This is a genomic window from Parahoeflea olei, from assembly GCF_001703635.1.
Taxonomy (GTDB): domain Bacteria; phylum Pseudomonadota; class Alphaproteobacteria; order Rhizobiales; family Rhizobiaceae; genus Hoeflea; species Hoeflea olei.
This window is the reverse complement of record NZ_LQZT01000012.1, coordinates 224,705-452,699: the sequence shown is the minus strand read 5'-3', so window position 1 is coordinate 452,699 and position 227,995 is coordinate 224,705. Positions and strand designations below refer to the sequence as shown.

Genomic DNA, 227,995 nt, shown 5'->3' with positions numbered 1-227,995 from the left:
TGCCACAGCCGGTCCTGGGCATGCGCGAAGCCAAGGCCTGCCGCGACATCCGCACGGGTCTTGGCCTTGATATGCGGCACGCCGTTGGCGTCACGGGTGATGGTGACGTCGCCATCGAGGCCCGCGATCCGCATCTCGCCATCGGCGGGCGCCTGCGAGCGCGACATCCACAGCATTCCTGCACCCGCGGCCATCACCGCGATCGGCACAAGCACGAGAATGAGCTTGATAAGCCCTTTGACGATACGCAACATTGGTTTAAGTCCCCTCCCGGAACCCGCCGCTCGGGCGGACGATCCGCTTTACGTAACGTGCAACAAGGTCATGCGTAAAGCGTCTAAGCGACAAAAGGACAGACGATATGGCAACTGTAGCATTCATTGGTCTGGGCGTTATGGGCTATCCCATGGCCGGTCATCTCAAGACCAAGGGCGGCCATGACGTGCGCGTCTACAACCGCACCGCGGCGAAGGCCGAAAAATGGGCGGACCAGTTCGGCGGCACCGCCTGCGCCACCCCGGCCGAGGCCGCGACCGGCGCCGATTTCGTCTTCACCTGCGTGGGCAATGACGACGACCTGCGCGCCGTCACGCTCGCCTCGGGCGGCGCCCTGCATGGGATGAAGAAGGGCGCGATCCTGATCGACAACACCACCGCCTCGGCGGAAGTGGCGCGTGAACTGGCCGGTGCCTGCGCCGACAAGGGCTGCGGCTTTCTCGATGCCCCCGTTTCGGGCGGCCAGGCGGGCGCCGAGAACGGCGTGCTCACGGTCATGGTCGGCGGCGACCAGGCGACCTTCGAGGCCGCCCGCCCGGTGATCGACGCCTATGCCCGCATGGTCGGGCTGATGGGCCCCGTCGGCAGCGGCCAGCTCACCAAGATGATCAACCAGATCTGCATCGCCGGTCTGGTCCAGGGTCTCGCCGAAGGCGTCCATTTCGGCAAGAAGGCCGGGCTCGACATCGAAAAGGTGATCGAGGTGATCTCCAAGGGGGCCGCCGGCTCCTGGCAGATGGAAAACCGCCACAAGACCATGATCGAGGGCAAATACGACCACGGCTTCGCCGTCGACTGGATGCGCAAGGATCTCGACATCGTGCTCACCGAAGCCCGCCGCAACGGCGCGACCCTGCCGGTGACCGCGCTGGTCGACCAGTTCTATGCCGATGTCCAGGCCATGGGCGGCCAGCGCTGGGACACCTCCGCCCTGCTCAAGCGGCTCGACAAGTAATGCCCGGCCCGGCCTCCGACACGGACGACATCGTCGCGCATCTCGAGACGCTGCGCTCGGAGGCCAATATCGCCGGCATGGCCCGCTACGGAATTGTCACCGAGCGGGCCCTCGGGATTTCCAATCCGGTGATGCAGAAACTCGCGCGCACGGTGGGACGGAACCATGCGCGCGCTTTCGCGCTGTGGGACACCGGCATCCGCGAGGCCCGGATGCTGGCGATCTATACCTTCGATCCGAAACGCCTCACGGAGGCTGAGGCCTGGAAGCTGGCCGCGGATTTCAACTCCTGGGAAATCGTCGATACGGCAGCCGACCTGTTCGTCGAAGCGCGGCTCGAGGCCGCGCTGGTGCCCGCCTTTGCCGCCGACGAGCGCGAATTCGTCCGCCGCACCGCCTTCGCCATGATCGCCGGCGCAGCCGTGCATCTCAAAAACGAACCGGATGCGAGCCTGATCGGCCTGCTGCCGCTGATCGAGCGTCACGCCACCGACCCGCGCAATTTCGTGCGCAAGGCGGTCAACTGGGCGCTGCGCAACATCGGCAAGCGCAATCCCGCCTGCCATGCCCCTGCGCTTGAACTCGCCCAGAAGCTCGCAGCCTCCGACGACAAGACCGCACGCTGGATCGGCAAGGATGCCGTGCGCGAACTCACCTCGGACAAGATCCTGGCGGCGATCGAACGCAAGCGGCCGCGCTGACCAAGCGCCGAAAACCGTTCCTTGTCAAACACTTGGGCGCGCCACCTGACTTAACCGCTGAGGGGCACTCCTCAGGATGAGCTGCCAGGCTCCTTGGCGAGCTGGATATAGTCGAGCGGCAACTGGGTGGTGTATTTGATCTGCTCCATCGCGAAGGAGGAAGAGACGTCGCGGATCTCGATCTTGGCGATCAGCCGCTTGTAGAAGGCGTCATAGGCGGCGATGTCCGGCACCACGACCCGGAGCAGATAATCGACGTCGCCGCTCATCCGGTAGAATTCGACGACTTCGGGAAATTCGGAAATCACCTCCGAGAAGCGCTTGAGCCATTCGTTGGAGTGCGAATTGGTGCGGATCGAGACGAACACCGTCACCTTGGCGTTGATCGCCGCGGGATCGAGCAGCGCCACACGGCGCTGGATGACGCCGTCCTCCTCGAGCTTCTGGATGCGCCGCCAGCAGGGCGTGGTCGACAGCCCCACCTTCTTGGCGATCTCGGCCACGGCGAGCGTGGAATCTTCTTGCAGCAGGCGAAGGATTTTGCGGTCGAGACGATCCATGAAAGGCTCCGGAAGTAGAATTTCCTCCCTGATACCGCCAATCGCACCGCCCGACAAAGAATAATCTTCTTACGCAGGGTCACGGAGCAGAATTTCGTGCCCGAGAACCTGCATTTCGCGCTAACCGCCGATCAGCGCATGCACCCGCGCCTTGAGTTCGGGCAGGAGGTCTCTCTCGAACCACGGGTTCTTGCGGATCCAGCCGGTGTTGCGCCAGGACGGATGCGGCATCGGCAGCACCGCCACGCCCTGTTCGGTCGCAGCCAAGATCGCGCGCCAGTCGCGCACGGTCTCGGTCATGGTCTTTTGCCGCAGCGGCCCCAGATGCCAGGCCTGCGCATAGTGTCCGATGGCCAGAACCAGCTTGAGCTGCGGCATGGCCGCCATCACCTCTGCCCGCCAGGCCGGCGCGCACTCGCGGCGCGGCGGCAGGTCGCTGCCCTTGGCATCGAGCCCCGGAAAGCAGAAGCCCATCGGCACGATCGCGAACCGCGCCGGATCGTAGAACCGCGCCTCATCGACGCCGAGCCAATCCCGCAGCCGGTCGCCGGAGGGATCGGTGAAGGGCTTGCCGCTCGCATGCACCCGGGTGCCCGGCGCCTGGCCCGCGATCAGGATCGGCGCCTCAGCAGATGCAAAGCAGACCGGCCGCGGCTCGTGCGGCAGCGCATACGCCGGCCCGCCGGCGGGGTGGTCGCGGCAGATCCGGCACCCGGAAATGGCGTGAAGCAGGCGCTCGAGCCCCGCATCGCCCGCCCGGCCGCCGGGGCCGCTCACGCCTGCGCGCTCGGCCGCGAGGAAACCGCACGATACCAGCGCATGACGTGGGTGAGATGCTCGGGCCGGGCGATGCGCGCCGGCTTCATGAAGTCGAACGCCACCAGGCCGGTAATGTCGGCGATCGTGTAGCGGTCGCCGGCGATGAACGCGCGCCCGGCCAGTTCCGTGTCGAGCCATTCCAGGAAGGCGAGCGCCTTGGGCCGGTTGGCCTCGCCCCAGTCCGGCAGCTGCGGCACCTCCCACTCCACCATCGCCGGGTGGGTGTGACGGAAGGCGGCGGCGACGCAGGCCAGGAAATGCAGCTCCATCCGCCGGTTCCACATTTCCACGATCGCCCTGTCCCGGGCATCCGTCCCCATCAGCGGCGGTTCGGGATGAAGCTCCTCGATATAGCGGCAGATCGCCACCGATTCTGAGAGCACGGTGCCGTCATCGAGCACCAGCACCGGCAGCCGCTGCAGCGGATTGAGCGCGGTGACCTCGGCCGAGCGGTGCCCCATCTGCCCCATATCGACCGGCACCTTTTCGATTTCGATGCCCTTCTCGGCCAGAAAAATACTGACCCGCCGCGGGTTCGGCGCCCGCCCTCCGTCGTAAAGCTTCATGCCCGGTCCTCTCCCTTGTTCAAGCCATGGTGGCTCGCCCGATCAGACAGCAAACCGCGACTTCAGGAAAGCCTCAAAGCCGTAAAACGCACCGCCGGCCGCCCGATGGTACGCCGTCATGGCCCCTTCCCCTTGACCGCCGGACGATTGCCGATTTAAGTACTGGTCGGACCAATTTTACCTGACACACGTAACACAGTGCGGTCCAAACCGGGAGGAACCCCATGCCAGGCAAGAAAATACTGATGCTGACAGGCGATTTTACCGAGGAATATGAGATTTTTGTGTTCGAACAAGCCATGGAGGCTGTTGGACATACGGTCCATGTGGTCTGTCCAGACAAGAAGGCGGGCGATATATTGCGCACCTCACTGCATGATTTCGAGGGCGACCAGACCTACACCGAAAAGCTCGGCCACAACGTCACCCTGAACAAGACCTTCTCGGAGGCGGAAAAGCAGCTCGACAGCTATGACGCGGTCTATTGCGCCGGCGGGCGCGGGCCGGAATATATCCGCACCGACAAGCGCGTGCAGGCGATCGTGCGCCATTTCCACGAGGCCAGGAAGCCGATCTTCACCATCTGCCATGGCGTGCAGATCCTGATCGCGGTCGACGGCGTGGTGCGCGGCAAGAAGGTGGCCGGGCTCGGCGCCTGCGAGCCGGAAGTGACGCTGGCCGGCGGAACCTTCATCGACCTGTCGCCCACCGACGCCTATGTCGACGGCACCATGGTCTCGGCCAAGGGCTGGACGGCACTCGCCGCCTTCATGCGCGAATGCCTGAAGGTGCTCGGCACCGAAATCCGTCACGCCTGACAAGGCGGACCATCGCCCCGCTCAGCCCACCTCCCGGCCGCCGGAGACCCATGACTTGAGCGCGAGCCAGAGCGCGCCGGCCTGTTCGATCGCGAGATCGACGAGCGACCAGCGCTCCGGCTCGGCCCTGCCGGCGCGCCACTCCGCGGGCTGCGCGAAGGTGCCCGCCCAGAGACCGCGCTTCTCGGCGCGGGCTTCGGCTTCGGCCACGCGGTAGTCGCCATAGGCGACGGCATGGCCGGAGCGCACCATCGCCTGATTGAGATCGACACCGCCCGCGCGGCACCGCACCAGCGTGCGCCCGTAGCGGTCGCGGCCTTCGCTGACGCAGGCCACATCGCCGCGCGCGAGATCGCGCAGATGCGCTGCCGCCTCCCGCCCGCAAGGATAGGCGGCGCCGCCTCTCTCGCACTGCTGGCTGATCTCCGGCGCATCGATCCCCTTGAGCCGGAACCGGCGCGCGCCCGAGACGAGGCTGTCGCCATCGACCACGCGCACCGGACCGGAAATCTCCTCGCCGGCGTAGCGCTCGAGCCATGCGGCTGCGAGCGTGAGGACGACGAACAGGGCCACGACCCAAACCGCATCGGCAAAACGGCGGCCCCGGCTGCGGCGCCGGCCTCGCCTGCGAAGTGGAGATCTCATGCGCGCTTGCATCCCTGCCCGGCAGCCACCGGAGCGTTCGCCCTGTCCCAACGATGAATCCGCGAAAGCGGCAAACATGCAAACAAGTTCTTAAACTTTTAACTTTAGTTTTTCCAACCGGAGCAAAGGGGCCGGGTTACCAGGTGACGCAGCATCAGACCATGACCGACAAGAACATTGTCGATCGCTCGCGCGTTCACAAGAACGCCGAGGTGGTCAAGGCCGTGCGCGCCACCCGCGAACGGCTGCAGCACGGCCGGGAGATGCCGCCCGAATTCGACCTTGAAATGAACCGCCTGCATGTCAACGCCCTGCTTCAGGGGGCCGCGGCACCGCCGATGCTGGTGATTCTGGCGGCCATCGGCGGGCTGTGGTTCGACCAGGCCGTGTGGCTGATCGCCTGGGCGCTGGCCACCCTGTTCGTCTATGCCGGCCTCGTGCTGATGGCCCGTCGCGCCGCGCGCGAAACCGGCAATGCCGAGGCGGTGGAACGCTGGCGGCGGCGGTTCCTCATCATCTATGGCTTGATCGGGCTGAGCTGGGCGCTGTTTGCCTTTCAGGACTGCACCACCTGCGGGGGCGACACCTTCAATTCCTACAAGTCGGCCGTGCTGCTGATCGCGCTGGCCGCGACCGCCATGACCACCTTCGCCTCCCGCCTTGCGCTTTATCTCGTCACCGTGCCGACCGTGTCCGCACTGGCGCTGCGCGTGGGGATCGACCACCATATCTCGGATTTCGCGGTGCTGGCCATGATCTTGGGCGCGGCGCTGTTCTTCCTCTTCATGTCGCAGCGGCTTTATTCGGCGAACCTGAAGATGCTCAGCTTCCAGACCGAAAAGGACGACCTGATCGCCGAGCTGGAAGTGGCCAATTCCGTGTCCGACGAGGCCCGCCGCCGCGCCGAGGAATCCAATCTCGCCAAATCCCGGTTCCTGGCTTCGATGAGCCATGAGCTCAGAACCCCGCTGAACGCGATTCTCGGCTTCTCCGAAGTCATGGCGGGGGAAGTGCTCGGCCCGATCGAGAACCCGAACTACAAGGAATATGTCGGCGATATCCACCGCTCCGGCCAGCATCTTCTCAACCTGATCAACGAGATTCTCGATCTGTCGCGGATCGAGGCAGGCCGCTACGAGCTCAACGAAGCCGCACTCTCCTTCGCCAGCATTGCCGAGGACTGCATCGGGCTGGTGCAGCTCAAGGCACGCAGCAAGAATATCCGCATCACCGAAGCCTTCGAGGAAAACCTGCCCCTGGTCTGGGCCGACGAGAAGGCAATCCGCCAGGTGATCCTCAATCTGCTGTCGAACGCCGTGAAATTCACCCCTTCGGGCGGCGAAATCCAGGTCAAGCTCGGCTGGACGGCCGGCGGCGGCCAGTATGTGTCGATCCGGGACAACGGACCGGGCATTCCCGAAGAGGAAATCCCGGTGGTGCTGTCGGCTTTCGGTCAGGGCTCGATCGCCATCAAGAGCGCCGAACAGGGCACCGGTCTGGGCCTGCCGATCGTGCAGGCGATCCTTGCCAAGCACGGCGGCGAATTCGTCTTCAAGTCGAAGCTGCGCGAAGGCACCGAAGGCATCGCCATCCTTCCGCGCGAGCGCGTGCTCGAAAGTATGGCCCCGATCGAAGGCCTGGCCGGCGCGCCGCACCGGAAGAAGCGCGCTTTCAGCTAGCGCCCGGCCCGGATCTCCCGGCAGGGCGCGCCCTGTGGACTGCAGTCTAATCCTTGGTCGTGACGCCCGCATCGGCAAACGTCGCCATGCCGGAATGGCAGAGCGCGGCCGCCTTGACGATGCCGGCCGCCAGCGCGGCACCGGTGCCTTCGCCGAGCCGCATGCCGAGCGCCAGCAGCGGCGTCTTGCCGAGCTTCTCGATGGCGGCCATGTGGCCCGGCTCCGCGGAGACATGGCCGATCAGGCAATGATCGAGCGCACGCGGGTTGGCGGCATACAGCACCGCCGCAGCGGCCGTGGCCACGTAACCGTCGATCAGCACCGGAATCCGCTCCATGCGCGCGGCGAGGATCGCGCCGGCCATTGCCGCCAGCTCGCGCCCGCCAAGCCGCCGGAGCAGTTCCAGCGGATCGCCCAGATGCGGCTTGTGCAGCTTGACCGCGGCCTCGACCGCGGCGATCTTGCGCTTCAGCACCTCGCCTTCCGAACCGGTCCCGGGGCCGACCCAGTCGGCCGCCGATCCGCCGTAAAGCCCGTGGAAGATCGCCGCGGCAATGGTGGTGTTGCCGATCCCCATCTCGCCGATGCACAGAAGGTCGGTGCCGCCGGCGACCGCCTCCATGCCGAACGCCATGGTCGCGGCGCATGTGCGCTCGTCCATCGCCGCTTCCACGGAAATGTCACCGGTCGGGATTTCCAGCGCCAGGTCGAAGATCTTGAGCCCCAGATCATGGGCGACGCAGATCTGGTTGATGGCCGCGCCGCCGGCGGCGAAGTTCGACACCATCTGTGCCGTCACCGACGGCGGATAGGGCGTCACGCCCTGCGCGGTCACGCCGTGGTTGCCCGCGAAGATCGCCACCAGCGGGCGCGTGACCTGCGGCGAACGACCGGTCCAGGCCGCGAGCCAGAAGGCAATTTCCTCGAGCCGGCCCAGCGCGCCGAGCGGCTTGGTCAGTTGCGCGTCACGTTCGCGCGCCGCGGCCAGCGCCGCGGTGTCGGGTCCCGGCATGTTGCGCAGGAGGTCCCGAAAATCATCGAAGGGCATACCGCTGGCACTCATTTTGGTCTCCTGGCATTGTGGCGCATGACGCGCGGGCTGGCCCGGTGTAATTGTCGAATCGTCCAAGGACAATCATTTTCGCATGCCATCACGTCGCAGCCTGAGGAGCCCAAATTGCCTTTTCGCGACCATATCGACGACATCGCCCGCGCCACGGGCTTCCTCAGCCGCCTGCCGGTGCCCGCGCATTACTTCGCCACCCATGACGGCACGCTCTCGCGCGCCTCGGGCATGTTCCCGGCCGCAGGCGTGGTCATCGCCCTGCTGCCGGTCCTGCTGTTGTGGATCCTGTCCCTGCTCGGGGCCAATGCCGCGCTCAGCGCCCTGCTGACGCTGGCGCTGTTCCTCGGCGTGACCGGCGCGCTGCACGAGGACGGCCTTGCCGATTCCGCCGATGCCTTCGGCGCCCGCGGCGGCCGCGACCACATGCTCGACATCATGAAGGACAGCCGCACCGGGACCTATGGGGTGCTCGCGCTGCTGGTGAGCTTCGCGCTGCGCGCCACGGCGCTCACCATCCTCATCTCGGTGGTCGGTGGCTGGAACGCAGGGCTTGCCTTTTTTGCCGTCGCCGCCCTGTCGCGTACGGCGATCACCTGGCACTGGAACGAACTGCCCCCCGCCCGCCGCGACGGCGTGGCAGCCTCCGTGGGGGCGCCCGCAGACGGCGCCACGGCCCGGGCGCTGCTCACCGGCGGGGTCGGGTTCATCGTTCTGGCCGGCCTGTCGATCGGGCTGCTGCCAGCCGCCCTGGCGCTCGCCGTTGCCGCGGTGGCCGTCAACCAGTGGACCGGTCTCGTCGGCCGCAAGCTTCACGGCAACACCGGCGACACGCTCGGCGCGAGCCAGCAGATCGCCGAGACCGCGGCGCTTGTCACACTTGCCCTTTTGATCTGAAGACCCGATATAGGGCCGAGCGCCGCACCGCAGCTGAGCCGAAGGACCCCATGAGCATTCCGTCCCCGTGCATTCTCGTCTGCTCGATCGACATGACCACCGGATACTGCTTCGGGTGCGGTCGCACGCGTGACGAAATCGCCGGATGGATCGGCTACACGCCCGAAACCCGCGAGCGGGTGATGGCCGAACTGCCTGCCCGGCTCGAAACGGTGGAACGCAAGCCGAGGCGGGAAACGCGCCGGGCCAGGATGGCCCGCGAGCGCCTGGACGCGCAGCCGGAATGATCTTCATCCTCGCGCTGATCGGCGTCGCGCTTGCCGTGCTGATCTTCAACCACGATTCGGGCATGAGCTTCGGCCTCGCCAATGACGAGTTCGCGAGCCTCGTCTATCTCGGCCTGTTTGCGGCGGTCATCGGCGCGGGCGTGGTCGGCGCGCACCGCAATATCGGCGAGATGGTCAAGAACCTGGTGATCTGGACCGTCATCATCCTGGGCTTCGTGACCGGATATCTCTACCAGGACCAGGCCCGGGACATGGTGCTGCGCGTGGCAGGCGGCCTCGCGCCGGGACGCCCGGTCATGGTCGCCGACGAGACCGGGACCGCGGTTGCGATCCACAAGTCCATGAACGGCCATTTCGAAGCCGCGGGCAAGGTCAACGGCCAGCCCGTCAACTTCCTGATCGACACCGGCGCCACCTCGATCGCGCTGTCGCATGACGACGCCATTCGCATCGGCTTCCGGGACGAGGACCTGAGCTACTCGCTGGTGATCAGCACCGCCAATGGCCAGGCCAACGCCGCCGCGGTGCGGCTCGACCGGGTCGAGATCGGCTCCATCGAAAGGACCGGCCTGCGCGCCATGGTGGCCGAACCCGGCCAGCTCGAGCAGAGCCTGCTCGGCATGAACTTCATCTCCTCGCTCTCGGCCTTCGAGATGCGCCGCAACGAGGTGATCCTGCGCGATTGACGCCGGTCGGCGGGTGCGCCGGGCTCCGAAAATGCCTGGCTGCTGCGCGTTCAGCGCAAGCTTCGGGACAGCTTCAGGCAAGTTTGCCGGCCTAGCATGACTCCGGAGCTTTCCAGGATCCGTTTTCAAAGCGCCTTGCCGGAACCGCCCAACGCCAGGGTTCATCATGATTTCTACGTATCAGACCTATACTTTTTACACCAAGGACATCAATCAGACCCTGAAGCGCGCGGCCAACGACCCGATCGTCAGCCGCGAGCAGCAGTATTATCGCGAGAATATCGGCTCGATCAAAACCGTCGACGACTTCCTCGCCGATGGCCGCATCTATGCCTACGCGATGAAAGCCTACGGGCTCGAGGACATGGCTTACGCCAAGGCCTTCATCCGCAAGGTGCTGGAAAGCGACCTCACCGACACCTCCAGCTTCGCCAACCGTCTGTCGGACACCAAGTACCGGCAGCTCGCCGCCGCCTTCGACTTCGGCGCGACCGTGACCAGCGAAATCGTCCAGACCACCAGCCAGATCGATCACCTGATCGAGGCCTACACCCAGACCATCGCCGACAACGACTCCATCCTGCGGCAGGAAACCGCCTATTTCAGCTCCGTGGCGCCGACCTTCACCAAGGTCGATGACCTGCTCACCAACACGCGTGCCCGCGACTACGTCTTCAACACTTTCGGCATCGATCCCGATACCTTCGACTACACCACGATCAAGAACGTGCTCACCAGCGACATCACCGATCCCGACAGCTACGTGAATTCGGTGCTCGCCCCGCAGGTCGCCAACTGGAACACGCAGATCGACGACCTGATCGACCAGAGAACGGATCCGAGCACCACTGCGGCCCAGAAGGAAAAGATCGACTATCTGATCACCCAGTATTCCAAGGCGGTGGCCAAGGCCCGCAACATGTACGACATGGCGGCGTCGTTCAACTTCAATGCCGACGGCACGCTCGATCCGGGCGTGGAGGCGATGACCGCCGGCCAGTTGAAGATGGTGACCGAATCCTACGTCCTGTCGCAACCGCGGCTGACCTCGACCGGGGCGCTGCTCAACAAGCAGTACTACGAGGAAACGATCTTCTCGATCACCAATATCGACGAGTTGTTCGAGGACGAGCGGCTGACCGACATGGTGAGGGTGGCCTTCGACATCCCCAAGAAGACGACGGTTTCGGAGATACGCTGGGCGATGATGCAGGATCCGTCCGATCCCGACGGCGAGATCCACACCAAGGCCGACGCCATGATCGCGCTCGCCAAGGCGTTCAATTTCGAAAGCGACGGCAGCATCACCCCCGGCAAGGACATCCAGGACGCCGACCAGCTTTTCACCACCACCGCCAATTATATCGATCGCTACAACGATGCCGATGACGCCGCCGACGAGGCCGCGATCAAGAAGTACAAGCTCTATATCGGCCTGACCAGCAATCTGAACGATTTCCTGTCGAGCGAACCCGCGGCCGTGACCATCCGCGAATTTGCGCTCAAGGCCTTCAACATCTCGCCCGACGAGATCTCCACCTTCAAGCTCAAGCAGGTCTTCACCAGCGACCCCTACGACCCCAACAGCTATGTCAGCAAGATGAAGGACAAGCGGTTCCTCGACCTCGCCAAGGCCTTCAACTTCGCCCCGGACGGAAGCATCGGCTCGCCGCGCTACGCCCAGACCGAGAGCGAGATCACCCGTGTCGGCACCGCCTACTACGCGGCGGCCACGCGACTGGACAAGAGCGATTCCAACAAGCAGGCCGCGGAGAAGGAAGTCTCCTACTACCGCACCCAGCTTCAGAACCTGGAAACGCTCGACGACCTGCTTGGCGACAAGCGGCTGATGAATGTGCTGCTGACCTCCGAAGGGCTCGACCCGAAGACACTCGACCAGCAGACCCTGCGCGCGATCCTGACTTCCGATCTCGACGACCCCAACAGCTTCGCCAACCAGCAGAACAACGTGGCCTATCGCAAGCTGGCGGGCTCGTTCAATTTCGATGCGGACGGCGTGATCCGGTCGACATCGGCCAAGTCGGTCCAGAACGAACGCGGCATGGTGGAGACGCAGCATCTCTATCTGACACAGACGATCGAGCAGAATGCGGGCGAGGAAAGCGTCGGCGCCCGGCTGGCGATGTATTTCGAACGCATGGCCCCGACCATCACCAGCACCTACGAACTTCTCGCTGATGACGCCCTGGCGCAGTTCGTGCGCACCGCCTTCTCGCTGCCCGACTCGATCGCCAGCGCCGATATCGACGCCCAGAAGGAGCTGTTCGAGCGCTATCTCGACATCAATGACCTGCTCGATCCGGAGAAGGTCGACACCCTGGTCCGCCGGTTCGTGGCGCTCTACGATGTCCAATCGGACGAGCAGAACCCGCTGATCACGCTCCTGAGCGGCAATGCCTCGGTCAGCTTCGACACGGTCTCGACCTTCATGCAATTGCGCAACGGCTAAGACCGGGCGGAGTTGATGCCCGCCCTGGGAGACCGGCTCAGCTGAGGCTGTAGAAGAACCGTGCGGCGACGAACAGCATGAACAGGCCGAAGCCGATCTCGAGCTGGCGCTTGTCGAGCGCATGGGCAAGCCGCACGCCGAGCGGCGCAACCAAGAGCGTGATCGGGATGATCAGCGCCACCGCCACCCAGTTGACATAGCCTGTCGAGAACGGCGGCAGACCCGGCTCTCCCCATCCCGCCCACAGATAGCCGAACAGGCCCGGGATCGAGATCAGCACGCCCACCCCCGCCGATGTCGCCACCGCCTGGTGCACGGGGCGGCCATAGAGCGTCATGAAGGTGTTGTTGAGAACGCCGCCGCCGATGCCCATCAGCGCCGACAGGAGCCCGATCACCGCGCCGACTCCGGCACGGACCGGGTTGGCCGGCAGGTCGGTACCCAGCCGCCAATGCGCCTTGTTGAACAGCATGCGCAGCCCGACCAGGATGGCGATCAGCGCGAAGATCGCCCGCAGCGCGCTGCTTGAGACCGAGGCCGCAATCAGCGAGGCGGCCATCACCCCGAGCGGCACCGGCAGGATCCAGCTCTTGAGCAGCGCCATGTCCACCGCGCCGCGCTTCTTGTGGGCCAGGAACGAACGCAGCGACGTGGGCACGATGATGGCGAGCGAGGTCCCCACCGACAGGTGCATGCGCACGGCGTCGTCGACCTCGAGAAGCCCGAATACCTGGTAGAACACCGGCACCAGGATCGCGCCGCCACCGATGCCGAACAGGCCGGCAAGCACACCCGCCACCACGCCCGCCCCCGCAAGCGCGGCGGCAAACCAGATCAACTCTCCCACAGGCGGCATAGGCTCATTCCCTCACAACACATCGTTTGCGTGAGCCGGCACTTGGCCCGCGCTGCACGCGTCTCAGGCCGCAAACGCCATCATAGCGGATCATTTTTCAAGCCTTGTTTTTCCGGATTGCCCCGCCGTCCCCTGCGGATCCTGCCCGGGCCGGCGGGCGCGGGAGAAGTGATCTGACCCGGATGCGGCGCCAGGCCGGGCCGGAGCGGCCGCTCCGGAGCCTGAAGGCCTGCCGCGCCGGCCTTCCCTTCCCCTCAATCGCAGTGGCGATAGCCGGTCTTGCGGGTCCTCAGGTCGAAATGGAAGTGATCCTTGTGATGCACGTCGCTGCCCGGACCCAGCACGGTGGTGAAATATTTGCAGCTGTCGGCGCGGATCGAGTTGAGCAGGCTCTTCTGGCGCAGCGCGAAAAAGCCGGGCTGCTTGACCAGGATGGCCTTGCCGTTGTCGAGCGTGATCTTGCCGACATCGATGGCGTTGCCCTTGGCATGCTCGGACATCGGCGCGCCGCGCTTGGAATTCATGGTGCGGCAGGAATAGGACGAGAGCTGGTTGATCGACTTGACGCCCGACAAGTAGCGGACGCGGGCGGCCGGTCCGAGCTCGTTCTTGACCCAGAGCGCGAAGGCTTCCGTGATCTGGCAATTGAGCTTGGCCGCCGGCTTGATCTCGATCCCGCCCGACAGCCGGGTCAGCTCGACCGGATAGGGAATGGAGCAGCTCGAACCGGTGCCGATCGCCGGAATGTCGCGAAACGTGACGCCGAGCCGTTTCAGCCGCTGGCGGCAGGCCATTTCTGCGGCCGGAAGGCCACCGGCCCATTGCGGCTTGCTCATCGGGTTTTCGATCCGCGGCATCGCCGAAGCCACCTGGATCGGCCGGTCCTCGAGATCGACGGTACGGGGATCGCGCGCCGGCGCGCCCGCGCCGGCGGCAAGGCTCGGCTGATCGGTGCCGATGCCGGTGACGACCGGTTGATCGACGTAACCCTCGGGCAGCGCGGAGGTCACCTGCATGCTGTCGACGCCGTCCCCCACCGGATAGGCGAGCACGTTCTGCAACGGCGCATCGGGACCGCTGGGGATCGGCGAGGACTGCGTCTGGGCAAACATCGCCGGCTGCACCGGCGCCGGCGCCATCATCATCGGCGCTGCCGGCTCGCTGCGGATCACGGGATTGGCGGGTTCGATCGCGAGCAGGTCGCCGGGCGGCGACATGTCGCCCGAGCAGCCCGCAGCCAGGGCGGCCGCCGCAAGCGTCAGGCTCAGGGGCAAGCCCCCGCGGCGACGGATTCGAGCTACACAAGACAACATGGATTGCTCCAATTCAACGCAAGACCAGACAGGATTATTTCACGGAACGGTAAAGGAAGCCTGAGGACGGCCGTTAAGGTGTGGGGCAATATTGCGACCTGCCGGCCACTCTTCCGCCTTGCTCGGGCCCGGCCGGCCGCGGATGGCTGCCTTGCGGATTTCTCGCGCCCCGTCTTCAAAATGTCGCCGCATGCCGCTACAGCTTCCACAACCACAGAAGGAGCATCCCATGCCAAATCCGACCGGTGAACTCACGCTCAGGACGCTTGCCATGCCGGGCGACGCCAATGCGGCGGGCGACATCTTTGGCGGCTGGGTGATGGCGCAGATGGACCTTGCCTGCGGCATTCGCGCCGCCGAACGCGCCGGCGGCCGCGTGGTCACCGCGGCCGTCAACGAAATGTCCTTCGCCATGCCGGTCAAGATCGGCGACACGCTGTGCGTCTACACCGACATCGTCAAGGTCGGCCGCACCTCGATGACGCTGCTGGTCGAAGTCTGGGCGCAGCGCTATCTCTCGCCGAAGATGGACAAGGTCACCAACGCCCTGTTCGTGATGGTGGCGCTCGATGCCGCGGGCAAGCCGACGCCCGTGCCGGTCGCGTAGACCTCAGCCGGCCCCGCCGTCGCGCTTCATTTCGTAGAGATAGAGCCGGGTGCCGCGCCGGTCGGGCAGTTCCCAGATCTCGTCGGCCTCCACCCCGGGCACGGGGAAGGAATTGGAGACGAGCAGGCTGGCGGGCTTCATCGCGCCCTTCGCCTTTTCGTACAGCGCCGGCATCGGCTCGGGCGAGAGAAAGGCATAGACCAGGTCCTCCTCGCCGATCTCGGCCTCCCAGATATCCTGCCGCTCGATCAGGCCGCGGCCCTGCAGCTTCGACAGCAGCAGGGAGATGAGCCAGACCATCGGCGCGGATTCCACACCGCGCGCCCGCCGCCCCTCGCCGTCGAGGCTTCGGACCACGCCCCCGAGCCCGGACCCGAGATCCGTGAACCGTCGCGCGCCGCGCTGCTGCATCAGCTTGGCGAGCGCTTCGGTCGTCTGCCGGTTGGTGAGGTAGAGTGGCACCCGCTCGCGCGCCGTGTTGGAAAAGACGAGCGCGAGCAGGACGAAGGCCACGCCAAAGGGCCAGGCCGGCAGCGTGCCGGCATTGAGCGCAAGGCCGAGCGCCACAGGAAACAGAAGCCCGATCCACGCCCACCAGACCGGCAGGCCAAGCAGTTTCGTCACCAGCGCCGCTGTGAGGCACTGCGCGGCAAGTGCCAGCCAGACCAGCATGTCCGGATCCAACCGGTCGACGAGCATCAGCCGGAGGCCCACGGCCAGTGCCAGGGCGGCAAACTGGGCGAGCACCGCACCAATGATCGGATAAGAGCGAAATGCGGTCATGCGCGTCCCGTTGCCTGTTGCCTTGCCTGTCCCCGCCGGCACCCCTCGCGCCGGCCCACGCCGCCAGAACTCAGGCGGCCGCGGTCAGGTCCGTCATGTCGATCTCGGCGAAGGCCGCCGCGATCACCTCCGGCCCCACCCCCGGACGCGCGGCATCCGTCGACAGGATCTGCCGGTACCGGCGCGCCCCCCGCACGCCCTGGAACAGCCCGACCATGTGCCGCGTGACATGGGCAAGCCGCCCGCCGCCCGCGATGTGGCGCTCCGCGTAATCCATCATCGTCGCGCACAGCCCGGCCCAGTCGGTCTCGCCGGCATCCTCGCCGAAGATCGTCCGGTCGACCTCCGCAAGCAGCGAGGCATTGTGATAAGCCGCGCGCCCGAGCATCACCCCATCGACATGAATCAAATGCTCAAGGGCTTGATTCAGATCCGCAATTCCACCGTTTATACCGATGAAAACATTGGGATAATCCTGCTTCAAGCGATACACGCGATCGTAATCGAGCGGCGGAATGTCCCGGTTTTCCTTGGGCGACAGGCCTTCGAGCCAGGCCTTGCGGGCATGCACCCAAACCGCATCGGCACCTGCCTCGATCACGCGTTCGGCCAGCGCCGACAGCGCCGTTTCAGTGTCCTGGTCGTCGACGCCGAGCCGGCACTTGACGGTGACCGGAACCGTCGAGACCGCCTTCATCGCCGCCACGCAATCGCCCACCAGCTCCGGCTCGCGCATCAGGCAGGCGCCGAAGGCACCCGACTGCACCCGGTCGGAGGGACAGCCAACATTCAGGTTGATCTCGTCATAGCCGAACCCGGCGCTGATCCTCACCGCCTCGGCAAGCTTGTCGGGCTCGGAGCCGCCCAGCTGCAGCGCCACCGGATGTTCAGCCGCATCGAAGCCCAGCAACCGCACAGGGTCGCCATGGATGATCCCGTCGGCCACCACCATCTCGGTGTAAAGCAGCGCCCGGCGCGTAAGCTGCCGATGAAAGAACCGGCAATGCCGGTCCGTCCAGTCGATCATCGGGGCAATGGCGAAGATCTTGTCTGTGCCGGAATAGGTGTTCGTCATGAGCTTCCAACGGGTGCCACGGCGCGACCGATGTGCAGGGTCGCGAATTTTCCGGCCCCTCTCTATCACGGGCCGGTCCGGCAATCCACATCGGGGCAGAGGCCCAAAGACACGCGCACCACCGCCCGGCCCGCACCCCGGGCGGGACATGCGCAGGGCGGGAGCCAGGCGCGGGCATCGGGTGCGCTGCGCCCCACTGCCCGTCCCTGTCAGTCCTTGGAACCGGTCGAGGCGAGTTCGGTGTGCAGGGCGATGCCCTCGGCGGAAAGCGCCTCTTCAAACTCCCCAAGCCGCCACAGCTCGTCGATATGGCGGACGCCCTGCGCTCCGGCCGTGTCCAGACGCAACGCCACTTCGGCCGCCATCATCGCGGTGATATCGGCCTCACGCCTTCCATCGAGCGCGATGCTGCATCGGGCCGGCCCCTCCCCTATCTGCCCGGAGGCTTCGACGAGAAGCGCCGCCCGATCGTCGCCGATCCGCAGCAGCCCCAACAGCCGGACCAGTGCCCGCCGAACGCCAGCGTTTCGGGAGAGCCGGGAGAGCAGGCCCAGCGTCCATGGCGTCACCAGCGGCGAGCCGAGCGCAAGCCGGGTTTCAACCGCGCGATAGCCACGCCGCATCAGCGTGTGCTGGTCGGAGAAGTCGAAGGGTACGGTCGGCAGCGGCCGCCCGCCCGGCTGGAAGCGCATCGGACTTATGTCGCCCGGATCGACGGAGGCGAAGCTGCGCAGACTCCAGTCGAGCGCGGCCGGACCGTGGGCATCGCCGAGCCCGAGAAGGATGCCGATCCGGACCGCATCAGCCTGCGAAATGGCCTCGACCGCCTGTCGCGCCAGAAGATTGGTCAGCCCCGGCGCAAGCCCGACCGAGAGAACCGCGAGGGTACCGTGCTCCCGCGCCAGACCGTCAAGCGCCTCGATCCGCCGAATGACGGCATCGGTCGCGGTGATGTCGACATAGGCCGCGCCGCGCGCGAGCGTGGCGCGGGCGAGCGCGTCCGTCGGCGTGTCCAGGCAGCAGATGACGATATCCGCCGCCGCCAAAGGATCGGGCCGGGCTTCGGGCGCGGTGACATCGAGCCTGGCCCACCCCACGCCCAGCCGACTCGCGGCGCGCTGTGCCTTATCGGCGTCCCGCCCGGCAATCGTGACCCGGACCGCGCCGGTATGCGCAAGGCGTCTCGCGATTTTCTGCCCGACATGGCCATATCCGCCGGCGATAACTATATGCTTCATTCCCGATTCCATTCCGTTGCCGTCCTGACAGGACATCCAAAATCCCATCCGAGCACACCGAAACGAGACTCACCAAATGGTAAGCACCGGGACCGACATCGCAGCGCTTGCTCCGGGCCCGGACGAATGTCCGGCGGAGGACTGGCTGGCCTTTCTCGGCCATCGCTGGAACGCGCTGGTTCTGTGGCGCCTGGCCGACGGCCCGAAGCGATTTTCGGATCTCGAAGCCCAATTGCCGCGCATCTCGCCCAAGGTTCTCACCGATCGTCTGGGCGAACTCGTGCGCCGCGGGCTGGTGCGGCGCGAGACGGCGAGGACTTTCCCCCAGGGCGTGACCTACAGTCTCACCGACAAGGGCCGGGGCCTGCGGGACATTGTCGGGCGGCTTTATGAGTGGGCTGCGGAGGCGGACTCCGCGGAGAGCTGACGCAGCTTGAAGACCGTACCAGCCGCTCCCGCACCGCGCCGTTTCGGACGGCAAGTGCCCCAAGGCATCCTGCGTCGTTCAAGACGGAATGCGGTTGTTCGCGGGGGCTCCCCGAGACCACATCCCATTGCCGGGTTGAGGTCCCGTCGCGCGGGCGTGCCCGTTGAGGCAGGGGAACGCTTTGGCCGTGCCGGCCTGTCACCAGGCCTGCAACGCGGCATCAGGGTGCATACTGAAGGCGTAACCTGATCGGGGCAGCCAACCGCTCCAGGGCGACAGTGTCGCCGGTCTGCAAAGGCTGGCCGCCCCGCTTGAGGCCGGTTCAGTTGGCGCGGTCGGGAATGATCCAGGTGTAGTCCGTCAGCAGCGCCCCGGTGAAGCAGCTGCTTTCCGGCGTCAGCGGCGTCAACAGCCCGTAGCATTCCGGTGTCTGGTATCCGGTCTTGCCGATGCCGCCGCGCACATGGCAGTTGCGGCAACTGGTGGCGATCGGATGGGTCACGCCCTCGATATAGGGATTGACCGACTTCGGCAGGTCCCCTTGCGCGACCGGCTCATAGGCATAGGCTTCGGTCATCAGATACTGGTCCCACGGCCCGACCGCCTGCGGCAGGCGGGGCCGGTTCTGCGCATAGGGTCCCTCGCCCGGGGTCAGCGACCACCAGACGCTTTGCAGGGTCCAGCTGTCGATCTCCTTGGTATTGACATGCGCGGCCACCGTGACGAGGTAGTCACCGACGCCGAACGGCTTGTCGGTGAGCCACAGGCTGGCCGCGTTGAGGATCGCCTTGTCGGCGTCGCTGAACATCTTCCAGTCCTGTTCGGTCACCTGATGGTGGTAGAACCGGTCGATCGGCACGACATCGGCACGGCGGTGCTGCGGCGGGATATCGATCCCTTCGGCGGTTTTCACGCCGTAGAGATAGCTGACATCGACCTGCTTGCCACCGGCCTTTGCCGCGGGGTCGATCGCCACCACCGAGTTCCACAACTCGTAGCCGGCATAGCCCGCATAGAAATCCGGGAAATTCTCGGTCCAGACCGGCAGCGGCGTCAGCCCGTCCTTGTGCACCGGCCAGTACATCAGCTTGGTCGAGACATATTCCCGCGGCAGCTCGATCATGCGCTTGCCGTCCGCAAGTGCCTTATCCAGCGTGCTCTTAAGATAGAGTTTGCGGTCGCGGATGTCGTCAAAGGCTGCCTGCGACAGGCTCTCGACGGCGATCATGATGTCGCCATTGTTGACGAAATAGTCGCCGTCATTGACCGAATAGCTGCCGTCCTTCGCCTTGGTCACGCCGCCGGGATAGGTCTTGATGACATAGTCGGGCACCGGATATTGCGGCTGCGGCGTGTTGACGGGCACGTCCGCGCCGAGATCGGGCTTTGCCGCCGCAAGTTCGGGGTGGGAGGCCGGCGCGGGCGTGCGCCGCGGCTGCGCACCGACCGGTCCGGGCGGCCCGCCCGAGACGGAAAAGGCCTGGTGCGTCGTCTGCCAGCTGAACCAGATCGGCCAGGAATTGCCGTCGCCGGGATCGAGCGGCTGCATCACGCCGGCCCACAGGTTCCAGGCGTGGTTGCGTACCACCGCGCGGTCGGGATCGTTGGCCGCCTTCGCCAGCGCCTCGTTCTCCTGAAGATATCCGTATTCGCTGGGAATCGGCGTGTAGCGCGGACGCTCGGCGTCCTGCCCCAGGGCGAGCGATGGCGCCATCACCAGCGCCGCACCCAGCCATGTCCATCCCGACAGACCAATCCTGCTCATGCCATTCCCCCCCTTTGGTGTGGTTGTGTGCGAAAGACTTACGGCCGGCACCGGATTGCAACGCGACGAACACACGGATCAGAAAATGACAGCCGATCCTGGCAATGCTAGACGCAATCGGCATTCAAATCAACCAAAAGCTGTAATTTGGCGCACACCTCTACCGCATCCACCCAATCCAGTTTGCTTCAGGCCCGGGCCACGGCGACAAACGCCTTGACATTGTTGCAATCGCAACTAATTTTCCAGCCCATCCGTTTCATGCCTGAGCGCGGACGAGGAGGAGAGTGACCATGACCAGCCCAGCCCTGCCGAAAGGCCTGATCCGCGCCGTCGACGCCACGGCCACCCTGCCCGGCTACATGCCCGGCTTCGGCAATGATTTCGAGACCGAGGCGCTTCCCGGCGCGCTGCCGCGCGGCATGAACTCGCCGCAGAAGTGCAATTACGGCCTGTATGGCGAGCAGCTGTCCGGCACCGCCTTCACCGCGCCCAGCCACCAGAACGAGCGCACCTGGTGCTACCGCATCCGCCCCTCGGTCAAGCATTCGGGCCGCTACCGGAAGATCGACCTGCCCTACTGGAAGACCGCGCCCCATGTCGATCCCGACGTGATCTCGCTCGGCCAGTACCGCTGGGATCCGGTGCCCCACACCGACCAGCCGCTGACCTGGCTCACCGGCATGCGCACCATGACGACGGCCGGCGACGTCAACACGCAAGTGGGAATGGCGAGCCATATCTATCTGGTCACGCAGTCGATGGAGGATGCCTATTTCTACTCCGCCGACAGCGAGCTCCTGGTGGTCCCGCAGGAGGGCAAGCTCCGCTTCTGCACCGAACTCGGCGTGATCGATCTTGAACCCAAGGAAATCGCCATCCTGCCGCGCGGGCTGGTCTACCGGGTCGAGCTCGTCGACGGCCCGGCGCGCGGCTTCGTCTGCGAAAACTACGGCCAGAAATTCGAGCTTCCGGGACGCGGGCCGATCGGCGCCAACTGCATGGCCAACCGCCGCGATTTCAAGGCGCCGGTGGCGGCCTATGAGGACCGCGAGGTGCCCTCCGAACTCACCATCAAGTGGTGCGGTCAATTTCACGTCACCGAAATCGGCCATTCGCCGCTCGACGTGGTCGCCTGGCACGGCAATTACGCGCCGGTCAAATACGACATGCGCAACTATTGCCCGATCGGCGCGATCCTGTTCGACCACCCCGATCCGTCGATCTTCACGGTGCTGACCGCACCCTCGGGCGTGCCGGGCACGGCCAATATCGATTTCGTGCTGTTCCGCGAACGCTGGATGACGATGGAAAACACCTTCCGTCCGCCCTGGTACCACAAGAACATCATGTCCGAACTGATGGGCAACATCTATGGCGAATACGATGCCAAGCCGAACGGCTTCGCGCCCGGCGGGATCAGCCTGCACAACATGATGCTGCCGCACGGCCCCGACAACGAGGCCTTCGAGAAGGCGACGCATGCGGATTTGAAGCCCAGCAAGCTCGACAACACCATGTCCTTCATGTTCGAGACCCGTTTCCCGCAGCACCTGACGGCCTTCGCGGCCAAGGAAGCGCCGCTGCAGGACGATTACATCGAGTGCTGGGACGATCTCGAAAAGCACTTCGACGGCACCATCGAAGGCAACTGGACTAAATAGCCGCACCCCGCTGGCCGGCAGTGACCATCGGCGCGCTGTCGGCTAAAAGCAACACACGCAGGGCTCCCGCCCCGCGCCAGGCGGCCGCACGCACCGGAAAGCCCCCTCGGCGCCCCCGCCGGGACCAAGACAGACAAGGAAACGACATGGCCAAGGCATTCGCGTCGCAAGGCGACATGGAAGACAAGAAGATCAGCTTCACCGAAATCGGCGAGGGTCTTTACGCCTTCACCGCCGAGGGCGACCCGAACACCGGGGTGATCATCGGCGACGACAGCGTGATGATCGTCGAGGCCCAGGCCACGCCGCGGCTCGCGCGCAAGGTGATCGAGTGCGTCCGCTCTGTCACCGACAAACCGATCAGCCACCTGGTGCTCACCCATTACCACGCCGTGCGCGTGCTCGGCGCCTCGGCCTATGGCGCGCGCGAGATCATCATGTCCGACACGGCAGCGGCCATGGTCGAGGAACGCGGCCAGGAAGACTGGGACTCGGAATTCGGCCGCTTCCCGCGCCTGTTCCAGGGCCATGAGGAAATCCCCGGGCTCACCCGCCCCACCACCACGTTTTCGGAGGTGATGACGGTCTATCTCGGCCGCCGCCGCGTCGACATCATGAAAATCGGCCGCGCCCACACCGCGGGCGATGCGGTGATCTGGGTGCCCGACCAGGAGGTGATGTTTACCGGCGACATCGTCGAATACAAATCCGCCTGCTACTGCGGCGACGGCCATTTTGCCGACTGGCCGGAAACGCTCGCCAATATCGCGGCCTTCGAGCCGAAGAGCATCGCGCCGGGCCGCGGTGATGCGCTGGTGGGCGAAGAGATGGTCGCCAAGGCACTCGCCTCCACCGCCGATTTCGTCGAGAGCACCTACCGGCCGGTGGCGAAGATCGTCGCCCGCGGCGGTTCGCTCAAGGAAGCCTGGGATGCGGTGCGCGCGGCCTGCGACCCGAAATTCTCCGACTACGCGATCTACGAGCATTGCCTGCCGTTCAATGTCGCGCGCGCCTATGACGAGGCCCGCGGCATCGACACGCCACGGATCTGGACTGCCGAGCGCGACAAGGACATGTGGGCGGCGCTGCAAGGCTGACCGGACAACCAGAATTCGGCGGCGAGGAGGAAACCGATGCTGCAAGATCGCTACACGCTGGCCTTCCGGGTCTATCCCTATGCACGCTCCGCCGACCAGGATGCGCCGGCGCCGGTGCGCCACCCGGTGGTGGTGGGCGGCGGCGGGCCGATCGGGCTTGCCATGGCGCTCGACCTCGGCCGCCAGGGCATTCCCGTGCTGGTGCTTGATGACCACGAGGGCATCGGCATGGGCAGCCGCGCGATCTGCTTTTCCAAACGCGCGCTCGAAATCGCCGATCGCTACGGCTGCGGCGAGGCGATGCTCGAGAAGGGCGTGGTCTGGAACGTCGGCAAGGTGTTCCATGACGACCGGCAGGTGTTCGAGTTCAACCTGCTGCCGGAAACCGGCCACAAATTCCCCGCCTTCATCAACCTGCAGCAGCCCTATTTCGAGCGCTTCCTGTTTGACCAGATCGAGGCCGAACGCGCCCGCGGCGCGCCGATCGAGATCCGCGGCAAGAACCGCATCGACGCGGTCGAGGATGCGGGCGACCATGTCAGGATCGCGATAACGACGCCCGACGGCCCCTATGCGCTCGAGGCCGACTGGCTGATCGCCTGCGACGGCGCCGGCTCGCCGATCCGGGCCATGCTCGGGCTCGATTTCGAGGGCCGCGTGTTCCAGGACAGCTTCCTGATCGCCGATATCCGCATGAAATCGACGGAGTTTCCGACCGAGCGCTGGTTCTGGTTCGAGCCCTGGTTCAAATCCGGCGCCTCGACGCTTCTGCACAAGCAGCCCGACGATGTCTGGCGCATCGACTTCCAGATCGGCTGGGACGTCGACCGCAAGGAGGAAATGAAGCCCGAGAACATCCGCCGCCGGCTCGACGCCATGCTCGGCCCGGAGGTCGAGTACGACATCGTCTGGTCGTCGATCTACACCTTCCAGTGCCGGCGCATGCGCAAGTTCACCCACAACCGCGTGATCTTTGCGGGCGACTCCGCCCACCAGGTCTCGCCCTTCGGCGCGCGCGGGGCGAATTCCGGCATGCAGGACGTCGACAATCTCGGCTGGAAGCTCGGCCTGGTGATGTCCGGGCAGGCACCGGCCAGCCTGATTGAGAGCTACAACGAGGAGCGCGTCCACGGCGCCGACGAGAACATCCTCAATTCCACCCGCGCGACCGATTTCATCACGCCGAAATCGAAGACCAGCCATATCTTCCGCAACGCCGTGCTGGATCTCGCCGAACACATGCCCTTTGCCCGCAGCCTGGTCAATTCCGGCCGGCTCTCGGTGCCCTGCACCTATGACGGGCTGTCGCTCAACGGACCCGATGCGCTAGCCGGCAGCCCGGCGCGCAGCCGCCCCGGCAGCGCCTGCGCCGACGCGCCGCTCGAGGGTGGCTACCTGCTCGACCGCCTGGGCGACGGTTTCGTGATCCTGACCCTGGACGCAGCCGCGCCCGAAAGCATCGAGGAAGACGGCGTCGTCGCCCGCCGCCTGGCCCTTGGCGCCGCCGACGATGCCTCCGGCGCGCTGCGCGAGCGCTATCTCGGCGATGCGGCGTCGGCTGTCTATCTGATCCGGCCCGACCAGCATGTGGCCGCGCGCTGGGAGAACTATGACGAGGCAGCCCTGCGTGCGGCGTTGCGCAAGGCCTGCGGAAAGGACTGACCCATGGCAAAGCTCGTGACCGCACTCAACATCGCCGCCCCCGATGAGTTCTACGAAAAGCTGATCCGCGCCCATGAGGGCCTCTCCGACGATGAAAGCGCCGCGCTCAACGCAAGGCTGATCTTGGTGCTCGCCAATCAGATCGGCGACGCCGAAATCCTGGCCGAGGCGCTCGAAGCCTGCCGCACGCCCGCCGCCTGAGAAGCCATCCCGCCTTTTCGGGCTCCCCCACCCCGTGACAGACTGCGGCACGGGCGGCGCCCCCGTTTTCCATGCCCGCTTCCGGCCCGCCGCATGCACGCCACGCGTCACGAGGCGCGTGCACGGAACCCCGGACCCCGCCGATGCGTTGATCTCCTGCAACACAGGAGACACCCATGCCCGTTCTGAAAAACAGTTCCATGATCGATCCGGTCGACGTGCAGGTCGGCGGTGACGCCGACCTCGACGGCATCGCCCAGACCACCACCGCCGACGACATCGAAGCCGTGCTGATGTCGCCCGCCCCGGTCGCCGAGCGGATCGAGACCTTGAACGCCATGCGCACCGAATTGCAGGCCCGCTCCCATGCCGACCGTGGCGGAGAGATGGATCCGCTGCTCGATGAGGTCGAGGCCGCGATCGCCCGCCTTTCCGGAGAGGCATAGCGCGCCCGTCGGCGCATCAGCCACTTCGCCACCACCCCAACCGGAACAGGAGAACCACCATGGCCCGCAGCAGACACGGCGCATCCGTCAAGAAGAGCGACACCTATGAGGCCCTGCGCGAAGACGGCGCCTCCAAGGAGAAGGCGGCGCGCATCGCCAACGCCCAGGCCAATGACAGCCAGCATCCGTCCGAGAAGGGCGGCCGGGCGGCGGCTTACGAAGACTGGACGAAGGACGCACTCTACAAGCGCGCCCAGGACCTCGACATCGAGGGACGCTCGGCGATGTCGAAGGGCGAACTGATCGAAGCGCTGCGCCACGGCTGAGACATTTTCGCGCAGCCGGCCTTTGCCGGCCAAAATCCGGAACCCAACCGGCTCACCCGCGTTGGGCGGGTAGATGTTCACCAGACCAAGGAGGTTTCCCATGCCCAAAATGGAAAACGCAAAAATTCTCATCATGGCCACCAACGGCTTCGAACAGTCGGAACTCGAATATCCGCTTGAGCAGTTGAAGAAGGCCGGCGCCACGGTGCATGTGGCAAGCCTCGACGGCAAGCCGATCAAGGGCTGGGACGACAAGGACTGGGGCGCCTCGATCGAGGCCGACCTGAAGATTTCCGAGGTCAAGGTCGACGACTACATCGCGCTCGTCCTGCCCGGCGGCCAGATCAACCCGGACCTGTTGCGCGTCGAAAAGGACGCGGTCATGCTGGTGCGCGACTTCGTGACCGGCGACAAGATCGTCGCCGCCATCTGCCACGCGCCCTGGCTGCTGATCGAGGCCGGCGTCATCAAGGGCCGCGAAGCGACCTCCTACCACTCGATCCGCACCGACATGGAAAATGCCGGCGCCAAGTGGATCGACAAGGAAATCGCCATCGACAACGGCATCATCACCAGCCGCTCGCCCAAGGATCTGGAGGCCTTCGTCGCCAAGATCATCGAGGAAGTGCGCGAGGGCGAGCACCATCGCCGCAAGGCCGACGCGGCCTGATCCACGGTCGTGCCTGACCCCAGGCGTGGGGGCGGCCACCGGCCTCCCCCGTCCAAGCCGTTCGCCGAGCGATGGCTCCCCATTCCCCTGATTATGGAGAGGACCCATGTCCCATCTTCCCGTTCCCCACAAAACCCTGATCGTCGTCGGCACCGGCGAAGGCGCCAACATCTACCGCAATGCCGGCAAGGGCGGCGACCTCAAGCTGCATCATGAATATGATCTCGAACCCGGCGATCTTGCAGACGAGGGGCCGGCAGGCAAAGAACCACCGGACACCTCCCCCAAGGAATCGATGGAGGCGACCTTCGCCAAGATCCTGGCCAATCATCTCTATGATCAGGCCCAGTCCCACAGCTTCGACGACCTCATCCTCGTGCTCGATCCCGACACGCTGGGCGAGACCCGTCCCAGCCTGCATTCCAGCGTGACCGACAAGATCATGCTGGAACTGCCGAAGACGCTGTCGAACAGCAAGATCGAGGACATCGAGCGCTCGATCCTGGCCGCGATGAAGTAGCGCTCCCGGCAGCCCCGCGAGACGCACCGAAGCCGTAGCCCTGATCCGGGCTGCGGCTTTTTCGTGTCCGGCATCGATATCCCGCTCAAGAAGGGAGCGGCCAAGCTTGGCCGGCATCGGCGCGGCGGTTGCCTCGCTGGACGCGGCATGGCACATGTCCTTCCCGAAAACGACCATCTGGGAGGAGAACCGCCATGGCCGTAAGCTTCACCACCGAACGCATGCTTCACTTCGGCGACTGCGACATTTCCGGCACGGCCTATTATCCGTCCTATCTCAACCTTTTGAACGGCGTGAACGAGGAGTTCTGGTCCTGGATCGGCTTTCCCTGGCACGAGATCATCTGGAAAGAGCGGTGGGGCACGCCGACCGTGCATCTGAGCTGCGATTTCTCGAAGCCGTCCTTCTTCGGCGACACACTCACCTTCGAGCTGACCGTGACCAAGGTCGGCCGCTCCTCGATGACGGTCGAGCACACGGTGCTGTGCGAGGGCGAGAAGCGCTGGACCAGCCGGCAGGTGCTCGCCGCAAGCCAGCTCGACGAGCACAGCTCGATCCCCTGGCCCGACGCGGTGCGCGCCAAGCTCGTCTCGTTCCTGCCGGAAGAGGAAGAAGCCTGATCCGGCGCCGCCTCAGTCCGACCTGATCTTCGGGGATTTTTCCGGCACCAGGCCGGAGCGGAATTTCTGCAGCACGAATTGCAGCAGAAGCCCCACGAGCAGCATCCGGATATAGGACGAGCGGGTGATCCACTCGGGCGGCAGCCGGCTGGTGATGATCTCGGTCGCCGACCAGATGAACCAGATCACCAGCGCGCCGACGATGGCGCCGCGGTTGTTGCCCGAGCCGCCGGCCATCAGCATCACCCAGACCAGGAACGTCACCAGCAGCGGTTCGGTCGCCGAGGGCGACAGGAACTTGAAGTAATGCGCCGACAGCGCGCCCGCGAGCCCCATCAGCGCGCAGCCGATCACGAAGGTCTGCAGCCGGAACCAGTCGACATCCTTGCCCGCCGCGCGCGCCGAATCCTCGTTGTCGCGGATCGCCCTCAGCGTCCGGCCCCAAGGGCTCACATAGAGCCGCTGGCAGAGGATGTAGACGAGAGCCACGCAGAGCCAGACGACGCCGAGATAGAGAAGATCGGCCGCCCGGCCCTGCACCAGGTTGCCGAACGGACGCGGCACGCCGGCAATGCCGAGACTGCCATTGGTGAGCCAGGATTCGTTGACGATCACCAGCCGCAGGATCTCGGCGATGCCGACCGAGGCCATCGCCAGATAGTCGCTCTTGAGCCGCACGCAGATCTTGGCCACGACGAAGCCGGTCACGCCGGCCACGATCATGGCAGCAAGCAGACCGAACGGGATCGGCAGCGCGAAGCCGCCCAGATGCTTGCTCGAGGCGGCCGTGGTCACGATCGCCGAGGCATAGGCGCCGACCGCGAAGAAGCCGGCGATGCCCGCATTGAACAGCCCGCCCATGCCCCACTGCACATTGAGCGCGAGGCACAGCACCGCATAGATGCCGCCGGCGATCAGCACGCTGACGAGATAGAAGAGAAGCCCGGTGATCTCCATTACAGAAGCCTCCCCTTGAACAGGCCCTGCGGGCGGAACAGAAGCAGCGCCACCATGATGAAGAAGGCTACCGCCGACTTGTAGGAGGGCGAGATGAAGGCGTCGTCCGAGAACCAGGTGAAGGTCACGGTCTCTTCGGCGATGCCGATGATCAGCCCGCCGGCAATTGCGCCCATCGGCTTGCCGATGCCGCCGAGCACGGCGGCGGCGAACATCGCCAAGAGCAGGTTCCAGCCGAGATTCGGGTGCATGCTCGTGTCCATGCCGGCGAACACGCCGGCGATGGCGGCAAGCGAGGCGCCGATCACCCAGGTCCAGCGCACCACCTTCTCGGTGTCGAGACCGGCGACGGCCGCCAGTTCCGGCTCGTCGGAGACAGCGCGCATCGCGCGGCCGAGCTTGGAGCGGGTCAGGAAGAAATGCAGCGCAATGGCGATCACCACTGTGAGCACGATCACCTGCGCATGCAATTCCGAAATCCGGAACGTGTCAAACAGCACCATAGGCATGCGCACGCCGGAGGTGAACACCTGGTTGCCCGAACTCCAGAACAGCTGCGCGAGCGAGCGGAAGATCAGCGCCACGCCGAAGGAGGCGATCACGGTGTAGATCGTCGGCAGCTTGCGCAAGGGCTTGTAGAAGAACTCGTCGACCGCCAGCGCCGCCACGATCGCAAGCGCGATGCCGAAGGGGAGCAGCAGCAGCGGATTGACCGGGATCAGCCAGACCGCGGTCAGCACGCCGTAGCCGCCAAGCGTCATCAGGTCGCCATGGGCAAAATGCGCAAACCGCAAAATACCGAAGATCATCGAGATCCCGACCGCGCCGAGCGCATAGACGCTGCCGATCGCAAGGCCTGGAACCAGATAGAGATTGATGAAGTCGATCATGCCGAGGCACCCCCGAGGAAGGAGCGCCGCACCGCATCGTCGTTGAGCAGCGCCTCTCCCGTTCCTGATACGAAATTCTTGCCGCTGACGAGCACATGGCCGTTGTCGGCGATCCTGAGCGCCTGCTTGGCGTTCTGCTCGACCATCAGGATGGTCACGCCACCCTTGCGGATGTTCAAGAGCAGATCGAAGATGATCTCGAGATAGGCGGGCGACAGGCCCGCCGTGGGCTCGTCGAGCAGCAGAAGCTTCGGCTCGCTCATCAGCGCCCGGCCCATCGCCACCATCTGCCGCTGCCCGCCCGAGAGTTCGCCCGCCGCCTGGCCGAGCTTGTCGCGGAGGTCGGGAAACAGCTCCAGCACCTTTTCGCGCACCGCGTCCTTGTCGCGCGGCGGCGCCGCATAGGTGCCGACATCGAGGTTTTCGTCCACCGTCAGCGTCGGGAACACGTTGCGGCTCTGCGGCACCATGGAAATGCCGAGCGGCACCAGTTCCGCGGTCTTCAGCGCGGAGATGTCGGACCCGGCAAACGAGACGCTTCCCTCCGAGCGCGCGGTGAGCGCGAAGATGGTCTTGAGCAGCGTCGACTTGCCGGCACCGTTGGGGCCGATGATGACGGCGATTTCGTGCTCGGCGACATCGAGATTGACACCTTCGATGATCGGGACGCCGCCATAGCCGGCGGTGAGCCCCTTGACCTGTAGCAATGCAGTCATGGCTGGGCCTCGTATTTGCCGCCGCCGAAATAGGCCTCGATCACGCGCGCATCCTGGCGCACCTCGTCGACCGTGCCTTCCATCAGCAATTGCCCCTGCGCCATCACGATCACCGCGTCGCAGAGCTTGGAGACATAATCGAGATCGTGCTCGATCAGGCAGAAGGTGAGCCCCTGCTCCTTGTTCAAATGCAGGATCTTGTCGGAAATCTTGGCGAGAAGCGTGCGGTTGATGCCTGCGCCGATCTCGTCGAGCAGGATGATCTTGGGCTTGCGCATCAGCGCCCGGCCAAGCTCCAGAAGTTTCTTCTGGCCGCCCGAGAGATTGCCGGCCTTCTCGTCCTTGACGTGGTCGATCTCCAGGAAGGTTACCATCTCGCGCGCAGCGCGGTAGGTCGCCTCCTCTTCGGCGGCAAACCGCCCGCGCCGGAAGATCACATTGAACACGTTCTCGCCGATCGGGGTGGCCGCGGCCGCCATGAAATTCTCGATCACGGTCAGGTGCGAGAACTCGTGCGGGATCTGGAAGGTCCGGGCAAGCCCGCGCGCGGCGCGCTCATGCGGCTGAAGCGGCGTGATGTCCCTGCCCTCGAGCAGGATGCGCCCGCTCGCGAGCCCGACATGGCCGGCAATGGCATTGAACATCGTGGTCTTGCCCGCGCCGTTGGGACCGATAAGCCCGGTGATGCGGCCCGCGGGAATGTCGAAGCTGACGTCATCGACGACATTGGGGCCGCCGTAACTCACCTTCACATGGTCGACTGAAATCATCTGTTCCCCTTGTCGCAGCCGGTGGTGGCCGCCGGCGATGCCTTTCCGGTCCAGTGGCTGGAGCCCGGCGGATCGCTCTTGTAACAGCCCCTCCCCGACGGTGCGGGAAGGGGCCAGATTGCCGTGCGCGGACGGGCTTACTGGACGATGGCGATCTGCTTGAACTTGTCGCCGTCGACCACGAACTTGCCGATATAGCCGGCCACGTCGCCGTGCTCATCGAAGTCATAGGCACCGCCGGCGCCGTCATAGTCGATGTCCTTGCCTTCCTTGATCAGCGCCTTGGCCTTTTCCCATTCGCCCGGGCCGACCTTTTCGCCCGGTGCGGAGGCGACGGCGCGCAGCGCTTCGGCCATTTTCGCACGGTCGGCGGAGCCCGCCTTTTCGACCGCCAGCAGCGTCAGGAAAGTCGCGTCATAGGTCTGGTCGACGAAGGGCTTGTCGGCGCCTTCGCCATATTCGGCGTTGTAGAGTTCGTGCAGCTTGGCCTGGTTCGGGTTGTCGGCGGGCGAGGTCGGGGCCGAGAAGAACGAGCTTGCCAGCGCTTCGGCGCCGATATCGGCGATTAGCGCCTCGTCACGCAGCCCGTCGGTGCCGACGAACTTGGTGAACAGGCCGCCCTCGATCGACTGCTTGACGATCTTCCCGCCCGAGTCGCCGGCATAGGCGATGACCACCAGCGCATCGCCGCCGGCCTTGGAAAGCGTTGCCAGTTCAGAGCGGTAGGAGTTCTTCTTCTCCTCGTGCTTGACCTCGGCCACCACTTCGCCGCCGAGCGCCTTGAAGGCCTCGACGAAGGTGCCACCGATGCCCACGCCATAGTCGTTGTTGACATAGGTGACGGCGACCTTCTTCAGGCCCTCGTCCATCACCATCTTGGCCAGCACCTTGCCCTGGAAGTTGTCCGAGGGGACGATGCGGTAGAGAAGGTCGTTGTCCTCAATATCGGTCATCGCCGGCGATGTGGCGGTCGGCGAAACCTGCACCACGCCCGCGGGGATCGCCGCGGCTTCGGCTGCGGAAATGGTCGTGCCCGACATCAGCGCGCCCATGATGATCGGCACGTTCTCGACATTGATCAGCTTGCCGGCGGCATCGACCGCGCCCTGCGACGAGCCGGTGGTGTCGCCGAACACCGGAACGGCCTGGCCGTCGAGAAGGCCGCCCTGCTCGTTGACCTGCTTGAAGGCGAGGTTGGCCGCGTTCTGAAGCGGCGGAATGAAGCTGGCGATCGGGCCGGTGATGTCCATCAGAAGACCGACCTTGGTGTCCTCGGCAAGGGCTGCGGCGCTCGAGGCGAGCAGGCCCGCAACGGCCAATGCAAATGTTGTCTTTTTCATTCAACTGCTCCCAGTTTTTGTTCGGCCCTTTAGTCCCTCGAGCGCCCGCGGGCTGCCATCAAAGCGCTCAGATCTCGTCGACGATCTCGGTTTCGAACGAACCGGGAAGCGTCACCTCCAGCAACTGGAGGTCATCGGTGGGTTCACTGTAGCGCGTCGCCATCCGCGGCGGAATGACAAACGCGTCCCCTTTTTCCAGACGGTAGGGCGCCTTGCCCTCGCCTTCGAGCACCATCGAGCCCGACATCACGAAATTGAACAGGATGTCGCAGTCGTGCCGGGACCAGACCGGGCTGGCAGGCCCCGAAGGGCGCGCGACCATCACCGAGGCCACGCCTTTGGTGTTTGCGTTGATGGTGGTGTCGCGCGCCTCGAAGCCCGGCACCCGGAACGGTTTGAACACGCCGTCCTTGCCGATGCTGTGGACGAAGCGCTGCCCGTCCCACTCCCGCTCCGGCCGCTCCTGCGGCGTCGGCAGCTCCATGTCGTGGTCGATCTCGGTGATGTGCTCGGCCGGCACGCCGATCTCGATCACCTCGATGCCGTCGGCGGCATGCAGCACCTTGTGCCGGATCTGCGGGGGCTGGATGAAACAGTCGCCCGCATGCAGCCGCCGGATGCCGCCCTGGTCCTCGTAGAGAACGTCGACCCAGCCATGGATGCAGAAGATCAGCTGGAAGCCGACCTTGTGGTAATGCACCATGTCGGGCACCGGCCCGTCGGGCACGCGGATATGCGAGGCGATCATCGCGCCGCCGAGCCGCGAAGGCACCAGGTCGCGATAGGCCATGCCGGCGCGGCCGATGATCCAGGGCGCCTGGTCGGCCAGCCGGCGCACCACGAAGGCATGCTCGGTCTCGGGCATCACCAGCGGCGGATTGAGCTCGTCGATCTCGATCCGGGTGCCGTTCGGCGCCACCAGTTCGCGCTGGCCTTCCGCAAAACCGTCCGGGTCCTCGGTCAGGATCCTGAGCGTGCCCGGCGCTTCCGGCGCACCCTTCTGGATGCGGATGCGCAAGCCGTGGCCCGACAGCACCGCCACCTCGGGATTGTCGGCGGGGTAGATCATGTCGAGGCGCATTTTCAGCGTCTTGGTGTAAAACGGCAGGTCGTCGCGCAATTCGCTGGTCGGCAGTCTGATTTCCGCACGCGTGTCCAAATCACTCTCCAATGCCGGCTCCGGCGAAGCCTGCTGCGAACATCGGGACCAGGCACCGTCCCGAAGATCAGCCGGTAAGCGAGACTATCCGACCCATTGTATCTTTCAAGTCTAAAACATGTTGCCCCTGGCAACCAACCCGGTGGTTACAGTTCGGTGCGCACGCGCCACAGTTCGGGAAACAGTTCCACATCCAGCATGCGCTTGAGATAGGAGGTACCGCCCGTGCCGCCGGTGCCGCGCTTGAGCCCGATCACGCGTTCGACGGTGGTCACGTGGTTGAAACGCCAGCGCCGGAAATAATCTTCGAGATCGACGAGTTTTTCGGCGACCTCGTAGAGCGCCCAATGCTGGTCCGGCGCCTCGTAGACGCGCTTCCAGCCGGCGATGACCCCCTCGTCGAGGACGTGGGTCGCGCGCACATCGCGCGCGATCACCGCATCCGGCATGGCGATGCCGCGCCGGCGGGCGAGCCGCAAAACCTCGTCATAGAGGCTCGGCCGGTCGAGCTCGGTTTCAAGCATCGCGAGGACATCGGGCACATGCGCGTGCGGGCGCATCATCGCGTGGTTGCGGTTGCCGAGCGCATATTCGATCAGCCGGTACTGGTAGGACTGGAACCCGGAGGATTGGCCGAGCTTGCGGCGAAAATGGGTGTAGTCCGCCGGGGTCATCGTGCGGAGCACGTCCCATGCGGAATTGAGCTGTTCGAAGATCCGCGACACCCGCGCCAGCGTCTTCATCGCCGGCTGCAGCTCGTCCCGGCTGATATGGGTGCGGGCAGCGGTGATCTCGTGGATGGCGAGCTTCATCCACAGCTCGGAGGTCTGGTGCTGGATGATGAACAGCATCTCGTCATGGGCGTCGGTGCGGGGCCGCTGCGCGCCGAGCACGTCGCCGAGGCTGAGATAATCGCCATAGGACATGCGTCCGTCGAAATTCATCGTGGCGCCCTCCTGCGAGGGATCGTAGTCCGTGCCCTGGCTCATCTCACGTCACCGCTTTCCTGGTCCTGAATTCGGGCCGGTCCCATTCGCCGGTGGCGACGATCTCACCGATGGCGGCCGCCGCCCTGCTCACCTCTTCGGCCGTGTTGTAGAGCGGGCAGAAGCCGAAGCGGATGATGTCGGGCGCACGGAAATCGCCGATGATGCCGCGGGCGATCAGCGCCTGCATCACCGCATAACCTTCGGGATGGCGGAACGAGACCTGGCTGCCACGGTGGGCCGGATCGCGCGGGCTGGCAAGCGTCACGTCCCTGCAGGCCGCTTCGACCTCGGCGATGAACTGTTCGCTGAGCTCGATCGAGCGCGCGCGCAGATCCGCCATGTCGACGCCCTCGAAGGCATCGAGGGCTGCGTCGAGCACCGCCATCTGGATCACCGGCGGCGTGCCGACCCGCATGCGGCTGATGCCGTCCCCCGGACGGTAGTCAAGATCGAAGGCAAAGGGTGCCGCATGGCCGAGCCAGCCCGACAGCGCCGGGCGCACCTGGTCGACCAGGTCCGGGCGCACGAAGATGAAGGCCGGCGCACCCGGGCCGCCGTTCAAATATTTGTAGGTGCAGCCGACCGCGAAATCGGCGTCGCAGCCGGTCAGGTCCACCGGCAGCGCACCGGCGGAATGGGCAAGATCCCAGATCGCGAGCGCGCCATGGGCATGGGCCTTTTCGGTCAGCGCCTTCATGTCGTGGAGCCGCCCGGTGCGGTAGTCGACCTGGGTCAGCATGATGGCGGCGACGCTCTCGTCGATGGCGTCGGCCACCGCTTCGGGGTCCACCACCTTGAGTTCGTGGCCCTTGCCGAGACTGTCGAGCAGGCCTTTGGCCATGTACAGGTCGGTCGGGAAATTGCCGCTGTCCGACAGCACGACGCGGCGCTCGGGCCTGAGTTCCAGCGCCGAGGCCAGTGCCTGGTAGACCTTGATCGAGAGCGTATCGCCCACCACGGTGGAGCCCTCCGGCGCGCCGATCAACTTTCCGATCCGGTCGCCGAGCTTGCGCGGCAGGTCCATCCAGCCGGCCTTGTTCCAGCCGGTGATCAGCAGCGGGCCCCATTCGTCGGCCACCGTCGCCCGCGCCCGTTCGGCTGCCGCCCTGGGCAGCGGGCCGAGCGAATTGCCGTCGAGATAGGTGATGCCGTCTGGCAGCACGAACAATGCGCGCCGCGTGGTGAACCCGCTCATGACCTAGCCATCCTTTCGTGATTTGCCGATTTCGGCGGTTGCCTCGATCTCGACCATCGCCGCATCCTCGATCAGGGCGGCAACGACGAGCACGGACATCGAGGGGTAATGCCGGCCCATCACCTTGCGATAGGCCGCGCCGACTTCCTTGAGATTGGCCAGATAGGCCTTCTTGTCGGTGATGAACCAGGTCAGCCGCACGATGTCGGCGACCTCGCCGCCGGCGGCTTCGACAATGGCCACGATATTGGCGAGCGTCTGCTCGAGCTGGCCCACGAAATCGGTATGCTCGAACACCTGATCCTTGTTCCAGCCGATCTGGCCGCCGGTGTAGAGCCTTTGGCCATCGACGAGAATGCCATTGGCATAGCCCTTGGGCTTTTCCCAATCCGGCGGATTGACTGCTTCGATCATGAGTCTGTGTCCTTGCAATAGTCAGTCTGAAGGGGGCGTCAGTCGCCGCGCGGCCGCTCAGGCCTGCGCGTCGCGACGAAGTCGGAACCGCTGGATCTTGCCTGTCTGGGTCTTGGGCAGCGCCTCGGTGAAGACGATCGAGCGGGGATATTTGTAAGGTGCGATCACCTGCTTGACGTGGTCCTGCAGCAGCTTGGTCATCAGCGCATCGCCGACGATGCCCGGCTTGAGCACCACATGCGCCTCGACCACCTGGCCGCGCGCCTCGTCCGCCACGCCGATCACCGCGCATTCGGCGACATGCTCATGGGCGAGCAGGGCTGCCTCCACCTCCGGCCCGGCAATGTTGTAGCCGGCCGAAATGATCATGTCGTCGCTGCGCGCGGCGAAATGGAAAAATCCGTCCTCGTCCTGGATGAAGGAATCGCCGGTCAGGTTCCAGCCGTTGCGAACATATTTGGCCTGCTGTTCGGGATCGGCGAGATAGCGGCAGCCGGTGGGCCCGCGCACCGCGAGCCGCCCGACCTGGCCACGCGGCAGCTCGTTCATCTCCTCATCGACGATTCTAGCCTCGTAGCCCGACACGGGAAGGCCGGTGCAGGCCGGCTGCGAGTTTCCGAACCGGTTGGAGATGAAGATGTGCAGCATCTCGGTGGCGCCGATGCCGTCGAGCATCGGCTTACCGGTCTTGGCCATCCACTGCTCGTAGACCGGCCCCGGCAGCGTCTCGCCGGCGGAGACCGCGGCGCGCAGGGAACTCAGATCCGCCCCCTCCTCCATCGCCGCCAGCATGGCGCGGTAGGCCGTGGGCGCGGTGAAGCAGACGGTCGCCTTGTAGCGCTGGATGATCTCGACCATGTTGGCGGGCGTCGCCTGCTCGAGCAGCGCCGCGGCCGCGCCGAAGCGCAACGGAAACACCGCAAGCCCGCCGAGCCCGAAGGTGAAGGCGAGCGGCGGCGAGCCGATGAACACGTCTTCGGGCGTGACGTTGAGGACTTCCTTCGCATAGCCGTCGGCGATGATCAGCATGTCGCGGTGGAAATGCATCGTCGCCTTGGGCATGCCGGTGGTGCCGGAGGTAAAACCCAGCAGCGCCACGTCGTCGCGCCCGGTCCTGACGGTCTCGAATTTCACCGATTTCGACAGCGCCAGCCGGTCGAGCTCCGCATCATGATTGGCGGTGCCGTCGAAGCCGATGACCGTGTCGAGGAAACGGCTGGTCTTGGCGCAGGTGACGATTTCGTCCATCAGCCGCGTGTCGCACAGCGCCATGGTGATCTCGGCCTTGTCGACGATCTTCGACAGTTCCGCGGCGCGCAGCATCGGCATGGTGTTGACCACCACCGCACCGGCCTTGGTGGCCGCGAGCCACACCGCCACCATCGCCGGATTGTTGGCCGAGCGCACCAGGATGCGGTTGCCCGGCTTCACGCCGTAATCCTCGACCAGCACATTGGCGATGCGGTTGGTCCAGTCGGTGAGTTCCTTGTAGGTGCGGATGCGGCCATTGCCGATCAGCGCCGTGCGGTCGCCGAAACCACGCGCCACCATCGCATCGGTCAGCTCATAGCCGCAATTGAGCCATTCCGGGTATTCGAACCCGTCGAGCTTCAGATCCGGCCACTGATCGGCCGCCGGCAGGTTGTCCCGCGTGAATGTATCGATATGTCCCGATGGTCCCAGCATGGCTCAGTCGTTCGCCTCCGGAGCCAGGAACTCGACGTCATGCTGGGCCGACAGCTCGACGATGCGCTCCACGTCGTCGAGATTGTCGAGTGCTTGAAACAGCTCTTGCAACTTGCCTGCGGGCGACACCCAGAACAGGGCCTTTACCGGCTTGTCGGACTTGTTGAAGTAGCCATGCGGAATGCCCGCGGGCATGCGCACGAGATCGCCAGCCCTGGCCTTGCTCCAGACGCCGTCGAGCTTGAGCTCCAGTTCGCCTTCCTGCACCAGGATGAACTCGTCCTGGTTGGGGTGGATGTGAACCGGCACGTGCTGGCCGGGCATAGAATTGGTCTCGAATGCAAAGGACGAGTCACACACCGCCTTGGGATAGTAGACCTGGCCAAGAATGTTCCAGACCACGCCCTCGTAGCCTGTGGTTCTTTCGGTGATGCCTTTTTCCAATGGCTTGCTCATTGCATTCCCCTTTTTATGGATTTTTTACATTGCAAGTGTCTGCCGCGCGATCACGACCTTTTGCACGTCCGATGCGCCCTCGTAGATCCTGAGCGCGCGGATTTCGCGATAGAGGCTCTCGACGATGTGGCCCTTGCGCACGCCGTCGCCGCCATGCAGCTGCACCGCCTTGTCGATCACGTCCTGGGCGTGATCTGTGGCATAGAGCTTGGCCATCGCCGCCTCGCGGCTGACCCGGGGGGCGCCCATGTCCTTGAGCCACGCGGCGCGGTAGACCAGCAGGGCCGAGGCATCGACATCGAGGGCCATGTCGGCAATGTGGCCCTGCACCATCTGCAGCGCGCTCATCGGCGCGCCGAACAGTTCGCGCTCGGCCACGCGCTTGATGCTCTCGTCGAGCGCCCGGCGGGCAAAGCCGAGCGCGGCGGCGGCCACCGTCGAACGGAACACGTCGAGCACCGACATGGCGATGCGAAACCCGTCGCCGGGCTTGCCGATCATCGAAGACGCGGGAATCCGGCAGCCCGAAAAAGTGAGCCGCGCCAGCGGATGCGGCGCCACCACGTCGATCCGCTCGGAGGCGTCGAAACCCGGCAGGCCGGCAGGCACGATGAAGGCCGAGAGCCCCTTGGCGCCCGGGGCCTCGCCGGTCCGGGCGAACAGCGTGTAGACATCGGCGATGCTGCCGTTGGAAATCCAGGTCTTCTCGCCGTCGAGCACATAGTGGTCGCCGTCGCGGCGCGCGGTCATGCCGATATTGGCGACGTCCGAGCCCGAGGCCGGTTCCGACAGCGCGAAGGCCGACAGCGCCTTGCCGCTTCGGGTGAGCGGCAGCCATTCGGCCTTCTGTTCCGGCGTTCCGAACAGCGAGATCGCGCCGGTGCCGAGCCCCTGCATGGCGAAGGCGAAATCGGCCAGCCCGTCGTGGCGCGCCAGCGTCTCGCGCAGGATGCACAGGCTGCGCACGTCGAGCCGGGACGACGGATCGGCCGGGTCGATCGCGGTCAGGCTCAACAGGTCGGCCTCGGCCAGCGCCTTGACCAGCACCTGGCAGGCCGCTTCGGGATTGGAGTGATCGATGTCGACCAGTTCGGCCGCCGCCCATGTGTCGACATGGTCGGCGAGCGCGCGGTGGGTGTCGTCGAAGAACGGCCAGTCGAGAAAGCTGCGGTCTGCCATCAGTTGCCCTCGAACACCGGTTTCTGTTTCGCCGCGAAGGCCTCGTAGGCGCGCCGGAAGTCCTGCGTCTGCATGCAGATCGCCTGCGCCTGGGCCTCGGCCTCGATCGCCTGCTCGATGCCCATGTTCCATTCCTGGGCCAGCATGGTCTTGGTGATCATGTTGGCGAAGGTCGGTCCTTCGGCGATGCGTCGCGCCAGCTTGCGCGCCTCGTCTTCGATTTCACCGGCCTCGACCACCCTCGAGAAGAAGCCCCAGCGCTCCCCTTCCTCGGCGCTCATCGACCGACCGGTGAACAGAAGCTCCGCCGCCCGGCCCTGGCCGATGATCCTCGGCAGGATCGCACAGGCGCCCATGTCGCAGCCGGCAAGCCCGACGCGGTTGAACAGGAACGCGGTCTTGGCTTCGGGCGTGGCGATGCGCAAGTCCGAGCACATGGCGATGATCGCGCCCGCCCCGACGCACACCCCGTCGACTGCCGCGATCACCGGCTTGCCGCAGCCAACGATGGCTTTCACCAGGTCGCCGGTCATGCGGGTGAATTCCAGAAGCCCCTTCATGTCCTTGTCGAGCAGCGGACCGATGATCTCGAACACGTCCCCGCCCGAGCAGAAATTGCCGCCGTTGGAGCCGAAGATCACCACCTTGACGTCGTCGCGATAGACCAGCCCGCGGAACCAGTCGCGCAGTTCCGCATAGCTTTCGAAGGTGAGAGGGTTCTTCCGTTCGGGCCGGTCGAGAGAGACTTCGGCCACACCGTCGGTGAGCGTCAGGCGGAATGTCTTGGGTGCGTCTGGCTGCATGGGGTCAGCTCTCCTTCTTGGTGCTCTTGACGGCGATGCGCTCGAGCTGGTCCAGCATGTCCTGGGTTTCGCTCAGGTCGACTTCGCCCAGCAGGCAATCGATCCAGTCCTCGTGGCGCTTGGCCATCGCCTGGAATTGTTCGCGACCCGCCTTGGTGAGCCGCACGGTGGTGGCGCGGCGGTCGTTGTCGACCGGGATCCGCACCAGCATGCCGTCGTCCACCAGACGGTCGACGATGCCGGTGACATTGCCGTTCGACACGCGCAGCACGCTCGACAATTCGCTCATCTTCAGCCCCGGCTCGGCCCGGTAGAGCGCCGCCATCACGTCAAAGCGCGGCAGCGTGGTGTCGAAGGTGACGCGCAGGTTCTCCCGCAATTCAGCCTCGACATGCTTGGTCGCCTTGAGCAGCTTGAGCCACAGTCTGAGCCGCGCCTTGGACGCGGCCGGATCCCTCACGCCACCCTCGGTCTCGGCGGACTGAACCGCTCCGGTGTCACTCATGTTTCCCCTCCCGACAACGAGATCGCCTGCCCCGTCACCGAAGCAGCCGCATCGCCGCACAGCCAGATCACGGTCTCGGCAATTTCCTCCGGCTGGATGAACCGGCCCTGCGGATTGACATTCAACAGTGAGGCTTCCGCCTCGGCCCGCGACCGGCCGGTCTTCTCGACGATGTTGTTGATCGACCGCTGCAGCATCGGCGTGTCGGTGAAACCCGGGCAGACGGCGTTGACGGTCACGCCGGTCCGCGCCAGTTCCTGCGCAAGGCCGCGCACCAGACCGACGACGCCATGCTTGGCCGCGCAATAGGCACTGACATAGCCGTAGCCCTTGAGCCCGGCGGTCGAAGCGATCGCGATCAGCCGGCCCGGCCGCTTCTGATTCATTCTCGAAAGCCCGGCCTGGAAGGTGTTGAAAACACCGGTCAAATTCACATCGAGCGTGGACTGGAACAGTTTCGCGTCGGTGCGCAGGAACGGCGCGCTCTGAGCCGAGCCGGCATTGGCGACGATGATCGTCGGCGCGCCGTTGCGCTCGGTCGCCCAGGCAATTGCGGCGGAAAGCGCCTCCGCATCGGTGACATCGGCGGGCACGGCGACAATCCGGTCATTGGCGCCAGCCAGCGCCTCGAGCGGGGCCGCGCGCCGACCGATTGCCGTCACCCGCGCGCCGCGTGCCGCGAGCGCCAGCGCGATCGCCTCCCCGGCGCCCGATCCGGCGCCGGTGACGATCGCGTGATGCCCCATCATTTCGCTCATGGTCACACCTTGCCGAGCATGGTTTCCGCCCGCTCCGCCAGGCGCCACATCTGGTCGCGTCCGGGCAGATAGGGATCAGGCCATTTCTCCTCATGATCGCCCAGGGCACTGGCCGCATGCAAGGTCCAATAGGGATTGGCCAGATGCGGGCGCGCCAGGCAGACGAGATCGGCGCGGCCCGCCATCAGGATCGAGTTGACGTGGTCGGGTTCGTAGATGTTACCGACCGCCATGGTCGCCATCTGCGCCTCGTTGCGGATCTGGTCGGCGAACGGCGTCTGGAACATGCGTCCGTAGATCGGCCGGGCCAACGTGGAGGTCTGGCCGGCGGAGACGTCGCAGATGTCGACGCCTGCGTCTTTGAGCATGCGTGCAATCTCGACGGCTTCCTGCGGCGTGACGCCCTCCTCACCCACCCAGTCATTGGCCGAGATACGCACCGACAGCGGCTTGCGCGCGGGCCAGGCCTCGCGCACCGCGCGGTAGACTTCGAGCGGAAAGCGCATGCGGTTTTCGAGACTGCCGCCATAGTCGTCCTGGCGCCGGTTGGTGAGCGGCGTGATGAAGGACGAGAGCAGATAGCCATGCGCCATGTGCAGCTCGATCATGTCGAAGCCGGCACGTTCGGCCATTTCGGTCGCCGCAACGAACTGGTCGCGCACCATGTCCATGTCGGCGCGGTCCATCGCCTTGGGCGCCTGGTTGTTCTTCGACCAGGCGACGTCGGAGGCTGACACCAGCGGCCAGTTGCCTTCCTTCAGCGGCGCGTCGCCTTCTTCCCAGCCGAGCTGGGTCGAGCCCTTGGCGCCGGCATGGCCGATCTGCATGCAGACCTTGGCCTGGCTCTCGGCGTGGATGAAATCGACGATCCGCTTCCAGGCGGCCTCGTGTTCGGGCTGGTACATGCCCGGGCAGCCCGGGGTGATCCGGCCCTCGGGGGACACGCAGGTCATCTCGGTATAGACCAGCCCTGCCCCGCCCTTGGCGCGCTCGCCGTAATGCACCAGGTGCCAATCGGTTGGGCAGCCGTCGACCGCCTTGTACTGCGCCATCGGTGAGACGACGATGCGGTTCTTCAGCGTCATGTCGCGCAGCTTGTAGGGCGCGAACATCGGCCGGCGGACCGGGGCGCCCTCGGGCACGCCGGCCTGGGTCTGGAACCAGCGTTCGGCGCCTTCGAGCCATTCGGGATCGCGCAGCCTGAGGTTTTCGTGGCTGATGCGCTGCGACCGGGTCAACAGCGAATAGTTGAACTGCACCGGATCGAGATCGAGATAGCGCTCGACCTCCTCGAACCATTCGAGGCTGTTGCGCGCCGCCGACTGGAGCCGCAACACCTCGACGCGGCGCTCTTCCTGATAGCGGGCGAAGGCGCGCTCCAGCGTCGGCTCCGAATGCAGGTAATCGGCGAGCGCAATGGCGCTGTCGAAGGCCAGCCGCGAGCCCGAGCCGATGGAGAAATGTCCGGTCGCCGCCGCGTCGCCCATCAGCACCACGTTCTCGTGGTACCACTTCTCGCAGATCACCCGCGGGAACTGCATCCAGACCGCCGAGCCCCTGAGATGCGCGGCGTTGGACATGAGATCATGGCCGCCCAAGTGCTTCTCGAAGATCTTGCGGCAGGTCTCGACGGTTTCCTCCTTCGACATCTGCTCGAAGCCCCAGCGGTCCCAGGTCTCCGGCAGGCACTCGACGATGAAGGTCGCGGTGTTGTCGTCGAACTGGTAGACATGGGCCCAGACCCAGCCGTGCTCGGTCTTCTCGAAGATGAAGGTGAAGGCGTCGTTGAAGCGCTGATGCGTGCCGAGCCAGACGAACTTGCATTTGCGGGTGTCGATGTCGGGCTTGAACACGTCGACATATTCGTTGCGCACCAGCGAATTGATGCCGTCGGCGCCGACCACCAGGTCATATTCCTTGCGGTAGGCTTCCGCGGTCTTGAACTCGGTCTCGAAGCGCATCTCGACGCCGAGTTCGCGGGCGCGCTCCTGCAGCAGGATCAGCATCTGCTTGCGGCCGATGCCGGCAAAGCCGTGCCCACCCGACACCGTGCGGCAGCCCTTGTGGATGACGGCGATGTCGTCCCAGTAGGCGAAATGGCTGCGGATCGCCTCGGTGCTCTTGGCGTCGTTGTGCTGCATCCGGCTCAGAGCATCGTCGGAGAGGACCACGCCCCAGCCGAAGGTGTCGTTGGCCTTGTTGCGCTCGATCACGACGACCTCATGGGAAGGATCGCGCAGCTTCATCGAGATCGCGAAGTAAAGACCGGCCGGGCCGCCCCCAAGACATGCTACCTTCATCGTTCCGCGCCTCCAGACTGGTTGTCGTTACAGGGATCATATGCCTGATCCGAGATAGTTCAAGCCTAAAATGTTTATGTCGCAATAAATAACCGGGACACACCATGCCCCGAGCCGGCCGCCCAAAAAGACGGCCGGGGCCAGCGCCTTCAGCCGGCTTGCGCGACCGTCCTGAGCGTCTTGACCAGCTGCTCGACGCCGGCCTCGGTGGTCACGAAACCTGGCGAGCACCTGAGCAGCGAACCGCGCGCATCGGCGAACACGCCGCGTTCGCGCAGGATCTGAAGCACGGCCTGCGCCTCCACGCCCTCGGGCAGGCGCATCATCACGCTGCCGCCGCGATGGTCGGCGTCGCGCGGCGAGGCCAGCGTGAGCCCCGCCTCGTCGGCGGCCTCGATGATCGTGGCGCACATCGCCCGGTTCTTCGCCCGTTGCGCGGCCCAGTCCTGCGCCGCATGCCATTCGAGTGCCGGCACCGAGGCGACGCAGGCCATCACCGAGGGCGTGCCGTTGTCGAAGCGGCGGATGTCGGGCGCATAGGAAAAGGCGTTGATGTCCCAGGAGAAGATGTCGTCCTGGCTGAACCAGCCCCTGAGGCTCGGCTGGCAGCGGGCGATCACGTCGGGCATCACCTGCAGGATGCCGCCACCGGGCGAGCCGCACATCCATTTGAGGCTCGTCGAAATCGAAAAATCCGCACCCACCGCCATTGTGTCATAGGCGATCAGGCCCGCGGCCTGGGTCACATCGACCCCGATCACCGAGCCCTGCCTGCGGCCATGGGCAATCAGGGTTTCGAGATCGCAGCGGTGCGACGAGGTGGAGCTGACCCAGGTCAGCAGCGCAAGCCCGACTTCCGGCCCCCAGGCCGCGATCACGTCCTCGTCCTCAACCCAGTGCGCGCCCTCGCGCAGCGCCACTGTGCGCAGCGTGAAGCCGTAGCGCTTTTCCATGCCGGTCAACAGGAAATGCAGGCTCGGGAAACAGTCGCCCGCCACCAGCACCGCCCTGCACTCAAGCGCGTCGGCCGGCAGCGCCATGATCATCGCCGCCAGCGCCGAGGTCACGTTTTCGGTGGTGGTGAGCGAGGAGGCCGGCGCATTGAGCAAGCGGCTCCACAGCTCGATGAAGCGTTGGCGCTGGCCGAGCGCATAGCCCCATTGCCCGTCATCGGGCGCGCCCCAGCACTCGGCAAAAGCCGTGAGCGCCCGGCCCATGTCCTGGGCCTTGCCGGGATACTGCCCGATCGAGTGGTAGAGCATGTAGCCCGAACCGGCGGCATCGGACTGAGAGGGTGTATCGGCCATGTCGGTCTCCCCGGCGTCAGCCGGTCGACCCGGCCAATTGCCATTTGTGTTGCGTGTGCGTCACCAGTTGGCCTGGCGCGGATCGGGCAGCGGAATGGCGTCGAGCAGTTCCCGCGTGTAGGCGGCACTCGGCGCTTCGAACACCCGGTCCGCCTCTCCATAATCCACGATCACGCCGCGCTGCAGCACCATCACATGATCGCACAACCTGCGGATCACCGACAGGTCATGGCTGATGAAGGCGAGCGTCAGCCCCAGTTCCTTGACGAGTTCGGCGAGCACGTTGAGCACCTGCGCCTGCGACGAGACGTCGAGGCCCGAGACGATCTCGTCGGCGAGAATGAATTCCGGCTTGAGCGCGATCGCCCGGGCAATGCCCACCCGCTGCCGCTGCCCGCCCGACAATTCGTGCGGATAGCGATGGCGGAAGTTTCGCGGCAGGCCGACATGGTCGAGCGCATCGTCGATCCGCCCGTCGATCCCGTCAAAACCGTGCAACTGCATCGGATCGGCGATGATCGCGCCGACACGCCGGCGCGGATTGAGCGAGGACATCGGGTCCTGGAAGATCATCTGCATCCGTCGCCGGATTGGTCGCAGAGCCGCCTCGTCGAGATGGGTGATGTCGCGCCCGTCGAACAGGATCGTGCCCGCCGTCGGTTCGATCAGCCTCAAAAGCGCGCGCCCGAGCGTCGACTTGCCCGAGCCCGAGCCGCCGACGATGCCGAGCACCGAGCCGCGGGCGATGTCGAGATCGATGCCCTTGAGGATCGGGATCAGCGGCGCACGGCCGAACACGGGCTTGGCCGCCATGTCGGGCAGCGCGACCTCGAGCCCGCGGGCGGAAAACAGCATGTTTGCATCCATCGCAGGCCTATCCGTCATGACGCCACTCCCGGTCCGCCGCCAGCACTTCGGCCGCCGCCGCCTCGATCACCGCGTCCTCGACCGGCAGCAGCGAGGCGCCGGGATCGGTGTATTTCGGCGTCGCCGCGAGCAGCGCCCGCGAATAGCCATGCTTCGGCCCGTCGAAGAATTCGGGCACCGTGGATTTCTCGACGATCTTGCCGCCATAAAGCACGGCGAGCCGCTGGCAGACCTTCGAGACCACGCCGAGATCGTGGGTCACGAACACCATCGCAGTCGAGTGGCGCGTCTGAAGCTCCTTGATCAGCCTGAGGATCTGCTTCTGCACGGTCACGTCGAGCGCGGTGGTCGGCTCGTCGGCCACCACCAGCTTGGGGGGTAGCTCGCCATCACGCGTTCCGGGTTGTCGATATGCACCTCGTCGAGCAGCTCGAGCGCGCGCGCCCGGGCATCCACCTTCCGCCAGCCGAGAATGTCGACCAGCCGGTTGGTGATCTGCGGCTCGATCCGCCGCGACGGATTGAGCGCGGTCAACGGGTCCTGCGGGATCAGCGCCGCCGTGGCCCCGATCATCCGGCGCCGGTCGGCGGGCTTCATCTTCTGCAGATCCTGCCCGTCGAGCAGGATCTCACCCTCGACGATCTCGATCGCGGAAGGAAGAATCCCGAGGATCGCCTTGCCGATCATGCTCTTGCCTGCGCCGCTTTCACCCACCAGTCCCAGCACCTCGCCGGTGTCGATGGAAAACGAGACCGAGCGCAGCACCCGGCGGTCGTAGCCGTGCAGCACGGCGGAGACATTGTTGACCGTGAGGAATGCGCTCATCGCAGCACCGGATCGAAGCGGTCCTTGAGGCCCTCGCCGAACTGGCTGAAGGACAGGACGGTGAGAAACAGGACCGTAAGCGGGAACGCCAGCACCCACCAGGCCTGGTGGATCGAGGTCCGGCCCTCGGCGATCATGCCGCCCCAGGTCGGCGCGTCCGACGAGATCGACAGGTTGACGAAGGACAGGATCGCCTCGACGATCACGGCAATCCCCATTTCGAGCGTGAGCAGCGCCACCATGGTCGGCAGCACATTGGGCAGGATCTCGCGCCAGAGAATGTCGCGCCGGGGCCGGCCGGCGACCACGGCGCTTGCGACATAATCCATCGCCGACTGGTTCATCGCCTCGGCGCGCACCACACGGCAGAACCTTGTCCAGTCGATCACCACGATGGCGATGAGGTGCCGAGCACCGCGATCAGAAGGATCGCGAACAGCACCGGCGGAAACGCCATCCAGATCTCGACCAGACGCGATATCACGATATCGACCCAGCCGCGCATGTAGCCTGCGAGCAGCCCCAGCAGCGAGCCCACGAAGGCGGTCGCGAGCCCCGCCACCAGCGCCACCGAAAAGGCGATGCGGGCGCCATGGATCATGCGCGAGAGCACGTCGCGGCCGAGACTGTCGGTGCCGAGCAGATAGGCGGGATCGGAGCCGGAGACCCAGAACGGCGGCAAGCGGCCGGCAAACAGGTCTTGCGCCAAGGGATCGTGCGGCGCGATCAGCGGCGCGAGCAGCGCCAGCGCCGCCATCAGCCCGAGCCAGAGCCCCGACAGCCACAGCCGCGGGCCGAGCTTGCGTTTCACACTGCCGCGGCCATCAAGCATGACGCAGCCTCGGGTTCAGGAGCGCGTAAGTCATGTCGACCACCAGGTTGATGAGGGTGAAGAGAAGCGCAAACACGATGACGATCCCCTGGATCAGGGGCAGGTCGCGGTTGATCACCGCGTCGATCGCCATGTTGCCGAGGCCCTCATAGGAGAACAGCCGTTCGATGATCACCGTGCCGCCGATCAGGAAAGTGAACTGCACGCCGATCAGCGTGAGCGTGGGCAGCACGGCGTTCGGCAGCGCCTCCGACAGGATCACGTGGTTTTCACCGTATCCCTTGGTGCGCGAGAGCGTGACGTAATCGAGATGCATGGTTTCCTTGAGCGACTGCTTGAGCAATTGGCTGATGATCGCAGCCAGCGGAATGGCGAGCGCCAAGGCCGGCATGAACATGTGCTTGAGCAAGTCCCACCACAGGTCGAACCTCAGCCGCGCCACGCTCTCGAACACATAGAACTGGGTCACGAACGGCAGGTCGAGCGAGGGCGAGATCCGGCCGGAAATGTGGAAGATCGGCATCAGCACGCCGAACAGCACGATCAGGATCAGCGCCCAGAGGAAATCCGGGATCGACAGGCCGACGCCGTTGGCGACATCGACGGCGGTCTCGGTCCGGGTCTCGCGATGCCTGACCCCGGTCAGCGCCAGGGCGCCGCCGACCACGACCGCGATCACCAGGGCGAAGATCGCGAGTTCGAGCGTGGCCGGCAGGCGTCCGAGCACCAGCGGCATCACCGGCTGGCGCAGCGAAATCGAGGTGCCGAAATCGCCATGCAGCACACCGGTGAGCCAGATGCCGAATTGCTCGATCAGCGACTTGTCGAGGCCGTAAAGCGCGGTGAGCCGCGCCACGTCCTCTTCGGTCGCGCCGGGCGGCAGCATCATGGCGATCGGATTGCCCGGCACCACGCGGATGACGAAGAACACCACGACGGCCGCCCCGATCAGGGTGACGGACATGGTCAGGAGGCGAATGAAGATCGCACGCAACAGTTTCAAGGCAGAATTTCCCGCAAAAGGGGACCGCCGCCCTCACGGCAGCGGTCCGTGCATTCAGCCCGAACTCAGGAGGCCCGCTTGATCAGGTGCGGCAGGAGCGCGCCCGAGGCATGCGGGGTCACCGACACGCCCGAGACATGCAGGATCGGCTGCACATACTGCAGAAGCGGGATCACCAGCGCGTTGTCGGCAATGTACTTGTCGACCGCCTTCCAGCCGGCGATGCGCTTGTCCTCGTCGGCTTCGCCCCAGAGCGGGCCGATCATGTCGATCAGGTCCTGGCCGTCCCAGACCGAGTGCGGCGACGGGCCGAACATGGCAAAGCCGGTCGAGGTGGTCGGATCGCCCACCGAGTTGCCCCAGTTGTAGAAGGCCGCCGGCGCCAGCTGGTCGGCGGCGCGCAGCTCGTAGTGCTTGGCGATCTCGTAGACCTCGATCTCCGCCTCGATGCCGATCTTGCGCCACAGTCCTACGATGGCCTGTACCATCTCGTAGTCCTTCGGCTTGAAGCCGCGCGTGGTCTGGATCTTGAACTTGACCGGGTTTTCCGGCGAGAAGCCGGACTCGGCCAGCAGTTCCTTGGCCTTTTCGGGATCGTAGGGCACCTTGATCGACGCGTCATAGGCCGAATATTCCGGCGTCTGCAGCGTGTCGATGGCGACGCCGTAGCCCGACAGCAGCCGGTCGATGATCAACTGCTTGTCGATCGACATGGCCGCGGCCTTGCGCACATTCGCGTCCAGCATCGGATCGACATCGTTGATGAAGATCATGCCGATATCGGAGATCGGGATCGCGGTGCCCGAAATCTTGTCGCCGCCCTTGAGCCGGTCATACTCCTCATAGGGCATTTCCAGCGTCACATGCGAATTGCCGGATTCGATCTCGGCCACGCGGCTCGCCGCATCGGTCACGAACTTGATGGTGACGGTCTCGAAGTCGGGCTTGCCGCCCCAGTAGTTGGGGTTGGCCTTGAGCCGCACGAAGGCGTTGCGCTCGAACTTGTCGACCATGTAGGGGCCGGTGCCGATGGGAGCGGCCTCGAACCCGTCGGCGCCCACCTTCTCGTAATAGGCCTTGGGCAGCACATAGCCGGTGAGGAAGTACATCCACTTGAAGATGGTCGGCTCGAAGCGGGCGACATCGGCCGTCACCATGTTGCCTTCGGCCTTGATGTTGGCGAGCGTCGACCAGACGAACTGGATCGGGTTGCCGGTCTTCTCGTCGGCGGCGCGGGTGAGCGACCAGGCCACGTCTTCCGCCGTGAACGGCGAGCCGTCATGCCAGGTCACGCCCTCGCGCACGGTCATCATCACCTTGGTTTTGTCGTCGTTCCAGCCCCATTCGGTGATCAGCCCCGGCGCCGGCGACAGGTCGGGCTTCTGCAGGATGAACTGGTCGAACACCGACTGGTAGATGCCCTGGATGGTGGGATTGACCGCCGAAGGACCCACCGTCGGGTCCCAGGAGGGAAGATTGACGTTGTAGGCGATGACGAGTTCGTCAATGCCCTGCGCCAGCGCCGGCCCCGCAAACATGCCGAGCGCCAGAGCCGCCGTGGTGCCCTTGAGCACCGTGCGACGCGAAATATGTGTCATGCCGTTCTCCCTTGTATGCTTCGTTGAGCTGAACTTCACCTGCCGCCCAGTTTCCGGGCCAGCATGTATCCTGCCCCCACCCCGGTGCCCGCTCCCGGCCAGACGCTGGCGCCGGTGATGTGCAGGCCCTCGACAGGGGTCTTTCCCGAGGCGTGGCCCAAGGCCGGACGGAACAGGAAATTCTGAGAAAGATGGTGGCTTCCCGCCACCTGGTCGCCGCCAACGAGGTTCGGGTTGTCGGCCTCGAGATCGAGCGGCGACACCACCTTGCGGCCGAGGATCTTGGCCTTCAGTCCCGGCGCATGGCGCTCGATCATGGCGATCGCCCGGTCGGCATAGGCCTCCTTGACCTCCTGCCAGTCGGTCCCGGCGATCTCGCCGGCCGCATCGCCGCGGATCTCGGCGGGTGCCATGCGCACCTGTACCCACAGCACATGCTTGCCGGCGGGCGCGCGGGAGGGATCGACCGCGGTCGGCTGGCCCACCACCAGCACCGGCTCGTCGGGAAGAAGCCCCGCCACCGCCTGCTGGTAGGTGCGCGCCATCTGGTCGAGCGAGGGGGCGATGTGGACATAGGCGAAGGACTTGAGGTCTTCCGATGCGCGCCAGTCCGGCAACCCGTCGAGCGCGAGATGGATCATCATCGTGCCCGGCGCGTGCGAAAACGCCTTCATCTTGCCGTCGAAACCGGCATCGCCCGACGCGCCGCCCAGAAGCTTCATCAGCCCCGAAGGCGCGACATTGGCGATCACCGCCTTGCGGGCCTTGATCCTCGTGCCGTCGGCAAGTTCGACCCCGGTGGCCTTGCCGCCCTCGCGGATCACGCTTGCGACGGACTGGCCGCAGTGGATCTCGCCGCCGAGTTGCTCGATACGCTTGGAGAGCGCGCGCGTCACCGTGTCGGCGCCGCCCTTGCCGATCACCATGCCGAAGGCCTGGTTGGCCATGGATTCGAGATAGGGAAACACCGCGCCGCCGGCGATATCGGGCGCGCAGTCGAGATGCATGCCCCAGGCGCCGAGGGTTGCCCGGACCTCTTCACTCTCGAAACTCTCGGTCAGAAACCGGCGCGGCGAGGACAGCAGCAGACGCGTCAGTTCCGCCGTCCAGGCAAAGCCCTTGCGGAACAAGGCCTTGGCCAGAAGCCGACCTTGTATATGCATTTGCATGGGATTTCCGAGCAGCGCGAAGATATATTCGGCCTTCTCGGGGAACGTCGTGCAGAGCCGATCCCAGGCCCTGGCATCGGCTTCGGAAAATCCCGCAATGCGGGCGCGGGTTTCGCCCGGACCCGTGCTGACGCCAAGCCATTTCCCGTTCTCGAAGACGCTGGCAAAGCAGTTTGCGGCCGGCGCGAACTCCAGCCCGCACTTCACCAGATCCTCGCCATGCGCCTTGAAAAACCCGGATCCCGCGAACATGCTGAGATTCATCGCCGCCCAATCGTGGCGAAACCCCGGCTCGGTGAGCTCCAGCGTCTTGACGGCACCGCCGGCAATCCCGGCCTGCTCGAACACGCCGACGCGCCAACCCTTTGCACCCAGCTCGACCGCACAGGCCAGACTGTTGACACCTGCGCCAACAATGATTGCATCGAACTCTTGCTGCACAGCTTCCGGTCTCCGTTCGATATTTATAATTGCAAATGCATATTATTCTGTCTAGCATCTATTTATCGCAATCAAACATCCCGCTGGCCGGGATTGAGACCGAAACCATAACTGTGCCCGAAAAGGGGGGATCAATCGATGAACGCTTCAGAAACACTTGGAAATCTCGCCGCGATGCTGCTGAGCGGAAAGGTTGAGGTCGTCGACCTGTCAGGTTCGCTCGGCCCGGACACGCCGCTGCTCAAGCTGCCGCCGGAACTGGCCAAGGACACACCCAAGATCGAAGTCCACAAGATCTCCGAATATGACAATGACGGGCCGTTCTGGGCCTGGAACTGGCTCAAGATCGGCGAACATTCCGGAACTCATTTCGACGCGCCGCACCACTGGATCACCGGCAAGGACTATTCGGACGGCTACACCGACACGATCGCGCCGCAGAATTTCGTGGCCCCGGTCAATGTCATCGACTGCTCGGCGGAAGTGGCCAAGAACCCCGACTTCCTGCTCGACGCCGCGGGCGTGAAGGCCTGGGAAGCCGAGCACGGCGAGATCAAGCCGGGCGAATGGGTGGTGATGCGCACCGACTGGGATGCCCGCGCCGGCGACGAGGACGCCTATCTCAATGCCGACGAGACCGGCCCGCATTCGCCCGGACCGACTGTCGACTGCATCCAGTACATCCTGTCCAAGGGCGCGATCGGCTGGGGCACCCAGTGCATCGGCACCGATGCCGGCCAAGCCGGCGGCATGGAGCCCCCCTTCCCCGCCCACAACCTGCTGCATGCGGCCAACAAATACGGTCTCGCCTCGCTCGCCAACCTGAGCAAGCTGCCGCCCAAGGGCGCAGTCCTGATCGCCGCGCCGCTGAAGCTGGTCAAGGGCACCGGCAGCCCGATCCGCGCCATGGCGCTGGTCGCCCGCGCGTAACCGCGCCCAGGGCGCACCGGAGACCAGGACGATGGCTCAGTATGACCACATCATCGTGGGCAGCGGCATCAATGCGCTCGTTGCCGCGGCCATGCTGTCGGCCAAGGGCAACCGCGTGCTCGTGCTCGAGCGCGCGGACCGCTTCGGCGGCTGCATGCGCACCGACGAGATCACGCTGCCGGGCTTCCATCACGATGTGATGGCCGCCACCTTCGTCCTGTTCCTGACTTCTCCGGCCCATGCCGCGCTCGGCGCCGACCTGGCGCGGCACGGGCTCGAATTCTGCCACACGCCGCATCCCACGGCGGTCTTGCGGCCCGACGGTTCGTCGCTGGTGCTGTCCACCGACCGTGCCGCCAACATCAAGGCCTTCAACGCACTCGCCCCCGGCGACGGCGACCGCCATGGCGCCGATGTCGGTGCGATCGAGGCCGACGCGCCGTTCCTGTTCGCGCTGCTCGGCGGCGAATTGTGGAGCTGGCCGACGGCGAAGCTGCTTGCCGGCCAGGCCTGGAAGCGCGGCCTCAAGGGCCTTGCCGCCTGGGTCGGCCAGTCGCTCAGGCCGATGCGCGCCTGGTTGGAAACGAGCTATGCCTCGCCGATGATCCAGGCGCTCTGGGCGCCCTGGGCACTGCACACCGGCCTCACCACCGAATCCGCCTATGGCGCGCAGATGGGCAAGGTCATCGCCTTCGCGCTCGAAGCCGCCGGCGCGCCCGTGGTCAAGGGCGGCTCCGGCCAGGCCGCAGCCGCCTTCAAGGCGCTGATCGAGGAAAAGGGCGGCGAGCTGCGCGCGGGCGCCGATGTCGACGAGGTTTTGACGCGCAACGGCCGCGCCACCGGCGTGCGGCTGGCCGACGGAACCGAAATCACGGCCTCCAACGTGATCTGCTCGGTCGCGCCGGGCCAGCTCTATGGCCGGCTGCTGCGCAATACCCCGGTCGCCAAGTCCGACGACGTCCAGACCGGCCTGCGCGAGTTCCGCCACGGCCGCGGCGATTTCCAGCTGCATTACGCCATTGACGGCCCGATCCGCTGGAAGACCAAGGGGCTCGACGACGTGGCGCTGATCCACCTCGCCGACGGCATCGATTCCGTGTCGAAGTCTTCCAACGAGGCCGAGCGCGGCATGCTGCCCGCAGCACCCACGATCTGCGTAGGCCAGCCGCACCGGCTCGACCCCAGCCGCTGCCCGGAGGGAAAATCCATTCTCTGGCTGCAGATCCCCGACGCGCCGCGCGTGCTCAAGGGCGACGCCGCCGGCGAGATCGCGACCGACGGCGTCTGGACCGATGCCGTGCGCGAGGCCTTCGCCGATCGCATCGAGGCGATTCTCGCAAGCCACATCGAGGGCTTTGGCGACAGCGTGCTCGCCCGCAAGGCCTATTCGCCGGCCGATCTCGAAGCGCTCAACGTCAATCTCGTGGGCGGCGATCCCTATGGCGGATCCTGTGCGCTCGACCAGTTCTTCATCTGGCGGCCCTTCGCCGGCAGCACCAACAACGCGACCGCGGTCGCCAATCTGCACCATATCGGCGCCTCGACCCATCCCGGGCCGGGCCTCGGCGGCGGATCGGGCTTCCTGCTTGCCAAGAGGCTTGGCGCATGACCGACACCAAACCGCCAGTCCCTGAAAAATCCGAACCGTATGAGCGGCTGGGCGAAATCGGCCTGTCGAACTTCGCACCCTACCTCATGAACCGGATCATGGGGCGCTACAACGCCAATCTGCGCCAGGAGATGAGCGGTCTGGGCCTGACCACGGCGAAGATGCGGGCGCTCGCGGTGCTTTCGGTGATCGACGCGCTGCCGATCACCGAACTTGCGGTCTACGCCGTGGTCGAGCAGTCCACACTCAGCCGCTCGCTCGAGCAATTGACCAATGACGGCCTGGTGCGGCGCGACCCCGATCCGACCGACAACCGCGTCACCCGCATCGCCATCACCGATGCCGGCCGCGCCGCCTTCGAGCAGCTCTGGCCGACCATGGCGCAGAACTATTCGCAGATGTTTGCCGGCATCACCGACGAGGAGCGCGCCGTCTTCGTCGAAACCCTCAAGAAAATGCTCAACAACATCCGCAAGCACAATTTCTAGCCCGCCCCCGACCGGTTTGCATGCCCGCCCCCCCTTGACACCTGGAGCAACGCAATGAAGCAAGTCGTTTTCGCCGCCGCAGCCCTGGCCGTGACCCTCGGGGTCGCTGGCGCCCATGCCGACACGCTTCCGGGCGTTCGGGGCATCAACCATATCGGTCTGACCGTTCCCGACATGGCCGAGGCCGAAAGCTTCTTCTCCGACGTGCTCGGCTGCGAGAAGGCCACCTCCTTCGGCCCGTTCCGCGACGACACCGGCAGCTTCATGCAGGATCTGCTCGATGTCGATCCGCGCGCGGTCGTTCAGCAGATCACGCTGATGCGCTGCGGCTTCGGCAGCAATATCGAGCTGTTCTCCTATGAGGCCCCCGACCAGCAGACGGTGCGGCCGAAAAACAGCGACATCGGCGGCCACCACATCGCCTTCTATGTCGACGACATCGACGCGGCCGCCGCCTATTTCAAAGACAAGGGCATCCGCACGCTGATGGGGCCGTTCCCGGTCAACGAAGGCCCGGCCGCCGGCCAGACGATCCTGTATTTCTTTGCGCCCTGGGGCCTGCAGATGGAGGCGATCTCCTTCCCCGGCGGCATGGCCTACGAGAAGGACGGCGGCCCGGTGCTGTGGTCCAACACCGATCCGGCCAAATAGGCCGGGTTCAGACAAGACAGACAGAGGTTCACCATGGCCGAGCGTTCATTCGCCAAGGAAGTCCGGAAACTCAAGCTCGGTGAAGGCGAGACCTTCACCGGCGAAGGCATTCTGGCGCTGACCAAGGCACTCCTGGAAGCGGGCGTCGGCTATGTCGGCGGCTATCAGGGCGCGCCGATCAGCCATCTGATGGACGTGCTCGCCGACGCCGAGGAGATCCTCACCGAACTCGGCGTGCGCTACGAGGCCAATGCCTCCGAAGCGGCCGCTGCCGCCATGCTCGCGGCCTCCGTGCACTACCCGATCCGCGGCGCGGTCACCTTCAAGGGCCCGGTCGGCGTCAATGTCGCCTCCGACGCGCTCGCCAACCTCGCCTCCTCCGGCGTCACCGGCGGCGCGCTCGTCATCATCGGCGAGGATTATGGCGAAGGCTCCTCGATCATGCAGGAGCGCAGCCATGCCTTTGCGATGAAGTCGCAGATGTGGCTGCTCGATCCGCGCCCCAACCTGCCGTCCATCGTCCAGTCGGTGCAGCAGGGTTTCGAACTTTCCGAAGCCAGCAACACGCCGGTGATGCTGACCGTGCGCATCCGCTCCTGCCACGTGACCGGCAGCTTCGCCGCACGCGACAACAAGCGCCCGCCCTTCACCGTCAAGGATGCGCTCGCCAATCCGCGCAGCGATTATGCCCGCGTCGTGCTGCCGCCGATGTCCTATATCCAGGAGCACGACAAGATCGACAACCGCTGGCCCGCGGCGCTCAAACATATCCGCGAGCACAAGCTCAACGAGGTCTTCGGACCTGCCGACGGTCCTGTCGGCATCGTGCTGCAGGGCGGCATGTACAATGGCGTGATCCGCGCGCTGCAGCGCCTCGGGCTCGCCGACATCCATGGCGACACCGACATTCCGCTTTACGTGCTCAACGTCACCTACCCGCTGGTGCCTGACGAGTTCTTCGAGTTCTGCGAAGGCAAGTCGGCGGTGCTGGTGGTCGAGGAAGGCCAGCCCGAATTCATCGAGCAGGCCTTTGGCGCAGCGCTCTACAAATCCGGCCGCACCATTGCGCTGCACGGCAAGGACATGCTGCCGATGGCCGGCGAATATACCGGCCAGGTGATGCTCGACGGCATCGAGGCGTTCCTCAAGAAGGCCGCGCCCGAGATCCTTCCCGCCCGCCTGCGCGCGCCCAATTCCGAGCAGAAGCCGGCGCTGCCGGACCTCTCCAAGACCGTGCCGATGCGCCCGCCCGGGTTCTGCACCGGCTGTCCGGAACGGCCGATCTTCGCCGCCATCAAGCTCACTGAAATGGAGCGCGGCAAGCACCAGATCGCCGGCGACATCGGCTGCCACCTGTTTGCCTCGCTGCCGCCCTTCGAGATCGGCGGCTCGACCATGGGCTACGGGCTCGGCCCGGCCTCGAACGCCGCCTTCGACGGCGGCGGCGAGAAGCGTTCGATCTCGATCCTGGGCGATGGCGGCTTCTGGCACAACGGGCTGTCGTCCTCGATCGGCAACGCGGTCTACAACAAGTCCGACGGCGTCATCGTCATCGTCGACAATTTCTACTCCGCCGCCACCGGCGGGCAGGACATTCTCTCCTCGCGCGCCGACAACCCGTCCAAGGCCACCGGCCATCCGATCACGGATGCGGTCAAGGGCGTCGGCGTCAAATGGGTACGCCAGATCGACCGCACCTATGACGTGCCGAAGATGCGCAAGATCCTCGACGAGGCGCTGACGACCGACCATGTCGGGCCGAAAGTGATCGTCGCCTCCTCGGAATGCATGCTCAACCGCCAGCGCCGCGAAAAGCCGCTGATGGCCAAGGCCATCAAGGAAGGCCGCAGGGTGGAAAAGCCTCGCTTCGGCATCGACGAGGACGTGTGCACCGGCGACCACGCCTGCATCAGGCTCTCGGGATGTCCGTCGCTGTCCTTGAAGAAGCTCGACGATCCGCTGCGCGACGACCCGATCGCCAGCATCGACCAGAGCTGCGTGGGCTGCGGCAATTGCGGCGAGGTGGCCGATGCCGCCGTGCTCTGCCCCTCCTTCTACCGCGCCGACGTGGTGCACAATCCGGGCAAGCTGGAGCGCCTCTTCGGCGACTACCGCACCCGCATCATCACATGGCTGCAGCAGCGCCGCTCGCGCGGCCGCCTCGAATTCTCCCGGACCTGACCCGATGGCTAGCTCGACCTTCTCCCCTCTCAGCGCCAGACCGCATGATCCGGCCCTCGACGAGATCATCAAGCTCGCGATCATGGCCGTGGGCGGCCAGGGCGGCGGGGTGCTCACCAACTGGATCGAGGACTGCGCCCGCGCCAATGGCTACGCCGTGCAGGCGACATCGGTGGCCGGCGTGGCCCAGCGCACCGGCGCCACCATCTACTACATGGAGATGGCGCCCGCGCGCGAACGCCCTGCCGTCTTCTCGCTGCTGCCGGCGGCGGGCGACGTCGACATTCTCGTCGCCGCCGAAATGATGGAGGCGGGACGCGCGATCATGCGCGGGTTTGTCACGCCCGACCGCACCACGCTGATCGCCTCGTCGCACCGGGCGCTGGCGGTCTCTGAAAAGACCGTGCCGGGCGACGGCATCGCCGATTCCGAGGAAGTCGTCGCCGCGGCCGAAGTCGCCGCGCAGCGCTTCATCGCCTTCGACATGGAAAAGATCGCCGTCGACGCCGGCTCGATGATCTCGGCAAGCCTGTTCGGCGCGCTCGCGGGCTCGGGCGCGCTGCCCTTCGACCGCGCGAGCTTCGAGCAGGCGATCAGGGCCTCGGGCCGCGGCGTCGAGGCAAGCCTGCGCGCCTTCGCGGCTGGATTCGAGGGCGCCGCCCAGGGCCGCATCGAAACCCCGAAACCCGCCTCCACCGGACGCACGGCCGCCGACCGGCCCTCGGGCCCGGAGAAGCTGATCGCCGAATGGAATGCCCTGTCGCAACGCGCGGCAGCCCTGCCCGCCCCGGTGCGCGACATGGCGCTCACGGGTCTGCGCGCGGTGGTGGATTACCAGGATCTCGCTTATGGCAGGCAGTATCTCGACCGCGTCGAACAGGTGCTCGCCGAGGACGATCCCGCCCGCGACTACGAACTCACCCGGGAGGCGGCCAAATATATCGCCAAGGCCATGGCCTATGACGACGTGTTCCGCATCGCCGACATCAAGACCCGCGGCAGCCGCTTCGAACGCGTGCGCCAGGAAATCCGCCCCGCCGAGGGCGCGCAGATGCGGCTCACCGAATTCATGCATCCGCGCGCCGAGGAAATCGTCGGCATGATGCCGAGGTTCCTTGGCCGCTGGCTTTCATCGCGCGACGGTGCGATGCGGATGATCGACAAGCTCGTCAATCGCGGCCGTCGCCTGCGCACCGACCGGTTGCTCCCGTTCGGCCAGCTCTACGTGCTCGGGGGCTTGCGGACATTCCGGCGCGGCACGCTGCGCCACGCAATAGAGACCGAGCATCTGGAAAGCTGGCTCGCAAAGGCGCTGACCTATCGCCGCGTCGACTACCAGCTTGGCGTCGAGACGTTGCGCAACCGCCGGCTGGTCAAGGGCTATTCCGACACCCATGCGCGCGGGCTTTCGAAATTCGACCGGGTGATGGACGGGGTTGCCCTGCTTGCCGGCCGCGACGACGCCGCGCACTGGTGCCGGCTGTTGCGCGAAGCGGCGCTGGCCGACGAGAAGGGCGAGCAGCTCGAAGGCGCCCTCAAGACCGTGCGCTCCTTCGCCGGCCAGAGCGAGACCGCGCTGCAGAACTGACCGCCTGCGCCGGAACAGACCACGCCCCGGGCGCGCCGCAAGCTCTTGCGACGGCAGTTGTCGCACCTGATCGCGGCCCGGTCGGCCTGTCGCCGACAATCGGGCGGTGATCAAAACTGGCCGGACGGAGAAAATGTGCTAGAGCATCCCGCGGCCGGGCGGACTTGCCGGACACGGACGGGGTCACCAGGCCTCGCCCACCCTTGACATAGCGGGAGCCTGCATGAGTCGAAAACTGCCGCCCCTCACCTGGCTCCGCTCGTTCGAGGCCTCGGCGCGCAGCCTGAGCTTCACCCAGGCCGCCTCCGAGCTGAACCTGACCCAGGCGGCAGTCTCCAAGCAGGTCAAGCTGCTCGAGCACTATCTCAGCGAACAGCTGTTCATCCGCAACCCGCGCAGCCTTGAGCTGACCCGCACCGGCGAGGCCTATCTGCCCAAGGTACGCGACTGCTTCGACCGGCTGGCTGCGGGAACCGACGAGGTGTTCGGTCGGCGGCGCAGCGAAATGCTGACCATCCGCTGCATGGTCGGCTTTTCCGTCAACTGGCTGGCGCCGCGGCTGCCAAGGTTCATGGCGCGGCATCCCGGCCACCCGATCCGCATCATCTCCAGCGTCTGGGGCGACGAGTTCGACAAGAAGCACATCGATTTCGACATTCGCTATGGCACCGGCAAATGGCCGGGGCTCACCGCGCGGCGCCTGACCCGGGAAACCATCACCCCGGTCTGCAGCCCGGCCCTGCTCGAAGGTGACGCGCCGATCCGCAGGCCCGAAGACCTGGCGCGGCATCCGCTGCTGCATGTGCTCGGCTATGAGGAAGGCTGGGGTCTGTGGCTCAAGGCGGCCGGCGTCGATGGCCGCGTCGACCAGGGCCACGGCCTGCATTTCGACACCTCGCTGATTGCCTTCGAGGTTGCGGCCAAGGGCGGCGGCGTCGCGCTCGGGCGGCCGTCGATGGCCGAAGAGGCACTCGCGTCGGGCCGGCTCGTGGCCCCCTTCGATCTGGCGGTGCCGGTCAACGAGGCGTTTTTCCTGATCACGCCGCCCGGGGATCTGCCACACCCCGATGCCGCCCTATTCCGCGACTGGCTGATCGAGGAGGCGGAGCTTGCCTTCCCCGATCCAAAAGGCGATAAGCGCGGCGGAGAGGACGACCTCCCCCTTTCGGGATGACAAGCCGGGACGACCCGGCGCTGGAAAGGGAACGCCATGCGCAGCACCAGCGACCGGATTCGCCACGCCCTGAGCTTCGAGATCATCGCGCTCGCCCTGGTCACGCCACTGGGCGCCTGGATCTTCGGACTGCCGCTCGGCGAGATCGGCCTCGTGGCCGCCGTCAGCGCCACCGTCGCCACCGGCTGGAACTACCTCTACAATCTCCTGTTCGACCATGCCCTGATGCGGCTCACCGGCCACGTCCGCAAGTCGCTGGCCGTCCGGTTCCTCCATGCGATCCTGTTCGAAGGCGGCCTCCTGGTGGTGCTGCTGCCGTTCATCGCCTGGTATCTGGGCGTCAGCGTGATCGAGGCCTTCGTGATGGACCTGTCCTTCGCGGGCTTCTACCTGGCATATGCCTTCGTCTTCAACTGGGTCTACGACCTCGTGTTCCCGGTGCCTGCGCCGCTGCCCGCTCCCGGAGAATGATGGCCCGCACCCGCAACGCCCCGCAACACCGCTTCCAGGAGCCGAAAAGGCCGCGGATCGCTCCGCGGCCTCGTAAAGTCGTATGAGGGAGGCCTGCGATCAGGCGAACCACCAGCGTTCGGCGATCTTGTTGCCGTCGCTCTGCCAGTTGGCCGCGACCTTTTCGTCATGGACCAGCGACTTGGAATGGGCGTGGATGAAATTGGCCCACATGCCGACAATGGCGCCGCCATCGTCCTGCAACAGCTTCTGCGCTTCCCAGTACTGGTCCTTGCGCTTGGCCTCGTCGGTTTCCGAGCGCGCCATGACGACGAGTTCGTTGAACCGATCGGCGGCAGCCCCTTCCTTCCAGGCGGTGTCGTTCCACTCGGTTTCGGCGGTGTAGGCCGAGGTATACATCCAGTCCTGGGTCGGACGACCGCCCCAGTAGCAGGCAGACCAGGGCTTCTTGTTCCACACGTTCGACCAGTAGCCGTCGGAGGGCTCGCGCACGATCTCGACCTCGATGCCGGCTTCGCGCGCCGAGGCGGCAATCAGTTGCACGGCATCCATGGCGCCGGGAAAAGCCGCATCCGAGGACGACAGCTGGAGCGTGCCCGAATGGCCGGACTTCTTGTAGTGGAAGGCCGCCTTGTCGGCATCGAACTCGTGCACCGGAAGCTCGGTGTTGAAAAACGGCATCGATTCGTTGACCGGCACGTCGTTGCCGGCCTTGCCGTGGCCGAGCAGGATCTTGTCGACCAGTTCCTGCCGCTTGATCGCGTATTTGAGCGCCATGCGCAGGTCGTAATTGTCGAACGGCGCCGCATTCACCCGCATCGGGAAGGTGTAGTGCTGGGTGCCGGTGGTCTCGAAGATCTGCACCGTCGGCACGCGGCCGAGCAGCGCCACGGTCTTGGCATCGACATTGTCGATGAAATCGACATCGCCATTCATGACCGCATTCTGGCGGGCGGTGGTGTCGGACAGGGTGATGAACTCGACCTCATCGAAATGCGCGCGGCCTTCCTTGAAGTAGTTCGGATTGCGCTTGCCGATGGTGCGCACACCCGGCTCGAAGGTTTCGATGATGTAGCCGCCGGTTCCGATCGGGCTGTTGGGGTCGTCGATCTTGCCGTCGACCGAAGGCATGATCATGATGTGGTAGTCGGAGACGATGAAGGGGAAGTCGGCATTGCCGCCGTCGAGTTCGAAGATGATGCGGTTGTCGCCGTCCTTCTTGATGTCCTCGATGCCCACCAGCAGGCCCTTGGCGGCGGATTTCGAGTTTTCATCGCGGTGATAGTTGAAGGTGGCGATCACGTCGTCGGCGGTCATGGTCTTGCCGTTGTGGAACTCCACGCCCTGGCGCAGGTTGAAGACCCAGGTCTTGGCGCCGTTCGACGGCTCGAAACTCTCCGCAAGCTCGGGAATGAGCGTGCCGTCATTGTTGATCTCGGTCAGCTGGTTGCCGCGCGCATAGATGATCGCCTGGGTCAGGCCGTTTTCCGAAGTGCCCGCATCGAGCGTGTCGGTGGTCGACCCGTAGGACGTCCCCAGGCGCAGCTTGCCGCCCTTCTTGGGCGTGGCGGCAAGTACATTCGTCGCCAGCGTCAGTGCCGACGGAACCGCAATGCCGGCGGCGATGGCGGACTTGATGAACTGCCGTCGATCAATCTGCCCCTGGCTCAGCCAGCGCGCCTGTTTCCTGAGATACTCGTCTTTCATGTCAACCTCCGTTTCCATACCCGATTTATCGTTGTTCGTTGAAACCGTGCCCCTGCACATGTCGGACCTATCCTGTCTGCTTGAAGGTCATTGTCAACCGCAGGCCCCGGATTGGATGATACTGCGAGCCGCGCCGCCCCATGGTCAAAAAATGTAGGGGCAATGCATGTTTCAACGTTATGGAAAGCGGCGTTCAGGCCCGAAACCCGCCACCCTGAATTGAAACTTCCGCAGATCCCGGCCGGCGCGCGACCTGTCCCGGCGTCAAATGCGGGCCGGCCGGTTTACAAATGTGGCGCAAGCGCCAACAATGCGGACCTTGCATCCGGCCCGGCGACCGCCTGTCCGGGCAATCCAAAAAAGGTGACCACAAGATCATCTCGATACCAGGGGGACTCGCGCTTGAACGCGGTGCTGGCGACAATACTGAAACGCCTGGGGCTCGGCATTGCCACCCTGTTCGTCGTTTCTGCGATCATCTTCAGCTCCATTTCGATGCTTCCCGGCGACTTCGGCCAGAGCGTGCTCGGCCAGTCGGCCACCAAGGAAACGGTTGCCGCCTTCCGCAAGGAACTCGGCTTGGACAAGCCCGCACCGGTCCGCTATTTCGAGTGGCTCGGCGCGGTGCTCAAAGGTGACCTGGGGACCTCCTTTTCGGGCCGCAACGCCTCCGGCCAGGACCGCTCGCGCAAGGTCAGCGACCTGGTGATGCCGCGGCTGTGGAACACGCTGTTTCTGGCGGGCGTCACCGCGGTGATCGCCGTGCCGCTGGCGCTGTTTTTGGGCCTGACCACCGCGCTTTATCGCAATTCGGCCTATGACCGGACCGTCAATGCGGCAACGCTGACGACGATCTCGACGCCCGAATTCTTCGTCGCCTATATCCTCATCCTGCTGCTCGCCTCGCTGTGGCCGGTGTTCCCGTCGCTCGCCAATGTCGACGCCTCCACCGGGCTCGGAGAGCGGCTCTACCGGGTCGCCCTGCCCGCGCTCACGCTCACGCTGGTGATCGTCGCGCACATGATGCGCATGACCCGCGCCGCCATCATCAACCTGCTTGCCAGCCCCTATATCGAGATGGCCCGGCTCAAGGGCGCCTCGCGCTCCGAAATCATCTTGAAGCACGCGCTGCCCAATGCCTGGGCACCGATCGCCACCGTGATCGCCTTCAACCTCGCCTATCTGGTGGTGGGCGTCGTCGTGGTCGAGGTGGTGTTCGTCTATCCCGGCATCGGCCAGCTGATGGTCGACGCGGTGACCAGCCGCGACATTCCCGTGGTCCAGGCCTGCGCGCTGATCTTCGCGGCCACCTACATTCTCCTCAACCTGACCGCCGACATCATCGGCATCGTCACCAACCCGCGACTGTTGCACCCCCGATGACCGAGCAATCCGAGACCTATTCAGCCACCGCGGAGGTGGGCGCGGTCCGCAAGCGCCGGACCCGCGCGGAGCGCGCCTGGCTCCTGCTCAAATCCGCCCCGCCCAGCGCCTGGTTCGGAATGGTCGTCGTCTGCCTCTACATCCTGGTCGCCATCTTCGCCGACGTGATCGCCCCCTATGGCGAGGCCCAGATCCATCCGGTGCCGTTCGCCCCCTGGGGCGGCGACTTCATGTTCGGAACCGACCAGATCGGCCGCGACGTGCTCACCCGGCTGATCTACGGCGCGCGCAACACCATGGGCATCGCGCTCGCGACCACCTTCCTGTCCTTCCTGATCGGCGGCGGCCTGGGCCTGGTGGCCGCCATCAACCGCTCATGGCTCGACCAGCTGCTGAGCCGCATGGTCGACGTGCTGATGGCGATCCCGAGCCTGATCTTCGCGCTGATGCTGCTGTCGATCTTCGGCTCGTCGGTCACCAGCCTGATCATGATCATCGCGGTGCTCGATTCGACCCGCGTCTTCCGCCTCACCCGCTCGGTCGCCGTCAATGTCGCGGTGATGGACTATGTCGAGGTGGCCAAGCTGCGCGGCGAAGGACTGGGCTGGATCATGCGCCGCGAGATCCTGCCCAACATCATGCCGCCGCTGGTGGCCGAATTCGGCCTCCGCTTCTGCTTCGTGTTCCTGACGATTGCCGCACTGTCGTTCCTGGGCGTCGGCATCCAGCCGCCCACGGCCGACTGGGGCTCGATGGTGCGCGAGAACGCGTCCCTGATCCAGTTCGCGAAATACGACCTGACGGCGGCCATCACGCCGCTGTTGCCCGCCGCCGCGATCGCCCTGCTCACGGTGGCCGTCAACTTCATCGTCGACTGGTTCCTGCACAAGACGAGTGGATTGCGCGATGACCGCTGACCCCAACCAGCCGGGTGCACCCGGCGACATCCTGCTCGAGATGCGTGACGTGCGCATCGACGGGTTTTCCGACGAGCGCTGGCATCCGATCATCAAGGGCGTCGATCTGACACTGAGGCGCGGCGAGGTCCTGGGCCTGATCGGAGAATCCGGCGCGGGCAAATCGACCCTCGGCAAGGCCGCCATGGGCTACACCCAGCCCGGCTGCAAGATCGTCGGCGGCACGATCCGCTTCGACGGGATCGATCTGGTCAAGGCCAGGGACGCCGAAAAGCGCAAGCTGTGGGGCACGCGCATCGCCTATGTGGCGCAGTCGGCGGCGGCCTCCTTCAATCCCGCCCATCGGCTGATCGACCAGACCGTGGAAGCCGCGACCCGGCGCGGCATCCGGCCCGACGCCGACTCGCGCGCCGATGCGGTCGAGCTGTTCCGGCAGCTGCAGCTGCCCAATCCCGAAACCATCGGCAACCGCTATCCGCACCAGGTTTCGGGCGGCCAGCTGCAACGGGTGATGACGGCGATGGCGATGTCGCCGCGCCCGGACCTGATCATCTTTGACGAGCCCACCACCGCGCTCGACGTCACCACCCAGGTCGAGGTGCTCGCGGCGATGCGCAGCATCGTCGACGAATTCAACACGGCGGCGATCTACATCACCCACGACCTGGCCGTCGTTGCGCAGATGGCAGACACCATCAAGGTGCTCCGGTTCGGCGAGGAGGTCGAGGAGGCGCCGACCCGGGACATGCTGGAGCGCCCCAAGGAAACCTATACCCGCTCGCTGTGGTCGGTGCGGGCGCTGGAAAAGCCCGAGGTCAAGAGCGAGGACATCGTGCTGTCGATCGATCATGTCGATGCCGCCTACGGACCCTTCAAGGTGCTGCACGATGTCACGATCTCGATCCCGCGCGGCCGCACCGTCGCCGTGGTCGGCGAATCGGGCTCGGGCAAGTCGACCACCGCGCGGGTGATCACCGGCCTGTTGCGGCCGGAGGTTGGCAGCGTGTCTTTCAACGGCGAGCCGCTGCCGGCAAGCCTCAAGGACCGCTCCAAGGACCAGTTGCAGCGCATCCAGATGATCTACCAGATGGCCGACACGGCCATGAACCCGCGCCAGACCGTGTTCGACATCATCGCCCGGCCACTCGAATTCTATCTCGGGCTGAAGGGCAAGGCGCGCGAGGACCGCGTCGTCGAGCTTCTGAAAATGATCGAACTCGACGAGAGCTTCATGGACCGGCTGCCCTCCGAGCTCTCCGGCGGCCAGAAGCAGCGCATCTGCATCGCCCGCGCGCTGGCCGCCAATCCCGAGGTGATCATCTGCGACGAGGTCACCTCCGCGCTCGACCAGATCGTGCAGGAAGGCATCCTCAAGCTGCTTCTGAGGCTCCAGAAGGAGTTCAACATCACCTATCTGTTCATCACCCACGACATCGCCACGGTGAAGGCGATTTCCGACGAGATCGTGGTGATGCACCGCGGCCGGGTGGTGGAACAGGGGCTCAAAAGCGAGATCCTTTCGCCGCCCTTCCCGGACTACACCAGGCTGCTGTTGTCGTCGGTTCCGGAAATGGACCCGGACTGGCTCACGGACCTGCTGGCGGGCCGCGAGAGCCGGGATCCCGCCTGACCGGACCTGCCTGACCGTGCGGGCCTACCTCCCGGAGAGGAGCGCGGGCAGATCGGCCACCGAACCGATCATCACATCGGCGATGTCGCCCAGCGTTGCGGGCGTGCCCGTGCCCGAGAGAACGCCGACCGCGAGACCCGCCCCGGCCGCCCGCGCCATGTCCATGTCGTGTTTGTTGTCGCCGACCATGGCGATGTCGGCGGGTTTCAGCCCCAGATGCGTGGCAAAGGCCGCGATCATGCCGGGCTCCGGCTTCGGCCCGTGACCGCTGTCATAGCCGGCGACGAAGCTGATATGTGCGGATATCCCCAAAACCTCGACCGTGCGCCGGATCCCGGCCTCGCCATCGCTCGAGGCGATGCCCATGGCGTAGCCCGCCTCGCCGAGCGCACCCAGCAGCGCTCCGAGATCGCAGATCGGCCAGGGCGATTCCGCGCCCTCGACAAAGGCCGCGTCGAGCAGCCGGCCGAGCTCATCGGCCTGAACCGGGCTGCCATGGGCGACCATGTGTTTCGCGATCTCGGCCGCATTGGCGGCGGCAAACATGCTGTCGGCCCGGGTCTTGCCGGACACCGGGTCCATGCCGCAGGCCACGAGCAGGCGCTCGGCCAGGTCGGCATCCCCCCGGGCGGCGATCTCGGCCACCTTGCGGTTGACGGGCGCCCAGGTCCGATCAAAATCGACCAGCGTTCCGTCCTTGTCGAACAGGATCGCCTTCACGGGGGCAACGGATTTGCGTGTCATGGTTCTGCTTTCCGGTTTGACAGCTGATGTGCCCCGCGCTTCCATGCAGGTCAACACCTGAGCGCGCCGGTTTCCTGATCGCCGCGCCCGAGCCGAAAGGATATCTCGCTGCGCCCTGCCCCCTATGACACGCTGATCGACGCGGAAACCTGGGCCTTTGTCGACGCCTCAGCCGCCCATTACGGCGAAGACGCGGCCGCGCTCGATGTCGCAGGCCAGCGCCGGCTCTATGATGGCCTGTGCCGCGCCTTCGATGCCGGCCGACCTTCAGGCGTCGCGGTCGAAGACAGTGCCATCGCCGGCCCCGCCGGGCCCATCCCGCTGCGCAGCTACATGCGGTCTTCCGCAGAACCGCTTGGGATCGTTCTCTATTACCACGGCGGCGGCTATGTTCTGGGCGGGCTCGACAGCCACGACAGCATCTGCGCGGAAATCTGCGCCACTACGGGATACACGGTGATCTCGGTCGATTACCGTCTCGCGCCCGAGCACCGCCATCCCGCCCAGTTCGAGGACGCCCTGGCGGCATTCCGCGCCATCGCCGGGGCATCAAGCCTGCCGCTGGTGCTCGCGGGCGACAGCGCCGGCGGAAATCTCGCCGCTGCGGTCTCCTGGGCCACGCGTACGGATTTGCTAAAGCCGGCGGGCCAGGTGCTGATCTATCCGGCGCTCGGCGCGGACCTGACACGCGGCACCTTCGTGACCCACGCCAACGCGCCGATGCTGACCACCGCCGACATGCGCCTCTACGACGAATTGCGCGCGGGCGGCACACCGCCAACCGGCGACCCGAGCTTCACGCCGCTTGCCGCCGACACCTATGCGGGTCTACCGCCCACGCTGGTCTTCACCGCCGAATGCGATCCGCTTTCGGGCGACGGCCCGGTCTACTGCGCCCGCATCACCGAGGCCGGCGGACAGGCCCGCTGCATCGAGGAAAAGGGTCTGGTGCACGGCTATCTGCGCGCCCGCCACAGCGTCGCCCGCGCCCGCGACAGCTTCGGCCGCATCGTGGACGGCATCGCCGCGCTCGGACGGGGCAACTGGCCCGGCTGACGCCCCGCCCCCGGATCAGACGAAACGCCGTTCGATCCGCTCGTCCCAGCTTCTCTCAAAGAATGTCTCGCCGTCATTGATGACGGTGAGCGTCCCGCTCACATAAAACCAGTCCCGGTCGCAGCGCATGCTCATCTCCGCCACCGTGCGCCAGCGCCAGTCGCCGCGCCCGCCGGTCTGCTCCCAGGTGATCTCCGACGTGGCCGACAGCGGGTCGTCGGGATGGATCGACCAGCGCTCCCGCGTCACGCTGCCCGAGATCAGGCCATGTTCGAGATCCCGGTTTTCGCCGGCATCGCTGACGATTGCGGTGGTGACCACCCCCGTCTCCGCATCCCTGTCAACGCGGTGGCTGTAGGCTCCGGGCCTGAGCACCTCGTGCCGCCAGGAGGCCGCGCCCACAGGCTTTTCGAAGCCGCACTCGTCGGCGCCGGCCTGCAGCGTCCGGCAGGGCAGCGCGAGCATGCCGTCGTCGATCGTCAAGATCGCAGCCTCCGCCGCGGGCCAGATGAACGGCCAATAGGCGGTCGAGATCGCCACCCGCAGCCGGTGCCCTTCGGGAATCCGGTAGGCGATCTGGTCGAGTGTGACAGTCACCGGGACCGTTTCGCCGGGCACGAGCGGTTCCGGGGCTTCGCTCGAGTTGCGATGGGACAGGTTGAGCACGCCCATCGTGATCAGCGCCGAGCTGCCGTCAGGCCGCAGGTCGCAGAGCCGCACCGCCAGCTGCGCCATCGGCTTGTCCGCCCTGACCTGCAGCGTCACGCGCGGCGCGCCGACGATGTCGAGCGGTGCAGACAGCTCGGCACCATCGAAACAGGCCGATATATCAGGCGGTGATCGAAGCCGCCCATGCCTTTGATCGGGGCTGTAGGCAAAGGGGAAATACTCCCCCGCCTGGCTGCCGCAGTCGGCAGGCGAGTTGACCGCCACCGGTGCCGACATGACCGCCTCTCCCAGCGTGCCATCTCCCAGATGCAGCGTGCGGACGGCAACATTGGGCGACGGCCAGTGGTCTTCGGCGATCCAGCGGCCCGGGCGTGCATCGACCCAGCGTGCGGGTGCAATGCTGTCCATCAGCCAGGCCCGATAGGCCGGAAGCTCGTCCGCGCCGGTGTCGATGCCCTTGAGCCAGCGGTCCCACCAGCGTTTGGCCTCCTGCAGGAAGCCGATGCGCGGCTCGGGACCGGCATAATGCGGATATTTGTGGATCCAAGGCCCGACGAGGCCCTTGACCGGCGCCTTAATGTTTTCGACCAGATGCGAGATCGTGTTGCGGTAGCCGTCATGCCAGCCGCCGATCGACAGCACAGCCGCTTCGATCGCCCCGTAATCCTCGCAGACCGATCCGTGCCTCCAGTAGGCGTCGCGGGTCTGCCGCGTGATCCACTCGCGCGCCAGGAACGGCATCGCCTCCAGCCGGGCGCGCCACATCTCGCGCCATGTCCCGCCCACGAGCAGCGGATCGGGCGGCCGCGAGGAATAGGAGAGCATCGTGGCGGCCCATCCGAAGTTCTCGCCCAGCAGGCAACCGCCCTTGAAATGGATGTCGTCGGCGAAGCGGTCCACGGTCGAGCAGATGGTGATGATCGCCTTCAGCGCCGGCGGGCGCAGGCTCGCGACCTGCAGCGAATTGAAACCGCCCCAGGAAATGCCCATCATCCCCGCCGTGCCCGAGCACCAGGGCTGGGCGGCTGCCCAGGCGATCACGTCACAGGCGTCCTGCAACTCCTGCGGCGTGTATTCGTCGTCCATCAGGCCTTCCGAATCGCCATTCCCCCGCATGTCGACGCGGATGCAGGCATAGCCCTGGCCCGCCATCCACGGATGGCTCAGGCAATCGCGCACGATCGTTCCGTCGCGCTTGCGGTACGGCAGATGCTCGATGATCGCCGGCACCGGGTCGTCGGCCGCGTCCTTGGGCATCCAGATCCGGGCCGACAGCCGGCAGCCGTCGGGCATGACGATCGCCTGATCCTCGATCTCGATGATGTCACGCGCGAACGCGGTTTGCGTTTCCGGCATGAATGAGGCCATGACGAGTTCTCCCGGTGTCTGCCTGCCGGCAGCCTGTCATGGCCGGCGCGGCAGGCGCAACCGCCGCAGGCGGATTTCGGACACAAATAGGTCTGATGACCACCACCCGCCCTCGCCGACAGCGCCGCGCCCCGCATGCCGTCGAGCAGCAGGCTGGCAGAGATGTCAGGCCGTGGCGATCCGGTCGAGATCGGCTCGGGTTTCGCCCGAATACCGGATCAGTTCCTCGGCATCGATCAGCTGGAAATGCCTGGCATTGATGTTGCGGATCACCTTGGCGCGCGACAGCGTCTGGATGTTGCGGCTCAGCGTTTCCGGGGTCGTTCCGAGATAATCGGCAATGTCGCGCCGGCTCAGCGGAACATGCACGATGTCGGGCGCGTCCGCGCCATGCCGGATCTGGTTGCCGGCCCGCTTGGAGAACACATAGAGCAGCGTGGCCACACGCTGCATGGTGGTATGGCCATTGGTGATCGCCGCCCACTCCCGGACGGCGTCGAGTTCGTCGAGCTTGGCCTTGAGCATCTCGTGCTCGATCAGCGGATGCGCGAACAGATAGCGCTCGAAGGCCACGCGGTTGATCGTGCACAGCGTCACATCCGTCGCCGCCTCGTAGGATAGCCGCGATTCATCGGCAAACAGGCGGCCGAAGAAATCGGACGGGAACAGCAGCCCGACGATATGGTCGTCGCCATTGACCGAGGTGCTCGAGAGCTTGACCACGCCGTCGATGATGTTGCCGACGATCTCGCAGGTCTCGCCCTGCGCCTGGATCACGCTTCCGCGCGGAAATGTCTTTTGATGGGTTATGCGGTTGAGCTGCGCCAGGTCTTCGGCCGTGCCCGCGCTGCAGATCGAGCGATGATAAATGACACAGTTCGGGCTCTTGCCACACACGCAGGACTGCTGCAGAGCCTCATTCATGTCCCGCCCCCGTTCCGGGTTGCGCCGCAAGCCCGGGCCGCGCGGAGCGACACGCTGGCAGATGGCGGTTAGACGACGGCGGCAGCCCCGGATGCCGCGCCTTCATCGTCTCAGGGCCCTTGGCAGCGTGGCCGGTTCCTCGCCGAGGTCGGCACGGCCATGCATTTCCGCCAGGATCAGGCGCACATCGAGATCGCTGACCGGATCGAAGGCCGCATAGTGAACGCCGACCCCGTCGAAATGAAACGGGGTGTCGAGACACACGATATCGTCGACAAGCCGCTCGAACTCCGCGAGCACATGCGCGGGCGCGATCGGCAAAGCCAGCACCACCCGCCGCACCGCCTGTTCGCGCAGCACATGCAGCACCGCCCGCAGCGTGGCGCCCGTCACGGCCCCGTCATCGACCACCACCGCGGTCTTGCCGGTGACCCGGACGGGAGGATGGTCTGCGACATAGGTTTTGTAGCGCCGCCCGAGCTCGGACAGCGTCCTGTGCGTGAGGGCCGCCCGGCGCTCGGCGTCGAGACCCAGCCTTTCGATGCTGTCGCGAGTGAAGCTCAGGCGCAGTTCGCGGCCGTCGCTGACAACCCCGAGCGCCACGTCTTCGCGCCCGGGAACGGCGACCCGGCGCACCAGCACCACATCGAACGGCAGGCTGAAGGCCAGTGCGATCTCGCGCGCAACAGGCAGTCCGCCGCGCGGCGGGGTGATCACCACCGTCGATGCCCTGTCGAAACTCGGCAGCCTTTCGGCCAGCATCCGCCCGGCATGACCGCGATCAGAAAAAAACACGATGGCTCCTCCGAAACTTCACCGCAGTGCCGGAAAGCTACACCACTCGCACAGGTATACCTTGACCCTGGTCAACCGACCTCGCCGCGAGCGGCCCGGATAGGCCGGAACAGCCCCGAAACTGCGCGGCACAAGGTCGCGGCGCGCCTCCGGGCGGCCCTTTTGCCGCAGATTTCCGTCAGGCGGAGACGCGAAACGCGTCGAGCGCCGCCGGAAGCTCCATCAGCGATGAAATCACCCGGTCCGCGCCGAGATTGTCGACCGGAACCGTGGTGTAGCCGCCGCGCACCGCAAAGCCGGCGATTCCCGCGGCCTTTGCCGCATCGATGTCGGCGGGGCTGTCGCCCACCATGACGGCATTGCCGGTGCCCGTCCGCAACTGTTTGAGGGCATGAAGCAGCATGTCGGGCGCGGGTTTTCGCGCGGGGCCGGTGTCGCCGCCGACCACGGCATGGACATGGGACTGCAGCCCGAAATGCGAGAGGATCTCCCGCGTGAAGGCTTCCGGCTTGTTGGTCACGACCGCGATCCGCACACCCGCCATGTGATAGGCCACCACCATTTCCCGCGCACCGGGCATCAGCACCGTGCGGTTGGTGAGATGGCGGCCATAGATCCCCATCATCCGGTCGGTCGCCGCGTCGAGCGCATGACTGTCGAGCGCCTGTCCCGCGGCCCGGTAGGCACGCTCGACCAGCTTGCGCACGCCGTTTCCGATCATCGCGCGCACCGCGTCGAGCGACTGCGGCGGCAGGGCGTCCCCTGCCAGCAACTCGTTGACGGCATTGGCCAGGTCCGGCACGGAATCGATCAGCGTGCCGTCGAGATCGAACAGCAGGGCGCGCGGCCAGTTCACGCCGCGCCCCGGCGAGGATCGCGTCACGACGCGTCCTTCCATTTGATCGAGCATCCCATCGATGCGATCTGCTCTTCCGGCCCCCTGCCGGTGCGGGCCACCTCGCGCATCGCCTCGTAGAGGTCGCGCCTCAGCCCGGCGGGTCCCGTCTCCTTGCGCGAGGCGTCCAGCCGGCCGCGATACTGCAGCTCCATCGTCCCGTTGAAGCCGAAGAAATCCGGCGTGCACACCGCACCCCAGCTTCTCGCCACCGACTGGTCCTCGTCGAAGAGATAGGGGAAGGGAAAGTCGTGCGCGGCGGCGAACTGCTTCATGTTCGCAAACGAATCCTCTGGATAGGCCTCGACGTCGTTGGACGAGATCGCCACGAAGCCGATGCCGAGATCGGCGAGATCATCGGCATCGCGGACGATGCGGTCGATCACGGCTTTGACATAGGGGCAATGGTTGCAGATGAACGCCACCACCAGCCCGTTCGGCCCGGCGAGATCGAGAATGTTGCGCGCCTGTCCGTCGACGCCGGGCAGGCGCGCGTCGACGGGTTTCCAGCCGAAGTCGCACAGCGGGGGAATGGCTGCCATGTCGCAGGTCCTTCCTGTAGTGGTTTTCTATGTTCGGGCGGCGTCCGCGGCGGCACGGATCGCCCCGATATTGGCCTGGTAGGCCTCGGTGGTTCCGCCTTTGAAGACGGCCGAGCCGGCGACCAGCACATTGGCGCCGGCGGCCGCCACCAGCGGCGCGGTCTCTGGCGTCACGCCGCCGTCGATCTCGATGTCGATCGGCCTGTCGCCGATCATCGCCTTGATGCGGGAGACCTTGTCGACCACGGAGGGAATGAACTTCTGGCCGCCGAAGCCGGGGTTGACCGTCATCAACAGGATCAGATCAACGCGGTCGAGCACATAGTCGAGCACGTTTTCGGGCGTCGACGGATTGAGCGACACGCCGGCCTTCTTGCCGAGATCGCGGATCGCCTGCAGCGAGCGGTCGAGATGCCTGGTGGCTTCGGCATGAACGGTGATGATGTCGCAACCGGCATCGGCGAACGCCGCCAGGAACGGATCGCACGGCTCGATCATCAGATGGCAGTCGAACACCTTGTCGGTGCGGTTGCGCACCGCCTTGATGATCGGCGGGCCGAAGGTGATGTTGGGCACGTAGTGGCCGTCCATCACGTCGAGATGGATCCAGTCGGCGCCGGCGGCGACGACGGCCTCGATCTCCTCTCCGAGCCGCGAGAAATCGGCCGAGAGGACCGAAGGCGCAATCAATGTCGATGTCATTTTCCAGTCTCCCGCGCGCTGTCGGGCACGCCCATGGTGAACACGCGGCTGACCTTGAGGTCGTCCGCCGTAATCGTCGAGAGGTCCTTGGCCGTGACCGGCGCATCCGATGTCGTAAACAGCCGGTTGGCCTGCCTCAGCCGCGCCCGGTCGAGCGCGTTGCGGATCGAGCGCGCATTGGCGAAATGCGGTTGCTTGCGCCTGAGCTCGACATATTTGCGCATCAGCTCGTGCGCCTCGTCGTCGAAGGCGTAGTTCTGCTGTGCGAGCATCCCGTCGGCAATGTCGACCAGTTCGTCCTCTGTGTAGTCGGGGAAATCGATGTGATGGGCGATGCGCGAGCGGAAACCGGGGTTGCTTTCGAAGAACTTGTCCATCCGGTCGGCATAGCCGGCGAGGATCACGACGAGGTCTTCGCGGTTGTTCTCCATCACCTGCAGCAGGATCTCGATCGCCTCCTGGCCATAGTCGCGCTCGTTGTCGGGGCGGTAGAGATAATAGGCCTCGTCGATGAACAGCACGCCGCCCATCGCCTTCTTGAGGATCTCCTTGGTCTTGGGCGCGGTGTGACCGATATACTGGCCGACCAGGTCGTCGCGCGTGACCGATACCAGATGGCCTTTGCGGACATAGCCGAGCCGGTGCAGGATATTGGCCATGCGCATCGCCACCGTGGTCTTGCCGGTGCCGGGATTGCCGGTGAAATTCATGTGCAGCGTCGGGGTCTCGTGGCTGAGCCCCATCGCCGCGCGCGCGCGCTCGACGATCAGCATCGCCGCGATTTCACGCAGCCGGAGCTTGACCGGCTTCAGGCCGATCAGTTCACGGTCGAGTTCGTCGAGCACCTCGGCCACGCCGGATTTCTCGTATTCCGCGCGCAGGTCGATGGCGGTCGGCAAGGCTTCCGCGTCGGTGGGCGTCTTCGGGTCGGCGGTCTCGGACATGATCGGTCTCCATCGGGATATCCGCCCGTCCGGCATGCGGACGGGCGGGTGTCATGAGGGGCACAGCGGCCGGGCTCAGCCGCGCGCGGTCTTCCAGGAGTAGTGCTGGCTGCGGCCGCGCGTGTCGGTGCGGGTCATGTCGAGCTTCGGCTCTTCCTTCGGCCGGTTGACGATGAAGCTCATCATCACCGTTTCGAAGCCGCGGGTGGAATCGAAGGCGTTGATGCGGATGTAGCTGTCGCCATGGGCCTTGCGGCAGTCGTCAAGCTCCATCATCGCGCCCTTCGGGTCCTTCAGGTCGAACATCGGATGACCCCACATTTCCCAATAGGTGTTCCGGGGATGCGGGTCGTCGGTATATTCGATGCCGACCGCCCATTCGCGGCTCAGGCAATATTCGATCTGGGCCGAGATCTGCTCGTCGGTCAGGTCGGGCAGGAAGGAAAAGCAGCCTTGGGTGATACGCATGTTTGATCTCCTCGATCTCGCTCACATGGAAACCGACGGGGTCGGCACGAAGTCCGAGGTGTCGGTCGAGGTGTAGTTGAAGGTGACGTTGCCCCAGGTTTCGAGCGCGGCTTCGAGCGGCTTGCACCACTTGGCGGCGGCGCGCAGGATTTCCGGGCCTTCATGGGCGATGTCGCGGCCTTCGTTGCGGGCAAGCACCATGGCTTCGAGCGCGACGCGGTTGGCCGTCGCCCCCGCCTGGATGCCCATCGGGTGGCCGATCGTGCCGCCGCCGAACTGCAGCACCACGTCGTCGCCGAAGAGATCGAGCAGCTGGTGCATCTGGCCGGCGTGAATGCCGCCCGAGGCCACCGGCATGACCTTGCGCAGATCGGCCCAGTCCTGCTCGAAGAAGATCCCGCGCTGCAGGTCCACTTCGTTGCGGTTCTCGCGGCAGACATTGTAGTAGCCCTGCACGGTCAGCGGATCGCCTTCGAGCTTGCCCACGGCGGTGCCGCAATGCAGGTGGTCGACGCCGGCGAGCCGGAGCCACTTGGCGATCACGCGGAACGAGATGCCGTGGTTCTTCTGGCGCGTATAGGTGCCGTGGCCGGCGCGGTGCATGTGCAGGATCATGTCGTTCTGGCGGCACCATTCGGAGATCGACTGGATCGCCGTCCAGCCGACGATCAGGTCGACCATGACGATGACGGAGCCGAGCTCCTTGGCGAATTCCGCGCGGCGGTACATTTCCTCCATCGTGCCAGCGGTGATGTTGAGGTAGTGGCCCTTCACCTCGCCGGTCTCGGCGGAGGCCTTGTTGACCGCTTCCATGCAGTAGAGGAACCGGTCGCGCCAGTGCATGAAGGCCTGCGAGTTGATGTTCTCGTCGTCCTTCATGAAGTCGAGCCCGCCCTTGAGACCCTCATAGACCACGCGCCCGTAGTTCTTGCCCGACAGGCCGAGCTTGGGCTTGGTGGTGGCGCCGAGCAGCGGCTTGCCGAACTTGTCGAGCCGTTCGCGCTCGACGACGATGCCAGTGGGCGGGCCCTTGAAGGTCTTGCAGTAGGCCACCGGGAACCGCATGTCCTCGAGCCGGGCCGCGCGGAGCGGCTTGAACGAGAACACGTTGCCGATGATCGAGGCCGTCAGGTTGGCGATCGAGCCTTCCTCGAACAGGATCAGGTCATAGGCGACATAGCAGAAATACTGGCCTTCCTGGCCGGGAACCGGATCGACCCGGTAGGCCTTGGCGCGGTACTGGTCGCAGGCGGTCAACCGGTCGGTCCAGACCACGGTCCAGGTGGCGGTGGAGCTTTCGCCGGCCACCGCAGCGGCCGCCTCGATCGGGTCGACGCCTTCCTGCGGCGTGATCCGGAACAGGGCGATCAGGTCGGTGTCCTTGGGTTCGTAGTCACCGTCCCAATAGCCCATCTGGGCGTATTTGAGCACGCCGGCCTTGTAGCGTTCCTTGCCCTTGATTTCGGTTTTTGCGTCCGTATTCATGGCGTTGACCTTTCTTCTTGAATCTCTGTGTCAGGCAGCCTTGGGGGCGGCGGTTTGCGGGTCCAGCGCACCGCTGGCGTAGCGGGCGGCCATGGCGTCCATGCCGATCACCTTGATCTTGGAGGCCTGGCCGGCGGTGCCGAAGGCTTCGAAGCGTTCGCGGCACAGGTCGCGCATGGCGTCCATGGCGGGCTTCAAGAACTTGCGCGGATCGAACTCGGCCGGCTTGGAGACCGCCATCTTGCGGAACTGCCCGGTCATCGCCATCCGGCAATCGGTGTCGATATTGACCTTGCGCACGCCGTGGCGGATGCCGCGCACGATCTCTTCCACCGGGACGCCGAAGGTCTGCGGCATCTCGCCGCCGAACTCGTTGATGATGTCCTGCAGCTCCTGCGGCACCGAGGAAGAGCCGTGCATGACCAGGTGGGTGTTGGGCAGCTTGCGGTGGATCTCCTCGATCACCTTCATGGCGAGGATGTCGCCGTCGGGCTTGCGCGAGAACTTGTAGGCGCCGTGCGAGGTGCCGCAGGCAATCGCCAGCGCGTCGACCTTGGTCCTGAGCACGAAGTCGACGGCCTGGTCGGGATCGGTGAGCAACTGGGAATGCGAGAGCTTGCCTTCGGCGCCCGACCCGTCCTCGGCTTCCGCCTCGCCGGTTTCGAGCGAGCCGAGCACGCCGAGTTCGCCTTCCACCGACGCGCCGACCCAGTGCGCCATCCGCGCCACCCGCTCGGTGATCGCGACATTGTACTCGTAGCTTGCCGGCGTTTTCATGTCGGCTTCGAGCGAGCCGTCCATCATCACCGAGGTGAAGCCGTGGCGGATCGCGGTCATGCAGGTGGCTTCGTTGTTGCCGTGGTCCTGGTGCATGCAGACCGGGTTGTCCGGATACATTTCCGCAAGCGCGTCGATCATCTTCGACAGCATGATGTCGCCGGCATAGGAGCGGGCGCCGCGCGAGGCCTGGATGATCACCGGCGCATCGCAGGCCTTGGCCGCTTCCATGATGGCAAGACCCTGCTCCATGTTGTTGATATTGAAGGCCGGCACGCCGTAGCCCTGTTCGGCGGCGTGATCGAGAAGTTGTCGAAGTGTGATGCGGGCCATGTAATTCCTCCTGTCAGGCTGACGGTGCGAGATCGGTTGTCGGTTCGGGAAGCAGCTTGGCGAGTTCCTGCACCCAGACGGCGGCAGGCTCGGGCATTCCTCCCGGAATGGAAAAGAAGTCCCCCAGCACGCTCAGCCGCATGGCGAAGGTGCGGGAATGGCGCTGGTATTCCGGGTGGAACCGGACATTCTCCAGAAGCGCGATGCTGCCGGCCGGCACCGCGGCGACGCCCGCTTCGGCAAGCGGGCCGACGCAGTCGCTGACGAAATGCACCGGCAGTCCGGTGATCGCCTCGAGCGTCGGCGCCTGGTGGCGCAGCGACATCACCGGATTGACGTCGCCGGCCGGATTGTCGTGGCCTGCGACCACGGCCACGCGCGCGCCGCGGCGCACGAGCGTCCTCAGATGGGCCGCAAAATCCTCGGTCCAGCCCTGGCTCAGGTCGGACCGTACCAGCACCGTGCGCCCTTCGAGATCCCGCTGATCGGTCATGACGCCCTTCCCCTTGCAAGCGTGACGGCCAGATCGGCGACACGGTCGGCGGTGATGCCGAAATGTTCGTAGAGTTCGGGCGCCGGTGCCGAGGCGCCGAAACCTTCCATGCCGACAAAGGCGCCGTTCGGGCCGATCCAGCGGTCCCAGCCCATCCGCGCCGCCGCCTCGATGGCGATCCGCGGGGCGGTGCCGAGCACGCCCGCGCGATAGGCCTCGTCCTGTGCCTCGAACTTCTCCCAGCACGGCATCGACACCACAGCGGCATGCAGCCCGTGGATCTGGGCGAGAAGGTCGGCCGCCTTGCGCGCGATCTCGACTTCGGAGCCGGTCGCAAGCAGCGTCACGTCACGCCTGCCCTCGGGGGCATGCAACACATAGGCGCCGCGGGCCGAGCAATTGTCGGCCGTCGCCGTCTCCCGCAGCATCGGCAGCCCCTGCCGCGACAGCGCCAGCACGCTCGGCGTCGCGCGGTCGCGCAGCGCCAGTTCCCAGCATTCGGCCGTCTCGATGATGTCGGCGGGCCGGAACACGTTGAGGTTCGGTGTGGCCCGGAGCATGGCCAGGTGCTCGACCGGCTGGTGCGTCGGACCATCCTCGCCAAGGCCGATGGAATCGTGGGTCAGCACATAGACCACTCCCTGCTCCATCAGGGCCGACAGCCGGATGCCGCCGCGGGCGTAATCCGAGAAGACCAGGAACGTGCCGCCATAGGGGATGAACCCGCCATGCAGCGAGATGCCGTTCATCACCGCGGCCATGGCATGTTCGCGGATGCCGAAATGGATGTAGCGGCCCTTGAACTTCTTCGGCGCGATCGAAACCGTCTGCGAGGTCTGCGTCAGGTTCGATCCGGTCAGGTCGGCGGAGCCGCCGACGGTGAGCGCGGTGGCGGCATTGATCACCTCGAGCGCCATCTGCGAGGCCTGGCGGGTGGCCACCTTGGTCGCCTTCTGCCGGTGCTCCTTGCGGAAGGCGGCGAGCTTGCGAAACACCGCTGCCGGCACTTCGCCCGCAACCATGCGATCGAAGGCGGCGGCGCTGCGGATGGTCGCGCGACGCTCCTGCCACAAAGCGCGTGCGGCCGCTCCGCGCGCCGCCACCGCTTCCCAGGCCTGCTTGATGCCGGCGGGAATGACGAAGGCTTCATGCGGCCAATCGAGTTCGATGCGGGCGCGGGCGATCTCGTCCTTGCCCAAGGGGGCGCCATGGGTCTTGTGCGATCCCTGCAGCGTCGGCGCACCCTTGCCGATCACCGTACGGCAGGCGATCAGCGACGGCTTTTTGCTCCCGCGCGCCTTTTCGATCGCCGCGGCGATCGCCTCTGGGTCGTGCCCGTCGACCGCCTGCACATCCCAGCCGGCGGCCCTGAAGCGCGCGGCCTGGTTCATCGAGGTGGCGAGCGAGGTGGCGCCATCGATGGAGATGTGGTTGTCGTCCCACAGCACGATCAGCTTCTTGAGCTTGAGGTGCCCGGCAAGATCGATCGCCTCGTGGCTGATGCCCTCCTGCAGGCAGCCGTCGCCGGCGATCACATAGGTGTGGTGATCGACGAGCTTGCGGCCGAAACGGGCGGCCCACATTTCCTCGGCAATCGCCATGCCGACCGCCGTGGTGATACCCTGGCCGAGCGGCCCGGTGGTGGTTTCAACCCCGAGCGTGTGGCCGTATTCCGGGTGGCCGGGCGTCTTCGACCCCAGTTGCCGGAAGTTCCGGACCTGATCGATCGGCATGTCGGCATAGCCGAGCAGATGATGGATCGCGTAGATCAGCATCGAGCCATGGCCCGCCGACAGCACAAAACGGTCGCGGTCGGGCCAGTCGGGCGTCGACGGGTCGATCTTGATGAAGCGGTTGAACAGCACGGCCGCGACATCGGCCATGCCCATCGGCATGCCGGGATGGCCGGAATTGGCGGCCTGCACCGCATCCATGGCGAGGAAGCGGATGGCATTGGCCATGTCGCGTTCGCTGGCCGCGTCCGAAGCGGCGATTGCTTGTTTCACGTTCATGATGGCCTCCTCAGGACATGCGACGCTTGCGCTCGACCAGCTTGTTGATCAGCGGCGTGAAAATCAGCTGCATGGCGAGATCGAGCTTGTCGCCGGGCACCACGATGGAGTTGGCGCGCGACATGTAGCTGTTGTGGATCATCGACAAGAGATAGGGGAAATCGATGCCGCGCGGATTGGCGAAGCGGATCACCAGGATCGATTCCGCGGGCGTCGGGATCCAGCGCGCGACGAAGGGGTTGGACGTGTCGACGATCGGCACCCGCTGGAAATTGATGTCGGTGAGCGAGAACTGCGGGCAGATGTAATGCACATAGTCGTGCATGCGCCTGAGGATGGTTTCGGTCACCGCCTCGGTGGAATAGCCGCGAGCGGCCTTGTCCCGGTGGATCTTCTGGATCCATTCGAGGTTGATCACCGGAACGACACCGATCTTCAGGTCGCAATGCTTGGCGAGGTTGACCTCGTCGGTGACGACGCAGCCATGCAGGCCTTCGTAGAACAGCACGTCCGTGCCGCCGAACTCTTCCCACTCGGTGAAGGTGCCGGGGGGCGAGCCGTAGCAGGCGGCTTCCTCCTCATCATGGATATAGTGCCGGGTACGGCCCTTGCCGCGCCGGCCATATTCCTCGAACACGCTTTCGAGGATCTTGAGCTCGTTGGCTTCCTGGTTGAAATGGGTGAAGTCGCGGCCCTGCGCCTTTTCCTCGGCGATCTTGGCCTTCATCGTGTGCCGGTCGAAGCGGTGGAACGCATCGCCCTCGATGAAGGAGGCCGTGACCTTTTCCCGGGCAAAGATCTTCTTGAATGTCTGCTCGACCGTCGTGGTGCCCGCGCCGGAAGAGCCCGTGATGGAAATGATGGGAAATTTAGCTGACATGATATCTCAAACCCTGAAAAGACCGCGATGACCGAACAAGGGCGAGCGCTCACTGATCATTTCGGGATCGACATGATAGCGGGCGACCCGCTCGACCTTTGACTTGGACCCGAAGATCAGCGGCACGCGCTGGTGCAGCGAGAGCGGCTTGATCTCGAGGATCCGGTTGACGGAATCGGTGGCGGCGCCGTGCGCCTGCTCCACCAGGAAGGCGATCGGATTGGCCTCGTAGACCAGCCGGATGCGGCCGGACCCGTAGCCCTTGCGCCGGTCCGCCGGATACAGGAACACTCCACCCCGGATCAGGATGCGGTAGCAATCGGCCACCAGCGACGCGATCCAGCGCATGTTGAAGTCCTTCTCGCGCGGGCCTTCCGCGCCGGCGAAGCAATCGTCGATATACTGCCGCACCGGTTCTTCCCAATGGCGGTAGTTCGACACGTTGATGGCGAATTCGGAGGCCTGCGGCGGAACCGAAACGGAATCATAGGCTTCGATGAAGTCGCCGTATTTGCTGGAATGGATGAAGATCCGCGTCCCCTGCCCCAGCGTCAGCACCAGCGCCAGTTGCGGCCCGTAGATGAAGAAGCCGGCGGCGAGTTGGTTGGTGCCCGGCTGCAGGAACGACAGGTCCGGCTCGGTCTTCGGGTCGCCGGTGACCGGCAGGATCGAGAAGATGGTGCCGATCGAGACATTGGTCTCGATGTTGGAGGAGCCGTCGAGCGGATCGATCGCCAGCGCCAGCGGCTTGTCCGGATCGATCAGGATCGCCCCGGTGTTTTCCTCCGACCCGTAGAGCGCGACGGGAACGTGGCGGATGGCCTCGAGAAAGAGGCTGTCGGCCACCACGTCAAGATCCTTCTGGATGTCGCCATCGGTGTTCTCGCTTCCGCGGGAGGAAGCGAAGCCCGCGTTCAGCGCGCCCTGGGTGGTGAGTTTCCGAACTTCGAGAGCAGCCTGCGCCAGCGCACCGATGGTGGCTGAGATGGCTTCGGCATGCGGTTTCTGGGCAAACGACCCGGATCGCAAAAAGGCTAGCAGCGATTGACCTGTCATGGGTGCAGTCCTCCGATGCACCCTGAATAAACCCAATCTGATGTTTGTAAATTTTAACTTATTGACAAAGATGATAAGTTTTTCTTACATCCTGCATGCTCAATATTTCGATCCGCCAGCTTCGAACCCTTCTCGCCGTCCACAAGCACGGCAAGATTTCGGCCGCCGCCAAGGCGCTTGGGCTCACCTCGCCCGCCGTCACGCTGCAGTTGCAACAGCTCGAGCAGGACCTCGGATGCCAGCTTTTCCTAAGGACCAAGACCGGTTCACAGCCGACGGAGATCGGCGAGATCGCGATCCAGACCGCGCGTCGGGTGATAAGCGAGCTGACCTCGTTCGAGGAAACCGTGCAGGCCCACAAGGGCGTGGCCGCGGGCACGATCCGGCTCGGCGTGGTCTCGACGGGGAAGTATTTCGCGCCGCGACTGATTGCCGCATTCACCGAGAAGCATCCCGGCGTGTCGATGACGCTGGTGGCGGCCAACCGCTCCGAGATCATCCAGAAGCTGCATGATCATGACATCGACGTCGCGCTGATGGGGCGGCCTCCGACCAGCTTCAAGGTTCACGCCGCGCTGTTCGGCGACCACCCGCTGGTGTTCATCGCCAATCCCGACCATCCGCTGGTGGGCCGGATCGACATCACCCGCGAGCAGCTGGCGTCGCAGAAATTCATCGTCCGCGAAAAGGGCTCGGGCACCCGCTCCTCCTTCGAGTTCTTCATGTCCGACAGTCTGGAGCGGCTGCGCACCCAGCCCACGGAGATGGATTCCAACGAAACCATCAAGCAGGCGGTGATTGCGGGGCTCGGCATCGCCTTCATCTCCGGCCACACGATCGAGCAGGAATGCCTGAGCGGCAAGCTCGTCATTCTCGACGTCGAGGACACCCCGATCCGGCGGCAATGGTTTTCGATCCGGCATTCGAGCCGGACATCCACGCCCGCGCTGCAGGCGCTCGACGACTTTTTGCGGATTCGTGGCCCGAGCCTGCTGCCGGTGATTTCCAAGCCCTATCCGGCGCCGCCCGCCTCGCCGTCGGCAATCCTCACCGCGCGCGGCTTCCCGGATTGATCCGGCCCGCGGCTCAGGCGATCGTGTCCGCCCGGCCGGCCTGACGCCCGGAGAAGATGCAGCCGCCCAGGAAACTGCCTTCGAGCGCGTTGTAGCCGTGATAGCCGCCGCCGCCAAAGCCCGCGACCTCGCCCGCGGCAAACAGCCCGGGGATGCGCTCGCCCTGGGCATTCATCACCTGCCCGTTCAGATCGGTCTCGAGACCGCCCAGCGTCTTGCGGGTGATGATGTTGAGCCTGATCGCAATCAGCGGCCCGTTTTCGCGATCGAGCAAGCGATGCGGCCTGGCCGTGCGCATCAGCCTGTCGCCGCGATAGGCGCGCGCCGCATGCACCGCCATCAGCTGCGCGTCCTTGGTGAAGGGATTGTCGATCTGGCTGTCGCGGGCGACGATCTGCGCGCGCAGCTTCTCCGCATCGATCCGCCCGCCGCCTTTCGCGTTCATGCCCGCAATCAGTTCGTCCAGGGTGTCGGCCACGACGAAATCCTCGCCATGGCGCTTGAAGGCCTCCACCGCCGGCGTCGCCTGCCGGTTGAGGAGCCGGTGGCGGATCACCTTGAGCCAGCTTTTGGAAGCGAGGTCCGGATTCTGTTCCGAGCCCGACAGCGCCACTTCCTTTTTCAGGATCTTCTGCGTCATCACGAACCAGGAATAGTCGAACCCCGTCGACAGGATCTCGCGCAGCGTCGCGAGCGTGTCGAACCCGGGCATTGCGGGCGGCCTGAGCCGGTTGCCGCGCGCATCGAACCACATCGCCGACGGCCCCGGCAGGATGCGGATGCCGTGAGCGGGCCAGATCGGGTCCCAGTTCTTCACGCCCTCCGTGTAGTGCCACATCCGGTCGGCATTGATCACCCGGCCGCCCGCGTCCTTCGCAATCGCCACCATGCGGCCGTCGACATGCGCAGGCACGCCCGAAATCATCTCGCGCGGCGGCTCGCCCAGCCGGTCGCGCGGCCAGGCCTTGCGCACCAGGTCGAGATTAAGGCGCCCCTGATCTCGCGGTTTGTTGCCCGGCCCCTCTCGGCCGCGTCCTCGGCGAGGATCTCTCCGGAAATGCCCCGGACCGCCTGGTTCTCGATGAGGATCCGGGAACAGCGGTGCCGAAATTTCAGCGCGATCCGACCCGCTTTCGCATGCTCTGTCACACGTGCCACGAAAGGCGCGATCACCCCCGGCCCCACGCCCCAGGTGAGATGGAAACGCGGCACCGAATTGCCATGGCCATCGGCGAAGCCGCCTCCGCGCTCGGCCCAACCGACCACCGGAAACCAGCGCATGCCCATGCCGTGGAGCCAGGGCCGCATCTCGCCGGCGGCAAAATCGATATAGGCTTCGGCCCAGTTCCGTGGCCAGAAATCCTCCTCGCGGTCGAACCGGGCCGAGCCCATCCAGTCGCCGAGCGCCAGATCGCGGCTGTCGCGAATGCCCATGCGTCGCTGCTCGGGCGTATCGACCAGGAACAATCCGCCCAGCGACCAGAACGCCTGCCCGCCGAGAAAGCCGGCCGGCTCCTGGTCGACCAGGATCACGCGCTTGCCGCGGTCCGCCAGCTCTGCCGCGGTGACAAGTCCTGCAAGCCCGCCGCCGACGACGATCACATCGCATGTCTCCATGCCGTCTCCTCCCCTCGTTTCTCTCGCCCTGCCGATTCTCCGATCGGTCGGGGCTGCGTCCCCGACGCATCTCCGCGGCCAGGCAGGCGCCCCACTCGCAAGGCGGCAAAGGCGTGCCGGCGACGGCGCGCAGCCTTGGCCTAAAGGCTTCTGAGCACCTGGTTGGCGGCAAAGGCCGCGCTATAGAACCCGGCCTTCAGGCCGCGCGCGGTTTCCGGCCGGACATCGGTGACCGGCATCAGGAGATCGGCCTCGCGGCCGCCCGCCAGCAGATCGGCCATGGCCTTGCCGAACACGGTGCCCGGGGCGATGCCGCGGCCGTTGTAGCCGATCGGCGTGTAGAGCCCCTCGTCGAGCCGGTGAATGCGCGGCAGATGATCGCCGGTCATGGCGATGCGGCCGTGCCAGGCCGTTTCGAACCTGACCGGGCCGAGATCGGGAAACAGCCGCGCCAGCTGTCGCGCCGCCCAGCGTTCGCTCAAGCCCTTCTCGCCGCCGATCACAGAGCCCATCGAGCCGATGATCAGCCGGTCCGCGGCGTCACGCCGGAGCGAGAACATGATCTGGCCGGTGTCCCAGATGCCCTGGCGTTCGGGCAGGATGCGGGCGACCCGCTCGCCCAGCGGCTCGGTCGCCACCTGGAAGAAATGGATCGGCACGAAGCTCTGCTTCAGGCCCGGCCACAGGTCGTCGGAATAGGCGTTGGTCGCGAGAATCACCGATTTCGCCCTGACCGTACCCTGCGCTGTTTCGAGCACCCAGCCTCCCGCCTGCTTGACGAGCGCCGTCACCGCCACCCCGGTGTGAATCCGCACCCCGGCCGCCTGGGCCGCGCGGGCAAGGCCGCGCACATAGCCCATCGGGTTGAGCGTGCCCGCACGAGCATCGAGAAGCCCGCCGTAAAACGCCTCCGAGCCGATCTTTTCCGTCGTCTCCTGGCGCGACAGAAGCCTGACCGGCGCGCCCAGCCGCGACCACTCCCCGGCCCGGCGTTCGAGATCCTTGAGACCCTTGGGCGAATGGGCGGCATGAATGGTGCCGCTGCGCGTCAGTTCGCAGCGGATCTGGTGCCGCTCGATCAACGACATCACGTAGCTCGGTCCCTCGCCCAAGATATCGACCAGCCTGGTGCCGTCGGCACTGCCGAGCCTGGCGCGCACATCCTGCGGCGGCAGCCACAGCCCGGCATTGAGAAGCCCGACATTGCGCCCCGAGCCGCCGAAGCCGATCTGCCGGGCTTCGAGCACGCAGCACGCGAGCCCCTGCTCGGCCGCATGCAGCGCGGTCGACAGCCCCGTATAGCCGCCGCCGACGATGGCCACATCGGTTACCACGTCGGCTTTCATCGGGGTGTGAAGATCTTGTTCCTGCGCGGTTTCATCCCACAAGGACAGCGTCGACGGGACGGGCATGTGACAAATTCCTTTAGCTGGCGGCGTCGCCTGAATGCCGGCATCAGCCGGTCGCGACAGCCAGAGTGTTGAAGCAAGACCGGCCCTGCGTCAATCGGCAGAAGCCCCCGGCCGCGGCGCCGTGCCGGGGAAGCCGGGGCTCACAGCTGGATCGCCTCGATGTCGTCCTCGATCCGCCACTGCACCTTGCCCGCGTCGAGAAAATCGATCGAATGCACCACGGTGCTGTGGGCGCCGAGGAAGCAGACATTGTAGTTCGGCGCGAGTTCGCCATAGCCCATGCGGTTGATCTCGCCGGAGAAATCCGGCCAGCAGGCGTGATTGGCCGAGCGCGGGGCGGAAAACGGGATGCCGGCCACCGCGCCGCTGAGCGTATAGTGGCAATGGCCGAAAAACAGATGCGCGACCGTGTCGTTGTAGCGCTTCAGCAACCCCTGCAGTTCGGCCTCGTTGAGAATGCCGATCACGTCGGCATTGGCGACATGCACCCTGACCGGGTTGTGATGCATGAACAGATAGGCGCGCCGCCCCCCGGCGCGCGCGCCGGCAAGCACCTTCTCGAGCCAGGCCATGCGCTGAGCGCAGTAGAGCCCGCCATGCCGGCCGGCATCCACCGTGTCCATGTAGACGAACAGGCCGGCGGGTGTGTCCTCGGTCCACTGGATGAAACCCGTCTCGTCGCGCTGCGCCCCCGGGAACACCGACGCGAACACCTCGCGGTCGTCGTGATTGCCGATCAGGAGCCGCGGCGCGAGCTTTCCCTTGAGCGAACTGGCCGCGAGAATGCGCTGAAGCTCGCGGTAGCTGTCCTCGCGCCCGACATGCGTCAGGTCGCCCGTGATCACCACCCGGTCGGCATCGTGGTCATGGGCTTCGACATAGGCGAGGCACGCCTTGAAATTGGCGATCGGATCCAGCCCGAGAATGGGATCGGGATGAATATGGATATCGGAAATATGGACGAGTTTCATCACACGCTCCCTTGCGGTCTGTCTCTCTGGCGGTGGGTTCCGGCGGCTCCGGCACGCCAGGCAGCGCGGCGAGCCCTGCTTCATTTCGACCACGAGAATCAGCCAAAGGCAATCGCTCAAGGCCGCGTCAGAATGGCTCCGCCCCCGCCAGCGCCATCCGAAGGCAGCACCTGCACGCAGAGCCTCCGCGCGCCTTTTGCGAGCGCGCGGCGCCGGTGCCGAGTTCGGTCCGGCGCGAGCGGGATCAGAGCTTGTCGAGGTTGATGCCGATCGTGATCGCGCCAATGGCCTGGCCGCTTGCGGGATCCACGATGGTCAGGCTTGCCTGGGATTGGCGTGTGCGGGTGGAATCGTCGGTCTTGACGGTGTCGACGAAGAATGCGCCGGGTCCGTCGCCAAAGCTTCGCTGCCAAGCCGCTTCGTCGCCCTGCCAATAGTCCGAGGTCACTTCGCTCTGGCCGACATTGAGACCCTTGGCATCCATCAGGAAGATTTCCGTGATCCTGCCCTTGCTCGCCTCCTGTTTGCCTTTCAGGAATTTCGAGACAGGGCGGCTGAGGACCTCATCGACGAATGGCCGCTTGATGGCGGTCGCCTGGGCGCGCCACTCCCTATCGAGCTTGTCGATCGCAGCGCCATCGAGGCTCGCGGTCTTGGCGTTCTGCTCCTTGACGGCGCCTATGATCGTCGGATCGGCGAGCCACGGTTCGACATTTTCCCTCACGAATTTCTTGACCGGCGCAACATGGACGCCCGCGGCCATTGCGGCGGCGGGCGCAAGCGCCGACAGGCCGACCGCAACCAGGATCGACATCGCAAGCTTGCTCTTCATTGGGCTTCTCCTCCTCCTCGAAGCTGTTGCGTCCGGTCCGCGCAAGGACCGGACAAACGGAATATCAAGCGGACGCGCCGCTTGCACGGGGCCAGATGGCGGCTTCGCTGCGATGCCGGCTTCAACCGCAGCTCTCCCTGCCGGGGTGCGGCCCGCCCTCCTGGCACAAACACCGCCACCGTGGCGGCAAAAGCGATCGATGCGAGAGAACCGGCATTCGGCCCGGTTGCCATCGGCGGCGCTTGCAGGAGCATCGGGACCCGGTGGCCGCTCGCGAGAAAAGGCTCGGGCACGCATGACGCGTCGCCGGAGGTCCGGGCGCACAACGCGGCGTCGCGGGCCATGCCCTGCGCGGCCCCGGCGCCCCTGCTGCCTGCCCCGTTCGGGACATTGCCCCCCATTGTCGCCCCTTGCCCCTGCTTCAACCGCCCTCTGCCCGTGCCCGCCCCGCAGCCGTCAAGGCTGGCGCCGGTCTCCGGCCACAGAAGGGCTTCGACATGTGGCGGCACACTCTGAGCGGCAACGGTTCAAGTAGAGATAACGACAATCGCCGCCCCGCACAACGCTGCGCCGGCCCTGAGCCAGATTGGGCCAGCAAACCGGTCCTTCTACGGCGCAAGGGCCTCGCGAATATAGGCGACGAGCCGGTCGCCGGCGATCTCGGCCGGACCGGAATTGTCGATCACGAGATCGGCCTCCACCTCATCCGTCAGGGCCGAGGCGCGCACGAGCCGTGCTGCGATCTCCGTGGCGCTCTCGCGGCCGCGGGCCGCAAGCCGGTGGGCGAGAATCCCGGGCTCGATCGATATCCCGACCGCGAGCGCGCCCGGAAACACGTCGCGGATCACGCGCCAGGCGCCGCGCGAGCCGTTGACCACCGCCACCCTGCCCTGGGCGAGATGGGCTTCGAGGTCCCGCGGCAGGCCGTAGCGCAGCCCGTTGGCGGCCCAGGTCAGGGCGAAACGGCCCTCGTCGATGCAGGCGTCGAACTCCGCATCCGACAGCGCGAGATGGTCCTCCCCGCCGGCTTCCGCCGGACGGGTGATCGCACGTCGCACGAACATCACCTCGGGCCTGTCCGCCAAGGCCGCGCGGGCCAGGCCGATCAGCGTGTCCTTGCCCGAGCCGCTGGGGCCCAGCACCACGATCAGCCGTCCGGGCACAGGCGCCGCGGCCGGCTGGCGGTCCAATGCATTTGCCATCAGGCCACCCGTTCGCCCTGGCGCCAGACCGTGCGCACGATCGGCACGCCGGTCTCCCGCCTGACCCGCACCAGATCCGCGCGCTTGCCCGGCGTCAGGCTGCCGCGGTCGTCGAGCCCCACCGTCCTGGCCGGCGTCGCCGTCACCATCCGGATCGCCGCGGCAAGATCGAGGTCCTCGATCTCGTCGGCGAGTACGAACGGCGCCTGGATCAGGCTGAACGGCACATAGTCTGAGGACTGCACGTCGAGCACGCCGGCACGCGCCAGATCGGTGGCGGCGATGTTGCCCGAATGCGAGCCGCCACGCACCACGTTGGGCGCGCCCATCAGCACGCTCATGCCGGCTTCATGCGAGGCTTCCGCCGCCTCGAGCGAGGTCGGAAACTCCGCGAGCCTGACGCCGAAGCCGACGGCCTCGCTCACATGATCGAGCGTGGCGTCGTCATGGCTTGCCACGGTGATGCCGCGTTCGGCACAGGCGCTTGCGAGCGCCTTGCGGTGGGTATCGGAATAGCGCGCCGACGATTCCTGCCGGCGCTTGACAAAATGGGCGAAGGCCTCGTCCGAGAGGCCGCGCTTGGTTTTGTAGTAGAGCGTGTACTGGTCCATGGTCTGGAACTGGCGCTGGCCCGGCGCGTGGTCCATCAGCGAGGCGAGCCGCACCTGGCTGTCGGTCTCGAAATCGGCGAAATGCTCGAGCACATCCGAGGATGAGACCTCGCAGCGCAGATGGATGAGATGGTCGGCGCGAAGCCGGTTCTCCTCGCGCGCGGCCTTGAGCGCATCGGCGATCGCCCGCATCTCGCCGGTGCGAAAACCGTCGTCCTCATCCGAGCCGAGCCGCAGGCAGTCGAACACCGTGGTGATGCCCGAGGCGGCGATCTGCGCGTCGTGCGACTGGATCGCCGAGATCGCATTCCAGCGCACGCCCGGGCGCGGCGAATAATGCGATTCAAGATGGTCGGTGTGCAGTTCGACGAGACCGGGGAGAATATAGTCGCCGTCCATGTCCACGCCCGCGGCCGAACCGCCCTCATCGATTTCGGCGATCACGCCGTCGCGTACGATGAGGCTGCCCGAAACGATCCGGTCTTCGAGCACAAGGCGGGCATTGGTCAGAACTGTCTCGGTGGTCATTCAGGCGGTCTTTCTGGCAAGGCCGGACGCGAGCGCGAAGCGGCTGTGGATCTTGAACGGGGCGCCGGGCTCGGGCTCGACGAACAGGGTGAGCGCGGTAACCGGAACCGGCCGCGCCAGCACCGGGGCGAAATGCGTCCGGGCAGCGGTTTCGACCGTCGAAAGCTCCGGCTCCGAAAGCCGCGTGGTCAGCGTCATGTGGAACCGGAATGTGTCGAAAACATAGGGATAGCCCCACCGCAGCAGGTTGCGCAATTGCGCGGAGGTCAGCGATTCCGGATTGCGGCGTTCGATTTCGGCATCCGTCAGCGGCGCGCGGCAAGGCTCGAACGCCTCGACCACCCGGTCGGCGAAGGTGTTCAACTCGGGCGCGGGGCCGGACGGCACCAGCGCGAGAAACCCTTCGAGCCTCCCCACGGTCAGCGCCGGAATGTCGAAGACCTCATGGCGCGCGGTGAACTCCGCCATGGCGCCGAGAAGGTCGGCTTCGCTCGCGGACGGGGCGAGCCGGAACGGCGCCTTCAGCGTGGCGTGGAAGCCATAGCGGCGCGCGGGGCCGGTGATCGCGGCCAGGCCGCTTGCGCCCAGACCGGGAAGGTCCGGATGGTCGAGCGGCCGGCCGGTCTCGGCGCTGCGCCCGATCCAGCTTGCGCCGAGCCGGGCCAGATCCTCGCCCGGACCCGGTGAAAAATACAAGGCGTAACGCATCAAGCCTGTCCTCCTCCGATCAGCATTCCGCGGAGTCGCGAGGACACCGCGTCGAATATGTACACCACCAGGAGGATAAGCAGCACCATGTAGGCGACATTTTCCCAGTCCTGGTTGGTGCGCATCGCCTCCCAGAGCTTGAGCCCGATGCCGCCGGCGCCGACCGCGCCGATGATGGTGGCCGAACGGGTGTTGGATTCCCAGAAATAGAGCGCCTGGCTCACGAAAACCGGCAGCACCTGGGGCAGCACGCCGTAGCGCTGCACCGCCGCCGGCGACGCCCCCACCGAGCGCACGCCCTCGCGCTGCTTGTCGTCGATGTTTTCGAGCGCTTCCGAATAGAGCTTTCCGAGCGTTCCGGTGTCGGTGAAGAAGATCGCCGAAATGCCCGCAAGCGGCCCCGGGCCGAAGGCGCGGGTGAAGAACAGCGCCCAGATCAGCATGTCGACCGAGCGCAGGAAATCGAAGAAGCGCTTGAGCAACTGGTTGGCCACACGGTTGTGATAGATGTTGCGCGCGGCGAGGAAGGACACCGGAAAGGCGATCAGCGAGGCGAGCACCGTGCCCACGAAGGCCATGACGATGGTCTGCAACAGCTTGGTCCAGACGTCGCCATGCTGCCATTCGAGATTGTACCAGATATCGTTGAAGGCGCGCGCGATATTGGAGCGCGACGGGTCCACCCTCTCGCCCGACACCATCAGCATGAGCACCTCGGAAGCCGGCTTGCCCCAGAATGGCGAGGTGTCGTCGTTCTGGATCTCCGCGCGGCCGGCCCAGCCGAAATCGAGATAGACGGTGGAGCCCTCCGAGCGCTGTTCGGCCCAGTCCTCTAGCGGCTGCAAGGCCGTGACCGACCGGTGGGCGTCGATGACGAACTCGTGCCGCGTGCCGTCATGAACCACGGTTGCGCGATCGGGCGTGACGATCAGCGTCCAGGCGCCGAGATCGACCTCGGCACGGACCACCTGCTCGGAAGCGGCCGGCAGCGCGGGCGTGGCCGCGTCCTTCACCGCCGGTGCGGCCTCTGCGGTCCCGACCGTCGCCTTCGACGGGGCGACGAAGGAGGACGAGGAGGGCTGCACGGAATTGGCGTTGCCGGCACTCGATTTCGACGGGGCGACAAAGGACCCCGCCGAAGACCGGGTCGAGTTGGCGTTGCCCGCCGCAGCGGCTGCCGGCGCCATGAAGGATCCGGCGGACGACGGCGCCGAGAGAGCCTGCGCGGACGGGCCGGGCTTCGCGCTCTCGGCGGGAAGCGCCTCGACCAGCGCCATGTCCTTGACCAGCCAGTCGGGATTTGGGTTTTCGCCGAGTTCGGAGAAGCGGGAATAATGGATGTCGAGGTGGTTGCCCTTGATCTCGATATCGGGCCTGATCTCGTAGGAGACCCAGTCGGCGAGATAGGCGCCGGCGAGCTTCCAGTTGGCCGAGCCGAGCACGGCGCCGACCGAGAAGAACCACCAGCAATAGAGCGCATAGAGGATGCAGAGCCCGATGCCGATCGGCCCGGCGAAGCGCTTCCAGATCCCGGCCCGGAAGGCGTCGGGATACTCTTTTTCGAGGCGGGCGATGGTGGCGGCGTCGGGCGTGGTCATGGCGGCTCAGGCTCCGAACTGGAAGGCGCGGCTGCCCACCAGCCGCTTGCGCAGCCAGGCGGAAAACTGGTCGACGGCGACGATGGTGCAGAACAGAAGGAAGATGATGGCGATGGTCTTGGCCTCGTGGCCGCGCGAGATCGAGATGCGCAGCTGCTCGCCGATCCCGCCCGCGCCGACCGCGCCGAGAATGGTCGAGGCGCGGACATTGATTTCGAGCCGGAGCAGGAAATAGCTCATGAAATTGGGCATGACCTGCGGCACGATGCCGAACCAGACCCGCTCTACCCAGGTGGCGCCGACGGCGCGCAGCCCCTCGTCGGGCTTCATGTCGGCATTCTCGACCACTTCAAAGAACAGCTTGCCGAGCGCGCCGACGGTGTGGATCGACACGGCGATGATCGCCGGGATCGGCCCGAGCGACAGGACTGCGAGAAAAAATCCGGCAATCACGATTTCCGGGAAGGCGCGCAGCACCTCCATGGTCCGGCGCACCAGGACCCGGATGACCGGGTGGACGGCCATGTTGCGCGCAGCAAGGAAGCTCAGCACGAAGGCGAAGACAAACCCCACCAGTGTCGACAGCACGGCGATGTTGAGCGTCTCGACCATCTTGTAGACATATTCGGGGATGTAGAGCGACTGCGTGAGATACACCCGCCCGTCGACATAGTTGTATTTCAGGCTGCCGTCGTCATAGGGCGAAGGCAGGTCGAACAGCGCCCGCCACGGTTCGATCCAGTCGCGCGGCTGCATGTCGATGAAGAAATCGAAGAAGTAGGGCAGCCGGTCGAAGAACTTGCCGGAATTGGTCTCGTTGGCGAACCACACCGATCCACCCATGGCGAAAACCAGCAGGACGAGGCCGATCAGGCTGTAAAGCCGCCGGCGCTGCGCCAGTTCCGTCCAGTGACGCTCGATCGCACGGCCCTCGGGGGACAGTGCCGGGGACGGGAGGCGGGAGAGGCTCGGAAAAGTGTCGCTCACGGAAATGCCAATCGGTTCTGGCGAGGGGACATCGCGGACGGAGCGCGGGATGCCTGATCGCAGGAAACGGCGGCCGCCGGATGGTCAGGTCCGGCGGCCGCGGGTTGCGTCGGGTCCGGTTACGAGCCGATCTTGGCCTTGCGGGCGGCGATGATGGCTTCGTAGAATTCCGGATTGACTTCGGTGTAGCCCTTGTAGTCACCGCCCTGGATGGCGGAGAAGCAGGCCGGATCCTTCTCCGGCAGCGCCATCATGAACGCCTTGAACTTGGTCTTCATGTCGGCATCCATCGACGAACGCACCACGATCGGTCCGTTCGGGATCAGCGGCGACTTCCACAGTTCGACCAGGTCGTCCATCTTGACGAGGCCCTTGTCGACCATCTTGCGCAGGTTGCCCGAGGTGTAGCCGTCGTTGAAATCGCCCACGCCCGAGGCCCAGGTGGTGCCGGCGTCGAAGGTGCCCTTGAGCACTTCGAGCACGAGTTGCTCATGGCCGCCGCCGAAGCCGGTTTCCGAGAAGAACTCGCCGACCGGCATGCCGATGTCCTTGGGCAGCGTGACCGACGGAACCAGGTAGCCCGAGGTCGAGTCGGGGTCTGCGAAGCCGAGCTTCTTGCCCTTCATGTCGGCGAGCGAGGCGATGCCCGAGTCCTTGCGGGCCACCATCACCGAGTGATAGCCGGTGGAGCCGTCGGTCTGGATCGTGGTCAGAATCGGCTCGACCGCCTCGGGATTGTCGAGATAGATCTTGGCATAGCCCGATGCGCCGAGCTCGGCATAGTCGAGCGTGCCGCCGAGCAGACCCTGGATCACGCCGTCATAGTCGGCGGCCGGGAACAGCGAGACCTTTTCCACGCCGAGCGCTTCGGGAAGCTGCTCGGTCATGCACTGGAAATTGCGCAGGCGGTCGGCTTCGTTCTCGCCGCCGAGGATGCCGATGCGGAAGTCCTTGAGGTCTTCGGCAGCAGCCGGCTGAGCGGCGACGATGGCTGCGAAGGACGCGGCCGCGAGAAGGGCTTTCTTGATCATGGATCTGCTCCTGGTTCAGACCGGCATGCGGCCGGCGGTCGAGTGGGTCGGGCCTGTTACGCGGGCAAGGCGACCCCGGCGGCGGCGGGCTTTGCGTAAAGCGCGGGCTGCAACGCACCGGTGGATTTCGGCCGGGCCGGCACGGGTTCGCGGCCGCCCGAAAGCGATGTCGAGGTGATGGATTCGGAGATCCCGTCGCCGTCGCCGGAGGCGCCGTAGATCATTGCGACCGCTTCGGAGGTCAGCTCTTCCGGCGGGCCGTCGAACACCACCCTGCCCGCGGCCATGCCGATCACGCGCTCGCAATAGGCGCGCGCGGTGTCGAGCGTGTGCAGGTTGGTGATCACGGTGATGCCTTCGCGGCGGTTGATGTCCTCAAGCGCGTCCATCACGATCTGCGCGTTGAGCGGGTCGAGCGAGGCGATCGGCTCGTCGGCGAGGATCATCGCGGGCTCCTGCATCAGCGCCCGGGCGATCGCCACGCGCTGCTGCTGCCCGCCCGACAGCGTTCCTGCCATCTGCGTCGCGGCCTGGGCGATGCCGAGCCGTTCGAGGGCCGATAGCGCGGCGGCGCGCTCCTCGACCGAAAACATGTTGAGCAGATTGAACACGGTGGAGCGGCGGTTGAGCCGGCCGAGCATGACATTGGTCAGGACGTCGAGCCGCGGCACCAGGTTGAACTGCTGGAAGATCATCGCGCAGTCGCGCTGCCAGGTGCGCAGCTCGCCACCGGTGAGCGTCGAGATCGGCCGTCCCTTGTGCACGATCGTGCCCGAACTCACCGGGCTCAGCCGGTTGATCATCCTCAGGAGCGTCGATTTGCCCGCGCCCGAGCGGCCGATGACGCCGACCATCTGCCCGTCGGGGATCGAGAGGCTAACGGCATCGACTGCGGTCATGGCCCCGAAGCGGCGTGTGACGTCGGTCAGTTCGAGCATGGCGGCATCCCTTCGCTGAGGTGGATTTCCTTGGCGTTCGGGAACTGGACTAGACCAGCCATATGAAAGCGCGATGTCGGTTCGGTGTCAGTTTTGTTACGATCCACAGCCCCGGATTGCGCAAGGCGGTGCAAACGCAACAGCGGCCGTCCCCCGGCCCCCGGGAGGGGTCGGACGACGGCCTGACAGTCCTGAAAATGGAAGGATGCGGGCGGCCTCAGCCGCCGTGGCGCTCAAGGAATTCCTCGACCGTGAGCGAACGGAAATCCTCAAGGGCGGCATGCAGCCGCGCGTGATCCCAGTCCCACCAGGCGAGCGCATCGAGCCGGCCGGCGATGTCGTCGGAAAAGCGCTGCCTGATCGTGCGCGCGGGCACGCCGACGGCAATCGCGAAATCGGCCACGTCCTTGGTGACCACGGCGTTCGAGCCGATGATCGCGCCGTTGCCGATCTTCACGCCGGGCATCACCACCGCGCCATGGCCGATCCAGGTGTCATGGCCGATATGGATGCGCTGCTCCGCGCGCCAGTCGAAGAACGCCTGGTCGTCGCTTTCGCCCTCGAAATACCAGGCGGAGCGGTAGCTGAAATGATGCAGCGACGCGCGCTCCATCGGGTGCATGCTCGCATAGATGCGCACATGGGCGGCGATGTTGGCGAATTTGCCGATCTCCGCATAGGCGATCTGGGTGTTCTCGACGCAGTAGGAATAATCCCCGAGCGTCGAATGGGCGAGCGACGAGCCGGCCCCGACCTCGGTGTAGCGGCCGAGCGTTGAGTTCACGACCTTCGCGGTCTCGTGGACCAGTGGCGTTTCGGAAAGCCGGGTCATGCCGCGGCCTTTCCGGCGGCAAAGGCCGACACGTCGATCACCCGGTCGGCGACCGCATTGCGCACGTCGAGATCGTGGAAGATCCCGAGCAGGGCCGCGCCTTCGGCCTTCTTGCGGGCAATGAGCCCGATCACCACTTCGCGGTTGGCCGCGTCGAGCGAGGCGGTCGGCTCGTCCAGGAGCAGGATCGGGTGGTCGGTGATGAAGCCGCGGGCGATGTTGACCCGCTGCTGCTCCCCGCCCGAAAACGTGGCCGGCGGCAGTGACCACAGCCGTTCGGGCAAATTGAGATCCGCAAACAGCGCGCCCGCCTTTTCCCGCGCCTCGGCCTGGCTCGCGCCGCGGATCATCAGCGGCTCGCAGGCGACATCGAGCGCCGAAACCCGCGGCACCGCACGCAAGAACTGGCTCACATAGCCGATCGTGTCACGCCGGATTTCGAGCACCTTGCGCGGGTCGGCGCTGGCGATGTCGACATGGCGACCGTGATGCTTGACCAGGATCTGTCCGCCATCGCAGCCGTAATTGCCGTAAAGCATTTTCAGGATGGAGCTCTTTCCGACGCCCGACGGCCCGCCGAGCACGGCGCAGGAGCCCGCGTCGAGCGAGAACGAAACATTGGCGACGACCGGCAGTTCGACGCCGCCGCGCATGTGCATGGTGAAGCTCTTCTTGACTTCGGAGGCAACGAGAACCGTGGGCATGGTCACACCTGCAGGATCGAGGAAACGAGAAGCTGGGTATAGGGCGCGCGCGGATCGTCGAGCACGCGGTCGGTGAGCCCCGCCTCGATCACCCGCCCGTCCTTCATCACGATCATCCGGTCCGACAGAAGCCGTGCCACCGCGAGATCGTGGGTGACGACGACCACCGCAAGCCCGAGATCGGAGACGAGCCCGCGCAACAGGTCGAGCAATCGCGCCTGCACCGACACGTCGAGCCCGCCGGTGGGCTCGTCCATGAACACGAGCCTGGGCTCGGTCACCAGGTTGCGGGCGATCTGAAGCCGCTGGCGCATGCCGCCCGAGAAGGTGCGCGGCTGGTCGTCGACGCGGTCCTCGCCGATCTCGACGCGCGCCAGCCAGTCGATTGCTGCCCTGCGGATATTGCCATAGTGCCGGTTGCCGACTGCCATCAGCCGCTCGCCGACATTGGCGCCGGCCGACACCGTCATCCTCAGCCCGTCGATCGGGTTCTGGTGCACGAAGCCCCAGTCGGTGCGCATCAGATACCGCCGCTCGGCCTCCGACATCTTGTAGATATCGGCGCTTGCGCCGTCGCGCATCCGGTAATGCACAGTGCCGCAGGTGGGGGCGAGCCGAGAGGAGATGCAGTTCAAGAGCGTGGTCTTGCCGGAGCCGGATTCGCCCACGACAGCGAGCACCTCGCCGGGGAAGAGCTCGAAGCTCACATCGGCACAGCCGATGCGCTTGCCATAGACGCGGGTCAGCCCCTCGACGCTGAGCAGCGGCTTCTCGGCGCTCGGCGGTCCCGGCTGAACGGACGGTTCAAGAGTGTCAGCGCTCACCATCACATTTCCTCCTTGACTGTCGCGGACGCCGCGTCGGCCGATGCCTCGTCGCCGAGCAGCGCGCCGCGGTGGCCTTCCGCCCGGCGGCTTTCGCAATGGTGGGTGTCGGAGCAGACGAACATGCGCCCGCCCCGGTCGTCGAGCACCACCTCGTCGAGATAGACGCCCTCGCCGCCACAGAGCGCGCAGGGCTGGTCGAAGCTCTGGATCTCGAAGGGATGGTCCTCGAAATCGAGGCTCACCACATCGGTGTGCGGCGGGATCGCGTAGATCCGCTTTTCCCGGCCCGCGCCGAACAGCTGCAGCGCTTCCGAGCGGTGCATCTTCGGATTGTCGAATTTCGGTGTCGGCGACGGGTCCATCACATAGCGGCCCTCCACTTTCACCGGATAGGCATAGGTGGTGGCGATGCGGCCGTTGCGGGCGATGTCCTCGTAGAGTTTGACATGCATGAGGCCGTATTCCTCAAGCGCATGCATCTTGCGGGTCTCGGTCTCGCGCGGTTCGAGAAAGCGCAAGGGCTCGGGGATCGGCACCTGGTAAACCAGCACCTGGCCTTCGCGAAGCTTCGTTTCGGGAATCCGGTGCCGGGTCTGGATGATGGTGGCTTCAGGCGTCGCCGTGGTCGTCGCCACGCCCGCGGTCCTGGCGAAGAAGGCCCGGATCGAGACCGCATTGGTGGTGTCGTCGGCGCCCTGGTCGATCACCTTGAGCACGTCGTCCGGGCCGATGATCGCCGCCGTCACCTGCACCCCGCCGGTGCCCCAGCCATAGGGCATCGGCATTTCGCGCGAGGCGAACGGCACCTGGTAGCCGGGAATGGCGATGCCCTTGAGGATCGCCCGGCGGATCATCCGCTTGGTCTGTTCGTCGAGATAGGCGAAATTGTAGCGCGCGAGCGTCGGCTCGGGTGCGTCGGTTGCCGGACTGGTCATTCGGCGGCCTCCTGCGTGTCGTCCGTCGCCGCGTCATCGGTGGAGGCGGCAGCCTTGAAATGCTCGGCCCGCATGCGCCGCACCAGATCGAGCTCGGCCTGGAAATCGACGTAATGCGGCAGTTTCAGATGTTCGACGAAGCCGGTCGACTGCACATTGTCGCAATGCGACAGCACGAATTCCTCGTCCTGGGCGGGGGCGACAATGTCCTCGCCGAGTTCGGAGGCACGCAGCGCCCGGTCGCAGAGCGACATCGCCATGGCCTTGCGCTCGGCCTGGCCGAAGACCAGCCCGTAGCCGCGGGTGAACTGCGGCGGCGCCTTGGCCGAGCCCTTGAACTGGTTGACCATCTGGCACTCCGTGAGCCGGATCCGGCCGATCACGACGGCGAAACCCAACTCCGGGATCGTCACCTCGACATCGACCTCGCCGATGCGGATTTCGCCCGCGAAGGGATGGCTGCGCGCATAGCCGCGCTGGGTCGAATAGGCGAGCGCAAGCAGGAACCCCTCGTCGCCGCGCGCGAGCGTCTGCAGCCGCGCGTCCCGCTCCATCGGAAACTCCATCGGCGTGCGGGTGATGTCGGCCACCGGCCGGGACGCGTCGAGCATCGCATCCTCCTCGATCAGACCCTCGTCGCCGAGAATGTCGGAGACCCGTGTGACCTTCTCGCTGCCGGCGGTGGCAGTGGCGGGCGCCTCCACCGGCTCGTCGCCGGCAAGCGTCGGGTCGAGCAAGCGATGCGTGTAGTCGAAGGTGGGGCCAAGCAGCTGCCCGCCGGGCAGGTCCTTGTAGACCGCCGAAATCCGCCGTTCGACCACCATCGCGCAGGTGTCGACCGGCTCGGAATGGCCGAAGCGCGGCAGCGTGGTGCGGTAGGCCCTGAGCAGAAACACCGCCTCGATCAGGTCGCCGCGCGCCTGCTTGACGGCAAGGGCGGCAAGTTCCGGATCGTAGAGCGAGCCCTCGCCCATCACCCGGTCGACGGCAAGCGACAACTGCCCGGCGATCTGGGCGAGCGTAAGCCCCGGCACGTCCGTGTCGCCGCGGCGGCGGGCTGCGAGCAGGCGGTGGGCATTGGTGATGGCGGCTTCCCCGCCCTTGACGGCAACATACATTTTTCAAGCCTCCTGTCGGATCAGGCGGGCGCTGCGCGGCAGCGCGGCCACCGCGCCGGGCGCGGCAAGCACCAGGTCGATGCCGCGCGGAAAGGCCTGCCGGTTGGCGGCCCATTGTGCGCCAAAATGCTGCGGCATCGGCGCCGGCGCGATCTTGACGCGACTTTCGATGCCCGGGCCTTCGAAGCTGAGCGGCGCGCCGGCGGCGAGCGTGTCGACCTGCAGGATCACGGTCGTCGACCGGTCCGGATAGTCCTGGGTGCCGAGCGCAAACCCGTTGAGCGCGGAGAGGTTCTGGGGGGCAGCCACCAGCGCGAAGGCGGCATCGGGCTGGTGCGCGGTGATCGGGGCGCCGGTGTGAAAGATGATCCAGTCGCGCACGGCGTCCGCCTTGGCAAGCAGCGGATCGAGCCAGACGGGCGTGTCGGCATCGGCGAGCGTGGCAATCAGCGCCGCGGCCGACGCCGTAAGCGGCGCGGGCGGGACCGCCACATCCGGCAGCGGCTGGATCGAGCCGGGCCGCGCCATGGCATCCATCAGCGCGCGGAACACGGTCTGCGCGGCGCCGACCGGATCGGAAAACCCGCCCTCATAGGCGGAAGCAGTCGCGGCAACCATCAGTCCTCTCCCCTGACCATGGTGAAGAAATTGACCCGCGTCGCCGCGGTTTCGGCGCGCAGGCGCTGATCCGCTTCGTCCGCGATTTTTTCGAGCGGGGCGATGATCCTGCTTTCGATCAGATCCGCCTGCGCCGGATCCTGCGCGAGCGCGTCGATGACCGCCGCCAGTTGCGCCTTGCGGGCGTCGCGGCCCGCGACCATCGCATGGCCGATCTCGCCCGAGCCGATCCGCACGGTCACGCGCGTGGCCGACATCTCGCCCACCTGGAACGGCTGCCCGCCACCGCCGATGCGGCCGCGCACCGCCACCAGCCCGCTTTCGGGACCGCGCAGCACCTCGACCGCGGGATCGAGTCCGGTGTCCTTCCAGCAAGCGAGCAGATCCTTGGTCCTGGCCTTGGCCAGCACCGACAGCCGCCGCTGCCGCGCGCTCACGGCCTCTAGGGCCGCGCCGGTCGCCGACGTCCCGCTTAGCCGGGCTTCCGCATCCGTCATCGAAACCTCCTATTTGTCTATTAGTCTAGACAACCATATCAATTACGATACACTTAGCGCGACCACATGACGAGCCTGTGACAGCACAAAAAGGAAAATCGGTTTGGAGACGCTCGAACGACGCACCGGGGTGGCGCTGTGGCGCCAGGTGGCCGACCAGATCCGCCAGGCGGTGCTGCCCGGCCTTGGCGCCGGCGCGAAGCTGCCGCCGGAGACAGCGCTTGCGGAAACATTCGGCGTCAATCGCCACACCGTGCGTGCGGCAATCGCCGCGCTCGAAAAGGAGGGCATCCTGCGCGCCGAACAGGGCCGCGGCACCTTCGTCAATGACCGCAAGCGCCTGCGCTACCCGATCGGGCGGCGCACCCGGTTCTCCTCCGGGCTCGAAAATCAGGCGCAGACCCGTTCCGGAAAGCTCGTTTCGAGCCGAACCGTGCCTGCCCCGCCGCCTGTGGCAAGCGCCCTCGCCCTGCCCGACGCGGCGTCGGTGGTCGAACTCGCAACCGTGTCCTCGGCCGATAGCGTGGCGATCTCGTCGGCCACCTCCTGGTTCGACGCCGCCCGCTTCGGCACGATCGCCGAGGTCTACGCTGAGACCGGCTCGATCACGGCGGCACTCGCGAGGCTCGGCGTCGCCGACTACACCCGCAAATCAACCGCCGTCGAGGCCCGCCATGCCTCGAGCGAGGACCTGAGCCTGCTCGCGCTCTCGCCCGGCGCCATTGTGCTGCTGACCCGCGCCATCGACATCGACGCCGATGGCCGGCCGGTGCTTTACGGCGAATCCCGCTTCGCCGCGGACCGGGTGGAATTGATGATCGACACCGCGCCGTAAGCCCCCGCCCGAGCGCCCGCTTTCGGGACCGTCGGGGAGACCGTCACAAAACTGAAAACGGAATCGTGTCTAAGCCTGTCGCAGGGACGATTGCTCAAGGTTCAGGCGGGACCCCGTGACCAGACATTTCAGAACGCTATTCCTCTCCGACATCCATCTCGGCACGCCCGATTGCCAGGCCGACATCCTGATCGACTTCCTGCGCGAGCACGAGGCGGATACGATCTACCTGGTCGGCGACATCGTCGATTGCTGGCGCATGAAGCGCAAGGGCTTCTACTGGCCGCAATCGCACAACGACGTGGTGCAGAAGCTGTTGCGCAAGGCGCGCAAGGGCACCCGCATCGTCTATGTGCCGGGCAATCACGACGAGATCCTGCGCACCTATCCAGGCATCCATTTCGGCGGCATCGAAGTGCGCGAACGCGACGTGTTCGAGACCGCCGACGGCCGGCGGCTCCTGGTCATTCACGGCGACGAATTCGACATGGTGGTGATGAACCACCGCTGGCTCGCCCATCTCGGCGACATCGCCTATGGGCTCGCGATGTGGGCCAACAAGTGGCACAACCGCTCGCGTCGGCTCTTAGGCCTGCGCTACTGGTCGTTCTCGCGCTGGGCCAAGCTCAAGGTCAAGAGCGCTGTCAACTTCATCTCCGATTTCGAGGCGGTGCTCGCCGAAGAAGCGCGCAAGCACGGTGCCGACGGCGTCATCTGCGGCCACATCCACCACGCCGCCAACGAGATGCGCGGTGGCGTGCGCTACATCAACACCGGCGACTGGGTGGAAAGCTGCACCGCCGTGGTGGAACACGCCGATGGCCGGCTGGAAATCATCGACTGGTCGCGCCGCATTTCCGAAAAGGCGGGCCAGCTCGCCCGCCCCCGCGCGGTCAAGCAGCTGACCGCCGGCCGCGACCAGGCCGCCTGATGCCTACCCCCTTCCCCTTCCCGAGGAGCCTTGCCCCATGACCATGACCGACACTGCAGGCATCGGCGCCCGCATCGACGGCGCCGTGGTGCGCACCCCGGCCCTGTCCGCGACGGGCCTTCTCGAGCGCGTCTTCTCCGCCGCCTTCCGCGGCCTGGTCTATCCGCAGATCTGGGAAGATCCGCTGATCGACATGGAGGCGCTGGCGCTCAAGCCGACCGACACCATGGTCACCATCGCCTCGGGCTCGTGCAACGTGCTGTCCTACCTGACGGCCGAGCCGAAAGAGATCATCGCGGTCGATCTGTCGCCCGCCCATGTCGCGCTCGGCCGGCTCAAGCTCGCCGCGGCCGCCAACCTGCCCGACCATACTTCGTTTTCAAACCTGTTCCGCCACGCCGACCTCAAATCCAACGTCAAACTCTACGAACGCCACATCCGCCCGCATCTCGATGACACAACGCGCGCCTACTGGGACGGGCGCGAGATCAATGGTCGCCGCCGGATCGGCCGTTTCACCCGCGGCTTCTACCGGACCGGCCTGCTTGGTCGCTTCATCGCCGCAGCCCACGGGATCGCACGGCTCCATGGCGTCGATGTGCGCGAGTTGCTGCGCATGGACACCGTGGACAAGCAGCGCGCCTTCTTCGATGCGCGCATTGCCCCGATCTTCGACAGCAGGAGCTTCCGGGCGCTGATCTCGATGCGCGCCTCGCTGTTCGGCCTCGGCATTCCGCCCGCGCAATACGAGGCGCTTGCCGGCGACGACGCCGAAGGCATGATCGGCGCGCTCAGGACCCGCACCGAACGGCTCGCCTGCGGCTTTCCGCTCAAGGACAATTATTTCGCCTGGCAGGCCTTCGGCCGCGGCTATCAGCCCGGCGCGGAGGCGAGCCTGCCGCCCTATCTCGAGGCCCGCCATTTCGAGACCCTGCGCCGCAATGCCGGACGCGTCAGCATCGTCAACGACAGCATCACCACGCTGCTCGCAAACCGCGCCGCGGGCTCCGTGGATGCCTTCGTGCTGCTCGACGCCCAGGACTGGATGACCGACCGGCAGCTTGCGGACCTGTGGGCCGAAATCACCCGCACCGCTGCCCCCGGCGCGCGCGTGATCTACCGCACCGCGGCCGCCGCCTCGCCGCTCAAGGGCCGCGTGCCCGACGGCATTCTCGACAAATGGGACTACCGCGCAGACCAAAGCCTCAAGCTCGGCGCCCGCGACCGCTCGGCGATCTATGGCGGCTTTCACCTGCACGTCAAACGCGACGCCGCCGCATGAGCGCGATCTCCGCCCATGCCCGCACCATGGACGGGATCTACCGTCACCAGCGCCATATCTACGACCTCACGCGCCGCTACTATTTGCTCGGCCGCAACGACCTGATCGAGAGCCTGAAGCCGCCCGCGGGCGGAACCGTGCTCGAGATCGGCTGCGGCACCGCGCGCAACCTGGTGCTGACCGCCGCCACCTATCCCGATGCCCGGCTCCATGGCATCGATATTTCCTCGGAAATGCTCAAATCCGCGGCCTCCGTGATCGCCCGCGCCGGCCTCTCCGGCCGGGTGCGGCTCGCCCAGGGCGACGCAACCGGCTTTGACGCGCGCCAGCTGTTCGGGACCGCGCGCTTCGACCGGGTGTTCCTGTCCTACAGCCTGTCGATGATCCCCGGCTGGGAAGCCGCCCTCGAACAGGCGCTCGCTGCCGTGGCCCCGGGCGGCGAGCTGCATGTGGTCGATTTCGGGGAGCAATCCGCCCTGCCCGCCTGGTTCGGCCGCGGCCTGAAGGCCTGGCTTGCGAAATTCCAGGTCACGCCACGGGCGGATCTCGGCGACGTCATGGCCTCGCTGGCAGCCCGCCACCACGGCGAACTCGGCTTTTCCACGCTCTACCGCGACTATGCCCGGATCGGCGTGATCCGCCTGCCGTAAGTCTCACCCGCCCCGCCGTCAGCCGGCGCCGCCGACATTGGTCTGCGCCACCGACACGGTTTTCAGGATCGCAAAACAATCGGCGCCGGGTGCAAGCTCAAGTGCGAGCGCCGAACGCCGGGTGATCCGCGCGAGAATGAGGTCGTCGCCGGCCTTGAGCTGGACGATCGCGCCGGGCCCCTCGCCGAGCCGCACCGCAGTCACCTTCGCGGGCAGGATGTTGAGCGCGGACAGGCCTTCGGGCCGCGTGCGCGACAGGATCACGTCCTGCGCGGGAATGCGGATCGCAAGCCGAGCCCCGATCTCGGCCTCGACCCGGGGGATGAGCAACCGCCCGGCGGAGGTTTCAAGCCGGGTCAAGCCGTCCTCCTCCTGCGCCGCGACGATCGCGTGCAGCGAGGCGCCCGCCGTTCGGACCCCGAGCGTCGGCACGCTTTCGGGATCGGACAACACCTCCGCGGCGGGGCCGGCCCGGACCACATGCCCCGCCTCGATCAACACCAGCGTGGTCGCGAGCCGCGCGACCTCCACCATCGAGTGGCTGACATAGAGGATCGGAATATCCGTCTCGTCGCGCAGGCGTTCGAGATAGGGCAGGATCTCCGCCTTGCGCTCCTCGTCGAGGGCCGCCAGCGGCTCGTCCATCAGGAGCAGTTTCGGCCGCGCGAGCAGCGCCCGCCCGATCGCCACCCGCTGCTTTTCGCCGCCCGAGAGCGCGCCGGGCCGGCGGTCGAGCAAGGCGCCGATGCCGAGCATCTCGATCACATGATCGCCCGCGCTGCCCGCCTCGCGCGGCGCGAACCAGCGGCCATAAGCGAGATTTTGCCGGACGCTGAGATGCGGAAACAGCCGCCCCTCCTGGAACACATAGCCCAGGCGACGGCGGTGCACCGGGGTGAAAGCATTGGTGTCCGAATTGAACAGCACCCGACCGTCGAGCGTCACATGGCCCGATTGCGGCCGGAGCAGCCCGGCAACCGCGTTGATGACCGTGGTCTTGCCCGAGCCGGAACGGCCGAACAGCGCGGTCACCCCGGTGGGTGCTTCGAACCCGACATCGATCGAAAATGCACCGAAACTGTGCCTGATGCTGACGGAAAGGCTCATGAGCCGGCAATCCTGCGCGCCACGCTGCGGCCCAGCCATTCCGACAGGAACAGCGCGGTGAGCGCGATCGCAATGGCGATCAGCACCAGCTGCATCGCCTTGGCGTCGCCGCCCGGCACCTGCAGGAAGCTGTAGATCGCGGATGGCAATGTCTGGGTCTGGCCCGGAATGTTGGAGACGAAGGTGATGGTGGCGCCGAACTCGCCCATCGCCTTGGCGAATGCCAGGATCGCGCCGGCGATCACGCCCGGCAGGATCAGCGGCAGCGTCACCGTCGCAAACACCCAGGGCCGCGAGGCCCCGAGCGTCGAAGCAGCCTGTTCGAGCTTCGGATCGACCGCCTCGATGGCAAGCCGGATCGCCCGCACCATCAGCGGGAACGCCATCACGCCCGCCGCGAGGGCCGCCCCGGTCCAGCGAAAGGCGAGCACGATGCCCAGGTGCTCGTCAAGCGCCGCGCCGACCGGCCCCTTCCGCCCGAACGTGATGAGCAGAAGGTAGCCTGTGGCCACGGGCGGCAGGATCAACGGCAGGTGCACCAGCCCGTTGAGCGCCTGCTTGCCCCAGAACTCGCAACGGGCCAGCACATAGGCCACCAGTATGCCCAGCGGCAGGCTTGCGAGCGTCGCCCAGAACGACACCCTGAGCGAAAGCGCAACCGCGCGCCACTCGTCATGGCTCAGGGCCGTGGCGAGCCAATCCGGCAAAGCATCGAGCATCCGCTTATTTCTTCAAGACCGTAAATCCCTGGGCTTCAAAGGCCGACCGAGCCTTAGCACCGGACAGATACTCGAGGAAAGCCTCTGCCTCGGGCTTTGCGGATTCCGCGGTCACGGCAGCGGGATAGATGATGGCGGGATGGGAGTCCGCCGGGAAGGTCGCGACCACGCGCACGTCGGGCTCGGCCGCGGCATCGGTGGCATAAACGATGCCCATCGGCGCCTCGCCGGTCGCCACCAGTTGCAGCGCCGCGCGCACATTGTCGGCCTGCGCCACCTTCGGCTCGACCGCGTCCCACACGCCGAGGCTGGTGAGCGCCGCCTTGCCATAGACGCCCGCCGGCACCGAATCGACCAGCGCCATGGCGAGCCGGTTGTCGCCGAGCAGGCCGGCAAGATCGAAGCCCGGTGCGATTTCGACATCGGCCGCATCCGCGCCGTGGCCGATCAGCACCAGCGTGTTGCCGAGCAGGTCGACCCGCGTTTCGGACTTGATCAGCTTTGCTTCCTCGAGCGTGTCCATCCAGTTGACGGCAGCCGAAATGAACAGATCGGCCGGCGCGCCCTCCTGGATCTGCCGGGCCAGCGCCGAGCTGCCCGCATAGGAAATGACGGCGGTGTTGCCGGTTTCCGCCTGCCAGTCGGCCGCCACTTCGTCGAGTGCGGTCTTCATGCTGGCCGCGGCAAAGACGGTGACTTCCTCGGCCTGTGCTGCCGGCAGCGCCAGCGTGGAGGCAAGGACAAGGGCGGCGGCGACTGTGGCACGACGTGTGAGGGCAAACATGGGATCAGGACTCCAGTTTCGTTATGTTTGAGCGAACATATCACCGAAACATCGCGCACTGGCAACCGTTATTTCTCGTCGGGAATATCGCGTAGCATCGCCTTGAGAGCGTCGATCTGCGGTGCGCCGCCGTCGAACACCAGCGCTTCGAGGCTGCGGAAGCGGGCGAGCACGGCCTCTCCGGCCGGCGTGAGTCGGGCCCCGCCGCCCTTTGCCCCGCCCCGGTTGCTTTCGACCAACGGCTCCATGAAGGCGGCGTTCATCTCCTCGACCAGCATCCAGGCCCGCTTGTAGCTCATCTTCATGCGCCGGCCGGCAGCCGAGATCGAGCCGTGCTCGGCGATGCCGTCGAGCAGGTCCGCCTTGCCGGGGCCGAGCACCAGCCCGTTGTCGAATGTCAGCCGCAGCCGCAGCCTGGGGTTTTCCACAAGATCCTCCCGCACATGGCCGGTGCACCTTCGCCGCACCGGGCGGACAGGATAGGCGAGACCGGAGCCAAGCCCAAGCCTCAATGCCACGCGCTCGTGCAGGCCATGCCGGACGGGACCGGGCGTCCGGCCCAAACCGCAACCGGCCCACGCCAACGAATTGAAGCCTGCGAAAGCGGACAAGGCCGCCAGGCAGGTCGTTCTCCGTACATCCGGGAGTAACGGTGTCCTGCCTGGCGGCCCTGGTCCCCGCGCCCTTTGCGGGCGGCTTTACGATCCCCTCTGGCGGATCTGAAACTTACGAAGCAGGAACCGTGCCAAACTGCGCATGGGCGAAAACGGCCTCGATCCGGGACGTCGCCGGCCTCTGCGCTTGAGTTGTGGGCAGCAAGGGGCCGAAAACGCGGCACAAGCCCATTTCCTGGGCAATGCCCTGCACCGCCACTTTGTCAGGCAGAGGGTTCACACCGACACTGCCGCACGCAGCCGGTCCTTGGAGAGGCTCTCGCGGTCGCCCGCCATCTTCACCTCGCCGCGCTCGATCACGCAGAACCGGTCGGCGAGCCCATAGGCAAATTCGAAATACTGCTCGACCAGCACGATCGCCATCTTGCCCTCGTCCCGCAACAGCGCGATCACCCGGCCGATCTGCTGGATGATGTTGGGCTGGATGCCCTCGGTGGGCTCGTCAAGCAGCAGGAGTTTGGGCCGGGTGATCAGCGCCCGGGCGATCGACAATTGCTGCTGCTGCCCGCCCGACAGGTCGCCGCCGCGACGGTTGCGCATGTCTTTCAACACCGGAAACAGCTCGTAGATATGGTCCGGGATCCGCCGTTCCGAACGCGGCAGGCAGGCAAATCCGCTTTCCAGGTTTTCGGTGACCGTCAGCAGCGGGAATATGTCGCGCCCCTGCGGCACGTGACCGACGCCGCGCGCGGCCAGCTGATGCGCGGGGATCCGCCCGATCTCCTCGCCGTCAAGGTGATAGCTGCCGCCCGAGCGGTGATGCACGCCCGAGATCGCCTTGAGCAGGCTGGTCTTGCCGACGCCGTTGGTGCCCATCACGCAGGTGACGTGGCCGACCTCGGCTTCGAGCGAAATCCCCTTGAGGATCTGCGACTGGCCGTAATGCAAGGTGAGATTGTCGATCCTGAGCATGGCCTAACGTCCCAGATAGACGTCGATGACGTCGGAATTGGCGGTGACATGGTCGAGGGTGCCTTCGGCCAGCACCGAGCCCTCGTGCAGCACGGTGACCTTGCAGTCGAGCCGGCGCACGAACTCCATGTCATGCTCGACCACCACCACCGCGCGGGTTTCCGCCGCGCGGCGCAACAGGTCCGTCGTATGCTCGCGCTCGCCAAGCGTCATGCCGGCCGCCGGCTCGTCGACCAGCAGCAGTTTCGGATCCTGCGCGAGCAGCATGCCGATTTCGAGCCATTGCTTCTGGCCGTGGGAGAGTTCGCCCGCCTTCCGCCCGAGTTCGCCCGACAGGCCGATCTCGGTGGCGAGCGCCCTGACCCGCTCGTCGTCACGCGGCGTTTCGCGGTAGCCGAGCACGGCGAAGGGCAGCCGGTCATTGCTCAAGGCCATCAGCAGGTTGTCGCGCACGCTTTGCGCCTCGAACACGGTGGGGCGCTGGAACTTGCGGCCGATGCCCGCGCGCGCGATCTGGCTTTCGGACAGCCGGAGCAGGTCGAGCTGCGGCTCGCCGAAGCGCACCCTGCCCTCGTCCGGCCGGGTCTTGCCGGTGACGATGTCCATGAAGGTGGTCTTGCCCGCGCCGTTCGGCCCGATGATCGCCCGCAGCTCCTGTCCGCCGATCTCGAAGGAGAGATTGTTGATCGCCTTGAACCCGTCGAACGACACCGAGATCGAGGTGACTTCCAGCAGCGAACTCATGGCGCGTCCTTTCGGATGAAGCGGTCGAACAGCCCGCCAATGCCCTGCGGCATGTAGAGCGTCACCAGCACGAAGCCGAGCCCCAGGAGCACCTGCCACCAGTCGACCCAGTTGATGGTGTAGAAGCCGAGGGGCACGCTCGGCGCCTGCCCGCCGGTGAACCAGGACGACAGCAGCGACACGGTCGCAGCCCCGATCACCGCGCCGTAAAGCCGCCCGCGCCCGCCGATCGCCACCCAGACCGCGAGATAGATCGAGGCGATGGGGGCGATCTCGGCCGGATTGATGATGCCGGCCTGCGGATAGTAGAGCGCGCCGGCGATCGCCGCGATCACCGCGGTTAGCGTGAAGACGACAAGCTTGTAGGCTTCCACCGGATAGCCCATAAAGCGGATGCGCGCCTCGTCGTCGCGGATCGCGCGGATCACGTTGCCGAACTTGCCCGAGACCACGAAGGCCGCAAGCAGGTAGCCGAGGCTGAGGGCGAGCGCCGAGGCCAGGAAGAACCACACCGACAGAACCGATTGCGGCATGTCGGTCAGGCCCGGGATGTTCTGCAAGCCGGAGAGGCCGTTGTTGCCGCGAAGGCCGCTGTCGTTCTGGAACAGGTAGAGCGAGAGCGCGAGCGTCATCGCCTGGGTCAGGATCGAGAGATAGACGCCGGTCACGCGGGACCGGAAGGCAAGCCAGCCAAACACCAGCGCAAGCAGTCCCGGCACCAGCACCACCAGGGCCAGCTGCGCAAACAGGCTGTCGGCGAAATACCAGACCACCGGGATGTCCGAGCCGCCGACCACGCCGAAGATCTGCGTGCCGATGCCCTCGCGGATTTCCTCCGCCGTCGGCGGCAGCGCCGCGCCCTCGAGCGAGGCGATGACGATGTCCTTGGTGCGCTCATACATCAGCCACATGCCGATCATGTAGCCGCCGAGGCCGAAAAACGCGAAATGGCCGAGCGAGAGGATCCCGCAATAGCCCCAGACCAGGTCCATGGCGATGGCGACCAGGCACAGGCACAGCGTCTTGCCGAGGATCTTGACGAAGCTGGTCGACACCAGCCCCAGGCCGAAGCCCTCGGACAGGATCACGATCGCAATCGTGAACAGCGCCAGAAGCGAGATGAAAATGAGCACCGAGGGCTGCCGGGCGAAGAACGAACGCTGCATGGTCAATCCCCCGCCGCGCGGCCCTTGAGCGCGATGATGCCCTTGGGTCTGAACTGGATGAAGATGATGATGAAGATGATCATGTAGGTCTGCGCCGCGAGCGTGTTGGAGGGATTGAAGAACTCGATCACCTTCTGCAGCGATCCGATCATGCCCGCCCCCGCAAGCGTGCCCCAGATATTGCCGACGCCGCCCACCACCACGGTCATGAAGCTTTGGACGATGTAGCCGGAGCCGAGTTCCGAGGTGACCTTGGCGAACAGGCCGATGGCGACGCCGGCGATGCCGGCGATGCCCGAGCCGAGCCCGAAGGTGAGCATGTTGATGCGGTCTGGATTGATCCCCATCGAGGCCGCCATGCGCGGGTTCTGCGTGACCGCCCTGACTTCGAGCCCCAGCCGTGTCTTGTTGAGGATGAACAGCAGCAGCGCCAGGAACACGAGCGCCAGCACGAAGATGGCGATGCGGATATAGCTGATCGAGGCCACGTCGTTGATCGCCCAGGCGCCGTCGAGCCAGGAGGGCGAGGTCAGGGGCCGCGCCTGGGTGCCGAAGATGTTCTTGGCGATCTGCTGCAACGCGATCGAGATGCCGAAAGTGGCAAGCAGGGTTTCGAGCGGTCGGTGCGCGAGATGCCGGATCACCAGCCGTTCGAGCGCGACGCCCGCCAGGAACGCGACGGCGCCACCAAGGTTGAGATCGTGTAGTCGGGAATGACCTGCTGCACCACATAGCCGGTATAGGCGCCGATCATGATGAACTCGCCATGGGCCATGTTGATCACGCCCATCACGCCAAAGGTGATGGCCAGGCCGATGGCCGCGAGAAAATAGATCGAGGCGAGCGACAGCGCGTCGAGCGCGAGATCGAGAAAGCGGTAGAAGCCAACGGTGCCGCTGATGGCGTCGAGCGTCTCGCGCGCGGCATCGGTGAGCGCCGCATCCGGTTCGGCATAGACGTCGGCGAAGACATGATTTGCCACCGCCTGCGCGCGTTCATCGGCTGTGACGAGCGGCGGAACCGCGCCTTCGGCGGCCAGCGCCAGATAGGCCCGGTCGCGCGCCGCCTGGGTGACGAGGTCAGAAACAGGAATGCCGCCGACCTTGCCGTCCACGATATTGGCGGCGAGCGCCTGCTTGCGCTGATCGAGCGGTACCACCGGCCGCGCCTCGCCCGCTTCGACCAGCAACTGATAGGCAGCTTCCGGATCGATGTCGCGGCCGGGCTTGAGGATCCGGGCGACATTGGTGCCCGCCGGCACGCCCGTCGCGTCAAACACCTTGAGGCTTGTGACCAGCAGCGGATTGAGCGCGGCGCGCGCATCCACACCGGGGTCGCCCGCAAAACTTTCGATCGCGGCCACGCGCGTGGCCTGGTCGAACCCGAACTTGATGGTCAGCAGCCGCTGCAGCCGCTCCTTGCGGGCCTTAATCGCCGGCACGGTTTCGGAATCGATTGCGGCCCTAAGGATGCTGAGATGAGATTCGTTTGCGTCGCGCTCGAGCGCGGTCAGCGCCTGCAGCCGCCGCTCCGGGTCGGGATCGGAGAGCTGGAACTGCACCAGCGCCGCCGCGATCACGCCGCGCACGCCGCTGTTGGGCTTGAGATTGTCGAGCTCGGCCTTGTCGGCGAGCCCCGCTTCTTCGCCGGTGGCGACATCAATCAAAGTGAGCTTGCCGCCCTCGGCCTTCCTCACGAAGAAGAAGCGGCCGTCGGACTTGCGCTGCCAGACCTCCTTCTCCCGCCATTTCTCCATAAACACGTCGACGCCGGGCTGCTGGCTCTCGACCAGCGCTTCGAGCACCGGCCCGATCGTGGTGCGCGAGGGCTTTTCGATGCTGGCGCGATGGGTTTCGAGAAGCGCGTTGAGGTCCCCTTCCTGCGCATGAAGAGGCGCAAGCGACATCAGCGCGGCGAAGACGATCAGGAGAATGCGGAGCATGGATGACCCGAGAAGTTGGCCCGATTGGCTTTAATGGATGGGAGGGGGCCACATGGCCCCCTGCCGTTCGGGTGATCAGTAGTTCGAGTTGAGCTGCACGCAGGTCTTGGTTTCAGTGTTGTACATGCCGCATTTGAGCTCGACCCAGTCCGACTCCAGCATCTTGGATTCGGGCAGGTAGTCAGTCCAGGCGTCGCCGGGCACGGGCTCCGTCTGGCTGACGATATCGAACTGGCCATCGGCCTGGATTTCGCCGATCAGCACCGGCTTGGTCAGGTGATGGTTGGGCAGCATCTCGGCTTCGGTGCCCGTGAGGTTCGGGAACTTCTGGCCGACCATCGCCGTGGTGACGGCATCGACATCGGTGGTGCCGGCGGCCTCGACGGCGTTCACCCACATGTTGAAGCCGATGTAAGTGGCTTCCATCGGGTCGTTGGTCACGCGCTTCTCGCCGGCGAATGCCTTCCATTCCTTGATGAACTCGGCATTGACCGGGGCATCGGCGGACTGGAAGTAGTTCCAGGCGGCGAGATGGCCGACGAGGTTGGTGGTGTCGAGGCCCGAAAGCTCTTCTTCGCCCACCGAGAAGGCCACGACCGGAATGTCGTCGGCCGAGATGCCGGCTGCGGCGAGTTCCTTGTAGAAGCCGATATTGGCGTCGCCGTTGATGGTCGAGATCACGCCCACCTTCTTGCCGTCGGCGCCGAGCGCGACCACGTCGGCCACGATCTTGGACCAGTCGGAATGGCCGAAGGGCGTGTAGTTGACGAAGATGTCCTCGGCGGGAATGCCCTTGTCCTTGAGATACTGCTCGAGGATCTTGTTGGTCGTGCGCGGATAGACATAGTCGGTGCCGAGCAGCGCGAATTTCTCGACGCCGAGTTCCTCGAGGAAATAGTCGGTGGCGGGAATGGCCTGCTGGTTGGGGGCAGCACCGGTGTAGAACACGTTCTTGGAGGATTCCTCGCCCTCGTACTGGACCGGATAGAACAGGAGCCCGTTCAGCTCCTCGATCACCGGCAGCACCGACTTGCGGCTGACCGAGGTCCAGCAGCCGAACATCACGTCCACCTTGTCGACGGTCAGGAGTTCACGCGCCTTTTCCGCAAACAGCGGCCAGTCCGAGGCCGGGTCGACGACGACGGCCTCGAGCTTCTTGCCGAGCACGCCGCCCTTAGCGTTCTGCTGCTCGATCAGCATCAGCACGGTGTCCTTGAGCGTGGTTTCGGAAATCGCCATGGTTCCGGAAAGGGAATGCAGCACGCCGACCTTGATTGTTTCCTCCTGCGCATAGGCCGCGTGGGTCAGGACGGTCGTTGTAATGAATGCCGCCGCTCCCGCGATCTGCCATTTCGTGGTTATTTTCATGTCAGCCTCCGTGCTGTTCGTGTCCACGCTGACGATCAATGCAAGCCCCTTGCCAGTTGCCGCACGGCCTGATCTCGACCGCTTGCAGGGAATTGTGAGCAACGGCAGATGAAAGCTGTATCAAAAATCCGGAATTTCTTGCCTTGTATTTTTGCAGTGCCAATTTTTTAAGCATTATTGCGGTGACAGTAATCGCCAAGCACAGGCGGCGCGGCGCGGACCGGAAACTTATCCCGGACGAAGGGCTTGCGCGGAGGCAGCGTTTCGCTTCTTATGCTGTGAACAAGGTCGCGAATGGCTTTGACCGACCCGGCAACCAAGGAGCTCCGTATGTCTTTGAGCGCGCCCCTTTTCTTGCTGGCCGTCCTGGCCGCTTTGTTGACGTTGCTTGCGCCCGCCCGGGCTTCGACCTGGCTCAAGACGGGCAAGGAGACGTCCCGCCCCTATGGACATGTTGACTATTGCGCCCGCAACGCGTCCGACTGCCGCAACCGCTCGACCGGCTCGTCCCTACCCGCCCCGCGCATCGGCGTGCTGTCGCAGATCAATGCCGCGGTCAATCGTACCATCAAGCCGACCGCCGACAAGATTGCCTTTGGCCGCACGGAATTCTGGACCGCCAACGCCCGCTCCGGAGACTGCGAGGACTTCGCACTCGCCAAGCGCGCCAAGCTGATGCGCAGCGGCTTCCGTCCGTCGGACCTGTTGCTGACCATGGGCTACAAGGGCAACGAGGCCCATACCGTGCTGGTGGTGCGAACCCGCGACGGCGACTACGTGCTCGACAATCTCGATGATGCCGTGCAGCCGGTACAGTCGTCGCGCATGAGCTTCCGAAAGATCCAGGCACCCGACCATGGCGGCCGCTGGCTGAGCGTGACCGGCAAGACCGGCAAGGCGCCCTGATCGCCGCTGGCGCCGGTGCGAGCGGGGATCGCGGACCTTATAGCTGTGCGCGGGCACCGCATTGCTGATGTCCACCGCGACGTGCCGTGCTAAGGCTGAGGGCTGACTCGCCCCAGCCACGCGCACACCGGAAAGGACAGACCGATCGCGGCCTTTCGCTTTATCCATACCGCCGACATCCATCTCGATTCACCGTTGAGATCGCTGGCGCTGCGCAATCCCGACCTGGCAGAGCTGGTCGGCGCGGCGACGCGCCAGGCCTTCAGCGCGATCATCGACCTGTGCATCGACGAGGCGGTCGATGCGCTGCTGATTGCGGGCGACCTCTACGACGGCGACCAGACCTCGATGAAGACCGCCCGCTTCCTGGCGGACGAGCTCGATCGGCTATCCAGGGCCAACATCTCCACGTTTCTCATCCGCGGCAATCACGACGCCCTGTCGCGCATTTCCCGCGAGCTGGTGCTGCCCGAGCGCGTGAGGCTGTTCGGGGGCCGCGCCGAGCATGTGCTGATCGAGCGCGGCGCGGGCGAGAAGCCGGTGGCGATCCACGGGCTCAGTTTCGCCCAGCCGACGGCGCCCGAAAGCCTGCTTCCGAAATACCGGCCCGCCGTGGCCGACGCGATCAATATCGGGCTGATGCACACGAGCCTCGGCGGCGCGGAAGGCCACGACGTCTACGCGCCCTGCAGCCCCGCCGACCTGCAGGCGACCGGGTTCGACTACTGGGCGCTCGGCCACATCCACAAGCGGTCGCAGATCGTTCAGCCGGGAAGCGGCGCGGCGATCGTCATGCCGGGCATGCCGCAGGGCCGCGACATCAACGAAAGCGGCACCAAGTCGGTGACCCTCGTTTCGATCGCCGAAAATGGCACGGTCAGCCTTGAGGAACGACCGACCTCGATCGCGGAGTTCGTGCGCATCCGCGTCGAGGCCGCCGGCCTGACCGAATGGAGCGACCTCGCGGGCGCGCTCAGCACCGCGCTCCGCGCGGCCCGCGAGGCGGCCGGTTCGCCCGAACTCGTGGTTCGCCTCACGGTCTCGGGCGCCACCCCGCTTGCCTGGCGCATGCGCCGCGACGCCGACCTGCTGCGCGCCGAAGCGGAAAGCCGCGCCGCCCAGATCGGCCATGTCTGGATCGAGAAACTCGAGATCGACTGCACGCCTGAGCGCGAGACGGGCCTGCCGGCAACCGATCCGCTGCATGAACTCAGGGCGTTGATGGAAACCGCCGTGCTGGCATCCGACAGCTACGAGGCAGCACTTGCCGCGGTCGCGGGCAATCTTCAGGCGCAACTTCCGCCGGACCTGCGCGACCTTTTCGGCGCCGATGAAGCCGCAACCCGCGCGCGGCTTGCCGCCCTTGCCCGCGACGGCGTGGACGACGTGCTCTCGCGGCTTCAGGCCACGGCCGGGAGCGAGACCGCCTGATGCGCCTCGACCGCCTCGACCTCACCCGCTACGGCAAATTCACCGATCATGCGGTCGACTTCGGCACGCCCGTGGCCGGTGGGTCTGACCTGCACATCGTCTACGGGCCCAACGAGGCCGGCAAGTCCACGCTGTTCAACGCCTGGCTCGACCTCTTGTTCGGCATCGGCGCGCAGAGCAGCTACAATTTTCTCCACCCCTACCCCACCATGCGCATCGGCGCGCGGATCTCGATTGACGGCGAGGCGCGCGACTTCGTCCGCATCAAACGCCAGCAGAACAGCCTGCTCGACGGCCACGACCAGCCGGTCGCCGACGGCGCGCTGCAGGCAGGGCTCACAGGCCTCGACCGCGACAGCTACAAGACCATGTTCTCGCTCGACGACGAGACCCTCGAACAGGGCGGCGAGAGCATTCTCGCAAGCCGCGGCGACCTGGGGGAACTTCTGTTTTCCGCAAGCGCCGGCCTGGGCGAGCTGTCGCAACGCCTGGTCGGCATCCGCAGCGAGACCGAGGATTTCTACAAATACCGGGCACGGTCGGGCCGGCTTGCCGACCTCAAGGGCGACCTCGCGAACCTCAAGGCCGAGCGCGACCGGCTCGACACCCAGGCGAGCGAACATGGGCGCCTGACCAAGGCGCTGGAAGAGGCAAGCCGGCTCCACGCCGAAACGAGCGCCGAACGCAAGACGACGGCCGCCCGCCTTGCCGAGATCGACAGGCTGCTCCAGGCGCTGCCGCGGCTCGGCGAGCGCGCGGCGTTGCGGCAGACCCTTGAGCCGCTGGCCGACCTGCCCGAGGTCGCCCCCGAATGGCGCGAGGACATCCGCGGCTTGCGCGACGGCGAGGCCGCGCTCGAAGCCGAGGGCGCGGCGCTGGCCGCGGAAATCGAACGGCTCGAGGTCGAGCGCGAGACCATGACAATCGACCCGGCCACCGGCGCGCTCGCTGGCCGGATGGCCGATCTCGACCGGCAGCGCACCCGCCACAATGCCGCCGAGGAAGATCTTCCCGAGCGCCGGGCGGCGCTGGCGCGTCTCGACGGGCGGATCGAGCAGCTTCTCATCCGGCTCGGGCGTCCGGACGAAGCCGATGCCCGCCATCTGCTGCTCGACGCGGCCACGACCGCAGCACTCGGCGAGCTGATCGAGGCCCGCACCCGGCTCGACGTGCGGCTGGCGGCGGCGAAGGCCGAAGCCGCTGCCGCCAAAACCGCCCGGGACGAGGCACTGGCCCGTCTGCGGGATGCCGGCGGAGACCCGGACGAGACCGACAGCGAGGCACGGCAGGCCCACAGCACGGCCCTTGCGACGCTGGTGGCAGGGCTGTCCGCCCAGGACCACGGCTTGCGGCTGAAAGCGGCGGAACGCGCGCTCCCTGACCTGCAACAGAAGGCCGAGGCCGGCTTCAGGGTGCTGAGCCCCTGGCGCGGCGATCCCGCCGCACTCGCCGCGATGATCCCGCCGCCGGCAGACACGCTGCGCGCCTGGACCATGCAGGCCGAGGAACTCGGGCGCAAGCGCGCGACAGCCCGGGACGAGTGCGCCCGCCTGACCCACGCTCTGGCCCGCCACGAGGCCGAAGCCGCGGCGATCGCCGAGACCGGCAGCCTGCCGACCGCGGAGACCCTGGCGGCGTTGCGCGCGGCCCGCGACACAGCCTGGCGCAGGCACGAGGCCGCCATGGACGCCCCATCGGCAAAAGACTTCGCCGAGGCGATGCAGGCCCATGACGCGGCCGTCGACCGGCGCGCCAGCCACCAGGCCGAAGTGGCGCGGCTCAACGAGGCGTCGCTGCAGATCGCGCTTCACCGCGCCGATCTCGCCGCGGCCGAACGGACGCAGTCCCGACTTGACGCGGAGCAACAGGCACTCGGGGAGACGATTGCCGCCGCGGCGGCAGCGCTGTCGCCCGATCTCGCCATCGACATGGACGCCGCAACGCTTGCCGATTGGCTTGCGCGCCGGGAACGCGCGCTGGAGGCTGGCCGAGAACTGGACGCCCAGCTTCGCGAGCGCGACCTGGCGCGCGCCGACCGCGAGGATGCCGCAGCCCGGCTCGCGGGCGCGCTCACGGCCCTGGGCGTGGCCGCCGCGCCGGAGGACGGCTATGAGCCCCTGCTCGCGCAGGCCCGGACGCTGCTCGCGCGGGAAACGGCACTTCAGACGCAGCGCACGCAGGCGCTCGAGCAGGAGCGCGCGCTCGCCCGGCGCCTGACCGACCTGCAGAGCGCCGAGGAAGAGCTCGACGCCTGGCTGCTTGCCTGGAAACAGGCTTCGGCCAAAAGCTGGCTCGGCGAGGCCGGCCGCGCGCCGACAGTGGCCGAAGTTCGCGAGATGCTGCCGCTGCTTGCCGAGCTTGCCGCCGCGCTGCATGACCGCGACAGCCTGGCCGAGCGCATCGGCAAGATGGAGGGCGACCGGCAGCGCTATGCCGAGACGCTGCGCGCGACCGCCCGCGAGGCCGGCATCGAACCCGGCGACATGGCGGTGAACGCCCTTGCCCGCGCGCTCGCAAGCCGCGTGGCAGAGGCCGAACAGGCCGCCGCCCGCCACGCCGATCTCACGACGCGGCTCGAAGACGCCCTTGCCCGCAGCCGCGCCCATGCCGAAAAGGCAGATGCCCACGCGCTTCTCAAGACCCGGATGCTCGACGCGCTCGGCGCGGACACGCTGACCGACGCCGCGCTCCGGCTCGACCGGGCGCTCGAGCGCAAATCCCTGACGGCCCGCATCGGCGAGGTCGAGCGCCAGATCTCGGAGAGCCTGGGCAGCCCCTCCTTTGATGCCGCGCGGGCGCTGCTCGAGGCGGCCGACGGCGCGGCGCTCGGCGCCGAAAGGCAGGATCTGGAAGCCGTGCTCGAAACCCTCGACGCCGAGGTGCAGGAGCGCTACGCCGCGCGCAGGAGCGCCGAGGCCGCGCTCGCAGCGGTGGGCGGCGACGACGCGGTGGCGCGGATCGAGCAACGACGGCGGACGGTGCTGCTCGCGATTGCCGAGGGCGCGGAGCATTATCTGAGGCTCTCGGCCGGCATTCTCGCCATGGAACAGGCGCTCACGCTTTACCGCGAGCGCCACCGCTCCTCGATGATGGCGCGCGCGTCGGAGGCGATTTCCACCATCAGCCGCGGCCGCTACACCGGGCTCGCCGCCCAGCCCGACAAGGGCCGCGAACTCCTGATCGCGCTGCAGAACGACGGCGCCTCGAAACAGGCGGCCGACATGTCCAAGGGCGCGCGCTTCCAGCTCTATCTCGCGCTCCGGGTGGCGGGCTATCACGAATTCGCCGAAACCCGGCGGCCGGTGCCCTTCATCGCCGACGACATCATGGAAACCTTCGACGATTTCCGCGCCGAGGAGGCCTTCCGCCTGTTTGCCGGCATGGCGAAGGTGGGCCAGGTGATCTACCTCACCCACCACAGGCATCTGTGCGACATCGCCCAGAGCGTCTGCCCGGACGTGACCATCCACGAACTCTCCGCCTGAGGCCGCAGGGCGATTTTTTTGCACCTGCGAACAGGCTTTGCTTGGCATCGCGGCCTTATGCCTGTATCGAAGCCCCAATCCCGCGGATCCGGAGCACTCGGGTCCTGTCACACAGCAGGCGACACCTTCGCACGATCCCGCGCTCCTCCCGCGCCGCGCGTGCCGTGCCTCCGCCGCCACACACAATCGCCCTCCTCCTCCGAACAGGCTTCAGCCCCATGATCTCGTTCAATTCCTATCGCGCGCAATGGACCGGCAATGTCCGCGGCGACATCCTCTCGGGCCTCGTGGTCGCGCTGGCGCTGATCCCCGAGGCGATCGCCTTCTCGATCATCGCCGGTGTCGACCCCAAGGTCGGCCTCTATGCCTCGTTCTCGATCGCCGTCATCACCGCGATCGTCGGCGGCAGGCCAGGCATGATCTCGGCCGCCACGGCGGCGACCGCGGTGCTGATGGTGACGCTGGTGAAAGAGCACGGCCTGCAATACCTGCTCGCAGCCACGGTGCTGGCCGGCCTGATCCAGATCGCGGCCGGCGCGGCGCGACTTGGCTCGGTGATGCGCTTCGTGTCGAAATCGGTGATGACCGGCTTCGTCAATGCGCTGGCGATCCTGATTTTCATGGCGCAGCTTCCCGAACTGATCGGCGTGCCGGGCCTGACCTATGTGATGGTCGCGGCAGGCCTTGCGATCATCTACCTGTTCCCGATGATCACCACCGCGGTGCCCTCGCCGCTGGTCACCATCATCGTGCTCACCGCCGTCACGCTGATCTTCGGCCTCGACCTGCGCACCGTCGGCGACATGGGCGCGCTGCCCGACACCTGGCCGGTGTTCCTGATCCCTCAGATCCCGCTCACGCTGGAAACGCTGATGATCATCCTGCCCTATTCGGTGGCGGTGGCGGCCGTCGGCCTGCTTGAGTCGCTGATGACGCAGTCGATCGTCGACGATCTGACCGACACGTCGTCGAGCCGCACCATGGAATGCGTGGGCCAAGGCATCGCCAACACCGCCACCGGCTTCATCGGCGGCATGGCCGGCTGCGCCATGATCGGCCAGTCGATCATCAATGTGAAATCCGGCGGCCGCGGCCGGTTGTCGACCTTCGTCGCGGGCGCGATGCTTTTGTTCTTCATCGTCGTGCTCGGCGACTGGGTGGCCAAGATCCCGATGGCCGCATTGGTGGCGATCATGATCATGGTCTCGATCGGCACCTTTTCCTGGTCCTCGATCAAGGCGCTCCGCACCCATCCGCGCTCCTCCTCGGTGGTGATGCTCGCGACCGTCGGCTTCGTCGTCCTCACCCACAACCTCGCCATCGGCGTGCTGGTCGGCGTGCTGCTCTCGGGCCTGTTCTTCGCCTGGAAGATCGCCCAGCTGTTCGGCGTCCGCTCGACCCTGTCCGACGACGGCCGCACCCGCACCTACGTGGTCGAAGGCCAGCTGTTCTTCGCCTCGGCAGAAGACTTCATGAAGGCCTTCGACTTCCGCGAAGTGCTCGACAAGGTGGTGATCGACGTCTCCCGCGCGCATATCTGGGACATTTCCAGCGTGGCGGCGCTGGACATGGCCGTGCTGAAATTCCGCCGCGAGGGCGCCGAGGTCGAGATCATCGGCATGAACGAAGCCTCCGAAACCATCGTCGACCGGCTGGCCATCCACGACAAGCCCGGCGCGATGGACAAGCTGATGTCGCACTGAGAAAGGCAACCCCCATGAGCAACAGTCTCCTCGCCCTCGTCGACGGCTCGGTCTACGCCAAAAGCGTCTGCGACCACGCGGTCTGGGCCGCCTCGCGCATGGATGCGCCGGTCGACCTCCTGCATGTGATCGAGCCCGCTGCCGAAGCCGGGATTACGGACCTGTCGGGGGCGATCACGCTCGGCGCGCGCACCGCACTCCTCGACAAGCTCGCGGCGCTTGACGCCGAGCGCGCCAAGCTCCTGAGCCAGAAGGGCCGCGCCATACTTGACGACGCCCGCGCCCTGGTGGAGGCCGGCGGCGCGCGGGTCCTGGGCACGCATCTGAGGCAAGGCAAACTGGTCGAGACCGTGATTTCCCGGGAAGGCACGGCCGGCATGATCATGATCGGCAAGCGCGGCGAGGAAGCCGATTTCGCGAGCCTGAGGCTCGGCGCCCATCTCGAACGCTTCATCCGCGCCAGCCACAAGCCGGTCTTCGTCGCCTCCCGCGCCTTCCGCCCGATCGACAGCGTGATCGTGGCCTATGACGGCAGCGCCTCAAGCCAGCGCATGGTCGACCACATCGCCCGCAACCCGCTGTTTGCCGGCCTCGCCATCGACGTGGTCACCGTCGGCCCGACAAACCGCGACAGCGAGAAATCCCAGGAAAACGCCCGCGCCGTCCTCGAAGCAGCCGGCCTCGCCGTCACCACCACCATCCTGTCGGGCCAGCCCGACGCGGTGCTCGGCAAACGCGTCGCCGACACCGGCACCACCCTCGTCGCCATGGGCGCCTACGGCCACTCGAGAATCCGCAGCTTCGTGCTGGGCTCGACCACCTCGGAGATGCTCAGATCCTGCAAGGCGCCGGTGGTGGTGTTGAGGTAGGGAGGAGACAGAGCATGGCACCGGTCGGTCAAATTCATGCGCTTAACTGACTCAATGCGCACATTGCCAGATGACAGTTTTGCGCCCTCTAATTTGTCGTTCAATTTGAACCTGCGCAAACTCAGAACCAGACATTAAACAGGATAACGCAAACTAGCCAGGATGACACATTCGCAGTGACGTTGTCATTTTATGCAGCAACAGCCCTGTCCGGTTCAAATGTAGTCAGGGCCCAGGGAGCTGTCGTATAGCCGTCGGCGTTGCGTCCAAGTTCTATGGTGATTAGTCGATCCCCGTTGAAGGTGGGGCTGAGCTCAAGGCTCAAATAGTCGAAGAGCTGCCGATCGTGAACAGCAATGATGATCTGGCGGCCATGTTGCTTCAGCGTCCGCAGCAGCGCTGCGAATTGCGCGATGTGGACATCGTCCATGCTTTGGACGGGATCGTCGATCACCAACCAAGGCAACTTCGCTCGCACCGAAAGATGCAGCGATAAGAACAAAGTCAACGCCGCCGTGTTCAGGTTTCCTGCACTCAGCATCGCGCGTGGATTGCCACCCTTGCCGCCCGAACGGTAGTGTGTTTCTAGCACGGCCTCAACCGGCTTTCCAGCGATCTCCGGAAGCGCGAATGCAGGAACGAAGTTTTCATCGGGAGCCAGACGGATGAAGAGCTGACGCCAGACTGCGTTCAGTTCGTCATTGAAGATGTCCCGGACATGTTTCCCGCGCACTGTCTGCGCACGCGCCATCAGGTCCTTCGCGACAGAAATGCGCCTGTCCGCCTCTTGGCGCTGGGTGGCCGATTTGGTCTGCTTTTCTTGCAAAGCCTTGAGCATCTTCCTGTTTTCATTAAGGGACTGTTGGTTCGAGGCGAGCGTCCTGAGGGTCGTGAGCGCTTGTTCGAGTTTAGCCTTGCCGGAACTTTCGTTTGCCTCCCGACGATCGAGTTCCGACCTCATGAATTGGACGACTGCCGCAAGTGGCACGTCGGCCGGTTCCGGTTCGATTTCCAATTGCAGGGCATAGATGTCGAGTTCCGCACGCAGGCCGGAAATCGACGTTGTCTGGCTATTCAAGGCGGCGAGGACCTGTGCCGCCTTGGTTGCGTCGCGGATCAAGCGAGAACCGGCAATAGCTTCTCCCGCCAAGTCCTGCAGGTTATTGAGCCATTCGTCCCGCTGTGCAAGCTGGAAGATTACTCGTTCGCGCTCGGTCGGCGAGAGAACCGTGCCCTGAAGCTCGGTCTGCTTGCGTCGAGCGTCCGTCAAAGCCGCGAGTGTCTTCGAGCGATCGCGTACCAAAGCTTCAACACGTCCTGCCGCGGTGACGAGCCGGCCGATTTCCGCTGAAACATGTGCGGCAAGCGGCCCGTCCCCGAGTTCGGCGTAGTCACGTCCACAGACAGGGCAATGTTCATCGTTTATCTGAGTGGAGATCGCACTAAGTGCCTCTGCAAGCTCGCGGTTGGCGCCACCCTCCGCAGCCAACTGTCGATCAATGGTATCGATACGACCCTGGCCTTGGATCACGGACGTCGTGATTTCGCTGAGGGTCTTTGTTGCAGCGCTATCCGCGTCAACGGTTCCGCGAAGCCGTGCTCTTGCTCCCTCAACGGCCTGCTTGGCGGCTGCATGCGCTGCCGAAGGATCCGACGAGGAAGCGGGAATCTCGGGAAAGGCCTTTTGGATGGCGGACAGCAGTTGTTCAAGGCGCGCACCTGGCCCTGCACGCCAGCGCGCGAGTGCCTCCCGCGCCCCGGAACTTGTCATTTCCGCGTCCGCGCGGGCGCTTCCGGCCTCTGTCATCGCTGCCGCCGCGACCAGCGAGGTTGCGGCATTGAGGTCGCGCCGGATCCTGGCAAGCCGGCTGAGCTTCTCCTCGTGCTCCTGAACTCGGCGCTCGAGGTCCGGGCGCAGCCCGTCGGGGAAGATGGCATGATCGGCTGCAAGGGTCGAGCCGGAGAGTTCACGCAATCGGGCTTCAATCTGGTCTCGCTCGCGTTCAGCCGCCTCTACGCGAGCCGCTGCGGCTTCGACCGCGTCATCTAGGCTCGGAGCATCGGCACGTGCAGCCCAAAAGAGAGGGGATGGCTCGCGGAACCGTCTAACGTCGCCGGAAAGGTGCAGTCCGTCAATCAAGGCATCCAGCGCATCGAGGCCGAGTATTTCCTTGACGAAGCGTGTAAGCGGTGAACTGCTGTTGCGGGCATCTTGATGCTCATACAGCTCTAGCAAGCGACCCAGGCTCGCCTGCGCGAGATAGCACCGCTCGGTGTAGAACCGGGCCTGCTCTTCTGAGAGCTTGCCTCGTCCTATAATGGCGGAACCGTTGGCGGTGAAGCTGCCTCCTGAACCATCGGACATCTTCTCGTCTGCCTGAATTGAGACATGGGCGCTGGAGTCTGGGGAAAGCTTATGGGGGAGATAGGTCAGGTAGTTGGGGTCAAAGCGCGCGAAAGACCCAACCGCTCCCGTCAGCCCCAGTTCAATCGCCGACAGAAGGCTGGTTTTACCCGTGCCGTTCGGCCCGTGGATGAGAACTGCTGGCGCATCGAGCGAGACGGTTACCTCACCGCGTATGCTGCGGAAATCGCGGACGGTGAGAGACGTCATCCGGCAGTTCATTGCTTTGCTCCGCTGTCTTCAATCTGGACAAAAGGCTCGTCAACCAGTGCGGCCAGCCGGCTGGAGACCGCTGCCTCTCCCTTATGAGAAAGCTCTATCAACTCACGCTCGATTGGATCCTTTATTCCCAGAAACAATTTGTCGAACGCGGCATCGGCGCGGCTTTCCTGCAGTTTTGGCAGATCCAGCGGCAGCAGCACCGCCAGCCGGTTTTCCAGACTGGATTGATCGGATGCATCGCCCACTGGCAACACGCGGGCATGTCGGGACAGTCTTGTGAGCGTGGACGATTCCGGTCTCGGACCGACGACGACGAGCGTCAAAGGTCGCCGCGACCCCATCATGTCCAATGCCCGACCGACACCCTCGACCGTTTGCTGCAGCCGGGCTGGCGTCTGATCTAGCGTGTCGCCGACGACAACGAGATCCGGGCACGGCGGCTCACCGACGAAGGCGGCTGCAGCGTCAATCTGCAATCCGCCGATCGAAAGCGGAATCGGAAGTCGTCTGAAATCTGCCTTGCTGAGCAGCTCCGCGACGCGCTCGATTGGTGTTGTATCCGTCATATCGCCATCTCTCCCTTGAAGCGCAGCAGTAGCCGATCTAGATCGGCCTCACCCTGCGCCAACTCCGCCAGGCTGAATTCCCGACGTCCCCGCCTCAAGGTGCGGCCAGGAGCGGCTGTCGGGTGACGCACGGCCCTTGGAGGCACCTCGTGACTGTGCAAAATGATGGCATCGTCGTCCTCGGACGCATGCCCGGCGGCGACAAGCCTCGCTGCGGCCTGCGCGTTCGCCGCAAAGAAGATCTCGGCGGAACGGACCGGGCCCGCCACCTTGAAGGCGCCCGCCTTGGCATTCGCGGGATCTCCGAGGCTCAGCGTCCAGTGGCCGGCTTCCTTTCCATGACCGATTAGGGCGAGGCCAAGAGCCAGTTGGGGCAGACCGGCACTCGCTACTGTCGGGTCTGCCAAGGTCTTGGCAACGCTGTTGATTGATAGTGGCGTATACACGCCCCTTGCGGCTTCCAGCTCCTTGCCATCTCGGAAGAAGCTTGTCGCCCGCCCCGCCCAAGCGAGCGCCTTCAGCATGAAGGCCTCGTTGTCCCTCACCGCGACACCAGAGGCTGTGGCGTCGCGTAAGCTCCGAAGGGCAGCTCTCAGGGTCTTGTGCGCCGCCTCCGAAAGTCCAGCGGCTGCCGGTGCGACAAGCGCCTCCAATTTGGCTGCGAGCACGTGCAGCCATAATGCCGGCAACAACGACTGGCCGTAGCTCCTGAGCAATGAGGCTTGCTCGATCTCCGCAGCCTTGCCACAATAATCCAGCTTGTAGAAGTTTTGCAGCAGCGACAATTGATCAGCACCCACGTCTTGCTCCGATAGTATCACGGACGGCGGGTGAGTGGGGAAATGCGACGGAAGATTACCTTGGGCCACGACGAAGACGTTCTGGATGTTCGTGTCCTGCGTCGACAGGCCGAGCATCAGCGTTGACTTCGAGACCGCGAGATCGACGAGCTTTGCGGCGATGACTTTGTTCTCAGCCTTGTCTGCCCAGCCATGGATCTGAGAGGCTCGCCCGACGAGTCGGTCCCGATAGAGAGCTTCGTCTTGGCCGGCGAGGACAGCGCACCCGTGGAACTTGTAAAGTCGGGCGCGTGCCGTATTGTCCTTCACATCGTCGGGAAGCACGCGCACCTGCATCACGCCAAGCCCGGCACCCGCGAGCAGAGCGATAGCCTTCTCAACCAAGCCGTCCCAGTTGGCGCTGACTGCATCCGAGACAACGCCCTCCATGATCAATCCCGCGAGGCCGAGATGCTCCGGACCAGGGCTGCTCGCAGGATCGGCATATCGGGCAACGACACCGATGCCGTCCCACACAAGATAGTCAGCTGGCTCTCCCTGTGGATGCTGGTCGAGCATCCTAGCGTAGACGCCGGTGAGGCTCTTCGCGATGCGCTCCCGGTCGCGCCACTGAGCCACCGGTTTAGCATAGTTGACCTCCTTGCGATCGTCCGCGCTCAGATTAACAAGACCGATGATTCGATCGAGGCTGCGTTTAAAGCGGCAATTGTCATTTGCGGGATCGACCCTAGCGCGCAGATGCTCAAGAACCCCTTCAGCGATGTCAACGAGACCCGGGACTTTGGACAAAGAGATCCCGGCACCAAGCCAGACCGCGTAAGAATCGTTCGCTAGGCCCTGTGCGAACTCACTGAACTCGCCGTCAAGTAGGGCGAGTGTTTCGACTATCGTGATCTCCCACGCTGACGGCACGTCTAACAGCCTCCCCTAAGGTAACGTTATTTCCAGTCTTACTAGTGTGAATCCCCCGAACCTGAAGCAGTCACTGCGGCTTCAACACAGAATAAGTAACGGCTTCTGCACTAATCGCAATACGCGAACTGACCATCAACATGAAATTCAGCATTCGGAGATCCAAAGTCGTGAGCTGCCGGTCCCCTCCCGGCCCCGTTCCAGACATCCCCCCCTACTCCACCAGCGGCCGCTGCTTGCGCCAGTGGTAAAACACCTTGGCCAGCGCCGCCGAGACGATCCTTGCATCCACGGTGTCCGAGCGGCTCGTCAGCATGATCGGCACGCGGGCGCCGAGTGCGATGCCGGCGGAGGAGGCGCCGGCCAGGTGGATGAGCTGCTTGGCAACCATGTTGCCGCTTTCGAGATTGGGGGTGACCAGGATGTCGGCGCGGCCGGCGACGTCGGAGACGATACCCTTGGTCGCCACCGCCGCGGGCGAGATGGCGTTGTCGAAGGCGAGCGGGCCGTCGACCTTGCCGCCCTTGATCTGGCCGCGGTCGTGCATCTTGCAGATCGAGGCGGCCAGCAGCGTCGAGGGCAGCTTGCCGGTCACGGTCTCGACCGCCGACAGGAGTGCGGTGAGCGGCGTTTCCACGCCGAGCGCGATCGCAAGTTCGATCGCGTTCTGGACGATGTCCTTCAGCGCCTCGAGATCGGGGGAGATGTTGATCGCCGCGTCGGTCACGAACAGGGTGCGGTTCTGCCCCGGCACGTCGAGCGCGAAGACATGGGTGAGCCGGCGCTCGGTCCTCAGCCCCTTTGCGCGGTCGAGCACGGCCTCGAGCAGTTCGTCGGTGTGCAGCTTGCCCTTCATCAGCGCGCCCGCGCGCCCGTCATGGACGAGCTTGACCGCCACTTCCGCCGAGGCGTGGCTGTGTGGCGTATCGACGATCTCCATGCCGGAAATGTCGAGACCGGCCTCCTCGGCCGCGGCCTCGATCTTGAAGCGGGGGCCGACCAGCAACGGCTCGATCATGCCTTCGTCGCGCGCGGCGATCGCGCCGCCGAGGCTCAGGTCGTCGCAGGGGTGGACGATGGCGGTCACCAGCGGGTCGAGCTTGCGCGCGCGCTCGACCAGCGCGCCGAAGCGCACGCCCACGGAGGTGAGCCGCGAGGACGGCATGCGCGCCACATGCTGGCGGATCTTCTTGGCCGACGCCTTCACGTCTGCGGTGCCCGACACCACGGTCTGGCCCGCGGCATTGAGGCAGGCGCAATCGAGCCGGACGCGGCCCGTGTCCCGGTCGACCTCGGTCACTCTGACGCGCACGCTGATGCGATCGCCGATGCTGACGGGATGATGGAACGAGAGCGTCTGGCCCAGATGCACCGTGCCCGGACCCGGCAGGCGGGTGGCCAGCACCGCCGAAATCAGCGTTCCCGCCCACATGCCGTGGGCGATGCCCTGCTGCAATTCCAGCCCGTCTTCCTCGACATCGCCGACCGCTGCCGGGTTGACGTCGGCCGACACGGTCGCAAACAGGATCATGTCCTGCCGCGTGAGCACCCTTTCGATTTCGGCCTGTTCGCCGATGGCGATTTCCTCGATGGTGCGATTTTCAATGAGATCCATAATTACCCCGAACACGTCCGCATTCCGGCGCATGCCGCCGTCGCTCGCGCGGCCGATTCACCGCCGAAAAAGGCGTCCGCCGCACTGCACCGAACTTGCCCCAGCGATGCATGAGATACAAGGCAGAACAGGCGCTTGCATCCCTGCCCCCACAATCTTGCATGCCGCACGCGGGCCCCGCCGCCGCCCGCTTCGGGCCGACGCGCGCCGGACATGAAAACGGCCCGCCGGCGCATTACGCACCGGCGGGCCAAAGCAGCCCTGCGGGGGTAGAAAGCGGGGCTGCTATGCGATGTCGCCGGGTCCGGCGGCGCGCTTGCGGCCGGTCACCATGGCGCGCACCAGGTTTTCGCCATGCTCGAAGCTCGCGAGCACCACGCCGCCGACATGCAGACCGATCAGGGCGAGCGCGGTGAAGGCCGCCCCCTCGTGCAGGTCCTCGACCCAGCCCACGCCCCAATAGGCATCGGTGGTCATCAGGTAGCCGGTCAGCGAAATCGCCGCGAGCACGGCCAAGAGCGCGATCACCATCAGCCCGCCGGCCGGGTTGTGGCCGAGGTAACGCCGGGCCTTCATCCGCACGCTGTCGCCGAGGAAGGTGGCGACCGTGCCGGGACCGTAGAGAAAATTCGCGAACCGGGCATGGCGCGGGCCGATCACGCCCCAGAGGATGCGGAAGGCCACCAGCCCCGCCACCACATACCCGGCCGTTTCGTGCGGCTTCTGCCATTCGTCGCCGGTGAGAAAGGCGAAGGCGAACAGGCCCACCAGGGACCAGTGAAAGATCCTGACCAGCGGGTCCCACACCCGGACGGTGGCCGGCGACTGATCGTCGCCGGCATTGGTCATGGCTTCAGTGATATCCCGTGCCATGGCCATCAGTCTTCGGCCTTGACCCGCAGCACTTCGGCGGTGGCGGGATGGAAATAGACCTCGACGCGCTGGCCCTTGGCGTCGATCGCATAGGCTTCGAGGCAGCCGTCCTCGGGCTTGATCGAGCGCACGTCATAGCCCATTTCCTTGGCCTTGGCGGTCAGGTCCGCGTCGCTCATCCACTGGTCGCGCGGCACGTCCGGGCAGGCGGTGCCGGCAAAGGCGGCGGCGGGGGCGATCAGGGCGAACAGGCTGGCGGCGATAAACATTGTCTTCATGGGTGGTCTCCTTTAGGTAGGGGCCGAAGCGCTCGGCCGATGACCCCATGCTTTTCGCAAACCCCGCGTGACAAACCGCTGAGCGGCCCTGTCAGCATTTTGTCATTTTTGTCCTGCCATGTTGGCGCCATGAAACGAACGCTCCTGATCCTGCTGATGCTTGCCGCGACCGCGCCCGCCCGGGCCGACCGGCATGACGACCATCACGACCGCGCCCGGCTGGACGCGGCGCTGGAGAAGGGCGAGATCCTGCACCTGTCGGACATCCTCGACCGGGTCAGGACCCAGATCGAGGGCCGCATCGTCGAGATCGAGTTCGAGTATTCCGATCACAAGCCGATCTACGAAATCTATGTGCTGAGAACCGACGGCCGGCGCCTGGAATATGAGATCGACGCCCGCGACGGCCGTATCCTCAGCCTCGAAGACGACGATTGAGCGATGCGGATCCTGCTCGCAGAAGACGACGCCCGCATCCGCAAGGATGTCACCACCGCGCTCGAGGCGGCGGGCTATGTCGTCGACAGTCAGGTCAATGGCGAGGAAGCCTGGTTCCTGGGCGACACCGAATCCTATGGCGCAGCCGTGCTCGATCTCGGCCTGCCGGGCATGGACGGGCTGAGCGTGCTCAAGCGTTGGCGCGCCGACGGCCGCAGCTTTCCGGTGCTGGTGCTGACCGCACGCGGCGCCTGGACCGAGCGGGTCGAAGGCATCGACGCCGGCGCCGACGACTACCTGCCCAAACCCTTCCGCATGGAGGAGCTGATCGCGCGTCTGCGCGCCATCATCCGCCGCTCGGGCGGCATCGCCAATCCGGTGGTCACCGTCGGCGAGGCCGAGCTCGACACGCGGCAGATGCGGCTGAGCATCCGCGGCGTGCCCGTCACGCTGTCGCCGCAGGAATACCGCCTGGTCGCCTATCTGATGCTCAACAAGGGGCGCGTGGTCTCCCAGCAGGAGCTTTCCGAACACCTGCAGGCGGTGCATTTCGAGCGCGAATCCAACGCCATCGAGGTGCTGGTCGGACGCGTCAGGCGCAAGCTGCCGGTGACGCTGATCTCCACCCGCCGCGGCTTCGGCTATATCGTCGAAGACGAGGGAGCCGCGTCATGAAACCGGCCCGCTCGCTTCGCTTCCGGCTGTTCGCCTATGCCGCCGCGGTGGTCGCGGCCGCCCTCCTGGTCACCGGCTTCAGCCTCTCCACCCTGTTCTCGCGCCATCTCGAACGCCTCGTCGGCCAGGAACTCGACACCCATTTGAACCAGCTGACCGGCGGGTTGCGGTTCGATCCGGCCGCAGGGCTCTCGCTCGACCGCGAACCGGTCGACCCGCGCTTTCAGGCGATCTTCGGCGGGCTCTACTGGCAGGTCGACGACATGACCGCCGATGTGCACCTGCGCTCGCGGTCGCTGTGGGACACCAGCCTCGAGGTTCCCGGCGACCGCTTGCAGCCGGGCGAAACCCATGTGCACGACATCCCCGGGCCGCAGGGCTCGCGCCTGCTGGTGCATGAGATCGTAGTGCTGCTGACCGCCTCGGACGGCGATCACCGGCTGCGCGTCTTCGTCGCCATCGACCGCGCCGTCATCCATGCGCTCGCGCTCGGCTTCGCCAAGGATCTGGCGCCGGTGCTGGCGATCCTCGGCGCGGTGCTGCTGGTCGGGCTTCTGTTGCAGATCGGCGAAGGTCTCAAGCCGGTCAACCGGGTGATGGAGGGCGTGAGCGCTATCCGCAACGGCGGGGCGCGCCGGCTCGAATCCGAAGGCGTGCCGCTCGAGGTCGCACCGCTGGTGGAAGAGGTCAATGCGCTGCTCGACGCCCAGGACCAGGCCATCGACCGGGCCCGCGACCGCGCCGCCAACCTCGCCCATGGCCTCAAGACCCCGCTGACGGCGCTCTCGGCCGACATCGACCGGCTGCGCGCCAAGGGCGACAGCGAGATCGCCGACGACATCGCGGAACTGACGCAGCGGATGCGCCGGCACATCCAGCGCGAACTGGCCCGCGCCCGGCTGCGCCATGGCCGCAGCTACGACCGGACGCCGCTCAGGCCGATCGTCGACGGCATCCTGCGCGCGCTCAAGCGCACCCCCGCCGGAGAAAACCTCGACCTCGTCTGCGACATCGATCCCCGGCTCACCACGCCGGTCGATCCGGACGACCTCAACGAGCTGATCGGCAACCTTGCCGAAAACGCGGTCAGGTTCGCCCGCGCCGAGGTGCGGGTCGGCGCCGAGGTCACCAAGGAGGCGATCCTGGTCCGGATCGGCGACGACGGTCCGGGTCTCGACCCGGCCGGGCTGTCGGCGGCCAGCAAGACCGGCGCCCGCCTCGACCAATCGGAACTCGGCGCCGGCCTCGGCCTCGCCATCTCGGGCGACATCGTCGAATCCTTCGGCGGCCAGCTCGACCTTCTGACCTCCCCGCTGGGAGGTCTCGAAGTCCGGATATCCATTCCCCTGGCACTTCCGCCCGGTTGACAGCCGCCGCGCCAGACCAAGTTCAAAGCCATCAGGACAAGACCATGAAACTTACCCGGCCCCATGTCGGCAGCGTGACCCTCAGCCTCCTCGTGTCAGCCTTCATCCTCGGCGCCTGCAACACGGTGTTCTGGAACAAGACGAGCCTCGCCTTCGGAGAGCACAGGCTGGCGCTTGCCGCCTTTTCGATCGGCATTGCCGCACTCCTGACCGCGCTTCTGGTGTCGCTGAGCGTGAAATACGTTACCAAGCCGCTGTTCATCCTGGCCATCGTCGGCGCGGCCGCGGCCTCGTGGTTCATGGGGCAGTTCGGCGTCATCATCGACACCGACATGATCCGCAACGTGGCCGCGACAACGCCCGCCGAGGCCGGCCACCTGATCACGCCCGCCTTCGTCCGCCACATGCTGCTCTATGCGGTGCTGCCGTCGCTGCTCGTGGCCATCGTGCACATCCGGCACCGCAGTTTCGGCGCCAAGGTGAAGGCCAATCTCGCGGTCATTGCGCCGCTGCTCGTGCTCGCCCTGGTGATGGCGCTGTGGCAGTATCCGGCGATCGCCTCGACCATGCGCAACAACCGCATCGTCATCAAGACGCTCAACCCGATCTCGCCGCTGGTCAGCGTGATCAAGTTCGGCATCCGCTCCGGCAAGGAAAAGACCATCGTCGCCGCCCCGCTCGACAGGAATGCGCGACCCGGCCCGCTGCTCGCCCAGGCCGACAAGCCGGTGCTGACGATCATCGTCGCCGGAGAGACCGCGCGCGCGCAGAACTTCTCGCTCGGCGGCTACGCGCGCAAGACCAATCCCGAACTCGAAAAGCGCGACATCGCCTATTTTACCCAGGCCACCTCCTGCGGCACCGCGACCGAGGTGTCGATTCCCTGCATGTTCTCGGTTCTCGGCCGGGCGGATTTCACCCACGAGGCGGGGCTCGCGCGCGAAAACCTGCTCGACGTGCTCAGTCATGCCGGGATCGATGTCACCTGGTGGGAAAACAACACCGGCGACAAGGCCGTGGCCCGCCGGGTACGGGAGCGCAACTTCGCCATCGAGAACGATCCGCGCTATTGCGTCAACACGGAATGCAAGGACCAGGTGATGGTCGATGCGCTCGGCGCCTGGCTCGACGGCCTGAAGGGCAACGCCACGCTGGTGCTGCACCAGATGGGAAGCCACGGCCCGACCTATTACCAGCGCTATGACGAGGCGCAGCGGCTGTTCACGCCCGACTGCCGGACCGCGGAATTCGCCGATTGCACCCAGGCCGAGATCGTCAATGCCTACGACAACACGATCGTGGCCACCGACCACATGCTCGCACAGATCATCGACATGCTCGCCGCCCGCTCGGACCGTTTCGCCTCGTCGCTGATCTACATGTCGGACCATGGCGAGTCGCTCGGCGAAAAGGGGCTGTACCTGCATGGCATGCCCTACATGTTCGCCCCCAGCGAACAGACCCGTGTGCCCTTCATCATCTGGGTCTCCGACAGCTATTCGAAGATCTTCGGCGTGACCGCCTCATGCCTGGAGGCCGGCGCCGACGCGCCGACCTCGCAGGACAACATGTTCCATACGGTGCTGGGACTGATGGACATCAAATCCAGCCATTACGACCCGGCGCTCGACGTCACCGCGACCTGCCGCACGCCCGAACTGACGGCGACGGCCGGCCGCTGAGCGGGTCAGGAGGCCGCGTGGCGCGGCGCGGTATGGGTGGTGCCGGTGACGGCCAGCCAGTTCGCGCCGTGCTCGGGCGACTGCACCTTGATGAAGTCGAGCCGGCTTGCGGCGACCGGAACCACGTCATCGCGCATGTTGTCGAGCACAAAGTCGCCGGCCCGGCTGCGCACCACCAGCACGGTGTGATATTCGCTGCCGGTATAGGTCATGGCCAGCAGCAGGTCCTCGGGATGGTATCCCATCCGCATCAGCCGCACCCGCTTCGCCAGCGCGTAATCCTCGCAATCGCCCGCCACGGCATCGGCGCTCCAGACCTCGGCGCGTCCATACTGGTCCTGGTCCGAAACCGGGGCGATCGCGCGGTTGACGGCAAGATTGACCTGGCTCAGGACAGACAGGTTGGCCGCGGGCAAGGCGCCGCGCGGCTTGCGCGGGCCGCAATCGGCGGCGTAGCGGGTGCAATAATCGACATGGCCGTAGGGCCGGCTCGTCACGGCCCCCAGCCGCAGCCAACTGGCGGCATGCACCGGCACGGCGGAGGCCGACAACATCAGCGTGGCGAATGCGGCGGGCAGCACCGGAAACTTGATCCTGGTCATGAGCAGTCCTTTCGTCCCCTTGCTGGTTGGATGGAACTCTCAAGGCCGCCGTCTCCCCGATGGCCGGACCCGGCCACCCCTCGAAGGCACACGCAGCCTCAAACGCATGCGGGGCGCCGGGTTTCCCCGACGCCCCGCATGCCCGGCAAGCCGGTCTTCCGCTTAGCGGTAGCTCGGCGAGCCGTCATTGCCGGCGCGGCCGTAGACCGCGTGGTCGTTCGACACACCGCCGATCGATGCAGTCGGGGTGTAGTCGATGCCGCCTGCCGGCGCTGCAAAGCTCGGCGAGCCGTCCTTGTCGGCCCGGTCATAGCTGACCAGGTCGTTGGACGTGCCGGTTGCGAGCGGAGCCGAATAGCCCGTGTTCGACGGAACGGTGTAGGCGTCAAGCGCGGAGGACTTGGCGAAGGCACCGGTGGAAGCAGCCAGGGTCAGGCCGAGGGCGATAAGAAGCTTGTTCATGGGAGTGGTCCTTTCAATTCGCGGCATGTCTTGGGAGGCGTGCGCGTGTGTCATTGGGGGCGGAAGGTCCCCGCGCGATCCAACGGACCGCGTGGGGAAAGCGGAACGCGCTTAGTGGAAGCGCGGCGAGCCGTCGTTGCCGGCGCGGTTGTAGATCACCTGGTCGGAGGCGCCGCCGCCGATCGAAGCGGTGGCGGTGTAGTCGATGCCGCCTGCCGGGGCGGCAAAGCTCGGCGAACCGTCCTTGTCGGCGCGGTCATAGCTGACCAGGTCGTTGGAGGTGCCGGTGGCGAGCGGAGCCGCATAGCCGGTGTTCGACGGCACGGTGTAGGCGTCGAGTGCGGAGGACTGCGCGAAGGCGCCGGTGGAAGCGGCGAGGGTCAGGCCGAGGGCGATAAGAAGCTTGTTCATTGTCTTGGTCTCCAGTGAGTGTTCGGTTTCAAATCCTGGGCGAAACGGTGGGTGGGGGCCGGCCGTTCGCCGTGTTTCGATAACTCTCAAATGGGCCGGCAGATCCATGATTGCCAACCACACTTTTGTGAAAACCCGTGCTGAAACTTTATCTTGAAAACTCCGTACCGGCTTCATACGATCGAATATTTCCATTAATTTTCAGATACTTATGCAAACGCGCACACCAAGCCAGAATCCCGGCGCGACGGGTATCGTGCACAACATGGTGTCCTCACCGTTCACAAAAACGGGATCGGATTGCTTACCCGGCGCAGGATTTTTGCGCGCCCGGAACACGCGTCTCGGCCGCGGTCGGGAAAGATACCGCCGCGAGCAGCGCCGGACGGACCCGGCAAAGGCAGCAAACGACGGGCGAGAGGATCGTTCAGTCGAGCGTGCGACGGAACCGGGCCAGCGCGAGGAGCATGAAACCCAGAACGAAAACCACGAGCGCGATCAGCGGCGAGGTCACATCGTGAATGTCGGCGCCCTTGAGCATCACCGCCCGGATGATCCGCAGGAAATGCGTGAGCGGGAAGATCTCGCCCAGCACCTGCGCCCATGCGGGCATGCCCCGATAGGGAAACATGAAACCCGAAAGCAGGATCGAGGGCAGGAAGAAGAAAAAGGTCAGTTGCATGGCCTGCATCTGCGTGCGCGCCACCGTCGAAATCGCGTAGCCGAGCAGCACAAGCGCGAGAACGAAGACCAGGATGCTTGCGAGCAGCAGCGACATCGATCCCACGAAAGGCACGCTGAACAGGAAGCGTGCGGCGGCCAGCACCGCGACCACCTGAACCGCACCGACCAGCAGGAACGGCAGCACCTTGCCAAGCATGATCTCGAGCGGGCTTGCGGGCATCGCGAGCAGGTTTTCCATGGTGCCGCGTTCGGTTTCCCGCGTCAGCGCCATCGAGGTCATCATCACCATGGTCAATTGCAGGATCACGCCCAGGAGGCCCGGCACGATATTGTACTGGGTCACGCCCTCGGGATTGTAGAGCCGGTGCACCACCACCTCGAGCGCGGCGGTGGACTGCCGGGCGGCAAGCGCTTCCGCCGACTGCTCGCGCAGCAGTGCCTGCGCCGCGACCGTGCCGAGCGTGGAAATCGCGCCCGACGCCACCGAGGGGTCGGTGGCGTCTGCCTCGATCAGGATCTGCGGATGGTCCCCGCGCTGCACCCGCCGCGCAAAATCGGACGGGATCGTGACGACAAAGGAGACGACGCCCGACTTGATCAGCCGGTCGGCCGCCTCGGCGCTCGCCACCACATGGTCGAACCGGTAGTAACCGGTGTTTTCCATCGCCGAGACCATCGCGCGGGTGTAGCGATCCTGGCTGGTGGTCACGAGCGCGGCCGGCAACCCCTTCGGGTCCTGGTTGATGGCATAGCCGAACAGGATCAGCAGCATCAGCGGCACGCCAAGCATCATCGCAAAGGTGATGCGGTCGCGCCGCATCTGGATGCTTTCCTTGACGATCATCGCCATCAGCCGGCGGAACGAAAACAGCGTGTTCATGCCATGTTGTCCGTCGATTTGGCCATGAACTGGATGAACACGTCCTCGAGCCCGGTTTCGCCGTGGTGCCAGGTCGCACCGGTGTCGGCGGCCACGGCCCGCACCGCGCTTTCAAGCGCTGCCCGGTCGGTTCCGACCACATGCAGGCTCAGCCCGAAAGGCGCCACCTGTTCGACGCCGGGCCGGCCGGCAAGTTCGCGCGCGGCGCGGATCACGTCGCCGCCTTCGATGATGAAGGTGACGAGGCCCGCCCCCGCGATCACTTCCGGCACCGTCCCGGAGGCAAGCAGCTTGCCATAGGAAATATAGTGGATCCGGTGGCAGCGCTCGGCCTCGTCCATGTAGTGGGTGGAAACCAGCACCGTCAGACCCGACCGGGCTCTCAGGTGGATCTCGTCCCAGAAGTCGCGGCGCGCCTTCGGGTCGACACCCGCGGTGGGTTCGTCGAGCAGCAGCAGTTTCGGCTTGTGCATGATGCAGGCCGCCAGCGCCAGCCGCTGCTTCCAGCCGCCCGAGAGCGTGCCCGCAAGCTGCTTGCGGCGCGATGACAGGCCCAGGTCCTCGAGCGTGTCGCGTACCGCGTCGACCACGGGATGAATTCCGTAGAGCCGGGCCACGAATGTGAGGTTCTCCTCGATCGACAGGTCCTCGTAGAACGAGAACCGCTGGGTCATGTAGCCGACCTCGCGCTTGATCTTGAGGCCGTCGCGGCGGATGTCGTAGCCGAGCACCCTGCCCGTCCCCTCGTCCGGCGTCAGCAGCCCGCACATCACCCGGATCGTGGTGGTCTTGCCCGAGCCGTTGGGTCCGAGAAATCCGGATATCTCGCCTTCGGCCACCTGCATCGACACATGGTCGACGACGGTCTTGCCGTTGAACCGCTTGACCAGCCCGCTGACCTCGATCGCGTTCATTTGCCTGCGTCCGCCAGGACCACGTCGACGATCTGCCCCGGCGCCAGCGCCCAGGCATCGTCGTCGGGCCGCGCCTCGACCAGATAGACGAGCTTCTGCCGGTTCTCGAGCGAGTAGATCACCGGCGGGGTGAATTCAGGGTCGGTGGAGATGTAGCTGATCGTCGCCGTCATGCCCTCGCCGCATCCGTCGCAGCGGACCTGAAGATGCGTGCCGACGCGGAGCGAGGAGAGTGCCGGTTCCGGCACATAGAGCCTGAGCTTGAGCGCGCCGTCGGGCAGCACCGACAGCACCGGCGCCTGCGGGCCGGCGACCTCGCCGGCGTTGCGGATGATGTCGGAGACCACGCCCGCCCGCGGGATCGACAGCGTGCGTTTGGCCAGCCGCCATTCGGCCGACTCCCGCACCGCCTCCGCCTGCCCGACCGCAGCCTGGGCGGCATTGATTTCGTCGCTGCGCGCCGGCAGCCGCGCCACGGCCAGATTGGCCTCGAGTTCGGCGACCTTGGCCTGCGCCAGTTCGAGCGTGGTGGAAGCCGAATCGAAGGTGGCCTGCGTGGAAATCCCCTGCGACAGCAGATCCTTCTGCCGGTTGAGCACGCGTCCCGCCTCCGCCGCCTGCGCACGGGCCGAGCCCAGCGCCGCCTCGATGCTGGCGATTTCTTCGGGCCGCTTGCCTTGCTTCAGGTTGGCGAGCTGGCTTCGGGCCTGCGCGAGCGCCGCTTCGGCCTGGGCCACCGCGATCTCGGCGTCGCGCCGTTCGAGCCGGCCGAGCGGCTGATCGGCGGCGATGCGGTCGCCGCGGACCACTGCGAGATCGACGATCTGCGCCGCCTCGATCGGCGCCACCAGCACATATTCCCCCTCGACATAGCCGACCGCCAGCGGCGCCGGGCCAGCGCAGCCCGAAAACAGCGTGACGGCAAGGGGAAGCGAGCAAAGAAACGAGGTCATCACGGCTGTGTCCTGTTGGCGGCGATAAAATTGCGGATATTGGCGACGATCGTCTCCTTGATCCGCGCGATCTCCTCCGGCCCCATGCGGTCCCACTCCATGCCGCGGGCGACGACGGCGAGACCGATGCGGAAATAGACGACCTGGCCGACGATGCTGAAGACGCCGAGCCGGATCCGGTCGCTCGCAGGGTCGAGGCCGGTGGCGCGCCCCAGGAGCCGGCAGAGCCGCGCATGCGCGGGCTCGATAAAGGCGCGATAGACCTTGTCCATGACCACGCCCTGCTCGCCCACCTCCCGGATCATGAAGGCGGCGATATCGCGGGCTTCAGGCCGGCCGAGCAGGAAGTCGATCACGGCCATGATCGTGCGTTCGAGCGCCTCCTGGGCCGATCCCGGGTCTTTCACCGCTTCTGCAGCAGCCAGCATCGGGCCGGTGATCGCTTCGAGATTGCTGACCACCAGATCGGCGCAGGCGAGCCTGAGCCCGTCCTTGCCGCCGAAGTGATAGGCGATCGAGGCGATATTGGCATTGGCCGCGGCGGCGATTTCCCGGGTGGACGTCGCCTCAAATCCCTTGGCGCCGAACAGCCGGATGCCGGCCAGGGCAAGCGCAAGGCGGGTCTGGTCGCCGGGTTTGGCCGCTTGCGGCGGCTGTGGCGGTAGGGAAGGCACGTGGATCGGTCCTGACCTCTGGTTCCGACGAGATCCTAGCACCAGCGAGAATTTAATCAATCGATTGATTATGAAAATTGATCCACGCCTGACCGGGCGTCCAACGCGCGGGCTGGCGCGGATGGAAGGCCGGGCAGCAGGCAAAAAGGGAAGAGCCGGCGGAAAGCGGCGGCGCTGCGCCGTTCCGACAACCGGGTTCAGTGCTCGCGGCGGGATCGCGCCGGAAGCGGGTTTAGCGGCGGATGTTGCGCATCATCAGCCGCGCATAGAGCCGCGGCGAGAGCCGGTTGATCCACCAGCCGAGCCGCGCCACCCGCCCCACGGGGATGAAGGGCGTGCCGCGGCGCCAGCCGTCGAGAATGATCCGCGCGGCCCTGTCGGGCGTCATCTCGTCAAACCCGTCGGCTGCCGCGCCGGGCCGGCCGATCCCGTCCTCGCCCGCGTCGAGCCGGCCGGGATTGGTGGCGACGAAGGACGGCGCGGCGATGATCACACGCACGCCGTGTTCGGCTTCCTCCGGGGCGAGGGAAGAGAAAAAGCCGTTGAGCGCATGCTTGCTCGCCGCATAGGCGGTGCGCTTGTAGAGCGGCGCAAAACCCGCGACCGAGGAGATCGCCAGATGCGTCCCCTTCCCCGCGCGCACCGCGCCGAGAAGGCCGGCCACCACGCGCACCGAGCCGAAATAGTTGATCTCCATCACCCGGCGCTGCGAGGCAAGCGTGGTGTCGCCGAACAGCCCGATCTGGGTGACACCGGCATTGTGGATCACGAGCTCGATCGCCGGATGCCGCGCGACAATCCCGGCGCAGGCCGTGGCGACTTCGGCGTCATCGGTGAGATCGCAGGCGACCCGCTCCACGCCCGGAACCTCGTCAAGGCCCGCAAGCGCTCCCGGCAGATCGACCAGCACGATTGTCCAGCCTGCCGCTTCATCCCGCAACGCCCTCGCAAAAGCCTGGCCGAGGCCGCCCGCGCCGCCGGTGATGACGGCAACCCGGCTCACAGGCCCGCCGCCTTGCGCCAGAGGTCGAAGGTCTCGGCGCTCGTCAGTTCCGGCGTGTAGCCGAACACGGTCTTGAGCGCGGTGTTATCGAGCACCGGGCGGTATTGCAGGAACCGCACCTGCTCCGGCCCGTAGCGTGACAGCCCCAGCGGCCGCGCGATCCCGAGCCCCGCCTTGATCGCCCAGGCCGGCAGCGCCAGCACCGGCTTGTTGAGCCGGGCTGCGAGATCATGGACCGAAAGCGTGCCGTCGCCGCAGACATTGAAAATGCCTGCCGGCCCCTCGCCCACCGCACGCGCGAGAATCCGGGCGAGATCGCGGGTCCAGATGAACACGAACGGGCTGTCCGCCCCCCTGACCGCGATCAGCCGCGGCCGGTGGAACAGCTCCGTGATCTGGTTTTCGAGCCCGGGGCCGAGCACCGTGCCGACCCGGAAGATCACCTGTTCGAGCGCCGGAAAATCCTGTCGCGCGCGCGCCAGCATCTCCTCGACCTGGCGCTTGTGGTCGGAATAGGGAAATTCCGGATTGCCCCGAACGGGATCGGTCTCCCGGAGCGGCACCGGATTGTCGGCGTGATAGCCATAGGCCGCCCCCGACGAGGTCACCACCAGCCGTTTCACGCCATGGGCGACCGCCGCGTCGAGCACGTTGCGGGTGCCGTTGACATCGACGCCGAAGGCGAAGTCGCGCGTCATCCCGCGCGAGGGCGAGACGATCGAGGCCAAATGAATGATGACGTCGGGCCTGAAGCCGGCAACCACCCGCTCGGCATCGCCGCCGCGCACGTCGAGCGTCTCGAACCGGGCGCCGTCGGGCAGCGTTTGCGGCGCGCGCAGATCGGTGGCAAGCACCTCCAGCCCTCCGGCCGCGAGTTCGCCGAGCAGCACCTGCCCCACCGCACCGGCCGCCCCGGTGACCAGCACGCGCGTCATCGTCGCGCCGCCTTGCGCGACCAGAGGCTCGCAAGCGCCAACCCCGACACCGCATGCCAGATGCCCCAGGCCGCGGCCGCCACCGCCATGCCGCCGAGCCCGCCGAAAAAGGCGAAGATCAGCACCAACCCGAGGCCCGAATTCTGGATGCCGGTCTCGATCGTCACCGCGCGCCGGTCATAGTCCGACAGACCCATGATCGTGGCGGTGGCATAGCCGCCGGCCAGCGCAAGCCCGTTGTGCAGCACCACCAGCAGCGCCACCGCCCCCACATAATGCAGGAAGAAGCTCCAGTTGGCCGCAAGTGCCGCCGCAATGAAGCCGATGAAGATCAGCATCGAGAGCGTCTGCATCGGCTTGCGGATGCGCGCAGCCCAGGCGGGCCGTTTGCTGTTGAGCAGAATGCCGACGATCAGCGGCAGGATCAGCATGAAGAACACGGTGATCGCGATCGACACCGGATCGAGCGTGGTCTCGCGCAGGATGTCGCGCGTGGGCGCATAGAGAGTGCCCCAGAAGGCCACGTTGAGGGGCGTAAACAGGATCGCCGCCACGGTCGCGATCCCGGTCATCGACACCGACAGCGCGGCATTGCCGCCGGCGCGGTGAGTGATGAAATTGGAAATGTTGCCGCCCGGACAGGCGGCGACCAGAATGAGCCCGAGTGCGATCGAGGGCCGCGGGTTCACGATGCTCAGCATCACGAACGTGAGCGCCGGCAGCACCAGAAACTGCGAGACGAGCCCGGTGAACAGGGCTTTCGGCGCGCGCCAAAGCGCCCGGAAATCCGACAGCCTGAGATCGAGCGCGATGGAAAACATCACGATCGACAGGATCGCATTGAGCAGCATCAGGCTTTCGGGGCTGAAATTGAGCCTTATGGAGTCGATGTCGGTCATTCGGGCTTGCCTTTCAGTGCCGCAATCCAGTTGGTCACTGCGGTGCGATAGGTGGCCTTGTCGACGTAATAGGCCATCCGCGGCAGATCGATATAGTTCATGCCGCCGGTGGCGCGGGTGAAGCCCGCCTGTTTCTCGCCCTTGAGCGCTTTGGCCGCCATGGTGCCGGCCTTGAGGCCTGCGATGTAGCGCGCCACCATTTCCGCCTGCTCGTGCCGGCCCTGCCAGCCGAGCCCGGAGGCCTCCACCATGCCAAGCACGAACAGATCGTCGCGCACGGGATGCATGCAATTGAGGAACAGGTGCGGCGCATGGCCCTGCCAATTGAGAAGCGCCTTGTCGATGAAGGGGTAATGCAGCTTGTAGCCGGTCGCGGCCAGCACCAGGTCGTAATCGGCTTTGGTCCCGTCCCTGAAATGCACGGTGTTCCCGTCGAACCGGTCGATGTCCGGCCGGACCTTGATATCACCATGGCCGGCATGGAACAGGATCAGCGAATTGACCACGGGGTGGGATTCGTAAAGCTTGTAGTCGGGCTTCGGGAAACCGTATTTCGATGGGTCTCCGGTGAACCATTTGAGAATGAGCCCGTCGACGCGCCGCTTGAGCCACATCGGCAGCTTGATGGTCCCGCCCATGGTGTCGGCCGGGCGGCCGAAAATGTATTTCGGCACGAAATAGTAGCCGCGCCGCACGGAGATGTCGCAGGACTTGCCATGATGGATCGCATCGACGGCGATATCGCAGCCGGAATTGCCCGCCCCGACGATCAGCACCCGCTTGCCCCGGAAAACATCGGGGTCGCGATAGGCGCTCGAATGCATCAGCTCGCCCGTAAACGTCCCCTTGAACGCCGGCATGTTCGGCTCCGACAGCGTGCCGTTGGCGATCAGCAGGCCTGCGAAAATATCGGACTGCGCGTCGCCCGACGCGTCGCGCCAGGTCACCCGCCAGCCCTCGCCCGGCGTGCCGAGCGGCTCGGCCGAGAGCACTTCCGTACCGAACAGGTAATGCGCGCGCAGCCCGAATTGGTCGGCGAATTTGCGGAAATAGGTTTTGAGTTCGCGATGCGACGGATAGTCCGCCACCTCAGGATCCATCGGGAAATCCGCGAACTCGGTCATGGTCTTCGACGAAATCAGGTGCGCGGTCTCGTACATCGTCGATTTCGGACCGTCGATGTCCCACAGCCCGCCGACATCGGAATGGAGCTCGAACCCCTGGAACGGAATCCCCTGCTCCTTGAGCGTCTTGGCCATGGCGAGCCCCATCGGGCCCGCGCCGATCAGGGCGTAAGGCTGTGTGTTCTGCGGGCCGGCACTCGGCTCCGCCGTCGTCGATTTCGTGTTCAACTGCGCCCCTCCCTTGGCTTCAGTCGATGTCTCCTCTCCTCTGTATTGAACGATCGTTCATTTTAAGGCAACATGTTTCATGACAAAAAATTCGACGAACCCCGATTTGGCACCCCGTCCGCGCCAGCGCGCCCCCTCGAAACGCTCGCTCGAGACCAGCCGCGCGATCCTCGACGCCGCCGAGCGGCTTTTCGCGGACCGCGGCTATGACGGCGCCTCGGTGCGCGACATCGCCGCCGCCGCAGGCACGCAGATCGCCTCGGTCAATTTTCACCACGGCAGCAAGGAAGCGCTGTTCGCCAGGGTGGTCGAGCGCCGCGCCTCGGAACTCTCGGAGCTGCGCCTTTCCGCGCTCAATGCCCTGAAAGCGAAAGGCGAAGCCCTGACGCTCGGCAGCGTCCTTACCGCTTTTCTGGAGCCCTATCTGGCAAAGGCCGGCCTCGATGCCGCGGACGGCTCGGCCGGCGACCCGCAATGGATCGCCTATGCGCGGCTGGTGGCGATGGTCTCGGCAGATAGCCGCTGGCACGCGATCTCCGAGCGCTGCTTCGACCCGACCGCGAGCGTGTTCATCGGCGAGATCGCCCGGCTCACGCCAAGGGTCGAGCCGGCGCGGATCGCCGTCGCCTTCGTGTTTTCGGTTTCGGCGATGCTGTCGCTGTCAACCTCGCGCTGGCGCATCGAGGCGCTCGCCGCGAGCCCGGACGCGGAGCCCCGGCGCCTCACCGACGTTCTGGTGCGCTTCTGCGCGGCAGGCATGCGCGCAGCCTTGGCAAACTGACGACCGGCGTCCCCTCAAGGAAGTCCGCGCGGGCCTTCCCGGCCCTGCGGCGACCTGTCAGTGCAGCAGGATCTCGCCGTCGATCCGCCGCCATTCATTGGGGCCGATCAGCGTCTTGTGCGCGTAACGGACCGAGTGCAGACGGCCGTCGAGCCGGGCTTCCCAGAAATCCAGAAACTTGCGCATGCCGGGAAACTCCGGCGCGAGATCGTAGTCCTGCCAGACATAGGTCTGCAGCAGCGACTGGAAATCGGGCAACCGGTAGAAGATATGCGCGGTGGTCAGGCCGTAGCCCTGCATCTGCCGTTCGAACTCAGGTGAAGCCATCGTGAAGTGCACCTCCTGTGGTTTGACCCCGAAATGACACCAAAACAGCACCGATTTGGCAAGATCAAATCTGCATTTCAGCTGCATAATCAAGATGTTGGCAGCCATTCCGAATGAGTGCTGACACGCCGGGACCGGCGCACCTGCCGCAAATGCCCGAATGGCCGGTGTCATGCCCAGGCCCGACGCGGCAAACGCGCACCGGATCGCGCCGCAACGCGTTGGGAGTATCAGGATAATCCGTTTTAAAATCAGGGCTTTGGCACTCCTTCATGAGGAGTGCCAAAAATTTTCATCAGGGCTCTTGAAAACCGGTTTTGCGCAAACCAAATCACCAGCCGCCGGCGCCGGGAGAGACGGGCCGGCTTCCCTGGGTCCGTTCGCGGACCAGCGGAACTGGAAGTTCACATCAATGTTTGTCCAGGAGGAAAGCATGAAATTCCGTCCACTGCATGACCGCATTCTTGTCCGCCGCGTCGAAAGCGACGCGCGCACCAAGGGCGGCATCATCATTCCCGACACCGCCAAGGAAAAGCCGCAGGAAGGCGAAGTCATCGCCACCGGCCCCGGCGCCCGCAACGAGCAGGGCGAAACCGTGGCGCTCGACGTCAAGCCCGGCGACCGCATCCTGTTCGGCAAATGGTCCGGCACCGAGATCCGGATCGACGGCGAGGACCTTCTGATCATGAAGGAATCCGACGTGCTGGGGATCCTTGAGGCGGGCGCCGCGGTCAAGGCCGCGGCCTGAGTGTTGCCAACCATCGTTTGACAGCTCTGAAAGGAACGAAAAATGGCTCCAAAAGACGTGAAATTCCACACCGAAGCCCGCGAGAAGATGCTGCGCGGCGTCGATATCCTGGCCGACGCGGTCAAGGTCACCCTCGGCCCCAAGGGCCGCAACGTGGTGATCGACAAGTCCTTCGGCGCGCCGCGCATCACCAAGGACGGCGTGTCGGTCGCCAAGGAAATCGAGCTCGAGGACAAGTTCGAGAACATGGGCGCGCAGATGCTGCGCGAAGTGGCCTCCAAGACCAACGATCTCGCCGGTGACGGCACCACCACCGCGACCGTGCTCGCCCAGGCGATCGTCAAGGAAGGCGCCAAGGCGGTGGCCTCGGGTCTCAATCCGATGGACCTGAAGCGTGGCATCGATCTCGCCGTGGACGCGATCGTCGGCGAACTCAAGAAGAATGCCCGCAAGATCTCCAACAATGACGAAATCGCCCAGGTCGGCACCATTTCGGCCAATGGCGACACCGAAATCGGCCGCTACCTGGCCGAAGCCATGCAGAAGGTCGGCAATGACGGCGTCATCACCGTCGAGGAAGCCAAGACCGCCGAGACCGAACTCGAAGTGGTCGAGGGCATGCAGTTCGACCGCGGCTATCTCTCCCCCTATTTCATCACCAACCAGGACAAGATGCGCGTCGAGCTCGACGAGCCCTATGTGCTGATCCACGAAAAGAAGCTCTCGAACCTGCAGGCCATGCTCCCCGTGCTCGAAGCCGTGGTGCAGTCCGGCAAGCCTCTGCTGATCGTGGCCGAGGATGTCGAGGGCGAGGCGCTGGCGACCCTGGTCGTCAACAAGCTGCGCGGCGGCCTCAAGATCGCTGCCGTCAAGGCACCCGGTTTCGGCGACCGCCGCAAGGCCATGCTCGAGGACATCGCCATCCTGACCGGCGGTTCGGTGATCTCCGAGGATCTCGGCATCAAGCTCGAGAACGTGACGCTGAACATGCTCGGCCGCGCCAAGAAGGTGTCGATCGAGAAGGAAAACACCACCATCATCGACGGCGCCGGCTCGCGCAAGGAGATCGACGGCCGCATCGCCCAGATCAAGGCGCAGATCGAGGAAACCTCGTCCGACTATGACCGCGAGAAGCTGCAGGAGCGGCTGGCCAAGCTCGCCGGCGGCGTCGGCGTGATCCGCGTCGGCGGCTCGACCGAGGTCGAGGTCAAGGAGAAGAAGGACCGCGTCGACGATGCGCTGCACGCGACCCGCGCAGCCGTCGAGGAAGGCATCCTGCCCGGCGGCGGCGTGGCCCTGCTGCGCTCGATCGGCGCGCTCGAAGCCCTGAAGCCCGCCAATGACGACCAGCGCGTCGGCATCGACATCGTCCGCCGCGCGATCGAGGCGCCCGTGCGCCAGATCGCCCAGAACGCGGGCGCCGAAGGCTCGATCGTCGTCGGCAAGCTGCGCGAGAAGACCGAGTTCGCCTGGGGCTGGAACGCCCAGACCGGAGAATATGGCGACCTGTTCAAGATGGGCGTGATCGACCCCGCCAAGGTGGTGCGCACCGCGCTTCAGGACGCGGCCTCGGTCGCGGGCCTTCTGGTCACCACCGAAGCCATGATCGCCGAAAAGCCCAAGAAGGAAGCCGCCCCGGCAATGCCGTCGGGCATGGACTTCTGATCGAAGCATCCGCCAAGACGCAACAGCCGCCCCGGTTCGCCGGGGCGGCATTTTTGTGCGCGGGGTCCTGCTAATCCTTGTCGACGCCTTCGGCCCTGTCCTCGATGTCATGGGCCTTCCGGATCGAGCGCACCGTCATCCAGGTGACGCCGATGGCGACCGGCACAAACAGGCCGATCGCGAACCCGGACTTGATCGGCAGGCCGAGACTGTCGAGCGGCTTGGCGAGATAGCTGAACAGGCCGACGATGTAGTAGGAAATCGCCGCCACCGACAGGCCTTCCACGGTCTGCTGCATCCGCAATTGCAGCTTCACGCGGCGGTTCATGGAACTTAGCAGCGCACTGTTCTGGCGCTCGAGCTCGACATCGATCCAGCTTCGAAGCAGCGAGGTGGCACGCGAGAGCTTGCGCGACAGGTTCGCCTGCCGTTCCTCGATCGACACGCAGGTCCGGAGCGCCGGCGCGAGCCGCTTCTCCAGGAACGAACCGATGGTCTCGACACCGGGCTGCGAGGATTCCGCCAACGCCGCGATGCGCTCGCGCACGATCGTGTAATAGGCGCGGCTTGCGCCGAACCGGTAGAGGCTGGCGGCCGCATTGGCCTCAAGCTCTGCGGCAAGACTGGTGATCTCAGAGAGCAGGCTGTCGGCGTTGTCGCGCGCGCCGGTCTTCATTTCCTGGGTGATCTTGCTCAGATTGTCCTCGATCCGGCGCATTTCGGGCGACAGCGAGCGCGCCAGCGACAGGCCGAGCGCGGCGAGTGTCCGGTAGGTCTCGATATCGAGCAGCCGCTGCACCACGGTGCCGCGCCGCGCGTCGCTCATGCCCTTGTCGATCAGGAGGATGCGGGTGAGTCCGTCGCCGTCCTGGCGAAAATCGGTGGCGACCATCGCCTGCCCGCCCTTGAGTTCGCTCACGCACAGGCTGGTGGGGTCGAAACTCTGGATCGCGGCCTGCGTCTCCGGCCCATCGGGGCGCACCTCGAGCCGGATGCCCGAGATCAGGCTGCCGGGCGGCGAGAACTGGTCGCCGAAGGGATGGGTGTCGATGCTCTGGCCGAAGGCCGGCGGCGCCGGCGTGTCCCAGAAATAGGTGGAGAATTCGGTGTGCCGCTCCCAGCGCAGCGTGCCCTGCCCCCAACCCATGGAAAAATGCGCGGTGTCGCGCGTGGGCGCCGACACGCCGCGGGCGCGCGCCAGGCCGGACAGCACCGCATGGTCGACCACAGCCCCCCCTTCGGTCAGGAACGCGAGCTGGAAGATCACCCGTGATTTGCCCACCGGCACGTAAGGACGGGCATGGATCTCGCCGAGCGCTTCGGCCCGGCCTGCGGCCATCGGGAATGAAAACTTGCCCATCGTGTCCGAAACTCTCCGTGAATGCGCAATGGAAGCCCCGCGAAGGGTCCGGCCGGCGCAGTTGATATCCTTGTAGGACCGCCGTGCCGCGACGCAAAGCCCCATTCGCAAGCTTCTACGTCGCAGCTGGCCGACAGGATCAATGAAGACTGCAACTCGGCGCGGGCCGCACGGGCGGATCGCCATGACAGGCCCCTGTGGCCTGCCAGGTCCGCAGGCCGATCACATCGCGCAGGGCTTGATATGCACTGGTGCGCCCGGCTCCGCGCCGAGCGTCTCGCAGCCGCCGGAATGACAGAGGCTCCAGGCCGACACGGTCGCGCCCGAGGCCGCCAGCACCAGTTCGGGAATGGGGGGCACATCGGGCTGCCACACCCACCAGCCGTGTTCGAGCCGCGCCCCCTCGCCCGGGTCCATGCCGGCGCCCGATCCCTTGACCCGCGCCTCTGTGAGTTCCAGCCCCGCGGCGCCCACCCGGTAGCTCTCGCGCCAGTCGGTCTTCTCCACCGAATGGGTCCAGCTCAGCGTGAACAGGCCTGCCGCCAGCGCAAGCGACTTTCCGCCCGCCACGATGCAGAGCCCGAGCGCCATCTAGGCCACGGCCGCCCCGGACCGGCTTTTGCGCCAGGCCAGCAGCGCAAACAGCGCGGCGAGCGCGAAACCGATCTCGTCGGTGATCGGCAGCGAGGCGATCAGCGTGAAAGCCGCGGCCATCGCCAGCGCCCGCATCGGCCAGCCGAGACGTCCGCCGAGGAAGCCGATCACCGCCGCGCCCCAGAGCCCGATCGCCAGCACCACCTTGGCGACGATATACATCACCGCCGGCACATAGCCGATCGCCTCGGCGAGCGGCCCGCCGTCCTGGAGCATCAAGGCCGGCGTATAGACCGCCATGAACGGGATCACGAAACCGGCGGCCGCCACCTTGATCGCCTCCAGCGAGATCTTGAGCCCGCTCTCCTTGGCGATCGGCGCCGCGGCGAAGCAGGCGAGCGCCACCGGCGGCGTCAGGTCGGCGAGAATGCCGAAATAGAAGACGAACATGTGGCTGACGATCAGCGGCACGCCGAGTTCGAGCAGCGCCGGCCCGGCGATCGAGGAGGTGATGATGTAGTTCGGGATGGTGGGAATGCCCATGCCGAGCACGATGCAGGTGACCATGGTCAAAACCAGCGACAGGAACAGGCTGTGCCCGCCGACCGAGACGATGAACTGGCCGAAGGTGTTGGCCGCGCCCGTCAGCGTCATGGTGCCGATGATGATGCCCACCACCGCGCAGGCGACGCCGACCGGCAACGCCGTCTTGGCGCCGTCGGCGAGCGCATCGCGGCAGATGACGAGCGTTTCGCGCCCGCCTTTCGAGAACGCGTTCCAGGCCACCAGCGCAACAACTGCGCCGACGATCACCATGATGCCGAACTGCAGGAAGGCGGCCGCCACCAGCCCGAGCCCAACCCAGAAGATGAGCCGGATCACGCCCGCCGGCAGCCCCAGCGCCACCGAGCCGCCGAGGATCAGGAGCACCGTGAGCGCAAGCCCGACGGTGCCCGCAAACAGCGGCGTGTAGCCCGAGAACAAAAGATAGATCAGCATCAGCAGCGGCAGCACCAGATACCACTGCGCCTTCAGCGCCTTGAGCGGCGACGGCAGCTCTTCCTTGGGCAGGCCCATGAGATTGTGCCGGCCCGCTTCGAGATGCACCATCCAGAAGGTCGAGGCGAAATAGAGGATCGCCGGAATGATCGCCGCCTGCACCACCTCGTAATATTCGACGCCCAGCGTCTCGGCCATGATGAAGGCCACCGCTCCCATCACCGGCGGCATCAGCTGCCCACCCATCGAGGAGGTCGATTCCACCCCGCCGGCAAAGGCCGCGCGGTAGCCGAAGCTCTTCATCAGCGGGATCGTGAACTGCCCGGTGGTCACCACATTGGCGACGCCCGAGCCCGAGATCGTGCCCATCAGGCCCGACGAGATCACCGAGACCTTGGCGGCCCCGCCGCGCTTGTGGCCGACCAGGCCGAGCGAGACGTCGGTGAACAGCTGGATCATGCCCGCCTTTTCGAGGAACGCTCCAAACAGGATGAACAGGAAGATGAAACTCGACGACACGAAGATCGGGATGCCGTAGATCCCTTCCGTGCCATAGGTCATGTGGTCGATCACCTGGGAGAAGTCGTAGCCGCGATGGTCGAGCGGCGCCGGCAGATATTCGCCGAACAGGCAATAGGCGAGAAACGCACCGGAGATGATCGGCAGCGCCGGCCCCATGATCACCCAGGCAGCCGCAAACACCGTGACGAGCGCGATCACGCCGAGCACCATGTCGCGCGTGAGCGGATCGCCCGCCCGCATCAGAAGTTCGGTGTATTCCACCCACTGATAGAGCGCGACCGCGACGCCGAGGCCGGCGAGCAGCCAGGCCCCCGCCTTGAGCAGCGGCCCCGCGCCCCGCGCCGCCGCCACCAGCGGAAAGGTGAGCAGCATCAGGAAGCCCACATGGAACGCGCGCACCACCTGGCTCGGAAAGTCGATCAGATGCGCGGCCGTGGCGATCTGGAACAGCGAAAAGACGAGCGCGATCCAGAACAGGAGCCGGCCTTCGAGGCTGTTCGGAAAGCTCTCGGCCAACGGATCGTGCAGGCCGAGATCCGGCCGCTCGTCGGGCGCGCGATGCGGTGTCTGGTCATGAAGCATTGGGTGTCCTCCCCACCACGCACAAGTCGAACACGGCGGGACCGGCTCTCCGGTCCCGCCGCTTGGTCAGCTTGAAGCCCCGGGCCGCCCCGGTGCTACATCATGCCCTTTTCCTTGTAGTAGCGTTCCGCGCCCGGATGCAGCGGCAACGGCATGCCGTTAAGCGCGTTTTCGAGCTTGATCTGGGTTGCGGCCTTGTGGGCGGCTTCGAGTTCGGGAAGGTTCTCGAACAGCTGCTTGGTCATCTCATAGGCCAGATCGTCACTGACATCGGAATGGGTGACGAGGAAGTTGACGACGGCCACGGTCTGCACGTCGCTGTCCTGGCCGCCATAGGTGCCGGCCGGAATGGTGGCCGCGATATAGGGCGCGCCGAGCGCCTTCACGACATCTTCGGGCACCGCCACCATCTGCACGTCGACCGAGGTCGACAGGTCCTTGATCGAAGCCACGCCGAGGCCGGCCGACTGAAGCGTCGCGTCGAGCTGCCGGTTCTTGATCAGCTCCACCGATTCCGCGAACGGCAGATATTCGGTCTTGGACAGATCGTCATAGGTCATGCCGGCGGCGGCGAAGATCGCCCTGGCATTGAGCTCGGTTCCGGATTTGGCAGCGCCCACCGAAAGGCTCTTGCCGTTCAGGCCGGCGAGATCGGTGATCCCCGATTCCTTGGAGGCCACGATCTGGATATAGTTCGGGTAGACTGCGGCAATGCCGCGCAGCTTGTCGAGCGGCCCCTTGAAGCCGGCCTCCGGATCGCCTTCCCAGGCAAGCTTGACGGAATCGCCGAGCGCCAGCGCCAGTTCGCCCTTACCCTGCTGCAACAGGTTGAGGTTTTCGACCGAAGCCTTGGTCGACTGCACCTGGGTGCGCACGCCCTCGATCTTCTCCGCGTAGATCTTCGACAGGCCGACGCCGAGCGGATAGTAGACGCCCGAGGTGCCGCCGGTCAGGATGTTGACGAACTGGTCGGCCTTGGCCGGGGCCAGCGACAGCGCCATGGCGCTCGCCACCATCAACGTGACCATGCTTCTGCGGTTTATGGTGATCATCGGTTATTCCTCCGTGTTCCGATCAATCCGGGATCCGCGCGTCTCTCCTCCGCGCAGTGATACGGGTGCCAATATGCAACACCCATGCCATGTACCCGTTTACAGGAATTAGGGGCGCTTTGCCAAATGGGAACGGCGCGATGGGCAAGTGATTGCCCGCCTTGATGAAACGACGGGCAGGATGGTGCCCATCAATCCGGCAGGCGCCGGACCGTCGGGCGTGCCGAACCGGCGTCACCAGGCGGCCGGCGCAGTCCCGAGCCGCCCCGCGGGCCGATCCCAGCCCATGCGGGCGACGCCCACGCAGAGCGGGGCTCTGAGCCGGCGCGCCGGCCCCCAGCCGGTCGCTTCGAGGGCAGCGTCATAATCATGCGGCTCGGGCTTGCCGATCAGCGCCACATCCCCCGACTGCCTATACCCGGCAAGACAGCCGCCGACGCGGGCCACCGAGGTGCACCAGCGTGACCCTGTCGCCTGCATCGCGCGCAGCACGAGGCCCCGCACCGCTGCAGCCGCGAGCAGATAGCCCGCGCCATGATCGAGCGCCTGCACCGGCAGCGGCACCGGGCGGGCAGCCCCCGCCTCGGCCATGCCCGTTGCGGCAATGCCTGCGCTCATCTGCACCAGACTGTCGAAACCGCGCCGGCCCGCCCAGGGTCCGCTCCAGCCATAGGCATCCAGCGAGACATCGACCAGGCCCGGATTGAGGGCGCGGCGGACATCGGCTCCCAGCCCCAGCCGCTCAAGCGCATCCGGGCGATAGCCGTGGACGAGAATATCCGCCTCGGCGATGAGCCCTTTCAGATGCTCGCGGTCGCCGGCCTGTTTGAAATCGAGCCGGGCGCAGCGCTTTCCGAGCGTGACTTCCGGGATTACCGCGCCTTCGTCCCAGCCCGGCGGATCGATCCTGAGCACATCGGCGCCGAACCCCGCCAGAAACCGCGTCGCCACCGGCCCGGCAAGCACGCGCGTGAGATCGAGCACCCGTATTCCGGAGAGCGGGCGCAGAGCATCAACTTGCCGGCTGAAACGCAGTGCGGCGCCTTGCCGCTCGACATGCATCAGCGGTTCGGCCAGCACCGCCCGCCCCTGCGGATGCGCGGCCCACTGCTCCGGATCGCGCATGGCTGCGGCACAGCCGCCCGCCGCAACCACGGCCGCCTCCAATGCATCCGCGCGCCATTTCGCGACGGCGGCCGCCACGGCTTCGCGCCCGGGCACGGGGTCGGCAGGAAACCCGAGCACCGACAGCGCCGCATCGCGATGCGCCCGTGCATTGGTGTGCAGCCGGATCCAGCCGTCGGCGGTGGCGTAATCGCCCGCGACCGCATCCCAGGCCGATGGCAGCTCCCAGCCGTCGGGCGCGATCGAAAACCCGAACCACAGCGAGGCGAGCCGCCGATCGACCCTGACCTGCGGCGCTTGGCCGGCGTGAAGGCCGACCCATTCCGCAACCGCCAGCCCGGCCGTGGCCATCGCCGCGGCGGCGAAATCGCTGACCGCGAACACGGAAGGCAAGGCACCGACCCCGGCGATCTCCACCTGATCGGGGCGCGCGGCTCCGCCGCCAAGCGCCTGCCACAACCGGGCCGCCATCTCGAACGCGCCGCCACCCGTGACGGGCAGATTTTCAAGGCCGGATGCAGAACCGTTCATGCAGGACTCCTTCGGCAGCACCCGATCAGGCACTGGCAGGCTTCACAGAAGCGCCAAAGCGCAGGACCGTCAATATTGCTCATGAAAATGGCCGCAAGGCGCCGAGACTGGCGGATTGCATCGATCCCGTCGAAGCGGAGCCGGCCTGCAAACCAAGCCTCCTTGCGCTCACGTGACCCTCGATTTCCTCAAGCCCGCCCCCGTCCGCGCCGTCTCTCAAAGCGCCGCAAACCGCCGGCATGGCCGCGCGAAGGCCCGAGGCTTGGCCACGATGCCCCTCGACCGGGACCGGCCGTCACGCGGGCGATCTTGCGGCCACCGAAGGTTTTCCCCTGTGCATCCGGCTTGTGAAAGCCGTTTCCAGATGTCAACTTGGTCGCGTACGATTCACACTGCATTGGGAGTAAGTGCATGGCACACAAATTCGAGATCTACAAAGACAAGGCCGGCGAGTACCGGGTCCGCTTCAAGTACAACAGCGAAATCATGTTCTCGACGGAGGGCTATACCAGCAAGGCCAGCGCCCAGAATGCCATCGACTCGATCAAGAAGAACGGCCCCGCCGCCCCGGTCGAAGACAACAGCTGAGAAAAGCCCGTCGCTTGCTTCGACGCTGTCATGAATGCTGACTTTGACAATTGAGACGGCCTGGGAAAACGGGCCGTCTCCTGCTGGATGTGCCGAAACTGTGTTGAAGGAGGCCGATGTGCACAGTTTCAGAGTTCCTTCTCCTGAGACACTCTTCAAGGCCTGACACCCTGTCGCCCGCACCTTTGCAGGAAACACGATCATGAGCTGGGCATTGTTTGTCGATGAATCCGGTCAAGATCAAAGGTATTCGCCCTATGAAGTGCTCGCCGGGTTTGCGATTGAGGACCGCAAGATTTGGCCGCTGATCCGGCAGATATCCGATGCCCAACAGTATTTTTTCGGAATGAGGCTGTTTGAAGCCTATGGTGCCGAAGCCAAGGCCAAGGAGCTTCTAAAGGCGAAGACCTTCCGGCTTGCAGGTCAGATGGGTCCATACCGCATGGCGAACGAACCCGTTTCGCGAAAGCGATGCTGGAACATGGCGCGCATCCAACGCGAGCCGGCCTCACCGCGCTGGCACAGGCCAAGCTCGCCTATGTCGAGTTTGTATTGGATCTCGCCCACAGCCATCAGGGCAAAGTGTTCGCGACGATGGTGCCCCAGGGCGCGCCTCGCCCGCCAAACGATCAGGCGATGCGGAAGGACTACGCCTTCTTTCTGGAACGCTTTTATCATTTCCTCAATCAGATGCCCGGCGATCCGATGGGTTTTCTCGTATTCGATGAGTTGGACAAATCCGCCAGCCACGTGCTGCTTGGACAGATATCCAGGTACTTTCTGCGGACCGCGAACGGCCGGACGAGATCGCGGCTTATCGTGCCGGAACCGTTCTTCGTTCACAGCGATCTGAGTTCCCTGATTCAGGTCGCGGATTTGGTAGCTTATATTACAAGTTGGGGTCTTCGCCTGCCTCGCATGCCCGTCACGACCCGGCCGGAATTGACTCCGCTGGTCGAAGCCATCAAGCGAATGCGCTACAGCCGCCGCACAGAAGGCGGCCAGACGGTATGGGGCGTCAAGGAGGTCAGGGATTTGCGGACCCGGGAGCGCTGACAGCCACAAATGAAAAAGGCAATGCAACGTTTCCGCCGCAAAGCCTCCATCGACCAAATAGGGTCTGCTCCCTTTGAAAGTCAAGAGTAGCGCATGTGGATTGCAATTGTGACGCCGTCACCTTCCGAAACGACATGCCCGGGATCGAGCCCCTGCCCGGAAGACCTTGCATTGGGCATCTGCATCAAGCTTTACGTTTCCTACTCCCCCGCGCACACCGCGGGCAGACCACCGATCACCAGGTCGGTGACGATGTCGGCATAGGCGTCGCGGTCGACCGGGCCGCCGGGCCGGTGCCAGAGATAGAACCAGTTGAGCATACCGAACACCGACATCGTCACCGGCCCCACCAGATCCGGCCGGGCGGTAAAGCGGTCGGGTTCGAGCGCCCGCACCGCGTCCGACATGCAGGTCACCAGCCGCCGTTGCAGCCCGCGCAGATGCCGCTGGCTGTCCTCGGGCAGCGACGACAGCGCGTCGAGTTGCACCTTGTGCTCCGCGTCTGAATCCCGGTAGGCAATCAGGATCGCCCGGACCAGCGCCCGCAGCCGCTCCTGCGCCGTGCCGGGCTCGAGCGCCGCCGCCTCCACCACCTTGACCAGCGACGCCAGATGCGTGTCGAGGATGTCGAACAGCAGCGCATCCTTGGACGGATAATAGTGGTAGATCAGCGCCTTGGAGACACCGCAGGCCTGCGCGAGCTTGCCCATCGAGGCCCGGTCGAAGCCGTGTTCGGCAAAGAACGCAGCGGCCGTGCGCAGGATCGCCTCGCGCTTTTCCTCGTGGTCCTTGGCGATGGTGCGAGCCATGAAATCTAGCCCTTCGGCCGGTTGTCGACGACGCGCTTGGCCTTGCCTTCCGAGCGCGCCACGGCGCCCGGTTCGGCAACATCGATGCGCGCGGACACGCCGACCGTGCTCTTGATGTGGTGCGCGAGTTCCCGTGCCGAAGCGGCCCGCGCCTCCGCGTCGGCGGCACCGGCGCTGGCTTCCACATGCACCGTCATGTCGTCCATGCGGCCGGAGCGGGTGAGCTCGATCTGAAAATGCGGCGCGAGGCCCGCGCATTTCAGGATCTGTTCCTCGATCTGGGTCGGGAACACATTGACCCCGCGCAGGATGATCATGTCGTCGGAGCGGCCGGTGATCTTTTCCATCCGCCGCATCGAGCGCGCGGTGCCCGGCATCAGCCGGGTCAGATCGCGGGTGCGGTAGCGCACCATCGGCAGCGCCTCCTTTGACAGCGTGGTGAACACCAGTTCGCCGATCTCCCCGTCGGGCAGAACTTCCTCGGTCACAGGATCGATGACTTCCGGGTAGAAATGATCCTCCCAGATATGCAGCCCGTCCTTGGTCTCGACGCACTCGTTGGCAACGCCCGGCCCCATCACTTCCGAAAGACCGTAGATGTCGACGGCATGCATGTCGAAGGCCTGCTCGATCTCCGAGCGCATGGCATTGGTCCAGGGTTCCGCGCCGAAGATGCCGACCGCCAGCGAGGACTCGCGCGGATCCACGCCGGCGCGGCGGAATTCGTCGAGGATCGAGAGCATGTAGGAGGGCGTGACCATGATCACGCGCGGCTTGAAATCGGTGATCAGCGACACCTGCCGCTCGGTCATGCCGCCCGAAACCGGCACCACCGTGCAGCCCAGCCGCTCCGCGCCATAATGCGCGCCGAGCCCGCCGGTGAAAAGGCCGTAGCCATAGGCGACATGGACGATATCGCCGCTGCGCCCGCCCGAAGCGCGGATCGAGCGCGCCACCAGATCCGACCACATCGCGATATCGCCCGCGGTGTAGCCCACCACCGTGGGCTTGCCGGTGGTGCCCGACGAGCCATGCAGCCGCACCACCTTCTCGCGCGGCACTGCGAACATGCCGAAGGGATAGTTGTCCCTGAGGTCGAGCTTGGTCGTGAACGGAAACTTCGACAGGTCCGATAGCGACTTGAGATCGTCCGGATGCACGCCCTTGGCGTCGAAGGCCGCCGTGTAATGCGGCACGTTTTCATAGGCATGGCGAAGCGACCATTGCATCCGCTTGAGCTGAAGTGCTGCAATCTCGTCGCGCGACGCGATCTCGATCGGATCGAGACTGGCGCGATCCGGGGTTAGGTCAAGCATGGGTTCCTCCTCGAACCGGGGCGGCGCCTCCCAGGCTGCCCCCCACTTTCCTCAAACTGCTGTACCCGGCAGCTCAGGCCGCGGGCTCCTCGAAATGCGTGCCTGCGACCGTGCGCGACAGCCCGCGAAATTCGGCAATCGCGGTGCCGTCATCGCGGGTCACGGTGACGTCATAGACCCCGGACCGGCCGGCAAGCGTGACTTCCCGCGCCGTCGCCGTCAGCCGGTCGCCCTCCCGCCCCGGCGCCAGGAACGTGACCGAACAATGCTGCGCCACGGTGATCGCGTTGCGGCTGTTGCAGGCAAAGGCAAAGGCGCTGTCGGCGAGCGTGAAGATCGCCCCGCCGTGGCACGAGCCGTGGCCGTTGAGATGGTTTTTGCGCACCACCATCGACAGCGTGGCCGTGCCAGGCCCGACCGTCTCGACGGTCATGCCGTTGGACTGGCTCATGTGGTCGTCCTTCCACATGGCTTCCGACGAGCGCTCGGCACGCTCCTGATCGCTGATCGCGCTCATTGCCCGCCTCCGAACTCCGGCTCGCGCTTTTCGAGAAAGGCGCGCACGCCCTCGGCGTAATCGGCATGGAAGCCGCAGTCGCGCTGGGTCGCGGCTTCGAGGTCGAGATGATCGTCGAGCACCTGCCCGGCCGCGGCCTGGATCAGGCTCTTGGTCTTGCCGAGCCCGAAGGTCGGCCCGGCGGCAAGTTTGGCGCCAAGCGCCCTCGCCTCGCCCATCAGCTCGGCATCGTCACAGGACTTCCAGATCATGCCCCAGTGCTCGGCGCGGTCGGCGGTCACGGGCTCCGCGGTCATGGCGATCGCCTTGGCGCGCGCCTCGCCGATCAGCCGCGGCAGCATCCAGGAGCCGCCCGCATCGGGAATGAGCCCCACCCGGGCGAAGGACTGGATGAATTTCGCGCCGCGGGCGGCCAGCACGATGTCGCAGGCAAGCGCCAGATTGGCGCCCGCGCCGGCGGCTACCCCGTTGACCGCACAGACCACCGGCTTTTCGAGCGTGCGGATGCGGCGGATCAGCGGATTGTAGAAGCGGGCGATGGTGTCGCCGAGATCGGGCGGGCCATCCATTTTTGCGGGATCCCGCGCGCCGAGATCCTGGCCCGCGCAAAAGCCGCGCCCCGCCCCGGTCAGAAGCACCGCCCGGCAGCGCACATCGTCGCGCGCCATGTCGAGAAACCCGGCAAGCGCGACATGCATCTCGTCATTGAAGGCATTCAATCGGTCCGGACGGTTCAGTGTAAGTTCCATCACACCACCGTTCCAGGACTGTAAAACCGGTTCACTCATGGCTAGGCTCCTCCTGAAAATTAAGGTTGCATAAGCCGACCGGTTGGTCAATTAATAATCACCAGTCCGACATCGGCAATTTGTCATCCGGAACCCGAGGAGCCCCGCCCGTGACCACCCCTTCCGCACCGCCCGCGTCCCAACCGGAAAAAAGGGTCGTCACCGTTGCGATCGAGAACGGTCATGCGCTGGTCACGATCGACAATCCGCCGGTCAATGCGCTCGGGGTCAGCGTGCGCAAGGGGCTGATGGACGCGCTGGCCGAGGTCAACGACGCCGGCTGCACCTCCGCGGCACTCGTCTGCGCCGGCAAGACCTTCGTCGCCGGCGGCGACATATCCGAATTTGCCGGCCCGCCGCCGCTGCCGCACCTGCCCGACGTGCTCGACGCCATCGAGGCGAGCGAAACGCCTTTTATCGCCGTGATGCACGGCACCGTGCTCGGCGGCGGTCTCGAACTGGCGCTCGCCTGCGCCTGGCGATTGGCCGACGCAAACACCCGTTTCGGCTTGCCCGAGGTCAATCTCGGCCTGATCCCCGGCGCCGGCGGCACGCAGCGCCTGCCCCGGGTGATCGGGCTCGAGCCGGCCGCCCGCATGGCCGCCAGCGGCAAGCCGGTCAGTGCCAAGGCCTTCGAAGAGATGGGCGGCCTCGATCTGGTCTTCTCGGGCGATCCCATGGCAGCACTCGCGTCCTTCCGCGATGCCCTCCCCGCGCGTCCCGCCAAAACCTCCACGCGGTCCGTCACGGACGCCGACCTCACCGCGCTGAAAGCCGAGATCGCCAAATCCGCCAAGGGCGCCGAAGCGCCGCTCATCGCGCTTGAGACCACCGCGCTCGCAGCGCGCCTGCCCTTTGCCGAAGGCCAGGCGATCGAACGCCAGACCCATCTCGACCTGCGCCAGAGCGCGCAGTCGCGGGCCTTGCGGCGGCTGTTCTTCGCCAACCGCGCCGTCACCCGCCCGGAGCGGCTGCGCGACATCGAGGCTGCGAAGATCGAGCATGTGGCGATCGTCGGCGGCGGCCTCATGGGCGCGGGCATTGCCGCGGCCTGCCTCGCCGCCGGCCACCGGGTCACGATCATCGAGCGCGACAGCGCCAGCGCCGAAGCGGGGCGTGGCCGCGTCGAAGCCATCATCGCCAAGGATCTGGCCTCAGGCCGCATCGGCGAGGACAAGGCCGAGGCCCGGCGCGCGAAGCTTGAGGCCGGCGACAGCTATGCTGCGGCCTTCGATGCCGACATCGCCATCGAAGCGGTGTTCGAGGACGCGGATGTCAAGCGCGCGGTGTTCACCGAATTGGTCGCGGTGATGCGTGAGGACGCGCTGGTTGCCACCAACACCTCCTATCTCGATCCCAACCTGATCAGCCGCGGTCTGCCCGGCCAGGGCCGGTTCCTGGGCCTGCATTTCTTCTCGCCCGCCAATATCATGAAGCTCGTCGAGGTGGTGGGCACCGACGCCAGTTCCGCCGAGACCATGGCCACCGCCTTCGCCTTCGCCCGCGGGCTCGGCAAGATCCCGGTCGAGACCGGCGTCTGCGACGGCTTCATCGGCAACCGCATCCTCTCGGCCTATCGCCGCCAGGCGGATTACATGGTCGCCGACGGCGCCTCGCCCTATGCGGTCGATGCGGCCATGCGGTCGCTCGGCATGCCGATGGGACCCTACGAGTTGCAGGACCTGACCGGGTTGCAGATCAGCTGGGCCAACCGCAAGCGCCAGCGCGCGGCGGGTACCTGGCCGGGCCGCTATGTCGATATCGCCGACAGGCTCTGCGAAATGGGCCGCCAGGGCCGCGGCAGCGCGGCCAAGAAGGGCTGGTACGACCATACCGCCGGCAAGGGCGCGCCCGATCCCGAGATCGAGGCCATGGTGGCCGCCTGGCGCGAGGAGCAGGGCGTGACGCCAAAGACGTTCTCGAACGAGGAGATCGTCATGCGCATCATGGCGGCGATCGTCAACGAGGCGAACCTGATCCTCGAAGAGGGGATCGCATCGAGCGACACGGCCGTCGATATCGTCTGGACCGAGGGCTACGGCTTCCCCAAACACCTGGGCGGCCCGATGTTCTGGGCCGAGGAAACCGGGATCGACCGGCTTCGCGAAGCCTTTGCCGATGTGGCGGCGCAGAGCCCGGGTTCCTGGAAACCGGCAGGAGTCTTCAAGGGCTGAACCCGGCCTGAACCGGCCAACGCGACTTATGGAAGGCGCCTCCGCGCGCCAGGGGAGAGAGACATGGGTCTGATCAACGTTCACAGCTATCTGGGTGGCCGCTGGCTGCCCGCCGACGAAGGCGCGCGCCCGATTGCCAGCGCCGTGACCGGCGAACCGCTGGCGATGGCCGGCCAGGCGACGCTCGACACCGCCGGCATGATCGCCCATGCCCGCAACAAGGGGGGACCGGGGCTGCGGGCGATGAGCTTCCACGACCGCGCCCGGATGCTGAAGGCGCTGGCGCTGGAGCTGTCCAACCACAAGGACGAGCTCTACGCGCTGTCCCACACCACCGGCGCCACCACCGCCGACGCCAAGATCGATGTCGACGGCGGCATCGCCACGCTCATGGTCTATGCCTCGAAAGGCCGGCGCGAACTGCCCGACGGGCATATTTTGGTCGAGGGCGATCTGGAGATGCTGTCGCGCGGCGGCAGCTTCGTGGGCCAGCATGTGGCGACCCCGCTCAGGGGCGTGGCCGTCCATATCAACGCCTTCAACTTCCCGGTCTGGGGCATGCTCGAAAAGCTTGCGCCAGCGCTGCTTGCCGGCATGCCGGCGATCGTCAAGCCGGCGACCGCGACCTGCCACGTGACCGAGCAATGCGTGCGCCGCATGATCGGCTCCGGCCTTCTGCCGGAAGGTGCGGTGCAGCTCGTCTCGGGCGGGCTCGGCGACCTTCTCGACCGCCTCGACTACCAGGATGTGGTGGGCTTCACCGGCTCGGCCCAGACCGCGCTGATGTTGCGCTCCAGCCGGCATCTTCTCGAAAACAGCGTCCGCTTCGTGGCTGAACAGGACAGCCTGAACGCGAGCGTGCTCGGTCCGGATGTCACCCAAGACAGCCCCGAATTCGAGATCCTGGTCAAGGAAGTGGTGCGCGAGATGACCGCCAAGGCCGGGCAGAAATGCACCGCCATCCGCCGCATCCTCGTGCCCGAAGCCCTGATGGGCCCAGTGGGCGACGCGATTGCCGCCAAGCTCGGCACGATCCGCATCGGCGACCCGGCGCTGGAGACCACCCGCATGGGCGCGCTCGCCTCCGCTGCGCAGAAGTCCGACGTGCGCGAGAAGGCGACCCGGATCGCGGCCGAATGCCGGCGCCTGACCGGCGACCCGGACCGCTACGAGGTCGACGGCGCCGATCCGGAGCGCGGCGCCTTCGTGGCGCCGATGCTGTTTGCCTGCGACGATCCGGACGCGGGCGACGCGGTGCATGCGGTCGAGGCCTTCGGCCCCGTCGCCACGCTGATGCCCTATCGCGATCTCGCCCATGCGGGCCGCCTGATGAACCGCGGCAAGGGCAGCCTGGTCGCCTCGCTGATCACCCACGACCCGGCGGTCGCGCGCGCCCTGATCCTCGACGCGGCGGCCTCCCATGGCCGCATCTATGTCAACAACCGCGACAGCGCCAGGGAAGCCACCGGCCACGGCTCGCCGCTGCCGCACATGATCCATGGCGGCCCGGGCCGCGCCGGCGGCGGCGAGGAACTGGGCGGCATCCGCGGCGTGATGCACTACATGCAACTGACCGCCGTGCAGGGCAGCCCCGACATCATTTCGGCCATCACCGGCACCTGGATCAAGGGCGCCGCGCAACCCAAATCCCCTGCCCATCCCTTCACCCGGACTTTCGACGAGCTTGCCATCGGCGAGACCATCGAGGCCGGCCCGCGCACCGTCACGCTCGAAGACATCGAACATTTCGCGCACTTCACCGGCGACACCTTCTATGCCCACATGGACGAGGAGGCCGCGAAGGCCAACCCGTTCTTCCCCGGCCGCGTGGCGCACGGCTATCTGCTTCTCTCGTTTGCCGCCGGCCTGTTCGTCGAACCGAGCCCCGGCCCGGTGCTCGCCAATACCGGGCTCGACGGGCTCAAGTTCATGAAGCCGGTCTCGCCCGGAGACGCGATCTCGGTCCGCCTCACGGTCAAGCGCAAGACCCGACGCACCGATGAGTATGGCGAAGTCCGCTGGCATGTCGCGGTGTTGAACCAGGACGGCGAGGACGTGGCCGAATACGAGCTTCACACCATGAACGCCTACCGGGCGTAGCACGCAAACAACCGGATTCAATCCGGCAACGGCCGGACTGGACGCCTTGATTCCCGAAGCTTATTAGGACTTGAAGAAACAGTGCGGCGCGGCAGGCAGCACCTCTCCGGCGTGAACACCTGCCCCGGCATGCGGCCCCGATCCCGACATCATCCCGCCCGGCGCGATACGCCAAGTCCTTGCCGCCATTCATTATCGGGCTCGATTTTCAGTCCGATGCTGGTAGGGTCGCGGGTTCGGGAGAAGGAGGGACATCGTGCTGCAAACCGCGACGGAGCAGAAGGCGCGCACCTCGGCGGGCATCGTCATGATGTGCATTGGCGTGGCGAGCCTGTGCGTCAACGATGCCATCGCCAAGGCGCTCACCGCCGGCTATTCGCCGGTGCAGATCCTGTTCCTGCGCAACCTGATCGCGCTTCCCTTTGCGATCCTGATCGCCTGGAAGATGGGTGGCCCCGCAGCCCTGCGCTCGCACCGGCCGATCGCGCATCTCGCACGCGGCACGCTCTGGATCGGCGCCACCATCCTGTTCTTCACCTCGATCATGCATCTTGGGCTCGCCGAGGCCACGGCACTGATCTTCGTGGCGCCGCTGTTCATCACCGCGCTCTCGGCACTGGTGTTTCGCGAGCATGTGGGCTGGAAACGCTGGCTTGCCATTCTGGTGGGCTTCGTCGGCGTGCTGGTGGCCGTCCGCCCCGGCACATCGGCCTTCCAGACCGTGTCGCTGCTGCCGATCGCCACCGCCTTCGTCTATGCGCTTCTGATGCTGTCGGCCCGCTTCGTCGACCCCAGGGAGAGCGTGTGGACGCTGCTTCTCTACATGACCGGGACCGGCGCGCTGCTCAGCCTCTTCATCGTCCCCTTCGTCTGGGTCACGCCGCGCGCGGAAGATCTCTGGCTGTTCGCGGCCATCGCCATTTTCGGCACCGCCGGCATGACGCTGATGACCCAGGCTTTCCGGCTTGCGCCCGCGGTCGTGGTGGCGCCGCTCGACTACACCGCGATCATCTGGGCAACTCTGCTCGGCTGGCTGTTCTGGAGCGAGATCCCCGACAGCCTGACCTTCGCCGGCGCCGCCATCATCATCGCCAGCGGCATCTTCATCATCTACCGGGAGCACCGGGCGGGCTGAAGCTTTAGCTCGCCCGGCAGCGAGCGCGTCCCCTCTTCCGGGGTCAGGCCAAACCGTCTATGCAATCAGCCCATGCGCGCGACCGACCCGATATCCTCGATTCTCGAAGCCCGCCTCGCCGGCTTGCAGGCGGAGGCACGGCTGTCGGCCTGGTCGCTGATCGTCTCGTTTCTCGGCGACGCCATCGGTCCGCGCGGCGGCGTGGTGTCAGCAACCGCGCTTCAGGCGCTGATGCAACGGCTCGGCGTCGGCGCGGGTGCGGTGCGCACCGCACTGTCGCGGCTTGCGGCCGAGGGCTGGATCGAGCGCACGCGCGAGGGCCGCAACGGATTCTACAGCCTCGCCGGCGCAGTCGGCGAAACCGTGCTCGCCGCCGAACGGCGGATCTATGCCGGCTCCTCGCTGCTGCCCGCCGATACGCCGCGCTGCCTTGTCATCGCCGCCTCAGCCTTGCCCGAAGAGGCCCTGCCAGCCATCGATGCAGCCTGGGCGTTGCGGCTCGCACCGCATGTTCTGCTCTGCTTCGCCGCCGCCGAGGCGCTGCCACCTGCCTTGCGTTTCGACGGTGCCACCCTTGCCGACAGGCCGCGCCTCATCCCCGGCCACGGGCTTACAGGAGCGCTCGCCGAGGCGCGCCAGTCCGCCGAGATGGCACGGCTCCACGAGGCCTATGCGCCGCTGCATCAAGCACTTGAGGCAGGCGCGGCACCCGCCCCCGAAGATGCCATCGCGCTTCGCTGCCTGATGATCCACGAATGGCGGCGGCTCGCGCTCAAGGTTTTGGCGGTTCCTTCGGATCTCGTTCACGAGGGTGATCCGGAACCCGCCACCCGGGCGCTGGTGGCCGGCATCTATGCCCGGCTGCTGCCCGCCTCCGAAGCCTGGCTCGACGCCCATGCCACAACGCCGTCCGGGCCGTTGCCCGCCCCCGACGCCCGCCTGGCCCGCCGCTTCGCCGCGGGCTAGGCCCGGCAAACCTGCAAACGTGTTACAAGTTATACTTGACATTCTTTAAGCCTGTAACATATGCTTCCAGGTATCGAGGAGGATATCAGCCATGTACAGCCAGGGCCTGATCGGCGTGGATTCGAGCACCACGGAATCGGAGGAGTTTCTCTCCCTGTTCCAGGCCCGGGTCGACCGCGAAGAGAAAATCGAACCCAACGACCCCATGCCCGAAGGCTATCGCCGCACGCTGGTGCGCCAGATCGGCCAGCACGCGCATTCGGAAATCGTCGGCATGCTGCCCGAGGGCAACTGGATCACCCGCGCCCCCACCCTGCGCCGCAAGATCGCGCTTCTGGCCAAGGTGCAGGACGAGGGCGGCCACGGCCTCTATCTCTATTCGGCCGCGGAAACGCTGGGCGTCTCGCGCGAGCAGATGACCGAGGAACTGCTTTCCGGCAAGGCCAAGTATTCCTCGATCTTCAACTACCCGACGCTGACCTGGGCCGATATCGGCGCCATCGGCTGGCTGGTCGACGGCGCCGCGATCATGAACCAGATCCCGCTCTGCCGCTGCTCCTACGGCCCCTATGCCCGGGCCATGATCCGCGTGTGCAAGGAAGAAAGCTTCCACCAGCGCCAGGGCTACGAGATCATGATGGCGCTCGCCCGCGGCTCGGACGAGCAGAAGGAAATGGCGCAGGACGCGCTCAATCGCTGGTGGTGGCCGTCGCTGATGATGTTCGGCCCGCATGACGGCGAAAGCGCCCATGGCGAGCAGTCGATGGCCTGGAAGATCAAGCGCTTCTCCAATGACGAACTGCGGCAGAAATTCATCACCGCCACCGTGCCGCAGGCCGAGTTCATCGGGCTGACGGTTCCCGACCCGGACCTCAAATTCAACGCCGAGACCGGGCTCTATGAGCATGGCGAGATCGACTGGGTGGAATTCAAGGCGGTGGTCTCCGGCAATGGCCGCATGAACCGCGATCGAATCCGCGACCGCAAGCAGGCCCATGACGACGGCGCCTGGGTCCGCGAGGCGGCGCTTGCCCACGCGGCCAAGCGCGCCGCGTCCCGCACCGTCCCCCAGGAGGCAGCAGAATGAGTTCGACCAATCCGACCACGCCGCTGTGGGAAGTCTTCATCCGCCCGCGCAACGGGTTGCACCACCGCCATGTCGGCTCGCTGCACGCCGCCGATTCCGCGCTGGCGCTGCAGGCCGCCCGCGACGTCTACACCCGTCGCGGCGAAGGCAACTCGATCTGGGTGGTGCGCTCGAGCGACATCGCCGCCTCCGACCCGTCCTTCGCCGAGCCGATGTTCGAGCCCGCCGACGACAAGATCTACCGCCACCCGACCTTCTACGAGATCCCCGACGAAGTGGGGCACATGTGATGGGCGCCGTGGCTGCAACCTTTGAGATGGCCGGTTTCCGCGCGCTTCTCGAACTGGCCGACGACGCGCTGATCCTCGGTCACCGGCTCTCGGAATGGTGCGGGCATGCGCCCACGCTCGAGGAAGACCTGGCGCTCGCGAACATGGGGCTCGACCTTCTGGGCCAGGCCCGCGCGCTCTATGCCCATGCCGGCGAGATCGAGGGCAAGGGACGCGGCGAGGACGACCTGGCGTTCCTGCGCCGCGAGCGCGACTACGTCAACTGCCTGCTGGTCGAGCGTCCGAACGGCGATTTCGCCGCCACCATGGCGCGCCAGCTCTATTTCGCGGCCTTCATGCACCCCTTCTGGCGCGCAATCGCCGCGAGCTCGAACGACGCCACGCTGGCCGGCATTGCCGCCAAGGCGGAGAAGGAAATGGCCTACCACCTGCGCCACTGCGGCGAATGGGTGATCCGGCTCGGCGACGGCACCGCGGAAAGTGCACGGCGCATGCAGGCGGCGGTCGACGAACTGCACCGCTACACGGGCGAATTGTTCGAGGCCTCGCCCGTGCGCGAAAAAGCCGTTGCCGACGGTCTGCTGCCCGATCCCGGGACCGTGCGCGCCGAGTGGGAGCGCACCATCGCCATGGTGTTCTCGCAAGCGGGCCTGACCGCCCCCGAGGTGCGCGTACCCCAGAGCGGCGGCCGCGAGGGCCTGCATGGCGAGGACATGGGCCATCTGCTGGCCGAGATGCAGTTCATGCAGCGCGCCTATCCGGGCCTGACCTGGTGAGCGCCATGACGGCCACGACGGCCCCGACCGCGGATCTCGACCTCGCCCGGGCGCGAAGCGTCGCGAGCCGCGTGCCCGATCCCGAGGTTCCTTGCGTGACGGTGGCCGATCTCGGCATCCTGCGCGGGGTCGAGCGCGACGCGGACGGCACCATCGTGGTGCGTCTCACCCCCACCTATTCCGGTTGTCCGGCGGTGGTCGCCATCGAAATGGCGGTGCAAGCCGCGCTGCTCGACGCCGGCATCGACGCCCGCATCGAGCGCGTCCTGTCGCCCGCCTGGACCACCGACTGGATCAGCGCCGAAGGCCGCGAGAAACTGCGCGCCTACGGCATCGCCCCGCCGGTGGGCGCTTCGGGCGGACGCCGTGCCTTCTTCGCCGAGGAGCGGATCGCCTGCCCGCGCTGCGGCTCGGAGGCGACCAGCCGCATTTCCGAATTCGGTTCGACCGCCTGCAAGGCGCATTACCGCTGCGACGCCTGCGCCGAACCGTTCGACTATTTCAAGTGCATCTGAGGAGCCCCGCCATGGCCGCACCGCGCTTTCACGATCTCGAAATTGCCGCCGTCCGTCCGCAGACGCCCGACGCGGTCGCCATCACCTTCGCCATTCCCGAGGATCTCGACGCCGATTTCGCCTTCCTGCCGGGCCAGTATCTCACACTTCGCGCCACCGTGAACGGCGAAGACATGCGCCGCTCCTATTCGATCTGTTCCGCGCTCGGCGAAGCGGGCCGCCGCACCGTCGGGGTCAAGCGCATCGCCGATGGCCGGTTTTCGGGCTTCGCGCAGTCGCTCAAACCCGGCGACAAGATCCAGGTGATGCCGCCGCAGGGCCGGTTTACCGCCGAGATCGGCGGCGCGCACGACTATCTGCTGCTGGCCGCGGGCTCGGGCATCACCCCCTGCCTGTCGATCGCCAAATCGGTGCTGGCGGGCGAGCCGGATTCCTCCGTCACACTGCTTTATGCCAACCGCAATTCCGCAAGACCGCTACACGCACTGCTTCACGCTGCTGCATGTGCTCGACGAGGAGATCCAGGACGTCGAGATCATGAACGGGCGGCTCGACGCCGAAAAGCTCGAAACGCTGGCCGCCCACGGGCTGATCGACCCGAAATCCGCCGACGCGATCTATATCTGCGGCCCCGAGCCGATGATCCGCGCGGCGTCGGCCGCGATGCTGGCGCTGGGTGTCGACGAGGAGCGGGTCAAGTTCGAACTCTTCACCCCCGCCCCCGGCGCTGCCGCGCCCAAGCCCGCGGCCGCAGCCAACGGCGGCGCCGCCCCTGCGAAATCTGCCTCGACGGTGGACATCATCCTCGACGGCGCGCGCCGCAGCCTCGTCGTCGATGCGAGCGCCGACACGGTTCTGACGGCGGCGATGCGCGCGGGCCTCGACATCCCCTATTCCTGCGCCGGCGGCATGTGCTGCACCTGCCGCTGCAAGGTGGTGGAAGGCGAGGCCAGCATGGACGAGAACTATTCGCTCGAACCCTGGGAGCTCGAAGCGGGTTTCGTGCTCGCCTGCCAGTCGCGGCCGACCACGGACAGGCTGGTGCTCGACTTCGACGCCCAGTAGCCCGAACTTCGGTCAGGGCACGCGCCAGACTATCGATCGGCGCAAGACAAACGCGGCGGGCCGCAATGACCCGCCGCGGAAGGCCGACCTTCCGGGCGGCTACTTGCCGCCGATGCTCTCGGCGGACGCCATGCCCTTGGCCTTCGACTTGCCGCCGAGCTTGTCGCGCACGCCCTTTTCGATCCTGTCGCCGGTCTCGCCGTCGATGTTGCGCCAGTAGTCGAAGGCGCGCTCAAGCACCTTCTCGCTGACCCCGTCGCAGAGATGCCCGACGACATTGTCGACGAGCCGCTCGCGCGCATCGGCGTCCATCACCTCCCGCACCAGCGCACCGGCCTGGCTCCAGTCGTCGTCGTCCGCGCGCAGTGTGTAGGCCTGGCGCACCATGTCGCCGTCGGCATGCCAGAGGCCCGCCTCCTGCGGCGCGGGCTCAGCCGCCGGTCCGCCATAGGAATTGGGCGCATAGACCGGGTCCGCGACATTCACGGTGCGGCCGGCGCCATCCTTCGAGTAGCTGTGAACCGGGCTTTTGGCGGCATTGACCGGGATCTGCTTGTAGTTGACGCCAAGCCGCGCCCGGTGCGCATCCGCATAGGAGAAGCCGCGCGCGAGCAGCATCTTGTCGGGCGAAAGCCCGATGCCCGGCACCATGTTGTTGGGCTCGAAGGCGGCCTGCTCGATCTGGGTGTGGAAGTCGGTCGGGTTGCGGTCGAGCGTCAGCTTGCCGACCTCGATCAGCGGATAGTCGGCATGCGGCCAGACCTTGGTGAGGTCGAACGGATTGATGCGGTAGGTCTTGGCGTCTTCGTAGGGCATGATCTGCCATTTCAGCGTCCAGCTCGGATGATCGCCGTCGCGGATCGCGTTGAACAGGTCGCGGCGGTGGAAATCGCCATCGCTGCCGGCGAGCCTGTCGGCCTCGTCCTGACTGAGATAGGCGTTGCCGTCACCCTGGTCGGTGTGGAAATGGAACTTGACCCAGAACTTCTCGCCCTCGGCATTGACCAGCGAATAGGTGTGGCTCGAATAGCCGTTCATCTCGCGCCAGGTCTTGGGGATGCCGCGGTCGCCCATCAGATAGGCCACCTGGTGCGCGCTTTCGGGCGACAGCGTCCAGAAATCCCACTGCATGTCGTGGTCGCGCATGTCATTGTCGGCGCGGCGCTTCTGCGAGCGGATGAAATGCTGGAACTTCAGCGGGTCGCGGATGAAGAAGATCGGCGTGTTGTTGCCGACCATGTCGAAATTGCCTTCCTCGGTGTACATCTTGACCGAGAAGCCGCGCGGATCGCGCCAGGTGTCGGGACTGCCGCGCTCGCCGGCGACCGTCGAGAACCGCATCGCCACCTCGCAGGAGGCGCCCGGCTGGAAGATCTTCGCCTTGGTGTAGCGCGACACATCCTTCGTGGTCTCGAAGCGGCCGAAGGCGCCCGAGCCCTTGGCGTGCGGCTGGCGCTCGGGAATGCGCTCGCGGTTGAAATTCGCCATCTGCTCGAGCAGGTAATGATCGTTGAGCACGATCGGGCCGTCGGGGCCGATGGTCAGCGAATGCTCGTCGCTCTGCACCCTGATCCCGGCATCCGTGGTGGTGTGGGGGGTGGTGGTGTGGGGGGTGGCGCGTGTGTCTTTCTTGTCCGTCATATGAGCCTCTCCTGGTTCTTGATAGGGACAACCCGCCGCCGGCGCGAATGTTCCTTCGCCGGTCCCCGCTTTCATCGCACCAGCACGAAGGCCGCCAAGGTCCCCGAGGGGTCGCCGGATTGCGCAGCCCCCGGCCGGGCAGCCGGACGCGCCGCCGGCGCGGGCACGGCCGCCGGAGTGGGAGAGATCGAAGTCCGGAGGGCCGCACGCGGGCAGTGCCGTCTGAACGATGGATGATTGGGGTGGCGCTGACAGCGCGCGGCCCGGAACCCGTCGGATGGCGTCCCCATCCGACAGGCGGCGGCCTCGCAGATCACGCCGGAGTTGGCTTGTTCGCCTGCCCCTCTTCAGGGCCCTCCGCCCGGGTTGCCCCGGCCGCGGCCCGGACAGGCCGCGGGAGCTGCTTGAGGCGCGGGTTCCGGCACGGACCCTGCCCCGCGTTCGCGGGACATGTCCGCCACAGGCCCGGACCGCCGCCCCTGCCCCCGCCTGCCTTAAGCAGACACGGAGCCGGAGCCCGGCCCGGTGGCTGGCTTTGCACGACGCGTAGATGCGCCGCCCGCCAGCGGAACCGCACTGGCCACCGCCTCCCCCCGGGCAGACCGCGCTCACGTTTGCGCGCCACCCGAAGGGGCATTCCCTCCCGCCTGGCTCGAAACGTTCGCGATCCATCCGGCAGCGGGAGCAAGCAAAGTGTCGCACGGGGGCGGAGGGTGGGGAAAAGATGGGGAGGATTTTTTCGGGGGGCTTGCACGGGGCAGGATGACAGATCGGGATTCCGGACCGGCCGCCCTCTCCGTTGTCATGCCCCCTTTCTGTCGTCATCCCCGGCCCCCGAGCCGGGGATCCATGCCGTGCCCCATCCGCGGACACCGTTCCCGGCAACATCACGGAATGGATCCTCGGGTCGCTTCATGAATGGACGCGCTTCGCTTAAGGCATTCACCGACGGCCTGAAAACCCCGCCGCAGCATCACCGAAAAAAACCTGAAGGGTCAGCCCTGACACATTGCCAGAAGCAGCCTTCAATGCATTCCGGAACCCGCCCCCCGCACGCCAGCTCAAAACGTGGCGCTGTCAGCCGAATACCGTATTTGTAGGGATCGGGAGCTCAAACGAAACTTACTAAATTCTCAGAAAATAATAGTTGCCCGTTCAAACATAAGTTGCAATTCTGGTGCTTTGTTTCGCGAGGCCGCCATGGAAAGAAATTCCGAATACGAAAAGTTTATAGCGAACGCTCGCAGGAATTTCTCCTTCCGGTTGGTAAATTGGCCTCTTTGGGGCGGAATCACGCTAATCTCAATTGGTATCTTCTTCGCGGTATCAATTGACGATCACACCCTCTTTCAAAAATTAGTTGTAGCTGGAATTACTGAGCTCGGCTTCGCATTCTTCATTGCCCATATTATTATTATTACGGTCGACCGGGAAGAAAAACAGGAAATGCGCAGGGAGCTTCGACTTGAACAAGAGCGCATGGAAACGGAAAGAAGAACCGCAGAGCGCCGAGTAGCTTCCAAGCTATATTTGTCGACCGTTTTGGATGTCGATCTCCCCAATAATGTTTCAGATGAATTAAATAAATATATTCTTGCATCAAAACTATTAAAACGCGATCAAAAATTAAAATACAAAATTGTTAATCTAAATCCATTTGCAAAGCTCATACAATCTCTTGACGCAACATATGAAAATGTTCATAGAGAGCCATACGACTACCATCCTCCATTTCAGAGCTACCACAATCGGCTCCCTGCAGTAGAGAAACGGCACCCAAACGAAGTTTGGGGGCTATTATCATTTACGTTGTCTGTTTCGCGCGCCGGCGGTGAGCCCGCTATGGAGAAGCTTATCTCTTGGCAACGCAACAGCCAATCTAAACATAATACATCAGAGAAAGAATTTGATTTTGACTTTGATGGCATCAATCTGAAGAATCCTATTCGTCTCGAATTCGGAGACAGAGTGCGTCTTCAAATAGAATGGAATACTCCAAAATTTGAAAACGATAATGAGTTATTTACAAATACTAATTTTGCCGAGAATATGGTCATAGATGTTGAATATAACAAAGATGAATTTGAAGTTGGCTACCGCTGCATACACCCTCGCGCAAAGGAATGCATGGTTGTATCAGAAGGTAAGAATTACGACACAATCAACTTCTATTTTCCTTTTATGCCGAGCAATGGAGTGATTACATGGTGGCGCAAATTATAAATTTGAGGAGAACGGTCGACAGGTGGCTTTCGGTGATACTAACGTATATACCACGATGACTTACATCACACCACAAGGAGACGCAGGCCGTGGATGAGCGGAACACGGAGCGGATGAATTTCCGCACCAAACCGCGCATCAAGAGGACCATCCAGCAGGCGGCCGCCCTGTCAGGGGTGGACGATTCCGTGTTCACCATGAGCGCGGCCTACCAATCGGCCTTGCAAACCATTGCAGCGCATGAGCGCACGGTCCTGCAGCCGGTGGATCATGCCGCGTTTTTCACGGCCCTCGATAACCCGCCCGAGGCGACCGACCGCCTGAAGGCGGCATTCGCGCGCCACCGGACGACGATTGCGTCCAAGTGACATCAGCGCAGGACACCGCGCCCAACATCATCGCGCCGCTCGATCCTGACAGGCATGACCGGGCGGCTTTTTCTTGCGGCATCGACAAGGTCGACAATTTCTTCAGGCGGACGGCGAACAAGCTCTCGTCAGCCGGGAATGTGCGGGTATTTGTCCTGACCGCCCCCGAAGGTGACCTGATCGGATTTCATGCGCTGAACGTCCACGCCGTGGACTTCACCAATCTGCCGCCAAGATATGCCCGCACACGGCCCGACCACGGCAGCATCCCCGCGGCCTATATCTCCATGATCGGCGTGGACAGCCGCTACCAGGGGCAAGGTTTTGGCGGCGACTTGCTAGTGGATACCCTGCGCCGCATCGCCGGCGCAGCCGAGAGTATCGGCATCGTGGTTGTCACGATGGATGTGCTCGACTGCGGTGACGAAACCAGGACGGCAAGGCGCAAGGCGCTTTACGAGAGCTATGGATTTGCGCCCCTGCCCTCGCATCCGCTCCGGCTCTACATGGCGCTGGCAACGGTGCGGAACCTTCTGACGGCACCTTGATGCGGTGCTTGGCGCCCCTCACACGATCGCGGCGACGATCTTTCTCAGTTCTGCATTCCGCGCTCCGAGCATCAGCACGTTCCTGAGGGCGGCCTTCGGGTCTGCGGTGCGGAACAGCACGCCGTTTTCACCGACATCGCGGTTGATCACCTGACGGCGCGACCTGGCGCCGTCGCCTTCGCCGTCCTTCATCGCCACGGCGAAATACATCCGCGCATAGCCGGGCTTCACGCGGTGGAAGAATTTCTCATCATTCGTGTCTTCGCCCGTGTCCACGTTGATGCTGGCGGTGAAATTGGCGATGTAGAAGCCCCAGGTCACATCCTTGTGGTCGGCAAAATCGGTCTTCGAGGCCGTCACATGGACATAGCCCAGATGCGGGGCCGTCGCCAAAGTCTTGTGAAAGATGATCTCGGGAAAGCGGATGTTCTGGTGAAACCGGTTGAGCCGCTGGTGCGTCTTGCGGCCGGCATGTTCAAGCCGCCTGCCGGTCCGTTCCGCGACCTCCTTGTCGGACAGGTAGCGACGCTCTTCCTGGACCCAGTCTTCCGCATAGCGGATGATCTTCCCGGTCCTGAGGAAGTTGGTGTGGACCGCCATAGCCGGACCGGGTGGCGGTCCTTTGGTCCGGGTCGCATAATACTTGAACATGGACATGCAGAATCGTCCCTCGAATTTCTGACCAAACCATGAATTCAAATGGTTAACCAATTGCTTCCGCGCAGGCGGGAATCCGTCGGCGAGCGCCGTTTCAGGCGCGGCGGCAGCGCATGAATGGCACAAACCCCGCCGCGGTCAGGCGGCGGGGTTTGCATGGTCAGTCTCGGTGAAGGTGTCCGGGCCGCGGCAATCGGCCTTGCCTGTTTCCGGCCTGCCCTCAGAATTCGTCCCAGTCGTCGTTCGACGGCGCGGCCGCCGCCGACGCGAACGCGACCGCGAGCTTCCGGCCCATCGCATGCGGCGCCGGCGTCGCCGCGCGGACGCCGCTGTCGCCCTCGGCGGAAACAGCCCGCAGCGGCGCGGCCCGGCGCGGGGCCGGCGCAGCGCTGCGCAGGGCGGCATGCGCCGCGCGGCTGCCGAGATTGAACTGGGCGAGCCTGCCCGCGAGCGCGCCGACTTCGGTTTCGAGCGTGTGGGCGGCGGCGGTGGACTGTTCGACCATGGCCGCGTTCTGCTGGGTGCCCTGGTCGATCTGGTTGACCGCGGTGTTGATTTCCTGCAGCCCGTTCGACTGCTCCCGCGCGGCCTGCACGATCGCCTGGACGTTGAGGTTGATCTCCTGCACCTCGCCGACGATGACCTCCAGCGCACGCCCGGTTTCCCCGACCAGGCCGACGCCGTTCTTCACATGCTCGGACGACGACAGGATCAGCGTCTTGATCTCCTTGGCCGCCGCGGCGGAGCGCTGCGCGAGTTCGCGCACTTCCTGGGCGACGACGGCGAAGCCGCGGCCCGCCTCCCCTGCCCGCGCCGCCTCGACGCCGGCATTGAGCGCCAGCAGGTTGGTCTGGAAGGCGATCTCGTCGATCACGCCGATGATGTTGGAGATCGATTCCGAGGACCGTTCGATCTCGCCCATCGCGGCCACCGCATTGCCGACGATCTGGCCGGAACGCTCCGCACCCTGCTTGGTGCGGGCGACCAGGGTGCCGGCTTCTTCGGCGCGCAGGGTCGAATCCTTGACCGAGGTGGTGATCTGCTCGATCGCGGCCGCGGTTTCCTCGACGGAGGCTGCCTGCTGCTCGGTCCGGTGCGCGAGATCATTGGCCGCCGAGGTGATCTCGGTCGAGCCGTTCTGGATCGTCGCCGCGTTTTCGGAGAAGGCCAGCATCGCGTCCTGCAGCTTCTCGACGGAAGAGTTGAAGTTGAGGCGGATCGGGTCGAGCTTGGCATCGAACGACTGCTCGAGCCGCACGGTCATGTCGCCGTTCGACAGGCGCGACAGCCCGTCGCCGAGTTCGCCGACGGCAAAGCGCACCGCCTCTTCATGCGCGGCGCTGATATCGGCCCGCTCGCGGCGCTCGGTCTCCTCGCGCACCCGGGCGGCTTCCGCCTCGCGCTCGAGCTCGACCTTGCGGCGGTTGTTCTCGAGCAGGGTGCCGAGCGAGCGCGACAGGTCGCCGATTTCGTCCTCGCGTCCGATATCCGTCAGTTCGACATCCAGGTCGCCTTCGGCGATGCGGTTGGTCTGGCCGATGACATTGCTGATGCGGGCGACGAAGCGGCGCGAAATGAACAGGCCCAGCAAGGACAGCACCACCGCCGCGGCGACGGCCACGGCAACGGCCGTCCAGACCAGCCGGTTGACCGCCGCAAAGACCGTGGCCTCGGGAACGGAGACGATCGCGTACCAGTTGTTGTCGCCTGTCAGCGGCAAGGGATAAGCCACCGACAGCAGCGCTCCATCCGTCGCGCTTGCCGTCTCCATCACCTCTCCGGGATTGGCCATCAGCTTGTCCCAGCCCGCCGTGGCCTGTCCGGTCTCGGCGACCGACTTGCCCGCCAGGCTCTGGTCCGGATGCACGATGATGTTGCCGGCGCCCGTCACCAGGCCGACGAAGCCGTCGCCCATGGGCCGAACCGACGACAGCGCCTCATTGGCACCGGCGAGCGAGAGATCGACACCGGCTACGCCGACCCGCTTGCCATCGAGCTCCACCGGGACAACGAGCGAGGTAATCAGCTGCTGCGTGCCGTCGACCGGATAAAGATAGGGCTCCACCACCTGCGGCGTGCCGGTTTCATGCGCCAGAATGTAATAGTCGCCGGCACCCGGCACGGTGTAATCGAGCAGCACTTCCTTGATGATCTTGCCGTTGCTGCGCACCCAGTAGGGCACGTAGCGGCCGGTGTCGTCGTTCCCGGAGGTGCCGGCGAATTCCGCGTCCCGGCCGTCGAAGGCGTTGGCATCCCAGCCGGTCCAGACGCCGAGCACGCTCGGATTGTCCCTGAGCAGGTTTTCCTGAAGCCGGTCGGCCGCCTCGCGATCCGGGGCTCCCCCCTGCTTGATCGCCACCAGCCCGCTATCGAGGTTCCGGGCCACCCCGAAGGCGCTCTTCATCATCTGCTCGATATCCGAAGCCTGGAGCGCGGCGGTCTGGCGCATTTCCTGAAGAGCGGACCGCTCCGATGTCTGATAGGCCAGACCGATCAGTACACCGGCAGTGGCCAGCGTCGTGACCAGGCCGGAGGCGCCGATCGCAAAGATGTTTCGGGTGGTCGCGGATTTGAATAGCATGGGTTCCCTCAATATGACTGATCCGGGATGCTCACACCCGATGACAGCACTGGAATTTTAGGGAGAGTTGAGGGCTATTCCTTAAAAAACAATTTCGCAGGGCCGGATATAAAGCAATTGTTTGAATTTATGTCTTGAGACCAGCAAAAAGCCGGCCGGCCGGGCGCTCCGCCTGCGACCGGCCGTTGTGCCCGCCATGCCGGCAAACACGCGTCACGGCGAGGGCTTCAGCGGCCTTCGAGCGCCAGATACACCGCATGCGCGATCATCACGTCGAGATGGGCGCCGCCGCCGTTCTTGAAGACGGTGATGTCCTCGGCCGAGTTGCGCGCCACCCGCCCCTGCACGAGATCGTGGAAGTCGCCCTCGATATCGGCCTCGGTGAGCGCGCCCGACTGCATCGGGATCATCACCTCGCCGATATGGCCGATGGTGGTGGCGCGGCTGTCGACGAACAGCCGGCCGCGGGCGAGCGTGGTGTCGTCCGCCTCGCGCATCGAGGGCGTGTAGGCGCCCACAAGGTCGACATGGGTGCCGGGCCGCAGCATCTCGCCCCGGATCAGCGGCTCGGTCGACATGGTGGCCGACGAGATCAGGTCGGCGCGCGCGACCGCGAGGTCGAGATCGGTTACCGCCTCGGCCGTGACCCCGTCCCTGGCCACGGCCTTGGCCAGCGCTTCGGCACGGGCGGTATTGCGGTTCCAGATCATCACGTGCTCGAGCGACGGCCGCACCGCGCGATGCGCCTCGATCAGCGGCCGCGCCATCGATCCGGCCCCCACCATCAGCATGGTGGACACGTCCGGGCGCGACAGGAGCGACGAGCCGAGCGCCGAATCCCCGGCCGTCTTCCAGGCCGTCAAATCCACGCCCTCGAGCACCGCCACCACATGGCCGCCGGCCTCATCGAACAGCAGCACCTGGCCCTGCACCGAGGGCTTGGGCGGCGTTTGGGAGGGATTGTCGGGATAGATCGTCACCGCCTTGACCCCGGAGGCCAGCCCGGGAATCCAGGCGGTGCGCACCAGCATCTTGCGCCCACCATTCTCGACGAGCGAGTCCCTCAGATCCGCCGGCGGCATCACATGGCCCGCCCTCAAGGCCTCGACCGCGAACAGCCAGGAACAGACCGAGCCGATATCGTCTCCGGTGACAATGCGCATGAAGTATCCCTCGTCGGGTTATCGTGTCAGATGGTGCGAAATGAGAAGGCTGCGGCGCCTTATGACCGGCCCTGGCGGGTCATCGCCTTGCGGATATCCTCAAGCGTGTCCTGCATGCTGGCCTGCAGCACCTTGAACGTCTCGCTTCCGGATTTCTGCGCCATGCCGGCAATCTCGCTGGTATTGCGGATCGCCATTTCGAAGGAATGCTTGGCAAACTCGGCCTGCGCCGACATCATCGCCTTCGGGTCGCTGCCGGCTTTCATCTTGCCGGCCATGGCGGAAATCTCGTCAAGCGCCTCGCGCACCATCTCCCGCTGGCGGGTGAGGATCGAGCTTGCGCCCGAGCCGGCGGTCCTTGCCGCTTCATCCAGCGCTTCGAGATTTTTCTGGTGCCGCGCCACGATGGCGTCGAGATCCGGCTGCGGCAGTTTGAGGTCCCTGCCAAAATTCAGGAACATGGAAACCAGATCGTCGGTGGATTTCTTCTCGGCCATGGGTGTCCTCCAGATTGCGGCGGCCGGGTTCGATCGATCGGCCGCCTCGGGTCCGGGACCGACTATACAGATCCCGCCGCCTCGACCCAATGCCAAATTCCCCTCAAGGCGCAACCCCGAGCCACGACCGGGCGTAAAAGCGCCGTCCGTCGCCGCCGCGGACGGTGGCACCAATCGGGATTGCGTGGATGAGAGTGGAGGCGGCGGACCCCGGCGGCGCTTTCGCGCGCGCCCTGGTCCGCGGGCAGTCACGACGGCAGCCGGCACCGGCTGCCCCGCCAAAACCGGCTCAGCGGCGGATGTCGTGCAGGTCGATCGTGGCGAAGCTTTCGAACACGATCCGGTCGACCCCGTAGCCACCGAAGGCGCCGCCAAAATCGCCGGGGAAGTGATCCGCACCACGGCCCGAACGATTGGGCAAGCTGCAGCCGCAGGCCAGCCCGTGCGCCCCGAAGCCACGCCGAAGCGCGACCTGAGAGCGGGGAGCAGATCCAATTCCAGCGGATCGCATCGGGTTCATGTCATTGTTTCGCATCGCTCGAAACACCTTTATCAATTTAATTCCAATGGCTTGCGTTACGCTTCGGACTCTTTTTGCAAGCCAGCTGATTCACATTCTCAACTCGCCGGCTCAATTCGCCGGCGCGGCATAGGCGGCCATGTCGGTTGGTGTCACCGGCACCACCGGAAAGGTGCGGTGCGCCACGAACCGCGCCGCCAGCCGGAGCCCGTCGGCGACATTGATGCGCCCCACCGACTGGTCGGCGGCGAACTGCATCTTGGCGCCGAACTTGCGCGCCAGCGCCTTCATGGCGTGGTTCTGCGAGCCGGTTTCGACGATGATGGTCGAGATGTTGTTCTCGGAGGCGGCCCTGAGCAGCGCCTTCAGCAGGATCGTGCCCAACCCCTTGCGACGCCAGTCGGAGGACACCGAGAAGGCCGATTCGCCCTCATGCTCGGCGATCTGCCCGCCAGTGTGCAGCTCGGCCACCGCCACCAGATGATCGCCGATATAGGCGCCGATCACGATCGCTTCGTTGAGCGAGCGGGCGATGTATTTGTCAAGCCAGGCGTCGGAGACCAGCCCGTTGAACCGGTCGCGGAAATCCTCGTAGTGCAGCTCGTGGATATGCGCACAGAAATCCTGCGCATCCGAGGGCCCCAGATACTTCAGGGACACGTCGGTCCCGATGACTAATTGTGGTTGTCGCGGTTTGAACAGAAACCGGAAGAGCATTGCCGACCTCCAAAGGTCATCCTCCCGAAAAACCCGACTAAGGTATAATTGTGCGCCGCAACAAAAGCAAGACAAGCTTTGACGCAGGGGTTAACATGGCGTGTTTTCGCTGACCCTAATGTGCCTGCAAAGCCAGCCACTTGGCGGAATTAAATGTGACGCAACAAGACGATGCGTCAACTTATCACACCTTTTGCGGCCACCCGGCTCCCTTTCGAGCGGCCCTGATGGTGGCGGCTCGCGGCGCCTCGCCCGGCCCCGACGCAGCCGACGGGGCTACAGCCGGCGGATCGCTCGAATCAGGCTCTCGACCAGATCGCCCGCATAGGTGGAGAACACCATGACTTCAAAGCTCGCCGCGTCGAGCCGCGTCAGTTGCACCGGCACATGGCCAAACAGCGTCGGCGCGCTCGCACCCGGGCCGAACCCCTCGTCATCGAGGTCGATGGCCGATTGGGTGGAGATCAGGTCGCCTGCCCTCGCCCCCGACAACTCGAGCCGCAGCCGCGCATCCGTGAGCTCGCACAGGCTCGCCCCGGCCGGGCCGTCGAGCCGCGCGGCAAGCGCATCGGCGCTCTCGCCCGGCCTGCCGACGGCCAGTGCCTGGCCGGGTTGAACCGGACGGAGGATGCCGTCGCCCGCAGGTGCGGCGGCGCGCACCGCAGCGTCCAGACCGACCGGCGCGGAGAGAAGCAGGACCGGCGCCTCCGGGCACAGCGCCAGCTCGATGCCGCTCACGGCCGGCAGGTCCGGCAGGCGCAGGCCCGGCGCCCGCGCCGGGATCACTGGGGCAAGCCCGCGCCTGGGCGGCGCCTTGATCGCGCTGGCGCCGAGGAACAGCGGATCGCCGACGATCGCCCGCGTCTCGATGCCCCGGAGCGGGTCCCAGACCGTCAAGATTTCGCCGTGCCGGGAGCGCCCGCGCCTGACCATGGCGAGCGCGATGGTGGAGTTGAGATGCGGCGACCAGCAGGCCGAACTCACATGGCCCTGGTCATTGGCCATGGCCGGCACCGCACCGGGCTCGAGCAGATGGCCGCCGGCGAGAATCCGGTGCGCGGGATTGACGGGCCTGAGCCCCACCAACTGCAACCGGTCGGGATCCTGCAATCCCTCGCGGCCGAGCATCGCCCGGCCGATGAAATCGTCCTTCTTGGCGCTCACCATCTTGCCGAGCCCGAGGTCGCCCGGGGTCACGCGGCCGTCGATCTCGGCATGGGTGATGAAGCCCTTCTCGATCCTGAGCACGTTGAGCGCCTCAAGCCCGTAGGGCGTGATGCCGAAGGGCGCGCCTGCCTGCATGATCGCATCCGCCACCGCCTCGCCCTGGCGTGCGGGCACCGCGAGTTCGAAGGCAAGTTCGCCCGAGAACGAAATCCGGAACAGCCGCGCGGCGAGCCCTGAGTGGAGCGTCACCTCGCGCGCGGCCATGAAGGGCATCGCCTCCTCCGAGAGGTCCGCGTCGACGATCCGGCCGAGCACGTCGCGCGAGGCAGGCCCCGCCACCGTGATCTGCGCCCACTGGTCGGTGACCGAGACGAGCCGCACGTCGAGATCGGGCCACAGCGCCTGCGCACAGAACTCCAGATGCGCCATGGCTTCGCCGGCAGCGCCGGTGGTGGTGGTGATCAGGTAATGGCTCTCGCCGAGCCGGCTCACGGTGCCGTCGTCCATCACCATGCCGTCTTCGCGCAGCATCAGCCCGTAGCGCGCCTTGCCGACGGCCAGCGTCGACATCTTGCCGGTATAGACGCGGTCGAGGAAGCGGGCGGCATCCTTGCCCGACAGGTCGATCTTGCCGAGAGTGGAGGCGTCCGAAATGCCGACGCCCGCGCGCACCGCCAGCGTCTCGCGGTCGCAGGCCTCCTTCCAGCCCGCCTCCCCGTCGCGCGGAAAATGCGAGGGCCGCATCCAGTGCCCGGCCTCGATGAACACGGCGCCGTGCTTCCTGGCCCAGCCGTCGAGCGGCGAGCGCCGCACCGGGCGGTAGTGGCTGCCGCGATGCTCGCCGGCAAGCGCGCCGATGCTGACCGGCGTGTAGAACGGGCGGAAGGTGGTGGTGCCGACCTGATCGGGCGTGAGCCCGCGCTGCTCGGCGAGGATGCCGATGGCGTTGACGTTGGAGAGCTTGCCCTGGTCGGTGGCCATGCCCGTGGTGGTGTAGCGCTTGGCGAGTTCGACATGGCCGTAGCCCTCGCGGACCGCAAGCCCCAGGTCGCTGACGGCGACATCGTTCTGGAAATCGACGAAGGCCTTGCCGCGCGCTTCCCCGACATGCCAGAGCGTCGTGAACCCGGTCGAACCGCCGCAGGCCTCGCGCGCGGCGGGCAGCTTCGCCGTCACTGGTGTGAAGCCGAGGGCGGCCGCGGCGTCCTCACCGGCGGCAGTCCCGCTTCTCAAACATCCGGCAAGGTCGAGAATTCCGGCCGCACTGCCGACTGCGGCGAGCCCGTCGCGCGATGCGGGGGGAAGGAACATGCCGGAGCCCGCATCCCAGACCGGCCGGTCGCCGCGCTGGCAGGCCAGATGCACCACCGGGTTCCAGCCCCCCGCCATCGCCAGCGCATCGACCTTGATCCGGCTGCGCTTGCCCGTGGCACGGTCGACCGCCTCGATCCCGGTCACCGATTTCGAGCCGAGCGTATCGGCCACCACATGGCCCTTGAGCACCCGCGCGCCTTCGGAGGCAGAGAGTTCGGCAGCGGATATCTCCGTGCGCGCGTCGACCAGCGTCACCTCAAGCCCGCGGGCGATCAGGTCGCGCGCGGTTTCATGGCCCGAAGGACCGGTCGAGAACACCGCCACATGGTCGCCGGGGCGGATCGCCTGGGCATTGGCGAGCCCGCGCATGGCCGAGGCCGTCATGGTGCCGGGGCGGTCGTTGCCGCCAAACACCAGCGGCCGCTCCTCGGCGCCGGCGGCCAGCACCGCGCGCCTGGCGACGATCCGCCAGACCCGTTGCGCGGGCCCCGAGGCCGCGCCGTCACGCCGCTCGACCGCGCCATAGACGCCGCTGTCATAGGTCCCGAACACGGTGGTGGCCGGGAGCAGCTGCACCCGGTCGAGGGACCCCAGTTCCGAAATCGCCGCGGCGGCGAAGCCCGGACCATCGGCGTCGCCGATCTCGACCCGGTCGTGAAGAAGCCGTCCGCCGAAAGCGGCATTCTCGTCGCACAGGATCACCCGGGCACCGGTACGGGCGGCGGCGAGCGCCGCCATCAGCCCCGCGGGTCCGGCCCCGATCACCAGCAGATCGCAATGTGCCCAGCGCTTCTCATAGACCTGCGGATCGGGCGCGTGGCTCGCCCGGCCGAGCCCCGCGGCCTTGCGGATCAGCGGCTCGTAAAGCGATTCCCACAGCGCCGCCGGCCACATGAAGGTCTTGTAGTAGAAGCCCGCGCCGATGAACGGCGTAAGCGCCGAATTGACCGCGCCGAGATCGAAGCCGAGCGAGGGCCAGCGGTTCTGGCTCTCGGCCTTGAGCCCGTCGCGAAGCGTGACCATGGAGGCGCGCAGATTGGGCTCGCGATGCCCGCCCGCGCCGACTGTCACCAGCGCATTGGGCTCCGAGGCGCCCCCGCTCACCAGCCCGCGCGGCCGGTGATACTTGAAGGAGCGGCCCATCAGGCTCACGCCATTGGCAAGCAGCGCCGAGGCAAGCGTGTCGCCGGCATGGCCGGTGAAGCTGCGTCCGTCGAAGCTGAAGGTGAAGACCTGGCTGCGATCGATCAGGCCGCCGTCGGGGAACCGCGAAAAACTCACCGCTTCGCCCTCCCCTTGCCGGTCCTGGTGCCTGAAGCAGCACTTGCCCCGCCGCCGCCGGTCGGAGCCCCTTGCGCACGGGTGAAGTCGGCGGCATCCGTGACCGCATGCACCGCGTGGGTGAAGGTGTCGCGCTCGACCACCAGCCAGCGCCGGCAGCCGCCCACATGCTGCCAGTGCTCGTGCATCACGCCGCGCACATTGTCGCGCAGGTGTACATAGGCGTCCCAGGCGTCAAACGGGGCATCCGGCCGTGGCCGCACCGGGGCCGCGTCGCCGCGGATCGAGAATTCCTCCTTGGGGCGCAGGCCGCAATGGGGACAGGGGATCAGGCTCGCCATGGTCTCGCTTCCCTAATGCAGGTTGGCCTGGGCGCCATGCCCGGTTTCGTCGATCTGGTAGCCGCGCGTGAAGCGGTCGAGCCTGAGCGCGCACGCAAGCTCATGGCTTTCGCCGGTCGCAAGCAGATGCGCGAAGCACCAGCCCGAGGCGGGCGTGGCCTTGAAGCCACCATAGCACCAGCCGCAATTGAGATAGAGATTGTCGAGCGGGGTGCGGTCGATGATCGGCGAGCCGTCCATCGACATGTCCATCACCCCGCCCCAGGCGCGCAGCACCTTGACCCGCGAGATCGACGGCACCATGGCGCAGGCCGCCTCCATCACGCTTTCGACCGTCGCGAGATTGCCGCGCTGGGCGTAGGAATTGTACATGTCGAGGCTGCCGCCAAAGACGAGCCCGCCCTTGTCGGACTGCGACAGGTAGAACAGCGCCGCGCCAAAGGTCACCACCTGGTCGATGAAGGGCTTCAATCCTTCCGAGACGAAGGCCTGTAGCACCTGGCTTTCGATCGGCAGCCGCATCCCGGCCATTTCCGCCACCTGGCCCGAATTGCCGGCGGCAGCCAGGCCCAGCCGGTTGCAGCCGATGAAGCCGCGCGTGGTCTCGACGCCCGTCACGCGTCCACCCTCGCGGCGGATGCCGGTCACCTCGCAGTTCTGGATCAGGTCGACGCCGCGGCTGTCGGCGCCGCGCGCATAGCCCCAGGCCACGCCGTCATGGCGGGCGGTGCCGCCGCGCCGCTGCATCAGCCCGCCCTGGACCGGAAAGCGCGCATTGTCGAAATCGAGGAACGGCACCAGCGCGCGCACCTGCTCGCGGTCGAGCAGTTCCGCATCCTCGCCAGCAAGCCGCATCGCGTTGCCGCGCCGCGCAAAGGCATCGCGCTGGCCATCGGAATGATAGAGGTTGATCACCCCGCGCTGCGACATCATCGCGTTGAAATTGAGCTCCTGCTCGAGCCCCTCCCAGAGCCGCAGCGAATGCGCATAGAACGGCTCGTTGCCTTCGAGCAGATAGTTGGCGCGCACGATCGTGGTGTTGCGCCCGACATTGCCCGAACCGAGATAGCCCTTCTCCAGCACCGCCACATTGGTGATGCCGTGGTTCTTCGCGAGATAATAGGCCGTGGCCAGCCCGTGGCCGCCGCCGCCGACGATGATTACGTCGTAATGCGCCTTCGGGTCCGGCTCGCGCCAGGCCGGCTTCCAGCCCCTGTTGCCTGACAGACCTTCGCGAAAGATCGAGAATGCTGAATATTTCATGGCTCTGCCCGTGGTCACGCTGTCCCAGAGAATGGCCTCCCAAGAGCAGAGTCAATGTGGAGCGGGGCCGACACACCGAATTGTTTGGAGCTGCAACTGATTCGCTCCGCCAAGCCTCAAGCGCCGCCAAACTGCGCGCATCGCCGAACAAACGCGGACGGACTTGCAGTCAAATCCCCCCAAATTGCTCTAAAAGCAGTTCGACATATGCGGGTAAAACTACGTTTTTGAGACAAGTTCGACGTTTAACTGTTTTATTTCGCCTTTAAATATGTGTTATTGCTTTATTTTATAGATTCCTAATGAAGCTCGAAAGGGTCACATGCCGCTCAAGCATATCTGTATCGTCGATGACGACATGGACGACATCTTTCTCATGTCTGCCTGCCTGAAACGCCTTGAGGACGAAGCCGCGCTGAAGCTGACCATCAGCACCTTCACCGACGGCCGCGATGCGCTGAGCTACTTCTCGACCACGCGCGTTCCCGATGCGCTGCTGCCCGATTGCATGTGCCTGGATATCAACATGCCCGGCATGGACGGGATCGAGCTGCTGACCCGCCTGCGGGAGATGCGTCATCTCGACAGGCTGCCGATCTATATCGTCAGCACGACGATCGACAGGAAAACACACGAAAAAGCCATTTCGCTGGGGGCGAACGGCTCTTACTCCAAGCCAGAAACCATGGCCGCAATGGAGGAAATGCAAAAGCAGCTGCTTGGAATTCGGACCGGCGAATAGGGGGGAGCCCATGCTGGATGCGATACGCTTTTACTTCGAGACCAATTCGTTTCTGGCGCATGGGTATTGCCTGACATGGCGCACCGACCTGATCGCCTTGCACGCACTGTCGGACCTGACCATCTTCCTGTCCTATTTCATCATCCCCACGGCCATGCTGTATCTGTACTACCGGCGTCGCGATCTGGTGCCTGACCGGATCTTCCTGCTGTTCTCCGCCTTCATCATCGCCTGCGGGCTGACCCATCTGGTGGGGTTCATCACCCTGTGGGACCCGATCTACGGCTTCGAAGGGGTGCTCAAGGCGGGCACGGCGGTGATTTCGGGGCTGACCGCGGTGGCGAGCTGGATGCTGATGCCCGCCGCGCTCAAGCTGCCGAGCACGAAGACGCTCAAGCACAAGAACAGCGCGCTCGCCTCGGCCATGCTCCAGCAACGCCAGGCCAATGCCGAACTCGAACAGATCAAGGCCGAACTCGAAACCCGCATAAAGGAACGCACGCGCGATCTGGAACTCAAGGCGGAGGCCCTCGAGAAAATGAATGCGAGCCTGTCGCAATACGCCCATTTCGCCTCGCACGACCTGCAGGAGCCGCTGCGCAAGATCGTCACCTTCACCGAAATCGCCATGGAGCAGGACAAATCCGGCGATCCGGAGCTGACCATGTATCTCGCCAAGATCAACGAGTCCGCACGCCGCGCCCGCACCCTGGTCCGCGACATCCTGCGGCACGCGGAGCTCGACCGTCACAAGATCGAGCCCAGGGAGCTGTCGTTGCGAATGGAAACCGAAAAGGTGCTCGATAATCTCGAATTGCCGATCGGCGAGCGCCAGGGGATGATCGAGGCCGAGATCGACGACATCACGGTTCTTGCAGACCCGACGCTGGTGTCGCAGGTGCTGCAGAACCTCGTCGTCAACGCGCTCAAATACACCCCCGCCGAGCGGGTTCCCCACATCAGCCTGAAAGCATCGAGGACCGGAGATGGCGCAATCTATGTGATCGAGGACAACGGCATGGGTTTCGATCCGGCATTTTCCGAAAGGATATTCGAGCCCTTCACCCGGCTTCACGCCGGTGCGGGCGTGAGCGGCACCGGCATGGGGCTCGCGATCGTCACCAAGGCGCTGGCCCTGCTCGGATGGTCCATCAGCGTCACCTCCCAGGAAAACACGGGAACGCGGTTCGTCATCCGCATTCCCGGCCCGCAGCTCGTTTGCGCGGCTGACGCCGCCCTCCCGGATATGGCCGCCCAATGAAACAGGTCCTGCTGATCGACGACGACGTCATGGAGCACAAACTGCTCGAAACCTTCCTGTTCCGCCGCTACGGCGGCGCGTTCGAGCTGGTCTGGGCGAATACCGTATCTGCCGCGATCGAGATCCTGCGCACGCGGTCGTTCGATGCCATCTTCATCGACCGGATCCTGCCGCCGCATCTGGGCGCGCGGGAAACCTTTCCGCTGCTGGCAGGGCACATCGGCAGCTCCCAGGTCATCTATATCTCGTCCGACACCTCCAGCTACCAGTGGCAGCCGGACAGCAACGGTGTCCCGATCCAGTTCATCGACAAGCTGGACATGCGCGACCGGATCATGAACGGACTGCTCGACGCGTAAGGCGGGCGTCCGCCTTTCCGGCCCCCGGCTGGCGCACCGGCCGTCAGGTGATGAAATGCAGCCCGTCGAAACCGGCACGGAAACCGGCGGTTTCGGCCGCCATGTCTTCGGGGGCATTGCTCCGGAGTGCCCGCGCGATCAGTTCGGCGAGCCGTGGCGCATCGCCCGGGCCGACGCCGCGGCGCACCAGTTCCGGCGTGCCGATCCTGAGCCCGTTCATGTCGCCCGCGACCTCGGCCACCGGCAAGCCGATGCCGCAGGCGAGGAAGCCCGCCTTGCGCAGCTTCTTCGACGCCGCCTGGCCGCCGCCGAAGCCCGCGGCCTCGATGGCGAACTGGTGCGAGCGGGTGAAGCCGCGCCCGGCGGCGAACACCGGCAGGCCCTGGTCCGCGAGCGCTTCGGCAAGCGCCACCGACAGCGCGATCATCGCCGCCGCATAGGCGCGACCGTGGGCGCGCCAGTCGAGCATGGTGACCGCCAGCGCCGCCGACTTGGCCGCATCGAAATTGGCGGTCATGCCCGGAAAGGCGATCGCGTCGAGCCGCCGGGCAAGCTCGGCGTCGTTGCTGACGATCAGCCCGCCGGCCGGCCCGCCAAGGCTCTTGTAGGTGCTCATCGTCATCAGATGCGCGCCCTCGCGCAGCGGATCGGCCCAGGCCTTGCCGGCGATGATGCCGCACTGGTGCGCGGCGTCGAACATCACCTTCGCCCCGACCTCGTCGGCAATCGCCCGCACCGCCCGCACCGGGTGCTCGAACAGGTTGAGGCTGCCGCCGACGGTGATCAGCTTCGGGCGCTCCCGGAGCACCATGTCGCGCAGGCCGTCGAGATCGACCGTGTAGCCATCCGCATTGACCGGGGCGGCAAGCGTGCGCAACCCGTAGAGCCCTGCGCAGCCGGCGGCATGATGGGTGACGTGCCCGCCAATGCTCGCCGGCGGCGCAATGATCGTGTCACCCGGCCGGCAGGTGGCCATGAAGCCGTAGAGATTGGCGAGCGCGCCGGAGGGCACGCGGATCTCGGCGAATTTCGCGTCGAACACCTCGGCGCAGAGTTCCGCCGCGATCACCTCGATTTCCTCGATCGCCTCCAGCCCCATCTCGTATTTGTCGCCCGGATAGCCGAGCGACGGCCGCGAGCCGATGCCCGAGGCAAGCAACGCCTCGGCGCGCGGGTTCATCACATTGGTCGCGGGATTGAGGTTGAAGCACTGGCGGTCGTGGATCTCGCGGTTGGCCTCGGCCAGCGCCTCGATCCGCACCAGGACATCGGCTTCGGGCGCGCCCGCGGTGCGGGCGGCGATGCTTTGCGCGAGGTCTTCCGAGGCTTGGGGCACCCAGTCGCGTCTGAAAAGTGTCATGGCTTGTCTCCCTTGCCGCAACAGTGCCGGCACGGGGCTGGTCGCGCAAACCAGATTATGTAAAATCTGGGTTAGAAAAACTAAGGTCACGCCATGCCGGTCTCTCCCCCACGGCCCAAGGGGCCGCCACTCAATGCGCTTCGCGCCTTCGAGGCCGCGGCCCGGCTCGGCGGCATTGCGCTCGCGGCCGACGAACTGTGCGTGACCCCCGGCGCAATCTCGCAACACATCAAGACGCTGGAACAGTGGGCCGGCGTCAAGCTGTTCGAGCGGCGTGCGCATGGTGTGGAGCTCACGAAGGCCGGGCGTGAGCTCGCGCCTGACTTCACCGCCGCCTTCGACCAGATGGGCCTTGCCCTGCACGCGCTGCGCCGGGCACGGCCGCAGCCGGCGATCACCATCGCCGCCCTGCCCTGCGTGGCCCAGCTCTGGCTGCCGCGCCATCTCACCGCCTTCCGGCTGGCCGTGCCCGCGGTGCGGCTGTCGGTGGTGGCGCTCGAAACCCCGCCGCATCTGAAACGCGAGCTGTTCGACTGCTCGCTCTTCATCCGCGACCCGGAGGAAACCGCGACCGGGATCGTGCTCGCGCGCGACGAAATCTTTCCGGTCTGCGCGCCCGCGATCGCCGCGCGGCTGAAAAACCCCGCGGATCTCTCGGGCGAAGTGCTGTTGCACGATGCGGTCTGGTCAGGGGACTGGCCGCTCTGGGCGGAGGCGGCCGGGCTGGCTTCCCAAGGCTTCAGCGAAGGCCCGCGCTACTCGCTCTACGGGCTTGCGCTCGAAGAGGCAAAGTCGGGCGCGGGCGTGCTGATGGGCCATGCCGGCCTTGTCGACGCGGCGCTTGCAAGAGGCGAACTGGTCCGCCCCTTTGCCGAGAGTGTCGCCACCGGCAAGGCACTGGTGCTCGACATGCCGTCGCGTCCGGCGCCCTCGAGCCAGGCCGCGCGGTTCTGCGAATTCCTGGTGCAGAACGGCGCGGGCTGAGGGGATCGGCCAGGTCGGCCCGAGGCTCAGAAGAACGCCTGGATGCCGGTCTGGGCGCGGCCCAGGATCAGCGCATGCACGTCGTGCGTGCCCTCATAGGTGTTGACGGTTTCCAGGTTCTGCGCGTGGCGCATCACATGGTATTCGGCCTGGATGCCGTTGCCGCCATGCATGTCGCGGGCCATGCGGGCGATGTCGAGCGCCTTGCCGCAATTGTTGCGCTTGACGATCGAGATCATCTCGGGTGCGAACCTGCCGTCGTCCATCAGCCGGCCCACGCGCAGCGAGGCCTGCAGGCCGAGCGCGATTTCGGTCTGCATGTCGGCGAGCTTCTTCTGGAACAGCTGAGTGCCGGCAAGCGGCTTGCCGAACTGGTGCCGGTCGAGGCCATACTGGCGCGCGCGGTGCCAGCAGTCTTCGGCAGCCCCCATCGCGCCCCAGGAAATGCCGTAGCGGGCGCGGTTGAGGCAGCCGAACGGCCCCTTGAGGCCGGACACGTTCGGCAGCAGCGCGTCCTCGCCGACCTCGACATTGTCCATCACCACTTCACCGGTGACGGAGGCGCGCAGGCTGAGCTTGCCGCCGATCTTCGGCGCGGACAGGCCCTTCATGCCCTTTTCGAGCACGAAGCCGCGGATTTCGCCGCCATGGGCCTCGGACTTGGCCCAGACCACGAACACGTCGGCGATCGGCGCGTTCGAGATCCACATCTTCGAACCGGTCAGCACATAGCCGCCATCGATCTTCTTCGCGCGGGTCTTCATGCCGCCCGGATCGGAGCCAGCGTCGGGCTCGGTCAGGCCGAAGCAGCCGACCCATTCGCCGGAGGCGAGCTTGGGCAGGTATTTCAGGCGCTGTTCTTCGCTGCCATAGGCCTGGATCGGGTACATCACCAGCGACGACTGCACGCTCATCATCGAGCGATAGCCGGAATCGATGCGTTCGACCTCGCGCGCCACCAGGCCGTAGGAGACGTAGCCGGCTTCCGCCCCGCCATAGGCTTCGGGAACCGTGACGCCGAGAAGGCCGGCCTGGCCCATTTCCGAGAAGATCTCGCGGTCGGTGACTTCGTTGAGATAGGCGTCGGACACGCGCGGCATCAGCTTGTCGGCAGCAAAGGCCGCCGCCGCATCCGCGATCATCCGCTCCTCTTCTGTCAACTGGTCGGCGAGAAGAAATGGATCGTCCCACTGGAAGGTGGATTTCGCGGACTTGATAGAAACGGCGGGCGACACGGACATCTCAGAAACTCCAATGTGATCCAGGAAAGCGGCAAACCAGGCCGAATGCCGGCAAGGTTACAGCCTCTTGTCTTTCTTTAACACGGTTTTTCCGAGATACTATAGGCTTAAAGTATTTTTTGCCGGGCGCGTCCTGGCGCCCCTCGACGGAACCGAGGTCGCAGGCGGCTCGATGATGTCCCAAAGCGCGATCAACTGGCGGCCTGCCCCGGCCAGGATCGGCGCGACCAGCCGGGCCATCGATACGCTGGTGCCGCCATGCATCCAGGAGGTTGTTTCGAAGTAGTCCGGGATGCTGGTCTCGAGCGTGTCCTCGAAGGAGCGCAGCACCCGCTTGATGCTCAAGGGCGGAACACAATCCTGCACAGGCGCGTTGACGACCGGCGGACCGAACGGCCAGTTGTCGGAGACCGCGAGCTCAAGCCACACCAGGCGGCGTGCCGTCTGGTCCATCCCGATCCTCGCCAGCAGCGGATAGTCGGCACTCAGAACGGCAAAATCAAACGCCGTGGCGTCCGGCACATTACCTGCCCCGGTTTCAAGCCAAAGGCGGTGAAACATCCGGATCCTGTCTGACGCGGTGGACGGCAGTTCAAACGACGAAAGATTGATGGCACCGGTCATGCGGATAAAACACTCACAACACTGCAAAAGCGGCTGCAGGATAGCTAGGTTCTCGACACGGATGGCGCTTCAGCGTTTACTTGACGCGCCGAACACTTAACTTTGGGCGCCATTTTCATGAAGCCGACACTGGCAGACCAATTCGAAGTCGCTGCAGGACTGGCCTCGGGCATCGCCCGCTACGCCACCAGCATCGGTCTTGACGCGGAGCCGATCGCGCGGGCCTGCGGTCTCGACCCGAGCCGTTTCTCGGCGCTGGGCGAGCGCGTCGGGCTCGACCGGGTCTGCCGTTTCATGGAGGCGCTGGCGCTGATCTCGGGCGACGACACCTTCGGGCTCAAATCCATTGCAGGCTTCGAACAGGGCGCCTCGGGTCCGTTCGGCTACGCCATGATGAACGCCCCGACCTTGCGCGATTGCCTGGTCTTTCTCGGGCGCAACCTCAACAAGATCAGCGAGACCAGCATCTGCACCCTGGAGATCGGATCGCGCGCGGCGCATTTCGAATGGACCTACTCGCCGCTGATCCTGCACCGGTCCCAGTTCGTCGATCTCGGGACCGCGCAGACATTCAACCACTTTCGCGCGATCCTGGGTGACGACGTGCGTCAGGTGCGGGTCGAACTGGAGCGCCGGCGTCCGACAAATACAAATTTACACAAACAGTTACTGTCTCCGAATGTGAGTTTCGGCGCGCCGGTCAACACCCTCGTGCTGCCGCGGGACATCCTCGACCGCAGCAATCCCCGTGCCGACGCGCGCCTGTTCGCCATCATGTCCCAGTACATGGATACGATCGAGCCGCGCGGCATGGACGGCAAGGATCCGGTGGCGGCGGTGCGGCTGCATGTGGCGGAGAACCTGGCGAGCGATCGGCTGACGCTGGCCGACGAGGCCGAACGGCTGCGCATGAGCGCGCGGACCCTGCAACGCCGCCTGACAGAGGCGGGCACGAGCATGCAGGCCATCGTCGACGAGTGTCGCAAGGAGATGGCCGAACGGCTCCTGCTGGAAACAGGCATGACGCTGTCGAGCATCGGCTACAAGCTGGGCTTCTCCGCCCCGGCGGCCTTCACCCGGTCGGCGATCCGCTGGTTCGGGCAGACGCCGAGCGAGTTTCGGCAGAAAAACCGCAAGACGATGTGAGCACCGCGATTGCAACCGGGTCGTGCCGGCCGCCGACATTGGCGGATTTGTGCCAGAATGATCCATTTTGGCGCACGGCGTGAAGGCAGCGAACGGCTCTTGAAGGCATAAGCGCGTCACTGCACCACTTGTTACCGGCGACGTTCGCGGCGGGCTATCGGCCACGCCGCATCTTGCGGTTCCTCCCCAGGAAGACCGACCGCCGCGCCCGAAAGGACACCATGATGGACATGGGAAACGACCAGGGGTCCCTGCCCCTGACGCGAACCGAACTGCGATGCCTGCGCCGCTGCGCGGAAGGCCGGACCGATCAGGAGATCGGCGCGGAACTCGAACTGACGGCGACCGAAGTAGCCGCCGTGCTCTCCGTCGTCATGCTCAAGCTGCGCGTGCCGAACCGCATGGCCGGCCTCGCCAAGGCAGCGCGGCTCGGCTATCTGCGCCACGACCAAGCCTGATCCGGACGAAAAACTGCTGCCCACCTGCCTTCGGGGGCGGGCCCGGGTGCGAGGCGCGGTTTTTCCAGGACATCAGCCGGAGCCAGGCGGGGCTCCGGCTGATGTCGATATTGCATGTGCAGGTCGAGCGAAACGCAGCGGCTGTGCCCCCTCGGGCCGCAGGCCGCTAAAGCCATGTATCGTAGTCGGACACCAGCAGGTGGCGGGGGCTTTCGTCCTCGGCGATGGTCGAAAACCGGCCGATCGGATCACGAAACACATTGTCGGTCAGGTCGTCATTGACGGTCGACACTTCTCCGATCAGCACGTCCGCGCCTTCTCCCCAGAACGCGTGCCAGACACCGGGCATCAGCGTCACGCTCTCGCCGGGATCGAGCTTGAGCAATCCGCCCGGCCCCAGCCTGCGCACCACGCCGTCGGTAACAACCGTCACATCCGAAGCAGGATCGATCGCGCCGTCCGCGGCCGAGGCGAACAGCTCCAGCACCAACGTTCCCCCGCCGCGGTTGATGATGTCCTCGGCCTTGATGACATGCCGGTGCATCGGCGACAGCTGATCTTTCCGCGAGATCATGATCTTCTCGGCATAGAGCATCCCCCGACCCCGGGCGAGATCGGCGGCGGAGCCGTTGCGGACGGTGAACAGGAACAGCCCCAGGTCGGCGAATTTCTCCTGACCGTAATCGGTGATGTCCCAGCCGAGCCGGTTGGCGCGGATATCCCCCGCATCCGATCCGGTTCTCCGACGCATCTCCTCCGGGTCCCAATAGGCGAATGGCGGCAACACATAGCCGAAGGACCGGACGAAGCGGTCGCTCTCGGTGAGGATTTCATTGATCTCGCTGCGCTGCATCGCATCCTCCCCGGCCTGGTCGGCCCTCAAATCGTCTGGCCAAAGGATTAAGGGCTTGCCCGATGCATTTCAATCGCGTTGCATGGGCAAGCGCCGCGATCCGGGCGAATGCCCGCCGCAGCAATTGCACAGTCCGGGCTTTCGGTTTATGCGCTAGTGCTGATCGTTACGGGAGCAATCAACAGGAAGTGGCCGCCGACAATGACATCGCACCGTAAACCCGAAGACGATGATGCAGACAATCTGCCATTGGCGTTGGAAGAGTTTCTGCCCTACCGGCTGGCCCGCGCCGCCGAACATGTCAGCCGCCAGTTCGCCGTGCTTTACCGCAAGCGCCATGGCATGACGCGGCCGGAGTGGCGGACCCTTGCCACGATCGGACAGTTCCACCACATCACCGCGACAGAAATCGGCCAGCACTCGTCGATGCACAAGACCAAGGTCAGCCGCGCCATCAAGACGCTGGAGGATCGCGGCTGGATCACCCGTCATGTCGACCAGGCCGATCGCCGGGTCGAGCATCTCGAACTGACCCGCGACGGCCGCGCCAACTACATGGAACTGGTCGGGATCGCCCGCCGCTACGAGGCGAGGCTGCTCGCCACCCTCGGAGAAACCGATGCCGCCCAGCTGTCAGCCGGCATCAGCGCGATCGAGACCCACATCGTCAATTCCTGAGGCGCGCGGCAAGCCGCGCGCCCTCGCCTGTTACGAAGTCCCGCCCCAGGGACCGTGCTGCTCGCCCTCGGCATCGAACCGTTCGAAGCCATGCGCGCCGAAGAAATCCCGCTGCGCCTGAATGAGATTGGCGGTGCCGCGCGCGCGCCGGTAGGTGTCGAAATAGCCGAGCGCGCTCGACAGTGCCGGGACCGGCAGGCCGTTGAGCGCCGCCTCGGCCACGATCCGGCGCAGGCTTGCGTCGGTGTCCTTGATCATTGCCGAGAATGCGGGCGTCAGCGCGAGATTGGACACGTCGGGATCGGCACCGAACGCGGTGGCGATTTCGCCCAGGAAGCGCGAGCGGATGATGCAGCCGGCCCGCCAGATGCGCGCGATCGTGGGCATCGGCAGGTTCCAGCCGAATTCGCGCGAGGCGGCCGCCATCACGGCGAAGCCTTGCGCATAAGCCGCGATCTTGCCGGCGAGCAGCGCCTTTTCGAGATCGTCGATCACTTCCTGGCTGTTGCGCCGGTCCTGCCGGGCGGGAAGGCCGAGCAGGCTTTCGGCGCGCGCGCGCTCAGCCCGCATCGCCGACAGCGACCGTGCCGCCACCGCCGCTTCGATCGCGGTCGCCGGCACGCCCATCATCTGGCTTTCGATCGCCGACCAGCGTCCCGTGCCCTTCTGGCCGGCCGCATCGACGATGACATCGACGATCGCCTTGCCCGTCGCCGCATCATGAACCTTGAGCACCTCGGCGGTGATGTCGATCAGGTAGGAATCGAGCGGGCCGGTCGACCAGGCGGAGAACACCGCGGCAATGGTCGGTGCGTCCATGCCGAGATGGTCGCGCATGACGCCATAGACCTCGGCGATCATCTGCATGTCGGCATATTCGATGCCGTTGTGGATGGTCTTGACGAAGTGGCCCGCGCCGTTCTCGCCGAGCCAGGCGGCGCAAGCCTCGCCCTCGTATTTGGCCGAAATCGCGGTGAGCACCGGCTCGACCCGCTTCCAGGCCGCCTCGGCCCCGCCGACCATGATCGAAGGACCGTGACGCGCGCCTTCCTCGCCTCCCGAAACGCCCATGCCGATGAACGTCAGGCCCGTGCCCTCGAGCGCAGTGAAGCGGCGCATGGTGTCGCGGAAATTGGCGTTGCCGGCATCGATGATGATGTCGCGGTCCTGCAGCAAAGGCTTGAGAGCCTCGATCTGCTGGTCGACCGGCTCGCCGGCCTTGACCATGATGATCACCGGGCGCGGCGGCCGGATGGCGCTGACGAATTCCTCGAGCGTGGCGCAGGCCGTCACCCGGTCCGCGAGCGCACCCGCATTGGCCGCGAATTCCGCGGTGCGCGCAGAGGTGCGGTTGTAGACCGCCACGTGATAGCCGTTGTCGGCGATGTTGAGAGCGAGATTCGCCCCCATCACGCCCAGTCCGATAACGCCAATTTCTGCAGCCGCCATGCCAGCTTCCTTTCACCGTGATAGTTCGGGCGGACACTGGCCCATGCGGGCGCAACCGGCAAGTCTCAGCGCGGGGTCAGGCTGGCGGCCACGCACATATCCCCTGCTTTCGGATGGGCGTCGCAACCATCGGCTTTGCGGCAAAACCCGCCTCGCGCATCCCCGCGCCAGCGCCGCAGCGGCGCGTCAGTCCGGTTTCGGCCGGTCGTCGTCATCGTCGAGGATTCGCCAGGCGGCCCCCTCGAGATCGTCATACTGGCCGGTCTTCATCGACCACAGGAACGCCCCGAGCCCAAGCGCACCGAGAAACAGGGCGATCGGAATGAGAAAGATCAGGGTGTTCATGCCGCGGCCTCAAGCCTCCGCGCCTCTTTATCGGGCGTTGCCGGACGCGCCGCGGCGGGCTTTGCGAAGGCTTCGATGCGGGTCTTGCGCCGAAGCCGCAGCGAGTTGAGCACGACCAGGATCGAGGACGAGGACATCGCCAGCGCCGCAATCAGCGGCGTGGCGTGGCCGAGCACCGCGGCCGGCACGGCCACGCAGTTATAGGCCACGGCCAGCCCGAAATTCTGCCGGATCAGGCTGCCTGCCTTGCGCGACACCTCGACCGCCAGCGGCACGGCTTCGAGCGAATCGTGCAGGAACACGAAGTCGGCGGCCATGCGCCCGACATCCGCGGCACTGGCCGGCGCCATCGAGACATGGGCAGCCGAAAGCGCGGGCGCATCGTTGAGCCCGTCGCCCACCATCAGCGGCTTGCCGCCCGCCGCGGTCAGCGCCTTGATGCGATCGACCTTGCCGCGCGGGCGAACGCCGGCGACATAGGCGGTCACGCCGAGCTCGTTGGCGAGTGCGCGCACCGGCGCTTCGCGGTCGCCCGACAGGATTTCGGCGTCGAGCCCAAGCGAGGACAGTCGCGTCACCGCCTGCACGGCCCCGCGGCGCAGCTGGTCGGAAAACAGGAAGATGTCGAGGAACGCGCCGTTTTTCGACAGCACCACCTGGCTCGCATCCGCGGCACGTTCGGCGCCCTGCTCGCTCTCGTCGAGCGCAAAGCCGGCGCGTCCCAGACGATAGACATCGCCCGACGGCGAAACCGCTTCGACACCCTCGCCGGGCGTTTCCCGGATCCGGAACTCCGGCAGCTCGGCGTTGACCGCGTCGAAACCGGCCAGCGCCTGGCTCAGGGGATGCCGCGAGGCCCGGGCGATGCGCGCCGCGAGCCTGAGATGGTCGGCCGTCACCGCTTCCGCATTGATCAGCACCGGCGTGCCGCGCGTGAGCGTGCCGGTCTTGTCGAACACCACATGATCGGCCTGGGCGAGCCGCTCCATGGCGGACCCGTCCTTGACCATCACGCCGTTCTCGAACAGGCGGCCTGCGGCGATCACCTGCACCACCGGCACCGCGAGCCCGAGCGCGCAGGGACAGGTGATGATCAGCACGGCCACCGCCGTCAGCATGGCCATGCGCCAGTCGCCCGACACCACCATCCAGCCGATGAAGGTTCCGAGCGCGAGCAGATGCACGGCAGGCGCATAGATCGCCGACGCGCGGTCGGCGATGCGGCGGTAGCCGGCACGGCCGCTTTCAGCGGCCTCCATCATCGCCACCATCTCCGCGAGGAACGAGTTGCGCGCGTCGCGCACGGCCTCGAGCACCAGCGGGCCGGTCAGGTTGAGCGTGCCCGCAGGCGCGAGCGAACCGGCCTCGACCAGTTGCGGCGCGCTTTCGCCGTTGACCACCGCGAAATCCATGTCCGAGCAGCCCGACACGACCCGGCCATCGACCGGGATGCGATCGCCGGGCGCGATCGCGAGCCGCATGCCGGGTTCGATTTCCTCGAGCGCCAGATATTCGCGGGCGCCGTCGTCGCGGATCACCATCGCCCCGCGCGGCGACAGCCGCACCAGGTTGCGCACCGCGGACCGGGCTTTCTCCCGCATCATGTGGTCGAGCGTGCGACCGGCGAGCAGGAAGAACAACAGCGTCACCGAGGCATCGAAATAGGCATGGTCGCCATGGGTGATGGTCTCGTGCAGCGAGATCGCATAGGCAAGGCCGACCCCGAGCGAGATCGGCACATCCATGTTGGCGCGGCCGTGCCGCAGCGCGCTCCAGGCCGAGCGGAAGAACACCCGGCCGGAATAGACCAGCGCCGGCGCCGCGATCAGCGCCGAAATCCAGTGAAACAGGTCGCGCGTCGCCGCGTCGGCGCCGGACCAGACCGAGACCGACAGCAGCATCACGTTCATCGAGGCAAAGCCCGCAACCGCAAGCGCCTTCAAAAGCTCGCGCATCGCCGGGTCGGAGGTCTCGTCCGCGCCGCCGGGCAGATGTGCGGGATAGCCGAGCGCCAGCAGCCTGTCGCCGAGCGCGGTCAGCAGCGTCTCGGTCGAGGCGTCCCGCGCAGCGGCCGGCTGTGTGCCGGCGGCGGCCTCGCCGCGCGCGACGCCATCCGCGAACACCACCGAAACGCGGCGCGTCGACAGGTTGACGCGCGCATGATCGACGCCCTTGATCCGGGGCAGTTCCTTTTCCAGAAGCGCGATGCAGGCCCCGCAATGGACGCCCGGAACGATCAGGTCGACCTGGCGCAGCCCCTTGCCCAGGCTCCGGCTCGAAAGCCACATTTCTTCGGCCGAAGGGGCCTGGGTCTCGAGCGCCTGAAGCTCGGCAGCGCTTTCCGTTCCCGCTGCGCAACAGCTCACGGCTGCATGCTCCCGTCAGCCCGGACGTGGAAACGCCGGCCGCGCTTGTAGATGGTCTCGCCGTCGAGCGTGGCGGTCACGGTCGCGATCCATTCGCCCTCGCGCAGCTCGCCCGGCGCGCGGTAGACACCGTCAGTGCCGCGCTCAAGCACCATCACCCGGTCCTGGTGCTCGCCCACCGGACGGCGCAGTTCGGCAGTCATGCTGTCCACCACCGCCGGCTTGCCCTCAGAATCGATGAAATCGATCGCCAGGCCGTCGGCGCTCGGCGTCAGCTTCGCCTGGTATCCCAGGGCGGCAATGGCCCGGTACTCTTCGGCCTTGGCGTTGAACTCCTGGCTCGCGACATAGGTGTTGGGCACCACCAGCCCGCTCCAGGTGGTCAGCGCAAACCGCGCCATCACCAGGTTGACCGTGATGATCACCCCGAAGAACGCCACCATGGTGAACAGCATGTGCTTGCCGGTGAATTCCGTGGGCTGGAAAATCGATCGGATCAGGCTCATCACTTGGTCTCCGGGGCGTGGAAGTTGGCGGTGTAGCTGTCCCGCTCATAGCTCGACTTGTCTTCGGCAATGAAGCGGAACGTGGAAGTGCTCGGGGTCACGAACTGCTTCGGCTGATGCACGTTGACCCTGAGTTCGCGCAGGCGGTCGGGATCGACGGGGATTGCCATCGAGACGCCCGCGGGCTGATCGATCCCCGGAATGCGCATGGTGGCGCCCGGCAAGCCCTCGATCGACAGGAAGATCACCCGGCGTTCGGGGATCATGTTGAGGATCTTGACCGAGTAGCCATTGCGAATGTCCCCGTTGGATTCGAGTACGAATTGCGGATTGCGGTCATGCAGCACATTAATCTCAAGCCGGTCGCGCGACAACAGCGCATAGACCAGGCCAAGACCGACCGCCGACCAGACACCCATGTAGAGCAGCGAGCGCAGGCGGAAGATGATGCGCCAGTTGAAATGCTTGACCGCATCGACGAAGCCGCCATCGGCCGTGCGCACCCGGCGCGTAGGAGATCAGCCCGCGCGGACGGTCGAGCTTGTCCATGATGTTGTCGCAGGCGTCGATGCAGAGCGCGCAGGTGATGCATTCGAGCTGCTGGCCGTCCCTGATGTCGATGCCCATCGGGCAGACCGCGACGCAGGCGTTGCAATCGACGCAATCCCCCTGCACCAGGCCTTGCGCGGCTGCCTTCTTGGCATGCCGGCCACGCGGCTCGCCGCGCCAGTCGTTGTAGGTCACCACCAACGAGTTTTCGTCGAGCATGGCCGCCTGGATGCGCGGCCAGGGGCACATGTAGATGCAGACCTGCTCGCGCATCAGGCCGCCGAAAATATAGGTCGTGGCGGTCAGGATGCCCACGGTGATATAGGCGACGGCTGCCGCGTGGCCGGTGACGAAATCCACCAGCAGCGTCGGCGCATCGGCAAAATAGAAGATCCAGGCGCCGCCGGTGGCGACCCCGATCATGATCCAGATCGCGTGCTTGCTGACCCGCTTGAATATCTTGGAGGCCGTCCAGGGCGCATCCTGCAGCTTCATGCGCTGCGCCCGGTCGCCCTCGATGGCGCGCTCGACGACCAGGAACAAATCGACCCAGACCGTCTGCGGACAGGTGTAGCCGCACCAGGCCCGCCCCACCGCCGAGGTGATCAGGAACAGGCCGAACCCGGCCATCACCAGAAGTCCGGCGACGAAGAAGAATTCCTGCGGCCAGATTTCGATGAAAAACAGGTAGAAGCGGCGGTTGGCGATGTCGAGCAGCACCGCCTGGTCGGGCGCATAGGGGCCGCGATCCCAGCGGATCCAGGGCGTGATGTAGTAGATCCCGAGCGTGACCAGCATCACCAGCCATTTGAACCGCCGGTACCCGCCTTCGGCGCGCTTGGGGAAGATCTTCTTGCGCGCCTCGTAAAGCGGCTTGCGCTTCCAGGCGGCATTGACGGGTTCGGCATCAAGCCGTTCGATCTGATCGAGTTCGGTGTCGGACCCGGAGGGCGTAGTTGTGTTCATCATTTGGCACCATTGATTTGGCCCGCACCATGCTCGCCTGCCCCGACATATGCTTTGATCAAGATCAATTTGCATAATCCCGCTTCAGGCGCCGATTCACGTGCTTCAAGCGCCCGCGCGCCGCGGAATTCCGGCCTTTCGGACCCCGTGGCGGCTGCCCCCTTGCATCCGTTCGGCGCCCTATCCCTTTGAATTTAAAATATCCCCTCGGCGCGGGCAGGAACCGACCGAAGCTGGCGCGGTTTCCCGCGCCCGCGAGAAGGCCGGTCCTGTTCCTGATCCAAGGCGCCCCGATACCCGGGTACACTCCCGTGCAGTCCCAAATTTTGCTTGAAAAGCAGGCCAGAAATGGGGGCGCAGCCGCAAGTGGACGATGCGCAAGCCACGGCGTTTTCCCGGGCTGCGGGAGACGCCCTACGCGCCGTCCCGCGGCGGTCTCCCGGATACCGGCCGCGGCGAGCCGGAAGCAATGGCGCACAAAAAAACGGCCCCGATGCGATCGGGGCCGTCTTCCGTGTCAGGGCATTGCCGGGATCAGAAGGCTTCCCAGTCCTGAGCGGCGTAACCGCCATTTGCGACCTTCTTGCGCGCGGCCATCGAAGCCTCGCCGGAGGGGGCCGCCATGCGGGCTGCCGTCTGGCGCAGCGCCTGGGCCTGCACCTGGACCGTGCGGTTGCCGAGGTTGAACTGGCTGATCAGCTGACGCAGGCTTTCCGCCTCGTGGGCAAGCTGTCCGGCGGCTGCCGAGGACTGCTCCACCATGGCCGCGTTCTGCTGGGTCGTCTGGTCCATCTGGTTGACCGCGGTGTTGACCTCGGCAAGCCCCGTGGACTGCTCACGCGACGAGGTGGCGATCGCCTCCATGTGCTCGTTGATGCTGACGATGATCCGGCCGATCGCCTCGAGCGCGGTACCTGTTTCGGTGACCAGGTGCACGCCTTCCGAAACTTCCTTCGAAGAGGTCTCGATCAGGCCCTTGATCTCCTTGGCGGCTTCTGCCGAGCGTTGCGCCAGTTCGCGCACTTCCTGGGCAACGACCGCGAAGCCCTTGCCTGCTTCGCCCGCGCGGGCGGCTTCGACGCCGGCATTGAGCGCAAGAAGATTGGTCTGGAACGCGATTTCGTCGATCACGCCGATGATGTTCGAGATCTGGTTGGACGAGCCCTCGATCCGGTTCATGGCTTCGACCGCCTTGCTGACGACCTGGCCCGAGCGCGTCGCGGAAGCATTGGCTTCGGTGGCAACCTTGCGGGCCTCTTCGGAGCGCTTGGACGAGTTGGCGACATTGACCGTGATCTGGTCGAGCGCGGCAGCGGTTTCCTCAAGCGCGGCGGCCTGCTGCTCGGTGCGCTTGGACAGGTCATTGGTGCCCGAGGAGATTTCCTGGGTACCGTTGGTGATGCCGGCAATGCTCTGGGCGACGGCGCCGAGCGTGTCGGCCAGTTGCACGACCGAGGTGTTGAAGTCCTGGCGCAGGCCTTCGAAATCTTCCGCGAAGGCTTCGTTGAGCTGAACAGAGAGATCACCGCCGGCCAGCCGCTTGAGACCGGCTGCGAGACCCGAGGTGGCCTGGCGCATGCGCTCGGCGGCTTCCGCCTCTGCGCGCTGCTGGTCGGCGATCCGGTTGATCTCCGCCTGCCTGCGATTTTCCTCGGCCTCGGCTTCAAGCCGCTTGTTGTCGATGGCGCCCTGGCGGAAGGTTTCCACCGCAGCGGCCATGGCGCCGATCTCGTCGGTCCGGCCGGCATAGGGAATTTCGCTGTCGGTATCGCCACCGGCAAGGCCGCGCATCGAGGAGGTGATGCGGGTGATCGGGGCTGCGACACCGGCCAAGGCGATATACATGCCGCCGGCAAGGATCAGCGCGGTCAAGCCGAGCGTGACAAAGGTGACGGTCCGGGTCGTGTGGTAGGTGTCGGTGCTTTCGGCATAGGCCGTCTTCGATCCCTGATCATTGAGCTCGATGAGGTTGACCAGATGGTTCGTGGCGCTGTCGAAAACCTTCTCCAGCTCTCCCTTGAACAGGACGGTGGCTTCATCGTTGCGGTTCTGACGCGACAGGTCCAGCAGCTGCGCATGCAAGACCGCGTGTTGCGCCCACTCCTTGGAAAAGGTGTCGTAGAGCCTGCGCTCTTCGTCCAGGGAGATAAGTCCCTCGTAAATGCCGCGTGCGGCAACCAGCCGGGCCTCGACAGCCTTGATGGCCTCTTCGGCCTTGGCCAGTTCCGCCGGGGTCTTCGACAGGATATGCGCCCCTTCGGCGACACGGTAGTCGGAAATGGCGGTATTGATCCTGTTGACAAGCCGAATGCTCGGCAGCCAGTTGCTGGCGATTTCCGTTGTCGCCTCGTTTGTTTGTGCAAGGCCTTTGATGGCGACATATCCCATGATGGCACAGATCGCCACGATCAGGCCGAATACAGCCGCAAGGGACGCCTTGATGCTTGGACGCTTCATTAAATTTTCTCCGAAAGACGCGCCCGAAACAGGCACTTGACGAATACCTAATCAATCAATCTCTGGTAAATAATCCCTAAATTTCCAGGGGTAAAATGAGGGGAATATTCGTGGCTTCCCACGGCGGCCCCTGAATGGAGCCGCCCCCTCCCCTGCCGCGAACAGGATCAGCGGGACCCGGCACCGGGAGCTTCGCCCTCACGCGACCGCCGGTGCGCGGACGAAACGCGGTGCGCACCAAACCGCGCGCACAAAAAAGCGCGGCCCCGCAAATCTGCGGGGCCGCGCCGGAAGCCTTGCAGCTGTGACGTCTTAGAACTCGTCCCAGTCCTGGGCCACGGCCGCACCACCGGCTGCGGCCTTGCGGGCCGGCGCCGGACGGGCGCTGCTGGTGTAGCTCGTCGAGGCGCTCATCCTTGCCGCGGTCTGGCGCAGTGCCTGGCTCTGGGTGGTCGCGTTGCCGAGATTGAACTTGCCGATCAACTGGCGCAGCGTGTCGGCCTCATTGGCGAGCGTGCTGGCGGCGGCGGAGGATTCCTCCACCATCGCGGCATTCTGCTGGGTCGTCTGGTCGAGCTGGTTGATCGCGGTATTGACTTCGGCGAGCCCGGTCGACTGTTCCCGCGAGGAGGTTGCGATGGCATCCATGTGGTTGTTGATCTCAACGATCACGTCGCCGATCGTCTTCAGGACCGCACCGGTCTCGGTGACCAGATGCACCCCTTCGGAGACTTCGTTGGACGAGGTCTCGATCAGGCCCTTGATCTCCTTGGCGGCTTGCGCGGAGCGCTGGGCCAGTTCGCGGACTTCCTGGGCGACGACCGCAAATCCGCGGCCTGCCTCACCGGCACGTGCTGCCTCGACCCCGGCATTGAGCGCGAGAAGGTTGGTCTGGAACGCGATCTCGTCAATCACGCCGATGATGTTGGAGATCTGGTTCGAGGAGCCCTCGATCCGGTTCATCGCGGCAATTGCCTTGCTGACCACTTCGCCGGAGCGGACGGCCGATGCGTTGGCGTCGGTGGCGACACGGCGGGCCTCTTCGGACCGCTTCGACGAATTGGACACGTTGACCGTGATCTGGTCGAGCGCGGCCGCCGTCTCTTCGAGCGCTGCGGCCTGCTGTTCCGTGCGCTTGGACAGGTCATTGGTGCCCGAAGAGATCTCCTGGCTGCCATTGGTGATGCTGTCGATGCTTTGCGAAACGGTACCCAGGGTATGCGCCAGCTGCACGATCGAGGTGTTGAAGTCCTGTCGCAGGCCTTCGAAATCGGCGGCGAACGCCTCGTTGAGCTGGAACGAAAGGTCGCCGGCGGCAAGCCGCTTGAGACCGGAGGCAAGGCCGGCCGTCGCCTGCCGCATGCGCTCGGCAGCCTCGGCCTCGGCGCGTTCCTGATCCGCGATCCGGTTGGCTTCGGCCTGCTTGCGGCTCAGTTCGGCATCGGCTTCCAGTTGCCGGTTGCGGATCGCCGCCTGCCGGAAGGTTTCCACCGCGCCGGCCATCGCGCCGATTTCATCGGCACGGCCCGCGAAGGGAATGGTTTTGTCGGTGTCGCCGTCGGCGAGGATGCGCATCGACGCGGTGATCCTGTTGATCGGCGTCGCCACGCCGGCCAGCACGAAGTAGATGGCCCCGGCAAGGATCAGTCCGGTGAGACCGAGGGTGACGAAAGTGATCGTCCGCGTCGTCTCGAACGCGCTCGAGCTGTTGGCGTAAGCGGTGCTGGACCCCTCATCGTTGATTTCGATCAGCTCCACAAGCCGGGCGGACGCCTTGTCGAACAGCTCCCGCAGCGGGCCCTTGAACAGGGCGGTTGCTTCCTCGTTCTTGTTCTGCCGCGACAGATCGATGAGCTGGTTGTGCACGGTGCCGTAGTCGGCCCAGTCCTGGGAGAACTGGTTGTAGATGTTGCGCTCATGGTCCGAGGAAATGAGGCCTTCATAGGTCTTGCGCGCCGCGGCGATCTGCGCGGCCACCGCCTCGATCTCGGCCTCCGCCTTGGCGATCTGCTCCGGGTTCTGCGAAAGGATGTGCGCCCCTTCGGCGATCCGGTAGTCGGACGTGGCCGTGTTGATCACATTCACGATCTTGACGCTCGGAAGCCAGTTGGTGGCAATTTCCGTGGTCGCGTTGTTGGTCTGCGTCAGGCCGTGGATCGCCACATATCCCATGACGGAACAAATGACCACGATCAGGCCGAAAACAGCCGCAAGCGAAACCTTGATGCTTGGACGTTTCATTAAAGGAGTCTCCGCTAGAACCGAAACCGCAACGGATGTCGCGAGCAGAGAAGATCTAGAATTCTTTCGTAAAAATTGTCTGAAATCGGGACCCGACATCTGGCCTATTCAAGACATGTCCGGCTGAAACCAATACAGTTCCCGCGGCTGCGTGAAGACAAGCCGATCGCCTTGATTTTCCTTCAGCATCCAGCGAATTCACGACATGAAAAACCCGCCGGACTTGCATCCGGCGGGTCGGTCGTTTCTTGAGGGCCGCCCCTGTAGCGGGGTCGGTGCCAAGCCTTACTGGCCGCCACCCAGCGTGTGGACGAAGACGGCGAGCTGCTTGACCGTGGGTTCACCCAGGCGGCCGAGCCAGGCCGGCATCACGCCGTGCTTGGGGTTGCGGATCTGCTGGGCGATCTCGGCTTCGGAATTGACCTTGAGCCAGATCCCGTCGGACAGGCGCGGCGCGCCGAACTCCTGCAGGCCTTCGCCGGTCTCGCCGTGGCAGACGGCGCAGTTTTCGGCGAACACCGTCCCGCCGGCCTCGACCAGCGAGGGATCCTTCGGCGTACCGCCGCTGAGGCTGACGACATAGGCCGCCGCCTCGTTGATCTGCTCGGGCTCGAGCATCTCGCCGAACGCAGGCATTTCAGACACGCGGGTGTCGTCGTCCTGGTCATAGCGGATGCCATGGGCGATGGTCTGGTAGATCTGGTCGATCGTGCCGCCCCACAGCCAGTCGTCATCGTTGAGGTTCGGGTAGCCCTTGGCGCCAGCCGCACCCGAGCCGTGGCACTGGATGCAGTTGACCTTGAAGGCGGCCGAACCGCCGGCGATGGCGAACTGCAGCAGTTCCTGGTCCTTGGCGATGTCCTCGACCGGCGTGGCCGCGATCTTCTCCAGAAGCACGCCCTGCGCCGCCTTGGCATCGGCGAGGTCGGCAGCCACCTCGGCGCGGCTGGAATAGCCCAGATAGCCCTTGGTGGCGCCGCCGAACCACGGCACGGCGGGATAGAGGAACATGTAGACGATCGCCCAGATGATGGAGAGGTAGAACGTCCACAGCCACCAGCGCGGCAGCGGATTGTTCAGCTCGCGGATGCCATCCCACACATGACCGGTGGTCTCGACGCCCGATACGTCATCAATGTGTTTTTCGGACATGTCTCAGTCCTCCTTCAGCGGGATTTGTGCTGCATCGGCTGCGGCTTGCTTGGCGCCGGGCCGCAGCGTGAAAAGAACCACGCCAACGAACACGACGAACATGAAGACAAGTCCCCAGCTGTCTGCGAAGTGGCGCATTGCGGTGTAGGTTTCCATGACTGAGGTCCTCTTACCGGTAGCCAGCGGCTTCGTCATAGGTCGAGAAATCGACCAGCGTGCCGAGCATCTGGAGATAGGCGATGAGTGCATCCATCTCCGTCACCACTTCAGGGTTTCCGTCGAAGTCGCCGACCTGAACCTTGGGGTAGCGCTCCTCGAGCCCGGAGGTATCCGCCTCGGGATCGGCTTGCGCCATCAGGTCTGCATCGGCATTGGCGATCATGTCCTCGGTGTAAGGCACGCCAACCATCAGGTTGGCATTGAGATGCGCGGTCACGTTGGACACCTTGAGAGGGGTTGTCTTCAGGAACGCGTAGCTCGGCATGATCGATTCAGGCACCACCGAGCGCGGCTCGGTCAGGTGCTCGACATGCCACTCGTTCGAGTAGCGGTTGCCGACGCGGGCGAGGTCGGGCCCCGTCCGCTTCGATCCCCACTGGAACGGATGGTCGTACATCGATTCCGCGGCAAGGCTGTAATGGCCGTAGCGTTCGACCTCGTCGCGGAACGGACGGATCATCTGGCTGTGGCAGACATAGCAGCCTTCGCGGATGTAGATGTCGCGGCCGGCCAGTTCCAGCGGCGAGTAAGGACGCACACCCTCGACTTTCTCGATCGTGTTCTCGAGATAGAAGAGCGGAGCGATCTCGACGATGCCGCCGATGCTGACCACGACGAGGGACGACACCAGCAGAAGCGTCGCATTGCGCTCGATGATGCCGTGTTTTTCAAGCAATGACATGGTCTTGTCTCCTTACTCTGCCGGCTGCATGGCGGGAACGCTGCCCGGGATGGGCTCTTCGTTGCGTTGGTGGCCAAGGATCGTCATCAGGACGTTCCAGCCCATGATGATACCGCCGGCGAGGTACAGCAGTCCGCCGATGGCGCGGAGCAGGTAGTAGGGGAACATCGCTGCCACGGATTCGGCGAAGGAATACACCAGGAAGCCCTGGTCATTGTATTCGCGCCACATCAGGCCCTGCTGGATGCCTGCGACCCACAGAACCGCCGCGTAGACGACGATGCCGAGCGTGGCCAGCCAGAAGTGCCAGTTGACGAGCCGCAGCGAATAGAGCCGCTGGCGACCCCACAGCTTGGGCACGAGATAGTAGATGGCGCCGAACGAGATCATGCCGACCCAGCCCAGAGCGCCGGAGTGGACGTGACCGATGGTCCAGTCGGTGTAGTGGCTGAGCGAGTTGACGGCCTTGATCGACATCATCGGACCTTCGAAGGTCGACATGCCGTAGAAGGCGACCGCAATCACCATCATCCGGATGATCGGATCTGTGCGGATCTTGTCCCAGGCGCCCGAGAGCGTCATCAGGCCGTTGATCATGCCGCCCCAGGAGGGCATCCACAGCATGATCGAGAACACCATGCCGAGCGTCTGCGCCCAGTCGGGCAGAGCCGTGTAAGTGCAGGTGGTGCGGACCGGCCCAGATATAGAGGAAGATCAGTGCCCAGAAGTGGATGATCGACAGCCGGTAGGAATAGACCGGACGTCCCGACTGCTTGGGAATGAAGTAGTACATCATGCCGAGGAAGCCGGCGGTCAGGAAGAAGCCCACGGCGTTGTGGCCGTACCACCATTGCGTCAGCGCATCCTGCACCCCGGCAAAGGCCGAGTAGCTTTTCACGCCAAGGAACGACACCGGAATGGCGAGGTTGTTGACGATGTGCAGCATCGCGATGGTGACGATGAAGGCCAGGTAGAACCAGTTGGCCACATAGATATGCGGCTCCTTGCGCTTGAACAGCGTTCCCAGGAAGGCGATCAGATAGCCCACCCAGACGACGGTCAGCCACAGGTCGACATACCATTCGGGTTCGGCATATTCACGGCCCTGGGTGATGCCCAGAAGGTAGCCGGTGGCGGCCATGACGATGAACAGCTGGTAACCCCAGAACACGAACCATCCGAGATCGCCGCCGAACAGGCGCGCGCGGCAGGTGCGCTGGACCACGTAGAACGAGGTGGCGATCAGCGCATTGCCGCCGAAGGCGAAAATGACAGCGGAGGTGTGCAGCGGGCGCATGCGCCCGAAATTGAACCAGGGCTCGATGTTGAGATCCGGGAAGGCGAGCTGGAAGGCGACGACGACGCCAACCAGGAATCCGACGATACCCCAGAAGGTGGTGGCGATGACGCCGTAGCGGACCACCTCGTCAAAATAGCCGGACCTGTCATCCGCCGAAGGTTCGGCGGCGGGTGAGAATTTGACTCGCCGCAGCAGCAGCACGGTGCTCACCACCAGGACGAAGAACAGCACCCACATGTGGGCCTGGAACAGATCGTCCTTGGCGAACGCCACGCCGAGCAACGCCAAAAAGGCAAACAAGCCCACGGCGATTGTTTCGAATGCGTATTTCATGGTTTGTATCCCCCAGGGGTATCATAACGAACCCGGCGGCAATTAGCCGCGCCTGTCCCCTTTAGACAAGTCGCCGCATGCTGCCGGGCTGCCTGCCAAATTGCATTCACCGCTGTAGGCGTCCTTGATCCATATCAAGGACGCCCTGCCCCCACAGCCATAAACTAGTTACATTGAGGGCAAGAAGATCGATTAAACGAGCCGAAATACTGGGATAAACGCTGGATGACGGACGATACCACAATCAGGCTGACGCCGGGCGAAGACCCGATCGTGCAGTTGCGCAAGGCCCACACAGAACAGCTGCGCCTTTGCGACCGTCTGGAAGAAATTGCGGACTCCCTCCCCGAAAACGTCATCCGTCAGAAATGCATCTACGCTGCCGGCGCGCTCGGCCCGATGATTCGCCGTGTCCATCGCTTCGAGGAAGAGGTGGTGTTTCCGCTGATCGCGGAGCGGCTGGCGGGCGACGACAGGATCGGCGCCACGCTCAACCGTTTGCGGTTCGAGCATTGCGAGGACGAGTGCTTCGCCGAGGAACTGACCGAGGCGCTGCACGCGCTCGGCTCGGGCAGCGACGAAATCAACATCGAGGCGACCGGCTACATGCTGCGCGGCTTTTTCGAAGCCATGCGCAGGCACATCGCCTTCGAGATGGAGCATCTGCTGTCGCGCGAAACGCTTCTGCGGGCGAACCTGCTGGCGCACGACCTCAAGCATCCCCACCACATCTGATCCGCCGCCCGGCACCGGCGTGCACCGCCCGGGTGCGCGGCATCGTCCGCGCATGCGCCCCTGCCCTGCCGGCATCCGCACGACCGGCCCCGGTCAGCCGTCAGGCCGGCACCTGATTCTGCGCTCAAAACAACCCCCAAGACGTGGTATTTCCCGATTTTGCGTGTCCGTGCCGTCGCCGCGGCCGCTGCTCCTGTGGACAAATGTGGACAACGGGCACAACACTGGGGTCTGGTCGAATCGCCTGACGATGGCGCTGACACGACCCTCTTTCAAAGCTATGCACAGCAATTGCCCGCATCACGCCGAGGACTGTTGAGACAATGAACGACGCTGGCCGCAAGATCGAAGCCATAGCTGCCCGACCGGAGAAAAGCCCGCTTTTGCGCGAGGCGCCGTCGAATATCGAGGCAGAACAGGCTTTGCTGGGCGCGATCCTGGTCAACAACGACGCCTTCTACCGGGTCTCGGATTTCCTTAAGCCGACCCATTTCATGGAGCCGCTGCATCGCCGCATCTACGAGGTCGCCGGCGACATCATCCGCATGGGCAAGACCGCCAACCCGGTGACCATCAAGACCTTCCTGCCCGCAGATTCCAAGGTCGGCGAGATGACGGTCGCCCAATATCTCGCCCGGCTTGCCTCGGAAGCGGTCACCATCATCAATGCCGAGGACTATGGCCGCGCGATCTATGATCTGGCGCAGCGCCGCTCGCTGATCTCGATCGGCGAGGACATGGTCAACATCGCCTATGACGCGCCGCTCGACATGCCGCCCTCGAGCCAGATCGAGGACGCCGAACGCCGCCTGTTCGAACTCGCCGAGACCGGCCGCTACGACGGCGGCTTCCAGTCGTTCAACGACGCGGTCTCGCTCGCCATCGACATGGCCGGCGCCGCCTACCAGCGCGACGGCGGCCTGTCAGGGATTTCCACCGGAATCAGCTCGCTCGATGCGCGCATGGGCGGGCTTCAGCCCTCCGACTTGATCATCCTCGCCGGCCGCCCGGGCATGGGCAAGACCTCGCTTGCCACCAACATCGCCTTCAACATCGCCCAGGCCTATGAGGGCGAGGTCCAGGCCGACGGCTCGATGAAGGCCAAGAATGGCGGCGTGGTCGGCTTCTATTCGCTCGAAATGTCGGCCGAACAGCTCGCCACCCGTATCATTTCCGAGCAGACCGAGATCTCGTCGTCGAAGATCCGCCGCGGCGAAATCTCCGAGGCCGATTTCGAGAAACTGGTCGGTTGCTCGCAGATGATGCAGAAGATCCCGCTCTATATTGACCAGACCGGTGGTATTTCCATTGCCCAGCTGTCCGCGCGCGCCCGCCGCCTGAAGCGCCAGCGCGGGCTCGACGTTCTGGTGATCGACTATGTCCAGCTGATGACCGGGTCGGGCAAGGCCAGCGACAACCGCGTGCAGGAAATCACCCAGATCACCACCGGGCTCAAGGCGCTGGGCAAGGAACTCAACGTCCCGATCATCGCGCTCTCGCAGCTTTCTCGTCAGGTGGAAAGCCGCGAAGACAAGCGCCCGCAGCTCTCCGACCTGCGTGAATCGGGCTCGATCGAGCAGGACGCCGACGTGGTGCTGTTCGTGTATCGCGACGAATACTACGTCAAGAACGCGGAGCCGCGCCGCACCGCCGAGGAGATCGCCGCCGATATCAAGACGCCGGAATATCTCGCGTGGGAGGAAAAGATGATGAAGGCGCGCGGCACCGCCGACGTGATCATCGCCAAGCAGCGTCACGGTCCCACCGGCACGGTGCCGCTCGCTTTCCAGGCGGAATTCACCCGCTTCGAGGACCTCGCCGACACGTCCTACAACCAGTTCATCCAAGACGAATAGGCCTGCGCGGCAATGACACCCCGGTCCCTCCCCGATACCGCCGCCACGGCGCGCATGACCGTCGATCTCGACGCGCTCGCGGCCAACTGGCGGCAGATGCGCGATCTGTCCGGCGCCGCCCGCTGTGGCGCCGCGGTCAAGGCGGATGCCTATGGCACCGGTGCGGACCGCGCCGCGCCGCGGCTCGCGCGCGAAGGCTGCCGCGATTTCTTCGTCGCCGACGCCGGTGAAGGCATGCGCCTGAGGCCGCTGCTGCCGGATGCGCGCATTCATGTGCTCAACGGCGTCTTCGAGGGCGCCTTTGCCGATATCATCGCCCATGACCTGATTCCGGTCATCAATTCCCCGCAGCAGGCAAGTTTCTGGCGCGACAATGCCAGCGGACGCCCCTATGCGCTGCATGTCGACACCGGCATGAACCGGCTGGGCCTGTCGCCCGCCGAAGCCGTCGCCCATGCCGAAGGTTCGGGCCCGGCCCCCTGCCTGGTGATGAGCCATTTCGCCTGCGCCGACGAACCCGGCCACCCGCTCAACGACGCGCAGATCCGCACATTTGCGGGCGTTGCCGCCTGTTTTCCGGATGTGGAGGCAAGCCTCGCCAACTCGGCCGGCATTCACATCGGCGCCCGGGCGCATTTTCAGCTCACCCGGCCCGGCATCGCGCTTTATGGCGGGGAAGCCGTGGCCGGAGTGTCCAACCGCATGCGTCCGGTCGTCACCGCCGAAGCCAGGGTGCTGCTGGTAAGGCGCGCCCGCGCGGGCCAGTCGGTGAGCTACGGCGCGGCCCATGTGCTCTCCCGCGACAGCCGCATCGCCGTCTGTGGCGTGGGCTATGCCGACGGCTATCTGCGCAACGGATCGGGCGCCGGCGTGCCGATTCGCAAAGCGGTCCCACAGGGCGCGTCCGCCGCGGTCGCGGGGACGAGATGCCCCGTCCTCGGCAAGGTGACGATGGACCTGACCATGGTCGACGTGACCGACCTGCCCGAGGACGCGGTCGGACCCGGCGACTGGATCGAACTGATCGGCCCCAGCGTCGATGTCGAGGACACGGCCACCGCCGCGGGCACCATCAGCTACGAAATTCTCACCTCGCTCGGACACCGCTACGAGCGGCACTACGTGAACTGAAGGACATCCCCTTGGCCAAACCCCGCACCCAGTTCGTCTGCCAGAATTGCGGCACCGTGCATGCGCGCTGGGCCGGCAAATGCGACGGTTGCGGCGAATGGAACACGATCGTCGAGGACGATCCCACCGGCGGCATCGGCGGCGGTCCGGCGACGTCCGCGCGCAAGGGCCGGCCGGTGGCGCTGGCAAGCCTTGCGGGCGAGATCGAGGAAGCGCCACGCATTCCGGTCCGGGTCGGCGAACTCGACCGCGTGACCGGCGGCGGCTTCGTGCGCGGCTCGGCGGTGCTGGTCGGCGGCGATCCCGGCATCGGCAAGTCGACGCTGCTGATGCAGGCCGCCGCGGCGCTGGCGCGCCAGGGGCACCGGGTGATCTATGTCTCGGGCGAAGAGGCGGTGGCGCAAGTGCGGCTGCGCGCGCAGCGGCTCGGCGCGGCCGACTCGGGCGTGCTGCTCGCGGCCGAAACCAATGTCGAGGACATCCTGGCAACGCTCGCGGAAGGCAAGCGGCCGGATTTCGTCATCATCGATTCGATCCAGACGCTGTGGAGCGATCTCGCGGGCTCGGCGCCCGGCACCGTCACCCAGGTGCGCACCGGCGTGCATGCCATGGTCCGCTTCGCCAAGCAGACCGGCGCCGCCATGGTGCTGGTCGGCCACGTCACCAAGGATGGCCAGATCGCCGGCCCCCGCGTGGTCGAGCACATGGTCGATGCGGTGTTGTATTTCGAGGGCGACCGCGGCCATCACTACCGCATCCTGCGCACGGTCAAGAACCGCTTCGGCGCCACCGACGAGATCGGCGTGTTCGAAATGTCCGACCGGGGCCTGCGCGAAGTCGCCAATCCTTCCGAACTGTTTCTGGGCGAACGCAACGCCAAATCGCCGGGCGCTGCGGTGTTCGCGGGCATCGAAGGCACCCGGCCGGTGCTCGTCGAAGTCCAGGCGCTGGTCGCGCCCTCGAGCCTCGGCACCCCGCGCCGGGCGGTGATCGGCTGGGACTCCTCGCGCCTTGCCATGATCCTCGCGGTCCTCGAAGCCCATTGCGGCGTAAGGCTCGGCAGCCACGACGTCTATCTCAATGTCGCCGGCGGCTACCGCATCGCCGAACCGGCCGCGGATCTCGCCGTCGCCGCGGCCCTGGTTTCCTCCCTCGCCGGGCTTGCCCTTCCCGCCGATTGCGTCTATTTCGGCGAAGTCAGTCTGTCGGGGGCCATCAGGCCGGTGGCGCAAACGGCTTTGCGGTTGAAGGAAGCCGAGAAACTGGGGTTCGCCAACGCAGTGTTGCCATCGGGTTCAGCCGACCTGCCGTCCAAGACGGCAGCGGGCCTGTCGCAGATGGAAACGCTGGCGGATCTGGTGGCGCGCATCGCCGGATCCAAGGGTGCATTGGTGACCGAAGGCGACTAGAGCCTCCTGCTTTCCGGCGAGACCGCAGGAAAGCAGGATGCTCTGGGATCAAAGTGATAGAGCGCCTTTTGCGCGTCCGACCGGATGCGCGGCGCTTCAGGACGAAACCTCAACTCGGCCCATCCGGGCGCCCGAAGCGGCGAAGGTGGGCAGAGCCTGAACGGAACGCGATTTCATGCCTATTACCCTTCTTGACGGCATCCTGCTTGGCATCACCCTGTTCTCGGCGGTGCTGGCCATGGTTCGTGGTTTCTCGCGCGAGGTTCTGGCCGTCGCTTCCTGGGTCGCCGCTGCCGCCGCCGCCTATTTCTTCTATCCGCTGCTGACCCCGTTCGCGCTGAAATACACCTCCTCGGACAAGATCGCCATGATCGGTTCCGCGGCCGTGATCTTCCTGGTCGCGCTGATCCTGGTCTCGTACCTGACCATGCGCATCGCCGATTTCATCATCGACAGCCGCGTCGGCGCGCTCGACCGGACGCTCGGCTTCCTGTTCGGCGCCGCCCGCGGCGTGCTTCTGGTGGTGGTCGCCATGCTGTTCTTCAACTGGCTGGTCGCCGCCCCGAAACAGCCCGAATGGGTCGCTAACGCCAAGTCCAAGCCGATGCTCGATTCGTTCGGCGCGAAACTGATCAACATGCTGCCCGACGATGCGGATGCCACCATCCTCGAGCGGCTGCGCGGCAAGAGCTCCGACGAGCCCGCCGCCGAGGAAGCTCCCGCCACGAGCGGATGACATGGTCCGACCCGGACGACCCTTTGATCCGGGCGGTTTATACAAAGGTTCGACACCTATGACAGATACTGGCGTGCCACCCGTCGAAAGCGAAGCCGATTGCTTTCATGACGAATGCGGCGTGTTTGGCATTTTCGGCAAGCCCGAAGCCGCAGCCGTCGTGACCCTTGGTCTTCACGCACTCCAGCACCGCGGGCAGGAAGCCGCCGGCATCGTCGCCTTCAACGGCAAGCAGTTTTCCGTCGAACGCCATGTCGGCCTGATCGGCGACACCTTCACCAAGCGCTCGGTGATGGATCGCCTGCCCGGGGATCGCGCCATCGGTCACACCCGCTATTCGACCACCGGCGGCGAGGGCCTGCGCAACGTCCAGCCGTTTTTTGCCGAACTTGCCGGTGGCGGCTTCGCCATCGCCCACAACGGCAACATCACCAATGCGCTGACCGTGCAGCGCGAGCTGCAGCAACGCGGCGCGATCTTCTCCTCGACCTCGGACACGGAAACCATCCTGCACCTGATCGCCACCAGCGAGAAGACGCGGATCGTGCCGAAATTCATCGACGCCCTGACCCGGCTCGAAGGCGCCTATTCGCTGGTCGGCCTGTCGGAAAAGAAGCTGATCGGCGCGCGCGACCCGCTCGGCATCCGGCCGCTGTGCATCGGCGATCTCGACGGCGCCTATCTGCTGGCCTCGGAGACCTGCGCGCTCGACATCATCGGCGCCCGTTTCGTCCGCGACGTGCAGCCAGGCGAAGTGGTGGTGATCACATCCAAGGGCATCGAGAGCCACTTTCCGTTCGAAAAGCAGTCGCCGCGGCTCTGCATCTTCGAATATGTCTATTTCGCCCGACCCGACTCGACCATCGAGAACCGCAATGTCTACGACGCGCGCAAGCGCATCGGCGAGGAACTGGCCAAGGAATGCCCCGTCGATGCCGACGTGATCATTCCGGTGCCCGATTCCGGCACGCCGGCGGCGATCGGCTTCGCCCAGCAGGCGGGCCTGCCCTTCGAGCTCGGCATCATCCGCAACCACTATGTCGGCCGCACCTTCATCGCCCCCTCCTCGGCGATCCGCCACATGGGCGTGAAGCTCAAGCTCAATCCCAACAAGAACATGATCGAGGGCAAGCGCGTGGTGCTGGTTGACGATTCCATCGTCCGCGGCACCACCAGCCAGAAGATCGTGCAGCTCGTGCGCGAGGCCGGCGCCCGCGAAGTGCACATGCGCATCGCCTCGCCCCCGACCATGTCCTCGTGCTTCTACGGCGTCGATACGCCTGAAAAATCCCAGCTTCTCGCCTCGCGCATGTCGGTGGAGGAGATGGCGGACTTCATCCGGGTCGACAGCCTCGGATTCGTCTCCATCGACGGCCTCTACCGGGCCGTGCGCGAGCCGGGCCGCAACGCCGAATGCCCCCAGTTCTGCGACGCCTGCTTTACGGGCGACTACCCGACCACCCTGACCGACCAGGGCGATCTGGACAACGTGCGCAGCCTCTCGCTGCTGGCAAACAACGGATAGACTGAACTCATGGCATCTCTGCAAGGACGTATCGCGCTGGTCACCGGCGCTTCCCGGGGCATCGGATATTTCACGGCACTCGAACTCGCGCGCCAGGGCGCGCATGTGATCGCGGTGGCGCGCACCACCGGCGGCCTCGAAGAACTCGACGATGCGATCCAGGCGGAAGGCGGAAGCGCCACGCTGGTGCCGCTTGACCTCACGGACATGCCGGCCATCGACCAGCTCGGCGGCGCCATCAACGAACGCTGGGGCAAGCTCGACATTCTCGTCGCCAATGCCGCCATGCTCGGCGTGATCTCGCCGGTCGGCCATATCGAGGCCAAGGTGTTCGAGAAGGTGATGGCCGTCAACGTCACCGCCACCTGGCGGCTGATCCGTTCCGTCGAGCCGCTGCTGATCAAGTCCGACGCCGGCCGCGCCGTGATTCTGTCCTCCGGCGTGGCCCATTCGGCGCGCGCCTTCTGGGGCGCCTATGCCGCCTCCAAGGCCGCCGTCGAGACGCTCGCCCGGGTCTGGGCAGCCGAGGTCAACAAGACCGCGCTCAAGGTCAACTCGATCGATCCGGGCGCCACCCGCACGGCGATGCGCGCCCAGGCGATGCCCGGCGAGAATCCGGAAACGGTCAAGCATCCGTCCGAGGTCGCGACCCGGCTCGTGCCGCTGCTGAGCCCCGACTGCACCGAGACCGGAAAGCTGTTCCGCATCGCCGACAACCGCTTCTTCGACTACCAGCTTCCGGAATAGGCACGGCGGTCGCGCCAGACACGGCCAACTGACCGCTTCCCTTCGCGCAAAATCGGCTCTAGGCTTCCTGCCGGGGACATTGGCTTGATCCTGGCTTCGCTTCGGCGCGCCTCCACCCGGGATCGATCCGGAACGCAGGGTCCGCCGGGTTTTGCGCGCTACGGCCTGATCCGCCGCACGGGCAGACCGTGCGGGCGCGCGAAGCCGGGGAGAGGTGGAGGAGACCGGGCATGGCAGGGTTGGTTTCGGCGCTGATCTTGGTGGCTCTGGCCGCTGGCGTGGTCGCGCTCCGGTCGGCCGCGCGCCGGCGCGATGCAGGCCTGCTGCAGGCCGCGGGGTTTCTCAAACTCAAACTTCTGTTCCGGCTGCGGCTGCCCGCCCACCCCTGCCCCGATCCGGCGGAAGGCCCGGTGATCCATCTCTATGCCCGCCAGTCGGGGATCGACGCGGCGGTGCTGTGGTGCGTGCTCGGGCGCACCTGCGTTCATGCGCTGAACGCCGAAGACCGCCGCTCCCTGGCGCTCTGGGCACTGCGCCGCTTCGCCCGCACCGTCTCCGCCGATGACGGTCCGGCAATCGAGGCCGTGCTGGCTCAAGGCGGTTCGTTGACCCTTCCGCTGCCGCCCGCGGTCGAGCCGGATCCGGACACGCTCGCCCGGTATGACGGCCTGGCCTCGCTCGCGCATCGGCATGGGGCACGGCTCTGTGCGCTTCACGTCAGCGGATCGCGCTTCACCGCCTGGTCGGCGCTGCCCCGGGCCGAGGCACCGCGCAGCCTGTTGCCGCGGCTGGCGCTGGGCTGCTCCGGCGCGCTCGACTTCACCGCAAGCGGCCCGTTCGACACCGGCGCGAGCGCCCCGCGCGACGCGGACCGGGTGCATGACCTGCTGGCGCTGGCCCGGTTTCGCGGCAACGACCTCGAGCGCAGCCTTTTCCTTGCCTTTCGCGACGCGGCCGACCGATACGGCAAATCGCGCGCGGTGCTCGAAGACGCCCTTGGCGGGCGGCTGAGCTACAGGAAGCTGCTGATCGGCGCCCGGGTGCTCGGCATCCGCTTTGCCGCGATGAGCCGGCCCGGAGAGGCGCTCGGCATCCTGCTGCCCAATGCCAATGCGGTGATCGTCACCCTTCTCGCGCTGCAGTCGGCGGGCCGCGTGGCCGCCATGCTCAACTACACCGCCGGCACGGCCGCGCTGGTGTCGGCGCTGTCGACGGCCCGGATCCGCACCGTTCTCGCAAGCCGCGCCTTTGTCGAAAAAGCCCAGCTCGAGCCACACATCGCCGCCATCACCGCGGCCGGCGTCACGATCGTCTGGCTCGAGGACCTGCGGGAAACCGTCTCGCTCCGTGAAAAGCTCCTGGCCTTCCTCTTGTGGCGCCGGCCGATCCGGCCGGTCCAGGCCTCGGATCCCGCCGTCATCCTGTTCACCTCGGGCTCGGAGGGCGCCCCCAAGGGCGTGGTTCTCTCGCACGCGAACCTGCATGCCAACGCCGCCCAGGCCGAGGCCCGCATCGACATCTCGGTGCGCGACAAGCTGTTCAACGTGCTGCCGGTGTTTCATTCCTTCGGGCTCACCGGCGCGGCGATCCTGCCGCTCCTGTACGGGGTGCGGCTGTTCCTCTACCCCTCGCCGCTGCACTACCGGATCATTCCCTCGGTCGCGCGCGAGGTCAAACCCCACGCTCTTCCGATTTCAACAGCGTTCGCCTGATCGTCGCCGGCGCGGAAGCCGTGCGCGAGCAGACCCGCAAGCTCTACCGGGAGCGCTTCGGCGCCGTCATCCTCGAGGGTTACGGCATGACCGAGGCCTCCCCTGTCGCCGCGGTCAATTCGTCGAGCCATTCCCGCGACGGCTCGGTCGGCCGGCTGCTGCCGGGGATGGCGCTGCGGCTCGAACCGGTCGACGGCATCAATGACGGCGGCCGCCTCCATGTCGCTGGCCCCAACGTGATGCTCGGCTACATGCTGGCATCCGATCCCGGCCGGCTGCAGCCGCTCGAAGGCGACTGGCACGATTCCGGCGACATCGTCTCCATCGACGAGGACGGCTTCATCACCATTCGCGGCCGGGCCAAGCGCTTCGCCAAGATCGCCGGAGAGATGATCTCGCTCGGGGCGATCGAGATGATGGCGCAGAACCTGTGGCCCGAGGATTATCATGCGGCCGTGGCCGTTCCCGATCGCCGCAAGGGCGAGCGCATCGTGCTGGTGACCACCCGCATGCCGGCGCTGCGCGAGGAGCTGCGCGCCTATTCCCGCCGCTTCGGCGCCACCGACCTGATGGTGCCCGGCGAGATCGTCAATGTGGAGAAGATCCCGGTGCTGGGCTCGGGAAAGACCGACTACGTGACCGCACAGAAGATCGCCGACGACTGGATCCGCTCGCACAGTACCTCGAACCGCGCCGCGGAGGACGAGTGACGGCCGCAGTCACGTAAAGGATCCGTGACGGCTGCTATTCGCCCGTGCCGCCGCCGGATGACGGATCGGCGCTCTCGCCGGCTCTGGGCTCGGCGGGCCTTGCCGCGCCCGTCCGCGATTTCTTGCCGTATTTGCGCGACCAGGCCCGGGCGCCGAACGGCAGGGTCGCCAGATAGGCGAGCGCGGTCACTGTCAGCGTTTCCCAGGTGAAGCTCATCAGCAGCGACACATAGACCACGGCGATCAGGATGAAGGGCATCACCAGATCCCGGCGCACGCCGCCGCCGATGCCTTTGCCCGAGAACACGGGAACCCGGCTGATCAGCAGGAAACCCACGAACATCGTATAGGCCGAGGCGGCGAAAGCCGTGCTCTTGTCGATCGGCAATCCCAGGAAACCGAGATAGACCGGCAGCAGCACCAGAAGCGCACCCGCCGGCGCCGGAACGCCCACGAAATAATAGCTCTGCCAGGGCGACTTGACCTCGCGCTCGGAGATCACGTTGAAGCGCGCAAGCCGCAGGCCCGCGGCAATGGTGAAGACGATCGCCGCGATCCAGCCGAAGGAGCGGGCCTGGTCGAGAATGAAGACATAGAGCACCAGCGCCGGAGCCACGCCGAAATTGACGATATCGGCGAGCGAATCCATCTGCGCACCGAATTTCGACTGGGCTTTCAGCAGCCGCGCCACCCGGCCGTCGATGCCGTCGAGGAAGGCTGCCACCAGCACCATGGCAACCGCCATTTCGAAGCGGTTCTCGAAAGCCAGCCGGATACCGGTCAGGCCGGCGCAGATCGCCAGCACGGTGATGAGATTGGGCACCAGCAGGCGGAACGGGATTTCCCGAAGCCGCGGGCCACGCCCCTCGTCGAAGCTCTCATCTTCCGGCCCGTGCGGTTCATACGGCGGAAACGGCGTCTGCATCGGTTTCTCCCTCTGTGCCGGGTGGAACCCGGCTCAATCTCGGCGGGCGACCACCGCGCCCTTGTTCGATCCGAATTCCGCAAGCGGCGTTTCGCCGGCGATCGCGGTCTGGCCGACGCTGACAAGCGGGCGCGCACCGACCGGCAGGAACACGTCGAGCCGCGAGCCGAAGCGGATCAGGCCGAAGCGTTCGCCGGCGTCGAGATGCTCATTCTCCTCGGCCCAGCACAGGATCCGGCGCGCCACCAGGCCGGCGATCTGCACCACGCCGATCTCGCCCTTGACGGTCTCGATCACGAGCCCGCTGCGTTCGTTCTCCGTGCTGGCCTTGTCGAGTTCGGCGTTGAGGAAGGAGCCCTGCGAATAGACCTTGCGCAGCACCCGGCCCTTCATCGGCGCACGGTTCACATGGCAGTTGAAGACGTTCATGAACACCGAGATGCGCAGCATCTCGTCCGATCCAAGGCCCAGTTCCGCCGGCGGCGTCATGCGCACCACCGACGAGACCCGGCCGTCGGCCGGGCTGATGACGAGATCGTCATCGAGCGGCGTGACGCGCTCGGGATCGCGGAAGAAATAGGCGCACCAGGCCGTCAGCACCATGCCGATCCAGAACAGCGGCTCGGCAATCAGACCCAGCAGCCACGAGGCCACGAAAAAGATGGCGACGAACTTGTAGCCTTCCCGGTGGACCGGAACCAGCGCGTTACGGACGCTGTCGACAATACTCATATTGGCTTCCCCGAAATGTTCATGCGCCGTGACTACATGAATCGGACCCGGCGCGAAACCTCTTTGCGGTTTTGCAGCGGCTTGGTGGCAGCATGCAAGCCCGCAGGTCGCGAAGATGGCGTGCCGGTCAGGTTTCGTCCACTTCCGGCGTGCGGTGACGGACGACGATTCCCATTTCATCCTCTTCGCGCATGCGCTTGAGCTGTTCCTCGGCCGCCGTGGCCTCCCGCTGGCGATCCCACATCGCCGCATACAGGCCGTTTTGCGCCAGAAGTTCGGCATGCCTGCCGCGTTCGGCGATGACGCCGTCCTTGAGCACGATGATCTCGTCGGCGCTGACCACGGTCGACAGCCGGTGCGCGATCACCAGCGTGGTGCGGCCTTTTGACACGAAGTCGAGCGCGGCCTGGATCTCCTGCTCGGTGGCGGTGTCGAGCGCCGAGGTGGCCTCGTCGAGAATGAGAATCGGCGGCGCCTTCAGAATGGTGCGGGCAATCGCCACCCGCTGCTTCTCGCCACCCGACAGCTTGAGGCCGCGCTCGCCGACCATGGAGTCGAAGCCTTCGGGCAAGGCGCGGATGAATTCGCCGATCTGGGCGAGATCCGCCGCCTTGTCGACTTCCTGGTCGGTCGCATCGATCCGGCCATAGCGGACATTGTAGGCGATCGTGTCGTTGAACAGCACCGTGTCCTGCGGCACCATGCCGATGGCCGCGCGCAGGCTCTTCTGCGTAACGTCACGCACGTCCTGCCCGTCGATGGTCACCGCGCCCGACTTGATGTCGTAGAAGCGGTACAGCAGCCGGGAGATCGTGGATTTGCCTGCCCCCGAGGGGCCGACGATGGCAACCGTCCTGCCGGCCGGCACCTCGAAGGAAATGCCCTTGAGGATTGGTCGGGCCGGATCGTAGCTGAAATGCACGTCCTCGAAGCGGATCGCCCCCTGCCGGACCTGCAAGGGCCTGGCGCCGGGCTTGTCGGTCACTTCCGGCTCGACGTCGAGAAGCTCGAACATCTGCTCGATGTCGGTCAGGCCCTGGCGGATTTCGCGATAGACGAAGCCAATGAAATTGAGCGGCACCGACAGCTGCATCAGCATGGCGTTGATGAAGACGAAATCGCCGATGGTCTGGGTTCCGGCCTGCACGGCAAGCGCCGACATCACCATCATCACCGTCATACCGACACCGAAGATCGCGCCCTGGCCCATGTTGAGCCAGCCGAGCGATGTCCAGACCTGGGTCGCGGAGCGCTCGTAGGATGCCATCGAGGCATCGAAGCGGCGGGCTTCCATCTCCTCGTTGCCGAAATATTTCACCGTCTCGTAGTTGAGCAGCGAATCCACCGATTTGGTGTTGGCATCGGTGTCCGACGAGTTCATCGCCCGGCGTATGCCGATGCGCCAGTCGCAGGCGCGCACGGTGAACCAGATGTAGAGCCAGACGGTCACCGCGGTGACGGCGACATAGCTCCATCCATAGGCGACGCCGAAGATGATCGCGGTGAGCGCGAATTCGATCAGCGTCGGCGCGGTGTTCAGGATCGTGAAGCGGACGATGGTCTCGATGCCCTTGGTGCCGCGTTCGATCACCCGCGACAACCCACCGGTGCGGCGCTCGAGATGGAACCTCAGCGACAGTTCGTGCATGTGCACGAAGGTCTTGTAGGCGAGCTGCCGCACCGCGTGCTGCCCCACCCGCGCAAACAGCGCGTCACGCAGCTGGTTGAAGCCCCATTGCACGATGCGCACGACATTGTAGGCGATCACCAGCATCACCGGGGTGGCGATCACCGCCGGGATCCAGGACGCGACCGTGGCGTCGCCGTTCAGCGCGTCGGTGGCCCACTTGAAGAAATAGGGCACCGAGATCAGCACGATCTTCGACAACAGCAGGAACACGGTCGCCCACAGCACCCGCATCTTCAGGTCCGGCCGGTCGGCCGGCCACATGTAGGGCCACAGGTTTTTCAGCGTGCCGATCGGGTTTCCATGATCGGCGGAGACGGTCTTTGAAGCCAAGTCAGATGTCCTTGTGTCCGGCCGGCCGCGCATCCGCGTCTTGCCGCCGTGAGGTGTCTTTCTGCCCGTCGCCGCCCGCCGGCGGGCAACAGCCGACGCAGCAGTGATCAAGGGTCTGTCCGATGACGCCCGCAAGCGCGCGAACGGCCGGGGCATTGATGGTGTAGCGGGAGCGCTGGCGCTCGGGACGGAAGGTCACGAGGTCGGCATCGACCAGCACCTTGAGATGCTGCGACACCGTCGATTGCGCCAGCCCGGCGCGGTGCACCAGATCCTTGACGCAGCAACTGTCGGCCGCCCCCAATTGCCTGAGCAGCCGCAACCGGGCGGGATGGGCCAGCGCCGCGAGCTTGCGCGCCACCATGCCATCGCTTTCGGAAAATTCCTGCTGCGCCTCTTTCATCGTTCATCGGCGATATACGATGAAGCGATGAGGGTCAACCTGTTCAGCGCGTTTTCGATCCGCCCAGCAATTGCCTGTGCATTTCCTCGGCATTGTCGAGCGGACTTTCAGGCACGGAGAACACCTGCCCCGGCTTGATCCGGTCGGGATTCTGGATCTGCGAGCGGTTGGCGACATAGATCGTGGTGTAGCGCACGCCCTGGCCATAGGTCCGCCGCGAGATCTGCCAGAGCGTATCGCCGCGGCGGATGATCACTGCCCCGGGAGCCTTGGCGAGCGGCGCCTGCACGATGGTGCGCGGACCGGCTCCGTCATCGGGGCGCGGGGTCGGCACCGGTGCGCCGGAGGCGACCACCGCCATCTCGGAGGGTTCCGACAGGGCGGTTTCGGCGCGGACCACCCGCTCGCGCAGGCCTGCGGGATCCGATGCGGCCTGCTCGGCCGCGGGGGCCGGCTGGCCGTCCGCCTGTGCCGGCGGCAGGATCGCTTCGAGGGATGCCTGCGCCTGCGCCCGCATGGCCTGGGCCATCGCCATGGCTTCGGCACCCGCATCCTCGGGCAGGCGCGCGGACGCCGCAGCCCTGAGCTTCGCCACGGCATCGTCATAGGCCGACGAAAATGCTGCGTCCGCGGCCTGGCCGGACTGCGACAAAAGCTCCGAAAGCCTGGACAGGGCATCGAAGGACTCTTCGCGCAGCCGCGACAGTTCAGCCATATCGGCCACCACCGGCGCCGCCTGCGCGGCGGGGTCGGCAACCACCGGAACCGAGGGTGCCACGGCGGCGAGCGCTTCGCCCTCCGGCCGCTGGAACGGCACGGTTGCGCGCAGCAGCACCTGCTCGCCCGCGCCGTCCATGAGGTCGGCGCTGATGGTGTGGTCTCCCACGGAAAGCGCAGTCATCGCCTCGACGATGAAGCGCCCGGTTTCGTCGGCTTTCTCGGTGCCGATGGCGATCCCATCGGCCGAGACCCGAACACTGAAGCCGGGCGGCGCGGAACCGGCGACGAACATCCTCCCGCCTTCGATCTCGACGGCATCCACCCGGACAGTGGCACCGGCGGGAAGCACGGTCTTGTCCGGTTGCGGTCGCGCTTCCGGCTCACCCGCCTGAGGCGCCGCCATCGCGGTCGCGACCTCTGCCGCCGCCGGATCCGCGCCTTGCGGCTCCTGCGCCGGCGCGTCAGCGGTCTCATGGGTGCCTTCGCCGGCATCGACCGGACTGTCGGGCGCAGCCAGAACCGTCGACGCGTCCTGCAGTGCCGGCGTTTCCGTCCCCACGGGCGCAGCCGCGTCGGTGCCGTCGCTCTGTCTCGCCGGTGCCTCGGCGGCAGGCGCGGGGTCAGCCGCAGCCGTTTCGGAACCGGCCACATCCGGCGCAACGGACTGGTCCGGGGTCTGCGCAGGTGCGGCGGAGGCGGTTTCCTCCTTCGCGTCGCTGGCGGTGGCCGCATCGCCGGATTGCGCCGTATCGGCAGCGGCAGCGGCCGGCTGATCGCCCTCGGCCGCCGGCTGGGCGATGATCCGGCTTGCCTTGCCGGGCTTGGTCACCATCGCCAGCAAGTCGCCGCCGGGGTCCTTGGGAATGGACACAGTGGCGACTTCTTCCGACAGCCGGCTTCCGCCCTCCCCGTCGCGAATGCGCAGGTTCAGCTGGTAGTCGCCCGCGGCCAGCGGCACATCGAGCACGGCGGCAAAATCACCGCTCGGGCCGACCTGCGTGGACGAGAGCACCTGCTCGCCGTTCATGATGTCGAGCGTCGTGCCGGGCTCGGCCTTGCCGGCAATCACGGTGGAGCCGTCGGGCTCGACCCTAAGCACGTCAAAACTGGGCACGATCCAGGCCTGGTCGCCTGCGGGCTCGGCGCCGGCACTTTCCGGGGCCGGTGCGGCATCGGCTTGCGCCGGCTCCGGCGCGGCCGTATCGCCGGCCGTGCCGGATGGCGGTGCCGACTGGCTTGCCGTGTCGACATTCGCCCGGAACAGTTTGGGCGAAACGAAAAAGGCGCCGATTGCCGCCGCCACGGCCACCGCGACTAACGCCAGAAATCCGGCATTGCTCTTGGTCATATTGTACTCCGACACCGCGAAAACCGCTCAACGTGGCGAAAACCTAGCCGGTTTGCCAGGGGCATACAAGAAAAAGCAAGGAGAGCGGCGGAGCCGGGACTTGACCCCTTCTGCCGCCGCATGTTCATTCCACCCATGAACACTGATTCACACGGCATCAAGGCCATTTGCGTCTATTGCGGGTCCCAGACGGGCCGCAATCCGGCCTATCGCGCCGCAGCCCAGATCCTGGGACGGGCCATGGCCGAAAGCGGCATAGACCTTGTCTATGGCGGCGGCACCAAGGGCATCATGGGCGCGGTCGCCGAAGCCGTGATCGAGGCCGGCGGCAAGGCCATCGGCATCATTCCCGAATTCCTGATCGACAAGGAAGCCTCGCGCAATTCGCTGGGGCA

206 protein-coding genes and 9 pseudogenes (2 of these 215 cut by a window edge) are annotated in these 227,995 nt (G+C 65.6%); 79 read left to right on the top strand and 136 right to left on the bottom strand.

The genetic code is table 11. From position 1 onward, the window contains the following. Positions 1–254 carry the 5' portion of a penicillin acylase family protein gene (locus AWJ14_RS10700; protein WP_066178307.1) on the bottom strand. Its footprint begins 2,209 nt before the window's first position, so 254 of the gene's 2,463 nt are visible here — the first part of the coding sequence; its start codon is at positions 252–254; the stop codon falls past the left edge of the window. Positions 255–361: 107 nt separating this feature from the next. Between AWJ14_RS10700 and AWJ14_RS10695 the strand changes: the two genes are divergently transcribed. Together AWJ14_RS10695 and AWJ14_RS10690 are read left to right on the top strand one after the other, a co-directional pair. Next, positions 362–1,231, top strand: coding sequence for an NAD(P)-dependent oxidoreductase (locus tag AWJ14_RS10695; RefSeq protein ID WP_066178304.1), 870 nt, complete (start codon positions 362–364; stop codon positions 1,229–1,231). Beyond that, positions 1,231–1,932 (top strand): DNA alkylation repair protein, encoded by a 702-nt coding sequence (locus AWJ14_RS10690; RefSeq protein ID WP_066178301.1) that lies wholly within the window; start codon positions 1,231–1,233, stop codon positions 1,930–1,932. Before AWJ14_RS10695 ends, AWJ14_RS10690 begins: the two co-directional genes overlap by 1 nt. Positions 1,933–2,003: 71 nt before the next feature. Here the strand turns inward: AWJ14_RS10690 and AWJ14_RS10685 are convergent, their stop codons facing one another. The 3 genes from AWJ14_RS10685 to AWJ14_RS10675 all read right to left on the bottom strand — a co-directional run bounded on the left by AWJ14_RS10685 (position 2,004) and on the right by AWJ14_RS10675 (position 3,877). Then, on the bottom strand, positions 2,004–2,492 hold the full coding sequence (locus AWJ14_RS10685; protein WP_066178298.1) for an Lrp/AsnC family transcriptional regulator: 489 nt from the start codon (positions 2,490–2,492) through the stop codon (positions 2,004–2,006). A gap of 120 nt (positions 2,493–2,612) precedes the next feature. Next, the gene (locus tag AWJ14_RS10680) at positions 2,613–3,269 is read right to left on the bottom strand and encodes a uracil-DNA glycosylase family protein (protein ID WP_066178295.1); all 657 of its coding nucleotides are present in this window, start codon (positions 3,267–3,269) and stop codon (positions 2,613–2,615) included. Next, positions 3,266–3,877, bottom strand: a complete 612-nt coding sequence (locus AWJ14_RS10675) for a glutathione S-transferase (RefSeq protein WP_066178292.1) — start codon at positions 3,875–3,877, stop codon at positions 3,266–3,268. Before AWJ14_RS10675 ends, AWJ14_RS10680 begins: the two co-directional genes overlap by 4 nt. A 224-nt stretch (positions 3,878–4,101) precedes the next feature. Between AWJ14_RS10675 and AWJ14_RS10670 the strand changes: the two genes are divergently transcribed. Further along, the gene (locus AWJ14_RS10670; RefSeq protein ID WP_066178290.1) at positions 4,102–4,695 is read left to right on the top strand and encodes a DJ-1/PfpI family protein; all 594 of its coding nucleotides are present in this window, start codon (positions 4,102–4,104) and stop codon (positions 4,693–4,695) included. A 21-nt stretch (positions 4,696–4,716) separates the two neighbouring features. On the opposite strand, the gene AWJ14_RS10665 is transcribed toward AWJ14_RS10670, so the two are convergent. Further along, entirely contained in the window at positions 4,717–5,268 is a 552-nt protein-coding gene (locus AWJ14_RS10665) for a thermonuclease family protein (protein ID WP_066178287.1), read from the bottom strand. Between the two features lie 233 nt (positions 5,269–5,501). Between AWJ14_RS10665 and AWJ14_RS10660 the strand changes: the two genes are divergently transcribed. Continuing rightward, positions 5,502–7,019 carry a sensor histidine kinase gene (locus AWJ14_RS10660; protein ID WP_066178661.1) on the top strand — a complete coding sequence of 506 codons (1,518 nt, stop codon included), beginning with the start codon at positions 5,502–5,504 and terminating at the stop codon, positions 7,017–7,019. Positions 7,020–7,065: 46 nt separating this feature from the next. On the opposite strand, the gene cobT is transcribed toward AWJ14_RS10660, so the two are convergent. Next, the gene (cobT, locus tag AWJ14_RS10655; RefSeq protein WP_066178284.1) at positions 7,066–8,082 is read right to left on the bottom strand and encodes a nicotinate-nucleotide--dimethylbenzimidazole phosphoribosyltransferase; all 1,017 of its coding nucleotides are present in this window, start codon (positions 8,080–8,082) and stop codon (positions 7,066–7,068) included. Positions 8,083–8,196: 114 nt separating this feature from the next. Here cobT and AWJ14_RS10650 point away from each other — a divergent pair, with 114 nt between their 5' ends. The 4 genes from AWJ14_RS10650 (at position 8,197) to AWJ14_RS10635 (ending at position 12,422) form a co-directional block, all read left to right on the top strand. Beyond that, a complete protein-coding gene (locus tag AWJ14_RS10650) occupies positions 8,197–8,979 on the top strand; it encodes an adenosylcobinamide-GDP ribazoletransferase (protein WP_066178281.1) in 783 nt (260 codons plus the stop codon). Positions 8,980–9,029: 50 nt separating this feature from the next. Continuing rightward, positions 9,030–9,266: a DUF1289 domain-containing protein gene (locus AWJ14_RS10645; protein ID WP_066178278.1), complete on the top strand. Its 237-nt coding sequence runs from the start codon at positions 9,030–9,032 to the stop codon at positions 9,264–9,266. After that, the gene (locus tag AWJ14_RS10640) at positions 9,263–9,952 is read left to right on the top strand and encodes a TIGR02281 family clan AA aspartic protease (protein WP_066178275.1); all 690 of its coding nucleotides are present in this window, start codon (positions 9,263–9,265) and stop codon (positions 9,950–9,952) included. The genes AWJ14_RS10645 and AWJ14_RS10640 overlap by 4 nt, the downstream gene beginning before the upstream one ends. 166 nt (positions 9,953–10,118) lie before the next feature. Then, the gene (locus AWJ14_RS10635) at positions 10,119–12,422 is read left to right on the top strand and encodes a DUF1217 domain-containing protein (RefSeq protein WP_066178272.1); all 2,304 of its coding nucleotides are present in this window, start codon (positions 10,119–10,121) and stop codon (positions 12,420–12,422) included. Positions 12,423–12,459: 37 nt separating this feature from the next. On the opposite strand, the gene AWJ14_RS10630 is transcribed toward AWJ14_RS10635, so the two are convergent. Together AWJ14_RS10630 and AWJ14_RS10625 are read right to left on the bottom strand one after the other, a co-directional pair. Further along, positions 12,460–13,278, bottom strand: a complete 819-nt coding sequence (locus AWJ14_RS10630) for a sulfite exporter TauE/SafE family protein (protein WP_066178269.1) — start codon at positions 13,276–13,278, stop codon at positions 12,460–12,462. Positions 13,279–13,532: 254 nt separating this feature from the next. Beyond that, positions 13,533–14,495, bottom strand: coding sequence for an extensin-like domain-containing protein (locus AWJ14_RS10625; RefSeq protein WP_425349623.1), 963 nt, complete (start codon positions 14,493–14,495; stop codon positions 13,533–13,535). A 325-nt stretch (positions 14,496–14,820) separates the two neighbouring features. Here AWJ14_RS10625 and AWJ14_RS10620 point away from each other — a divergent pair, with 325 nt between their 5' ends. Further along, positions 14,821–15,198: an acyl-CoA thioesterase gene (locus AWJ14_RS10620; RefSeq protein ID WP_066178265.1), complete on the top strand. Its 378-nt coding sequence runs from the start codon at positions 14,821–14,823 to the stop codon at positions 15,196–15,198. A gap of 3 nt (positions 15,199–15,201) precedes the next feature. On the opposite strand, the gene AWJ14_RS10615 is transcribed toward AWJ14_RS10620, so the two are convergent. The 3 genes from AWJ14_RS10615 to AWJ14_RS10605 form a co-directional block, all read right to left on the bottom strand. Then, on the bottom strand, positions 15,202–15,981 hold the full coding sequence (locus AWJ14_RS10615) for a hypothetical protein (protein WP_066178262.1): 780 nt from the start codon (positions 15,979–15,981) through the stop codon (positions 15,202–15,204). 70 nt (positions 15,982–16,051) lie between these two features. Continuing rightward, positions 16,052–17,056 carry a tRNA dihydrouridine(20/20a) synthase DusA gene (gene dusA / locus AWJ14_RS10610; protein ID WP_066178259.1) on the bottom strand — a complete coding sequence of 335 codons (1,005 nt, stop codon included), beginning with the start codon at positions 17,054–17,056 and terminating at the stop codon, positions 16,052–16,054. 209 nt (positions 17,057–17,265) lie between these two features. Next, positions 17,266–18,306, bottom strand: coding sequence for a saccharopine dehydrogenase family protein (locus AWJ14_RS10605; protein WP_171904856.1), 1,041 nt, complete (start codon positions 18,304–18,306; stop codon positions 17,266–17,268). A 64-nt stretch (positions 18,307–18,370) separates the two neighbouring features. On the opposite strand from AWJ14_RS10605, the gene AWJ14_RS10600 reads away from it, so the two are divergent. Then, entirely contained in the window at positions 18,371–18,721 is a 351-nt protein-coding gene (locus tag AWJ14_RS10600; RefSeq protein ID WP_066178253.1) for a winged helix-turn-helix transcriptional regulator, read from the top strand. 322 nt (positions 18,722–19,043) lie between these two features. Here AWJ14_RS10600 and AWJ14_RS10595 read toward each other — a convergent pair whose 3' ends face one another. Next, entirely contained in the window at positions 19,044–20,486 is a 1,443-nt protein-coding gene (locus AWJ14_RS10595) for a hypothetical protein (protein ID WP_139112596.1), read from the bottom strand. Positions 20,487–20,779: 293 nt separating this feature from the next. On the opposite strand from AWJ14_RS10595, the gene hmgA reads away from it, so the two are divergent. The 9 genes from hmgA (at position 20,780) to AWJ14_RS10550 (ending at position 27,692) form a co-directional block, all read left to right on the top strand. Then, positions 20,780–22,150 carry a homogentisate 1,2-dioxygenase gene (hmgA, locus tag AWJ14_RS10590; RefSeq protein WP_083220172.1) on the top strand — a complete coding sequence of 457 codons (1,371 nt, stop codon included), beginning with the start codon at positions 20,780–20,782 and terminating at the stop codon, positions 22,148–22,150. 146 nt (positions 22,151–22,296) lie between these two features. Then, positions 22,297–23,247, top strand: a complete 951-nt coding sequence (locus AWJ14_RS10585; protein ID WP_066178248.1) for an MBL fold metallo-hydrolase — start codon at positions 22,297–22,299, stop codon at positions 23,245–23,247. Positions 23,248–23,283: 36 nt separating this feature from the next. Next, positions 23,284–24,909 carry an FAD-dependent oxidoreductase gene (locus tag AWJ14_RS10580; protein ID WP_066178245.1) on the top strand — a complete coding sequence of 542 codons (1,626 nt, stop codon included), beginning with the start codon at positions 23,284–23,286 and terminating at the stop codon, positions 24,907–24,909. A gap of 3 nt (positions 24,910–24,912) precedes the next feature. Then, positions 24,913–25,110: a DUF2783 domain-containing protein gene (locus AWJ14_RS10575; RefSeq protein WP_066178242.1), complete on the top strand. Its 198-nt coding sequence runs from the start codon at positions 24,913–24,915 to the stop codon at positions 25,108–25,110. A gap of 176 nt (positions 25,111–25,286) precedes the next feature. Further along, entirely contained in the window at positions 25,287–25,556 is a 270-nt protein-coding gene (locus AWJ14_RS10570; RefSeq protein ID WP_066178240.1) for a hypothetical protein, read from the top strand. 59 nt (positions 25,557–25,615) lie between these two features. After that, positions 25,616–25,882: a DUF7218 family protein gene (locus tag AWJ14_RS10565; protein WP_066178237.1), complete on the top strand. Its 267-nt coding sequence runs from the start codon at positions 25,616–25,618 to the stop codon at positions 25,880–25,882. 100 nt (positions 25,883–25,982) lie between these two features. Beyond that, positions 25,983–26,552: a type 1 glutamine amidotransferase domain-containing protein gene (locus AWJ14_RS10560; RefSeq protein WP_066178232.1), complete on the top strand. Its 570-nt coding sequence runs from the start codon at positions 25,983–25,985 to the stop codon at positions 26,550–26,552. Positions 26,553–26,658: 106 nt separating this feature from the next. After that, positions 26,659–27,072, top strand: a complete 414-nt coding sequence (locus AWJ14_RS10555; RefSeq protein ID WP_066178229.1) for a host attachment family protein — start codon at positions 26,659–26,661, stop codon at positions 27,070–27,072. A gap of 194 nt (positions 27,073–27,266) precedes the next feature. Continuing rightward, on the top strand, positions 27,267–27,692 hold the full coding sequence (locus AWJ14_RS10550) for an acyl-CoA thioesterase (protein ID WP_066178226.1): 426 nt from the start codon (positions 27,267–27,269) through the stop codon (positions 27,690–27,692). A 12-nt stretch (positions 27,693–27,704) separates the two neighbouring features. On the opposite strand, the gene AWJ14_RS10545 is transcribed toward AWJ14_RS10550, so the two are convergent. The 23 genes and pseudogenes from AWJ14_RS10545 to AWJ14_RS10435 all read right to left on the bottom strand — a co-directional run bounded on the left by AWJ14_RS10545 (position 27,705) and on the right by AWJ14_RS10435 (position 51,851). Beyond that, positions 27,705–28,649, bottom strand: a complete 945-nt coding sequence (locus tag AWJ14_RS10545; RefSeq protein ID WP_066178223.1) for a branched-chain amino acid ABC transporter permease — start codon at positions 28,647–28,649, stop codon at positions 27,705–27,707. Continuing rightward, a complete protein-coding gene (locus AWJ14_RS10540) occupies positions 28,649–29,539 on the bottom strand; it encodes a branched-chain amino acid ABC transporter permease (RefSeq protein WP_066178221.1) in 891 nt (296 codons plus the stop codon). The genes AWJ14_RS10545 and AWJ14_RS10540 overlap by 1 nt, the downstream gene beginning before the upstream one ends. Continuing rightward, positions 29,536–30,255 carry an ABC transporter ATP-binding protein gene (locus AWJ14_RS10535; protein WP_066178219.1) on the bottom strand — a complete coding sequence of 240 codons (720 nt, stop codon included), beginning with the start codon at positions 30,253–30,255 and terminating at the stop codon, positions 29,536–29,538. Before AWJ14_RS10535 ends, AWJ14_RS10540 begins: the two co-directional genes overlap by 4 nt. Then, on the bottom strand, positions 30,252–31,025 hold the full coding sequence (locus tag AWJ14_RS10530; RefSeq protein ID WP_066178215.1) for an ABC transporter ATP-binding protein: 774 nt from the start codon (positions 31,023–31,025) through the stop codon (positions 30,252–30,254). The genes AWJ14_RS10535 and AWJ14_RS10530 overlap by 4 nt, the downstream gene beginning before the upstream one ends. 137 nt (positions 31,026–31,162) lie before the next feature. Further along, positions 31,163–32,365 carry an ABC transporter substrate-binding protein gene (locus AWJ14_RS10525; protein ID WP_066178211.1) on the bottom strand — a complete coding sequence of 401 codons (1,203 nt, stop codon included), beginning with the start codon at positions 32,363–32,365 and terminating at the stop codon, positions 31,163–31,165. Between the two features lie 67 nt (positions 32,366–32,432). Then, positions 32,433–33,524 carry a cupin domain-containing protein gene (locus tag AWJ14_RS10520; RefSeq protein WP_066178207.1) on the bottom strand — a complete coding sequence of 364 codons (1,092 nt, stop codon included), beginning with the start codon at positions 33,522–33,524 and terminating at the stop codon, positions 32,433–32,435. Positions 33,525–33,670: 146 nt separating this feature from the next. Then, positions 33,671–34,513, bottom strand: coding sequence for a tryptophan 2,3-dioxygenase (gene kynA / locus AWJ14_RS10515; RefSeq protein ID WP_066178204.1), 843 nt, complete (start codon positions 34,511–34,513; stop codon positions 33,671–33,673). Between the two features lies 1 nt (position 34,514). Continuing rightward, positions 34,515–35,708, bottom strand: coding sequence for a kynureninase (kynU, locus tag AWJ14_RS10510; RefSeq protein ID WP_066178202.1), 1,194 nt, complete (start codon positions 35,706–35,708; stop codon positions 34,515–34,517). A gap of 3 nt (positions 35,709–35,711) precedes the next feature. After that, a complete protein-coding gene (locus tag AWJ14_RS10505) occupies positions 35,712–36,122 on the bottom strand; it encodes a RidA family protein (protein ID WP_066178199.1) in 411 nt (136 codons plus the stop codon). A 57-nt stretch (positions 36,123–36,179) separates the two neighbouring features. Continuing rightward, positions 36,180–37,808 carry an AMP-binding protein gene (locus AWJ14_RS10500; RefSeq protein ID WP_066178196.1) on the bottom strand — a complete coding sequence of 543 codons (1,629 nt, stop codon included), beginning with the start codon at positions 37,806–37,808 and terminating at the stop codon, positions 36,180–36,182. A gap of 3 nt (positions 37,809–37,811) precedes the next feature. Then, complete coding sequence (locus AWJ14_RS10495; protein WP_066178192.1) at positions 37,812–38,264, bottom strand: cupin domain-containing protein; 453 nt, start codon at positions 38,262–38,264, stop codon at positions 37,812–37,814. Between the two features lie 24 nt (positions 38,265–38,288). Next, on the bottom strand, positions 38,289–39,443 hold the full coding sequence (locus AWJ14_RS10490; protein WP_066178190.1) for an acyl-CoA dehydrogenase family protein: 1,155 nt from the start codon (positions 39,441–39,443) through the stop codon (positions 38,289–38,291). Next, positions 39,443–40,246, bottom strand: a complete 804-nt coding sequence (locus AWJ14_RS10485) for an enoyl-CoA hydratase family protein (RefSeq protein ID WP_066178188.1) — start codon at positions 40,244–40,246, stop codon at positions 39,443–39,445. Before AWJ14_RS10485 ends, AWJ14_RS10490 begins: the two co-directional genes overlap by 1 nt. A 4-nt stretch (positions 40,247–40,250) precedes the next feature. Beyond that, on the bottom strand, positions 40,251–40,751 hold the full coding sequence (locus AWJ14_RS10480) for a MarR family winged helix-turn-helix transcriptional regulator (protein WP_066178187.1): 501 nt from the start codon (positions 40,749–40,751) through the stop codon (positions 40,251–40,253). Beyond that, positions 40,748–41,509: an SDR family NAD(P)-dependent oxidoreductase gene (locus tag AWJ14_RS10475; RefSeq protein WP_066178183.1), complete on the bottom strand. Its 762-nt coding sequence runs from the start codon at positions 41,507–41,509 to the stop codon at positions 40,748–40,750. The genes AWJ14_RS10480 and AWJ14_RS10475 overlap by 4 nt, the downstream gene beginning before the upstream one ends. Positions 41,510–41,511: 2 nt before the next feature. Then, a complete protein-coding gene (locus AWJ14_RS10470) occupies positions 41,512–43,809 on the bottom strand; it encodes a bifunctional salicylyl-CoA 5-hydroxylase/oxidoreductase (RefSeq protein WP_066178181.1) in 2,298 nt (765 codons plus the stop codon). 149 nt (positions 43,810–43,958) lie between these two features. Beyond that, the gene (locus AWJ14_RS10465) at positions 43,959–45,116 is read right to left on the bottom strand and encodes an aminotransferase class V-fold PLP-dependent enzyme (protein WP_066178179.1); all 1,158 of its coding nucleotides are present in this window, start codon (positions 45,114–45,116) and stop codon (positions 43,959–43,961) included. 60 nt (positions 45,117–45,176) lie between these two features. After that, positions 45,177–46,001 carry an ATP-binding cassette domain-containing protein gene (locus AWJ14_RS10460; protein WP_083220171.1) on the bottom strand — a complete coding sequence of 275 codons (825 nt, stop codon included), beginning with the start codon at positions 45,999–46,001 and terminating at the stop codon, positions 45,177–45,179. After that, positions 45,991–46,808 (bottom strand): annotated as a pseudogene (locus AWJ14_RS10455) (ABC transporter ATP-binding protein). The gene AWJ14_RS10460 and the pseudogene AWJ14_RS10455 overlap by 11 nt, the downstream one beginning before the upstream one ends. After that, positions 46,805–47,640: pseudogene (locus AWJ14_RS10450) on the bottom strand (ABC transporter permease). Before AWJ14_RS10450 ends, AWJ14_RS10455 begins: the two co-directional pseudogenes overlap by 4 nt. Next, positions 47,633–48,643, bottom strand: a complete 1,011-nt coding sequence (locus AWJ14_RS10445) for an ABC transporter permease (RefSeq protein ID WP_280949314.1) — start codon at positions 48,641–48,643, stop codon at positions 47,633–47,635. The pseudogene AWJ14_RS10450 and the gene AWJ14_RS10445 overlap by 8 nt, the downstream one beginning before the upstream one ends. A gap of 65 nt (positions 48,644–48,708) precedes the next feature. Further along, positions 48,709–50,241, bottom strand: coding sequence for an ABC transporter substrate-binding protein (locus AWJ14_RS10440; protein WP_066178175.1), 1,533 nt, complete (start codon positions 50,239–50,241; stop codon positions 48,709–48,711). 35 nt (positions 50,242–50,276) lie between these two features. Further along, a complete protein-coding gene (locus AWJ14_RS10435; protein ID WP_066178173.1) occupies positions 50,277–51,851 on the bottom strand; it encodes a phytoene desaturase family protein in 1,575 nt (524 codons plus the stop codon). A gap of 138 nt (positions 51,852–51,989) precedes the next feature. On the opposite strand from AWJ14_RS10435, the gene AWJ14_RS10430 reads away from it, so the two are divergent. From AWJ14_RS10430 to AWJ14_RS10395, 8 genes are all read left to right on the top strand, one after another. Then, positions 51,990–52,781 (top strand): cyclase family protein, encoded by a 792-nt coding sequence (locus AWJ14_RS10430; protein WP_066178171.1) that lies wholly within the window; start codon positions 51,990–51,992, stop codon positions 52,779–52,781. A 31-nt stretch (positions 52,782–52,812) separates the two neighbouring features. After that, entirely contained in the window at positions 52,813–54,390 is a 1,578-nt protein-coding gene (locus AWJ14_RS10425; protein WP_066178169.1) for a phytoene desaturase family protein, read from the top strand. Further along, positions 54,387–54,878: a MarR family winged helix-turn-helix transcriptional regulator gene (locus AWJ14_RS10420; protein ID WP_066178167.1), complete on the top strand. Its 492-nt coding sequence runs from the start codon at positions 54,387–54,389 to the stop codon at positions 54,876–54,878. Before AWJ14_RS10425 ends, AWJ14_RS10420 begins: the two co-directional genes overlap by 4 nt. Before the next feature lie 54 nt (positions 54,879–54,932). Then, positions 54,933–55,529, top strand: coding sequence for a VOC family protein (locus AWJ14_RS10415; RefSeq protein ID WP_066178165.1), 597 nt, complete (start codon positions 54,933–54,935; stop codon positions 55,527–55,529). Between the two features lie 33 nt (positions 55,530–55,562). Next, positions 55,563–57,710, top strand: coding sequence for a thiamine pyrophosphate-dependent enzyme (locus tag AWJ14_RS10410; RefSeq protein WP_066178164.1), 2,148 nt, complete (start codon positions 55,563–55,565; stop codon positions 57,708–57,710). A gap of 4 nt (positions 57,711–57,714) precedes the next feature. Further along, positions 57,715–59,298, top strand: coding sequence for an indolepyruvate oxidoreductase subunit beta family protein (locus AWJ14_RS10405; protein WP_066178162.1), 1,584 nt, complete (start codon positions 57,715–57,717; stop codon positions 59,296–59,298). A gap of 223 nt (positions 59,299–59,521) precedes the next feature. After that, positions 59,522–60,472: a transcriptional regulator GcvA gene (gene gcvA / locus AWJ14_RS10400; RefSeq protein ID WP_066178160.1), complete on the top strand. Its 951-nt coding sequence runs from the start codon at positions 59,522–59,524 to the stop codon at positions 60,470–60,472. A 36-nt stretch (positions 60,473–60,508) separates the two neighbouring features. Next, positions 60,509–60,943, top strand: coding sequence for a PACE efflux transporter (locus tag AWJ14_RS10395; RefSeq protein WP_066178159.1), 435 nt, complete (start codon positions 60,509–60,511; stop codon positions 60,941–60,943). Between the two features lie 99 nt (positions 60,944–61,042). Here the strand turns inward: AWJ14_RS10395 and AWJ14_RS10390 are convergent, their stop codons facing one another. Beyond that, positions 61,043–62,650 (bottom strand): ABC transporter substrate-binding protein, encoded by a 1,608-nt coding sequence (locus AWJ14_RS10390; RefSeq protein ID WP_066178648.1) that lies wholly within the window; start codon positions 62,648–62,650, stop codon positions 61,043–61,045. A 402-nt stretch (positions 62,651–63,052) separates the two neighbouring features. Here AWJ14_RS10390 and AWJ14_RS10385 point away from each other — a divergent pair, with 402 nt between their 5' ends. Genes AWJ14_RS10385 through AWJ14_RS10375 form a run of 3 tightly spaced genes read left to right on the top strand, consistent with a single transcriptional unit; the run spans position 63,053 to position 66,580 of the window. Next, positions 63,053–64,033, top strand: coding sequence for an ABC transporter permease (locus tag AWJ14_RS10385; protein WP_066178158.1), 981 nt, complete (start codon positions 63,053–63,055; stop codon positions 64,031–64,033). Next, positions 64,030–64,950 carry an ABC transporter permease gene (locus AWJ14_RS10380; protein ID WP_066178157.1) on the top strand — a complete coding sequence of 307 codons (921 nt, stop codon included), beginning with the start codon at positions 64,030–64,032 and terminating at the stop codon, positions 64,948–64,950. Before AWJ14_RS10385 ends, AWJ14_RS10380 begins: the two co-directional genes overlap by 4 nt. Next, a complete protein-coding gene (locus AWJ14_RS10375; RefSeq protein WP_066178156.1) occupies positions 64,940–66,580 on the top strand; it encodes an ABC transporter ATP-binding protein in 1,641 nt (546 codons plus the stop codon). Before AWJ14_RS10380 ends, AWJ14_RS10375 begins: the two co-directional genes overlap by 11 nt. Before the next feature lie 24 nt (positions 66,581–66,604). Here AWJ14_RS10375 and AWJ14_RS10370 read toward each other — a convergent pair whose 3' ends face one another. Further along, entirely contained in the window at positions 66,605–67,324 is a 720-nt protein-coding gene (locus AWJ14_RS10370; protein ID WP_066178154.1) for an HAD family hydrolase, read from the bottom strand. A gap of 333 nt (positions 67,325–67,657) precedes the next feature. Between AWJ14_RS10370 and AWJ14_RS10365 the strand changes: the two genes are divergently transcribed. After that, positions 67,658–68,380, top strand: coding sequence for an alpha/beta hydrolase (locus AWJ14_RS10365; RefSeq protein ID WP_342587253.1), 723 nt, complete (start codon positions 67,658–67,660; stop codon positions 68,378–68,380). A 15-nt stretch (positions 68,381–68,395) separates the two neighbouring features. On the opposite strand, the gene AWJ14_RS10360 is transcribed toward AWJ14_RS10365, so the two are convergent. From AWJ14_RS10360 to AWJ14_RS10295, 14 genes are all read right to left on the bottom strand, one after another. After that, positions 68,396–70,417 carry a CocE/NonD family hydrolase gene (locus AWJ14_RS10360; protein ID WP_083220170.1) on the bottom strand — a complete coding sequence of 674 codons (2,022 nt, stop codon included), beginning with the start codon at positions 70,415–70,417 and terminating at the stop codon, positions 68,396–68,398. Positions 70,418–70,582: 165 nt separating this feature from the next. Beyond that, on the bottom strand, positions 70,583–71,341 hold the full coding sequence (locus tag AWJ14_RS10355; protein ID WP_066178152.1) for a Crp/Fnr family transcriptional regulator: 759 nt from the start codon (positions 71,339–71,341) through the stop codon (positions 70,583–70,585). 102 nt (positions 71,342–71,443) lie between these two features. Beyond that, positions 71,444–72,136: a phosphoribosyltransferase gene (locus tag AWJ14_RS10350; RefSeq protein ID WP_139112595.1), complete on the bottom strand. Its 693-nt coding sequence runs from the start codon at positions 72,134–72,136 to the stop codon at positions 71,444–71,446. A gap of 178 nt (positions 72,137–72,314) precedes the next feature. Beyond that, positions 72,315–73,019 (bottom strand): phosphoglycolate phosphatase, encoded by a 705-nt coding sequence (gene gph, locus AWJ14_RS10345; protein WP_245304209.1) that lies wholly within the window; start codon positions 73,017–73,019, stop codon positions 72,315–72,317. Continuing rightward, positions 73,016–73,573, bottom strand: a complete 558-nt coding sequence (locus AWJ14_RS10340) for a thioredoxin family protein (protein ID WP_066178148.1) — start codon at positions 73,571–73,573, stop codon at positions 73,016–73,018. Before AWJ14_RS10340 ends, gph begins: the two co-directional genes overlap by 4 nt. 27 nt (positions 73,574–73,600) lie before the next feature. Then, positions 73,601–74,275, bottom strand: coding sequence for a ribulose-phosphate 3-epimerase (rpe, locus tag AWJ14_RS10335; protein ID WP_066178145.1), 675 nt, complete (start codon positions 74,273–74,275; stop codon positions 73,601–73,603). Beyond that, positions 74,272–75,219, bottom strand: a complete 948-nt coding sequence (gene cbbX, locus AWJ14_RS10330) for a CbbX protein (RefSeq protein ID WP_066178143.1) — start codon at positions 75,217–75,219, stop codon at positions 74,272–74,274. Before cbbX ends, rpe begins: the two co-directional genes overlap by 4 nt. A 75-nt stretch (positions 75,220–75,294) precedes the next feature. Next, on the bottom strand, positions 75,295–75,687 hold the full coding sequence (locus tag AWJ14_RS10325; RefSeq protein WP_066178139.1) for a ribulose bisphosphate carboxylase small subunit: 393 nt from the start codon (positions 75,685–75,687) through the stop codon (positions 75,295–75,297). A 21-nt stretch (positions 75,688–75,708) separates the two neighbouring features. Further along, complete coding sequence (locus AWJ14_RS10320) at positions 75,709–77,172, bottom strand: form I ribulose bisphosphate carboxylase large subunit (RefSeq protein WP_066178137.1); 1,464 nt, start codon at positions 77,170–77,172, stop codon at positions 75,709–75,711. A gap of 30 nt (positions 77,173–77,202) precedes the next feature. Continuing rightward, positions 77,203–78,282, bottom strand: a complete 1,080-nt coding sequence (gene fba, locus AWJ14_RS10315; protein WP_066178135.1) for a class II fructose-bisphosphate aldolase — start codon at positions 78,280–78,282, stop codon at positions 77,203–77,205. A 13-nt stretch (positions 78,283–78,295) separates the two neighbouring features. Further along, entirely contained in the window at positions 78,296–78,775 is a 480-nt protein-coding gene (pgk, locus tag AWJ14_RS10310) for a phosphoglycerate kinase (protein ID WP_066178131.1), read from the bottom strand. Continuing rightward, positions 78,772–80,787, bottom strand: coding sequence for a transketolase (gene tkt / locus AWJ14_RS10305; RefSeq protein WP_066178130.1), 2,016 nt, complete (start codon positions 80,785–80,787; stop codon positions 78,772–78,774). Before tkt ends, pgk begins: the two co-directional genes overlap by 4 nt. Positions 80,788–80,797: 10 nt before the next feature. Then, entirely contained in the window at positions 80,798–81,667 is an 870-nt protein-coding gene (locus AWJ14_RS10300; RefSeq protein ID WP_066178129.1) for a phosphoribulokinase, read from the bottom strand. Positions 81,668–81,673: 6 nt separating this feature from the next. Then, positions 81,674–82,723 (bottom strand): class 1 fructose-bisphosphatase, encoded by a 1,050-nt coding sequence (locus AWJ14_RS10295; protein ID WP_066178127.1) that lies wholly within the window; start codon positions 82,721–82,723, stop codon positions 81,674–81,676. 95 nt (positions 82,724–82,818) lie between these two features. Here AWJ14_RS10295 and AWJ14_RS10290 point away from each other — a divergent pair, with 95 nt between their 5' ends. Then, a complete protein-coding gene (locus tag AWJ14_RS10290) occupies positions 82,819–83,796 on the top strand; it encodes a LysR substrate-binding domain-containing protein (RefSeq protein ID WP_066178124.1) in 978 nt (325 codons plus the stop codon). 13 nt (positions 83,797–83,809) lie between these two features. Here AWJ14_RS10290 and AWJ14_RS10285 read toward each other — a convergent pair. The 18 genes and pseudogenes from AWJ14_RS10285 to phnG all read right to left on the bottom strand — a co-directional run bounded on the left by AWJ14_RS10285 (position 83,810) and on the right by phnG (position 101,762). Beyond that, positions 83,810–85,413: pseudogene (locus tag AWJ14_RS10285) on the bottom strand (FAD-binding dehydrogenase). Positions 85,414–85,553: 140 nt separating this feature from the next. Continuing rightward, a complete protein-coding gene (locus tag AWJ14_RS10280) occupies positions 85,554–86,825 on the bottom strand; it encodes an NAD(P)/FAD-dependent oxidoreductase (RefSeq protein WP_066178122.1) in 1,272 nt (423 codons plus the stop codon). 140 nt (positions 86,826–86,965) lie between these two features. Beyond that, on the bottom strand, positions 86,966–87,796 hold the full coding sequence (locus AWJ14_RS10275; protein WP_066178120.1) for a metallophosphoesterase: 831 nt from the start codon (positions 87,794–87,796) through the stop codon (positions 86,966–86,968). A gap of 244 nt (positions 87,797–88,040) precedes the next feature. Then, positions 88,041–88,628, bottom strand: coding sequence for a hypothetical protein (locus AWJ14_RS10270; protein ID WP_066178118.1), 588 nt, complete (start codon positions 88,626–88,628; stop codon positions 88,041–88,043). Positions 88,629–89,236: 608 nt separating this feature from the next. Next, the gene (gene phnN, locus AWJ14_RS10265) at positions 89,237–89,830 is read right to left on the bottom strand and encodes a phosphonate metabolism protein/1,5-bisphosphokinase (PRPP-forming) PhnN (protein WP_139112594.1); all 594 of its coding nucleotides are present in this window, start codon (positions 89,828–89,830) and stop codon (positions 89,237–89,239) included. Continuing rightward, positions 89,830–90,969 carry an alpha-D-ribose 1-methylphosphonate 5-triphosphate diphosphatase gene (locus AWJ14_RS10260; protein ID WP_066178114.1) on the bottom strand — a complete coding sequence of 380 codons (1,140 nt, stop codon included), beginning with the start codon at positions 90,967–90,969 and terminating at the stop codon, positions 89,830–89,832. The genes phnN and AWJ14_RS10260 overlap by 1 nt, the downstream gene beginning before the upstream one ends. Next, positions 90,970–91,677, bottom strand: coding sequence for a DUF1045 domain-containing protein (locus AWJ14_RS10255; RefSeq protein WP_066178113.1), 708 nt, complete (start codon positions 91,675–91,677; stop codon positions 90,970–90,972). Continuing rightward, positions 91,677–93,275, bottom strand: a complete 1,599-nt coding sequence (phnE, locus tag AWJ14_RS10250; RefSeq protein ID WP_066178111.1) for a phosphonate ABC transporter, permease protein PhnE — start codon at positions 93,273–93,275, stop codon at positions 91,677–91,679. Before phnE (AWJ14_RS10250) ends, AWJ14_RS10255 begins: the two co-directional genes overlap by 1 nt. Before the next feature lie 6 nt (positions 93,276–93,281). Then, positions 93,282–94,262, bottom strand: coding sequence for a phosphonate ABC transporter, permease protein PhnE (gene phnE, locus AWJ14_RS10245; RefSeq protein ID WP_066178110.1), 981 nt, complete (start codon positions 94,260–94,262; stop codon positions 93,282–93,284). A gap of 119 nt (positions 94,263–94,381) precedes the next feature. Beyond that, on the bottom strand, positions 94,382–95,293 hold the full coding sequence (phnD, locus tag AWJ14_RS10240) for a phosphonate ABC transporter substrate-binding protein (RefSeq protein WP_066178109.1): 912 nt from the start codon (positions 95,291–95,293) through the stop codon (positions 94,382–94,384). 56 nt (positions 95,294–95,349) lie between these two features. Continuing rightward, entirely contained in the window at positions 95,350–96,231 is an 882-nt protein-coding gene (phnC, locus tag AWJ14_RS10235; RefSeq protein WP_066178106.1) for a phosphonate ABC transporter ATP-binding protein, read from the bottom strand. Between the two features lie 217 nt (positions 96,232–96,448). Then, on the bottom strand, positions 96,449–97,063 hold the full coding sequence (locus AWJ14_RS10230; protein ID WP_066178104.1) for a DapH/DapD/GlmU-related protein: 615 nt from the start codon (positions 97,061–97,063) through the stop codon (positions 96,449–96,451). Next, the gene (gene phnL, locus AWJ14_RS10225; RefSeq protein ID WP_066178101.1) at positions 97,060–97,767 is read right to left on the bottom strand and encodes a phosphonate C-P lyase system protein PhnL; all 708 of its coding nucleotides are present in this window, start codon (positions 97,765–97,767) and stop codon (positions 97,060–97,062) included. The genes AWJ14_RS10230 and phnL overlap by 4 nt, the downstream gene beginning before the upstream one ends. Before the next feature lie 2 nt (positions 97,768–97,769). Then, on the bottom strand, positions 97,770–98,591 hold the full coding sequence (phnK, locus tag AWJ14_RS10220; protein WP_245304203.1) for a phosphonate C-P lyase system protein PhnK: 822 nt from the start codon (positions 98,589–98,591) through the stop codon (positions 97,770–97,772). Positions 98,592–98,593: 2 nt separating this feature from the next. Further along, on the bottom strand, positions 98,594–99,529 hold the full coding sequence (locus tag AWJ14_RS10215; protein WP_066178095.1) for an alpha-D-ribose 1-methylphosphonate 5-phosphate C-P-lyase PhnJ: 936 nt from the start codon (positions 99,527–99,529) through the stop codon (positions 98,594–98,596). After that, positions 99,526–100,647: a carbon-phosphorus lyase complex subunit gene (locus AWJ14_RS10210; protein WP_066178093.1), complete on the bottom strand. Its 1,122-nt coding sequence runs from the start codon at positions 100,645–100,647 to the stop codon at positions 99,526–99,528. Before AWJ14_RS10210 ends, AWJ14_RS10215 begins: the two co-directional genes overlap by 4 nt. Before the next feature lie 3 nt (positions 100,648–100,650). After that, positions 100,651–101,265 carry a phosphonate C-P lyase system protein PhnH gene (phnH, locus tag AWJ14_RS10205; RefSeq protein ID WP_066178091.1) on the bottom strand — a complete coding sequence of 205 codons (615 nt, stop codon included), beginning with the start codon at positions 101,263–101,265 and terminating at the stop codon, positions 100,651–100,653. After that, a complete protein-coding gene (gene phnG, locus AWJ14_RS10200) occupies positions 101,265–101,762 on the bottom strand; it encodes a phosphonate C-P lyase system protein PhnG (protein ID WP_083220168.1) in 498 nt (165 codons plus the stop codon). The genes phnH and phnG overlap by 1 nt, the downstream gene beginning before the upstream one ends. 103 nt (positions 101,763–101,865) lie before the next feature. Here phnG and phnF point away from each other — a divergent pair, with 103 nt between their 5' ends. From phnF to AWJ14_RS10180, 4 genes are all read left to right on the top strand, one after another. Then, entirely contained in the window at positions 101,866–102,597 is a 732-nt protein-coding gene (phnF, locus tag AWJ14_RS10195) for a phosphonate metabolism transcriptional regulator PhnF (RefSeq protein WP_245304202.1), read from the top strand. A gap of 115 nt (positions 102,598–102,712) precedes the next feature. After that, the gene (locus tag AWJ14_RS10190) at positions 102,713–103,528 is read left to right on the top strand and encodes a UDP-2,3-diacylglucosamine diphosphatase (protein WP_066178087.1); all 816 of its coding nucleotides are present in this window, start codon (positions 102,713–102,715) and stop codon (positions 103,526–103,528) included. A 43-nt stretch (positions 103,529–103,571) separates the two neighbouring features. Beyond that, a complete protein-coding gene (locus AWJ14_RS10185; RefSeq protein WP_066178638.1) occupies positions 103,572–104,810 on the top strand; it encodes a BtaA family protein in 1,239 nt (412 codons plus the stop codon). Next, a complete protein-coding gene (locus AWJ14_RS10180) occupies positions 104,807–105,460 on the top strand; it encodes a class I SAM-dependent methyltransferase (RefSeq protein WP_066178085.1) in 654 nt (217 codons plus the stop codon). The genes AWJ14_RS10185 and AWJ14_RS10180 overlap by 4 nt, the downstream gene beginning before the upstream one ends. An 18-nt stretch (positions 105,461–105,478) precedes the next feature. On the opposite strand, the gene modC is transcribed toward AWJ14_RS10180, so the two are convergent. The 10 genes from modC to urtA all read right to left on the bottom strand — a co-directional run bounded on the left by modC (position 105,479) and on the right by urtA (position 114,870). Beyond that, positions 105,479–106,567 carry a molybdenum ABC transporter ATP-binding protein gene (gene modC, locus AWJ14_RS10175; protein ID WP_066178083.1) on the bottom strand — a complete coding sequence of 363 codons (1,089 nt, stop codon included), beginning with the start codon at positions 106,565–106,567 and terminating at the stop codon, positions 105,479–105,481. Then, on the bottom strand, positions 106,564–107,286 hold the full coding sequence (gene modB / locus AWJ14_RS10170) for a molybdate ABC transporter permease subunit (protein ID WP_066178081.1): 723 nt from the start codon (positions 107,284–107,286) through the stop codon (positions 106,564–106,566). Before modB ends, modC begins: the two co-directional genes overlap by 4 nt. A 4-nt stretch (positions 107,287–107,290) precedes the next feature. After that, positions 107,291–108,070, bottom strand: coding sequence for a molybdate ABC transporter substrate-binding protein (modA, locus tag AWJ14_RS10165; protein ID WP_066178079.1), 780 nt, complete (start codon positions 108,068–108,070; stop codon positions 107,291–107,293). 68 nt (positions 108,071–108,138) lie between these two features. Next, complete coding sequence (locus AWJ14_RS10160; protein WP_245304201.1) at positions 108,139–108,498, bottom strand: winged helix-turn-helix domain-containing protein; 360 nt, start codon at positions 108,496–108,498, stop codon at positions 108,139–108,141. 462 nt (positions 108,499–108,960) lie between these two features. After that, positions 108,961–109,656: an urea ABC transporter ATP-binding subunit UrtE gene (gene urtE, locus AWJ14_RS10155; protein WP_066178076.1), complete on the bottom strand. Its 696-nt coding sequence runs from the start codon at positions 109,654–109,656 to the stop codon at positions 108,961–108,963. A 3-nt stretch (positions 109,657–109,659) separates the two neighbouring features. After that, on the bottom strand, positions 109,660–110,400 hold the full coding sequence (gene urtD, locus AWJ14_RS10150) for an urea ABC transporter ATP-binding protein UrtD (protein WP_066178074.1): 741 nt from the start codon (positions 110,398–110,400) through the stop codon (positions 109,660–109,662). Beyond that, the gene (urtC, locus tag AWJ14_RS10145) at positions 110,397–111,566 is read right to left on the bottom strand and encodes an urea ABC transporter permease subunit UrtC (protein WP_066178073.1); all 1,170 of its coding nucleotides are present in this window, start codon (positions 111,564–111,566) and stop codon (positions 110,397–110,399) included. Before urtC ends, urtD begins: the two co-directional genes overlap by 4 nt. Positions 111,567–111,568: 2 nt before the next feature. Continuing rightward, positions 111,569–112,210: an urea ABC transporter permease subunit UrtB gene (gene urtB / locus AWJ14_RS23000; RefSeq protein WP_280949313.1), complete on the bottom strand. Its 642-nt coding sequence runs from the start codon at positions 112,208–112,210 to the stop codon at positions 111,569–111,571. Then, positions 112,207–113,508, bottom strand: a complete 1,302-nt coding sequence (locus tag AWJ14_RS22995; RefSeq protein WP_210183523.1) for an ABC transporter permease subunit — start codon at positions 113,506–113,508, stop codon at positions 112,207–112,209. The genes urtB and AWJ14_RS22995 overlap by 4 nt, the downstream gene beginning before the upstream one ends. A 75-nt stretch (positions 113,509–113,583) precedes the next feature. Beyond that, positions 113,584–114,870 carry an urea ABC transporter substrate-binding protein gene (urtA, locus tag AWJ14_RS10135; RefSeq protein ID WP_210183526.1) on the bottom strand — a complete coding sequence of 429 codons (1,287 nt, stop codon included), beginning with the start codon at positions 114,868–114,870 and terminating at the stop codon, positions 113,584–113,586. Between the two features lie 384 nt (positions 114,871–115,254). Between urtA and AWJ14_RS10130 the strand changes: the two genes are divergently transcribed. The 5 genes from AWJ14_RS10130 to AWJ14_RS10110 all read left to right on the top strand — a co-directional run bounded on the left by AWJ14_RS10130 (position 115,255) and on the right by AWJ14_RS10110 (position 123,270). After that, positions 115,255–115,782: a transglutaminase-like cysteine peptidase gene (locus AWJ14_RS10130; RefSeq protein ID WP_171904855.1), complete on the top strand. Its 528-nt coding sequence runs from the start codon at positions 115,255–115,257 to the stop codon at positions 115,780–115,782. 144 nt (positions 115,783–115,926) lie between these two features. After that, complete coding sequence (locus tag AWJ14_RS10125) at positions 115,927–117,213, top strand: metallophosphoesterase family protein (RefSeq protein WP_066178071.1); 1,287 nt, start codon at positions 115,927–115,929, stop codon at positions 117,211–117,213. Beyond that, positions 117,213–120,698, top strand: a complete 3,486-nt coding sequence (locus AWJ14_RS10120) for an ATP-binding protein (RefSeq protein WP_066178070.1) — start codon at positions 117,213–117,215, stop codon at positions 120,696–120,698. The genes AWJ14_RS10125 and AWJ14_RS10120 overlap by 1 nt, the downstream gene beginning before the upstream one ends. 218 nt (positions 120,699–120,916) lie before the next feature. Beyond that, the gene (locus AWJ14_RS10115) at positions 120,917–122,401 is read left to right on the top strand and encodes a SulP family inorganic anion transporter (protein WP_066178068.1); all 1,485 of its coding nucleotides are present in this window, start codon (positions 120,917–120,919) and stop codon (positions 122,399–122,401) included. Between the two features lie 14 nt (positions 122,402–122,415). Next, on the top strand, positions 122,416–123,270 hold the full coding sequence (locus tag AWJ14_RS10110; RefSeq protein ID WP_066178065.1) for a universal stress protein: 855 nt from the start codon (positions 122,416–122,418) through the stop codon (positions 123,268–123,270). Between the two features lie 190 nt (positions 123,271–123,460). Here AWJ14_RS10110 and AWJ14_RS10105 read toward each other — a convergent pair whose 3' ends face one another. The 6 genes from AWJ14_RS10105 to AWJ14_RS10080 form a co-directional block, all read right to left on the bottom strand. Then, positions 123,461–125,884, bottom strand: coding sequence for an AAA family ATPase (locus tag AWJ14_RS10105; protein ID WP_245304198.1), 2,424 nt, complete (start codon positions 125,882–125,884; stop codon positions 123,461–123,463). A gap of 8 nt (positions 125,885–125,892) precedes the next feature. Further along, positions 125,893–126,462, bottom strand: a complete 570-nt coding sequence (locus tag AWJ14_RS10100) for a hypothetical protein (protein ID WP_066178061.1) — start codon at positions 126,460–126,462, stop codon at positions 125,893–125,895. After that, the gene (locus tag AWJ14_RS10095) at positions 126,459–128,174 is read right to left on the bottom strand and encodes an SIR2 family protein (RefSeq protein ID WP_066178059.1); all 1,716 of its coding nucleotides are present in this window, start codon (positions 128,172–128,174) and stop codon (positions 126,459–126,461) included. The genes AWJ14_RS10100 and AWJ14_RS10095 overlap by 4 nt, the downstream gene beginning before the upstream one ends. Before the next feature lie 214 nt (positions 128,175–128,388). After that, positions 128,389–129,804, bottom strand: a complete 1,416-nt coding sequence (locus tag AWJ14_RS10090) for a bifunctional enoyl-CoA hydratase/phosphate acetyltransferase (protein ID WP_066178628.1) — start codon at positions 129,802–129,804, stop codon at positions 128,389–128,391. 270 nt (positions 129,805–130,074) lie between these two features. Next, positions 130,075–130,662 carry a cytochrome b/b6 domain-containing protein gene (locus AWJ14_RS10085; RefSeq protein WP_245304197.1) on the bottom strand — a complete coding sequence of 196 codons (588 nt, stop codon included), beginning with the start codon at positions 130,660–130,662 and terminating at the stop codon, positions 130,075–130,077. 5 nt (positions 130,663–130,667) lie between these two features. Beyond that, positions 130,668–130,940, bottom strand: coding sequence for a PepSY domain-containing protein (locus tag AWJ14_RS10080; RefSeq protein WP_066178055.1), 273 nt, complete (start codon positions 130,938–130,940; stop codon positions 130,668–130,670). Between the two features lie 129 nt (positions 130,941–131,069). Between AWJ14_RS10080 and AWJ14_RS10075 the strand changes: the two genes are divergently transcribed. The 4 genes from AWJ14_RS10075 to AWJ14_RS10060 are packed head-to-tail and all read left to right on the top strand — an operon-like array spanning position 131,070 to position 135,102. Then, positions 131,070–131,378, top strand: coding sequence for a PepSY domain-containing protein (locus AWJ14_RS10075; protein ID WP_066178053.1), 309 nt, complete (start codon positions 131,070–131,072; stop codon positions 131,376–131,378). 3 nt (positions 131,379–131,381) lie between these two features. Next, positions 131,382–132,053 (top strand): response regulator transcription factor, encoded by a 672-nt coding sequence (locus AWJ14_RS10070; protein ID WP_066178051.1) that lies wholly within the window; start codon positions 131,382–131,384, stop codon positions 132,051–132,053. Then, positions 132,050–133,420 (top strand): sensor histidine kinase, encoded by a 1,371-nt coding sequence (locus AWJ14_RS10065; protein ID WP_066178049.1) that lies wholly within the window; start codon positions 132,050–132,052, stop codon positions 133,418–133,420. Before AWJ14_RS10070 ends, AWJ14_RS10065 begins: the two co-directional genes overlap by 4 nt. 44 nt (positions 133,421–133,464) lie before the next feature. Continuing rightward, positions 133,465–135,102 carry a phosphoethanolamine transferase gene (locus AWJ14_RS10060; RefSeq protein ID WP_066178047.1) on the top strand — a complete coding sequence of 546 codons (1,638 nt, stop codon included), beginning with the start codon at positions 133,465–133,467 and terminating at the stop codon, positions 135,100–135,102. Between the two features lie 5 nt (positions 135,103–135,107). Here the strand turns inward: AWJ14_RS10060 and AWJ14_RS10055 are convergent, their stop codons facing one another. The 11 genes from AWJ14_RS10055 to AWJ14_RS10005 form a co-directional block, all read right to left on the bottom strand. Beyond that, positions 135,108–135,704: a transglutaminase-like cysteine peptidase gene (locus AWJ14_RS10055; RefSeq protein ID WP_083220165.1), complete on the bottom strand. Its 597-nt coding sequence runs from the start codon at positions 135,702–135,704 to the stop codon at positions 135,108–135,110. Positions 135,705–135,866: 162 nt separating this feature from the next. Continuing rightward, positions 135,867–136,166 (bottom strand): hypothetical protein, encoded by a 300-nt coding sequence (locus tag AWJ14_RS10050; protein WP_066178044.1) that lies wholly within the window; start codon positions 136,164–136,166, stop codon positions 135,867–135,869. A 111-nt stretch (positions 136,167–136,277) separates the two neighbouring features. Then, positions 136,278–136,577, bottom strand: a complete 300-nt coding sequence (locus AWJ14_RS10045; protein ID WP_066178043.1) for a hypothetical protein — start codon at positions 136,575–136,577, stop codon at positions 136,278–136,280. 427 nt (positions 136,578–137,004) lie between these two features. Then, positions 137,005–138,141, bottom strand: coding sequence for an ABC transporter permease (locus AWJ14_RS10040; protein ID WP_066178041.1), 1,137 nt, complete (start codon positions 138,139–138,141; stop codon positions 137,005–137,007). Beyond that, positions 138,138–139,055 (bottom strand): ABC transporter ATP-binding protein, encoded by a 918-nt coding sequence (locus AWJ14_RS10035; RefSeq protein WP_066178039.1) that lies wholly within the window; start codon positions 139,053–139,055, stop codon positions 138,138–138,140. The genes AWJ14_RS10040 and AWJ14_RS10035 overlap by 4 nt, the downstream gene beginning before the upstream one ends. Next, on the bottom strand, positions 139,052–140,008 hold the full coding sequence (locus AWJ14_RS10030) for an HlyD family secretion protein (RefSeq protein WP_066178037.1): 957 nt from the start codon (positions 140,006–140,008) through the stop codon (positions 139,052–139,054). The genes AWJ14_RS10035 and AWJ14_RS10030 overlap by 4 nt, the downstream gene beginning before the upstream one ends. Beyond that, positions 140,008–140,682, bottom strand: a complete 675-nt coding sequence (locus AWJ14_RS10025) for a CerR family C-terminal domain-containing protein (protein WP_066178035.1) — start codon at positions 140,680–140,682, stop codon at positions 140,008–140,010. Before AWJ14_RS10025 ends, AWJ14_RS10030 begins: the two co-directional genes overlap by 1 nt. A 232-nt stretch (positions 140,683–140,914) precedes the next feature. After that, on the bottom strand, positions 140,915–141,685 hold the full coding sequence (locus tag AWJ14_RS10020) for an SDR family NAD(P)-dependent oxidoreductase (RefSeq protein WP_066178032.1): 771 nt from the start codon (positions 141,683–141,685) through the stop codon (positions 140,915–140,917). Next, positions 141,682–142,620, bottom strand: a complete 939-nt coding sequence (locus AWJ14_RS10015) for an SDR family oxidoreductase (RefSeq protein ID WP_066178031.1) — start codon at positions 142,618–142,620, stop codon at positions 141,682–141,684. The genes AWJ14_RS10020 and AWJ14_RS10015 overlap by 4 nt, the downstream gene beginning before the upstream one ends. Continuing rightward, positions 142,617–143,519, bottom strand: coding sequence for a bile acid:sodium symporter family protein (locus AWJ14_RS10010; protein WP_066178030.1), 903 nt, complete (start codon positions 143,517–143,519; stop codon positions 142,617–142,619). The genes AWJ14_RS10015 and AWJ14_RS10010 overlap by 4 nt, the downstream gene beginning before the upstream one ends. After that, positions 143,516–144,871, bottom strand: coding sequence for a flavin-containing monooxygenase (locus tag AWJ14_RS10005; protein ID WP_210183522.1), 1,356 nt, complete (start codon positions 144,869–144,871; stop codon positions 143,516–143,518). The genes AWJ14_RS10010 and AWJ14_RS10005 overlap by 4 nt, the downstream gene beginning before the upstream one ends. Before the next feature lie 79 nt (positions 144,872–144,950). Between AWJ14_RS10005 and AWJ14_RS10000 the strand changes: the two genes are divergently transcribed. Next, positions 144,951–145,652 (top strand): TetR/AcrR family transcriptional regulator, encoded by a 702-nt coding sequence (locus AWJ14_RS10000; protein WP_066178028.1) that lies wholly within the window; start codon positions 144,951–144,953, stop codon positions 145,650–145,652. 57 nt (positions 145,653–145,709) lie between these two features. On the opposite strand, the gene AWJ14_RS09995 is transcribed toward AWJ14_RS10000, so the two are convergent. Continuing rightward, entirely contained in the window at positions 145,710–145,979 is a 270-nt protein-coding gene (locus AWJ14_RS09995; protein WP_066178619.1) for an usg protein, read from the bottom strand. A 433-nt stretch (positions 145,980–146,412) separates the two neighbouring features. On the opposite strand from AWJ14_RS09995, the gene AWJ14_RS09990 reads away from it, so the two are divergent. Both AWJ14_RS09990 and groL read left to right on the top strand, forming a co-directional pair. Beyond that, the gene (locus tag AWJ14_RS09990) at positions 146,413–146,727 is read left to right on the top strand and encodes a co-chaperone GroES (protein ID WP_066178616.1); all 315 of its coding nucleotides are present in this window, start codon (positions 146,413–146,415) and stop codon (positions 146,725–146,727) included. A 42-nt stretch (positions 146,728–146,769) separates the two neighbouring features. After that, positions 146,770–148,392 carry a chaperonin GroEL gene (gene groL / locus AWJ14_RS09985; RefSeq protein ID WP_066178026.1) on the top strand — a complete coding sequence of 541 codons (1,623 nt, stop codon included), beginning with the start codon at positions 146,770–146,772 and terminating at the stop codon, positions 148,390–148,392. Positions 148,393–148,462: 70 nt separating this feature from the next. On the opposite strand, the gene AWJ14_RS09980 is transcribed toward groL, so the two are convergent. The 5 genes from AWJ14_RS09980 to AWJ14_RS09960 all read right to left on the bottom strand — a co-directional run bounded on the left by AWJ14_RS09980 (position 148,463) and on the right by AWJ14_RS09960 (position 155,157). After that, the gene (locus AWJ14_RS09980; protein ID WP_066178024.1) at positions 148,463–149,752 is read right to left on the bottom strand and encodes a DUF3422 family protein; all 1,290 of its coding nucleotides are present in this window, start codon (positions 149,750–149,752) and stop codon (positions 148,463–148,465) included. 222 nt (positions 149,753–149,974) lie between these two features. Then, positions 149,975–150,343, bottom strand: a complete 369-nt coding sequence (locus AWJ14_RS09975; RefSeq protein ID WP_066178022.1) for a DUF1850 domain-containing protein — start codon at positions 150,341–150,343, stop codon at positions 149,975–149,977. Then, a complete protein-coding gene (locus tag AWJ14_RS09970; RefSeq protein WP_066178020.1) occupies positions 150,344–152,449 on the bottom strand; it encodes a TRAP transporter permease in 2,106 nt (701 codons plus the stop codon). Between the two features lie 95 nt (positions 152,450–152,544). Beyond that, the gene (locus AWJ14_RS09965; RefSeq protein WP_066178018.1) at positions 152,545–153,501 is read right to left on the bottom strand and encodes a TAXI family TRAP transporter solute-binding subunit; all 957 of its coding nucleotides are present in this window, start codon (positions 153,499–153,501) and stop codon (positions 152,545–152,547) included. A 234-nt stretch (positions 153,502–153,735) separates the two neighbouring features. After that, positions 153,736–155,157, bottom strand: a complete 1,422-nt coding sequence (locus AWJ14_RS09960) for a CoA transferase (RefSeq protein ID WP_083220163.1) — start codon at positions 155,155–155,157, stop codon at positions 153,736–153,738. Between the two features lie 411 nt (positions 155,158–155,568). Here AWJ14_RS09960 and AWJ14_RS09955 point away from each other — a divergent pair, with 411 nt between their 5' ends. Beyond that, entirely contained in the window at positions 155,569–155,745 is a 177-nt protein-coding gene (locus AWJ14_RS09955) for a YegP family protein (RefSeq protein WP_066178016.1), read from the top strand. Positions 155,746–156,216: 471 nt separating this feature from the next. Further along, on the top strand, positions 156,217–156,801 hold the full coding sequence (locus tag AWJ14_RS22770) for a DUF3800 domain-containing protein (protein WP_245304195.1): 585 nt from the start codon (positions 156,217–156,219) through the stop codon (positions 156,799–156,801). A 200-nt stretch (positions 156,802–157,001) separates the two neighbouring features. On the opposite strand, the gene AWJ14_RS09945 is transcribed toward AWJ14_RS22770, so the two are convergent. The 4 genes from AWJ14_RS09945 to paaG all read right to left on the bottom strand — a co-directional run bounded on the left by AWJ14_RS09945 (position 157,002) and on the right by paaG (position 160,231). After that, complete coding sequence (locus tag AWJ14_RS09945) at positions 157,002–157,610, bottom strand: TetR/AcrR family transcriptional regulator (RefSeq protein ID WP_066178014.1); 609 nt, start codon at positions 157,608–157,610, stop codon at positions 157,002–157,004. Positions 157,611–157,615: 5 nt separating this feature from the next. Beyond that, positions 157,616–158,926 carry a phenylacetate--CoA ligase PaaK gene (gene paaK, locus AWJ14_RS09940; protein ID WP_066178012.1) on the bottom strand — a complete coding sequence of 437 codons (1,311 nt, stop codon included), beginning with the start codon at positions 158,924–158,926 and terminating at the stop codon, positions 157,616–157,618. Between the two features lie 73 nt (positions 158,927–158,999). After that, on the bottom strand, positions 159,000–159,443 hold the full coding sequence (paaI, locus tag AWJ14_RS09935) for a hydroxyphenylacetyl-CoA thioesterase PaaI (protein WP_066178010.1): 444 nt from the start codon (positions 159,441–159,443) through the stop codon (positions 159,000–159,002). Next, positions 159,440–160,231 carry a 2-(1,2-epoxy-1,2-dihydrophenyl)acetyl-CoA isomerase PaaG gene (gene paaG, locus AWJ14_RS09930; RefSeq protein ID WP_066178008.1) on the bottom strand — a complete coding sequence of 264 codons (792 nt, stop codon included), beginning with the start codon at positions 160,229–160,231 and terminating at the stop codon, positions 159,440–159,442. Before paaG ends, paaI begins: the two co-directional genes overlap by 4 nt. A gap of 110 nt (positions 160,232–160,341) precedes the next feature. Between paaG and AWJ14_RS09925 the strand changes: the two genes are divergently transcribed. The 10 genes and pseudogenes from AWJ14_RS09925 to AWJ14_RS22760 all read left to right on the top strand — a co-directional run bounded on the left by AWJ14_RS09925 (position 160,342) and on the right by AWJ14_RS22760 (position 170,339). Next, positions 160,342–162,405: an FAD-dependent oxidoreductase gene (locus tag AWJ14_RS09925; RefSeq protein WP_083220162.1), complete on the top strand. Its 2,064-nt coding sequence runs from the start codon at positions 160,342–160,344 to the stop codon at positions 162,403–162,405. 63 nt (positions 162,406–162,468) lie between these two features. Then, on the top strand, positions 162,469–164,505 hold the full coding sequence (paaZ, locus tag AWJ14_RS09920; RefSeq protein ID WP_066178007.1) for a phenylacetic acid degradation bifunctional protein PaaZ: 2,037 nt from the start codon (positions 162,469–162,471) through the stop codon (positions 164,503–164,505). Positions 164,506–164,761: 256 nt separating this feature from the next. Next, positions 164,762–165,640: a DMT family transporter gene (locus AWJ14_RS09915; RefSeq protein WP_210183520.1), complete on the top strand. Its 879-nt coding sequence runs from the start codon at positions 164,762–164,764 to the stop codon at positions 165,638–165,640. Between the two features lie 72 nt (positions 165,641–165,712). Continuing rightward, the gene (locus tag AWJ14_RS09910; RefSeq protein ID WP_083220161.1) at positions 165,713–166,606 is read left to right on the top strand and encodes a PaaX family transcriptional regulator C-terminal domain-containing protein; all 894 of its coding nucleotides are present in this window, start codon (positions 165,713–165,715) and stop codon (positions 166,604–166,606) included. 91 nt (positions 166,607–166,697) lie between these two features. Continuing rightward, positions 166,698–167,693, top strand: coding sequence for a 1,2-phenylacetyl-CoA epoxidase subunit PaaA (gene paaA, locus AWJ14_RS09905; protein WP_066178006.1), 996 nt, complete (start codon positions 166,698–166,700; stop codon positions 167,691–167,693). Further along, positions 167,690–167,983, top strand: a complete 294-nt coding sequence (gene paaB / locus AWJ14_RS09900; RefSeq protein ID WP_066178004.1) for a 1,2-phenylacetyl-CoA epoxidase subunit PaaB — start codon at positions 167,690–167,692, stop codon at positions 167,981–167,983. The genes paaA and paaB overlap by 4 nt, the downstream gene beginning before the upstream one ends. Then, a complete protein-coding gene (paaC, locus tag AWJ14_RS09895; RefSeq protein WP_066178002.1) occupies positions 167,983–168,759 on the top strand; it encodes a 1,2-phenylacetyl-CoA epoxidase subunit PaaC in 777 nt (258 codons plus the stop codon). The genes paaB and paaC overlap by 1 nt, the downstream gene beginning before the upstream one ends. Positions 168,760–168,764: 5 nt before the next feature. Continuing rightward, the gene (gene paaD, locus AWJ14_RS09890) at positions 168,765–169,274 is read left to right on the top strand and encodes a 1,2-phenylacetyl-CoA epoxidase subunit PaaD (protein WP_066178000.1); all 510 of its coding nucleotides are present in this window, start codon (positions 168,765–168,767) and stop codon (positions 169,272–169,274) included. An 11-nt stretch (positions 169,275–169,285) separates the two neighbouring features. Further along, a pseudogene (locus AWJ14_RS22765) lies at positions 169,286–169,693 on the top strand (FAD-binding oxidoreductase); the annotation flags it as partial. 31 nt (positions 169,694–169,724) lie between these two features. Further along, on the top strand, positions 169,725–170,339 hold the full coding sequence (locus AWJ14_RS22760; protein WP_280949312.1) for a 2Fe-2S iron-sulfur cluster-binding protein: 615 nt from the start codon (positions 169,725–169,727) through the stop codon (positions 170,337–170,339). Between the two features lie 99 nt (positions 170,340–170,438). On the opposite strand, the gene AWJ14_RS09880 is transcribed toward AWJ14_RS22760, so the two are convergent. Continuing rightward, entirely contained in the window at positions 170,439–171,980 is a 1,542-nt protein-coding gene (locus tag AWJ14_RS09880; protein WP_066177997.1) for a catalase, read from the bottom strand. Positions 171,981–173,180: 1,200 nt separating this feature from the next. On the opposite strand from AWJ14_RS09880, the gene AWJ14_RS22180 reads away from it, so the two are divergent. The 3 genes from AWJ14_RS22180 (at position 173,181) to AWJ14_RS09870 (ending at position 175,119) form a co-directional block, all read left to right on the top strand. Beyond that, on the top strand, positions 173,181–174,203 hold the full coding sequence (locus AWJ14_RS22180; RefSeq protein WP_139112592.1) for a hypothetical protein: 1,023 nt from the start codon (positions 173,181–173,183) through the stop codon (positions 174,201–174,203). 113 nt (positions 174,204–174,316) lie between these two features. Next, positions 174,317–174,571 carry a type II toxin-antitoxin system TacA family antitoxin gene (locus tag AWJ14_RS09875; protein WP_066177995.1) on the top strand — a complete coding sequence of 85 codons (255 nt, stop codon included), beginning with the start codon at positions 174,317–174,319 and terminating at the stop codon, positions 174,569–174,571. Next, entirely contained in the window at positions 174,568–175,119 is a 552-nt protein-coding gene (locus AWJ14_RS09870; RefSeq protein WP_066177993.1) for a GNAT family N-acetyltransferase, read from the top strand. The genes AWJ14_RS09875 and AWJ14_RS09870 overlap by 4 nt, the downstream gene beginning before the upstream one ends. Before the next feature lie 18 nt (positions 175,120–175,137). Here AWJ14_RS09870 and AWJ14_RS09865 read toward each other — a convergent pair whose 3' ends face one another. From AWJ14_RS09865 to AWJ14_RS09830, 9 genes and pseudogenes are all read right to left on the bottom strand, one after another. After that, positions 175,138–175,776, bottom strand: coding sequence for a DUF6656 family protein (locus AWJ14_RS09865; protein ID WP_066177991.1), 639 nt, complete (start codon positions 175,774–175,776; stop codon positions 175,138–175,140). A 220-nt stretch (positions 175,777–175,996) separates the two neighbouring features. Further along, positions 175,997–178,357: a methyl-accepting chemotaxis protein gene (locus AWJ14_RS09860; RefSeq protein WP_066177990.1), complete on the bottom strand. Its 2,361-nt coding sequence runs from the start codon at positions 178,355–178,357 to the stop codon at positions 175,997–175,999. A gap of 227 nt (positions 178,358–178,584) precedes the next feature. Then, a complete protein-coding gene (locus AWJ14_RS09855) occupies positions 178,585–179,520 on the bottom strand; it encodes an ornithine cyclodeaminase family protein (RefSeq protein ID WP_066177988.1) in 936 nt (311 codons plus the stop codon). A 59-nt stretch (positions 179,521–179,579) separates the two neighbouring features. Beyond that, complete coding sequence (locus AWJ14_RS09850; RefSeq protein ID WP_066177986.1) at positions 179,580–180,017, bottom strand: phasin family protein; 438 nt, start codon at positions 180,015–180,017, stop codon at positions 179,580–179,582. 289 nt (positions 180,018–180,306) lie between these two features. After that, positions 180,307–180,438 (bottom strand): hypothetical protein, encoded by a 132-nt coding sequence (locus AWJ14_RS22990; RefSeq protein WP_280949311.1) that lies wholly within the window; start codon positions 180,436–180,438, stop codon positions 180,307–180,309. Between the two features lie 210 nt (positions 180,439–180,648). Further along, complete coding sequence (locus AWJ14_RS09845) at positions 180,649–181,197, bottom strand: GNAT family N-acetyltransferase (protein ID WP_171904854.1); 549 nt, start codon at positions 181,195–181,197, stop codon at positions 180,649–180,651. An 888-nt stretch (positions 181,198–182,085) separates the two neighbouring features. Next, positions 182,086–185,016: pseudogene (locus AWJ14_RS09840) on the bottom strand (sarcosine oxidase subunit alpha family protein); the annotation flags it as partial. A gap of 89 nt (positions 185,017–185,105) precedes the next feature. Then, a pseudogene (locus AWJ14_RS09835) lies at positions 185,106–185,357 on the bottom strand (sarcosine oxidase subunit delta); the annotation flags it as partial. A 12-nt stretch (positions 185,358–185,369) separates the two neighbouring features. After that, a complete protein-coding gene (locus AWJ14_RS09830) occupies positions 185,370–186,620 on the bottom strand; it encodes a sarcosine oxidase subunit beta family protein (protein ID WP_066177980.1) in 1,251 nt (416 codons plus the stop codon). Between the two features lie 322 nt (positions 186,621–186,942). On the opposite strand from AWJ14_RS09830, the gene AWJ14_RS09825 reads away from it, so the two are divergent. From AWJ14_RS09825 to AWJ14_RS09815, 3 genes are read left to right on the top strand one after another with little or no spacing between them, the layout of a single operon-like run. Then, positions 186,943–187,362, top strand: a complete 420-nt coding sequence (locus tag AWJ14_RS09825; RefSeq protein WP_066177978.1) for a response regulator — start codon at positions 186,943–186,945, stop codon at positions 187,360–187,362. A 10-nt stretch (positions 187,363–187,372) separates the two neighbouring features. Continuing rightward, a complete protein-coding gene (locus AWJ14_RS09820; RefSeq protein ID WP_066177976.1) occupies positions 187,373–188,623 on the top strand; it encodes a sensor histidine kinase in 1,251 nt (416 codons plus the stop codon). Then, positions 188,620–188,982 (top strand): response regulator, encoded by a 363-nt coding sequence (locus AWJ14_RS09815; protein ID WP_066177974.1) that lies wholly within the window; start codon positions 188,620–188,622, stop codon positions 188,980–188,982. The genes AWJ14_RS09820 and AWJ14_RS09815 overlap by 4 nt, the downstream gene beginning before the upstream one ends. A gap of 43 nt (positions 188,983–189,025) precedes the next feature. On the opposite strand, the gene AWJ14_RS09810 is transcribed toward AWJ14_RS09815, so the two are convergent. Further along, positions 189,026–190,342, bottom strand: a complete 1,317-nt coding sequence (locus tag AWJ14_RS09810; RefSeq protein WP_066177972.1) for a serine hydroxymethyltransferase — start codon at positions 190,340–190,342, stop codon at positions 189,026–189,028. Between the two features lie 93 nt (positions 190,343–190,435). Here AWJ14_RS09810 and AWJ14_RS09805 point away from each other — a divergent pair, with 93 nt between their 5' ends. Further along, the gene (locus AWJ14_RS09805; protein WP_066177970.1) at positions 190,436–191,326 is read left to right on the top strand and encodes a LysR family transcriptional regulator; all 891 of its coding nucleotides are present in this window, start codon (positions 190,436–190,438) and stop codon (positions 191,324–191,326) included. Positions 191,327–191,352: 26 nt separating this feature from the next. Here the strand turns inward: AWJ14_RS09805 and AWJ14_RS09800 are convergent, their stop codons facing one another. Further along, the gene (locus tag AWJ14_RS09800) at positions 191,353–192,567 is read right to left on the bottom strand and encodes an acyl-CoA dehydrogenase (protein WP_210183519.1); all 1,215 of its coding nucleotides are present in this window, start codon (positions 192,565–192,567) and stop codon (positions 191,353–191,355) included. Positions 192,568–192,666: 99 nt separating this feature from the next. Further along, the gene (locus AWJ14_RS09795; protein WP_066177968.1) at positions 192,667–193,191 is read right to left on the bottom strand and encodes a hypothetical protein; all 525 of its coding nucleotides are present in this window, start codon (positions 193,189–193,191) and stop codon (positions 192,667–192,669) included. A 117-nt stretch (positions 193,192–193,308) separates the two neighbouring features. Between AWJ14_RS09795 and AWJ14_RS09790 the strand changes: the two genes are divergently transcribed. Further along, complete coding sequence (locus AWJ14_RS09790) at positions 193,309–194,337, top strand: AraC family transcriptional regulator (RefSeq protein WP_066178598.1); 1,029 nt, start codon at positions 193,309–193,311, stop codon at positions 194,335–194,337. Positions 194,338–194,561: 224 nt separating this feature from the next. Next, complete coding sequence (locus tag AWJ14_RS09785; protein WP_066177966.1) at positions 194,562–194,795, top strand: LuxR C-terminal-related transcriptional regulator; 234 nt, start codon at positions 194,562–194,564, stop codon at positions 194,793–194,795. Positions 194,796–194,961: 166 nt separating this feature from the next. Here AWJ14_RS09785 and AWJ14_RS09780 read toward each other — a convergent pair whose 3' ends face one another. Continuing rightward, entirely contained in the window at positions 194,962–195,648 is a 687-nt protein-coding gene (locus AWJ14_RS09780) for a D-lyxose/D-mannose family sugar isomerase (RefSeq protein ID WP_066177965.1), read from the bottom strand. A gap of 201 nt (positions 195,649–195,849) precedes the next feature. Between AWJ14_RS09780 and AWJ14_RS09775 the strand changes: the two genes are divergently transcribed. Then, entirely contained in the window at positions 195,850–196,326 is a 477-nt protein-coding gene (locus AWJ14_RS09775; RefSeq protein WP_066177963.1) for a MarR family winged helix-turn-helix transcriptional regulator, read from the top strand. 30 nt (positions 196,327–196,356) lie between these two features. Here the strand turns inward: AWJ14_RS09775 and gndA are convergent, their stop codons facing one another. The 11 genes and pseudogenes from gndA to ccoN form a co-directional block, all read right to left on the bottom strand. Next, entirely contained in the window at positions 196,357–197,775 is a 1,419-nt protein-coding gene (gene gndA / locus AWJ14_RS09770) for an NADP-dependent phosphogluconate dehydrogenase (protein WP_066177961.1), read from the bottom strand. A gap of 186 nt (positions 197,776–197,961) precedes the next feature. Next, the gene (ccoS, locus tag AWJ14_RS09765; protein WP_066177960.1) at positions 197,962–198,120 is read right to left on the bottom strand and encodes a cbb3-type cytochrome oxidase assembly protein CcoS; all 159 of its coding nucleotides are present in this window, start codon (positions 198,118–198,120) and stop codon (positions 197,962–197,964) included. Further along, entirely contained in the window at positions 198,117–200,486 is a 2,370-nt protein-coding gene (locus tag AWJ14_RS09760) for a cation-translocating P-type ATPase (protein ID WP_066177957.1), read from the bottom strand. The genes ccoS and AWJ14_RS09760 overlap by 4 nt, the downstream gene beginning before the upstream one ends. Further along, positions 200,483–200,992 (bottom strand): FixH family protein, encoded by a 510-nt coding sequence (locus tag AWJ14_RS09755; protein ID WP_083220157.1) that lies wholly within the window; start codon positions 200,990–200,992, stop codon positions 200,483–200,485. Before AWJ14_RS09755 ends, AWJ14_RS09760 begins: the two co-directional genes overlap by 4 nt. Continuing rightward, positions 200,992–202,507, bottom strand: a pseudogene (gene ccoG, locus AWJ14_RS09750) (cytochrome c oxidase accessory protein CcoG). Before ccoG ends, AWJ14_RS09755 begins: the two are co-directional and overlap by 1 nt. A gap of 534 nt (positions 202,508–203,041) precedes the next feature. Further along, positions 203,042–204,964: a HAMP domain-containing methyl-accepting chemotaxis protein gene (locus AWJ14_RS09745; RefSeq protein ID WP_066177955.1), complete on the bottom strand. Its 1,923-nt coding sequence runs from the start codon at positions 204,962–204,964 to the stop codon at positions 203,042–203,044. Positions 204,965–205,276: 312 nt separating this feature from the next. Further along, the gene (locus tag AWJ14_RS09740; protein WP_066177953.1) at positions 205,277–207,205 is read right to left on the bottom strand and encodes a HAMP domain-containing methyl-accepting chemotaxis protein; all 1,929 of its coding nucleotides are present in this window, start codon (positions 207,203–207,205) and stop codon (positions 205,277–205,279) included. A 285-nt stretch (positions 207,206–207,490) separates the two neighbouring features. Then, positions 207,491–208,357 carry a cytochrome-c oxidase, cbb3-type subunit III gene (gene ccoP, locus AWJ14_RS09735; protein ID WP_066177951.1) on the bottom strand — a complete coding sequence of 289 codons (867 nt, stop codon included), beginning with the start codon at positions 208,355–208,357 and terminating at the stop codon, positions 207,491–207,493. Positions 208,358–208,360: 3 nt separating this feature from the next. Then, on the bottom strand, positions 208,361–208,513 hold the full coding sequence (locus AWJ14_RS09730; RefSeq protein WP_066177949.1) for a CcoQ/FixQ family Cbb3-type cytochrome c oxidase assembly chaperone: 153 nt from the start codon (positions 208,511–208,513) through the stop codon (positions 208,361–208,363). A gap of 13 nt (positions 208,514–208,526) precedes the next feature. Next, entirely contained in the window at positions 208,527–209,258 is a 732-nt protein-coding gene (gene ccoO / locus AWJ14_RS09725; protein WP_066177947.1) for a cytochrome-c oxidase, cbb3-type subunit II, read from the bottom strand. A gap of 12 nt (positions 209,259–209,270) precedes the next feature. After that, positions 209,271–210,891, bottom strand: a pseudogene (gene ccoN / locus AWJ14_RS09720) (cytochrome-c oxidase, cbb3-type subunit I). 225 nt (positions 210,892–211,116) lie between these two features. Between ccoN and AWJ14_RS09715 the strand changes: the two are divergent. The 8 genes and pseudogenes from AWJ14_RS09715 to AWJ14_RS09680 all read left to right on the top strand — a co-directional run bounded on the left by AWJ14_RS09715 (position 211,117) and on the right by AWJ14_RS09680 (position 221,452). Then, complete coding sequence (locus AWJ14_RS09715; RefSeq protein WP_066177945.1) at positions 211,117–211,626, top strand: hemerythrin domain-containing protein; 510 nt, start codon at positions 211,117–211,119, stop codon at positions 211,624–211,626. A gap of 323 nt (positions 211,627–211,949) precedes the next feature. Continuing rightward, entirely contained in the window at positions 211,950–213,482 is a 1,533-nt protein-coding gene (locus tag AWJ14_RS09710; RefSeq protein ID WP_066177943.1) for a replicative DNA helicase, read from the top strand. 12 nt (positions 213,483–213,494) lie between these two features. After that, a complete protein-coding gene (gene alr, locus AWJ14_RS09705; RefSeq protein WP_066177941.1) occupies positions 213,495–214,613 on the top strand; it encodes an alanine racemase in 1,119 nt (372 codons plus the stop codon). A gap of 11 nt (positions 214,614–214,624) precedes the next feature. After that, positions 214,625–216,022, top strand: a complete 1,398-nt coding sequence (gene radA, locus AWJ14_RS09700) for a DNA repair protein RadA (RefSeq protein ID WP_066177939.1) — start codon at positions 214,625–214,627, stop codon at positions 216,020–216,022. 175 nt (positions 216,023–216,197) lie between these two features. Next, positions 216,198–216,758: a CvpA family protein gene (locus AWJ14_RS09695; protein ID WP_066177937.1), complete on the top strand. Its 561-nt coding sequence runs from the start codon at positions 216,198–216,200 to the stop codon at positions 216,756–216,758. 58 nt (positions 216,759–216,816) lie between these two features. Further along, a complete protein-coding gene (purF, locus tag AWJ14_RS09690) occupies positions 216,817–218,283 on the top strand; it encodes an amidophosphoribosyltransferase (RefSeq protein WP_066177935.1) in 1,467 nt (488 codons plus the stop codon). 9 nt (positions 218,284–218,292) lie between these two features. Next, entirely contained in the window at positions 218,293–219,030 is a 738-nt protein-coding gene (locus AWJ14_RS09685; protein WP_066177933.1) for an SDR family NAD(P)-dependent oxidoreductase, read from the top strand. Positions 219,031–219,260: 230 nt separating this feature from the next. Next, positions 219,261–221,452, top strand: a pseudogene (locus AWJ14_RS09680) (AMP-binding protein). Positions 221,453–221,486: 34 nt separating this feature from the next. Here AWJ14_RS09680 and pssA read toward each other — a convergent pair. From pssA to AWJ14_RS09655, 5 genes are all read right to left on the bottom strand, one after another. Continuing rightward, on the bottom strand, positions 221,487–222,377 hold the full coding sequence (pssA, locus tag AWJ14_RS09675; protein WP_066177930.1) for a CDP-diacylglycerol--serine O-phosphatidyltransferase: 891 nt from the start codon (positions 222,375–222,377) through the stop codon (positions 221,487–221,489). A 33-nt stretch (positions 222,378–222,410) separates the two neighbouring features. Then, positions 222,411–223,109 carry a phosphatidylserine decarboxylase gene (locus tag AWJ14_RS09670; protein WP_066177929.1) on the bottom strand — a complete coding sequence of 233 codons (699 nt, stop codon included), beginning with the start codon at positions 223,107–223,109 and terminating at the stop codon, positions 222,411–222,413. A gap of 127 nt (positions 223,110–223,236) precedes the next feature. Continuing rightward, a complete protein-coding gene (locus tag AWJ14_RS09665) occupies positions 223,237–225,129 on the bottom strand; it encodes an ABCB family ABC transporter ATP-binding protein/permease (protein WP_066177927.1) in 1,893 nt (630 codons plus the stop codon). A 1-nt stretch (position 225,130) separates the two neighbouring features. Beyond that, entirely contained in the window at positions 225,131–225,532 is a 402-nt protein-coding gene (locus AWJ14_RS09660) for an ArsR/SmtB family transcription factor (protein WP_066177925.1), read from the bottom strand. A gap of 43 nt (positions 225,533–225,575) precedes the next feature. Next, a complete protein-coding gene (locus AWJ14_RS09655) occupies positions 225,576–227,600 on the bottom strand; it encodes a LysM peptidoglycan-binding domain-containing protein (protein ID WP_066177924.1) in 2,025 nt (674 codons plus the stop codon). Positions 227,601–227,735: 135 nt separating this feature from the next. Between AWJ14_RS09655 and AWJ14_RS09650 the strand changes: the two genes are divergently transcribed. Next, on the top strand, positions 227,736–227,995 hold the 5' end (the start) of the coding sequence (locus tag AWJ14_RS09650; RefSeq protein WP_066178592.1) for an LOG family protein. 355 nt of this gene lie beyond the right edge of the window; only the first 260 of its 615 coding nucleotides appear in the window; it begins with the start codon at positions 227,736–227,738; its stop codon lies beyond the right edge, outside the window.

Coding starts and splice junctions, on each gene's coding strand:
- AWJ14_RS10065 (WP_066178049.1), top strand. CDS start 132,050: ATGAAACCGGCCCGCTCGCTTCGCTTCCGGCTGTTCGCCTATGCCGCC.
- phnC (WP_066178106.1), bottom strand. CDS start 96,231: ATGCTCGAACTGACCGACGTCACACGCCGCTTCGGGGCCATGACCGCA.
- AWJ14_RS09785 (WP_066177966.1), top strand. CDS start 194,562: ATGGACATGGGAAACGACCAGGGGTCCCTGCCCCTGACGCGAACCGAA.
- AWJ14_RS09970 (WP_066178020.1), bottom strand. CDS start 152,449: ATGCTTCATGACCAGACACCGCATCGCGCGCCCGACGAGCGGCCGGAT.
- AWJ14_RS10115 (WP_066178068.1), top strand. CDS start 120,917: ATGATCTCGTTCAATTCCTATCGCGCGCAATGGACCGGCAATGTCCGC.
- AWJ14_RS10685 (WP_066178298.1), bottom strand. CDS start 2,492: ATGGATCGTCTCGACCGCAAAATCCTTCGCCTGCTGCAAGAAGATTCC.
- AWJ14_RS10075 (WP_066178053.1), top strand. CDS start 131,070: ATGAAACGAACGCTCCTGATCCTGCTGATGCTTGCCGCGACCGCGCCC.
- AWJ14_RS10545 (WP_066178223.1), bottom strand. CDS start 28,649: ATGGAGATCACCGGGCTTCTCTTCTATCTCGTCAGCGTGCTGATCGCC.
- AWJ14_RS09975 (WP_066178022.1), bottom strand. CDS start 150,343: ATGGCGCTCGGGCTCTGCATCGTGGCGGGCGGAAAGTCGCTTGCGCTG.
- AWJ14_RS10635 (WP_066178272.1), top strand. CDS start 10,119: ATGATTTCTACGTATCAGACCTATACTTTTTACACCAAGGACATCAAT.
- AWJ14_RS10525 (WP_066178211.1), bottom strand. CDS start 32,365: ATGAAAAAGACAACATTTGCATTGGCCGTTGCGGGCCTGCTCGCCTCG.
- AWJ14_RS10060 (WP_066178047.1), top strand. CDS start 133,465: ATGAAACTTACCCGGCCCCATGTCGGCAGCGTGACCCTCAGCCTCCTC.
- AWJ14_RS10620 (WP_066178265.1), top strand. CDS start 14,821: ATGCCAAATCCGACCGGTGAACTCACGCTCAGGACGCTTGCCATGCCG.
- AWJ14_RS09855 (WP_066177988.1), bottom strand. CDS start 179,520: ATGCGCATTGTCACCGGAGACGATATCGGCTCGGTCTGTTCCTGGCTG.
- paaB (WP_066178004.1), top strand. CDS start 167,690: ATGAGTTCGACCAATCCGACCACGCCGCTGTGGGAAGTCTTCATCCGC.
- paaD (WP_066178000.1), top strand. CDS start 168,765: ATGACGGCCACGACGGCCCCGACCGCGGATCTCGACCTCGCCCGGGCG.
- ccoP (WP_066177951.1), bottom strand. CDS start 208,357: ATGTCCGAAAAACACATTGATGACGTATCGGGCGTCGAGACCACCGGT.
- AWJ14_RS09830 (WP_066177980.1), bottom strand. CDS start 186,620: ATGAAATATTCAGCATTCTCGATCTTTCGCGAAGGTCTGTCAGGCAAC.
- gcvA (WP_066178160.1), top strand. CDS start 59,522: ATGAGTCGAAAACTGCCGCCCCTCACCTGGCTCCGCTCGTTCGAGGCC.
- AWJ14_RS10490 (WP_066178190.1), bottom strand. CDS start 39,443: ATGGCAGACCGCAGCTTTCTCGACTGGCCGTTCTTCGACGACACCCAC.
- AWJ14_RS10295 (WP_066178127.1), bottom strand. CDS start 82,723: ATGACAGGTCAATCGCTGCTAGCCTTTTTGCGATCCGGGTCGTTTGCC.
- AWJ14_RS09945 (WP_066178014.1), bottom strand. CDS start 157,610: ATGGCTCGCACCATCGCCAAGGACCACGAGGAAAAGCGCGAGGCGATC.
- AWJ14_RS09960 (WP_083220163.1), bottom strand. CDS start 155,157: ATGAACGGTTCTGCATCCGGCCTTGAAAATCTGCCCGTCACGGGTGGC.
- AWJ14_RS10185 (WP_066178638.1), top strand. CDS start 103,572: ATGACCGACACTGCAGGCATCGGCGCCCGCATCGACGGCGCCGTGGTG.
- phnD (WP_066178109.1), bottom strand. CDS start 95,293: ATGATCAAGAAAGCCCTTCTCGCGGCCGCGTCCTTCGCAGCCATCGTC.
- paaZ (WP_066178007.1), top strand. CDS start 162,469: ATGGGTCTGATCAACGTTCACAGCTATCTGGGTGGCCGCTGGCTGCCC.
- AWJ14_RS10460 (WP_083220171.1), bottom strand. CDS start 46,001: ATGACGGATAGGCCTGCGATGGATGCAAACATGCTGTTTTCCGCCCGC.
- AWJ14_RS10270 (WP_066178118.1), bottom strand. CDS start 88,628: ATGAAGAGCAAGCTTGCGATGTCGATCCTGGTTGCGGTCGGCCTGTCG.
- AWJ14_RS10365 (WP_342587253.1), top strand. CDS start 67,658: ATGCGGTCTTCCGCAGAACCGCTTGGGATCGTTCTCTATTACCACGGC.
- fba (WP_066178135.1), bottom strand. CDS start 78,282: ATGGCCCGCATCACACTTCGACAACTTCTCGATCACGCCGCCGAACAG.
- AWJ14_RS09820 (WP_066177976.1), top strand. CDS start 187,373: ATGCTGGATGCGATACGCTTTTACTTCGAGACCAATTCGTTTCTGGCG.
- AWJ14_RS10420 (WP_066178167.1), top strand. CDS start 54,387: ATGACCGACACCAAACCGCCAGTCCCTGAAAAATCCGAACCGTATGAG.
- AWJ14_RS10180 (WP_066178085.1), top strand. CDS start 104,807: ATGAGCGCGATCTCCGCCCATGCCCGCACCATGGACGGGATCTACCGT.
- AWJ14_RS09880 (WP_066177997.1), bottom strand. CDS start 171,980: ATGACGGACAAGAAAGACACACGCGCCACCCCCCACACCACCACCCCC.
- AWJ14_RS09815 (WP_066177974.1), top strand. CDS start 188,620: ATGAAACAGGTCCTGCTGATCGACGACGACGTCATGGAGCACAAACTG.
- modB (WP_066178081.1), bottom strand. CDS start 107,286: ATGCTCGATGCTTTGCCGGATTGGCTCGCCACGGCCCTGAGCCATGAC.
- AWJ14_RS10360 (WP_083220170.1), bottom strand. CDS start 70,417: ATGGCCTCATTCATGCCGGAAACGCAAACCGCGTTCGCGCGTGACATC.
- AWJ14_RS22180 (WP_139112592.1), top strand. CDS start 173,181: ATGGAAAGAAATTCCGAATACGAAAAGTTTATAGCGAACGCTCGCAGG.
- AWJ14_RS10495 (WP_066178192.1), bottom strand. CDS start 38,264: ATGAGCAAGCCATTGGAAAAAGGCATCACCGAAAGAACCACAGGCTAC.
- AWJ14_RS10530 (WP_066178215.1), bottom strand. CDS start 31,025: ATGATTTCAGTCGACCATGTGAAGGTGAGTTACGGCGGCCCCAATGTC.
- AWJ14_RS10085 (WP_245304197.1), bottom strand. CDS start 130,662: ATGGCACGGGATATCACTGAAGCCATGACCAATGCCGGCGACGATCAG.
- groL (WP_066178026.1), top strand. CDS start 146,770: ATGGCTCCAAAAGACGTGAAATTCCACACCGAAGCCCGCGAGAAGATG.
- AWJ14_RS10465 (WP_066178179.1), bottom strand. CDS start 45,116: ATGGCCGATACACCCTCTCAGTCCGATGCCGCCGGTTCGGGCTACATG.
- AWJ14_RS10320 (WP_066178137.1), bottom strand. CDS start 77,172: ATGAATACGGACGCAAAAACCGAAATCAAGGGCAAGGAACGCTACAAG.
- AWJ14_RS09965 (WP_066178018.1), bottom strand. CDS start 153,501: ATGATCACCATAAACCGCAGAAGCATGGTCACGTTGATGGTGGCGAGC.
- AWJ14_RS10480 (WP_066178187.1), bottom strand. CDS start 40,751: ATGAGTGACACCGGAGCGGTTCAGTCCGCCGAGACCGAGGGTGGCGTG.
- AWJ14_RS10575 (WP_066178242.1), top strand. CDS start 24,913: ATGGCAAAGCTCGTGACCGCACTCAACATCGCCGCCCCCGATGAGTTC.
- AWJ14_RS10405 (WP_066178162.1), top strand. CDS start 57,715: ATGGCTAGCTCGACCTTCTCCCCTCTCAGCGCCAGACCGCATGATCCG.
- AWJ14_RS09795 (WP_066177968.1), bottom strand. CDS start 193,191: ATGACCGGTGCCATCAATCTTTCGTCGTTTGAACTGCCGTCCACCGCG.
- AWJ14_RS09990 (WP_066178616.1), top strand. CDS start 146,413: ATGAAATTCCGTCCACTGCATGACCGCATTCTTGTCCGCCGCGTCGAA.
- AWJ14_RS10595 (WP_139112596.1), bottom strand. CDS start 20,486: ATGAGCAGGATTGGTCTGTCGGGATGGACATGGCTGGGTGCGGCGCTG.
- AWJ14_RS10690 (WP_066178301.1), top strand. CDS start 1,231: ATGCCCGGCCCGGCCTCCGACACGGACGACATCGTCGCGCATCTCGAG.
- AWJ14_RS10560 (WP_066178232.1), top strand. CDS start 25,983: ATGCCCAAAATGGAAAACGCAAAAATTCTCATCATGGCCACCAACGGC.
- kynA (WP_066178204.1), bottom strand. CDS start 34,513: ATGAGCCAGGGCACGGACTACGATCCCTCGCAGGAGGGCGCCACGATG.
- AWJ14_RS10045 (WP_066178043.1), bottom strand. CDS start 136,577: ATGAACAAGCTTCTTATCGCCCTCGGCCTGACCCTCGCCGCTTCCACC.
- AWJ14_RS10485 (WP_066178188.1), bottom strand. CDS start 40,246: ATGCAGCCAGACGCACCCAAGACATTCCGCCTGACGCTCACCGACGGT.
- AWJ14_RS10660 (WP_066178661.1), top strand. CDS start 5,502: ATGACCGACAAGAACATTGTCGATCGCTCGCGCGTTCACAAGAACGCC.
- AWJ14_RS10300 (WP_066178129.1), bottom strand. CDS start 81,667: ATGTCAGCTAAATTTCCCATCATTTCCATCACGGGCTCTTCCGGCGCG.
- urtE (WP_066178076.1), bottom strand. CDS start 109,656: ATGCTCAGGATCGACAATCTCACCTTGCATTACGGCCAGTCGCAGATC.
- AWJ14_RS09850 (WP_066177986.1), bottom strand. CDS start 180,017: ATGGCCGAGAAGAAATCCACCGACGATCTGGTTTCCATGTTCCTGAAT.
- AWJ14_RS09730 (WP_066177949.1), bottom strand. CDS start 208,513: ATGGAAACCTACACCGCAATGCGCCACTTCGCAGACAGCTGGGGACTT.
- AWJ14_RS10210 (WP_066178093.1), bottom strand. CDS start 100,647: ATGTATGTTGCCGTCAAGGGCGGGGAAGCCGCCATCACCAATGCCCAC.
- AWJ14_RS10625 (WP_425349623.1), bottom strand. CDS start 14,495: ATGTCGCCGCCCGGCGACCTGCTCGCGATCGAACCCGCCAATCCCGTG.
- AWJ14_RS10035 (WP_066178039.1), bottom strand. CDS start 139,055: ATGAACGCGATCGAGGTCAGCGGGCTGGTCAAGCGGTTCAACGGCAAG.
- AWJ14_RS09805 (WP_066177970.1), top strand. CDS start 190,436: ATGCCGGTCTCTCCCCCACGGCCCAAGGGGCCGCCACTCAATGCGCTT.
- hmgA (WP_083220172.1), top strand. CDS start 20,780: ATGACCAGCCCAGCCCTGCCGAAAGGCCTGATCCGCGCCGTCGACGCC.
- AWJ14_RS10570 (WP_066178240.1), top strand. CDS start 25,287: ATGCCCGTTCTGAAAAACAGTTCCATGATCGATCCGGTCGACGTGCAG.
- AWJ14_RS09825 (WP_066177978.1), top strand. CDS start 186,943: ATGCCGCTCAAGCATATCTGTATCGTCGATGACGACATGGACGACATC.
- AWJ14_RS10415 (WP_066178165.1), top strand. CDS start 54,933: ATGAAGCAAGTCGTTTTCGCCGCCGCAGCCCTGGCCGTGACCCTCGGG.
- AWJ14_RS09980 (WP_066178024.1), bottom strand. CDS start 149,752: ATGGGCAAGTTTTCATTCCCGATGGCCGCAGGCCGGGCCGAAGCGCTC.
- AWJ14_RS10340 (WP_066178148.1), bottom strand. CDS start 73,573: ATGGCAGCCATTCCCCCGCTGTGCGACTTCGGCTGGAAACCCGTCGAC.
- AWJ14_RS10280 (WP_066178122.1), bottom strand. CDS start 86,825: ATGCCCGTCCCGTCGACGCTGTCCTTGTGGGATGAAACCGCGCAGGAA.
- AWJ14_RS10505 (WP_066178199.1), bottom strand. CDS start 36,122: ATGATCGAAGCAGTCAATCCGCCGGATTGGGAAAAGCCCAAGGGCTAT.
- AWJ14_RS10275 (WP_066178120.1), bottom strand. CDS start 87,796: ATGAAACTCGTCCATATTTCCGATATCCATATTCATCCCGATCCCATT.
- AWJ14_RS10675 (WP_066178292.1), bottom strand. CDS start 3,877: ATGAAGCTTTACGACGGAGGGCGGGCGCCGAACCCGCGGCGGGTCAGT.
- dusA (WP_066178259.1), bottom strand. CDS start 17,056: ATGACGAACACCTATTCCGGCACAGACAAGATCTTCGCCATTGCCCCG.
- AWJ14_RS10580 (WP_066178245.1), top strand. CDS start 23,284: ATGCTGCAAGATCGCTACACGCTGGCCTTCCGGGTCTATCCCTATGCA.
- AWJ14_RS22995 (WP_210183523.1), bottom strand. CDS start 113,508: ATGCTCCGCATTCTCCTGATCGTCTTCGCCGCGCTGATGTCGCTTGCG.
- AWJ14_RS10255 (WP_066178113.1), bottom strand. CDS start 91,677: ATGCGTTACGCCTTGTATTTTTCACCGGGTCCGGGCGAGGATCTGGCC.
- AWJ14_RS10230 (WP_066178104.1), bottom strand. CDS start 97,063: ATGACCCGGCTTTCCGAAACGCCACTGGTCCACGAGACCGCGAAGGTC.
- cbbX (WP_066178143.1), bottom strand. CDS start 75,219: ATGTCCGAGACCGCCGACCCGAAGACGCCCACCGACGCGGAAGCCTTG.
- AWJ14_RS10555 (WP_066178229.1), top strand. CDS start 26,659: ATGTCCCATCTTCCCGTTCCCCACAAAACCCTGATCGTCGTCGGCACC.
- AWJ14_RS10290 (WP_066178124.1), top strand. CDS start 82,819: ATGCTCAATATTTCGATCCGCCAGCTTCGAACCCTTCTCGCCGTCCAC.
- AWJ14_RS10070 (WP_066178051.1), top strand. CDS start 131,382: ATGCGGATCCTGCTCGCAGAAGACGACGCCCGCATCCGCAAGGATGTC.
- AWJ14_RS10540 (WP_066178221.1), bottom strand. CDS start 29,539: ATGATCGACTTCATCAATCTCTATCTGGTTCCAGGCCTTGCGATCGGC.
- AWJ14_RS10100 (WP_066178061.1), bottom strand. CDS start 126,462: ATGACGGATACAACACCAATCGAGCGCGTCGCGGAGCTGCTCAGCAAG.
- AWJ14_RS09660 (WP_066177925.1), bottom strand. CDS start 225,532: ATGAAAGAGGCGCAGCAGGAATTTTCCGAAAGCGATGGCATGGTGGCG.
- AWJ14_RS09695 (WP_066177937.1), top strand. CDS start 216,198: ATGCCTATTACCCTTCTTGACGGCATCCTGCTTGGCATCACCCTGTTC.
- AWJ14_RS10375 (WP_066178156.1), top strand. CDS start 64,940: ATGACCGCTGACCCCAACCAGCCGGGTGCACCCGGCGACATCCTGCTC.
- AWJ14_RS10565 (WP_066178237.1), top strand. CDS start 25,616: ATGGCCCGCAGCAGACACGGCGCATCCGTCAAGAAGAGCGACACCTAT.
- cobT (WP_066178284.1), bottom strand. CDS start 8,082: ATGAGTGCCAGCGGTATGCCCTTCGATGATTTTCGGGACCTCCTGCGC.
- paaA (WP_066178006.1), top strand. CDS start 166,698: ATGTACAGCCAGGGCCTGATCGGCGTGGATTCGAGCACCACGGAATCG.
- AWJ14_RS09715 (WP_066177945.1), top strand. CDS start 211,117: ATGACGGACGATACCACAATCAGGCTGACGCCGGGCGAAGACCCGATC.
- AWJ14_RS22770 (WP_245304195.1), top strand. CDS start 156,217: ATGCTGGAACATGGCGCGCATCCAACGCGAGCCGGCCTCACCGCGCTG.
- AWJ14_RS10615 (WP_066178262.1), bottom strand. CDS start 15,981: ATGACCGCATTTCGCTCTTATCCGATCATTGGTGCGGTGCTCGCCCAG.
- AWJ14_RS09685 (WP_066177933.1), top strand. CDS start 218,293: ATGGCATCTCTGCAAGGACGTATCGCGCTGGTCACCGGCGCTTCCCGG.
- AWJ14_RS09800 (WP_210183519.1), bottom strand. CDS start 192,567: ATGTCCGTGTCGCCCGCCGTTTCTATCAAGTCCGCGAAATCCACCTTC.
- paaK (WP_066178012.1), bottom strand. CDS start 158,926: ATGCTTGACCTAACCCCGGATCGCGCCAGTCTCGATCCGATCGAGATC.
- gndA (WP_066177961.1), bottom strand. CDS start 197,775: ATGGCGGCTGCAGAAATTGGCGTTATCGGACTGGGCGTGATGGGGGCG.
- AWJ14_RS10120 (WP_066178070.1), top strand. CDS start 117,213: ATGCGCCTCGACCGCCTCGACCTCACCCGCTACGGCAAATTCACCGAT.
- kynU (WP_066178202.1), bottom strand. CDS start 35,708: ATGAGCGGGTTCACCACGCGGCGCGCATTGTTCGTGCTGCCAGACGGC.
- AWJ14_RS10105 (WP_245304198.1), bottom strand. CDS start 125,884: ATGACGTCTCTCACCGTCCGCGATTTCCGCAGCATACGCGGTGAGGTA.
- AWJ14_RS10380 (WP_066178157.1), top strand. CDS start 64,030: ATGACCGAGCAATCCGAGACCTATTCAGCCACCGCGGAGGTGGGCGCG.
- AWJ14_RS10425 (WP_066178169.1), top strand. CDS start 52,813: ATGGCTCAGTATGACCACATCATCGTGGGCAGCGGCATCAATGCGCTC.
- paaG (WP_066178008.1), bottom strand. CDS start 160,231: ATGAGTGAACCGGTTTTACAGTCCTGGAACGGTGGTGTGATGGAACTT.
- AWJ14_RS10440 (WP_066178175.1), bottom strand. CDS start 50,241: ATGACACATATTTCGCGTCGCACGGTGCTCAAGGGCACCACGGCGGCT.
- modA (WP_066178079.1), bottom strand. CDS start 108,070: ATGTTTGCCCTCACACGTCGTGCCACAGTCGCCGCCGCCCTTGTCCTT.
- AWJ14_RS10015 (WP_066178031.1), bottom strand. CDS start 142,620: ATGACGCGCGTGCTGGTCACCGGGGCGGCCGGTGCGGTGGGGCAGGTG.
- AWJ14_RS09910 (WP_083220161.1), top strand. CDS start 165,713: ATGCGCGCGACCGACCCGATATCCTCGATTCTCGAAGCCCGCCTCGCC.
- phnG (WP_083220168.1), bottom strand. CDS start 101,762: ATGACGGATGCGGAAGCCCGGCTAAGCGGGACGTCGGCGACCGGCGCG.
- ccoO (WP_066177947.1), bottom strand. CDS start 209,258: ATGTCATTGCTTGAAAAACACGGCATCATCGAGCGCAATGCGACGCTT.
- AWJ14_RS10470 (WP_066178181.1), bottom strand. CDS start 43,809: ATGAAGGTAGCATGTCTTGGGGGCGGCCCGGCCGGTCTTTACTTCGCG.
- AWJ14_RS10695 (WP_066178304.1), top strand. CDS start 362: ATGGCAACTGTAGCATTCATTGGTCTGGGCGTTATGGGCTATCCCATG.
- AWJ14_RS10325 (WP_066178139.1), bottom strand. CDS start 75,687: ATGCGTATCACCCAAGGCTGCTTTTCCTTCCTGCCCGACCTGACCGAC.
- AWJ14_RS10535 (WP_066178219.1), bottom strand. CDS start 30,255: ATGACTGCATTGCTACAGGTCAAGGGGCTCACCGCCGGCTATGGCGGC.
- paaC (WP_066178002.1), top strand. CDS start 167,983: ATGGGCGCCGTGGCTGCAACCTTTGAGATGGCCGGTTTCCGCGCGCTT.
- phnL (WP_066178101.1), bottom strand. CDS start 97,767: ATGCCCACGGTTCTCGTTGCCTCCGAAGTCAAGAAGAGCTTCACCATG.
- phnE (WP_066178111.1), bottom strand. CDS start 93,275: ATGACCACGCCCGACGCCGCCACCATCGCCCGCCTCGAAAAAGAGTAT.
- AWJ14_RS10030 (WP_066178037.1), bottom strand. CDS start 140,008: ATGACCTCGTTTCTTTGCTCGCTTCCCCTTGCCGTCACGCTGTTTTCG.
- AWJ14_RS10055 (WP_083220165.1), bottom strand. CDS start 135,704: ATGACCAGGATCAAGTTTCCGGTGCTGCCCGCCGCATTCGCCACGCTG.
- purF (WP_066177935.1), top strand. CDS start 216,817: ATGACAGATACTGGCGTGCCACCCGTCGAAAGCGAAGCCGATTGCTTT.
- AWJ14_RS10370 (WP_066178154.1), bottom strand. CDS start 67,324: ATGACACGCAAATCCGTTGCCCCCGTGAAGGCGATCCTGTTCGACAAG.
- AWJ14_RS10600 (WP_066178253.1), top strand. CDS start 18,371: ATGGTAAGCACCGGGACCGACATCGCAGCGCTTGCTCCGGGCCCGGAC.
- AWJ14_RS09755 (WP_083220157.1), bottom strand. CDS start 200,992: ATGAGCCTGATCCGATCGATTTTCCAGCCCACGGAATTCACCGGCAAG.
- AWJ14_RS10640 (WP_066178275.1), top strand. CDS start 9,263: ATGATCTTCATCCTCGCGCTGATCGGCGTCGCGCTTGCCGTGCTGATC.
- AWJ14_RS10630 (WP_066178269.1), bottom strand. CDS start 13,278: ATGCCGCCTGTGGGAGAGTTGATCTGGTTTGCCGCCGCGCTTGCGGGG.
- urtC (WP_066178073.1), bottom strand. CDS start 111,566: ATGCAGCGTTCGTTCTTCGCCCGGCAGCCCTCGGTGCTCATTTTCATC.
- AWJ14_RS10475 (WP_066178183.1), bottom strand. CDS start 41,509: ATGAGCGAAATGATGGGGCATCACGCGATCGTCACCGGCGCCGGATCG.
- AWJ14_RS10050 (WP_066178044.1), bottom strand. CDS start 136,166: ATGAACAAGCTTCTTATCGCCCTCGGCCTGACCCTGGCTGCTTCCACC.
- AWJ14_RS10670 (WP_066178290.1), top strand. CDS start 4,102: ATGCCAGGCAAGAAAATACTGATGCTGACAGGCGATTTTACCGAGGAA.
- AWJ14_RS09780 (WP_066177965.1), bottom strand. CDS start 195,648: ATGCAGCGCAGCGAGATCAATGAAATCCTCACCGAGAGCGACCGCTTC.
- AWJ14_RS09655 (WP_066177924.1), bottom strand. CDS start 227,600: ATGACCAAGAGCAATGCCGGATTTCTGGCGTTAGTCGCGGTGGCCGTG.
- AWJ14_RS10605 (WP_171904856.1), bottom strand. CDS start 18,306: ATGGAATCGGGAATGAAGCATATAGTTATCGCCGGCGGATATGGCCAT.
- AWJ14_RS10355 (WP_066178152.1), bottom strand. CDS start 71,341: ATGAATGAGGCTCTGCAGCAGTCCTGCGTGTGTGGCAAGAGCCCGAAC.
- AWJ14_RS09955 (WP_066178016.1), top strand. CDS start 155,569: ATGGCACACAAATTCGAGATCTACAAAGACAAGGCCGGCGAGTACCGG.
- modC (WP_066178083.1), bottom strand. CDS start 106,567: ATGAGCCTTTCCGTCAGCATCAGGCACAGTTTCGGTGCATTTTCGATC.
- AWJ14_RS10010 (WP_066178030.1), bottom strand. CDS start 143,519: ATGACCGACATCGACTCCATAAGGCTCAATTTCAGCCCCGAAAGCCTG.
- AWJ14_RS10260 (WP_066178114.1), bottom strand. CDS start 90,969: ATGACCACCGAGACAGTTCTGACCAATGCCCGCCTTGTGCTCGAAGAC.
- AWJ14_RS09740 (WP_066177953.1), bottom strand. CDS start 207,205: ATGAAACGTCCAAGCATCAAGGTTTCGCTTGCGGCTGTTTTCGGCCTG.
- AWJ14_RS09875 (WP_066177995.1), top strand. CDS start 174,317: ATGAATTTCCGCACCAAACCGCGCATCAAGAGGACCATCCAGCAGGCG.
- AWJ14_RS10585 (WP_066178248.1), top strand. CDS start 22,297: ATGGCCAAGGCATTCGCGTCGCAAGGCGACATGGAAGACAAGAAGATC.
- AWJ14_RS10390 (WP_066178648.1), bottom strand. CDS start 62,650: ATGAAAGACGAGTATCTCAGGAAACAGGCGCGCTGGCTGAGCCAGGGG.
- AWJ14_RS10080 (WP_066178055.1), bottom strand. CDS start 130,940: ATGAAGACAATGTTTATCGCCGCCAGCCTGTTCGCCCTGATCGCCCCC.
- AWJ14_RS09670 (WP_066177929.1), bottom strand. CDS start 223,109: ATGAGTATTGTCGACAGCGTCCGTAACGCGCTGGTTCCGGTCCACCGG.
- AWJ14_RS10410 (WP_066178164.1), top strand. CDS start 55,563: ATGGCCGAGCGTTCATTCGCCAAGGAAGTCCGGAAACTCAAGCTCGGT.
- phnN (WP_139112594.1), bottom strand. CDS start 89,830: ATGGCAAATGCATTGGACCGCCAGCCGGCCGCGGCGCCTGTGCCCGGA.
- AWJ14_RS10395 (WP_066178159.1), top strand. CDS start 60,509: ATGCGCAGCACCAGCGACCGGATTCGCCACGCCCTGAGCTTCGAGATC.
- AWJ14_RS09810 (WP_066177972.1), bottom strand. CDS start 190,342: ATGACACTTTTCAGACGCGACTGGGTGCCCCAAGCCTCGGAAGACCTC.
- phnH (WP_066178091.1), bottom strand. CDS start 101,265: ATGGTTGCCGCGACTGCTTCCGCCTATGAGGGCGGGTTTTCCGATCCG.
- AWJ14_RS10110 (WP_066178065.1), top strand. CDS start 122,416: ATGAGCAACAGTCTCCTCGCCCTCGTCGACGGCTCGGTCTACGCCAAA.
- AWJ14_RS10215 (WP_066178095.1), bottom strand. CDS start 99,529: ATGACCAGTCCGGCAACCGACGCACCCGAGCCGACGCTCGCGCGCTAC.
- AWJ14_RS09745 (WP_066177955.1), bottom strand. CDS start 204,964: ATGAAGCGTCCAAGCATCAAGGCGTCCCTTGCGGCTGTATTCGGCCTG.
- AWJ14_RS10000 (WP_066178028.1), top strand. CDS start 144,951: ATGACAAAAAATTCGACGAACCCCGATTTGGCACCCCGTCCGCGCCAG.
- AWJ14_RS22760 (WP_280949312.1), top strand. CDS start 169,725: ATGCCAACCGCAATTCCGCAAGACCGCTACACGCACTGCTTCACGCTG.
- AWJ14_RS10040 (WP_066178041.1), bottom strand. CDS start 138,141: ATGAACACGCTGTTTTCGTTCCGCCGGCTGATGGCGATGATCGTCAAG.
- paaI (WP_066178010.1), bottom strand. CDS start 159,443: ATGAGCGCGATCAGCGATCAGGAGCGTGCCGAGCGCTCGTCGGAAGCC.
- AWJ14_RS10645 (WP_066178278.1), top strand. CDS start 9,030: ATGAGCATTCCGTCCCCGTGCATTCTCGTCTGCTCGATCGACATGACC.
- AWJ14_RS10550 (WP_066178226.1), top strand. CDS start 27,267: ATGGCCGTAAGCTTCACCACCGAACGCATGCTTCACTTCGGCGACTGC.
- urtD (WP_066178074.1), bottom strand. CDS start 110,400: ATGAGTTCGCTGCTGGAAGTCACCTCGATCTCGGTGTCGTTCGACGGG.
- AWJ14_RS10430 (WP_066178171.1), top strand. CDS start 51,990: ATGAACGCTTCAGAAACACTTGGAAATCTCGCCGCGATGCTGCTGAGC.
- ccoS (WP_066177960.1), bottom strand. CDS start 198,120: ATGAACACCCTGATCTTTCTCATTCCGATCGCCCTGTTTCTCGGTGCG.
- pgk (WP_066178131.1), bottom strand. CDS start 78,775: ATGACCGATCAGCGGGATCTCGAAGGGCGCACGGTGCTGGTACGGTCC.
- AWJ14_RS09710 (WP_066177943.1), top strand. CDS start 211,950: ATGAACGACGCTGGCCGCAAGATCGAAGCCATAGCTGCCCGACCGGAG.
- tkt (WP_066178130.1), bottom strand. CDS start 80,787: ATGAACGTGAAACAAGCAATCGCCGCTTCGGACGCGGCCAGCGAACGC.
- AWJ14_RS09995 (WP_066178619.1), bottom strand. CDS start 145,979: ATGGCTTCACCTGAGTTCGAACGGCAGATGCAGGGCTACGGCCTGACC.
- alr (WP_066177941.1), top strand. CDS start 213,495: ATGACACCCCGGTCCCTCCCCGATACCGCCGCCACGGCGCGCATGACC.
- pssA (WP_066177930.1), bottom strand. CDS start 222,377: ATGCAGACGCCGTTTCCGCCGTATGAACCGCACGGGCCGGAAGATGAG.
- rpe (WP_066178145.1), bottom strand. CDS start 74,275: ATGACATCGACATTGATTGCGCCTTCGGTCCTCTCGGCCGATTTCTCG.
- AWJ14_RS09865 (WP_066177991.1), bottom strand. CDS start 175,776: ATGTCCATGTTCAAGTATTATGCGACCCGGACCAAAGGACCGCCACCC.
- AWJ14_RS10500 (WP_066178196.1), bottom strand. CDS start 37,808: ATGCTGGGACCATCGGGACATATCGATACATTCACGCGGGACAACCTG.
- AWJ14_RS09860 (WP_066177990.1), bottom strand. CDS start 178,357: ATGCTATTCAAATCCGCGACCACCCGAAACATCTTTGCGATCGGCGCC.
- AWJ14_RS09790 (WP_066178598.1), top strand. CDS start 193,309: ATGAAGCCGACACTGGCAGACCAATTCGAAGTCGCTGCAGGACTGGCC.
- AWJ14_RS09775 (WP_066177963.1), top strand. CDS start 195,850: ATGACATCGCACCGTAAACCCGAAGACGATGATGCAGACAATCTGCCA.